This is a genomic window from Microbacterium sp. Root280D1, from assembly GCF_001428975.1.
In the GTDB taxonomy this organism is placed as follows: Bacteria; Actinomycetota; Actinomycetes; order Actinomycetales; family Microbacteriaceae; genus Microbacterium.
The window spans coordinates 957,176-1,184,605 of the sequence record NZ_LMJK01000001.1; the positions used below are offsets into that span (position 1 = coordinate 957,176).

The following is a 227,430-nucleotide window of genomic DNA, read 5'->3' on the forward strand; positions in this document are numbered from 1 at the left end:
GGGTGCGAAGGCGGTGACGCCCGAGCCGACAGCCGCGACGACGCCCGCGGCATCCATACCCAGGATCGGCCGACTGGGACGGAACACGCCGAGTCCGACTGCGGCGAGCACCCCGAGGCCGGCCGGGATGTCCCGAGCGCGGGCGCGATGATCGCCGACGCTCACGGTGCTCGCGTGCACCCGGATGAGCACATCGCCGGGCCGGGGCGTGGGGACCGCCCGCTGTTCGAGGCGGACCTCCTCAGGGGCGCCGAAGCGGTGGTAGACGGCCGCGGTCATGGTCGTGTCAGTGGTCATGTCTCGATGCTTGTCGTCCCGGGGATGCTCGTCATCGGCCAGGAAGCCCGGATCCGCTCGGCCGAAAGTACGGTTCCGAGTCCGTGCTGACGGCCGATGCCCCCGACTGTCGATGAGACGAGCATCGAGACATGTCGCAGCAGATGAAGGCCGCCCGATCGACTCCCGAGCAGAAGGAGCGGCGTCGGCGATCGAAGAGCGGGTGGCCGGCGATCACCGGCCTTCTGCTGCTCAGCGTGCTTCCCGTGATCGGTGGAGTGCTTCGTCTGCAGGAGGTGAGCGGGGAACCCGTGAGGACTCTCCTCCTGGCGTCGACGGTCGCGATCGTCGCGCACATCGTGGCGATGACCGTCTACTGCGTTCTCGGGGCATTCCAGTTCTCACCCGCGCTGCGAACGCGGCATGCCTGGCACCGCGTGGCCGGCCGCGTGCTGATTCCCGCAGGATTCGTCGCGGCCCTCTCAGCGGCCTGGCTCGCGGTCTTCTTCGGTGGTCCACCGGATGAACTCGCGCTCGCGATGGTTCGTCTCGTCTTCGCCGTGGCGATGACCCTGTTCCTCGTGCGGAGCGTGATCGCGATCACACGACGCGACTTCGTGGCGCACGGGGCCTGGATGACCCGCGCCTACGCCACCGCCGTGTCGGGCGGAACCCAGGCGCTCGTGTTCGCGCTGTGGACGATCCCCCTCGGTGAGGTCGACGCCTTCGGTGAGGCATGGCTCGTCGCCGCCGCGTTCATGATCAACAGTGCCGTGGCGGAGCTGCTCATCCGGCGCCGCTCTCGCCGGCGGACGCGCGGGGTGTCGCGCCGTGGTGCGCTTGTATCATGACAGCGTGACCGGGCTCGTGCGTTCCGTGTGGAGTGCGCCGAGCGCTGTGCCCCCTCCGCCGTCCCGAGTCTGGCGGGATTGGGTGCTCCTGGCCCTGGTCGCCGTCCTGGCCGTGGTCGAGGGCATCGTCCGCACCGACCTGACGCAGCCGCTGTTCGCGGTGATCGCCCTCCTCGTCGTGCTGCCGACCGTGCTGTGGCGCCGCACGAAGCCGCTTCTCATGCTCATCATCGTGATGGTGCCGGTCGGTCTGCTCCTGCCCGACTCGGCGCTGTACTCGAGTCTCTTCGTGATGGTGAACGTGTACGCCGTGTACCGGTGGGGGGCAGGTCGCGACCTCGTGATCGGGTCGGCCATCCTCCTGGCGAGCCTCGCGCTGACATTCGTCCGCGGGGAAGGCTTCGATGAACTCGTCGGGGGGTTCGCGCTGCTGCTGACGGTCGCCCTGTTCGGCATCGCCTTTCGCTACCGGGCGGGATCGAGACGACGAAGCCTCGACCGGATCCGGATGCTGGAGCGCGAGCACCTGGCTCGCGACCTGCACGACACGGTCGCCCACCATGTCTCGGCGATCGCGATCCGCGCCCAGGCGGGCATCGCGGTGGCCGGGCGGGACTCGCGCGCAGCGCAGGATGCGCTCGGCGTGATCGAGGCGGAGGCGGCCAGGACGCTGAGCGAGCTGAGGTCGATGGTGCGAGTCCTGCGGCAGGGCGAGACGGCCGAGCTCGCGCCGAGCGCGCAGTTGGACGACATCGCGCAGCTCGCCGGAACGCGGCCGGGCGGAACGGTCGTCGTCGTCGAAGTCGCGCGCAACGACGACAGCATCCCGCCACCCGTGGCTGCCGCCGTCTTCCGTCTCGCGCAGGAATCGGTGACCAACGCCCTCCGTCACGCGCGACAGGTCACCCGCGTCGACGTCCGCGTGGAGGCAGACGCGGGTGGTGTGCGCCTGAGAGTGACGAACGACGGAGACGTGGCCGCGTCGCCGACTCCCGGCTTCGGCATCATCGGCATGAGGGAGCGTGCTGCCCTCCTCGGCGGTGCCTGCGAGGCGGGTCCGGCGTCAGGCGGCGGATGGATCGTCAACGCGGTGCTGCCCCGCGCCGGGTGGGCGCCATGATGATCCGAGTGCTCGTCGCCGACGATCAGGAACTCGTGCGCACCGGACTGAGCATGATCCTCGGCGCCCAAACCGACATCGAAGTCGTCGGTCAGGCGGCCGACGGCACCGAAGCGGTCGCCCTCGCCCGCAGTCTGCGACCGGACGTGTGCCTGTTCGACATCCGGATGCCCGGCCTCGATGGCATCGAGGCGACCCGGATGCTCGCCGGCCCAGGGGTGCCCGATCCCATGGCGGTCGTCCTCATCACGACCTTCGACCTCGACGAGTACGTCTTCGCGGGATTGCGGGCCGGCGCCAGAGGGTTCCTGCTCAAGGACGCCGGGTCGGAGCTGCTCGCCCAGGCGATCCGCGCCGCAGCGAGCGGTGATGCCCTGATCGCCCCCAACGTGACGGTGCGCCTGCTCGAGGCCTTCGCCGGATCGGCCGCCGCCGCACCATCGCCGCCGCCGGTCGAGTCGCTGACCGAGCGCGAGGAGCAGGTGCTCGCGAAGGTGTCTGCGGGTCTGAGCAACGGCGAGATCGCGCGCGAGCTGTTCATCACCCTCAGCACGGTGAAGACGCACGTGGCGAGCCTCATGACCAAGCTCGGGGTCCGCAATCGCGTCGAGATCGCCATCTGGGCGCATCAGACGGGGCGCATGAGCCCGCGAGCCACGGGCGGGGAACACCGGAATCGATGACGGCCGGGACGCGTCGAGACAGTCCGCGGTACGCGGCAGCCAACACCGCATCCCGGTATATCGGAGTTGTATACCGGTTGCCGCGTAATCCCCCCGCCTTTTCCTGATCTCTTAGATGTGTCGCATTGGGAGCGACGCGAATCGGATGGGGAGAACGATGACTGGGGAGCGTGGTGTCGTGCGTGCACGGACGAAGAGGATGAATGAGGCCAGGAGAGCCGAGGGAGCGAGGCCGCGACAGCGCGGCATCGTGGCGATCATCGTGGGGATGGTCTTGGCGATCGCGGGGCTGCTCGGCTCCACCGCACCCGCGATGGCGGCTCCGTCCGTGACCTATCCGGGGGCGATCGGCAGCGTCTCGCTCGAGAACGAGAACGGCGGTGGTCCGTTGGTGCAGTGGCAGACCGTGCGGATCACGGGCGAGTGGGCCGTCCCGACCGGGGCGCAGGCAGGGGAGACCTTCGGGATGACCCTGCCCGCGGAGTTCAGTCGTCAGTCGGCCGGTGAGTTCACGATCACAGACCCGGCGACGGGTCTGGTCATGGCGAACTGCGTCGTCGCTGCCGGGCAGGGGCCGGACATGGTGTGCACTCTGACCGCAGCGGTCGGCGGCCTCGAGGAGGTCGGCGGCTCGTTCTGGATGGAGGCGCGGGCTTCGCAGTCGACGACCAGCGAGACCGTCGAGTTCGACCTGGGCGACACGATCGAGATCGTCGACCTGCCCGGTGACGGCGGAGTCGTACCGGGAGATTCGGCGGAAGAGGACGAGCCCTACAAGTACGGCGGCGAGACCGCGACCCCTGGACTCCTGAAGTGGGTCATCGGTATTCCGAGCGGCTATGTCGACGACGGTGCCTTCACGATCGCCGACACGCTCGACGCCGGCCGCACCGACCATCACTACACCGGCGACGTCCGGCTGAGCCGGCGGGCCGTCGAGAACGGTGCACAGGTCGGCGACTGGAGCGAGGTCGACCCCTCTGCGTACACGATCGACATCGCCGGCGACGGACAGTCGTTCGAGTTCGCTGCATCCGGTCTGCCGACGGGCGGATTCGCGTATGAGCTGCTGTATTACACGCAGGCGGATGCGCCGGTGTCCGAGGGAGATGTCTTCGGCAACCACGCGATCGTCAACACGTTCGCGACCTCGGCGACTCACACGGTCGTCGAAACGGGTGGTGGCGACGGCAGTGGTGTCTCGTACACGACGTTCGGCATCACGAAGGAGCTCACCGGCGCGCAGGCGGATGCCGCTCGGGATGCGACCTACACCGTGCGCTATTCGGTCGAGGGTTCGGATGCGGCAGCCACCACGATGACGGTTCCGGTGGGGGAGTCGGTGCTCAGCGGACGTGCTCCGCTCGGTTCGACCTTCGTGATCGAGGAGATCGATCTGCCTGAGATCCAGGGTGTGACCTGGGGTGAGTGGACGATCACCGGCGACGGCGTCGTCGACGTCGGAGACGGCACCTTCGAGGTCACGCCGGAAACCACGGCCGGTATCGAGCTCACCCTCACCAACATCGCCAACCCGGTGCCCGTCGTGTCGCCGACGCCGACGCCGACGCCGACCCCGGCCACGCCGGTTCCGACCCCGACCCCGACGCCGGTCGCAACTCCGGCACCGACTCCGGCGCCGACGCAGACCCCGGTCGCGGCTCCCGGCGAGCTCGCTCTGACGGGAGGCGAATCGGGCGCGGCATTCCTGTCGTTGGCGGTCGCACTGATCGTCGGTGGCGGACTGGCCACCGGAATCGCCGCCAGGCGCCGTTCGAGCGCCGGACGTCGCTGACCCCGACACGCACGGAAGCCCACTCGCGTTCGGCGAGTGGGCTTCCGTGCGTTCGACGTCGTTGTCTCAGCGGATCGCGTAGACGGCGCTGCCGACGATCACCGCGACGATCGTCGTCCAGCCGATGATCGCGACAGCCTGCCAGATGAGGATGCGGACCTTGCCGACACCCGCCGCGGCGAGCATCGTGGCGGTGAACTGCGTCGGCAGCAGCAGCGGACCGAGCAGGCTGACCCCCGGCACGCCGTAGCGCTCGAACGCCCGCTGGAACTTCTCGCGGCGGGCGCCACCGCGGTCGGAGTCGATCGTGTCGGCGGGTGCCGTCTCGACGGCTCCGCCACCGGCCGCAACGGCCTGCCGGCTGCGGGACCGGTTCACGATCGCGGTGCGTGCACCGGAGCTCGCGATGACGAGCACGGCCACGCAGAGGAAGTTGCCGACGATCGCCGCGACGGCCGCGATCACCGGATTGATGCCGCCGATGATGCCGATCGACACGGCTCCCTCGCCCTCGATGAAGGGGATGGCGCCCGCGAGGGCGACGATGAGCGGCTGAATGAGTTCAGGCACCTGGGCGACGAAGCCCTGGAAGGTCTCGATGAGATTCATGGGTGGCTCCTGCCGGTCTGAGCGACGGTGTCTCCGTCGCGATGCATCCAGTCCACCGTCTGGCGTCGCGCTGCGGCAGTGCCGAACCGTCACTGCTTTCCGGGTGGTTCGCCCGCGGCATCCATGACATGTGTCACGCCCGTATCGTGGGGGCATGCGCAGCACTTCTCCGGTCGTCGATCCTGCCGACGACCCACCCCCGGGAGCCCGCCAGCTCGCCCGAGGCATCACCGCGACCTGGTGGTACACGGTGTCGGCCGTGGCCTTCCTCGAGCTCTTCCTGGTGCTGGTCTGGACGCTGCAGGCGCTCGCCGTGCCCGGCGATGCGACGGCGGCGTTCGTCGTCGGCGTGGGCGGCCTGCTCTGGTGGGGCTCCACCATCGTGCTGCTCGCGGACTATCGCCACCGGCTGGATGCCGAGCCGGGCATCGCGTGGACGCGCATCGCCCTTCCGCTGCTCATCGCGGTCGGCTACGGGATCGCGGGCGGCCTCGTGCTCGACAGCTGGCTGCTCGCGCTCATGCCCATCGCTCAGTCGGTGCTGCTGCTCAACTGGCCCAAGGGGGTGCGCCTGCGGATGGTCGTCCTGACCACCGTGGTGCTCGTGCTCGTCGCCGTCGCCGACGCCGCTCGGGGCGCGACCGAGATCGCGCTCCCCGGCTGGATCCCTGCGCTGTACGCGATCCTCATCCCGGCGATGTCGGTGAGCTCGCTGTGGTGGTGGGATGTGCTGGTCACCGTCGATCGTGCGAGGGCGTCGGAGGCCCGCCTCGCCGCGACGCAGGAGCGTCTGCGCGTGGCGACCGACGTGCACGACCTCCAGGGGCACCACCTGCAGGTGATCGCGTTGCAGCTCGAACTGGCCGAGCGCCTGATGAGGATCGATCCCGACGCCGCTCTCGAGCAGCTCCGGGCCGCGAGGGTCAGCGTCGACGAAGCCAGGCAGGGGACCCGAGATCTGGCGACGCGCTTCCGCTCGGTGCCGCTGGGTGACGAGGTGGCGAATGCCCGAGACCTTCTCGCCGCGGCCGGACTCTCCGTCGAGGCCGACATCGCACCCGACGCCGATGAGGCGCCGTCATCGGCTCTCGGTCCCGTCATCAGGGAGACGACCACGAACGTCCTGAGGCACGGGGCCGGGCGACGGGCTCGGCTCGACCTTCGCAGGGTCGACGACGGGTGGCGCTACGAGGTCGCGAACGATGTGGTGACCGGCGTGGCGACACACCCCGTCGGGTCGGGCCTCGACGGAGTGCGGCGCCGGATCTCGGAGGCGGGAGGAACCCTGGAGATCCGGGAGGATGCCGACGAGTTCATCGTCTCGGTGACGGTTCCGCGATCCGATGTGTCGACCGCAGATGGGCAGAGCCGATGATCCGTGTGCTCCTCGCTGACGATGAGGGGATGATCCGTTCGGCGCTCGCCGCCCTGTTGCGTCTGGAAGGAGACATCGAGGTGGTCGCCGAGTGCGCCGACGGTGAGCAGGCGCTCGCTGCTGCGCTCGCTCTGACGCCCGACGTGTGCCTGCTCGATCTCGAGATGCCCGGTCTCGACGGTGTGGAGGTCGCGGAGCGATTGAACCGAGCCATCGTCACGCGCTGCGTGGTGGTCACCCGTCACGCGCGTCCCGGGGTGCTTCGGCGGGCTCTCGCATCGGGTGTCGCGGGCTTCCTGCCGAAGTCACGAGGAGCGGATCAGGTCGCCGATGTCATCCGCAGGGTCGCCGCGGGTGCCCGCTACGTCGACCCTGAGATCGCGGCCGACGCGCTGAGCGACGAACGGTCGCCCCTCACGGATCGGGAGCTGGACGTGCTCCGCGCCGGGCGCCGCGGTGAGACGACGACCCAGATCGCCAGGACCCTCTCGCTCGCGCCCGGCACGGTGCGCAACCACATCTCGGCGGTGCTCGCGAAGCTGTCGGTCGGCACCCGCCAGCAGGCGGTGCTGATGGCCGAGGAGCGCGGCTGGATCTGACTGCGCGGACGCCTGACCCGTGAAGCCCGGAAGGGCGGGTGGGGCCGTGGGAGTTGCCCCACCCGCGAGCCGCTCAAAGGGGAGAGTGCGGCTCAGACCCGAAACCGGCTCGTATCCCCCCAGGCCGACTTCAGGTCTCGTATGCAAGACCCCGAACTCGACGGAAAGTGACGCGGGCGGGAATTCTTTCTGGAACTCCGTGGTCGTCAGTGCATGTGACGCGCGTCGTCGTGACGGTGGTCGTCGTGCACGTGGTCGTGGTCGTGGTCGTGGTCGTGGTGCTCGTGCTCGTCCTCGAGGATCATGCCGATCGAAGTGGCACAGGCGTCGCCCTTCCAGGCTTCGAGACCCTCGCGTACCGCGAAGACCGCGATGACGAGGCCGGCGACGGCATCCGCCCACCACCACCCGAACAGGCTGTTGACGCCGAGTCCGATGAGCACGGCGGCCGAGAGGTAGCTGCAGATCAGCGTCTGCTTCGAGTCGGCGACGGCCGTGGTCGACCCGACCTCGAGGCCGGCGCGTCGCTCGGCGAACGACACGAGCGGCATCACGATCACACTGACCGCGGTCAGCACGAGACCGACCGTGCTGTGCTCCGGCCGATCACCGCCGAGCAGCGACAGCACCGACGACGTGACGACATAGGCCGCGAGAGCGAAGAACGCGACGGCGATGACACGGAGGGTGGGCGTCTCCCAGCGCTCGGGGTCGCGTCGCGTGAACTGCCAGGCCACGGCCGCTGCCGAGAGCACCTCGATGCTCGAGTCGAGCCCGAACCCGATCAGCGCGGCCGACGATGCGACTGACCCTGCGGCGATCGCGACGGCCGCCTCGATCACGTTGTAGACGATCGTGAACGCCACGATGAGGCGGATGCGGCGGTGCAGAGTCGCGCGCCGTTCGGCGGTGAGAGTGCTCGTCGACATCAGCAGCTGCATCCTTCGCCGTCGCAGCAGTCCGGTTCGACGATCAGCGTGATGCGCATGAGCTCGTCGAGCGCGGTCGCGAGATGCGGGTCGGCGAGCGCGTAGCGGCTGCGGCGTCCGTCCTGGACGCTTTCGACGAGCCCGCATCCTCGAAGGCACGCGAGATGGTTCGACAGGAGCTGTCGGCTGACCCCGAGCTCGTCCGCGATGTCGGACGGGTACGCCGGCGCCGCTCGAAGCGCCAGCAGGATGGCTGCGCGCGTCGAGTCCGACAGGGCATGACCCAGGCGGGCGACGGCGGCGGTATGGGTGGGCGAGGCGGCGAGGGTCACGATGCAACTGTACAGAAAAGCGTGAATTAAGAGAATCGTGAATCTATGGTGACGCGCGGCAACATCCCCGACATCTTCGCTCGGTACCGTGAATCGGGCGGCGACATCGGATCGAGAGGGCGACATGGGAGTGACGGTCGAGCGGGTGACATGGTCGCATCCGGATGCGTAGCGGCTCAGGGCCGCGCAGCGCAGCGAACTCGATGCGCGGTACGGCAGCGACGACCATGAGCCGGGCGTCATCCCCTCCGCGGACGACGTGCCCGTCTTCCTCGTCGCACGAGAGGAGAGCGGGCTCGCCATCGTATGCGGCGGTCTCCGACCCCTCGATCCGGCCGTGCTCGGAACCGACACCGCAGAGATCAAGCGGATGTACGCGGCTCCCTCCGCGCGCGGGACGGGCGCAGCCGTGGCGCTGCTGCGCGCACTCGAGGGAGAAGCGCGCCTGCTCGGCATCCGGTCCCTCGTGCTCGAGACGGGCACCGCTCAGCCGGATGCCGTGCGCTTCTACGAACGCGAGGGCTACGGACCGATCCCGCTGTTCGGCCACTACATCGGCAGCGGTCTGTCCCTGTGCTTCGCCAAGTCTCTCTGACCTGGCCGAAAGGCGATCAGCGCGCAGGTGCGACGATCGCCGCGGACTCGGGTGCGAGCACGACGGTCCGCGCGATCGTCCGAACGGGCGCCGTCTCCAGCAGTATCCGCGAGTCGGGGGCGAGATCGAACTCCACCTCCTGCTCGGCGAGATTCACGAGCACCGACACCTCGCCTCGTTCGATCCGGTAGGCCCGGTTCTCCGGTGCGCCCTCCGTCTTCGACACGATGACGTGGTTGTGCGACATCTCGGGATCGGTCAACTCGGGCACCTCGCGCCGCAGGGCGATCAGGCGTCGATACAGATCGAAGATGCGGGCGTGCGATGCCGATGCGAGCTCGCTCCAGTCCAGCCGCGATCGCTCGAACGTAGCCGGGTCCTGTGGGTCGGGCACGGCGGCCGGGTCCCACCCCATGCGCGCGAACTCCGCGATCCGCCCCTCCGCGGTGGCTTTCGCGAGCTCCGGTTCCTTGTGCGAGGTGAAGAACTGCCACGGGGTGGACGCAGCCCACTCCTCACCCATGAACAGCATGGGGGTGCCCGGTGCGGTCAGAGTGAGAACCGCGGCGACGGCGAGTCGATCGGAGGAGAGCGAAGCGGTCAGCCGATCTCCCGCTGCACGGTTGCCGATCTGGTCGTGGTCCTGCGCGAATGTGACCAGTCGCCAGGCAGGGACGCTCGGCGGCAGCGGCGCGCCGTGCGTGCGCCCGCGGAACGACGAGTACGTCCCGTCGTGGAAGAACCCGGTCTGAGTGACCTTCGCCAGCGCGTCCGGCGCGGCGAAGTCGGCGTAGTACCCGTCGGTCTCGCCGGTGAGCGCGACGTGCACCGCGTGATGCCAGTCGTCTGACCACTGCGCGGTGAGGCCGTTCCCTCCCTCCTCGTGGGAGAGGACCATGACCGGGTCGTTCAGATCCGACTCGGCGATCAGGCTCAGCGGGCGATCGACCTCGCGAGCGAGCGCATCTACGCGCTCGGACAGCTCGTGCAGGAGGTGCGGGGTGCTCTCGTCGTGCAGTGCGTGCACGGCGTCGAGCCGCAGCCCGTCGACGTGGAAGTCACGGAGCCACATCAGCGCGTTCTCGATGATGTACTCGCGCACGGCCGGCTCGTCGAGGTTCACCGAGTCGCCCCACGCCGTGTGCCGGCCCTCGCGCAGATACGGACCGAACTCGGGCAGGTAGTTGCCGCTGGGTCCGAGGTGGTTGTAGACGACGTCCTGGATCACCGCGATGCCGCGTGAGTGGGCGGCGTCGACGAACCGCTGGTATGCGGCGGGTCCGCCGTACCCCTCATGCACGGCGTACCAGAGCACGCCGTCGTAACCCCAGTTCCAGTCGCCGCTGAACGCGTTGACCGGGAGCAGCTCGACATGCGTGATGCCGAGTTCGACGAGGTGATCGAGATGCCCGATGAGCGCGTCGAGCGTGCCGTCCGGTGTGAATGTCCCGACGTGCAGCTCGTAGATCACGCCACCGTCGAGCGGCGCACCGCGCCAGTCCCCGTCGGTCCACTCGAAGCGGGCCGGATCGAAGAGAGCCGAGGGCCCGTGCACGCCCCGCGGCTGCCGCAGCGACCGCGGATCAGGGCGCAGGTCGGTGCTGTCACCGAGGAGGAAGCCATAGCGCTCGCCCTCGGACATCGCCACATCGGTGCTCCACCATCCCGAACCGTCATCAGCCGACGTGAGGTCGTGCTCCGAGATCGTGGTGCACGCGGGTGTCAGACGACGCAGCCGCACGCTGTCGGCGCGGGGAGCCCAGACCGAGATCATCGCTCGTCCACCAGCAGCGCGACCGGATACGTGTCGAGCAGGTCGGCCAGCCGGATCGGACCGCGGCCGAAGCGGCGACCGGTGATCGCGTCCGTCGCCGGCAGTTCGCGGCGCAGCAGCACGGTGTCGCCCCATCCGCCGCGGCGCTCGAGTCCGACGGGCAGACGCGACGCCACCGCCAGCACACCGCCCCGGTCCATCGCGACCACATGATCCGACGCCTCACCGGCGACACCGCCCGGGCGATACCGGTAGAAGAGCTCGGGGTTGTCCCGGCGCAGACGCAACGTGCGCGACGTGACGAGCATCTTCGCGAGGCCCGAGTCGTCGATGGGAGGAAGGATGCCGCGAGAGACGTCGGCATCGAGTCGACCCAGCATCGCCGAACGCGCTGCGAAATCGACCGGCCGCCGGTTGTCGGGGTCGACGAGCGAGTGGTCCCACAGTTCGGTGCCCTGGTAGACGTCGGGCACACCGGGGGCTGCGAGCTGCAGGAGCTTCGCGGACAGCGAGTTGACCCGACCGGAGTCGACGATCTCGCCGACGAATCCCTCGAGGATCGGTCGAGCCCGCCCGTTCGCCGCCTCGGCGATCGCTTCGACGCCCTTCTCGAACTCGAGATCCGGATGCTGCCATCCGGTCGATTCCGCAGCCTCGCGCGCGGCCTTCAGCCCGTAGGCGAGCAGGCGCTCCGACGAGATCGGCCATGCTCCGACCGCGGCCTGCCAGAGAAGGGAATCGAGTGGCCAGTGTCCTGTCGAGGCGACGGCACGGAGCTCGGTCAGCACCTGCGCCCAGCGGTCCGGAATCTCGGAGAGCACCGACAGACGCGCACGGACGTCCTCGGATCGCTTGGTGTCATGGGTCGACAGAGCGGTGAGCGAGTACGGCCACGACGCGAGCCGCGCCTGCTGGGCGTCATGGAACTCGTCGACCGAGACGGAGGCGATCGAGGGATCGCCGCCGACCTCGGTGAGGGTGCCGAGGCGGGTGTGGCGGTAGAACGCGGTGTCCTCCACGCCCTTGGCCATCACCGCTCCCGTCACCTGCGGAAAGCGCTGCGAGACCTCGAGCGAGGTGTCGAGCAGCAGGGGCGTCAGCTCGGCGATCGATCCCGCGAGGTCGGGGCGGCGCCGTGCGGCGTCGTCGATCGCGTGCTGCAGATGCTCGCGTCCCGCCGGGAGGTAGGACCGGTAGACCGGGAAGCTCGCCACGATCTCGGCGAGCGCGTCCTCGGCGCCGACCACGCCGAACGGCAGAGCCCTGACGAGGCGTCGCACCTCGGACTGCAGGAGGTCGTCGGCGATCATCCGCTTCGTGGAGTGGATCAGGTCGGCCCAGGACTTCGCGGCCGGCAGACCGGTCTCGTCCCGCAGCCGCGAGTCGAGGAGGTCGAGGGCTGCGACTCCGTCGCCGTCGATCAGCACGCGGTCTATCTCGCCCATCGCGTCGTAGCCGGTCGTGCCGTCGGTGCGCCACCAGGACGGCAGCTGCTCACCCGGTTCGAGGATCTTCTCGACGACCGTGTACGCGCCGCCGGTGATGTCGGCGAGTCGCTCGAGGTACTCGCCGGGATCCGTCAGCCCGTCGGGATGGTCGACGCGGAGTCCGTCGGCCAGACCGTCGGTGATCCACCGGGCGATCTCGCGGTGCGACTCCTCGAAGACATCCGCGATCTCGACGCGGATGCCGGCGAGCTCGGACACGGCGAAGAACCGACGGTAGTCGAGGTCGGTGTTCTGGTCCTCCCAGAACCGCAGCTCGTAGTGCTGGGCGTCGAGGAGGGCAGGCAGATCGTCCGCGAGCTCTCCCGATCCCGGTGCCAGGGGAAGCACGTGGTCGAAGTACGACAGTGTTCCGTCGGGGGCATCGTCGGCCGGGGTCGTGTCGACGACGATCTCATCGGCTGACAGCACCTCCGCGAGAGACGACCCGAGGATCGGCAGTCGCACCCGTCCGTCGGACAGTCGCGGGTCGATGTCGAATGCCAGCGCATGACGCGATGAGCGCCCGAGCCGCAGCAGATCCCACCACCAGAGGTTGGCGCGCGGGACGGCCACGCCGACGTGGTTCGGGACGATGTCGACGAGGACCCCGAGCCCCGCTGAGCGGGCCGCGGCGGAGAAGCGCTCGAGCCCCTCGGGGCCACCGCGGGCATCGTCGACCCGCGAATGATCGACGACGTCGTAGCCGTGGTCCGACCCCGGCACGGCCGCGAGCAGCGGTGAGAGGTACGCCCACGAGGCACCCAGCTCGGTGAGGTACTCCGTGATCGATGCCGCGTCGTCGAGCGTGAAACCCGCTCGGATCTGCAGCCGATAGGTCGAGAGCGGGCGGTGGGTCATCGAGGCAGCTCCGGGGTCGGGGCGGGTGACGGGGCTTCGGCGCGCTCGGTCTGGATGCGCAGCGAGGCCTCGACGGAGTCGTCCGTCGGAACCTCGGTCTGATCGACTTCGCGCAGCACCAGCATCGAGTTGGCTTCGAGGGTCACCGGAGCGCCGGCCTCGATCGCGTCGCCTCCGGCGCGGTCGCCGGCGGTGTCGACGGCGACCTCCCACGCACGCCCGTGGCGCTCGTCGGGGAGCACGGCGTCGATCGCCTCCGTCCCGCTGTGGAAGTAGACGAGGAAGTTCTGATCCGTCACCGGCTGTCCACGGCGGTCCTTCTCGCGGATGCCCTGTCCGTTCAAGAACATGCCGATCGCGAGCCCGAATCCGGAATCCCAGTCCTCGGGCTCCATCCGGCCGCCGTCGGGTCGCAGCCAGACCACGTCCGGCACTCGTTCGCCGTCCTCCGACCGCACCGGCCGGCCGTCGAAGAACCGGCTGCGGCGGAACGTCGGGTGCATGCGGCGCAGTCTCGCCACCGCTGCCGTGAACTCGACGAGAGGACGATCCGCCGCCTCCCAATCGACCCAGGTGAGCTCGTTGTCCTGCGCGTAACCGTTGTTGTTGCCGTCCTGGGTGCGACCGAGCTCGTCGCCGTGCGCGATCATCGGCACTCCCTGCGACAGCAGCAGTGTCGCGAGGAAGTTGCGCTGCTGTCGGGCGCGGACGCGATTGATCGTCTCGTCGTCGGTGGGCCCCTCGACGCCGTTGTTGCTCGAGCGGTTGTGCGATTCGCCGTCGTTGTTGTCCTCGCCGTTGGCCTCGTTGTGCTTCTCGTTGTACGACACGAGGTCGCGCAGCGTGAAGCCGTCGTGAGCGGTGACGAAGTTGATCGATGCCACGGGGCGCCGACCGGAGTGCTCGTACAGGTCGGCAGAACCGGTGAGACGCGATGCGAACTCGCCGAGCGCCTGCGGCTCACCGCGCCAGAAGTCGCGCACGGTGTCGCGGTACTTGCCGTTCCACTCCGTCCACTGCGGAGGGAAGTTGCCGACCTGGTATCCGCCGGGGCCCACATCCCACGGCTCGGCGATGAGCTTCACCTGCGAGACGATCGGATCCTGCTGCACCAGCTCGAAGAAGGCCGCGAGACGGTCGACGTCGTAGAACTCGCGCGCGAGAGTCGAGGCGAGATCGAAGCGGAAGCCGTCGACATGCATCTCCGTGACCCAGTACCGCAGCGAGTCCATGATCAGCTGCAGCGCGTGCGGGTTGCCGGCGTTGAGGCTGTTGCCCGTGCCCGTGTAGTCGGTGTAGTAGCGACGGTCCTCTTCGAGGCGGTAGTACGCCTCGTTGTCGATGCCCCGCATCGACAGCATCGGCCCCATGTGGTTGCCCTCGGCGGTGTGGTTGTAGACCACGTCGAGGATGACCTCGATCCCCGCCGAGTGCAGTGCGCGCACCATGGCCTTGAACTCCTGCACCTGCTGACCGTGCTGCCCGCTGGAGGAGTAGTCGTTGTGCGGCGCGAAGAAGGCGAGCGTGTTGTAGCCCCAGTAGTTCGTGAGGCCCTTCTCCTCGAGGGTCGAGTCGTAGACGAACTGATGCACCGGCATCAGCTCGATCGCGGTGACGCCGAGGTGCACCAGGTGCTCGATGACCGACGGGTGGCCGATGGCCGCATACGTGCCCCGCAGCTCCTCGGGGATGTCCGGGTGCAGCTGGGTCAGTCCCTTGACGTGCGCCTCGTAGATCACGCTCTGTGCGTAAGGGGTCTTGGGCAGTCGGTCGCCCGCCCACTCGAAGAACGGGTTCACGACGACGCCCTTGACCATCGTCGCGGCGGAGTCTTCATCGTTGCGGGAATCGGGGTCGCCGAAGTCGTAGCCGAACAGGGGCTGCCCCCAGTCGACCCGGCCGGCCACGGATTTCGCGTACGGGTCGAGGAGGAGCTTGTTCGGGTTGAATCGCTTTCCCTGCACGGGGTCGTACGGTCCGTGCACGCGGTATCCGTAGAGCTGTCCTGGTTGCACGGAGGGCAGATAGCCGTGCCAGACGAACGCGTCGACCTCCTCGAGCGGAACGCGCTCCTCGCTGCCGTCGTCGTCGAACAGGCACAGTTCGACCTTCTCGGCGCCCTCGCTGAACAGGGCGAAGTTCGTGCCCTGGCCGTCGAAGGTCGCGCCGAGCGGGTAGGGGGAACCGGGCCAGACCTCGTGGCTCACTGAGCGCGCCGCTTCGAGACGGCGCGGTGCAGGACAGTCCTCACCGCGTCGTGGAAGTCATGCACCTGAGCGATCTCGTCGGCGTGCGGGTAAGGGTGGCCGACGTAGCAGACGAAGACAGGATGCACGTGCTCGACGTATCCGACGGGGCCGTCGTGCAGCACGACGTAGCGATCGAGGTCGACACGCTCGTAGAGGGGTTCGGCCGGCGTCGAGGCTGTCGTGGGAGCCTGGCCGTCCGCGGGCTTGTGGTCATGCGCGGTATGGGTCTTCGCAGTCATGAGGGCTCCTGTTCTGTTGATGGGGTCCACGCTAAGAGATACGAGTTCACAGCGGAACACCATTGCCTCCGCGCGATGAACGCGCTATGTCGTGAGACGCGCATCCTGATCGTGAAATCACCCCGCGCCCACCTGCGACAATGGAAGCCCCGTGCCGATCCCGAACCGAGGAGCTCCCGTGCAGTACATCTCCACCCGAGGCGGCATGCAGCCGCTGCCGTACTGCGAGACCCTGCTCGAGGGGCTCGCGCCCGACGGAGGACTGGCCGTCCCCGAGACGATGCCCACGGTCGACGGAGAGACGCTCGAGCGCTGGCGTGCCCTGACGTATCCGCAGCTCGCCACCGAGGTGCTCGGTCTCTTCGCCACGGACATCCCGCGGGCCGATCTCGCCCGCATGACGGAGGCCGCCTACGCGCCGTTCCCTGAAGAGGTCGTGCCTCTGCGGTCGATCGGCGACGATCTCACCCTGGTGGGCCTCTCCGAGGGGCCGACCCTCGCTTTCAAGGACATGGCCATGCAGTTCCTCGGGCAGGTCGTCGAGTACGCGCTCGAGCGCAAGGGCTCTGTCCTGAACATCCTCGGCGCGACCTCGGGAGACACCGGCTCGGCTGCCGAGCACGCTCTTCGCGGCAAGGACCGCATCTCGGTGTTCATGCTGTCCCCGAAGGGGCGCATGAGCGCGTTCCAGCGCGCGCAGATGTTCTCGCTCGACGATGACAACATCCACAACATCGTCGTCGACGGCGTGTTCGACGATTGCCAGAACCTCGTCAAGTCCCTCGCCGGCGACCTCGACTTCAAGCGCGCTCAGCACCTCGGTGCGGTCAACTCGATCAACCTCGCCCGCATCACCGCCCAGGTCGTCTACTACTTCTGGGCGTGGCTGCGTGCGACGGACGCCGGGGGATGGACCGAGGTGTCGTTCACGGTGCCGTCCGGAAACTTCGGCAACATCCTCTCGGGGTTCTTCGCGAAGGAGATGGGGCTGCCCATCCGTCGCCTCGTGCTCGCCGCCAACGAGAACAACGTGCTCGACGAGTTCTTCCGCACCGGCGTCTACCGGCCGCGGAGCGCCGCGCAGACGCTCGCCACCTCGAGCCCGTCGATGGACATCTCGAAGGCGTCGAACCTCGAGCGCTTCATCTTCGAACTCGTGGGTCGTGACGCGAGCCGCGTCGTGAAGGCCTGGCAGGAGCTCGACACCCAGGGGTTCTTCGATTTCACCTCCGATCTGGCGCGTTTCGTCGAGGAGTTCGGCATCGTCAGCGGCACTTCGACGCACGACGACAGGCTCGCGACGATCAGGTCCGTCTACGAGGCGACGGGAGACATCATCGACCCGCACACCGCCGACGGTGTCAAGGTCGCTCGCGAGAACGTCGAGCCCGGCGTGCCCATGCTGGTGCTCGAGACGGCGAAGCCGCAGAAGTTCGCCGAGACGATCCGCGAGGCGATCGGCGTCGAGCTCGAGTACTCCTCAGAGCTGCGCGCGATGCTCGACGCTCCGCAGCGCAGGACCGAGATGGCCGACGACGAGCACGAGCTCCGAGCGTTCATCGAGGCCGAAGCCCTGCGCTGAGCGACTCACTCGGGGTCGCCGTGCAGCATCCAGGGCACTCCGAAACGATCGACGAGCATTCCGAACGTGCCGCCCCACGGCGGGGTGTCGAGCGGCATGGTGATCGCCGCACCGTCGGACAGGGCGTCCCAGACCTGTTGCGTCTTCTCCTGCGAGTTGCCGCTGAGTGAGACCGAGAATCCCTGGGGCGGCTCGAACGGGATGCCGTCGGGGGTGTCTGAGGCCATGAGCACCAGGCCGTCCGGCGTCGTGAGCTGCGCATGCATCACGAGATCGTGCTGATCCGGGTTCTGGACCATGTCGGGGAACTCGCCGAACACGTTGATCTCGAGATCACCGCCGAGCACGCCCTGATAGAACTCCATCGCCTGTCGCGCCTCGGTGCGGAACGAGAGATAGGGATTGAGATTGGCCATGACTGCCCCCAGCCTTGTCAGGCGGGGCCGCCGTGGGTCCCGCTGCGGCTCATTCTGCGCCGGGGGTCGGACATCCGCAAGAGCGACGTCGCGCTCAGGCGGGGAGGGCCTTCACCGCCGCCGTGAGCACCTGAGGCACCGTCGGCACACCTTCGGCGCGGAACACTTCTGCGCCCGAATCATCGCGGATGATGACGGTCGGGGTGAAGCGGATGTCGAGCGCCTCCGCGGCATCCGGTTCTCTCGCGACGTCGATCTCGGTGACGGTCGCGTCGGGAAGGTAGCGCACGGCGTCCTCCACGACCGAGCGGGTGCGCGAGCACGCTCCGCAGAACGCGGAGGTCACGAGCGTCAGTTCCATGGCTCTCCTCTCGGCTCTCGAGGTGCAACCGCGCACCGTCTCGCGGTGTTCCCGAGCCGCGATCAGAACGAGGTGCGCTTGACGAGGCCCCGGTTCGTGCGGATGTGCTCGTAGTCCCATTGCACGACCCGCGACTCCGACAGCCAGACGGCGAGCCGGTCGGTGTCGATCTCCGAGGCGGAGGTGAATCTCTTCTCGGCGGCCTCGAAGGATCCTGAGGCGACGAGTCCGGGCTCTGCGAACGACTGGCCGCTCCAGAACATCAGTCGGACGGCATCCTTCAAGCGGTCGTATCCGACGATCGGATTGCCGTCGAGGAACCAGACCGGGTGCGCGTGCCAGACCTTGGCGGCGGCGTCGGGGAGTGCTCGGTCGATTTCGTCCGCGAGGAGGTCGCAGATCAGCCGATCCTCCGAGCTGAGCCTGCGGTGGTAGTCGGCGATCTCAGGCGCACGGGTCATGCTGCGAGTATGGCGCGTGCGACGGCAGACGTCGAGAGAGTCACACGGAAGACGTGGTCGCGCGCGGATGCAGCAAGCCGGAGATCGCACCCAGAGCAGCTCCGACGAGGGTGTCGACGATCCTCTCCCCGGCGACGTCCATCGAACCGATCTCGCCCGTCGCTGCGCCCGTCAGCAGAAGCACCAGAGGGGTGATGAAGACGAGCGCGAGAGCGTAGTGCCTGACGACGACGAGCTCGATCGTGAACTGCAGCGCGCCCAGCAGCAGAGCGAGCCACAGCCCCGACGGATGCAGCAGCGCGAGCAGCGCGTACACGCCGGCCCCGACCACGGTTCCGAGCATGCGATGGAGTCCGCGCTGGACGGCGGCGCGACGGGCGGCGGCCACGCCGATCACCGCCACCGCCGACCCCACGATCCAGTACGTCCGGGTGGGGTCGATCACCAGTCCCAGCAGGACGCCGATGACGGCGACGATCGCGACCCGGACCACGAGCATGCGCGAATCGGGGGTGAATGCGGGGCCCGGGAGCAGCTCGCTCAGCGGCCGAGCGGAGATCGAGCGCGCTCGAGGACGCAGAAGCGGCGCCATCGCGACCAGATAGGAGAACACGCAGCCGGCCGCGAGTGCCCCGAGATAGGTCAGCGGTGCCAGGGGCGAGCTCGCCACGACGTGCGCCGACAGGCCGAAGACCAGCACGAAGAAGAGCGGTCCGGGCGGGCCGAGCGGGAACCCGAACGCCAGGGCAGCGCTGACGACCGCGACCACCACGACGCCGATGCTCACGAGCCAGGCGTTGGCGGAGACAGCCACTCCGAGAGCGGCGCTGACGATGAGGCCCGCGGCGACGAACGGCAGGATCCTCGCCCGATCGATCACCGGTGCCGTCCCGGCGAAGAGGACCGTGAACGCGCCCGAGGCCGCGACGTAGCCGAGCGACGCCTCGCCGAGCACGGTCATGACCGCTATCGGCACCGCGATGCCCAGCGCCGCTTGGGTGGCGAGATGCCAGCGCGGACCGCGCTTGGGCGCCAGGGCGAACAGGCTCATCCCTCCATTGTCTCGCGGCGCCGGCGCTGAGCAGGACGGACGTCGACCGGAGTGCGGCGAGCCGGCGGGAATCGTCCCCGGCGATACGATGGCCGACGTGACGGAACCTCGACCGGGAATCGCCGAACGGCTTTCGCAGATGATCCAGCTGCCGACCGTGTCGGCCGAGGTCGAGGAGCGCGGAACCGAGCCGTTCGAGTCGTTCGTCGCTCTGATCGCGCAGCTCTACCCGCTCGTCCACGAGCGTCTCGCACTCGAACGGCACACCGATTTCGGGCTGCTCTTCCACTGGACGGGCAGGGACGCCGGCGCTGCGGGGCCGGTCGTGCTGATGGCGCATTATGACGTCGTCCCCGTCGACGAGAGCGACGCATGGACGCATCCCCCGTTCGAGGGCGTCATCGCCGACGGAGTCGTCTACGGTCGTGGTGCTCTCGATGACAAGGGTCCGCTGATCGTCGTGCTCGAGGCGGTCGAGAACCTGCTCGCCGACGGGTTCACCCCCGCACGGGACGTCTACCTGTCGTTCGGGGGCAATGAGGAGACCTTCGGTCGAGCAGCCGAGGAGATCGCCCGCGTCCTGCGCGATCGCGGCATCATCCCGTGGCTCGTGGTGGACGAGGGCGGCGCCGTCGTGGATGCGCCGCTGCCCTTCGTTCCGGGACGGGCGGCGATGATCGGCGTGGGGGAGAAGGGCGTCATGACGCTCACGCTCTCGGCGCGTGGTGAGGGCGGTCACGCCTCGGCACCGCCCGCTCTCACAGCGGTCCGGCGCGTGGCGAGGGCCGTCGATCGGCTCGGCCCCCGCACGTTCCGACCGCGTCCGTCGAAAGCGATCGGACGGATGCTGTCGCAGCTCGGAGCTCAGACTCCCGGTCCGGCAGGGCATCTGCTCAGGCTGCTCGGCTCCGCCCCGCTGGTCACCGGTCGGCTGTTCACCGCGCTCGGCGGCGAGCCTGCAGCACTCGTGCGCACAACGGTGGCTCCGACCATGCAGTCGGGCGGCACTGCCGCGAACGTCCTGCCGTCGCAGGCCTCGGCGACGGTCAACCTGCGCATCGCGCTGGGTGAGACGACGCAGCAGACGGTGCTGCGGGTGCGTCGGCGCATCCGGGATCCGCTCATCACCGTATCCGTCGAGGAGGCGAGCGAGCCGTCGCCCGAGTCCGCGACCGACAACGCTCAGTTCACGCTGCTCGCCGACGCTCTCGCCGTCTCTCACCCGGGAGTCCCCGCGGTGCCGTACGTGATGATGGCGGCGACGGACTCCCGCCACTTCCACCGTTTCGCCCCCGCCGTCTACCGCTTCGCGCCGCTCGAGATGTCGAACGCACAGCGGGCGTCGATCCACGGCGTCGATGAGAACGTCGAGATCGTCGCGCTCGAGCGGGGGGAGCGGTTCCATCGGGCGCTCCTCGAGCGGCTAGGGTGATCTCACCCCTCCGCGGGCGCTTCGGCGCCCGATCCAGTCCTTTCATCGAGGAGCCGCGATGACGCGCACCCGAACTCTGGGAACCCTCGCCACCGTCGTCGGCTTCCTCGCCTTCGTCGAGTTCACCAGCGGCGTGCTGCAGGGCTACTACACGCCCATGCTCACGGACATCGCGCGGCACCTCGGCATCCACGACGCCGATGTCAACTGGCTCGAGGGCACCCAGCTCATGCTGTCGGCTCTGGTGGTGCCCGCTTTCGCGAAGCTCGGCGACATGGTCGGCCACAGGCGGATGCTGCTCATCTCGACGGCGCTCACCGCCGCGGCGGCGCTCGTCCTGCCCTTCACCGATTCGTTCCCCGTGTTCCTGGTCGGCTGGACGCTGATGGGGTTCTACGTCGTCTGGCTGCCGCTCGAGATCGCGCTCATCTGGTCGCGCTCCCGTCGCATGGAGGGGCGTTCGTCGATCACGGCGAAGGCCGCGGGACTCCTCGTCGCGGCGCTCGAAGGCGGCGCGATCATCGGTGCGCTCGTGGGCGGAGCCCTGATCGATGTCCTGCCCCTGACGGTGGTGCTGCTCATCCCCGCCGTGCTCATCGTCGTGTGCTTCTTCGTGATCCTGTTCGGGGTGAAGGAGTCTCCCGATCCGACCGGCGGTGTCTTCGACACTGTCGGCGTCGTGCTGATCTCGCTCGCGCTGATCTGCTTCACCGGGGGTCTCAGCCTGCTCCGTCTCGAGGGCGGACTCGTCAACCCCTGGTCCTGGGCCGTCGTCGTCCTCGGCCTTCTGCTCGTCATCCCGTTCGTGCTCTGGGAACTGCGCTGCGACGACCCGCTCATCGACGTGCGCATGTTCCGCTCGCCGGCACTCGGCCCGGTCTTCCTCACCGCCGGCCTCTTCGGGGTGAGCGTGCTGGGTGCACAGGCGCCGCTGTCGACATTCGCCCGCACCGACCCCGGTGTCTACGGCTACGGGCTCGGAACCACGGGTTTCGCGACGTCCCTGATCATCGGGCTCTACCTGATCGCGATGATCGCGGGAGCCCTGCTGTTCCCGCTCATCGCTCGTCTGCTGACTCCGCGGATCACCCTGATGGGCGCATCTCTGCTCGTCGGCATCGGCTTCCTGCTGTTCCTTCCGTTCCACGATTCGTACGTGCAGGTGGTGACCAACATGGTCATCGTCGGCCTCGGCTCGGGTGCTCTCGTGGCCGCCCTTCCCGCGGCTGCGGCATCGGCGGCTCCGGCGACCCAGACGGGCGTCGCGACAGGCCTCACGAACTCGGTCAAGACCGTGGGCGGCGCGATCGCCTCGTGCATCTTCGGGATCGCGCTCCTCAACGGCGTGAGCGGGGCGGTCGAAGGCACTGCGGGATCGTTCGCCGGGTACATCACCGTGTGGGTGGTCTGCGGTGTGACCGCGCTGATCGCCGCCGCGATCCTCGTCTTCGTTCCGAAAGAGGCCTTCACCGACCGCACAGATGCCGAGGCCGTCGCCGCACCCGTGGTCTGAGCTGCGGGCGGCCGGCTGCCGGTGTCAGTCGTCAGTCGCGGTCGAGGCCGAATGAGCGCTTGACGACGGCCTGCATGTCGCGGTCGAGTCCGTCGATCCGCGTGTTCACGGCATCGAAGCGGGCGTTCATCTCGCCCCGGAGTCCGCCGATCTGTGCGTTCATCTCCCCGCGCAGCCCGCGGATCTGTGCGTTCATCTCCCCGCGCAGCCCGCCGATCTCCCCGCGCAGCCCGCCGATCTCGGTGCGCACCACGCGGATGAACAACGTCGAGACGACCGTGAGCATGCCGAACATGAGCGCGGTGAAGCACCCGATCATGGTCCAGATCTGAGCGTCGTTCATGAGGTGCACCGTGTCATCCTCGCATCGTTCCAGACGAGGAATCGGAACAGGCGTCGCTGTATACCGCCATCCCGAGCAGTGGGAGGAACTCGTGTTCCGGCCTCGGTGTGCAGGAGAGCCGGGCTCACCCGCCGCAGAGCTCGCGCGTCACTCGGACTCGCGCGGCGGGTTGTGCATGAATTCGATACGGATGCCGTCGGCATCCTCCACGAACGAGGCGTAGTAGCGCTCCGTGTATCGCGGATATTCCTTGGGCTCGCGCACGGCCGACCATCCCGCATCGCGCGCGACGGCGTGAAGGCGGTCGACCTCGTCTCGCGTCGGCACCGAGAAAGCGATGTGCTGCCATCCCACGCGGCCGTGACGATGGGGCCCGGATTCCTCATCCCAGGCGTACAGGATGATCTCGGTCTCGTCGCCGTTGTGCCACGAGATCGAGTGGTCGTCCTCGCCGCCGCTCTGATAGCCGAGGGCCGTCAGCACGGGATGGAACTGCGCGCGACCGCGCTCCAGCTCGTTGACGGTGATGCCCAGGTGATCCAGAAGAGCCATGCGTCCAGTCTTCCAGTCGGCGCCCGGATCGCACTAGTGCGGAGCGTGGTACTCCGCTTCGCCCCGCTTCCAATAGCCCTTGACCACCGCGTTCGCGGAGTCGACGCCCCACCGGCTGAGCAGCGCGCGCCCGGGCTTCACGACCGACTGCTCGGCGGCGATGAACACGAACGGGTCGTCGCCGACCGAATCGTCGGCGGTCAGGCGGTTGAGGAATGCGATGAGGGCGGAGCCTTCGGCGGCGTCGCCACGGTGCAGCCATTCCACGTCGACCGGGGTGTCGATCTCGATCTCCCGGCCGACGGAGGCCGTCTCGATCACGATGCGGGCGGGCACCCCGGCGGGTATCGACGAGGCGAAGCGTCGGATCGCCGGGATGGCGGTCTCGTCTCCGACGAGAAGCCAGGATCCGGGGCTTCCGCTGAGCACGGCCGAACCGCGGGGGCCACCGACTCCGATCGATGCACCCAGCGGAGCGGTCGCGGCCCACGGGGCGCCGACCCCTGCGTCGCCGTGCACCGCGAACTCGACGTCGAGCCAGTCGTCGCCCCAGGCGAGAGGTGTGTACTCGCGACTCGGCGCCTCCCGCATCTGCTCGAGGGACTCCACGGGACCGGACGGGAAGAAGAGGCGCATGTGGTCGTCGGAGCCGGGAGAGTCGAAGCCCTCGAGGTCACTGCCACTGAGCTGGACACGCACGTAGCCAGGGGCCAGCCATTCCCGGGCGGTCAGCGTGACGGTGCGGAAGCGCAGATCGAGGCCGCGGCGCTCGATGGAGAAGCGGGATTTCGTATCGCTCATAAAGTAAGGCTAACCTATCTTGGAGGTGGAGTTAGGGCATCCTAAGTCCGCCGTTCCCGCGCCGTTTCCGCGCACTCATCACCGCAGAACAGGAGTCTCTCCATGTCCATGCCCAGAATCCTCACCGCTACGAGCGTCGGTCTCGTCGGCCTCCTCACCCTCGCCGGCTGCGCCTCCGGCTCCGACGCCGAGCCGGAGGGGACCGCAGCCGCAGCGGACTCGGTCACCGTCGAGGACAACAGCGGATCGCACGAGATCGCCACGCCCCCTGCATCCGTCGTCGCACTGGACAACCGCACGTTCCAGACCCTCTCCGACTGGGGAGTCGAGCTCTCGGCCGGCGCTGTCGCGCTCATGCCGGACACCGTGTCGTACCTCGACGACGAGTCGATCGTCGACATCGGCCTGCACAGCGAGCCCGACCTCGAGGCGATCGTCGCCGTCGAACCCGACCTCATCATCAGCGGCCAGCGATTCACCCAGCACAACGAGGCGATCGCGGAGCTCGTGCCGGACGCCACGATCATCGACCTCGAGCCGCGCGAGGGCGAGCCCTTCGACGAGGAGCTCAAGCGTCAGACCACCGTCCTCGGCGAGATCTTCGGCAAGCAGGACGAGGCGCAGGCGCTCGTCGACGATTTCGACGCGGCCGTCGAGCGGGCCAAGGCCGCATACGACGACGCCGACACCGTCATGGCGGTGAACACCTCCGGCGGCGAGATCGGGTACCTCGCGCCGACCGTCGGGCGCTCGCTCGGACCGATCTACGACATCCTCGGTCTGACGCCGGCGCTCGAGGTCGATGACGCCTCCGACGACCACCAGGGCGACGACATCTCCGTCGAGGCGATCGCCTCCTCCAACCCCGACTGGCTTCTCGTGCTCGACCGCGATGCGGTCTTCGCCGCCGAGACCCCCGACTACGTGCAGGCGTCCGAGATCCTCGAGAGCTCGGAGGCGCTCGCCGGCGTCACTGCCGTCGCTGACGAGCAGATCGTCTACATGCCCACGGACACCTACCTGAACGAGGGCATCCAGACGTACACCACGTTCCTCGAGGACCTCGCCGACGCGCTCGAGGCCGCGCAGAAGTAGGGCCGACCGGCGGCATCCGCTCCGAGCGGATGCCGCCGTCCGGCGTCGCATGATGACCCGCACCCACACCCGCACCGCATCCATCGAGTCGCCCCGTTCCGTCGGGCGGCTCTTCGACGTGAAGCTGCTCGTCGGCATCCTCGTCGTCGTCGCACTCCTCGTCGTGTCGCTCTTCACGGGCGTATACGACATCGCGGGGGCCGCGGACGGCGCGGAGATGTTCCAGATCACCCGCGTGCCGCGCACGATCGCTCTCGTCCTCGCGGGAGCCGCCATGGCGATGGCCGGGCTCGTGATGCAGCTCCTCACCCAGAACCGCTTCGTCGAACCCACGACCACCGGCACGACCGAGTGGGCAGGGCTCGGTCTGCTGACCGTCATGGTGCTGGTGCCGAACCCGTCGATCCCGTTGAGGATGACGGGCGCCATCATCGCCGCCTTCATCGGCACGATGGTCTTCTTCGCATTCCTGCGCCGCGTCTCCCTCCGGTCGTCGCTCATCGTCCCGATCGTCGGGATCATGCTCGGCGCCGTCGTCGGATCGGTGTCGACGTACTTCGCGCTCGTCACCGACTCGCTCCAGGCGATCGGCGTCTGGTTCGCCGGCAGCTTCACCTCGGTGCTCCGCGGGCAGTACGAGATGCTCTGGATCGTGGCGGTCGTCGGGGTCGTCGTCTTCATCGTGGCGGACCGCCTCACGATCGCCGGACTGGGGGAGGAGATCGCCACCAACGTCGGCGTGGACTACAACCGCGTGATCCTGCTCGGGACCGTGCTGATCGCCGTCACCACCGGAGTCGTCACGGTCGTCGTCGGCAACCTCCCGTTCCTCGGACTGATCGTGCCCAACATCGTCTCGATGGTCCGAGGAGACGACCTGCGCAGCAACCTGCCGTGGGTGTGTCTGCTGGGCATCGCGATCGTCACGGTCTGCGACATCATCGGCCGCACGATCATCATGCCGTTCGAGGTCCCGGTCTCGCTGATCCTCGGGATCGTCGGCGCGATCGTCTTCATCCTCCTGCTGCTGAGGCAGCGTCGTCGTGGCTAGCGCACTCGCGGTCGATGCCCGCACCTCCGGATCCTTCACGTCCGCGCATGCGCGCCGTCGCTACGCCCTGGTGCTGGGCGTCCTCATCGTCCTCTCCGCGGCCTTCGCCTTCGCCCTGCTCGCCTGGGACAACCCCATGCCGATCGGATCGCCTGGGTTCTGGCGCATCGCGAAGCTCCGCGTGACGAATGTGACCGTGATGGCAGTGGTCGCGGTGGCGCAGGCGATCGCGACCGTGAGCTTTCAGACGGTCACGAACAACCGCATCATCACGCCGTCGATCATGGGGTTCGAATCGCTCTATCGGGTGGTGCAGACGACTACGGTCTACCTGTTCGGCGTCGCAGGGCTCGTCGCGATCCAGGGCGTCTGGCAGTTCGGCCTGCAGGTCGTCATCATGGTGGGGCTCGCGATGGCGCTCTACGGATGGCTGCTGTCGGGGCGCTACGGAAACCTCCAGATCATGCTCCTGATCGGGATCATCATCGGCGGCGGACTCGGGGCGATCTCGACCTTCATGCAGCGGCTGCTCACACCGAGCGAGTTCGACGTGCTGGCGGCTCGCCTCTTCGGCAACGTCTCCAACGCGGACGCGTCCTACCTGCCGCTCGCGATTCCGCTGTGCGTCGCCGCATCCGCGCTGCTGTGGCTGCGGGCACGGCGGCTGAATCTCCTCGCGCTCGGACCCGACGTGTCGCGCTCGCTCGGACTCGACCACAAGCGTGAGCTCTATGCCGTGCTCTTCCTCGTCGCCGTGCTGATGGCGACCTCCACCGCGCTGGTGGGCCCGATGACGTTCCTCGGCTTTCTCGTCGCGACCCTCGCGTACCAGTTCGCCGATACATACGACCACCGGCTCATCTTCCCGGTGGCGGTGCTCACCGCCTTCACGATCCTCGCCGGGGCGTACTTCGTCATGAAGAACGTCTTCTACGCGCAGGGCATGGTGTCGATCCTCATCGAACTCGTCGGAGGAACCGTGTTCCTCGTCGTCATCCTCAGAAAGGGCAGGCTGTGATCACACTCGACGGCGTCCGCCGCGACTACAGCGACCAGGTCGCGATCGGCCCTGTGGACCTCCGGATCCCCTCCGGCGGCATCACGGCACTGATCGGTCCGAACGGCGCGGGAAAGTCGACTCTGCTGACGATGATCGGCCGGCTCGGCGGCATGGACGCCGGAGCGATCGAGATCGCCGGATACGACGTGGCGACCACGAAGTCGAAGGATCTCGCCAAGATCGTCTCGGTGCTGCGGCAGGAGAACCACTTCGTCACCCGTCTCACCGTGCGCCAGCTGGTGGGCTTCGGGCGCTTCCCGCATTCGAAGGGCCGGCTGACGCGCGCCGACGAGGAGCTCATCAGCAGAGCGATCGACTTCCTCGATCTCGGGGACCTCGAAGGTCGATACCTGGACGAGCTCTCCGGCGGCCAGCGACAGCGAGCCTACGTCGCCATGGTCCTGGCGCAGGACACCGAGTTCGTGCTGCTCGACGAGCCACTCAACAACCTCGACATGAAGCACGCCGTGCAGATGATGAAGCACCTGCGCCGGGCGTCGGAGGAGCTGGGGCGCACGATCGTCATCGTGCTGCATGACATCAACTTCGCGGGGCACTACGCCGACCACATCTGCGCCATGAAGGACGGAGCCGTCATCGAGTTCGGGTCGCCCGCCGAGATCATGACCGGCGACGTGCTCACCCGGGTGTTCGATACGCCCGTGCGGGTGGTAGAGGGGCCGTCCGGTCCGTTGGCGGTCTACTACTGACGCTCAGAGCTCGACGCCGTGGTCCTCGTCGTTGACGCCGGTGTTGTGGCCGCGCCGGGACTCGTAGCCGATGAACCAGCCGAGCCAGACGATCGCGGCGAGCAGGATGCCGAGCCAGACGTTCTGGAAGATCAGGCCGATCACGACACCGACGATGAGCAGCCCTGCCGTGACGGAGAAGCGGAGTGCGTTGCGGGACATGGCCTCAGCCTAGGGGCGATCCGCGCCGTGCGGCAGGGTCAGCGACTCCGATGATCTTCGGGGGAGAGCCGCGGCCCACGACGGGGTTCGCTCACCCTGCTCGCGAAGATGAGGCGGATCACTCGCTGCCGGTGGCCGGCCCACGGGGCGAGCAGCTCGAGCATCCCGTCGTCATCCGTGCGGTGGCCCGTGAGGGCATAGCCGACCTGATGGGCCAGGTGGTAGTCCCCGACGCTCACGGCGTCAGGATCGCCGAGGGCTCTGATGCGGGTCTCGGCCGAGGTCCAGATGCCGACGCCCGGCAAGCTCGTCAGCACGCGATCGCGCTCCTCGCCGGCGGGGGCGGCCAGAAGTGCGCGCGAGACGCTCTCAGCGCGCTCGGCGGCGCGCACGACGGTCTTCGACTGCGGCGGCTGCACCGCGACCCGGTGCCAGTCCCACGACGGGATGCGGCGCCACTGCGCGGCGGTGGGGGCGGTGTACATCGGCCTCGGGGTGGGACCGGGTGCGCGCTCGCCGAACTTCGTGACGAGCTGTCTCCATGCACGGAACGCCTCGAGGCCGGTCACCTTCTGCTCGATGATCGCGCACGCGAGAGCGTCGAACACGACGCCCGTGCGAGCCAGGCGGATGCCGACCGACCGGCGTGCGACGTCGGCGATCAGCGGATGATGGGAGGGATCGAAGCCGGTGGGGTCGTCGTTCGCGCCGCACAGCTCCGGGACGCTGTCGAGCGCGTGCTCCGCTCCGTCGCCCCACGCCGTGGCGATGATCTCGTCGCCGCGGGCGCGCAGCGCGAGTGCGGCAGGACCGAGCGGCGTTCGCAGCGTGCGCCAGATCACCGGGCCGTCGAACACCATGGTCGGGTCGCCGGGCCCCCGTCGCAGCATGCCCACCGTCGCGCGGAGATCGACGGGTGCGGCCGGCCGATACACGGTCTCGCGCGGCGCGCCGCGGGAGGCCGCATCGGCGGCTCCGGCATCCGCGGTCAGGGTCATGCGCCCACCATACGTGGCGGGGCTGACACTCGGATCAGAAGCGGTCGGGCGAGGGCGTTCCGTGGCCGTAGCGGATGACGACGTCGGCGTGCCGGTCGAAGCGGTAGCCGATGCCGCGCACGGTGCGGACGATGTCCTCGTAGCGGCCGAGCTTCGCGCGCAGACGCCGCACGTGCACGTCGATCGTGCGCTCGCCGGGAGTCTCGTCGTCCTGCGCCTGCCAGAGCGCGGAGACCAGCTCGCTGCGCTCGATCGTCCGTCCTTCACGGAGCACGAGGTACTGCAGCAGCTCGAACTCCTTGTAGGTGAACGCCGCGGACTCGCCGTCGATCAGCACGCGCTTGCGCGAGATGTCGACCACGACGCCGCCTTCTTCGTCGGTCGCCTCCTCTTCGGCAGCGGCCTTGGTGCGTGCGATCGCACCCGGCTCGTGCAGTGCGAGACGGACGACGTCGAGGTCGCGGCCGCCGGAGCCGTGCGGGGCCAGGGCGACGGTGGCGTGCGTCTCGGCACCCGGTGCGAGCTCGGCGAGGGTGCGGCGCAGAGCGTCGACCAGGAGCGGGAGGCTGACGCCGGCTTCGGCCGCCTTGATCTCGTCGAGACCGACGTAGAGGGCGAATCCTCGCGGCGAGCGGACGGCGGGAAGATCTGCATCGAGCGGTGCGGCGGGCTCCGACGAGACGGTGCGGACGGCGGTGGCGGCGGCGGGACGCTCGAGAAGTGCGATGTTCGACATGATGATGTAGTCCTCAGGACGTGAGCCGGAAGAAGGCTCTGATGCGTTGCATGAATGACCGGGCGAGCCGGGAAGCGAGCACGGGGTGGGTGCTCGGAGACCAGTCCTCGCAGATCGCGAGAAGTCAGGTCAGACGGAGTGGCTGTTCGTTCAGCGACACATTCGGCAACACATGCCAACGCGACCGGGCATCATCATCCCGGCAGTCCTGTTCGCCTCCTGGGCGGACAAAGGGCTTGCGTTGGTAGTCATGGGGGGATTATGTCGGAAGAAGTCCGCGCGTGTCAAAACGGCCGCCGGCCGGGGAGCGAGGCGTAACGTGGAGAAGGTGACCACTTCGACCCTCGCTGCCGGCTTCATCCTCACTGATGAGAAGGACGCCTCGCGGTACACGCTGACGCGCGACGGGCAGCTCGTCAGCGTGCTCGACTATCGCGACGACGGGAACACGATCGCCCTGACGCGAGCCTTCACCATCCCGACTTTCCGCGGCCACGGCTACGCGGGCGTCGTCGTGGAGGGAGCGGTCGCCGAGATCGAGGAGCGCGGAGATCGCAAGGTCGACGCCGTGTGCTGGTATGTCGCCGACTGGTTCCAGGCGCATCCCGAGCACGCGTCTCTGCTGCGCTCGCGCTGACGCATCGACGTGTGACGCTGTGTTACGCGGCGTCATTCCTCCGGTAATATGGATGCTCTGCTCAGCCCCGTCGGCTGAGGTGGTCAGGCGCTGACGCGCGCTGGTCCGAGGCTCGAAACCTCCGGCATCGTCCCCGACACCGGAGGTTCTTCCATGTCATCGTCCCTGCGCGCCCGCCCCCAGACACGGTGGTGGGCGCTCGTCGTCATCTCCCTCACGCAGCTGATCGTCGTCCTCGACGGCACCATCGTCAGCATCGCCCTGCCGCAGGCGCAGGCATCGCTCGGTCTGAGCGACGGCCAGCGTCAGTGGGTGGTCACGGCCTACGCCCTCGCCTTCGGCGCGCTGCTTCTGCTCGGAGGACGCATCGCCGACTACCTCGGTCGCAAGCGCACCTTCATGATCGGGATGGTGGGCTTCGGCGCGGCGTCCCTGTTCGGCGGCCTCGCGCAGTCCGGCTGGGAGCTGATCCTCGCGCGCGGCCTCCAGGGGGTCTTCGCCGCGCTCCTCGCTCCCGCCGCCCTCGCTCTCCTCACCGTGACCTTCCCCTCCGGGAAGGAGCGCAACACGGCGTTCGCCGTCTTCGGGACGGTCGCAGGAACAGGAGCGGCCGTCGGTCTGCTCCTGGGCGGATTCCTCACGGAGTTCACCGATTGGCGCTGGTGCCTGCTCGTCAACCTGTTCTTCGTCGCGATCGGACTGATCGGCGGAGCGCTCTTCCTGACGGAGAGCAGGGCGGACGGCGACAACCGCTACGACGTCTGGGGCGCGATCACCGTGACCCTCGGTCTCGGCTCCCTCGTCTACGGGTTCAGCCTCGCCGAGAACGGCTGGGGCGACCCGCTCACCATCACCTTCCTCGTGCTCGGAGTCGTGCTGCTCGCCGCGTTCGTCTGGGTCGAGAGCCGCGTGGCCCAGCCGCTCCTTCCGCTGCGGGTCGTCGCGGACCGGGTCAGGGGTGGTGCGTTCCTGATCCAGGGCGTGGCCGGAGCGATCATGATCGGCGCGACGCTCTACCTGACCTTCCACCTGCAGTTCGTGCTCGGGATGGGCGCGCTTCAGGCGGGCGCGGCGACCCTGCCGCTGCCGATCGCCACGATGATCATCGCCCCGATCGCGACCAAGCTGCTCGGAGTGATCGGACCGCGGCCGATGATGATCGTCGGACCGCTCATCGCCGCGGCGGGTCTGTTCCTGTTGTCGGGCATCACCCCGGACGGCGCCTACCTGGTGCAGATCGCCCCGGCGCTCGTGCTGCTCGGCGTCGGCATGGGCTTCGTCTTCATCCCGCTGCAGAACCTCGCTCTCACCGGAGTGGCTCCGCACGACGCGGGCATCGCGTCGGCAGTCGCCAACTCGGCCATGCAGATCGGCGGATCGATCGGCCTGTCGGTGTTCACAGCCGTGTACGCCGCGTCGGTCGGAGGGCACGCCCAGGCGGATCTCGACCCCGGGCAGTTGACCGACGCTTACGGCTGGGTCTTCATCGTCGCGTCGATCCTCATGCTCGTCGCCGCCGTGATCGCCGCGGTGATGGTGCGGGGCACGAAGGACGAGCTGATGCCGGCGCAGCCGGGACTGGCCGTCGCTGCGCACTGACGTCGTCGTGGCGTCCTCTCTCGGCCGGATCGCGGAGATCTCGATGCGGGGAACGGGCGCCACGGCACGCCTCGGACCGAATGTCGGTGGGGGTTCGTAGCGTGTGAGTATGCGAATCCTGCACACCTCCGACTGGCACATCGGCCGCACCTTCCATGGCAACTCGACCATGGACGCGCTGGCCGAGGTGCTCGGGGAGCTCACGGCGCAGGTTCGCGACCACGCGGTCGACGTCGTCATCGTCGCCGGCGACGTGTTCGACTCGGCGACCCCCGCCGGCCCCGCGTACACGCTTCTCGGTGACGCTCTCGTGGCGCTGCACGAGACGGGGGCCCGTGTGATCGTCACGAGCGGCAACCACGACTCCGCCGCGCGGCTGGGGTTCCAGGCGCGACTGCTGCGTGACGGCATCCATGTGCTGACCGACCCCCTCGCGATCGGCACTCCGGTGACACTGACAGACGCCGACGGCCCCGTGCACTTCTTCGGCATCCCCTACCTCGAGCCCGCCATCGTCCGACAGCACTGGAACGGGGCCGAACTGCGCACGCAGGCTCAGACGCTGGCGCACGCCATGGACCTCGTACGGGTCGGTATGAATGAACACCCCGGCCGGTCCGTCGCGATCGCCCACTGCTTCTCCGCCGGGGTCGACGCCACGGTGGGCCTCGAGCGCGAGGTCCGGCAGGGCGGTCTCGACGTCGTGCCGTTGACCGTGTTCGACGGTCCCGACTACGTCGCCCTCGGTCACATCCACGGGCGCCAGCAGATCAGCGAGCGCGTGCGCTACTCGGGCGCCCCCCTGCATTACAGCTTCGGCGAGCAGAACAAGCCGCGCGGGTCCTGGCTGGTCGAGCTCGACGCGACCGGACTGGCATCGGTCGAGTGGCTCGAGCTCCCCGTGCCTCGCCGTCTCGTCACGCTCACGGGCACCCTCGAGGAGATCCTGTCGACCGAGAACGTCGCCGCCCACGCGGAGGACTGGGTCTGCGCGGTCTACACCGACGCGCTCGCCCAGACAGAGCCGATGCGCCGACTCCGTGAGCGGTATCCGCACTGCGCGATGGTGCAGCATCAGCCGTCCCAGACCTCGGAGGCGATCGAGCGGTCGTACGTCGAGAGATTGCAGGGTGCCGTGACCGATCCTGAACGGATCGAGGCCTTCCTCGAGCACGTCCGCTCAGGACACGGGGCGACCGAGCGCGAGGCCGAGCTGATCCGCGAGGTGCTCGATGACCGCGTTCGTGCAGAAGCCCTCGTCTAGTCCGGTGGCCGCTCGACGCGAAGACTCTCCGACAGCGAAGGAGGCGCTCTGATGCAGCTGCACCTCCTCGAGGTCGAGGGCTTCGGGCCGTTCCGCGATCGTCAGGTCGTCGACTTCGACGCCTTCGCAGACGACGGCATCTTCCTGATCGCCGGTCGCACGGGAGCAGGCAAATCCAGCATCCTCGATGCGGTCTGCTTCGCTCTCTACGGTGGGGTGCCACGGTACGAGGGTGGCGAGAAGCGACTGCGCAGCGACCACTGCGAGCCCGACGACGTCACCGAGGTCGTCGTCGAGTTCAGCACTCCGGCAGGCCGATACCGGGTCACACGTTCGCCCGAGTACGAGCGGCCCAAGAAGCGTGGCGGCGGGATGACGGTGCAGTCGGCAGCCGTGCATCTCGACACGCTGGTCGGCGGCGAGTGGATCGGACTCGCTGCGAAGGAACGCGAGGCAGCCTACGAACTCGACGAGATCCTGCAGCTCAGCCGTGAGCAGTTCCTGCAGGTGATCCTGCTCGCGCAGAACCGCTTCTCGGAGTTCCTGCTCGCCGGCAGTCGTGAGCGGCAGGCGCTGCTGCGGCGGCTGTTCGGCACCGAGCGGTTCGAGGACGTGCAGACGCGTTTCGACGAGCGACGCAAGGCGGCGGAGCGGTCACTCGGAGCCCGTCTCGCCACCGTGTCAGCCCGCCTCGACGAAGGCGAGCGACTGGTCGACAACGCCGACCTCGGGCATGACAGCGACGCGCAGGGAGGCGACACCGCATCGAGTGAGGCGGAGTCCCTCGTGATGACGACGGACGAGCGTCTCGACCGTCTGCGTCGCGCTCAGGCTCGAGCGGACTACCGCGCCGAGCGTCGCGCGGCGGAGCGTGTCGACGCCGAGAAGGAGTCGGATGCCGCGGATGCGGCGCTCGCGACGCTGCGAGACGAGCAGAGGGCGCAGATCGAGCGCGATCGTGCCAGGGCAGCGCTCGATCGTCTCGAGGCCGAGGAGCATCGGATCGCGGACGCGCGGACGGAACTGCACGAGGCTCGGACTGCGGAGCTTCTTCGGGGCCCGATCACGGCCGCGGCGACGGCGTCTTCTGCGCTCGATGCGTCGATCGAAGCCGAGAAGCGCGCACGCGCCGTGTGGGCGGCTCACGACATCGTCACGGACGATCTCGCGGAATGGGCGGCTGAGCGCACCAGGCAGACGGGCACGTGGCAGCGGGCGGCGGAACTGGAGGGTTCCGCGTCCGCTCTCGACGCCGAACTCACCGCGGCCGCGGATGCCGTGGCGGCGGCGACCGCGCGGATCGAGGCCGCGGAGGCCGATCGCCTCGCTCTTCCGGGACAGCTCGAACAGCTCACTCTGGACCGCGACGCCGCGAGGCAGCGTGCCGATCGCGTCGCGGATCTGGCTGCAGCGCGAGATGGTGCCGCCGTGCGGCATGCGGCGGCGCTCGAGGCGGAACGCCTCCGCGTCGCGCACGGCGGCGCGGAGCGAGAGCTCGCTGAGGCCAGCGCCGCGCTCGCCGCGGCCCAGACGGCGCTGGCTCAGCTCAGACAGCGGCGCCTCGACGGCATCGCGGGAGAGCTGGCGGCTTCCCTGCAGGACGACGACGCGTGTCCGGTATGCGGATCCCCCGAGCATCCCGCTCCCGCCGTGCACACGGATCCGGTGTCCGCCGACGACGTCGACGAAGCCGAGACCGAGCGCGACATCATCGCCCGGCGTGAGCGGGACGCCGCCGAGCACGTGTCCGCGCTGCGTGCGGATCTCGCCGCCGCAGTCACCCGGGCCGACGGCCGAGCAGCCGATGAGGCGGCCACAGAGTTGCACGACGCGACCGCCGCACACGCGGAGAGCGTCGAGGCCTCGCACGAGCGGACGAGGCTCGAACAGCGGCGCGACGCCCTGATCGAACGCATCCGGCAGCTCGAGATCGATCGCGAACGTGACTCCGCCGCGCTGGCCGCAGCCCGCGAGGAGCACTCGCTCGTGGCTCAGCGCATGGCCGAGGCGCGTCAGGCGATCGCCGACGCGAAAGGACCGTTCGACTCCGTGGCAGCGCGGCTCGCTGCGACGCTCGATGAAGTTCAGGCTGCTCTCGCGCTGGTCGAGGCGTCGGCCGAACGTGAGCGCAGAGCAGAGGCGGCGACCGCGGCGATGCTCGAGCGGGACGCCGCACTCGCCGCCTCCGAGTTTCCCGACGTGGCCGCTGTCGAGCGGGCGCTGCGCTCCGCCGCTTCCCAGGCGGCGCTCGAGAGCCGGATCACGCAGCATGCCGTGCTCAGAGAGAAGGAGCGCGCGATCCTCCTCGACCTCGAACTGCGCACGCTGCCCGAGGAGCCGATCGATCTCGATCCCGCCGAGCTGAGGTCCCTCGCCGCTCGGCAGCGCTGGTCGGCAGCGGTCGACGAAGCCGGGCGAGCTGCCGCCGTGGCGGAGCAGCTCGCAGCACTCATCGAGGCCGCCGCCGCCGAGCACGCGCGCACCGCGGAGGACGCCGCCGAGTACGAAGTCCTGCAGAACCTGGCCGACACCATCGCCGGGCGCGGTGCGAACACGCGAAAGATGACCCTCGAGACGTTCGTGCTGGCCGCGGAGCTCGAGGAGATCGTCGAGGCGGCCAATCGACGCCTCGGTGACATGTCGACCGGGCGCTACCAACTGCGTCACTCCGACGCGCTCGCCGCGCGCGGCGCGGCATCCGGGCTCGGGATCGTCGTGTTCGACGCATTCACCGGCCAGACGAGGCCAGCGCAGTCCCTGTCAGGAGGCGAGACGTTCCTGAGTTCGCTCGCCCTCGCTCTCGGACTCGCCGAGGTGGTCACGGCGCGAGCCGGCGGCATCCGTCTCGACACCCTCTTCATCGACGAGGGGTTCGGATCCCTCGACGGCGACACGCTCGACGTCGCTATGCGCACCCTCGACGAGCTCCGACAGGGCGGTCGCACCGTCGGGGTGATCAGCCACGTCGAGGCGATGCAGGAGCAGATCCCCGCGCAGCTCTCCGTACGCGCGACGCCGAACGGGCCGAGCGTCATCGAGACTCGCTGAGACCCCGCACCGACGCGGTGCGTGTCTCAGACGCCGTACTCCCGACGGATCACCTCGCGCAGCTGCACGCTGCAGCGGGCGATCGCCTCGCGGAAGTCGACGAGCGCACCGTCCTCGGCTCGATCGGAGATCGCTCGGAAAGCACGGATCGGCACCCCGAACTTCTCGGCGACCCAGATGTACGCATAGGTCTCCATGTCGACCAGTCCCGCACCGGACGGCCGGATGACGGCCGTGATCCCCGCATCGCCGACGAAGCTGTCTCCGGTCGCGATCAGCACACCCTCGCGGCCCGTCGACACGCGCGCCGGCAGGGAGACGTGCTGCCCTGCGACACCGTCGAGGTCGAACACGTCATGCTGCAGCGCGCTGCCGATCTCGTGGACCGTCGCCTCGAGTTCAGGGTCGATCCCACCGGCGGTGCCGACGACCACGACCTCGGAGTACTCCTTGGCGTCGAGCGCACGGGTCAGGGCGTAGACGGCCTGCATCTTGCCCTCGCCGGTCACGAGCTGGTCGAATCCCTCGAGCTCCTCCGGGAACGCTGCGAGTTCGGAGGCCATGGCTGCGACGAGAAGTTTCACTCCGCCATCCTCTCAGGTGCATCGGCCGCCGCGGAGTCACGCGCGTGCGATCCACGTCATCTCGATGTAACACTGGAGGAGGATACTGACGTCGGGTAGACCGGAGGAACACATGACCCTGCAGCAGCAGATTTCTGAAGCGCTCGGCGTGAGGGCCGAGATCGACCCCGAGATCGAGGTGGAGCGCCGCGTGCAGTTCCTCGTCGACTACCTGCGCACCACCGGCGCGAAAGGTTTCGTGCTCGGCATCTCGGGCGGTCAGGACTCGACACTCGCCGGTCGTCTGGCGCAGCTCGCCGTCGAGCGGGTGCGAGCAGAGGGCGGGGAGGCGAAGTTCCTCGCCGTCCGGCTGCCGTACCGCATCCAGAAGGACGCGGCGGATGCCCAGGCAGCACTCGAGTTCATCGAGCCGGATGCGTCGGTCGAGGTGAACATCCAGAACGGCGTCGACGGCGTCGAGGAGGACATCGAGTTCGCCGTCACGAGCGACATCAGCGACTTCAATCGCGGCAACATCAAGGCGCGAGTGCGCATGGTGACGCAGTACGCGCTGGCCGGCCACGACGGTCTGCTCGTGATCGGCACCGACCACGCGGCTGAGGCCGTGACGGGCTTCTACACGAAGTTCGGCGACGGGGCCGCCGACATCCTCCCGCTCGCCGGGCTCACCAAGAGGCAGGGGCGTTCGCTTCTCCTGCTCCTCGACGCTCCCGACCAGCTCGCCTACAAGGTGCCCACCGCCGATCTGCTCGACGGTCAGCCCGGTCGCGCCGATGAGGACGAGCTCGGACTCACCTACGAGCAGATCGACGACTTCCTCGAAGGGCGCCAGGTCGACCCGGAGGTCGCCGGGCGCATCGAGTCGCGCTATCTCGCCACCCAGCACAAGCGCAACCTGCCGGTCACGCCCGACGACTCCTGGTGGCGCTGAGCGGCCCATCGTGATCCCGTGTCGGATGCCGCGGCTAGTGTCGAAGTGTCCGACAGAACGGGAGCATCGTGCGGATCGACATTCAGGCGCAGCGCGTCATCTGGAGCGCGAGCGACCTCAAGGCGGCCGCCGAATGCGAGTTCGCGTGGTGCCGTGCGATCGACGCCAAGCTGGGGCGGGTCCCCGCGATCGACGAGCCCGAAGACGCGACGCTGGCGCGGGCGGCGCTGCTCGGAGACGTGCATGAGCGGAACGTCTTGGCGCGCTATCTCGATGATCTCGGCGCCGATCGGGTGCATCTCGTCGAGAAGGTGTCGTCCGTCGACGCAGTTGCCCTGGCGGCGGCGGTCGAAGAGACGGTCCAGGCACTCGGCTCCGACGCTGTCGTCGTCTTCCAGGCGGCTTTCGCTACACCCGAGTTCGTGGGATTCGCAGATTTCCTGAAGCGCGACGACGACGGTCGCTGGCGGGTGCAGGACTCGAAGCTCGCCCGAAAAGCGCGGGTCACGGCCCTCATGCAGCTCGCGGCATATGTCGATCAGCTCGATCGGCTCGGCATCCCACGATCCGACGAGGTCGACCTCATCCTCGGCGACGGCTCAGTGAGCACCCACTCCGTCGACGACCTCCTCCCGTTGTTCCAGGTGCGACGGGCGCGTCTGCGCGCGCTCATCGCAGATCGTCGCATCGACGACGGTTCCGCCGGGGCCGCGCTGGCGTGGGGCGACGACCGCGGCGATCTCGAGGTCGTGGCGTGCGGGCGCTGCGCCACCTGCGAGGAACAGGTGATCGCGCACCGAGATCTCCTCATGGTCGCCCGCATGCGGCCCGTGCAGCGTGCGCGACTGAGAGCCGCCGGCATCGAGACCATCGATGCCTTGGCAGAGGCGCCCACGCCCCCTGACGGCATGAACACCGACACGTTCGAGACTCTGAGGGCACAGGCCCGACTGCAGATCCAGGCGGATGCCGACGGTGCGCCGACCTATGACGTGCACTACGCGGCCGCGATCCATACGCTCCCGGTGCCGAGCCACGGAGACATCTTCTTCGACTTCGAGGGTGACCCTCTCTACACCGAGCCGGCGCCGGACGGTCAGGCTCACTGGGGGATCGACTACCTCTTCGGATGGGTCGACAACTCCGATCAGTACACCGCGCTCTGGGCACACGATTTCGCGGCGGAACGCGAGGCGTTCGAGAGGTTCCTCGACTTCGTGAAGCTGCGGCGCGCGGCTCATCCGGGCATGCACATCTATCACTACGCCCCGTATGAGACCTCGCACCTCGTGGCCATGGCGGCGCGGCACGGCGTCCGTGAGGGCGAGATCGATCGACTGCTGCGTGAAGGAGTGTTCGTCGACCTGTATCCGCTCGTGCTGCGGACCGTGCGGGTCGGCACGAGGTCGTACTCCATCAAGAAGCTCGAGCCTCTCTACATGGGCGCGGATGTGCGCACGAGCGACGTCCAGAAGGGCGATGACTCGATCGTGCAGTACGTCGCGGCTCGAGAGCTCGCGGCGGCGGGGGAGCAGGAAGAAGCGGATGCCGTGTTCGCCGACCTCGCCGACTACAACCGCTACGACTGCGTCTCCACCCGGCGCCTCCGCAACTGGCTGATCGACATCGCGAGGGCTGAGGGCGTGACTCCGGCGCCGCCGGATGAAGCGGACGAGGTGATCTACGAGCCGTCACCGCGCTCGGTGTCACTGCTCGCCGATGCGGAGCGCGCGGTCGACGCAGGCGACGACGGTCAGGTGCATCGCATCGCGGCCGCGGCGATCGACTACTTCCCGCGCGAGGCGAAGAGCTTCTGGGTCTCGCACTTCCAGCGACTGCGCGAACCCGTCACGATGTGGGACGGCACGCGTGACGTCGTGCGCATCGACCGCGCCTCATCGCGCGTGCAGAGGGACTGGAGCATCGGCGAGGGCCGACGGGTGATGTCGCGCGACATCGAGATCCGCGGCGAGGTGTCGCCGGGCACCACTCTGGGCGCCGGGGCGCAGCCGTTCGCCCTGTATCCGGTGCCGGCTCCCTTCGACACCGAGGCACCGTCACGAGCGGTGCATGTCCCTCACACCGTCACGGTCGCTGAGGTGCTCGACGACGGCTACCTGATCACCGAGACGGCGATCCAGGGGCAGACCTGGGACGAGCTTCCCCTCGCTCTCACTCCGGCTGCGCCGCCACGCGTCGTCTCGCTGCAGGGCGCGATCGATGAGTGGGCGGACTCCGTCCACGCGGCCGCCCCCGGGTTCCCGCGTGACGCGGCCACCGACGTGCTTCGTCGCATCCCTCCGCGCACGCTGTCCGGTCGTCCGCTGCCCGAGCAGGGCGACGACGTGATCGACGCCATCGTCCGAGGCGTGCTCGATCTCGACCGCAGCTACCTCGCCGTGCAGGGCCCCCCGGGGACCGGCAAGACCTACACGGGCTCGCAGGTGATCGCCCGGCTGGTGAAGGAGCACGGATTCCGGATCGGTGTCGTGGCGCAGTCCCACGCGATCATCGAGAACCTCCTCGAACGAGTCGTCGCCGACGGTGTGCCGGCGAGTCAGGTCGGCAAGGCTCCGAAAGACCCCTCCGTCGAGCCGGGCTACACCGTCATCTCCAAGAACGGCATGGCGTCATTCCTCGCCGAGCAGGCCGAGCACGGTGCGGTCGTCGGCGGCACAGCGTGGGACTTCAGCAACACCGCCCGCGTCGAGCGCGGAGGGCTCGATCTCCTCGTGGTCGACGAAGCAGGGCAGTTCTCGCTCGCGTCGACGATCGCCGTCGCGGCCGGAGCGAAGAACCTGCTGCTCCTCGGAGACCCTCAGCAGCTTCCTCAGGTCAGTCAGGGCGCGCACCCCGAGCCGGTCGACACCTCGGCGCTCGGCTGGGTCATGGACGGCGACGCGGTCATCAAGCCCGATCACGGCTACTTCCTCGCGAGATCGTGGCGCATGCATCCGTTCGTCGCGGCCCCGGTGTCCAGGCTCGCGTACGCGGGCCAGCTCGCCTCGGCACCCGGAACCGAGAGGCGGTCGATCGACGGCGTCGACGCGGGGCTCCACGTCGTCCCGCTGCGGCATCGAGGCAACGCCACAGAGTCGCCGGAAGAGGCGACCGAAGTGGTGGCGCTGGTACGCGGTCTCGTCGGACGCACGTTCACCGACAATGATGCGGAGTCCACGGCGCGCCCGCTGGCGCAGAACGACATCATCGTCGTCGCGCCGTACAACGCCCAGCGTCAGACCGTGCACGATGCGCTCGCCGCGGCGGGCTTCCACGACGTCCCGGTCGGCACGGTCGACAACTTCCAGGGCAAGGAGGCGGTGGTCTCGATCACCTCGCTCGCGGCGTCCAGCGGACGCGATGCTCCGCGAGGCCCGGAGTTCCTCCTGCTGCAGAATCGGTTGAACGTGGCGATCTCGAGGGCGCAGGTCGCGGCGTACCTCATCCACTCACCGGCCCTGCTCGACGATCTTCCGCGCACTCCCGAGGGGGTCGCTCGGATGAGCGCCTTCGCGCGTCTGGTCGGAGCGGCGAGCTGAGGTCGCCGTCGGCAGAGGAGAGCGATGACTCACACGATCGATGATGTCCTGCGAGCCTCGGCGGCGTGGGTGTGGTTTCCCCGCGGCAGCGAGCAGCAGCGGAGCCATCTGCAGCTGGTGCGGTATCCGACGCGATTCGGTGGCGGAGTGCGCGGCTCGCAGGTCGACTCGGATGCGGATGCCGCGACCGTCGTAGAACACGCCATCGACCGCACGAGGGCGTGGGACGAGAGCGAGCTGCGGTTCTGGACCAACGCGTCCGACCGCCCCGATCTCGAAGCCGAGCTCCGCAAGCGCGGAGCCGAGCACATCGACACCGTGGCCGTCTTCGCGAGCCGGATCGACAGCGCCACGATCGACAGCGCCGCGAGCGATGTCCCGCCTGAAGCCAGGGCGGAGGTCGTGCGAACGCTCGAGCAGGTTCGCGAAGTCGACGCGATCAATGTGCCGGTCTGGAAGCAGCAGCCGCTCGATGACGAAGGCCTGCGCATCGAACTCGACGAGATCACATCGGCGTACGACGCAGGCACGCAGGTGCGTGTTCTCGCCCGTCTCAGCGCGGACGGCGAGGCGGTCAGCACGGGCGGCTGCACGATCGTCGACGGCTTCGCACGTCTGTGGGGAGCGGCGACGATCGAGCAGGCACGGGGACGAGGAGCCTACCGTGCCGTCCTCGTGGAGCGGCTTCGCCAGAGCGCGGCACGGGGAGCGACCACGGCGTTGGTGAAGGGGCGCACCGCCACCTCCGCGCCGATCCTCGCGCGAGCGGGTTTCACGAAGTACGGCGAGGAGCGCTGCTACCTCGTGAGGGCGTGAGTCACACGACGCGGCTGTTCGAGCGCGGTCAGACGCCTGTGCCGCCGAGTTCGTCGCGCACGATTCGCGCTCCCGCTGACAGGGCGCTCATCTTGTCGAGAGCGACGCGCCTCGGTAGGGGCGCCATCCCGCAGTTCGAGCTGGGGATGAGCAGGTCCGCATCGACGAACTCGAGCGCGCGCCGCAGGGTGTCGGCGACTTCTTCCGGAGTCTCGATCTGCTCGCTCGCGACGTCGATCGCGCCGAGCATCACCTTCTTGCCGCGGATCAGCTCGATGAGGTCGAGCGGCACGTGGGAGTGGTGGCTCTCCAGCGAGACGATGTCGATGGTGGATCGCTGCAGAAGGGGGAACGACTCCTCGTACTGCCTCCACTCGGCTCCGAGGGTCGCCTTCCAATCGTTGTTGGCCTTGATCCCGTAGCCGTAGCAGATGTGGACCGCGGTCTCCGCACGCAGTCCTTCTGCTGCCCGCTCCAGAGCAGCGACGCCCCAGTCCTTCATCTCGTCGAAGAACACGTTGAACGCGGGCTCGTCGAACTGGATGATGTCGACTCCGGCTGCCTCGAGCTCTTTCGCCTCCTGATTGAGGATCGTCGCGAACTCCCATGCCAGCTTCTCGCGGCTGCGATAGTGGCGGTCCGACAGCGTGTCGATCATCGTCATCGGGCCAGGCAGCGCCCACTTGATCGGCTGGTCGGTCTGCTGGCGCAGGAAGGCCGCGTCGTCCACGAACACGGGCGCGCGGCGGCTCACTGCGCCGACGACGGTCGGCACGCTCGCGTCATAGCGGTCGCGGATGCGGACCGTCTCCCGATTCTCGAAGTCGACTCCGTCGAGATGCTCGATGAAGGTGGTGACGAAGTGCTGACGGGTCTGCTCCCCGTCGCTGATGATGTCGATCCCGCGTCGACGCTGCTCGTGCACTGCGGCGCGCAGGGCGTCATGCTTGCCCTCCACGAGCGCATCGCCCTGCAGCTCCCACGGCGACCAGAGGACTTCGGGCCGGGCGAGCCACGCCGGCTTGGGCAGACTTCCGACGATCGAGGTGGGGAGGAGTTCTCGCACGGTCGACGATCCGCGGCCGGTCATCGGACCGCAACGGGGGAGGCGGACGCGGGGGAGGACGGAGCGGGATACCCGGCAGCCCACCGGTCCAGCACCGTCCGGTGCGGCGTGACGAAGTGCTCATCGGCGTAGCGTCCCTGCACGACGGCGAGCTGGCTGCGCTCCTCGCGGTCGTACGTGATCTCCGTCTGCTGATAGTCGTCGTGGGCGAGGCTCGGACGGTAGACGCTCTCGGCCGGCGCATTCGCATTGTAGATCTCAGGCCGGTAGATCTTCTGGAAGGTCTCCATGGTGCTGATCGTGCCGATGAGCTGCAGATCGGAGTAGTCGCTCAGGAGGTCGCCGCGGAAGTAGAAGGCGAGGGGGGCGACGCTGCCGCGTGGCATGAAGTAGCGGACCTGCAGCCCCATCTTCCCGAAGTACTCGTCGGTGAGCGAGAAGGAGTCCTGCACGTACTCGGCGCCGAGCACGGGGTGGTGGTTGCCGTTGCGGTGATAGGTCCTGCTGGTCGAGACGCTGATGCAGATCACCGGCAGGGTCGAGAAGCGCTCCTGGTACGCCTCGGACTCGAGGAAATGCTGGAAGAGCTTGCCGTGCAGCACGCCGAAGTCGTCGGGAGTGGAGAATCCGCCGGCGGCCGCGCTCGCCGCAGGCAGGACGACGCTGAAGTCGTAGTCGCGGAGGTAGGAGGAGAAGTTGTTTCCCACGATCCCATGGTGGCGTTCGCCGGTCAGCCGGTCGACGATGTGGACGTCGAGCACCTCGAGCACCGGGAACTCCTCGTCGTTGCCATCGGCGAATCGCAACTGCACCGAGACGATGTCGAGCTCGACCGTGTAGCGCTCGTCGCCGCCCGCGAGGTCGTTGAAGCGACGGTCGATCATCTCCAGGGCGTTGCGGAGGTTCTGCTGGCGGCGCTCGCCGCGCGCGAGGTTGGCGAAGTTCGTGGTGATGCGCGAGCTGTCGGACGGGGCATAGTCCTCGTCGAAGCGAGTGGTCGTGATGCTGAACGTGATCTCGTTCGCCATGAGGGGCCAATCCGGAAGAGGGGAGGCCCATCGGGCCTCGCGAAAGCGGTGATCTCATAGTGCAGCGATGCCGGAGCTATCGGGTAATTCGGCTCCGCTATGCGGTGATATAGCCTTCTCCTATGCCTAGGCGATCGAGCGGGATCACACTGCAACAGCTCCAGTACTTCATCGAGGTCGCTGCGGAGGGGTCCATCACCGCGGCGGCCGACGTGCTCTATGTCGCGCAGCCCACGATGTCCGCGGCGATGAAAGACCTCGAGAGCCGAGTCGGACGCGATCTGCTCACCCGGTCGGCGCGAGGGGTGACGCTCACGAGCGACGGCACGGAGTTCCTCGGGTATGCCAGACAGATCGTCGAGCAGGCCGAGCTTCTCGAGCAGCGCTACCTCGGGCGGCCACCGTCGCGCCGCCTCCTCGGGGTCTCCACCCAGCATTACTCCTTCGCCGTCGACGCATTCGTGCGGATGGTCAAGCGCTCGAGCGCCGCCGAATACGAGTTCTCGCTCCGCGAGACCCGCACGTGGGACATCATCGAGGATGTGCGGACGCTCCGCAGCGAACTCGGCATCCTCTTCCGCAACGACTTCAACCGCAACGTGATCGACAAGCTCCTGCGGGACTCGGGTCTCGCATTCCATCCGCTCTTCATCGCCGAGCCGCACATCTTCGTCTCACGGCGGAACGCACTCGCGTCGCGAGACCGTGCGACCCTCGACGATCTCGTCGGCCTTCCGCGTCTCACCTTCGACCAGGGCGCGAACAACTCGTTCTACTTCGCGGAGGAGATCCTCTCGACCCTCTCGAGTGCGCGGGAGATCCGGGTCTCCGATCGAGCGACGATCTTCAACCTGATGATCGGTCTCGACGGATACACGATCTCGACCGGCATCATCAGCGACGATCTCGATCCCGAGATCGTCGCCGTGCCCCTCGACGTCGACGAGCGCATCGAGATCGGCTGGATCGGACGCACGGCCATACCGCTCACCGAACAGGCTCAGCAGTACCTCGGCGAGGTGCGAGACGTGGTGGCGAGCTTCGGCGTGCCCCTTCTCGAGGACGAACCGCGCGAGCCGGAGATCCGTCAGACGGTGCCGTAGAGCCGATCGCCGGCGTCGCCGAGTCCGGGCACGATGTAGCCCTTCTCGTTGAGGCGCTCATCCAGGGCCCCGAGCACGATCGTCACGTCGCGGTCTCCGACGAGCGCCTCGATGGCGGCGAGGCCTTCGGGAGTGCCGAGCAGGCAGATCGCTGTGACGTCCTTGGCCCCGCGGTCGAAGAGGAACTGGATGGCGGCAGCCAGCGAGCCGCCGGTCGCGAGCATCGGATCGATCGCGAAGCACTGACGATCGCTCAGGTCGTCGGGAAGGCGCTCGGCGTAGGTGGTCGGCTCGAAGGTCTCCTCGTCGCGGACCATGCCCAGGAACCCGACCTCTGCCGTCGGCAGCAGCTTCACCAGGCCCTCGAGCATGCCGAGGCCGGCGCGCAGGATCGGCACGACGATCGGACGGGGCTCCGAGATCTTCACGCCCATCGTCGTCGTCACGGGAGTGGTGATCTCGACCGGACTGACCTTCACGTTGCGGGTCGCCTCATACGCGAGAAGCGTCACGAGCTCTTCGGTCAGCTGCCGGAAGACGGGCGACGGGGTGCGATGGTCGCGCAGCACCGAGAGCTTGTGAGTGACGAGAGGGTGGTCGGCGACGTGGACACGCATGGATACAGGCTAATGCGCCGGGGGCTCCGGTACGACATCGGATGCCGCCGGCTGCCCGAGCGGCTGTCGTAGGCTCGACGCATGACCGCCTCCGACGCCCGTGCGATGCGACGCGCGCTCGAGCTCGCGGCCGAGGCATCGGCGGCCTCGGAGATCCCGGTCGGCGCGGTGGTGCTCGACGCAGAGGGCCGGATCATCGCCGAAGGACGCAATCATCGTGAGGCGACCCACGACCCCACGGGGCACGCCGAGATCGCGGCGCTGCGGTCGGCCGCGGCGTCCGTCGGCTCGTGGAATCTCGACGGCCACACCCTCGTCGTGACCCTCGAGCCCTGCATCATGTGCGCGGGGGCGATCCTGCAGGCGCGGATCGGCCGCGTCGTCTTCGGCGCGTGGGATGACAAGGCGGGGGCCGCCGGCTCCATGTACGACGTGCTGCGCGACCGTCGGCTGCCGTACCGCGCCGAGGTCGTCGGCGGGGTCGAAGCGGATGCCGCCACGGCCCTGCTGCGGAGCTTCTTCGAGCAGCGGCGCTGACGGCTACGGCACCCCGCGCGCGATCAGTCGGAGGACTTGAGCACGAAGACGTCGGTCGACGGCTCGGGGTCGAGCGACGGCCGGTACACGTCGGGCTCGATGTAGATCACGCGTGCGATCGGAAGAGCCTCGCGGATGCGGGCCTCGATCGCATCGATGTCGACAGCTGCCTCGCGCAGCGGCTTGTTCGCGTTGAGTGCGATCTTCGCCGCGACCATGAGCTCGTCCGGGCCCAGGTAGAGGGTCTTCATGTGGATGATCTTCTCGATCTCGTCGCCCGCGTTGATCGCGTCGACGATGCGATCGTTATCGGCCTGCGTGGCGCCCTCGCCCACGAGGAGGCTCTTCGTCTCGACGCCGAGCACGATCGCGATGAGCACGAGCAGGATGCCGATCATCAATGTGCCGAGTGCGTCGAACAGCGGGTTTCCGGTGATCACGGTGAGCCCGACGCCGAGCAGTGCGAACGTGAGACCGGTGAGTGCCCCGACGTCCTCGAGGAGCACGACGGGGAGCTCCGGCGCCTTCGCGCGGCGCACGAACGACACCCAGGACTGGCCCGTGTCACGGACGAGATTGCTCTCTCTGACGGCGGTGCGCAGCGAGAACGACTCGAGGCCGATCGCGACCACCAGCACGACGATCGGCAGCCACCACCACGTCTTGTCGAGTTCATGCGGGTGCGTGAGCTTGTCGATCGCCTCGTAGATCGCGAACAGACCTCCGACGGAGAACAGGATGATCGACACCACGAACGCGTAGACGTACCGTTCCCGCCCGTAGCCGAAGGGGTGCGCCCTGTCCGCCTCGCGCTTCGCCTTGCGTCCGCCCAGCATGAGCAGCAGCTGGTTGCCCGAGTCGGCGACCGAGTGGATCGCCTCGGCGAGCATCGATGCGGATCCCGACAGCGCCCACGCGAGGAACTTCGCCAGGGCTATGCCCAGGTTCGCCAGGAACGCCGCGAGAATGGCCTTGCCGCCGCCGGATGCACTCATGCGTCGAGTCTAGATCGGCTCGTCGGTGGTCGCCCGGTGCGCCCGCCGTAGGATGGCGACATGGCTGACTCGCTTCCCGCTCTCGCGTTCCTCGGTGCCGGATCGATGGGCGGCGCGATCCTCCGAGGGGTGGCCGCATCCGGCATCCAGGTCGACGGAGGAATCACCGCGACGAACCGCACGCCCGAGAAGGCGGCGGCCCTCGCCGACCTCGACGGGGTCAGGAGCATCGCCCTGTCCGAGACCACCGACGGCAACGCGGATGCGGTCGCGAAGGCTCGCATCGTCCTCGTCGGGGTGAAGCCCGCGATGGTCCCCGATCTGCTGCGCGAGATCGCCCCGCATCTGGCCGACGACGCGATCGTCGTGAGCCTCGCCGCGGGCGTCACGCTCCAGACCTTCGCCGACAACCTCGGCGCCGACGTGCGGGTCATCCGATCGATGCCGAACACGCCCTCGACAGTTGGCAAGGGAGTCACCGGTCTGGCCGCGGGGGCAGCGGCATCCGACGACGATCTCGCCCTCGTGCACCGCCTCTTCGCCACCGTGGGCGCGGTCGTCGAGGTTCCCGAATCGCAGATCGACGCCCTCTCGACGATCTCGGGTTCCGGCCCCGCCTACGTCTACCTGCTCATCGAGGAGCTGACGAAGGCAGCCGTCGGAATGGGCTTCAGCGAGAGCGACGCGCGGGTCATGGTGGAGCAGACCTTCATCGGCGCCACTGCGCTGCTCGATGCGTCGGGTGAGGAGCCGTCCGAGCTCCGCCGCAGGGTCACGAGCCCCAAGGGCACCACCGAGAAGGCCGTGGCGGTGCTGCAGGACGCGCACCTCGATCGCACCTTCGCGGATGCTGCCGCCGCCGCGCTCGCCCGCGCGAAGGAACTCGCGGCCGGAGCCTGACATGCAGCTGCGGTTCTCCGGGGAGATCTGGTTCTGGCGCGGTCCCGCGCCGTTCCATTTCGTCACCGTGCCGCCGGCGGAGAGCGAGATGATCGGTGAGGTCGCGAGCGTCGTCACCTACGGATGGGGGATGATCCCCGCATCCGTCACGATCGGCGACACGACCGTGACCACCGCCCTCTGGCCCAAGGACGGCGGCTACATCGTGCCGATCAAGAAGGCACTGCAAGACCGTGAGGGCGTCGGCGTCGACGACCTCGTCGAGATCGCGCTCGACATCGACGCCTGACGTCCGTCGCGCGGATGCCGGTCAGCGGTCGAGGGCGGCGAAGCGCTCGATGTCGCTGTTGGTGCCCGAGACGATGATCAGATCGTGGTTGGTCACGATCGTGTTCGCCTCGGCGTAGCGGAACGGCTTGCCCGGGCTCTTCACTCCCACGACCGTGACCTTGTACTTGCTGCGCACGCCGGACTCGTTCAGACCCACGCCGCGGATGAACTTCGGCGGGTACATCTTGGCCAGCACGAAGTCGTCGTCGAAGCGGATGAAGTCGAGCATCCGGCCGGAGACGAGGTGCGCGACGCGCTCACCGGCTTCTCGCTCGGGGTAGATGACGTGGTTGGCGCCGACGCGGGCGAGGATCTTGCCGTGCGACTGCGAGACCGCCTTGGCCCAGATCTGCGGCACCTTGAGGTCGACGAGGTTCGCGGTGATCAGCACCGACGCCTCGATCGACGAGCCGACGGCGACGACGGCGACCTGGAAGTCCTGCGCGCCGATCTGCCGCAGGGCGTCGATGTTCTTGGCGTCGGCCTGCACCGTGTGCGTGACGCGGTCCGACCATTTCTGCACGAGCTCGAGGTTGTCGTCGATCGCCAGGACCTCGCGGTCGAGACGATCGAGTTCGCCTGCGCAGGCGGCACCGAACCGGCCGAGACCGATGACGAGGACGGGAGCGTCGCCCCGGAGGACTTCAACCAACGATCGGCCTTTCCACGGGCAGTGAGTAGTACTGCGTTCGCGATGTCGCGGCGACGGCCGCGGCGAGAGTCACTGTACCAACGCGCCCCATGAAGATGGTGGTCGCGAGGACGTACGAACCGGCGTCGGGGAGATCGGCGGTGAGGCCGGTCGAGAGTCCGACGGTGGCGAAAGCCGAGATGACGTCGAAGAGGACGTGGCTGATGTCCGCCTTGGTGATCTGGGCGATGATGATCGTCGAGAGTGCCACGATCGTGGCTCCCCAGGCGACGACGCTCAACGCGACGCGCTGCACGTCGCTGGGGATGCGACGGCCGAACGCCTCGACGGACTGACGGCCCTTGGCCTCGGACCACACCGCGATCGCGAGCACCGCCAGGGTCGTCACCTTGATTCCGCCTGCGGTGGAGGCCGAGCCGCCGCCGACGAACATCAGCATGCTCGCGGCGAGGAGGGATGAGCCGTTCAGATCGTCCATCTCGATCACGTTGAAGCCGCCCGACCTCGTCATCGCGGACAGGAAGAACGCCTGGAAGGTCGTGTCCGCGGCATCCATCGACCCGAACGTCTTCGGGTTCGCGTACTCGAGGATCAGGAATACGGCGGCGCCGAGCACGAAGAGCAGCACCGTGGTGACCAGGGTGAGCTTGGTGTGCAGCGACCACTTCTTCACGTGCCACACGTGCTTGGCCAGGGTGTAGATCACCGGAAAGCCGATGCTGCCGAGGAACACGCCTGCCATCAGCAGCGTGAGGACCAGATAGTCGTCGGCGAACACGGCGACTCCGCCGGCATTCGGCGCGAAGCCGGTGTTGGTGAAGGCCATCGCGGCGAAATAGGGGGCCTCCCAGAGCGCTGCGATCGGCTCGACCCCGGCCATCACGAGTGCGGGGTAGAGGAGGACCGCGAGCACGCCCTCGATGATCAGCGCGGAGACGGCCACGGTCGTCAGGAGCTGACCGACTTCGCCCAGCCGGACGGTCTGGCTCTCGTTCACCACGCCACCGTGCGCGCGAAGGGGGTTGGTGTCTCCCGCGGCGAGGAGCTTGGCGCGGAGTCCCAGTCTCTTGGAGATGAGCATGCCCATCAACGAGGCGAGGGTGAGAACGCCGAGCGCGCCGATGTTGACGCCGATGAAGATCAGCACGTGACCGAAGGGCGACCAGTACGTCGCCATGTCGACGGTCGCGAGTCCCGTGACGCAGATGGTGGAGACCGCGGTGAACAGTGCATCGGCCAACGGCGTGACCGTGCGCGAGGCCGAGGCGATCGGCAGCGAGAGCAGCACCGTGAAGACCAGGATGAGCAGCGCGAAGATGACGATCGCGAAGCGCGAGGGCGACGACGTGATGATGTGCTTGCCCCAGGAGGCGGCGTTCTGGAGACGCTGTCGAGGCGACGACGCCGAAACGATGCCCGACATCGCGTCCCCCTTCGATCTTCCTGCTCCGACGTACGCGGATGCACGGCGCTGATCGCCGAGCCTTCGTCATGGTACTCCGTGCCGGGGACGACTACCCTGATCACATGACGGACATCTTCGACGTGATCGCAGACGGTACGAGGCGAGACATTCTCCAGCTTCTCCTGCGACGCACCGCCGAAGGGGATGCCGGAACGAGCGTGAGCCAGATCGTCGCCGACCTCGGCATCAGCCAGCCGACCGTCTCGAAGCATCTGAAGGTCCTGCGCGAGGCCGAGCTGGTCAGCGTCCGCGAAGACGGGCAGCGTCGTTTCTACAGCTTGGCCGTCGAGCCGCTCGAGGCCGTCGACGACTGGCTCGTGCCCTTCCTCATGGATGCCTACGGCGACGACGCACCCGACATCGACTACCCCGGACTGCCGCTGCCCGACGGAGCCGCACACGCGGCCGAGGTCGTCGGCCGTGCCGCGGCATCGGCCAAGCACGTGGTCGCGACGGCTCTCAAGCGCCTCGGCGGCTGATCGCGGCCGGAGACACACATCGCCCCTGACGATCGGGGGGCGTGTCGTCAGGGGCGAGGCCGCGGGCCCCAGCCCGCGTGACTCGGATGGTGCCATCGTGAGTCGCGTGGTCAGCCTCGCAGGGCAGTCTGAGCGGTTCCGGCATACGTCCTATGTCTCCGCTGTGACCTCGCCCGTTCCGCGGGCCATGCGCGGATTCGGGACCTTCCCGTGCGCGCCTTCGCGACCGTCGGGGATGCACACTGATCACACAGGCCACATGGGTTTACACGTGTCCCACCTTGCCCATAGAGTGTGCACACAATCCAGAAAGGGGTACGTGGGATGCCCGAGGTTCCAGATGTCCGGTTCCTTACGGTGGCCGAGGTCGCCGAACTCATGCGTGTGTCGAAGATGACGGTCTATCGGATGGTGCACGCTGGGGAGCTGCCAGCCATCCGCTTCGGTCGCAGTTTCCGTGTTCCGGAATCCGCGGTCGCCGAAGCCCTGCAGCGACCGATAGCCGACGTCGGCTGACGTCCTCGGCGTCGTCTCGTGAGCGCGTGCAGCGGAAGCTCCACGGTTTGCTAGACTGATCCGAGGCATTTTTCCGTGCCCGTACCCGGGTGTCCGTCACCGACGACACCCAGCCACTGACTTAGTGAGGTTTCCGTGGGTTCTGTCATCAAGAAGCGCCGCAAGCGCATGGCGAAGAAGAAGCACCGCAAGCTGCTTCGTAAGACTCGCCACCAGCGTCGCAACAAGAAGTAAGCGACCAGACACGAGCGCCTGTCTCCGGACGGGCGCTTTGTGTCTCTGCCCCCGGTTTCCCACTCGTCGCAGGAGCATGCCATGAAGTCGATCACCGTCACCGAACTCGCCGAGCGGTCGAACACCCCGCTCATCGATGTCCGAGAGGTGGATGAGTTCGCCGCCGGTCACGTACCCGGGGCAGTCAACATCCCGATGTCCGAGATCGGCAACCGGCTCGAAGAGCTGCCCGCAGAGTCGTTCGACGTCATCTGCCAAGCGGGTGGGCGGTCGGCGCGCGTCGTCGAAGCGCTCGAGTCCCGCGGATACGACGCCACCAACGTCGAGGGCGGAACGGGCGAGTGGATCGCGCAGGGCCGCGATATCGAGGTGCCGTCGGCGTGACCACGCTGACCCTCATCGGCAAGCCGGACTGCCATCTCTGCGATGTCGCGTCCGAGATCATCGACGCCGTCGTCGCCGACCTGCCTGACGCGGCAGCCGAGCGCATCGAGATCGTGGAGGCCTCGATCGCCGACGATCCTGTGCTCTACGAGCTGTGGTGGGAGAAGATCCCCGTCGTCCTGATCGACGGCGACCTGCACGCGCACTGGCGTCTGTCCGCCGACCGACTGCGCGACGCGCTCGAATCAGCCGTGCAGCAGGACGCACTCGAGAAGGAAGCCCGATGATCCGTCACGTCGTCACCTGGAAGCTCGCAGCCGACGATGCGGCGACACGCGCCGAGCAGGCCGCCGAGGTCGCCCGTCGTCTGAACGCTCTCGACGGCGTCGTGCCGCAGCTGCGCTCGATCACCGCGGGCGCGAACGTCGCCTATCCCGACGCGAACTGGGACGTCACCCTCGTCGCGGACGTCGATTCGATCGCTGCTCTCGAGGAGTACCAGGTGCACCCGGCGCACGAAGAGGTCGTGGCGTATGTGCGCTCGGTCGTCGCCTCCCGTGTGGCCGTCGACTTCGAACTCTGAACCTCTGAACCTCTGATCGGCGGTTCTCGGTGTGATGAGCGCAGGGGGAATCGCAGGCGAGACCACCTGGCGTGACATCACGATCGCCTGGGCATCGCCCTCGCAGCCGCACGGTGTCACTGAAGCCGATGCCGCAGCGATGGGTCAGCGGGAACGCCTCCGCGAGCTGAGCGGCAGCCGTGCCCAGGCGTTCCTCGCCGGCAGGGCACTGATGCGCGCCCTCGTACGCAGGATCACCGGAACGCACGACGTGGTCATCTCGAGCCGCTGTGCCAGGTGCGGGGCGGACCATGGTCGGCCGCGCGCCGACGGCGTCTTGCTCAGCGTGAGTCATGCGGAGGGTCTCGTCGTCGTCGCAGTGGCTCCGGCAGCGGTGGGGACCGCGGCGTCGCTCGGCGTCGATGTCGAGCAGGCATCTGCGGCCGGCCGTGTCGACGAGCTGCGAACGATGTTCCCTGACGGCGCAGCCCCGGATCTCGCGGGGTGGACGCGCATCGAGGCGGCGGTCAAGGCGGATGGTCGCGGATTCGAGACAGAGCCGTCAGAGGTGCTCCTCCGACCGCGCGCGAACACGGATCCCTGCGTGTGGTCGGCAGCGCTTCCGGGTCGTGCCGCCACGATCGACGTCACGACGCTGGTCGGCCCACCGGGGTACGTGCTGAGCGTCGCTCGGGGGTGATCCCGCTCGGTCTCAGGACCGGGATGCAGGAAGCGCGGGCAGCGGGAATTCGTCGATCCAGGTCCGCACCAGGGTGCGCGCCCGGTCGTCGGCCACCTCGCCGACGAGGCCGAGGAAGTCGTCGCTGGTGACAGCGAGTCGCGCGAACCGCGCGGTCCACTCCCGCGTCAGAGCGAAGAACCGCTCATCGCCGATCGTGAGTCGCAGGGCATGCAGGGTGAGGGCGCCGCGCTTGTAGACGCGATCGTCGAACATGTCGTTCGGACCGGGATCCGAGAGCAGCAGATCCTGGGCGAGGCCGCGGAGGGCGGCGTGATGGGCCAGAGCGTTCTCGTGGGCGGTCGACGCGCCGGACGCTTCCGACCACAGCCACTCGGCGTAGCAGGCGAATCCCTCGTTCAGCCAGATGTCCCGCCAGCGGGCGACGCCGACGCTGTTGCCGAACCACTGGTGCGCGAGCTCATGCGCGATCAGGCGCTCGCTGCCCCCGGCTCCGTCCACGTGATTCGCACCGAAGATCGCCATGCCCTGCGCTTCGAGGGGGATCTCGAGATCGTCGGGTGTGATGACGACTTTGTAGGACTCGTAGGGATACGTGCCGAAGGCTTCGACGAACGTCTCCATCATGTGCGGCAGCGGGGCGAAGTCGGAGCGCACGCGACCCGCGAGAGCCCGCGGGTGGAACAGACGCCCGGGAGTCGTACCGAGAGCGACCCTGTCATCGTCGTACTGGCCGATCTGCACGGTCATCAGGTATGTCGCGGTCGGCACCGGCTGCTCGAAGATCCATCGGGTGCGACCGCGCTGCGTCGATCGCGTGGCTGCGCCGCCGCTGACCACGGTGTACTCGGGATCGGCCGTGAACTCCAACCGATACGTCGCCTTGTCCGAGGGCAGGTCGTTGCAGGGGAACCAGGTCGGCGCGCCGGTCGGCTGCGACGCGACGAGCACGCCGTCTTCGAGTTCTTCCCACCCGAGGAGTCCCCATCGAGTGCGCCGGGGCGACGGAGAACCGGAGTACTCGACCGCGACCGTGAGCTCCTGACCGCTCGCCCGCTCGCCCCCGAAGACCACTTTGAGTCGCCGGTCGTCCTGTCTGAACGAGGCGGCGCGATCACCGACCACCCGCACCTTCGTGACTTTGAGCCCGACGAGGTCGAACGAGACGTGCTTCGCCGATTCCTGCATCTGCAGTCGGATCGTCGCCGTGCCCGCGATGCGGTTCGTGGTCACGCGATAGTCGATGGCCAGGTCGTAGTGCAGCACCCCGTAGCGCCGATCGCCGCTGTGCGGGGTGTAGGGGTCGACGGTCATGCGTTCGAGGCCTGGTAGGAGCGCACTTTGACGGCACGCCACGGTCCGATGGGGTTGCCGCTCCATCGACTGCCGATCGGCACGAACTCGCCCCGCATCACGAGTGAGGCGGGCCCGACCGTGGCATCCGATCCGATCGTGGCCGCGGGCAGGATCACGCTGTGCGGACCGAGGGTCGCACCGCTCTCGAGGGTCACTGCGTCGATGCTCATCACTCGATCATGGAACAGATGCGTCTGAACCACACATCCGCGGTTCACGGTCGCACCGTCCCCGAGGGTGACCAGGTCGGGCTCGGGCAGCCAGTAGCTGTCGGTCCAGACGCCTCGGCCGATCTTCGCGCCGAGGGTGCGCAGCCAGATGGCGAGTGCAGGAGTGCCTGATGCGGCGTTGGCGAACCAGGGTGCGGCCACCATCTCCGTGAAGGTGTCCGACACCTCCGTGCGCCACACGAAGCTCGACCAGAGCGGATGCTCGCCGGCACGGATCGGCCCCACGATCAGCCACTTGGCGGCGGTGGTGATCAGAGCGGCGAAGGCGCCTGCGGCGAGCATCACGGCGCTCGAGAGCAGCACAGCCCATGCGAGTCCCCAGGCCTCGACCACCGCGGCGAGCGTGAGCATCACACTCACTCCGATCGCGCAGGTCACGAACACCGGGATGATGCGGCACAGCTCCCACAGAGCCCGCGCGAGGCGGAGTCCCGGGCGCGGGCGATACGTGCGCTCGAGATCGGAGTCGTTCACCACACGGCGCAGTCGCGCGGCGGGCGAGCCCAGCCACGATGAGCCCGCCTTGGCCTTGGGTGGAGCGACGGACAGGACGGCGACGAGGCCGTCGCGAGGCACGTTGTGCCCACCGGCGGCCATGCCGGAGTTGCCGAGGAACGCGCGCTTGCCGATGCGCGCGGTGCCCAGCCGCATCCATCCGCCCTGCAGCTCGTAGGTCGCGACCATGGTGTCGTCGGCGAGGAACGCTCCGTCGGCGATGGTCGTGAGCTTCGGGATGAGCAGCACGGTCGACGCCTCGACGTCGCGCCCGACCTCGGCCCCGAGGGCCCTGAGCCAGAAGGGAGTGGCACTGCTCGAGTACAGCGGGAAGAGGAAGGTACGGGCGGAATCGAGCAGACGCTCGGTCGTCCACGCCTGCCAGGCGATGCGCGAGCGCACCGGGTACACGCCTTCGCCGAGACCGGCTCCGAGCACACGCACGAAGACGAGCACGAGACCGGCGAACACGAATCCGGCGAGCAGCACTGCAGGAACCAGCAGCGCCAGGATGCTCGGGACGGCCGCTATCAGGGAGTCGGACCCGCGCATGCCCAGCGCGAGCACCCAGGCGCCGGCGGCGAGCGAGAGGACAGGGAGGACGCCGAGCGCGGCGGAGGAGACGGCGTAGGCCCACAACCACCGGGTGCGGCTGGGTGGGCGGCCCTCCGCGAACGGCCGCGACACTCCGCCGACGCGTGCCGCCGGCGATCCTGCCCAGCGCTGCCCGGCGCGGACCCGACCGAACACGGCCGAGCCGGGTGCGATCTCGGCGCCGCGACCGATCTTCGTGCCGGGGGCGAGGGTGCTGCGGGCGCCGATGGTCGCTCCCGCGCCGATGCGGATGCCGCCGATGCGCACGGTGTCGCCATCGATCCAATAGCCGGTGAGGTCGACCTCGGGCTCGATGGAGGCTCCGGAGCCGATGTCGAGCATGCCCGTGATCGGCGGGACGGTGTGCAGATCGACATCTCTGTGGATGCGGGCGCCGAGAGCTCGTGCGTAGTAGACGACCCAGGGAGCACCGGCCAGGCCGACCGGGTCGACCTGCTGGGCGATCTGCTCCGCGAGCCACAGACGCAGATGCACTCCGCCGCCGCGCGGATAGTCGCCAGGGCGGAGTCCGGCGAGCAGCAGACGCGCGGCGACGGCGGCGATCGTCATCTTCCCCACCGGGGTGACGAAGATCAGCAGGCCGACGATGATCGTCCACACCGGAACAGCGGGCAGGAATTCGAATCCGGGGGCCAGCCGCAGGAGCCAGCTCGCGGCGAGCAGGTACAGCAGCCAGCGGATGCCGGTGAACACGAACAGCGGGAGACCCGCGATCGTCTGCACCCACTGCATCCGTCGGGGGGTCGGGACGGGCTGGCTGAAGACGCGTTCCTCGGCGTCCTCGTCATCGGCCTCATCGTCGACGGCATCCGACATCTGGCGCAGCCGCGGCAGATCGTAGACGTCGGTCATCGTGAACTCCGGCGCCCGGCTGCGCAGGCGGGAGACCAGCTGGGCGGCCGCGAGCGACCCGCCGCCGAGCTGGAAGAAGTCGGCGTCCTCGTCGCCCGGGCGCACGCCGAGCACGGCGAACCACTGCTCGGCGAGCCACGCCGCCGTGCCGGACAGGGACGAGTCGTTCGCGTCGCCGGAATCGAGCGGCCAGGGGAGAGCCGCCTTGTCGACCTTCCCGGACGTGCGGACGGGCAGGTCGTCGACGATGGCGAGCAGGGGGATCAGCGGAGCGGGAAGCGTCTCCGAGAGCTCACCACGCGCCACCTGCCGGTCGAACCCCTCGTCGGGCACGACATAGCCGACGAGGATCGGCATGCCCGTCTCGGTCTTCTGCACCACCACGGTCGCCGCCGAGACGGAGCTCAGCGCCTGCAGCGCCGCCTCTACCTCGCCGAGCTCGATGCGGCGGCCGCCGATCTTGACCTGGTCATCGGCGCGACCCTGGAAGATCAGTCCCTCGGACTCGACCCGCACGACGTCGCCGGAGCGGTAGGCCCGGTCCCAGCCGAGAGCGGGCATGGGCGCGTACTTCTCGGCATCCTTCGCAGGGTCGAGGTACCGGGCGAGACCGACTCCGCCGATGATCAGCTCGCCGGTCTCGCCCTCGGCGACGCGCTGTCCGTCAGCATCGACCACGGCGAGTGACCACCCGTCGAGCGGGAGGCCGATGCGCACGGGACCCGTACCGTCCATCAGCGAGGCGCAGGCCACGACCGTGGCCTCGGTCGGGCCGTAGGTGTTCCACACCTCACGTCCGTCCGATGCCAATCGGGCGACGAGCTCGGGCGGGCAGGCCTCCCCGCCGAAGATCAGCAGGCGCACGTTCTCGATCGCGTCCTGCGGCCAGAGGGCGGCGAGCGTCGGCACCGTCGAGACGACGGTGATGCCGTGGCCGAGCAGCCAGGGCCCCAGGTCTTCGCCCGAGCGCACGAGAGCTCGCGGTGCGGGCACCAGGCAGGCGCCGTGGCCCCACGCGAGCCACATCTCCTCACAGGACGCGTCGAAGGCGACCGAGAGGCCTGCGAGCACGCGATCACCGGGACTCAGCGGTGCGGCCTGGAGGAACAGACGTGCCTCGGCGTCGACGAAGGCCGCGGCCGAACGGTGCGAGACCGCGACGCCCTTGGGCACGCCGGTCGACCCGGAGGTGAAGATGATCCAGGCATCGTCGTCGACCGTCGGCGGCGCGACGATCGGGATCGCGGAGGTGCGCGGATGAGGTGACTCGCCGCCGAGGAGATCGACCGCCTCGGTCGCTCCGGCCGGCATGTAGCCGGCGTCGGTGATCGTGCCCGCGATGCGGGCCTCGTGGAACACGAGATCGGCACGCTCCTGCGGGTCGTCGGCATCGACGGGGACATAGGCGGCGCCCGCCGCGATGGTGCCGAGGATCGCGATGTACAGCTCGCGGTGTCCGGACGACATGCGGATGCCGACGCGGTCGCCGCGGCGCACGCCTCTCTCGTGCAGCAGGGCCGCCGTACGCCAGACGTGCGCGAGCAACTCGGCGTAGCTGAGCGCCCCGTCCGCGTCCTCGATGGCCGAGGCGTCGGGATATCGCCGGGTCGTCTCCTGAAGGATGTCGATCAGCGTGCGGGGAGGAGGCGCGTCGGCGCCCCGGTCGAGCGCCTCCTGCACGTCAGCGCGCAAGGAGGTCGAGCAGAGCGGCCTTCGTCAGGCGCGAGTATCCGGTGCGGCCCTCGGCGCGGGCGCGGGCGCGCAGCTGGACCAGGGTCAGCGCGCTGAGCTCCGGTGCCGCTGCAGAGGTCTCTGTTGGTACCGGTGCCGGTGCCGGTGCTGGTGCTGGTGCCAGTGCGGGTGCCGACGTCGGGGTCGTGATCGTGACCGTCGGCTCGACGGTCGGAGCCGCGACCACGGCCTTCTTGGCCACGGCCTTCTTCGCCACGGCCTTCTGGGGGGCCTTCTTCGGGGCCGGCTGCTTCGCATCCGGCGTCGGCTCGACGGCGGACTTCTTGGGGGCCTTCTTCTGATCCTTCTTCGCGGCGGACTTCCTGTCCGACGCCTTCTTCTCGGCCTCCAGACGTGCGGTGGCCTGGGTGAGGCGCGCGGTCGCCGCGGTCGCCGACTTCGCGACCTTCTTGGGCCGGTCCGCGACCTTCTTCTTCGAGACTTTCGCCGCGTCCTTCGCGTCCTCGACGAGAGGCTTCAGCTTCTTGGCGTCCTTCTTGGGCAGGGACTTGATCAGCTTCTTCGCGTCCTTCGCCGCATCCTTCGCCGCGTCGAGAGCGGCTTCGGCGGTGCGCTGTGCTGAGGTCTTCTTTGCCATGATCGGGTCTCCTCTGAGTCCGGAGCGTGTCGGCTCGGGGTGTCGGCACAGAGGATACTCAGGCAAGGTGAACAATCGGTGCCGCATCGTGCGTAACACGCCCGTCATATTCGGTCACACTTGCAACACAAATGTGATCCGCAGAAGGCGGCCGACGGCGGGTTCGGCCCGGTGGTGCATGTTTAGATGTTCTCCTACCCGTCCGTGGGGAACCACACCCTCGTCCTTCAGGAGCTGACATGCAGCGTCGCAACATCATCGCCGGGATCGCGCTCGCCGCGACCGCCACCCTCGCCCTCGCCGGATGCGCGACCGGCGGCAGTGACGCGGGATCGGGTGAGCCTGCGGCCGGCGACGAGTACGACCTCATCGAGGCGGGAACCCTGACGGTCTGCTCCGACATCCCTTACGCACCGTTCGAGTTCGAGGGCGGCGACAACGGCACGGGTTACACCGGCTTCGACATCGACCTGCTCGACGCGATCGCGAAGGAGCTCGACCTGAAGCTCTCGGTGCAGGACGTCGGATTCGACGCGCTGCAGTCGGGCACCACGCTCGCCGCCGGACAGTGCGACGTCGGCGCCTCGGCCATGACGATCACCGACGAGCGCAAGGCGAACATCGACTTCTCCGAGCCGTACTACGAGTCGCTGCAGTCGCTGCTCGTGCGCACCGACTCGGGCATCGAGTCGATCGACGACCTCTCGGGCAAGAACGTCGGCGTGCAGCAGGGCACCACCGGAGAGGCCTACGCGACCGAGAACGCCGAGGGCGCAGAACTCGTCCAGTACCCCTCCGACGGAGAGCTGTGGCCCGCGATGCAGGCCGGACAGATCGACGCGATCCTTCAGGACCAGCCGGTGAACCTCGAGCACGAGAAGGCCGACAGCGCGTACAAGATCGTCGAGGAGTACGAGACCGGCGAGTCGTACGGCTTCGCATACGCGAAGGGCGAGAAGGACGCTCTGCGCGAGGCGATCGACGGCGCGCTGCAGGATCTCCGCGACAGCGGCGACTACCAGACGATCTACGACACCTACTTCACCGCGAAGTAATCGGCGAGCGACGTAGGACAGGGAGACCTTGACAATGGCGTTGAGGCGCACCACGAAAAGCAAGCTGTATCGGTACACCGTCTATGCGGTGCTGATCGCGGTCGCCGTCTGGCTGATCGTCAGCACCGACTGGGCCCGCATCGCGCAGCTGTATTTCAACCCGGAGGTCGCGGCGAAGATGCTTCCGGGCATCATCACCACGGCGCTCGTGAACACTCTGTGGTTCACGGCCGTCGCGTTCGCCGGCGGTCTGCTGCTCGGCGTCGTGCTCGCGCTGCTGAAGCTGTCGTCCATCGGACCCTTCCGATGGATCGCGACGGCGTGGATCGAGCTCTTCCGCGGGCTTCCCGCGATCCTCACGATCTTCGCCATCGCGTTCATCCTGCCGATCGGACTCGGCGTGCCGGGCACGAAGCTCGGCGGACCGGTCGTGCTCGGCCTGATCGGTCTGATCCTGGTCGCATCGGCGTACATGGCCGAGACGATCCGCGCCGGCATCCAGGCCGTTCCGAAGGGGCAGACCGAGGCAGCACGTTCGCTCGGCATGTCGCCCATGAAGACGACGTTCTGGATCGTGGTCCCGCAGGGGTTCCGCATCATCATCCCGCCGCTGACCAACGAGTTCGTCCTGCTGCTGAAGGACACGTCGCTGCTCTTCGTGGCAGGTTCCTTCATCTGGTCGAAGGAGCTGACGAACTTCGCGCGTGACGCGAGCACGCAGAACGCGAACGGAACGCCGCTCATCATGGCGGCGGCCCTCTACCTGATCGTCACGATCCCCCTCACGCGCTTCAGCGCGTACCTGGAACGAAGGATGTCGAGGCAGCGATGATCACCGATCTGATTGACGTCCACGCCCCCGCGATCGACCTGCAGGGGCTCGTGAAGAGCTTCGGCGACAACGAGGTGCTCAAGGGCATCGACCTCACCGTCACCGCCGGAGAGGTCGTCTGCATCATCGGCCCGTCGGGCTCGGGCAAGTCGACGCTGCTGCGCTCGGTCAACCTGCTCGAGGAGCCGACCGGCGGCAAGGTGCTCATCGAGGGGATCGACATCACTGATCCCGATGTCGACATCGACCGGGTGCGCACCCGCATCGGCATGGTGTTCCAGAGCTTCAACCTCTTCCCCCACCTCGATGTGATGGGCAATCTCATGATCGCGCAGCAGCGCGTGAAGAAGCGGTCCAAGGCTGAGGCTGAGCGGGTCGCGAAGGAGATGCTCGGACGCGTCGGGCTCGCCGAGAAGGCGGACGCCTTTCCCGGACACCTGTCGGGCGGTCAGCAGCAGCGTGTCGCGATCGCGCGGGCGCTGTGCATGAACCCGGACATGATGCTGTTCGACGAGCCGACGTCGGCGCTCGACCCCGAGCTCGTCGGCGAGGTGCTGCAGGTCATGCGCTCGCTCGCGGACGAGGGCATGACGATGCTCGTCGTCACGCACGAGATGGGCTTCGCCCGCGAGGTCGGATCACGTCTGATCTTCATGGACGGCGGCTACATCGTCGAAGAGGGCGACCCGCGCGAGGTGCTCGCGAACCCGCAGCATCCGCGTACGCAGGACTTCCTGGCTCGCGTCCTCTGAGTTCGCGTCTCACCTGTCACGACGAGACCCCCTCCCGCTGAGTCAGCGCGAGGGGGTCTCGTGTGCGGAGAGTGCTGTGCGAGGTCAGGCCTCCACGACCTCGGCATCCGCGGCATTGCGGCGCACGGAGTCGATGCCGTTCAGCGCGGACGATTTCGACGAGTAGCCCTCGCTGATCGCGATCACTTCGCCGTTGCCGGACTTGAGGCGGAACCGGTACTCGCCGGACTTGTCGGTGTACAGCTCGAACGTGCCTGCCATGAGGTGTCCTTTCTCGACGGTGAGGAGGGCACGAGGCCCTCGAGCATCACGGTATCTCGGAGTACTGCGCCAGCGATAGGGCTCGGTCAGCCGCGCGGATGCACGGCGACGGGCTCGGGAGCGACGGCGATCCGCACGCGATCGCCGAAGGCCGGGTGGATGCCCGGAGCGTGCTGGAGGCGCACCAGCTCGCCGGATTCGGTGCGCACGAGCGTGCGGCGCATGCTGCCGAGGAACGTGCTCTCCTGCACCAGCGCATCGGTCGCGGCATCGGCCTCGGAGGCGAAGTGCACGTTCTCCGGGCGCAGATACACGTCGACGGGCCCGTCGGCCGGCGACTGCAGGGGAAGCTTCTGACCCCACACGACCACGTGATCACCCTCGGCGACACCCGAGACGACGCTCGAGAGCCCGACGAAGGCGGCGACGCCCGCCGTGGACGGCGTCGTGTAGAGCTGCTCCGGGGTTCCGATCTGCTCGATGGTGCCGGCGTTCATCACGGCGATCCGGTCGGAGACCGCGAGGGCCTCCTCCTGGTCGTGCGTGACGAACACGGTGGTGATGCCGAGCCGCAGCTGGATGCGCCGGATCTCATCGCGCAGCTGCACCCGCACCTTCGCATCGAGGGCAGAGAGCGGCTCGTCGAGAAGCAGGACCTTCGGCTCGGTGACCAGAGCGCGGGCGAGCGCGACGCGCTGCTGCTGACCTCCGGAGAGCTGATGCGGGTAGCGATCGGCGAAGTCCGAGAGCCCCACGAGCGCGAGGGCATCGAGGGCGCGCGTTGCCGCCTCGGCCTTGCCGACGCCGCGGCGACGCAGCCCGAACGCCGTGTTCTCCGCGACCCGCAGGTGCGGGAACAGGGAGTACGACTGGAACACCATGCCGATGTCCCGCTTGTTCGTGGGCACCCGCGAGACATCGTTGCCGCCGAGCAGCACCGCACCGCTGTCGAGCCCCTCGAGTCCGGCGAGCACGCGAAGCAGCGTCGTCTTGCCGCAGCCGGAGGGGCCGAGCAGCGAGACGAACTCACCGGGGGCGATGTCGAGATCGACGCCGTGCAGCACCGTGTTGCCCGAGTAGCTCTTCACGATGCCCTGCAGCTGCACGCGTGTGCCCTCTCCGGCTTCGGCGAGCAGCATGTTGTCGGCGGTCTGGGGGAGGGTCATGAGCGGGCCTTTCCGGTGCCGCGGGCGACGCGGCCGATGAGAAGCAGAAGCAGGAAGACGAACAGCAGCGCCAGCAGGGTGAAGATCGCCGGAGCGTACGGGTCCTGCTTCTGCACGACGACCATGGCCGTCTGGAACACCTGGCGGTTGAGGAGCGAGGCGATCGTGAACTCGCCGAGCACGACGGCGATCGAGATGAGAGACGCCGCGAGGAGTCCCTGACGCAGGTTGGGAGCGAGCACCTTCAGCACGACGGTAGGCCAGCCGGCGCCGAGGGATCGGGCGGCTTCGGCGAGCGTGCGCAGGTCGGCGGCGTCGATGGAGGCCTGGATCGAGCGGTACGCGAACGGCAGCACGGTGATGCCGTAGGCGAAGGCCAGCGTCCACGTGCCGGTGCCGAGGGTGCGTCCGATCTGCAGATAGATCGGTGCGAGACCCACGACCAGCACGATCGCGGGGATCGAGATCGGCAGCAGCACGGCGAACTCGAAGACGGGTGTGAGCTTCGCGAAGCGCAGGTTCACCAGGATCATGGTCGGTGCGAGCAGCAGGAGCACGATCGCGACGGTCACGACCGCGAGGACCAGGGAGTTGCCCAGGCCCATCCAGATCGGCCTGATCGCCGCCGACTTCGCGGGATCGAAGAGCGCGGCCCACCGCTCGAGGCCGAGACTGCCGTCGGTCTGGCGCAGCGTGTAGAGCAGGGTCGAGACGAGCGGGATCGCGAAGAATGCGCCGACGACCACGCCGATGATCCAGCGGGTCGCGAGTGACGGGCCGAGGCGGTTCATGACTGCCACCTCGCTGCCCGACGCTGGATGAGCGAGTACAGGGCCATCACGACTCCCACGATGACGATCATGCCGAGCGCGAGCGCGCCGGCGAGATTCTCACGGCCGAGAAGGGTCTCGCTCGTGAGGGCGGCGCGGATCTGCAGCGGCACGATCTGCGAACCCTGACTGGCGAGGGCGGCGGCGGTGGCGTACGACGAGAAGGCGTTCGCGAAGAGCAGCAGGAGGCTCGCGAGGAACGAGGGTGCGAGCACGGGGACGCCGATGCGCAGCCAGAAGCTCGCGCGCGTGCCGCCGAGCGTGAGGTTCGCCTCGGCCCACTGCGGCTTGAGGGCTGCGAGGGCGGGCATGAAGGTGATCACCATGAGCGGGATCTGGAAGTAGATGTACGGGAGGATCAGCCCGGGAAGCTCGTAGAGCCACGTGCCGTTCGCGAAGATGTCGATACCGAGGTCGTTCTTGAGGAAGAGGGTGACGACCCCCTGGATGCCGATCGTGGCGATGAAGGCGAAGGCGAGCATCACGCCGCCGAACTGGGCGAGGACGCCGGCCGCAGCATCCACGGTCGAGCGCACGGCGCCGTCCGGGTTCATGCCGAGCAGGGCATAGCAGACCAGAGCACCCGCGATCGCGCCGACGACGGCGGTCAGCAGCGACAGGCCGGCGGAGTTGGCGAACGTGGTGAGGACGACGAGGTCTGCCAGGGCCGACAGGTTCGACCAGGTGAACGACCCGTCCTTCGTGAAGAAGCCGGAGCCGATCGCGAGGAAGGTCGGAACGGCGAGGAAGAGCACGACGTAAGCGGCGAAGGGCACGAGACCGAGCCAGGCGACGGACGGCGCGGAGCGCTGGGCCCGCGACGAGGTCGCAGGCCCAGCGCTGTGCGCTGCGGGGGAGACGGGGGCGGATGCCGTGGCATCCGCCCCCGCTGCGGTGGCAGTCGTCACTGGACCGCCGCGGCCCACTTCTCGCCGAGCAGCGTGCCGGCGTTCGTCGACTGCTCCTCGGTCGGGACGACCGTCTCGCTGGGGACCTCGGGAAGAGCAGCAGCCAGGTCGGCGTCGATGGTGCCGGCCTCGGTCATGGCCTCCATGCGGGCCGGGCGTGCGCCGCCCTTGAGCCACAGGTTCTGCACCTCGTCGCTGTAGAGGAACTCCTGCCACAGGCGTGCGGCGGCCGGGTTCGGAGCATCCTTGTTGATCGCCTGGTTGTAGTAGCCCGCGTAGCCGGTGCCGTCGAGGACGACGACCTTCCAGTCCTTGTTGTCGGTGGCGTGCGCCGCGTTCAGGTAGTCCCAGTCGAAGACGACAGGGGTCTCGCCGCTGGCCACGGTCGCGGTGGTCACGTCGACCTTGAGCAGGTTGCCGGCCTTCTGAAGGTCGGAGAAGAAGTCGATGCCGGGCTGGAAGTCGTCGAGGGTGCCGTCGGACTGCACGGTCGCGAGGCCCACGGCGGCGAAGGCCGCGCCGGCCTGCGTCGGGTCTCCGTTGATGGCGACGGCGCCCTTGTAGGCGGCATCCTTCAGATCGTCGAGCGACTCGGGAGCGTCGAACTTCGAGGAGTCGTAGCCGATCGACATGTATCCGCCGTAGTCGCCGACGAAGAGGCCGGTCGGCTCCTTGAGAGCGTCGGGGATCTCGTCCCACGTCTGCACCTGGTACGGCGCGAAGACGTCGGTGTTCTGCAATGCGACGGTCAGACCCAGGTCGAACACGTCGGGCGCGGTGTCGAGGCCCTCGTTCGTCTTCGCAGCCTGGATCTCCTCGGCGCTCGACACGTCGGGAGAGGCCTCGTTGATCGTGATCTCGGGGTACTTCTCGGCGAAGAGGTCGAGGATCTCGCCGTAGTTCGCCCAGTCACGCGGAAGCGCGATGACGTTGAGCTGCCCCTCGGCCTTCGCGGCCTCTTCGAGGTCGGAGAAGGAACCGAAGTCCTCGACCGAGGTCGCGGATGCGGCGTCGACAGCGTCGCTGCCTGCGGCCGGGGTCTCCGCGCCGGTGGCGCAGGCGGTGAGACCCAGCGCGGCGGTCGTGAACAGGGCGATGCCGGCGCCGATTCGTGCGCGGCGGTGGAAGTTGGTCATCAGGGTCCTCTCGGTGCCCGGCGCTGTGAGCCGGATTCGGGTTGCGAGAGGACACTATGAGCCGAGGGTTGCCGATGATCGCGGCTCGGGTGAACGACAGGTGTCGAGGGTGTGACGGGTCGGACTGCAGTGGCGTTCGAGGTGCCGCGTGGTCTGACATCCTGGACGGATGGACATCGGCAGTGTGCTCGGGCTCGAACAGCTCACCTGGGGCACGCTGATCCTCGTCGTCGTCGCGGCCTTCGCTGCCGGGTGGATCGATGCGGTGGTGGGCGGCGGCGGTCTGCTGCAGCTCCCCGCCCTGCTGCTGATCCCCGGAATCTCGCCGATCCAGGCTCTCGCGACCAACAAGCTCGCCTCCGTGTTCGGCACGGCCACGAGCAGCGTCACCTACTACCGTCGTGCGAAACCCGATATCCGCACGGCTCTGCCGATGGCCGCGATCGCCCTGGTCGGATCGTTCGGGGGAGCTGCCGTCGCGACCGTTCTGCCTGCCGCCGCCTTCAAGCCGATCATCGTGGTCGCACTGCTCGCCGTCGCGCTCTTCACCGCCTTCCGCCCGCAGATGGGCGCCGCGACGCGGCTGCGCTTCAGCGGGCACAAGCACCACATCATGGCGGGTCTCTCAGGGCTCGTGATCGGCTTCTACGACGGTCTGATCGGGCCGGGCACCGGCACGTTCCTGGTGATCTCGCTCGTCGCGCTGCTCGGCTACGACTTCCTGCAGGCGAGCGCGAAGGCGAAGATCGTCAACCTGGCCACGAACACCGGCGCCCTGCTGCTCTTCATCCCGCACGGCGCCGTGCTGTGGCTGCTCGGCGGCATCCTCGCGGTCGCGAACGTCGCAGGCAGCTACCTCGGATCCCGCATGGCCATCTCGCGCGGCACGACCTTCATCCGCGTCGTGTTCCTCGTCGTGGTGGTCGCCCTCATCGCCAAGCTCGGCGTCGACGTGTGGAACGAGAACATCGTTCCGGCGCTCGCGCAGCTGCACTGAGCATCCGCCCTGGCGCACCTCCGCCCCCGCCTGCGCTCCGGCATCCGCTCGCGCTCCGGCATCCGCTCGCCGTCCGCGCGGTGTTCTGCGCGTGTCACGGCCGGATTCGGCGAGTCCGGCCGATCCTGACGCATTCGGCCGAGCGGGGGATGCGCGGTGCATGCGTCCGGGATCCGGCCTGGCGCATACGCAGAGACCCCGCTCCGCTGAGCGGAACGGGGTCTCGGTGCGACGGGCGATGCGGCGTCAGGCCTCGTCGTCCTCGGGCTCGAAGTCGACGCCGGCCTCGGCGCGCTGCTCGGCCGTGATCGGTGCCGGAGCGGCTGTCAGCGGGTCGAACCCGTTGCCCGACTTCGGGAAGGCGATGACGTCGCGGATCGACTCGGTCTTCGACAGGTGCTGCAGCACGCGGTCCATGCCGAGGGCGATTCCACCGTGCGGCGGGGCGCCGAACTTGAAAGCGTCCAGCAGGAAGCCGAACTGCTCCTGCGCGACCTCGTCGCTGATGCCCATGACCTCGAACACGCGCTTCTGCACGTCTTCGCGGTGGATGCGGATCGATCCGCCCCCGAGCTCGGAGCCGTTGCACACGATGTCGTATGCATAGGCGAGAGCCGAACCGGGGTCGGTGTCGAACGTGTCCTGGAACTCGGGCTTCGGCCCCGTGAACGCGTGGTGCACGGCCGTCCAGGCTCCGGCGCCGACGGCGACGTCACCCGACGCCACGGCATCCGCTGCCGGCTCGAACATCGGAGCGTCGACGACCCACGTGAACGCGAACTCGTCGGGGTTCAGGAAGCCGAGACGACGTCCGATCTCGACGCGGGCGGCGCCGAGCAGTGCACGGCTCTCCTTCGTCGATCCGGCGGCGAAGAACACGCAGTCACCCGCGGATGCGCCGACGAACTCGGCGAGGCCCGCCTGCTCCGCCTCGGACAGGTTCTTGGCGGCGGGGCCGCCGAGCGAGCCGTCCTCGTTGAAGAGGACGTACGCGAGGCCACGCGCACCGCGCTGCTTGGCCCAGTCCTGCCACGCGTCGAGCTGCTTGCGGGGCTGGCTCGCACCGCCGGGCATGACGACCGCGCCGACGTACTCGGCCTGGAACACCCGGAACGGGGTCTCGGCGAAGTACTCGGTCGCCTCGACCAGCTCGAGTCCGAAGCGCAGGTCGGGCTTGTCGGAGCCGTACTTGGCCATCGCCTCGGCGTAGGTCATGCGGGGCAGCGGGGTCTGTACGTCGACGCCGATGGTCTTCCACATCGCGACGATGAGCGACTCCATCAGCGTGATGACGTCTTCCTGGTCGACGAAGCTCATCTCGATGTCGAGCTGCGTGAACTCCGGCTGGCGGTCGGCGCGGAAGTCCTCGTCGCGGTAGCAGCGGGCGATCTGGTAGTACTTCTCGACGCCGCCGACCATGAGCAGCTGCTTGAACAGCTGCGGCGACTGCGGCAGGGCGTACCAGCTGCCCGGGTGCAGACGGGCGGGCACGACGAAGTCGCGGGCGCCCTCGGGCGTCGAGCGCGTGAGGGTCGGCGTCTCGACCTCGGTGAAGTCCTCGCCGTGCAGCACATCGCGGACGGCCTTGTAGACGTTCGAGCGCAGACGCAGAGCGGATGCCGCGGCGGGGCGACGCAGGTCGAGATAGCGGTACTTGAGGCGCGCCTCCTCGCCGACCGTCTCGGTGTCGGCGACGGCGGTCGACACCTGGAACGGCAGCGGAGCGGACTCGTTCAGCACCTCGACGTCGGTCGCGATGAGCTCGATCTCGCCGGTGGGCAGGTTGGGGTTGGCGTTGCCCTCGGGGCGACGCGAGACCTCGCCGGTGACCTTGAGGACGAACTCGTTGCGCAGCGGGTGCGCGATCTCCTCATCGCGGATGACGACCTGCGCGATGCCGGACGCATCCCGAAGATCGATGAACGCGACTCCTCCGTGATCACGACGGCGATCGACCCAACCCGAGAGGGTGACGGTCTGACCGATATGCTCGGCTCGCAGTGAGCCTGCCGAGTGGGTGCGAAGCACGGAGGATTCCTCCTGATCTGGGAAATGATGAACCCGCCCATTCTACGTGGGCGGGTGTCGCCTCCTCTGCCCGCGGCATATCGGTCAGTAGGATCGCCACGACAGAAAGGGTCACCATGGACTCCAACGGCATCTCCGACCTGTACGCGTCGATCTTCTCCGGCACGACCGGACTCATCGTGCTCGTCTTCTACGTCCTCGTCGCGGTCGGTCTGTGGAAGGTGTTCACCAAGGCGGGGTACCCCGGCATCCTCGCCGTCATCCCGATCGTGAACGTGGTGTTCCTCGTGAAGATCGCCGGGATGTCCGGCTGGCTCGCACTGCTCTATCTCATCCCCATCGTCGGCTTCGTCTTCGGGATCATCGTGGCGGTGCGACTCGGCGAGCGGTTCGGCAAGGGAGGGCTCTTCTCCTTCTTCCTGCTCTTCGTCTTCCCCTATATCGGGTATCTCATCCTCGGCTTCGGCGACTCCCGCTACAGCAGGGCGTGACGTGGTGGCATCGCGACTGCACCTCGTCCGCCACGGCGAGGTGCACAACCCCAGGCGCGTGCTCTACGGTCGGCTCCCCGACTATCACCTGAGCAGGGCGGGACGGAAGATGGCGCGAGCCGCCGCCGATCACATCGCCGGGCTCGATCGTCCGGTCCGGGGGCTCTACTCCTCTCCGCTCGAGCGGGCGCAGGAGTCTGCTGAGCCGTTCGCCGAGCGCTTCGGCCTCTCGCCCGAGATCGACATCCGTCTGATCGAGCCGACCAACGTGTTCGAGGGCACGCAGATGCGCCGCTCGCTTCTGAACCCGCTCAAGTGGTGGCACCTGCGGCAGCCGTCGCTGCCCAGCTGGGGTGAGCCCTACGCGTCGATCGCCGAGCGGATGCTGGGCATGATGGCCGAGGCGTGGCGGTCGGTCGACGACGGCGATCTGGTGATGGTGTCCCATCAGGCGCCGATCTGGATCACCCACCTCCGGGTGGCGGGTCTGCCCCTGCAGCACGACCCGCGCACCCGGCGCTGCGCACTGTCGAGCGTCACCTCGTTCGAGCTGGTGGGCGACGTGTGGCGTGAGGTCGATTACGCCGAACCTGCGGCGACCGGCGGTGCGGTGGACGTGGGAGCAGTCTGACCCCTCGCCTCGGTCTCCCTTCCGCTGCGGTCAGTGCGCCATCAGCGACTGGATGACGCCGACCGCCGCCATCTGACCGGCAGCGGACGCGAGCAGCACCGATGCCATGGGTCCGGGAAGCGACGCCCGGTGCGCGAGGTCGCCCGCCGCGAAGACCCCGGGCTGCGATGTGCGCCCCAAGTCGTCGATCTCGATCGAGCCGGAGGGCAGCAGTTCCAGGCCGAGCTGATCGGCGAACGGCGCACGGTGGCGCAGTGAACCGGATGCCACGAACACGCCGACCACGGTGTGCGCGGTCGACGCCGTGGTGATGCGCACATCAGCCGCCTCCGGCGCGACGGCGGCGACCGGTTCCGCGCTGACCCGAACGCCCAGCCCTTCGAGAGTCCGCGTCTCGTCGGCCGCGAACGGCTGCTCGACAGGGAACACCGTGATGTCGCCGACGATGCGCCCGAGCAGCCCGATCAGGTGCTCGGCGCGAGGAGCGGGTCCGAGGATGCCGATCGAGCGACCGGCGTGCTCGTGACCGTCGCAGAACGGGCAGCTGAAGGCCTTCGTGCCCCAGAGGTCCTGAAGTCCGGGGATGTCGGGGAGATCGTCGGCGACGCCGGTCGCGAGGATGACATGTCGGGTCTCGACCGTCTCGCCGTCTGCGAGTCGTACGACGAAGCTGCCCTCTGAGCCGGTCACCGTCTGCGCTCCGACGTCGCGGACATCGATATCGGAGTACTCGGCGAGCTGGGCTCGCGCCGTCGCGCGGAACTCCGCAGGGGGAGTTCCGTCGTTCGCGATGACGTTGTGCATGTGCAGCACGGTGCCGTTGCGGTATTCGCCCGAATCCAGAAGCAGCGTGGGGCGGTGCATCCGCCCGAGGGTCAATGCCGCCTGGAGGCCGGCGGGGCCTGCGCCGATCACGATCGCGTCGTACATGTGGGGTCCTTCCGAGGGGTGGTCGCTTGCGTTCGTCCTCAGTCTGTGACTTCATGTCAACATGAAGTCAAGCATCGAGAGTCCGTGGTCCGTGGGAGAGGTCGCCGAACGCTTCGAGCTGCCCACGAACGTGCTCAGGCACTGGGAGTCGGTCGGCCTGCTGCGCCCCGCGCGGGACACCGCAGGGAGGCGCCGCTACGGCCAGGACGACGTCGTGCGCATCGCTGTCATCCAGCGCAGCAAGGCAGCCGGGATGACCCTCGATCAGATCGCCGTGCTCCTCGACGACGGCAGCGCGGGGCGTCACGAGGTGCTGCAGCAGCACCTCGACGATCTCGATCGGCGGATGGAGGACATGCGCCGCTCGCGGGAGATGACCGAGCACGCGATGGGATGCCGGTCGCACGACATCGCCACCTGCCCGCGCTTCCGGGCCAGCGTGGAGGACGTCCTCGCGCGTCTCTGACGGCGGCCGAGCACCCCCGGGGCATCCGGCCCATGCATAGGAACCCCCGCGTAAACTGGGAATCGTGCCACTCGCCTCGACGGTTCGTCCGATCCGCAGCGGCCGCTCCTCCCGCATCCGGCCATCTCGCCGCGCGGTCGGGGCCGCGCTCGCCGCGGTGCTCGCCATCGGTCTGAGCGCCTGCGCTCCCGATCCCGTGAACGACTCGTTCCTCAGCGGTGACAACCCGGGCTATGTCGCGGCAGACGGAGCGATCGTCGAGATTCCGGTCGCCGAACGCGGCGACCCCGTCACCGATTTCGGCGGACTCACCGAGGACGGCGAGGACTTCTCCAGCTCTGACCTCGCGGGCAAGGTCACGGTCGTCAACTTCTGGTACGCCGGATGCGCCCCGTGCCGCCTCGAGGCGGAAGACCTCGAGAGCGTCTGGCAGGAGCACGGCGGCGACGACGTCGCCTTCCTGGGCATCAACACGCGTGATCAGGCCGACACCGCGAAGGCGTTCTCCGCCGAGTTCGGTGTGACCTACCCGAGCCTCATCGACGTCGACACGGCCGAGGCGAAGCTCGCCTTCGCGTCGTCGGTGCCGATCCAGGCGACCCCCACCACTCTCGTGCTCGACAAGCAGGGTCGCGTGGCCGCCCGCATCATCGGGCCCATCGATGGCACCTCGATCCTCTCGACGCTCGTCAAGGACGCGCTCGCGGAGGACTCGTGAGTCTCCCGGGAGCGGCGTGAACCCCGAAGTCATCATCGGATCGGGAGCCCTCTGGCTCGCGATCCCCGTCGCGCTGCTCGCGGGCCTCGTGTCGTTCCTGTCGCCGTGCGTGCTGCCCCTGGTGCCGGGCTACCTCGGATTCCTCGGGGGAGCGGTCGCCCCCCGCCGCGTCCCGAACCCGACGGACGGCACGGCGGTGTCGACGGTCGAGGCCCCCGCTCGCGGCCGACTCGTCGTGGGCGTGCTGCTCTTCATCCTCGGCTTCAGCCTCGTGTTCGTGTCCCTCACCGCGCTCGGCGGGCTCGCCAACGTCTTCCTGTTGCAGTGGGGCGAGCTGATCACTCGCATCCTCGGCGGCGTGATCATCCTGATGGGCCTCGTGTTCCTCGGTCTGTTCGGGTTCGCCCAGCGCGAGCTGCGATTCCATGTCGACTCGAAGGCCGGCCTGATCGGCGCACCGCTGCTCGGCATCGCCCTCGGCATCGGATGGGCGCCGTGCCTCGGACCCACGCTCACCGCGATCTTCGCCCTCTCGTTCAACGCCGGCGACCCGGTGCGGGCGGGCCTGCTGGGGCTGGCGTACTCGCTCGGCCTCGGCATCCCGTTCCTGCTGGTCGCGCTCGGCTTCGGATGGGCGACGAAGGCGATCGGATTCCTGCGCCGGCACATCCGCGTCGTGAACGTGATCGGCGGCGTGCTGCTCATCCTCCTCGGGCTGCTGATGGTCACGGGGCTCTGGACGGACATCATGTCCCGACTGACGGCGGTGATGAGCAGTGTCGACCTCCCGATCTGATCAGAAGAAGACGCATCGGAAGGATGACGTGAGCAGCACAACCGAGAGGTCGAGCGATCCGCTCCGGCCGTCCGACCACGTCGACGGCGAAGAGTCGATCACCCAGCCCCGCCTCGGATTCGTGGGCTGGCTGCGCTGGGGATGGCGTCAGCTGACCTCGATGCGCACCGCGCTGATCCTGCTGCTCGTGCTCGCGATCGCGGCGATCCCCGGCTCGATCTTCCCCCAGCGGATGGCCGACCCCAACGGCGTCACGCAGTGGGAGCGCGACAACCCCGATCTCTTCCCCGTGCTCGACGGGCTGAAGATGTTCGACGTCTACCTCTCGCCGTGGTTCTCGGCGATCTACCTGCTGCTGTTCGCCTCGCTCGTCGGCTGTGTCATCCCGCGCATCCGCCACCATGCGAAGGCCCTGCAGGCACGCCCCCCGCGCACCCCTGCACGTCTGAAGCGCCTCGCCGACTTCCGCGCGGTCGAGCGCGCCTCGACGGATGCTCCGGCAGAGGCCGCCGCATCGATCGACATCGCGCAGAAGCAGCTCAAAGCCCTGGGCTACCGGGTCGAGCGGTACGACGACAAACGATCGTCGTCGGTCTCGGCCGAGCGCGGCTACTGGCGTGAATCGGGCAACCTGCTCTTCCACCTCGCTCTCGTCGGCGTCCTGATCACGGTGGGCGTCGGGGGAGGGTTCGCGTACACCGGACAGCGCGTCCTGGTCGAGGGCGAGACGTTCGCGAACACCCTGCTCGACTACGACTCGATGAACCGCGGCCGCTTCGTGAGCGACGGAGCACTCGCGCCCTACTCGATGCGTCTCGACAGCTTCGACGTCACATACCAGCCGTTCGGCGAGCCGGGCTCGGGCCAGGCAGGCGACTTCTCGGCCAACGTCACCGTGCAGGAGAACGGCGAGGAGCGCACCGGATCGGTCAAGGTCAACGAGCCCCTCGGCGTCGCCGACGACAACGTCTTCCTGCTCGGCAACGGCTACGCGCCGACGATCACCGTGCGCAACCCCGATGGGGACGTGGTGTTCACGAACAGCACGCCGTTCCTGCCGCAGGACAACAACATGACCTCGCTGGGCGTCATCAAGATCCCCGACGGCCTCAGCGAGCAGGTCGGCCTCGTCGGCTTCTTCTACCCGACGACGGGGGTGCTCGACACCGGCGCGTTCTTCTCGGGATTCGGCGACCTCACCAACCCGACCCTCACGCTCGACGTCTACACCGGCGACCTGGGCATCAACGAGGGCATTCCGCGGTCGGTCTACGTGCTCGACACCACCGGCATGACCAAGGTCACCGGGCGCACGACGGACCTCGAATCGATCGAGCTGGCACCCGGACAGACAGCCGACCTGCCGAACGGCATGGGAACCGTGACCTTCGAGGACGAGTCCCCGGCGGGTGCGACAGACGCGTCGCAATCGGTCAAGCGCTTCGCCTCGTTGCAGATCCACCGCGACGCGTCTGGCCCCTGGGTGCTCGGCTTCGCGCTTCTCGCGCTCGGCGGTCTGATGCTCGCCCTGTTCATCCCGCGACGCCGGGTGTGGGTCAAGGCGACGGCACAGGACGGCACCGTCTCTCTCGAGTACGCCGGTCTCGCTCGCGGCGAGGACCCGACGCTCGCGACGGCCGTCGACGACCTCGTGGCAGGTCATGCGCGTCTGATGGACGCGGCCGGGGTCACGACGGCGGTCGAGGTCGAGGAGCCCGACACCGACACGGACGCCTCAGAGGCGGAAGACCCTGAGGCTGACGGCTCCGACGCAGATGGCTCCGACCAGGCGGCGACGGCACCCGAGACGCCCGCCGACCGCGACTCCGCGCGCCCCGCATCCGACACCCCGAAAGTAGACTGACACCATGTTCGATCTCGAAGTGATCTCGCCGATCCTGCTGTGGACGGCGATCGCGATCTATGCGGCGGCCTTCGTGGCCTATGCCTTCGACCTCGCCCGTCGGTCGCAGCTGTCCGCGGACGCGGCGACCGTGCAGGAGTTCGAACTCGTCGGAGCCGGAACCCGCTCGCGCGGCGGCAAGGCGGCGACGGCTGCCGCGGCATCCGGCTCCGAGGCCGCGCCTCAGCGCTTCGTGATGGCCCGCATCGGGACCTCGCTGACCGTGCTCGCGTTCATCTTCCATTTCGCCGCCACGCTCACCCGTGGTCTCGCGGCCGGGCGAGTGCCGTGGGCCAACCTCTACGAATTCGCGATGATGGGAACGCTGCTGATCGTCGCCGTGTTCCTGGTGGTGCTGACGCGCATCGATCTGCGCTTCCTCGGCACGTTCATCACCGGTCTGGTCGTCGTGCTGCTGGGTCTCTCCGCCACGAACTTCTACGTCGACGTCTCGCCCCTGATGGACCCGCTGAAGAGCGTGTGGCTGGTGATCCACGTCTTCGTGGCCTCGCTCGGCACCGCGTTCTTCGCTCTGGCCTTCGCCCTCTCGGTGATCCAGCTGATGCAGTCGCGTCGCGAGCGCCTCATCTCCGAGGGCGCGGAGAAGACCGGCCCCGGATTCCTGCGCACGTTCCCCGGGTCCGAGCGGCTCGAGAGCATGGCCTACCGCTTCACGATCATCGGCTTCATCCTCTGGACGTTCACGCTGATCGCCGGCTCCATCTGGGCCTACTACGCCTGGAGCCGCTTCTGGGGCTTCGACGTCAAGGAGACCTGGACCTTCGTCATCTGGGTTCTCTACGCCGGGTACATCCACGCTCGCGCGACGCGCGGCTGGCGCGGCAACCCCTCGGCGTGGCTGGCGATCGTCGGCTTCTCGGCCGTGCTCTTCAACTTCACGATCGTCAACGTCTTCTTCAAGGGTCTGCACGCATACTCGGGCCTCAGCTGAGCGCCCGAGCGCGGCTCATCTGAACGAGCGCAGTCCGAAGGGGATGACCTCGGAGTGCTCGGCTCCGTCTTCGTACCAGACGAGCTCGACTTCGCTGATGGTCTCGGCGGGGCGCGAACTGAGCGAGCGCCGCGACTTGTGCGACAGCTCCGTCCACGCCGCGGGCGCGAGCGTCTTCGCATAGATCACCGACAGGTGGAACGTCCAGTCGTCCGTGCTGCGCTCGTCGAGACGGCGGAAGTCCGTTCCCACGAGCGCTTCGCTGAGCGTGGAGTACGCCGACACGATGGATGCGGTGCGCCGCAGCCGCAGGATGACGACCTGCCAGGGGGCGGGGAACACGTCGACGGCCTCGGCGACGACCTCGATCGGACGCTGCGCCACCGCCCACTCGCGGATCAGCGCGAGCAGCTCTTCGCGGCGCTCGGGCTCATGGAACGCGCGCAGGGTGACGTGCTCGGTGTGCGGGTGCGGAGCATCCATCCGGCCGAGCGCCGACCTCTGCTCGGCCCGGTACACGTCCGACACGGCCCGCGTGGGTCGCAGCACGAGATACTGCTGTCCCTCGAGTGACTCGAGCTGGGCGGGAGAGGTCATGAAGGGGCGACGCATCCTCTGATCGTACGTGCGCGGGCACACGTCCGAATACCGTTCGATCTCGAGCGGGCACGGATTCGGAGCGGATACAGGACGCGCCGCGCATCGTGATCGATGCGCGGCGCGTCCTGCGTCGTGGTCCGAAGCGGTGCTCGGTGGGGTGGTTCACGCCGTCGCGAGGGCCGCCTTCACGGAGGTGGTGCGCCGCAGTGCCACCGCGACGGTGGTCGCGACGAGCGACAGCACGCCCCAGACGATGAGGCCTGCGGCTGCGCCGCCGTTCGCGGTGATCAGCCCGGCGAACGCGGGGGAGGTCGGCAGCGATGCGCCGAGATCCGCCAGCCATCCCGGCACGGTCGAGATCAGACCGGTCGCGATCGCGAGCACACCGACGAGCGCGCTGACCCAGCGGCCGACGCCGCCGAAGACCGCGACGAGTGCCTGGTTCACGGCCGCGAAGGCGACCCCGGCGAGCACGGCGATTCCTGCGAAGGCCCACCAGGCCGCGGCGTCGTATCCGGCGACGATCTGCACGATGAGCGACACCAGCAGACCCTGGGCTGCACCGATGGCGGCAGCCGGGGCGAAGGCGCGCAGGGCGAGTCCGGCCGACGAGCGTCGGGAGGTCAGGGTGCGCGCGGTGTAGGCCCGCATGACCAGGAACGAGGCGAGCGAACCGAACCACAGCACCACGGCGGCGAGCAGCGGGATCGCGGTCGGGCCGAAGATCGTGGCGCCGTCGGCGCCCTTGGACGCCACCGGATCGGCGATCACCGACGCGAGCGAGGTCGACTCGGAGTCGCTGAACGAGGGGAGCGAATCGGATGCGGTGCGCAGGCCGCTCGCGAGATCGCCGGTTCCCGTGGCGAGGGTGTCGAGGCCGGTCGCGAGCTCGTCGGCACCGGTCGCGAGCTCGGTCGCTCCGTCCGACAGCTGGGATGCGCCCGTCGCCAGTGCTCGTGCACCGCTCGCCGATTCGTCGAGACCCTGCGACGCCAACTGGTTCAGACCGTCCGCGAGACCCGTCGCCCCCGCACCCGCCTCGCCGAGCTGGGCCGCGAGAGTGGTGAATGCGCCCGGGAGAGTCGCGATCTGGGGAGAGACGGTCGTGAGGTACCCCGATGCGGTTCCGGCCGACGTCGCGGCATCCGCAGCGTTCGCGGCCTCGGCGGCGAGCTCGGCGCACAGATCACCGGAGGTCATGGGGTCACAGCTCGCGGCCATCGCGCCGAGGCGCTGAGCAAGCCCGGCGGTCTGGGTGGCGGCATCCGTCGCGGCCGCGGTCCCGGTCTCGACAGCTCCCACGAGAGCGGGCAGCTGACCGGCCTGATTCTGCAGCTCCGTCGCGCCTGCGGTCAGCCCGGTGCCGATCTGGCTCGCGCCGTTCGCGGCCTCGCGGGTCTTCGACGCGAGTGTGTCGAGCCCGGATGCCAAGGAGGATGCGCCGTTTCCGAGCTCCGTGGCACCGGAGGCGAGCTGAGTCGCGCCGTCGGGGATCGCCGCGGCTCCCGTGGCCGCATCCCGCGCGCCGGTGGCGAGTTCGGCGGCGCCGTCCGCGGCCTCGCCGATCTGGTCTCCGATCGTGGTGAAGCCGACGAGGATGTTCTCCGTCGTCGCCTCCGACAGCAGTGTGCCCATGCTCGAGGCCGCCACGTTCGCGATCTGACTCGTGATCAGGTCATCGGCGACGAGCCCGTCCTCCGGGGTGGTGACCTGGATCGTGGCCTGCTCCGCGTCGCCGCCGCCGTCCGAGATCGCCTGCCCCGCCGAGGTCGCTGCGGCCGAGAACTCCTCGGGGATCGTGATGACGGCCTGGTACGAGCCGTCGGCGAGACCGTCGGCGGCGTCGTCCTCGTTCGAGATCACCCAGGTGAGGTTGGAATCGAGCTCGTCCGATCCTTCGACGAGCCCCGAGGCGAGCTGCCGACCGAGCGGAGTGAGCTGCCCGTCGATCTCGACGGGCTCGTCGAGGTTGACGATCGCCGCGGTCATCGACTCGAGACGCTCGGTGGGATTCTGCAGGGCAGCGACCAGGATGCCGCCCACTGCCGCGGGAAGCAGAAGGACGCCGAGGATCGTCAGCCACGTGATGGGCTTGCGCGAACGGGCGCGTTCGATGGGGAGGGTCATGCGTTCACCTCGGTCGATTCGGTGGTGCCGTCGACGATGCGGGGCACCGAGGACTCGGATTGCGACTGTGCGGCTGGCGCGTCGATGTCGATCGTGTCAGCCGATGAACGGCCGGCATCGGCCAGGATCTCCAGGGCCGCCTGGGGATCGAGTGCGGTGAGCAGCATCGCCGTCGTGCTGCGGGAGTCGCGCAGTCGCGCCGCGAGCTGATCGCGTTCGGGGCGGGAGAGCCGGTCGGCTCCGTCGATCACCACGAGAGCCGGCCGTCCGCGCAGTGCCTCGGCGAGGTCGGCCGACAGGCTCGCGGCATCGGCGGCCATGACCGCTCCGACATGCGCCCGCACCCACGCGGATCGACCGGGCAGAAGATGGCCTGCGACCCGGAGGCGGCCGTCGTCCGCAGTCGCCCGCCCGGCGATCGTCAGAGCGAGCGCGCGCAATGCGCCGGCTGACGATCCGGTGAGCACGGCGGAGGCCCCGGGTGCGAGGCGCAGGTGGAGGCCGTCGATGCCGGCATCCGTCATCGTGAGGTCGTCGGCGGCGACGATCGACTCGTCGCCCGGCCAGCCCGCCAGGTGACGCTCGCGTTCGACCGCCTCTCCTTCGATGTCGACGCTCGGGAGGATCCGCTCCAGCCAGGCCGGGATCTCCCACGCGCGCTCCCCGAGGATGGCCATGAGTGCAGGGATCAGCGTCATCCTCACCAGGAACGCGTCGATCGCGATGCCGGCCGCAAGGCCCAGCGCGATCGGCTTGAGCGACGAGTCGCCTTCGGGGACGAACGCCACGAAGACGGCGAACATGATGAGGCCGGCAGCGGTGACGACCTTCGCCGATCCCGTGAAGCCGCTGCGCACGGCACGCAGTGCCGCGGCTCGGCGAGTCGCGCGATCGGGGCTCCTGCCGTCGGGATCGTGCACGAAGTCCTCGCGCATCCGAGACACCAGGAACACCTGGTAATCCATCGCGAGCCCGAACAGCACACCCATCAGGATGATCGGCATGAAGCTGATGATCGGACCGACCTTCGCGACATGGAGGGCGTCGGCGAACCAGCCCCACTCGAACACGGCTCCCACGATGCCGAACGCGGCGACGATCGAGAGCAGATAGCCGGCGGCTGCCGTGACCGGCACCCAGAGTGAGCGGAACACGATCGTGAGCAGGATCAGGGACAGGCCGATGACGAAGATGCCGAACGGGAGAAGGGCGTTGCCCAGCTGGTCGGAGATGTCGATGCCCACCGCGGTGAACCCGGTCACCTTCAGGTCGATGCCGAACTCGTCGAGCCACTCGTCGTGGTGCGAGCGCAGCTCTCGCACGAGATCGGCCGTCGCGGGGTCATCGGGTGCGGTCTCGGGGATGATCTGCACGATGCCGGTGTCTGCGGTCTCGTTCGGGGTGGCGAGGGCGACCTCCTTGACCCCGTCGATCTGGGCGACCTCGTCGCCGAGATCCTCCATCAGGGTCAGCGGATCGGTCGACGTGACGATCGTGCCCGTCAGGATCAGCGGTCCGTTGAACCCGGGACCGAACTGCTCGCCGACCAGGTCGTAGCTCTGCCGCGCTTCGGAGTCCTGCGGCAGCACGCCCGCGTTGGGCAGCGCGAGATTCAGGCTGAGGGCGGGCACGGCGACGATGCCGAGCCCGAGCACGACGGCCAGGGATACGAGGATCGGACGCCGGGTGACGCCGGTCACCCAGCGCTCGCTGAAGCGACGGCGCTGCGCGGGGGCTGCCTTGCCCTTCTTCGCCTTCGGAGCCCGGCGCGGTCGACCGGCGACGCGGCCCTTCATGAAGCCGAGCAGAGCGGGGGTGAGCGTCACGGCGATGGCGACGGCGACCGCGACGGCGGCGGAGGCCGCGATGCCCATCGTCGTCAGGAACGGGATGCCCGCGAACCCGAGTCCGATCAGGGCGATCAGCACGGTCACGCCCGCGAACACCACCGCCGAGCCTGCCGTGCCTACAGCCCGCGCTGTCGACTCCTCGGGGTCGACTCCCTCGCGGACCTGATCCTGGTGCCTGGCCATGATGAACAGTGCGTAGTCGATTCCGACGGCGAGCCCGAGCATCAGGGCGAGGAGGGGAGTGGTCGACGAGACCGTGGCGAAGGCGGTGGCGGCGAAGATGCCGGCCATCGAGATGCCCACACCGAGCACTGCCGTGAGCAGCGGGAGCCCTGCGACGACGAACGAGCGGAACGTGACGATCAGCACCAGCAGCGCGATCAGCAGACCCACGGCCTCGGTGAGCGTGACACCGGGGATGGAGGTGGCGAAGAGCTCTCCGCCGAGGGAGGTCTGTGATCCGTCCGGCAGCTCATCGGCGAGTTCGGCCACGACGGCTCGCAGGTCATCCTGCGTCTCCGCCGATACATCGCTGGCCTGGCCGTCGAACTGCAGGCGGATGATACCGGCCGTCTCGTCGTCGTTGATCATGCCGCTGACCATCTCGTCGAACGGGGAGGTCGCCGAGAGCACCGAGTCGTCGAGGTCGGCGAGCTGGTCGACGGCATCCTCGATGTCGGTCTTATATGCGTCATCCGTGATCGAGTCGCCGTCGGCGGCGACCACGATGATCTGCGCGCTGGTGCCGCTGACCGCGGGGAACGAGCGGTTGAGCTGCTCGAGGCCGGCCTGGGACTCGGTGCCCGGGATCGAGAAGGAGTTGTCCGTGCCAGCCCCGAGGACGAGGGCGCCGGCCCCCGCGATGCCGAGGGCGAGCAGCCAGGAGACGAGAACGCGCCACGGGTGCCGGTAGGACCAGCGACCGAGCGAGGACAGGAGTGTGGACACGAGGCTCCTCAGGGAATACGGGCTGGATACACAGGTGTATCCAATACATACCTGTATCGTAAGGTGGTCCGAGCCCCGGAGTCTGTGTGCGGGGTGTGAGAATGACAGGCAGGAGGATTCGATGACGACACCCGCCACCCGCAGCCGGGAGAACACGCGAGCCCGGCTTCTCGATGCGGCCGCGCAGGTCTTCGCCGAGGTCGGCCTCGACGGCGCCTCCGTCGAAGCGGTCTGCGATCGCGCCGGGTTCACCCGCGGCGCGTTCTATTCGAATTTCGAGTCGAAGGACGAACTCTTCCTCGTGCTCGCCGGCAGCGTCGGCGAGCAGCGCGTCAATGCGGTGCGTGACCGCGTCGACGAGATCGCCGCCGAGGGCGGTCTGTCAGAGGGATGCGACCCGGTCGAGCTCGTCCAGCGGATCATGGACGCGGGCGGCGATGACCGCCTCGGCGTCATGCTGATGAGCGAGATCCGGATCCGTGCTCTGCGTGACCATCAGTTCGGCGCTGCCTACCTCGTGCAGGAGCGCGAGATGGTCTCGAGCATCGCCGTGATCATCACCGACATCGTCTCGGTGAGCTCGCTCGAGCTGAAGGTTCCCGCCGAAGAGGCCGCGCGCATGCTCATGATCATCTGGGAGGGCATGACCGTTCGCGGAGCGATGGCCGGTCAGGACTCCGATCAGCTGCGGCATTCCAGCGGCGAGGAGCTGGGGCGCCTCGTGCAGCTGCTGCTCGCGGAGTGACCTCGCAGACGAACGGCGCTCAGCGCGCGTCGAGCACGGCGTAGCACCGCGTGAGGCGATCGAGCCACCAGTCCCGTCGGTCGTCCGAGGCGGCGAGCCGCGCCAAAGCATCGGGATCCGGGGTGACCCGAGCTGCCGGGATCGAGCCGTCCACCGGGCGCAGGTCGGCGACGTCGTCGAGGAACAGGGATGCCGTGCCGAGCCCGCAGTCGTAGTCGAGAGTCGGCAGGGCGGCGGCGAGCGCCGCACCCTGGGAGAGTCCGATCGCGGTGTCGAGCGCGCTGGAAACCACGACGGGCAGGCCCGCGGCGGTGATGATCTGCAGCGCATGCGTGATGCCCCCGAGCGGCTGCGCCTTGATGACGAGCAGGTCGGCGGCCTTCTCGCGCGCGACCGCGAGCGGGTCGGAGGACTTGCGGATGCTCTCGTCGGCGGCCACCGGAATGCCCATGTACTTCACCCGGGTGCGCAGTTCGGCGAGCTCCGGCACTGTCGCGCACGGCTGCTCGACGTACTCGAGATCGAACTCGTTGAGCGCATGCACGGCGTGCTCGGCCTCGTCGACGTTCCACAGGCCGTTGGCATCGACGCGGATGCGACCCTCCGGCCCCATGGCCTCGCGCACGGCCCGCACACGGGCGATGTCGTCTGCGAGCGTCTGCCCGGGTTCCGCGACCTTGACCTTGGCGGTGCGGCAGCCGGCGAAGCGGGCCAGCACTTCGGCGACCTGCGCCGCCTCGACAGCCGGGATGGTGGCGTTCACGCCGATGCGCTCGCGGAGAGGTTCGGGCTGCGTCCTCCAGGCGAAGTCGATCGCCGCCGCGAGCCAGGTGGCCGACTCGAGATCGTCGTACTCGACGAACGGAGAGAATTCCGCCCATCCCTCCGGCCCTTCGACGAGCAGCGCCTCTCTCTTGTCGACCCCGCGGAAGCGGGTGTGCATCGGAAGCGAGACGACCCTGGCCGAGCCGAGCAGATCTGCGAGCGGTGGGAGCATGTGCTCATTCTGCTCTGTCGACGCCTCGTCGGGGATCCGCCGTGCCGACGGGTCCGCCTCAGCGCAGGCGCTTCTGCAGTTCGCCCATCCGCTCGCTGGGGCGGAACCCGAGCGCGGTGTTGACGGCGAGCATGTGCGCGTTCGACTCGGCGTTGTAGGTGTAGACGGCGCGGGTCTGCGGCGCCTCCCTCTGCAGCATCCGCAGGTTGGCTGCCTTGACCGCGATGCCGAGCCGGTGCCCCCGGTCCGCGGTGCGCACGAGCGTGCCCCACTGATAGGCGTTGCCGTCGTCGGTCGACACGACGAGCTGCGAATACGCCGCGGCCTCGCCGTCGGCCGCGAGGGCGATGGCCCCGAACGACACGCGCCTCTGTCGGTCGAGCAGTTCCTCGCTCTCGCGGATGCTGTCGACATCGGGTCTCTGAGGTTCGATGGCGAGTTCGCCGGTCGGGGCTTCGGTCTCGAGGGCGGCGTCGAGGATCGTCCAGCGTTCCACGACCTCGTCGGGGATGCGGCCGACCCAGCTGCGGATCTCGTACGGAGCGATCGCCGATGCGATGTCTCTCTCGATCCGGTCGAGCAGTGCGGGGTCGACCGGGAGGTCGAGCCTGCTCTGCACGTCGCCGAGGGCCAGACTGTAGCCGCGGGCGCGTGCGAACTCACGCCCCGGCGATCCGGCACCTTCCGAACCGAGGGCGTGGCGCCACGACGTCGCCCCCTGCGCAATCGTCCGACCGGACGCCGTGACCTCCGCCTCGAGGAACGCGAGGGCCTCGGAGCCGATGCCGCGCCGTCGGTGCTCGGGCGGCACGCTGATCGCGAGATGGGCGACCTGGGTGTTGTCCTTCAGGGGGAGCGCGAGGCTCGCGGAGCCGACGATCCGGTCGGCGTGGCGCAGCAGATAGGCGCGTCGGTCGACGACGGCCGACTCCTGCTGCAGCTCGCTGCGCGACTCCTCGAGCGACCACACGACGGCATCCGCGCCGCGATCCGCGCGTTCGGCGGTGGCGTACGCATCCCACCATGCATCGACGGACCGGTCATCGGTCGCGTCGATGCGGAGGATCTCGATCGCCATGCGACCACCGTACGTGCCTTGTCCTTCACATAAATGTGTGATTGACAATGGTGTGTGACGCACAGTAATGTGATGGACATGAACGAGACCCTCGACACGCATCTGCAGGAACTGCGCCGCGGCACCGTGGTGCTGGCGTGCCTGCAGCTGCTGCGCACGGCGGGGTACGGCTACGGGCTGCTCGAAGACCTCGAGCGCCGCGGCTTCGCCACCGATGCGAACACGCTGTACCCGCTGCTTCGGCGTCTCGAGAAGCAGGAGTACCTGACGAGCGAGTGGAACACCGACGAGGCGCGGCCCCGCAAGTTCTACCGCACATCGGAAGCCGGCATCCGGCTCGCCGACACCCTGACCGAAGAATGGCGATCGCTCACGACGGCGATCGCGACCCTCACAGCTGAGGAGAACTGACATGCCCTCGACAGCCACGCTCACCGAGCGATACATCAGCGCCACGATCCGCAGCCTCACGCCCGAGGTGCAGGACGACGTCCGCGCCGAGCTCGAAGGATCCATCGCCGACGCGATCGACGCGAGACTCGAACAGGGGGACGACCCGGCCGAGGCGGAACGGGCGGTCCTCACAGAGCTGGGTGACCCCGGCGTCCTCGCCGCCGGCTACGCCGACCGGCCGCTGCACCTGATCGGACCCCGGTACTACCTCGTGTGGTGGCGGCTGCTCAAGCTGCTGCTCATCATCGTGCCGGTGTGCGCGATGGGCGGAGTCGCGATCGCGCAGGCGATCGAGCGCGCACCCATCGGAACGATGATCGGCGCCGCCGTCACGGTCGGCATCTCGGTCATCGTGCACGTCTGCTTCTGGGTGACCCTGGTCTTCTTCATCCTCGAGCGCACCGGAGCGGACACCGGGGTGAAGTGGGACGTCGACCAGCTGCCCGAGCCGACCCAGAACGGAGCCGGCAGGGCGGATGCGATCGCGTCGCTCGTGTTCCTCGTGCTGGGGGTGGGCGCGGTCTTCTGGGACGCAGTCATCGGCTTCTTCCCGACCGAAGGAGATCCGATTGCGATCCTGAACCCGGGTCTGTGGCCCTGGGGGATCACGTTCTTCCTCGGGCTCTTCGTCGCCGAGGCGCTGCTGACGGTGGTGGTCTACGCTCGCCGCCGCTGGACGATCGGTGCCGCTGTGGTCAACACCCTGCTCGCGGCGGTGTTCGCCGTCTGGTCGCTGACGCTGCTGGTGCAGGGCGAGCTGCTCAACCCCGAGTTCCTCCGCTTCGTCTTCACCGACAACGGCGTGACGGATGAGACGATGCGCATCCTGACCGTGATCACCGGGTTCGCCCTCATCGCGTTCCCGATCTGGGACATCGTCGACGGCTGGATCAAGACCGCTCGCGCTCGCCGCGGCTGATCACCGCACGCAGACGGCGTCGCCTCTTCGGGGCGACGCCGTCTCCGTGTGCAACCCGGGCGGGAATAGGCTGGATGCTGTGACCAGCGCATTCGTCTCAGACCTGTTCGACCCGGACGAATGGGTGCTCGCGCCCGGTGCCGAGGACTACACCGACATCACCGCCCACGTGAGCACGGACGGCGGAGTCGCGCGCATCGCGTTCAACCGCCCCGAGGTGCGCAACGCCTTCCGCCCGCACACGGTCGACGAGCTCTACCGGGCACTCGACGACGCACGGCAGAACCCCCGCATCGGCGCGGTCCTCCTCACCGGCAACGGACCGAGTCCGAAGGACGGCGGGTGGGCGTTCTGCTCGGGCGGCGACCAGCGCATCCGCGGCCGCGACGGATACAAGTACTCCGATGACGAGACGACCGTGCACGATCCGGCTCGCGCCGGTCGCCTGCACATCCTCGAGGTCCAGCGCCTCATCCGTTTCATGCCGAAGGTCGTCATCGCCGTCGTGCCGGGCTGGGCGGCCGGCGGAGGGCACTCGCTGCACGTGGTGTGCGACCTCACGATCGCCTCCGCCGAGGAGGCGCGGTTCAAGCAGACCGACGCCGATGTCGGCAGCTTCGACGCGGGGTACGGATCGGCGTACATGGCGAGGCAGACCGGGCAGAAGTTCGCGCGCGAGGTGTTCTTCCTCGCCGAGGAGTACTCGGCGCAGCGGGCGTACGAGGCCGGGGCGGTCAACCGGGTCGTGCCCCATGCCGACCTCGAGCGCGAGGCGCTGAAGATGGCGCGCACCGTGCTCACCAAGTCGCCCACGGCGATCCGCATGCTGAAGTTCGCCTTCAACGCGGTGGACGACGGGCTCGTGGGGCAGCAGGTGTTCGCGGGCGAGGCCACGCGTCTCGCCTACGGCACCGATGAAGCGGTCGAGGGCCGCGACTCGTTCCTCGAGAAGCGGGACGCCGACTGGACCTCGTTCCCCTGGCACTACTGAGCGGATCGAGACGCACATGGTCGCGCTGACGCCGACGGATGCCGAGGATCCGGCCGAACTCCGGGCCGCTCTGGCGCGCGCGCTCGACGGCGGGCCGGCGCTCGGATTCGGGATGCTCGGAGACGCCCCGAAATGGGTGCCGGACGGCACGGCCGTCGTGATCGCCACCTCGGGCTCCAGCGGGGTCCCCAAGCGGGTCGCGTTGAGCGGCGAGGCGCTGCGGGCGAGCGCCGAGGCGACGGCGTCGAGAGTGGGCGGTGGGCGCTGGCTGCTCGCCCTGCCCGCCGGATACGTTGCGGGACTCCAGGTCATCGTGCGGTCTCTGATGGCAGGCACGCACCCTGTCGCGCTGAGCGGTCGGTTCTCGCCCGATTCGTTCGCCGACGCGACGCTGTCGATGCTCCGCCCGCTGCCGGGCGGTTCCGCCGGCATCCCCGAGCTGTACACCTCGCTCGTCCCCGCGCAGCTGTCGACGCTGCTCGATGCGGCAGACGACCGACCTGTGCGTGCGGCCCTTCAGGCGTACCGGGCGATCCTCGTGGGTGGCCAGGCGCTGCCGGAACCGCTGCGCGACCGCGCCGCCGATCTCGGCATCCGACTCGTCCGCACCTATGGCTCCACCGAGACGAGCGGGGGATGCGTCTACGACGGCGTCCCCCTCGACACCGTCGCCGTGCGCACAGTGGACGGAGAGCTGCGCATCGCCGGTCCGATGCTCGCTGACGGCTATCTCGGCGACGGGGAGCTCACGGCGAAGAACTTCTCGCGCGACGAGCACGGCATCCGCTGGTATCACACCGGCGATCTCGGGCTCTATGACGACGGCGTCGTGCGGGTGCACGGTCGTGCCGACAACGTGATCGTCTCCGGCGGCATCAACATCTCGCTCGATCGGGTCGAGCGGTTGGTGCGCGGCGTTCCGGGTCTCACCGATGCCGTCGTGGTCGGCGTGCCGGACGAGCGATGGGGCGAGGCCTCGGTCATCGTCGCCCCGAGAGGCGAGGCGCTGCGGCGCAGCGAGGCCGAGCAGCTCGCGCACGCGAGGGATCTCGTCGCCGCCGAGCTCGGCAGGCACGCGAGACCGGCTCGGCTGATCATGGTCGACGAACTGGCCGTGCTGGCCTCAGGGAAGCCGGACCGCGAGTCGATCAGGCGGGCCGTCGCCGAACTGCACTGACGGCGGATTTCAGCGGCGAGAAGAGCACTGCCAGACTGAGCCATGGCCACCTACACCCACGGGCATCACGAGACCGTCCTCCGCTCGCACAGCAGTCGCGACATCTCCAATTCGGCGGAGTACCTCCGCCCGCACCTGACAGAGACCACCCGGCTTCTCGATGTCGGAGCGGGGCCAGGCACCATCACGATCGACTTCGCCGGCACCGTCGCCCATGTCACGGCGACCGAGATCGATGAGAACGCACTCTCGCTGTCGCGCGATCTCGCATCGCGCAGGGGACTGGACAACCTCGACTTCGCGGTCGAGGACGTGCATGCACTGACCTTCGCCGACGACAGCTTCGACGTCGTGCATGCGCACCAGGTGCTGCAGCACGTCGGCGACCCCGTGCAGGCGCTCCGGGAGATGCGTCGGGTGACGGCGCCGGGTGGTGTCGTGGGGGTGCGCGACGCCGACTATGCGGGCTTCCTCTGGTTCCCGATCCTGCCCGAGCTCGATCGATGGCTCGACCTCTATCGTCGCGCTGCCCGAGCGAACGGCGGCGAGCCCGATGCGGGGCGTCGACTGCTCGCCTGGGCGCGGGCCGCCGGATTCGACGACATCACGGCGACGTCCTCCACGTGGACATACGCGACCCCCGAGGACCGCGCATGGTGGGGCGGCATGTGGGCCGATCGCATCCTCGAGTCCGCGCTCGCCCGGCAGCTGGTCGACGGCGAGATGGCGACGCGGGGCGACCTGCAGGAGATCAGCGACGCATGGAAGCGCTGGGCCGACGACGGCGACGGCTGGTACCTCGTGCCGCACGGCGAGATCATCGCCCGCGCCTGACCGGACCGCGGATACATCTGCAGGCGGATGCGAGGCGGATGCCGTGCCGCGTAGCGTGGGGGAGTGATCCGCCCGCTCTCCCGTACGGCGCTCGTGCTCGACATCGTCGGGGCGGCGCTGCTCTTCGTCATCCTCACGCCGTTCTCCGTCGTCTTCTACGGCCCGGGGGCGGTCGGCGAGGGGATCAGCGGTGCGGCGGTCGCGGCGATCGTCACCGCGGGCATCCTGATGTTCGGCGGAGTCGCGATCGGCAGGCTCGCCCCCGGACTCGCGCTCGCCGCGGCCTGGGCGGGCGCGATCGTGCAGATGCTGTCCGGATTCGGTCCGCTGCCGATCGATGTGGCGATCCTCCTTGTGCTCTACGCGACCGCCGCCTGGGGGTCCCGCGCGGTGCTGTGGTGGGGTTTCGGCTCGGCGCTGCTCGGTGCTCTGGTCTCGGCGGTCTACCTGGTCGTCGTCACGGGCGTCACCTCCGGCGCCAGCGGGTGGGATCAGCTGACGACCGGCACGCTGCTCCTGGTCGTCTCGGTGCTCGCGCTCGGATTCGCGTGGGTCTGCGGTCTGCTGTGGCGGGTGGTGCTGCGCGCGCGGAGCACCCGTTCGGCGCAGCTGAAGGCGGAGTCGCTCGCGGCGGAGGAGCAGGAGCGTGTGCGGATCGCCCGCGACATGCACGACATCGTCGCGCACTCGCTGGCCGTGGTGATCGCGCAGGCCGACGGCGCCAGGTATGCGGCCGCCGCGAAGCCCGAGATGGCCACCGAGGCCCTCGGGACCATCGCCCAGACCGCTCGCAGCGCGTTGAGCGACGTGCGTCTGCTGCTCACGCAGCTGCGCCACCGACAGGGGGACGGTCCCCAGCCGACGCTCGCAGACCTCGAGTCGCTGTTCGCGCAGGTGCGTCAGGCGGGAGTCGAGGCCCGGATCACCGTCGATCCGATGCCGCCGGGGGAGCCGCCGGGAGCCATCCAGCTCGCGGTGTACCGGATCCTCCAGGAGGCGCTCACGAACGCCATCCGTCACGGCGACGGCGCGGTCGACGTGCACCTCGCGTGGCTTCCCGACCGTGTCGACATCCAGGTGCGCAACACCGTGGGACGGGATCAGCCGCAGATCGGCGGCGGTCACGGGGTGATCGGCATGCGTGAACGGGCGCAGCTCGTCGGCGGTAGCCTTCAGGCGGAGCGCCAGGGAGCGCAGTTCGTCGTCCGCGCCTCGCTCCCGATCGGAGAAGTCGCATGATCAGGGTCGTCCTCGTCGATGATCAGGCGCTGTTCCGCGCCGGAGTCCGCATGCTGCTCGCCTCGCAGCCCGATCTCGACGTCGTCGGAGAAGCGGGCGATGGCCGCGAAGCCGTCGCTCTCGTGCACGCGACTCGACCGGACGTGGTGCTGATGGACATCAGGATGCCGGTCATGGACGGGCTCGCTGCGACCGCCGAGATCCTCGCTCAGCCCGACCCGCCGCGCATCGTCATGCTGACGACCTTCGACCTCGACGAGGCCGCCGCTCGCGCGATCCGTCAGGGGGCGAGCGGATTCCTCCTGAAGGACGCCGACCCCGAGTTCCTCCTCGCCGCGATCCGCACCGTCCACGCGGGCTCGAGCGTCATCGCCGCGTCGGCGACCCGCGAGCTGTTCGAGCACTTCGCCGAGGAGCCGAAGCCGGTGCCGGTGCAGTTCTCCGCGCTGACCGAGCGTGAGCGCGAGATCTTCGCGCTCGCCGCCCGGGGGCTCTCGAACTCCGAGATCGCCGCTCGCGAATATCTCAGCGAGGCGACCGTCAAGACCCACATCAGCCGCATCCTGACGAAGCTCACCCTCCGCGACCGGGTGCAGCTGGTGGTCTTCGCGTTCGAGCACGGACTCGCCTGACCCGATTCCTGTCCGCGGGATCATCCTTACGATGTAGGCGGATGCGCCGTCAGGCCGACGCGGCGGAGCAGCCGGCGTCCGTAGCGTCGAAGGCATGGAGATCACGACCACCGACCTCGGGCTCGCAGCCCGCGTCCAGCACCTCAAGAAGACCTACGGCGCCGGCGAGGGCACCGTCCACGCGCTGGACGACGTCAGCGTCGGCATCCGCCGCGGACAGTTCACCGCCATCATGGGACCGTCCGGTTCGGGCAAGTCCACGCTCATGCACATCATGGCCGGCCTCGACACCCCGACGCAGGGGAGGAGCTGGATCGGCGACACCGAGATCACGGAGCTCGGAGACCTCGATCTCACGATCCTGCGCCGCCGCCGGGTCGGCTTCATCTTCCAGGCGTTCAACCTCGTGCCGACGCTCACCGCCCTCGGCAACATCATGCTGCCGTTCGAGCTCGACGGGCGGCGACCCAGCGCGATCGAGAAGGCGCGCATCGACGGACTGATCCAGACGCTCGGGCTCGGATCCCGTCTGCAGCACCGACCGCATCAGCTCTCTGGGGGTCAGCAGCAGCGCGTCGCCATCGCCCGTGCGCTCGCCACGGCGCCCGATCTCGTGTTCGCCGACGAGCCCACGGGCAATCTCGATTCCCGCACGGGGCGCGAGGTGCTGCAGCTGCTGGCCACCGCGAGCCGCGAGCACGGACAGTCCATCGCCATGGTCACCCACGACGCGATCGCGGCGAGCCATGCCGACCGGGTGCTGTTCCTCGGAGACGGCCGGATCGTCGCCGACCACCCGCGCCAGAGCGCCGAGGAGATCTCGGCCTACATGCTCGCCGCCGAGGTCGCGGCATGAGCGCCGTCATCGAGTCTCCGACTCTCGCCGTCGTACCGCAGACGTCCGCGACCGGTCCGCGCCTCGCCTGGCTGCGCGACCGGGGCATGGGCGCCAGCATCCTGGTCGCAGCGCTCTCGGCCGCCTTCGGAGTGGTGCTGGTCGAGACCACGGCCTACCTCGGAGCCGTGCTGCAGGCCGACCCCTTCATCGGCGACAGCGAGACGCTCGCGTTCATCGTGGGACTGCTCTCGGTGCTGCTCACGGGCGTCGCGATGTACGTCGCCGCGATCGTCACCGCGAACACGTTCTCGACGATCATCGCCGGGCGCACGCGTCAGATCGCCCTGATGCGCCTCATCGGCGCGACCGCGAGGTCCCAGCGGGCCGTGGTCGGCCGGCAGGGCTTCGCGGTGGGGGTCATCGGCGCGGCACTCGGGCTTCTCGCCGGCCTCGTGATCGCCGCGGTCGGCGTGCAGATCGGTTCCGGACTGATCGAGAACGTGCCGCAGGGGTTCTCTCTCGCCCAGCCGTTCATCGCCTTGCCGGTCGTCGGCGTCGCGCTCACGACCTGGGCGGCGGCATGGGTGGGCTCCAGGCGCGTTCTCGCCGTCACGCCGCTGCAGGCGATCGGCGGGTCGGTCGAGCGCACTCACGAAGAGCTGTCCCGCCCCGGGGGGCACATCGGCGCATGGATCCTGCTGGCTTCCGGCACCGTGCTGCTGGCGGCAGGGGTCGTCGTCGGCCTCGTGCACCCGCTCGGGGTGGTCGTCGCCTTCGTCGGCGGACTGCTCTCCTTCACCGGACTCGCGCTCGGATCGGTGCTGTTCATGCCTCCCGTGCTCCGTCTGGTCGGGCGGATGTTCGGATCGAGTGCCACGGCACGACTCGCGGCCGAGAACGCCCTCCGCTATCCCGAGCGCTCGTCGCGCATGGCGATCGGCGTCGTGATGGGGGTCACACTGGTCACGATGTTCGCGGTCGCGCTCGAATCGGTCAAGCAGATGCTGATCGGTCAGGTCGAGGGCGAGACGCCTGCGGAGTTCTTCACCCCGTTCGACGCCTTCGCATCGGTGATGATGGTGCTCGTGGCGGTGTCGGCGGTGATCGCCGCGGTCGGTCTCGTCAACCTTCTGACGATCGGCGTCGTGCAGCGTCGTCGCGAGCTCGGACTCCTCCGGTCCATCGGCCTGTCCAATGGGCAGGTGCGCCGCATGGTGCTGCTCGAGGCGGCGCACATCACGGTGGCCGCCACGCTGACCGGGTTGATCCTGGGCATCGCCTACGGATGGATCGCGGCGCAGTCGCTGCTCGGCTCCGTGCCGACCCTGCCCGACTTCGAGGCCGCCGGGCTCGTCGCACCGCACGTGCCCTGGCTGCCCGTGGTCATCATCGTCGCGGCGACCGCTGTGCTGACCCTGGTGGCTGCCGCGACGCCGACCCGCCTCGCCACCCGCGTGGCGCCCGTCGACGCACTGGCCGCCGACTGACGACGACGCCTGAGGATGCCCCGATGACCGAATCCGTCATCGGGGCATCGGCACCCGGGCGGTCGTTCTAGGCTGGACGGATGCCGTCTCCGTTCGACCAGTCCACGTATCAGGTGCGTCTCGAGTGGGGCGTCGACGGGCTCGATCGCCTCGCGACCGCCGATGTCGTCGTGGTGGTCGACGTGCTCCGCTTCTCGTCGACGGTGGCAGACGCTGTCGCGTCGGGCTCAGCGGTCTCGCTCGACGACGCGCGTGAGTGGTCCCGCAATGGCGCCGCGGTCGCCGCCCGCGCCGGCGACGCGGTCGTGCTGATCGGAAGTCTCCGCAACGCGGCGGCAGTGGCACGAGCGATCGCGACGCTGCAGGAGCGCAACCAGTCACGCACTTCCGTGAGCGTGATCGCCGCGGGCGAAGCCGACGCCGCGGGCGCCGTGCGCTTCGCGGTCGAGGACCACCTGGGAGCCGGTGCGATCGTCGCCGCGCTCACCGAACTCGGCATCGACCACACGGCGCCCGATGCGGCCGTGGCCGCCGAGGGATTCCGCGCGCTGAAGAGGGCGCTGCGCCACATGGTCAGCGCGAGCGGTTCGGCGCGTGAGCTCGCGGACGGGGTCGCCGCGACCGAGCGGATGCGGGCATCCGGTGCTGCGCCGACGACGGTGTCGGACGCCGCCGAGCTCGACGCCCTGGATGTCGTCCCCGTGCTGCGTGACGGGCTCTTCGTCGCCTTCGACTAAGCGGTCTGCGGTCGTCCCCGGCGCGCAGGCCATCCCCGCTCGGGGGTGAGGCGCCTGTGGATCTCGTCCCTGCACGCGCTCGGCAACAGGCCGTGCATCCGGCACGGGTTTCGTGTTCCGCGACGTAGGGTCATGGCATGAGGTTCGTCCCCGCTTTCGTCGTCGATGCCGTCCTGGTGCTCGTCTTCGCCGTGATCGGCCGTGCCTCGCACGGAGAAGATCCCGGCGGGTTCCTGCTCACCGCCTGGCCGTTCATCGTCGCCCTCCTGCTGGGTCACGTCGTGGCGGCGCTTCTGCCGGCGAGGCCGCGTCGACCGTGGTCGCTGGCCTGGGGTGCCGTCGTCTGGCTCGTCACCGTCGTCGGCGGGCTGCTGCTGCGCGTCGTGGCGGGGGACACCGCGCAGATCGCGTTCATCATCGTCACGACCCTCGTGCTCGGCGTCTTCCTCGTCGGGTGGCGAGCCGTGGCAGCGCTCCTGCGTCGGCGTGCGGGGCGTGCGAGCGACGCCGGCGCGGCCCCCGGGCGGCCTGAGGAGCGGGAGGATGACGACACTCCCGTCGACCGGGACGCACCCGCCGACGCGGCAGCCTCGGAGCGAGCGCAGGAGGAACCCTCGCCCGAGGCCGATCCGGAATCAGGTCCTCACGCGCGCTGACCGCACTCTGCGGGTTCGCGGCGCTCGGGGCGGGTCGACGTCGTGCGCGGATCAGCGCGACATCTGCGCCGCGAGCCTCGTGTCGGCCGTGATCTCGCGCCGAGTCCAGTCGAACAGGTAGCGCGCGTCGTACGAGCGGGAGCACCGCGCGCACGATGTGGCGCGTGACGGACGCCGGTGGCGGTAGGTCACGTGACCAGCGGGGCACTGGCCGACCCACGGCGCGAGTTCGACCGCCGTCTCGCCATGGTGGGTGGTTCCGCCGACGTAGCCCAGGTCTCGGGCCACGCGCTTCCAGGTCGGGCCGTGGGCCGCTTCATGACCCGCGAGGGCATGCGCCACCTCGTGCAGCAGCACCTGATGGATCTCGTCGTCCTCGAACCGCGCAGCCAGATACCGCGACACGGTGATGCGCTTCTTCGTGTAGTCGCACTGCCCCGCCCGACGCTTCGCGTGGTCGAAGCCGAATGACCAGCTGTCGTCGAGGTGCAGCGTGATCAGTGCCTCGCCCCAGACGCGCACCCGGTCAAGTTCCGCCATGCGATCAGGCTAAGCCATACCGCCGACATCGCCCCTCAGCGGGGCACCGGCGGGCGTGTGCTGCCGTCAGCCCGCGACGAGCTGCGTCGTGCGGCGCCGCTCGGCGGCTTCGATGGCGAGCAGCACCGTCTCGAGCTCTCGGTCCTCGGCCCCGGCCTCGCGGCGCAGGAAGAGGGACTGCTTGAAGCTCTCGCGAGCGGTCTCGTAGTCGCCGGCCTCGTAGGCGTTCCTGCCGTGATGGTGGTGCGCGAACGCGGCGATCGACAGCCAGCGCTGTCCCTCGGCTTCGGCGGCGCACGTCGCGAGCTCCTGCTCGGCGGCGGCGTGGGCGCCGCGGTGCTGCAGGATCGTGGCGTGCAGCACCCTCGAGCGCAGGACGTCCTTGCGTGTGCCCGCCATGCGCGACTGGCGCACGGCCTCATCGGCGAGGGGGAGCGCTTCGTCCAGACGGTCGAGGACCTTCAGCAGCCAGACCCGCTCCAGCAGTGCCGGAAGGCTCCGCTGGCTCTCGATCTCCTCCAGCCGTGCGGCGCATTCACCGAGGTCGACCAGCTCGCGAAGGCTCTCCGGGTCGTATCCCTGGATGAAACTCATTGCTCTCCTTCCGCAGCGTCCCCCGTCAAGTGTGCCTCGCGTCGGCGCAGTCGTCGGGGCGGCACGCCCCACGGCCCCGCATCCGATCTCGATCGAGGCCTCAGCGGAGGAACAGCGAGGCGTCCGGACGAGGGGAGGCGACGGCATCCGCATCGGTCACCACGCGTGCACCCTGCACGAAGGCGGTCACCTCGGCACCCTGCGCGATCTTCGCCGGATGCGGCCCGGCGGCGAGCATCCTGGGCAGCCATTCGGTGGGCAGGGGAGCCGCCGATGCGGCGATCACGAGGTTGCCGAACCTGCGCCCCTTCAGCACCTGGGTGTCGGCGAGGACGCCGATCTCGGGCAGAACCTCCGCGATCGTCGCGACCTGTCGCCGGGCGAACGCGAGGCCCGGCCCGTCGGCGACGTTCACGAGCAGCACGCCGGCGGGCGCGAGCAGTTCGGCGAGTTCGCGATAGAACTCGATGCTAGTGAGGTGGGCCGGCGTCTGGGCTCCGGAGTAGACGTCGGACACCACCAGATCGCAGGTGCCGACGATCGCCGGGGGGAGGCGGCGGACGCCCTCGCGGGCATCTCCGATGCGGAGCCGGATGGCCGCGCCTCGCGGCAGGGGGAGGTGCTCGCGCACGAGGGTGGCCAGCGGTGCCTCGAGCTCGATCACCTGCTGCCGAGAACCGGGGCGGGTCGCCTCGATGTAGCGGGGGATCGTCAGTGCGCCCGCGCCGAGGTGCACCGCGGTCAGGCGGCCGGCAGCGAGCTGGTCGATCACGGCGCCCATCCGCACGATGTACTCGAAGTGCAGGTGCGTGGGGTCATCCAGGTCGACGTGCGACTGCGGGGTGTCGTCGACGATGAGCTCGAATCCGCTGGTGAACTCCGACGGCACGATGCGGGCGATGCCTCCGTGGTCGAGACGGACCTGCGGGTGCTCGGTGTCCTTCGCTCGCGTCCTGCCCATCCTCCGAGACTACGCGCTCACTCCGCCTCGACATCGTGTGGTCGGCTCACGCGATGGGAGGATTGAGGGCTGCTGACTCGCCGCGAGTCTGCCGCGGAGGCTCGATGTTACGGCCGCATGACGTTTCCGAGAATAACTTGCAGGGAATTAGTTAGTGATGAATACTTTTTCCTACGTGGTAGGCACCCGATGCCGCCAGGACGTTCAAAGAGGAGATCCCTGATGCACAAGCGCATTCTTCCGGTCGTGGCGCTGGGCGCCGTGGCCACCCTGGGCCTGGCGGCCTGTGCCGGCGGCGGAGCCGACACCGGCGGAGCCGTCGACGGAGAGGGCCAGGAGCTCACCGTCTGGATCATGAAGGGCACGAACCCGGACGCGAGCGCGTTCTACGACGAGGTCTCGAGCGCCTTCGAAGACGAGACCGGCGCCACGGTCAAGATCGAGGAGATCCAGTGGGCGGACGCTCATGATCGCTTCGTCACGTCGATCGCCGGCGGCACCACGCCCGACATCGCCGAGACCGGAACCACCTGGACCGCGGAGTTCGCGGACGCGGGTGCCCTCGAGCCGCTCGACGAGTACGTCGACGCCGAAGACGGCCTGCGTGACGACCTCGTCGAGGGCCTCGCGGTCGCCGGCACCTACGAAGACGAGCTGTACGGCATGCCCTGGTACGCCGGAGTCCGCTCCATCGTCTACCGCACCGACGTGTTCGAGGAGCTCGGTCTCGAGGCCCCGAAGACGTGGGACGACATCGTCACCGCTGGCGAGGCCATCAAGGCCGCCAAGCCCGACATGCTGCCGTTCCCCGTCGCGGGTGACGCGGAGTTCCAGGTGTATCCCTGGGTCTGGGGCGCCGGCGGCGAGGTCGCGACCCTCGACGGCAAGACCTGGACGAGCGAACTCGACAGCAAGGAGTCGCAGGCCGGCATCGAGTTCTACACCGGACTCGCGACCGAGCACGGCTTCTCCTCCGCCGGGGCCACGACCTGGAAGGAGACGGACCTCCGTGACTCGTTCACGCAGGGCAACGTCGCCATGATGCTCTCGGGCTCCTGGACCCCGAAGGCTCTGATCGAGGCCAACCCCGAGCTCGAGGGCAAGATCGGCGCCGCCGTGATCCCCGGCGAGGACGGCGGCATCGCTCCGTCCGTGCTCGGCGGCTCGCACCTGTCGGTCTTCAACACGACCGAGAACGCCGACCTCGCATGGGAGTTCGTCAAGCTGATGACCACGGGCGAGTTCGCCGAGAAGTGGGCTGACGAGACCGGATACTTCCCGGGAGTGCAGTCCGCGATGGAGGAGGCCCTGGCCTCGACCGACCCGCTCGTCGCTCCGTTCGCGCAGCAGATGGTCGAGGGCGGCGCATCCGTGCCGGTCACCCCGAACTTCGGTGCCGTTCAGGCGAAGAAGACCACCAACTCGATGATCCAGGCGATCCTCAGCGGGCAGAAGGACGTCGCCACGGCGACGAAGGACGCCGCCGCTGAGATGACCGATCTGCTCAACCAGTAAGGCTGTATCCCTTCATGTCGATGGTGCAAGCGCCACTGCCGGTCACGAAGGCGGAGTCCACCTCCGCCTCCGTGGCCGGCGGCCGGCCGCCCAAGCGGGGTTTCTCGCTGATCACGGCCCGCCCCTGGCTTCTTCTCGCCCCCGGGCTGGTCATCCTCGCGGTGCTCATGCTCTGGCCGCTCATCCAGGTCGTCATCTTCTCGCTGCAGGACTACGGTCTTCGCGAGATCAACACCGGCGAGAACAACTGGATCGGCGTCGACAACTACGTCGAGGCGCTCACCAACCCGACACTGTGGACCGTCGTCCTGCCGAACACCGTCGGCTTCGCCGCCGTCGCCGTGTTCGTCACGGTCGCGGTCGGCACGCTCGTGGCGCTGCTGCTCGCGAAGCTGGGCACGGTGTGGCGCACCATCGTCTCGAGCTGCATCATGGTGGCGTGGGCGATGCCCGCCGTCACCGGAACCTACGTCTGGACGTTCATCTTCGATGCCGACCGCGGCATCTTCAACACCGTCCTGCAGGATCTCGGCCTGATGGACGACCCGGTGAACTGGTTCACCAATCAGTGGTCGTTCTACGCGATCGTGCTGCTGAACGTCGTGCACCACGGCTTCCCGTTCGTCGCCATCACGGTGCTCGCGGGCCTGCTCGGCGTCTCGAAGGAGATGCTCGAGGCGGCCGCGCTCGACGGCGCGAACGCGTGGATGCGGTTCTGGAAGATCATCTTCCCCACTCTCAAGCCCGTCTTCTCGGTCGTGATCATCCTGTCGACGATCTGGGACTTCAAGGTCTTCGCGCAGGTCTACCTGATGCCCGGTGGAGGCGGCGGCAACCGATCGGTGCTGAACCTCGGCGTCTGGTCGTACGTCGAATCCTTCGGCCAGAACCGCTACGGCTTCGGTGCCGCGCTCGCCGTGCTGCTCACCCTCGTGCTGATCGGCATCACGATCGTGTACATCCGCTCCCTCATGAAGGAGGACGAGCTGTGAACCCCCGCCCGTCTGTCATGTCGCGCGTCGGCACCGGCATCGCGATCGCCGCCGTCCTGATCTTCACGCTGTTCCCCGTCTACTGGATGGTCTCCAGTGCGCTCGACGCCAAGGCGTCCAGCGGAGGGCAGTCGCTGCTGCCTCAGGAGTTCACGTTCGACAACTTCGCCTTCGTCCTCACCGACGGCGGTTTCGGCACCTACCTCCGCAACTCCGCGATCGTGGCTCTCGTCACCGTCCTGGTCAGCGCCCTCGTGTGTCTGCTCGCGGCTGTCGCAGTCGCCCGGTTCCGCTTCAAGTTCCGCACGACCATCCTGATGATGATCCTCGTCGTGCAGATGGTTCCGCTCGAGGCCCTCGTCATCCCGCTCTTCCTGCAGGTCAAGAGCCTCGGGCTGCTCAACAGCATCCTCGGCCTGATGGTCGTGTACGTCGCGCTCTCGCTGGCGTTCGGGATCTGGATGCTGCGCGGATTCGTCGCCGCCGTGCCCGTCGAGCTCGAGGAGGCCGCGTACATCGACGGCGCCAGCTGGTGGCGGATGTTCCGCTCGATCCTGCTGCCGCTGGTGATGCCCGGTCTCGTCGCGACCAGCATCTTCAGCTTCATCACGGCCTGGAACGAATTCATCTTCGCCATGACGATCCTCGGCAGCGCGACCGACCAGTACACGGTCTCGATCGGACTGAAGTCGTTCTTCGGCCTGCACTCCAACGACTGGGGCAGCATCATGGCCGCGTCGACGATCATCACGATCCCGGTGATGGTGTTCTTCGTGATCGTGCAGCGTCGTCTCTCGGCCGGCATGGTCGCGGGAGCGGTGAAGGGATGACCGACGACCTCGTCCGCCTCGCCAACGGGGTGCTCTGGCCGGGGTTCCTCGGCACGGAGGCCCCCGAATGGCTTCTCGACGAGCTGCGCGACGGCCTCGCGGGTGTCGTGTACTTCAGTCAGAACGTCGGCGAGGGACTTCCGGCTCTGAGCGACGAGATCCTCCGGGCCAATCCGGACGCGCTGATCGGGATCGACGAGGAGGGCGGCAACGTCACACGCCTCGAGTCCGCAGCCGGCTCCACGCTTCCGGGGGCGGCTCAGCTGGGCATCGTCGACGACGTCGAGGCGACGCGGGCATCGGGTGCCGAGCTGGCTCGACGAGTGGCCGCGATCGGCGGCAACGTCGTGCTCGGTCCCGTCGCGGATGTGAACACCGATCCGCGGAATCCTGTGATCGGCGTCCGTTCCTTCGGCAGCGACCAGAAGCTCGTCGCCCGACACGTGCAGGCGGCGGTGGAGGGCCTGCAGAGCACGGCGGTCGCGGCGTGCGTCAAGCACTTCCCGGGGCACGGTGACACGCACACCGACTCGCACCACGCACTGCCCGAGATCTCGCTGGGGATCGAGGAGTTCGAGCGCGTGCACCTCGAGCCGTTCCGCGCGGCGGTGGCTGCAGGTGTCGACGCCGTCATGACCGCGCACATCGTCGTTCCCGCCTGGGGCACCGAGCCGGCGACGCTGAACCCCCGAGTGCTCGGGCTGCTCCGCGGCTGGGGCTTCGACGGCGTGATCATCACGGATGCCCTCGACATGGCGGCCATCCGCGAGACCGTCGGCATCGGCGAAGGCGCCGCGCGTGCCCTCGCGGCCGGAGCGGATCTGCTGTGCATCGGCAACCCGACGAACCGCGGTGAGGCCACGCTCCCCGACCAGGACCGTCGAGACTTCCTCGCCGCGCGCGACGGGATCCTCGCGGCGGTGGACGACGGCTCACTCTCTCGCGAGCGACTCGCCGAAGCGGCCGGGAGGGTCTCCCGCCTGGCTCAGACCCTGAGCGTCCGTGCCGAGACTGCGACTCCCGTCGACTACGACGGATCGGACATCGTCCGACGCGCGATCACAGGAGTGGCGCGCGATGCCGAGGCGCTCGCCGTCGTCGATGCTCGTCGACGTTCGACGCTCGCGGTCGACAGCGCGTCGGCGTACGTGGCTGAGACTCTGGCGGCAGACGGTCATCGCGTGCGCGTCGACGTCGCACGGACCACGATCGACGAGCAGGATGGGGCTCTCGACGCGGCTGTCGCCGCAGACGGACTGACGGTCGTCCTCCTGGATCGTCCAGACACCGACGACGGGCAGCGTGCGCTCGTCGAGCGCGCCGCTCTGCGTGATCCCGACGCGGTCGTGGTCAACGTCGGACTCGCGGCACGGCAGCCTCTGCCCCTCGCGCTCGTGGAGGTCGGATCCGCGAGCCGGATCGGAGCCCAGGCCGCCAGAGATCGACTGATCGGGGGCTCGTCGCGCCGCGCCGATCCGTCGCCCGACAGCGCAGGTGCCGCCGACTGAGGCAGGATGACACCGTGGACGCCGATGTTCTCGCGCTGGTGCGCCGATCCGTTCCCCGACTGAGTGCTGCAGAAGCACGGGTCGCGGAGACGATCCTCGGAGACCCCACGCTCGTCGTCGACCTCGCCATCAACGACCTCGCCCAGCTCTGTCACACATCGCTGTCGACCGTGGCTCGCTTCGCGCAGTCGCTCGGCTTCAGCGGATACCGGGAGCTGCGGGTCGCGGTCGCCCGCACGATCACGCTCGCCCAGGCGCAGCAGGCGCGCTTCGGCCTCGACACCACGGCGATCGATCCCGATGACGAGCCGTCCGCCATCGCTGCGAAGCTCGCGGCACAGGAGATCGACGCGATCGAGAAGACGGCGCTCGGACTGGACGCCGACGCGCTCGACCGCGTCGCCAGGGCCGTCGTGGCGGCGCGCCACGTCGATCTGTTCGGGCAGGCCGCATCGTCGTTGACCGCTCAGGACCTTCAGCAGAAGCTCGCGCGCATCGGGTGCTCGGTCGCGCACTCCGCCGATCCGCACCTCGCCCTCACGACGGCGTCGCTGCGGACCCCGGAGGACGTCGTCATCGCGTTCTCCCACGGGGGCGAGACGCAGGAGGTCGTCCGGGCTGTCGAGATCGCCAGAGATGCGGGCGCCTTGTCGGTGGCCATCACCAGCGCGCCCGACTCGACGCTCGCGCTCGCCGCAGACGTCTCGCTGATCACCTACGCGCAGGAGTCGCCGTTCCGCATGGCCGCGATGTCGAGCCGCATCGCGCAGCTGGCGCTGGTCGACATCCTCTTCGTCCGGGTCGTCCAGCACCGGGGTGAACCCGTGGTCATCCCCCTGCAGCTGACGCACGACGCTGCGGCGCCGCGTCGACGTCGCTAGAGGCAGGCGATGAGATACCCGTCGACCGTCACCGGTGCCCGTGGCGACCGGCAGGAACAGCGCCGCTGATCAGTCGATGTGGTCTCGGGTGCTGACCAGTGCCCTGGTCGCGATCCGGTGCGCGCGAGCGAGGCTGCCGGTGAGCGAGAGTCCCGACAGGACGCCGGCCAGGAATCCGGCGGCGAACGCATCTCCGGCGCCGATGGACTCCACGACGGGGACATCGAGCGACCTGCTGTCGGTGCGCTCGGCGCCGTCGAAGGCCACAGCGCCGTCTGGACTCGTGGCCAGCAGATACCTCGGTTCGGGGAACAGCTCGCGCAGTCGATCGGGCTCGCCGGTGCCGAAGACCGCCTCGGCGTCGGGGCGTGTGCAGAACGCGATGTCGGCGCGGCGGACGTAGTCCGCGATCACCGCGCGCCCCTCCTCCTGTCGCCCGCGCCACAGCGCAGGTCGCCAGTTCACGTCGAAGCTGAGCAGCCGCCCGTCGCGCGGCGCATCGAAGAGGGCGTTCTGCGCTGCGTGGGCGGTGTCCGAGAGAGCAGGCGTGATCCCCGAGGTGTGCACGAGGGCGGCCTGTGACAGCAGCGCGGATGCCGCGGGGGAGTCGAGCGTCGCTGGCGACAGGGCCGCGGCCGCGGAGCCCGAGCGGTAGTAGTGCATGGTCCCGTCGACGGAGCCGTCCGGACGCGGTGACAGCTCCTTGACGTAGAGGCCGGTGGGCGCCTCGGCGTCGATCTCCACGGCGGAGTCGTCGACCTCGTGCCGGCGCAGCTCGGCGGCGAGGAAGCGCCCGAACCCGTCGTCGCCCACACGGGAGACGACGGCGGTGCGGATGCCGGCCGAGGCCAGTGCGATCGCCGTGTTCCACTCCGCTCCGGCGAGCGAGCGGTGGAACGTCCGCACGTCCTCGAGGGGCGCGGCGATGGCCGGGACGAAGGAGACGAGGCCCTCGCCGACGCAGACGGCGAGGGGAGACGTGTCGGGCACGCTCTGGAGATTACCGGATCGGCCACACCCCCGGACATCCGTAACAGGAATGAAACCTGCAGGTGTTTGGCATCGGTCTGCGCACTGGGTAGTTTCAAGGAATCACCGTTTCCGAAGTCGACGATGTCTTCGGAACGCGCACAGCAGCGCTCGACAGGAAGGTCACACAATGCACCACTCAGTCATGCGTCGGCGAGGTCTCATCGCCGTCACCGGAGCGGCAGTCGCCGCGATGGTCCTCTCAGGATGCGTCGCCAGCGAGCGCGGCGACGACGGCGGAGAGGCGTCCGGCGATGTCGACGGAACCTTCGTGTTCGCGGCGTCCTCCGACCCGGCGAGCCTCGACCCGGCCTTCGCCCAGGACGGCGAGAGCTTCCGCGTCTCGCGTCAGATCTTCGAGGGCCTCGTCGGCACCGAGCCCGGCACGGCCGACCCGGCACCGCTGCTGGCCGAGTCATGGGAATCGTCCGAAGACGGCATGAGCCACACCTTCACGCTGAAGGAGGACGTGACCTTCCACGACGGCACGCCGTTCAACGCCGAAGCCGTATGCGCGAACTTCGACCGCTGGTTCAACTGGACCGGCCTCGCGGCCTCCGAGGCGTTCGGCTACTACTACAACAAGCTCTTCAAGGGCTACGCGGAGAACCCGGCTGACGCCGTCTACAAGTCCTGCACCCCCGACGGCGACTACTCCGTGACGATCGACCTGAACAAGCCGTTCGCAGGGTTCGTGGCGTCGCTGTCGCTGCCGTCCTTCTCCATGCAGAGCCCTTCGGCCCTGCAGGAGTTCGGTGCTGACGAGGTCAGCGGCTCGGCCGAGGCACCCGTCCTCTCGGAGTACGCGATGGGGCACCCGGTCGGCACCGGCCCGTACCAGTTCGACGAGTGGGCGCCGGGCGAGCAGGTCTCGCTCAAGGCGTACGACGACTACTGGGGCGAGGCGGGTCAGATCGACGAGATCATCTTCCGCACGATCGACGACCCGACCGCGCGTCGTCAGGCTCTCGAGTCCGGCTCCATCGACGGCTACGACCTCGTCGGTCCGGCCGACACGCAGGCACTCGAGGACGACGGCTTCACCATGGTCTCCCGTCCTCCGTTCACGATCCTGTACCTCGCGTTCAACCAGGCGCTCCCTGAGCTGCAGGACCCGAAGGTCCGCGAGGCGCTCTCGTACGCGGTCGACAAGGATGCCCTGATCAGCCAGGTCCTGCCCGAGGGCACCGAGAAGGCGATCGAGTTCGTGCCCGACACCGTCAACGGCTACAACCCCGATGTCACGACCTACGACTACGACCCCGAGAAGGCCAAGGAGCTGCTGGCAGAGGCCGGCTACGACGAGGCCAACCCGCTGAAGCTGACCTTCAACTACCCGGTCAACGTCTCGCGTCCCTACATGCCGGACCCCGAGCAGATCTTCACGGTCCTCTCGTCGCAGCTCGCCGAGGTCGGCGTCGAGACCACCCCGGTCTCGGAGGAGTGGGTCGAGTACCTCGACCGCACCACCGGCACGTCGGACCACGGCATCCACCTGCTCGGCTGGACCGGTGACTACAACGACACGGACAACTTCGTCGGCGTCTTCTTCGGGCAGCAGAGCTCCGAGTGGGGCTTCGACAACCCGGAGCTGTTCCAGAAGCTCAACGAGGCTCGCGGCGTCTCCAACCTCGAGGACCAGACGGCCCTCTACGAGGAGATCAACGAGATGGTCGCGCAGTTCATCCCCGGTGTCCCGCTCGCGCACCCGGCGCCCACACTGGCGTTCGACCCGCGTGTCGAGAGCTACCCCGCCAGCCCGGTGAACGACGAGGTCTTCACGGACATCGTCCTCACCGAGTAGGTCTGACCGACTGAGTTGCCCACCCGGGTCCCCGCGCTCGTCGCGGGGACCCGGGCCCGGCGTACCTTCTGATCAACGGAGACCTCTTGCTGCGCACCATCGGCAGACGACTGCTTTTCCTCATCCCCACCCTGATCGGCCTCAGCATCCTGCTGTTCGCCTGGGTCAGGGCCCTCCCCGGCGGCCCGGCCGTCGCGCTTCTCGGCGAGAAGGCGACACCCGAGGCCATCGCGAGGGTCAACGAGCTCTACGGCTTCAACAAGCCCATCATCGAGCAGTACTTCATCTGGGTCGGCCGCCTGCTGCAGGGCGACTTCGGCACATCGATCCAGACCAACCGGCCGGTCACGGAGGAGTTCTTCCGCCGATTCCCGGCCACGATCGAGCTGAGCGTCGTCGCGCTCATCTTCGCGGTCGGCGTGGGCATCCCGCTCGGATACTGGGCCGCTCGCCGCCACGGCAAGTTCACCGACCACGCGTCGGTCGTGCTGAGTCTCATCGGCATCACCATCCCGGTGTTCTTCCTCGCCTTCATCCTCAAGTACGTGTTCGCCGTGCAGCTCGGCTGGCTGCCGTCGGACGGCAGGCAGAATCCACGAATAGACGCCACCCATCCGACGGGGTTCTATGTGTGGGACGGCATCATCACCGGCGAGTTCGACGCCTCCTGGGATGCCCTCATGCACCTGGTGCTCCCGGCACTCGCGCTCGGCACCATCCCGCTCGCGATCATCGTCCGCATCACCAGGGCGAGCGTGCTCGAAGTGCAGAACGCGGACTACGTGCGGACGGGGCGGGCGAAGGGCGTCGGCTCGTCGACGCTGCGCAGTCGCTTCATCCTCCGCAACGCGATGCTGCCGGTGATCACGACGATCGGTCTGCAGACCGGGCTCCTGATCTCGGGGGCAGTGCTCACCGAGACCGTCTTCGCGTTCCCCGGCATCGGGTCCTTCCTCGCGAGGGCGATCTTCACACGGGACTTCCCCGTGCTGCAGGGGTTCATCATCTTCATCGCGATCGCCTACGCGCTGATCAACCTGGCCGTCGATGTGTCGTACAGCTTCATCGATCCGAGAGTGCGGGTGCAGTGATGATCCGTCTCGTTCTCCGAAAGGGGGTGGCGTCATGACCATCTCGCTCCCACCCGCGCAGGGTCCGTCCGCGGCGAGCGGCTCGGTCGTCGACACGGTCGCCGTGAATCAGGCCGGCCTCAAAGAGGGGCCCGGGGGGTTCTGGCGCGACGTGTTCCGCCGCCTCCGCCGCAACCCGACGGCCTGGATCGGCGCCGGCATCGTGCTGGTGTTCGTCCTCGTCTCGGTGCTCGCGCCATTGCTCGCCCCGTACCCCGAGACGGCGTTGCCCGGCGCGAAGTACATCACGCCGACGCACATCCCCGGTCCGGGGGAGCTGCCGGAGTTCCCCCTCGGGCTCGACCGCTTCGGCGGCGATGTGCTCTCCAAGCTCATCTGGGGCGCGCAGGCGTCGCTGCTGATCGGTGTGATCTCGACCGCGCTCGGTCTGGTCGGCGGAATGATCCTCGGACTCCTCGCCGGCACGTTCGGCGGATGGGTCGACACCCTCATCATGCGCATCGTCGACATCATCCTGTCGGTGCCGAACCTGCTGCTGGCGGTCTCGATCGCCGCGATCCTGGGCCAGACGCCCTTCGCGGTGATGATCGCCATCGGAGCATCCCAGGTTCCGATCTTCGCCCGCCTCCTGCGGGCGTCGATGCTGCAGCAGCGATCGAGCGACTACGTGCTCTCGGCCCAGACGCTGGGGCTCGGTCGCGGGCAGATCACCATGTCGCACGTGCTGCCGAACGCCATCGGACCTGTCATCGTGCAGGGCACGCTCACGCTCGCGACGGCGGTGATCGATGCGGCGGCGCTGTCGTTCCTCGGTCTCGGCGGCGGTCGCCCCGAGACGGCCGAGTGGGGCCGCATGCTCACCTACGCGCAGGCCGAGCTGGCCATCGCGCCATGGCTGGCATTCCTGCCCGGCATCTGCATCGCGGTCACCGCGCTCGGCTTCACCCTGTTCGGTGAAGCCCTGCGCGAGGCCATGGACCCGAGGACGAGAGCACGATGAACGCTGCGAAAGAGACACGGACCACGGACGCTCCGCTGCTGTCCGTCGAAGGGCTGGCGGTCGACTTCGCCACCATGGACGGCGTCGTGCACGCCGTCGAGGGAGTCGACCTCGAGATCGCGCCGGGCCAGACCGTCGCGATCGTGGGGGAGTCCGGGTCGGGCAAGTCGACGACTGCCATGGCCATCATCGGCCTGCTCGCCGGTGGCGGGCGCGTGGCCGGCGGCAGCATCCGCCTCGACGGCAAGGACATCACCCGCGCTCCCGAGAGCGAGCTGCGCACCATCCGCGGGCGCGACATCGGCCTCGTGCCGCAGGACCCCATGTCGAACCTGAATCCGGTCGCGAAGATCGGCACCCAGGTCGCCGAGACCCTGCTCGCCCACGGACTCGCCACCAGGCAGAACGTGCAGCAGAAGGTCGTCGAGGCGCTGACAGCCGCCGGACTGCCGGATCCCGAGAAGCGCGCGAAGCAGTACCCGCACGAGTTCTCCGGCGGCATGCGCCAGCGCGCGCTGATCGCGATCGGCCTGGCGTGCAAACCGCGCCTGCTGATCGCGGACGAGCCGACGAGCGCGCTCGACGTGACGGTGCAGCAGACGATCCTCGACCAGATCGGCGACATGACGCGCGAGCTCGGCACCGCCGTGCTGCTCATCACGCACGATCTGGGACTCGCGGCCGAGCGTGCCGAGCGCGTCATCGTGATGCACCGCGGCAAGGTGGTCGAGCAAGGGCCGGCGAAGCAGATCCTCGAGAATCCGCAGCACCCCTACACGCAGTCGCTCGTGCAGGCGGCGCCGTCGGTGGCTGCCGCGCGTCTGCGCCCGGAGGCGTTCCACGCCGAGGAGCGTCCGTCCGATCCGAACGCAGCCGAGGATGCCTCGAGCGCGCTCGCCCTGCCGACAGCGGACAACATCGTCGAGATCGAGAACCTCACCAAGGTCTATCCGGTCCGTGGGCAGAAAGAGGACTTCGTCGCCGTGAACGACGTGTCGCTCGCCATCCCGCGCGGCGAGACGGTGGCGATCGTGGGCGAGTCCGGTTCGGGCAAGACGACGACCGCGCGGATGCTGCTGAAGATCATCGAGCCGACGAGCGGTCTCATCCGCTACGAGGGAAAGGACGTATCCTCGCTCACCCGTGCGGAGACCCGGGACTTCCGGCAGAAGGTGCAGCCGATCTTCCAGGATCCGTACTCGAGCCTGAATCCGATGTTCACCATCGAGCGCCTCATCTCCGAGCCGCTGGACTTCTACAAGCGGGGGAGCGGCGCCGATCGGCGCAAGCGCGTCCGGCAGCTGCTCGACGACGTGGCGCTGCCGCAGTCGATGCTGCGCCGGTATCCGTCCGAGCTGTCCGGCGGTCAGCGGCAGCGTGTCGCGATCGCCCGTGCACTCGCGCTCTCGCCCGAGCTGATCGTGTGCGACGAACCGGTGTCAGCGCTCGACGTCCTCGTGCAGGATCAGATCCTGAACCTGCTGGGCGACCTGCAGACCGAGTACGGACTCAGCTATCTCTTCATCTCCCACGACCTCGCCGTGGTCCGCCTGATCAGCGACTACGTATGCGTGATGAAGGACGGCTCGCTCGTCGAGGCGGCATCCTCGGAGGAGATCTTCACGAATCCTCGAGACCCGTACACGCGACGTCTGCTGGCGTCGATCCCGGGGAACGAACTCAACATCGCCTCCTGACGACGACGATGCGTCCCGCCCCGAGCGCGAGCTCCGGGGCGGGCGCACCGGGTCGGCGGACGACGCTTCCGGGTGCCATTACCGCAGCATCCGAAGAAGGTCAAGGATTGCGCTTGCCATGTCGCAAGATCGCGCGTATAGTTGGTAGTTGCGCTCGCTTCTCCGTGCCCTCATATGGTGGTCGGCATTTCGTTGAGTCTTTGAGCGCACACTCCACCTGACGACAAAGGAATCGAGAAGCCCTGCGGGGCTCACGGAGGTTATTCCCTTGGCTGCTGCTCGCAACGCATCCACATCCACCACCACCAAGAACGGACGCGGAGCTTCCCGTCTTTCGTTCGCCAAGATCTCCGACACGCTGACGGTCCCTGACCTTCTCGCTCTGCAGACGGAATCCTTCGGATGGCTCGTCGGCAACGACGCCTGGAAGGCTCGAGTCGCAGAGGCCAAGAAGGCCGGCCGCACCGACGTGAACGAGAACAGCGGTCTCGGCGAGATCTTCGAGGAGATCTCTCCGATCGAGGACCTCGGCGAGACGATGCAGCTGTCGTTCACCAACCCTTACCTCGAGCCGGAGAAGTACTCGATCGAGGAGTGCAAGGAGCGCGGCAAGACGTACGCCGCTCCGCTGTACGTCGAGGCCGAGTTCATGAACCACCTCACGGGTGAGATCAAGACCCAGACGGTCTTCATGGGCGACTTCCCGCTGCAGACCGACAAGGGAACGTTCATCATCAACGGCTCCGAGCGCGTCGTCGTCTCGCAGCTCGTGCGTTCGCCCGGTGTCTACTTCGACAAGACCCCCGACAAGACGTCCGACAAGGACATCGTGTCGGCTCGCGTCATCCCGAGCCGTGGTGCATGGCTCGAGTTCGAGATCGACAAGCGCGACCAGGTCGGCGTGCGCGTCGACCGCAAGCGCAAGCAGTCGGTCACCGTGTTCCTCAAGGCGCTGGGCATGACCAGCGAGGAGATCCTCACGGAGTTCGCCGGCTACACCTCGATCGAGGAGACGCTCGCGAAGGACACGATCGTCACGAAGGAAGATGCGCTCCGCGACATCTACCGCAAGCTGCGTCCGGGCGAGCAGGTCGCCGCCGAGGCCGCCCGCGCGCTCCTCGACAACTTCTACTTCAACCCGAAGCGCTACGACCTCGCGAAGGTGGGTCGTTACAAGATCAACCACAAGCTCGGTCTCGACGCTCCGCTGACCGACTCGGTCCTCACGGTTCAGGACATCGTCGCGACGATCAAGTACCTCGTGCGTCTGCACGCAGGCACGGAAGAGACCTTCCCCGGCATCCGCTCGGGCAAGAAGGCCGACATCCGCATCGCGACCGATGACATCGACAACTTCGGCAACCGTCGCATCCGCGCGGTCGGCGAGCTGATCCAGAACCAGGTCCGCACCGGTCTGTCCCGCATGGAGCGCGTCGTCCGCGAGCGCATGACCACGCAGGACATCGAGGCGATCACGCCGCAGACCCTGATCAACGTGCGCCCCGTCGTCGCCGCGATCAAGGAGTTCTTCGGAACCTCGCAGCTGTCGCAGTTCATGGACCAGAACAACCCGCTCGCGGGTCTGACCAACAAGCGCCGCCTCTCGGCTCTCGGCCCCGGTGGTCTGAGCCGTGACCGCGCAGGCGTCGAGGTCCGTGACGTCCACCCGTCGCACTACGGCCGCATGTGCCCCATCGAGACCCCTGAAGGCCCGAACATCGGTCTGATCGGTGCTCTCGCGACGTTCGCGCGCATCAACTCGTTCGGTTTCATCGAGACCCCGTACCGCAAGGTCGAGGGTGGCGTCGTCACCGAGCACATCGATTACCTGACCGCTTCCGAAGAGGTCGACTTCAACATCGCACAGGCGAACGCCCCGCTCGACAAGAACGGTCGCTTCCGCGAGAGCCACGTCCTCGCGCGCCCCAAGGGCGGTAGCGGTGAGGTGGACCTCTTCCTTCCGGAGGAGATCGGCTACATCGACGTCTCGCCGCGCCAGATGGTGTCGGTCGCGACCTCGCTCGTGCCCTTCCTCGAGCACGACGACGCACAGCGCGCACTCATGGGCGCCAACATGCAGCGTCAGGCTGTGCCGCTGCTCCGCAGCGACTCGCCGCTCGTCGGAACCGGTATGGAGGGCTACACGGCCATCGACGCCGGCGACGTGCTCACGGCTGAGAAGCCGGGTGTCGTCACCGAGGTCTCCGCAGACCGCGTCACCGTCATGCTCGACGAGGGTGGAACGCAGGACTACCACCTGCGCAAGTTCGACCGCTCGAACCAGGGCACGTCGTACAACCAGAAGGTCGTCGTCAACGAGGGCGACCGCGTCGAGGTCGGAGAGGTCATCGCCGATGGCCCCGCCACCGAGAACGGCGAACTGGCACTCGGAAAGAACCTCCTCGTCGCGTTCATGACGTGGGAGGGCTACAACTTCGAGGACGCGATCATCCTGAGCCAGGACCTGGTCAAGGACGACACCCTCTCCTCGATCCACATCGAGGAGTACGAGGTCGACGCGCGCGACACGAAGCTCGGCAAGGAGGAGATCACCCGTGACCTCCCCAACGTCAGCCCCGAGCTCCTGAAGGATCTCGACGAGCGCGGCATCATCCGCATCGGTGCCGAGGTCCGCCCCGGCGACATCCTCGTCGGCAAGGTCACGCCGAAGGGCGAGACCGAGCTGTCGGCGGAAGAGCGTCTGCTCCGCGCGATCTTCAACGAGAAGAGCCGCGAAGTCCGTGACACCTCTCTCAAGGTGCCCCACGGCGAGCAGGGCACGATCATCGCCGTCAAGGAGTTCAACGCCGAGGACGGCGACGACGAGCTCGGCTCCGGTGTCAACCGCCGCGTCGTGGTCTACATCGCCCAGAAGCGCAAGATCACCGAGGGTGACAAGCTCGCCGGGCGTCACGGCAACAAGGGTGTCATCGCCAAGATCCTCCCGATCGAGGACATGCCGTTCCTCGCGGACGGAACCCCGGTCGACATCGTCCTGAACCCGCTGGGCATCCCCGGTCGAATGAACTTCGGCCAGGTGCTCGAGACCCACCTCGGGTGGATCGCGAAGCAGGGCTGGAAGGTCGAAGGCACCCCGGAGTGGGCTGCGCGACTCCCCAAGGACGCGTTCGAGGCTGCCCCCGGCACCAAGGTCGCGACCCCGGTGTTCGACGGTGCGAGCGAGGAGGAGATCTCCGGTCTCCTCGACGCGACCACCCCGACCCGTGACGGCATCCGCCTGATCGACTCGACCGGAAAGACGCAGCTGTTCGACGGCCGCTCCGGTGAGCCGTTCCCGGCGCCGATCTCGGTGGGCTACATGTACATCCTGAAGCTGCACCACCTGGTCGACGACAAGATCCACGCACGTTCGACGGGTCCGTACTCGATGATCACCCAGCAGCCGCTCGGTGGTAAGGCGCAGTTCGGTGGCCAGCGATTCGGTGAGATGGAGGTGTGGGCCCTCGAGGCCTACGGCGCCGCATACGCGCTCCAGGAGCTCCTCACGATCAAGTCCGACGACATCCTCGGCCGCGTCAAGGTGTACGAGGCGATCGTCAAGGGCGAGAACATCCAGGAGCCCGGCATCCCCGAGTCCTTCAAGGTGCTCATGAAGGAGATGCAGTCGCTCTGCCTGAACGTCGAGGTCCTCTCGGCAGACGGCACGCTCGTCAACCTGCGTGACACCGACGACGAGGCCTTCCGCGCTGCGGAGGAACTCGGCATCAACATCTCCAGCCGCTTCGAGGCCGCCTCGATCGACGAGATCTAAGGTCCAGGCCGCCGACCGCGCGTCACGCCCGGTCGGCGGCCCACCTCCCCGATTTCTTCAGAAGAATTCCTACACAGGAGAATTTGTGCTCGAGTCAAACACTTTCGATGAGCTTCGCATCGGCCTGGCCACCGCGGACCACATCCGCGCCTGGTCCTACGGCGAGGTCAAGAAGCCTGAAACCATCAACTACCGCACCCTGAAGCCGGAGAAGGACGGTCTCTTCGGAGAGCAGATCTTCGGCCCGTCCCGCGACTGGGAGTGCGCCTGCGGCAAGTACAAGCGTGTCCGCTTCAAGGGCATCGTCTGCGAGCGCTGCGGCGTCGAGGTCACCAAGTCCTCGGTCCGTCGTGAGCGCATGGGTCACATCGAGCTCGCCGCTCCCGTCACCCACATCTGGTACTTCAAGGGTGTTCCCTCGCGTCTCGGGTACCTGCTCGACATGGCGCCGAAGGACCTCGAGAAGGTCATCTACTTCGCCGCCTACATGGTCATCTCGGTCGACGAGGATGCTCGTCACCGCGACCTGGGCACGCAGGAGAACAACATCCGTCTCGAGCTGAAGACGCTCGGAGACCGTCGCGACGCGAAGATCGCCGAGCGCCTGGCTCGCCTGGAGGAGGAGCTCGCTTCCCTCGAGGCGGAGGGCGCCAAGGCCGACGCGAAGAAGAAGGTCAAGGACGCCGCCGAGAAGGAGATGTCGCTCATCCGCAAGGGTGCCGACGAGGCGATCGCCAAGCTCGAGCGCGTGTGGGAGGACTTCCGCACGCTCGAGGTCGGCGCACTGCGTCCCGAGGACGACGTCTTCCACGAGCTCCAGGACCGCTTCGGTCAGTACTTCGAGGCCTACATGGGCGCCGAGTCGATCCAGCGTCGCCTCGCGGCGTTCGACCTGGCAGCCGAGGCGGAGAGCCTGCACCTGCAGATCTCCGAGGGCAAGGGCCAGCGCAAGATCCGCGCGATCAAGCGTCTGAAGGTCGTCAACTCGTTCCTGGAGACCGGCATGAGCCCGGCCGCCATGGTCCTCGACGTCGTTCCGGTGATCCCGCCGGAGCTGCGCCCGATGGTGCAGCTCGACGGTGGCCGCTTCGCGACCTCCGACCTCAACGACCTCTACCGTCGTGTGATCAACCGCAACAACCGTCTTCGTCGTCTGATCGACCTCGGTGCTCCCGAGATCATCGTCAACAACGAGAAGCGGATGCTGCAGGAGGCCGTCGACGCACTGTTCGACAACGGTCGCCGTGGTCGTCCCGTCACCGGTACCGGCAACCGTGCCCTGAAGTCCCTCAGCGACATGCTGAAGGGCAAGCAGGGTCGTTTCCGCCAGAACCTGCTCGGCAAGCGCGTCGACTACTCGGGCCGTTCGGTCATCATCGTCGGTCCGCAGCTGAAGCTGCACCAGTGCGGTCTGCCCAAGCAGATGGCGCTGGAGCTCTTCAAGCCGTTCGTCATCAAGCGCCTGATCGACCTCGGTCACTCGCAGAACATCAAGGCGGCCAAGCGCGCCGTCGAGCGCACGCGTCCCGAGGTCTGGGACGTGCTCGAGGAGATCATCCGCGAGCGTCCGGTGCTGCTCAACCGTGCGCCCACGCTGCACCGTCTCGGCATCCAGGCCTTCGAGCCTCAGCTCGTCGAGGGCAAGGCCATCCAGCTGCACCCGCTCGTCTGCGCGGCGTTCAACGCCGACTTCGACGGTGACCAGATGGCTGTCCACCTGCCGCTGTCGGTCGAGGCTCAGGCCGAGGCCCGCGTGCTCATGCTCGCGTCGAACAACATCCTGAAGCCGTCCGACGGACGCCCGGTCACCCTGCCTTCGCAGGACATGATCATCGGTCTGCACCACCTGACCACGGTCAAGGCGGGCGCAGCCGGTGAGGGTCGTGCATTCGGTTCGGTGGGCGAGGCGATCCTGGCGAAGGACGAGGGAACCCTCGACCTGCAGGCCAAGGTCCGCATCCGCATCCCGGGTCTCACGTTCCTCGAGGGCGAAGCTCCCGAGGGCTACGAGCGTCACGGTCTCGTCGACGCATCGCTCGGTCAGGCGATCTTCAACGACACGCTGCCCAAGGGATACCCGTTCGTCCGCGAGCAGGCTGACAAGAACAAGCTGTCGCAGATCGTCAACAAGCTGGCCGAGGAGTACCCCAAGGTCGAGACGGCTGCGTCGCTGGACCGCATCAAGGACGCCGGTTTCTACTGGGCCACGCGCTCGGGTGTGACCGTCGCCCTGAGCGACATCCTCACGCCGCCGAACAAGGCTGAGATCGTCGCGGGCTACGAGAAGCAGGCCGCGAAGGTCCAGTCCCAGTACGAGAAGGGCCTCACGACCGACGTCGAGCGTCGTCAGGAGCTCATCAAGATCTGGACCGAGGCGACCGACGAGGTCCAGGCTGCGATGAAGGCCAACTTCCCCGAGGACAACACCATCAACCGCATGGTGTCGTCGGGTGCTCGTGGTAACTGGCTGCAGATCCGGAACATCGCCGGTATGCGTGGTCTGGTGAACAACCCCAAGGGTGAGATCATCCCGCGTCCGATCATCTCCTCGTACCGCGAGGGTCTGTCGGTTGCGGAGTACTTCATCGCGACGCACGGTACCCGTAAGGGTCTCGCCGACACCGCTCTGCGTACCGCCGACTCGGGTTACCTGACCCGTCGTCTGGTGGATGTCTCGCAGGACGTCATCATCCGCGAAGAGGACTGCGGCACGTCGAAGGGCCTCGAGCTCCCGATCGCCGCTCCGAACTCGCAGGGTGAGCTCGTGCGCGACGCGAACGTCGAGAACTCGGTGTTCGCTCGTACGCTGGCCTCCGACGTGGTCGACAGCAAGGGCGAGGTCCTCGCCTCTGCCGGCGACGACGTGGGTGACGTTCTCATCGACAAGCTGGTCGGTCTCGGTGTCGAGAGCATCAAGGTGCGCTCGGTCCTCACCTGCGACTCCGCCGTCGGTGTCTGCGCGCAGTGCTACGGCCGTTCGCTCGCGACGGGTAAGACCGTCGACATCGGCGAGGCCGTCGGCATCATCGCGGCACAGTCGATCGGTGAGCCCGGTACCCAGCTGACGATGCGTACGTTCCACACCGGTGGTTCGGCGTCGGCAGATGACATCACGCAGGGTCTGCCCCGCGTGCAGGAGCTCTTCGAGGCTCGCACCCCGAAGGCCGCATCGCCGATCGCCGAGGCCGATGGCCGCATCACGATCGACGAGACGGACAAGGCCAAGAAGGTCATCCTGACGCCCGACAACGGTGACGAGGAAGTGATCTACCCGGTCCTGAAGCGTGCGACGCTTCTGGTCGAGGACGGTCAGCACGTCACGGTCGGTCAGCCTCTCCTGGTCGGAACGCTCGACCCCAAGGAGGTCATGCGCGTCATGGGTGCCCGCGAGGTGCAGCGTTACCTCGTCGGCGGCGTCCAGGGTGTCTACCGCTCGCAGGGTGTGCCGATCCACGACAAGCACATCGAGGTCATCGTCCGTCAGATGCTCCGCAAGGTCACCGTCGTCGATCACGCCGACACGACCCTGCTCCCGGGTGAGATGGTCGACCTCAAGCGCTACCAGGCGATCAACCGCGAGGCTGTGGCAGAGGGCAAGCGCCCCGCGTCCGGCCGTCCGGAGCTGATGGGTATCACGAAGGCGTCGCTCGCGACCGAGTCGTGGCTGTCGGCCGCTTCCTTCCAGGAGACGACCCGCGTTCTCACGCAGGCCGCCATGGAGGGCAAGCGCGACCCGCTGGTCGGTCTCAAGGAGAACGTCATCATCGGAAAGCTCATCCCCGCCGGAACCGGTCTCTCGAAGTACCGCGACGTCACGGTCGAGGCGACGGAGGAAGCCAAGAGCGAGCGCTACCCGAACCGGATCTTCGCATCCGACGGTGCGTACGCCGACGGCGACTTCGGTTACGTCGACTTCGACGCGTTCTCGACGGACGACATCACGCCGGGTACGTACAACTGATCGAGTGAGTGAGTGAGAAGGCCCCGGGCGATTCGCCCGGGGCCTTCTTCATGCCCGGATCCGGGGTGCCTGCCGTGGACAGGGCGACGGATCAGTCGAAGAGGTGCGCCACGATGCTCGAGGTGTATCCCTCGGGCGCGAGATTCGAGTACTGGGAGTCGATCAGCACGTCGTCCCGCCAGAAGAGGGTGCGACCGTCGGTGACAGGGTACTGCTCGTTCTGCCAGGTCTTCTCGCAGCGCGTGCCGCCGTCGGGAGTGAAGCACGTGTAGCCCTCGTCGGCCACGAGAGCGTTCAGCATGTCGAGGGCCGGCCCTCGGTTCATCAGGGAGATGGTGGTGACCAGCCGGGTGGTGTCCGCCCTCGGATCCGCCCAGATGCAGGTGAGCTCGCCGTCGTCTCCTACCCCGGACGGTCCGAAGGCCGCGTCATTGAGTGGCACTCCCTCGAGCTGTGCGAGCACGTCGTCCGAGAGGATCGCCCTGCAGTCGGTCGGCAGAGCGATCGGAGTCTCTGTCGGTGTGGGGGAGGGCGACGGGCTCTCCGATTCGTCCGGTCCCGGACTCGACGACGGTTCAGCGGAATCGTTCGACGGCGTGGTGCCCGAACCGGTCGGATCGCAGCCGGTGAGCACGGCGAGGAGCAGGAGAGCCGCAGCGCCGGCGGCGATTCGAGCGTTCATGCGCTCACCGTAGCGCTGTGCCCAGCCCATGCAGGGAGGCTGACCGAACCGCCGCGGAAGCCGCTCTCGCGGTAGTGTCGGCGGAATGAGTGATGATTCCTCCCTTTTGCCCGGTGCAGTCGTCGTCGGAGACGCGCTGATCGACGAGATCCACGACGTCGGCGGGGTGCGTGAGCTGGTCGGCGGCGCGGCACTGAACGTCGCCGTCGGTCTTCGCAGGCTCGGTGTGCCGACCACCCTGATCGCGATGGTCGGGGACGACGAAGCGGGGGCGCACATTCGCGAATACCTCGACGATCACGACGTGCGGCTGATCGCCAGCGAGGCGCCGCTGGGCTCGTCCCGGGCGATCGTGCAGCGTGGTCCCGACGGCGAGCCCCTCTACGTGTTCAACGAGGCCGCGCAGCGGCGCAGCATCCGCTATTCCGACGAGGCTGTCCGTGCGATCGCCGATTCGGATCTCGTGGCCGTCAGCTGCTTCCCCTTCGACGTGCCCGGTGAGGTCGACGCCCTGCTCGACGCCGTCGGCGACACTCGCCTCGCTGTCGACCCGAACCCACGGTCGGGGATGCTGAGCGACGGTGCCGAGTTCGTGCAGGGCTTCGAGCGCGCCGCCGCAGGAGCGTCGATCGTCAAGATCGGCGCCGATGATGCGGCTCTCCTCTACGACGGCGATCTCGATGCGCTGAGGGCGCGGCTGCGCGCGCTCGGGGTGAGCGCGGTGCTCGCGACCGCAGGCGCCGATGGTGCAGCCCTCGAGTCGGATGCCGGCATCGTCACGGCGCCCATCTCGACGCTGCCCGGTCGCGTCGTCGACACCGTGGGAGCCGGAGATGCGACTCTCGCGGCCGTGGCGGCCGGCCTTGCTCAGGGGACACCCTCCGATGCGAAAGGCTGGCAGCACCTGCTCGATCGAGCCATGGATGTGGCCGCTGCGACGTGCCGAGCCGAGGGCGGCCTGCTGCGGACTCCGGAGTCGATCGCTGACGCCGATCGCGGCGTGTTCGGCAGCTGAGCGTTCGATTTCTCACGCTTGCCCTCGGCAGGTATGATTATCTATCGTGCCCCCGGTTGGCTGTCGAAGTCGGACGGGTGCGCTCTGGCGAGTTACCCAAGCGGCCAAAGGGATCTGACTGTAAATCAGACTGCTCAGCATTCGGGGGTTCGAATCCCTCACTCGCCACCATGGGGTATTCCCGGATCTCGAGGATTTTGTTCTCGTATCTCAGAATGCCAGGTCAAACGAGGAAAGCCCCCGGGAATACCGGGGGCTTTCCTCGTTTCGGTGCCAGTTCTGCTTCTTGCGTGAGCTGTCGGCAGGCCGCCCAGAGGTCCCTGGGCTGGCTGGGTCGCACTGTGCGCGACCGTTGGGCAGTGGCAGCTCAACCGATGAGACAACAGGCACGACGAGAGCGTCGCAGGGCGAGCTCAGTCTCGACGTAGCAGGCCCTCAGGTAGGCGATCCCCTGGGGAGAGCCAGAACCTGAGGACGACGGCGCCGCGGCCGAATCCTGAGTTTCGCCCGCTGGCACCTCAAGCAGGAGTAGGGCAGTCGGGGGTATCCGTGGGAATCGCGAAAGCAACGCGTGGGAAACGCGTAGGAATCGCGGGCCCCGATCCCTGTAAAGGGTAGGACTCGGGGAGGAGATACGGGAAAACCCCACCACCTGTTCGTCGTTCTCGATCACGAGATCCACGAGCCGGAGAAACGCCCCGTCCTCGGGGGCGTTTCTCTTTCACGGCGTGCTCACATCGCAGGAACCAGGACGCGATCGATCGTGTGGATCACTCCATTGTTCGCGGTGATGTTCACGCGCCACAGCACCAGGGCCGGGTCCCGCAGGGTGGGGCTCTCGTCACGCAAGAAGACGCCGCGCGGCCGGACGACCCCGCCGTTGGCCATGGTGAGCGACTTCGACGTGATGACCTTGATCGGGCCCAGCTTCTTGCCCGCGACGACGTGGTAAAGCAGGATGTCGGCGATCTGGTCGGTGGTGAAGGCGGTCGTGAGCGTGGTCAGTGCCGCCGCCTCGGATGCGGGTGCGGTGCCCGTCAGGTCGGACACCAGCCGCAGGAAGGCTCGATCGTTCGGAGTGAAGACGGTGAACGTTCCCGCCGGATCTGCGAGCGTGCTGTCGAGGCCGGTGGCGAGCACCGCCTGGACGAGCAGGTCGTAGTCGTTGGCGTTTCGGTCTGGAGCGCCTCCTCCTGAGGCGGTGACGAGAACATCGACGATGTTCCCCGAGGGGCGTGCTGTCTCTGCGGCCTGTGCGGGCGCGGCGGTCAGGACGAGGGCGAGTGCGGCCACCCCTGCGAGGGAGGCGCGGATCTTTCCAGTCATCGTTCAACTCCATTGTCGATCGGAGTCACGGCGAGGGTCGTGACACAGGGTTATTCCGCTGGTCACCACCGTTTGGATGCACCGGCCGCGAAGTTTCTCTGAGCTGCCTCGGAGAGCGGAAGACAATTTCTGGACTGTATTCAAAAACATATGGACAGAGTGATCGGGGGCGCGCATAATCGCTTCAACACCACCGGGCACCAGCGAAGGAGCACCCCATGAGTGATGAGAAGGAAACGTCCGAACTGTTCTCCGAGGCCTCGGGGCCGAGTGGAGCATCGATCACGGACTGGACGGATCTCGGCCGAGAGATGTGGGCCTATCTGACCGGTCGCGGAGCGGCGGTCAACTACACGTTCGAGGACATGACCGTGGAAGTCCCTCGGGACATCGGGCCGGATGCACCTCGCGCGACGTGGAAGTTCAACGGCACGCTGCGCGTGACGACCAGCGACAGCGAGTCCGGCGAGAGCCGGCCGGCCTGACGGCCTGCCACCATGATCCGTCTCGATATCGACCTGAAGGTCGAGCACGTCGCTTCGGACGGCGCATCTCCGACTCGCTTCACGGTGCGTGCCGCGGGTCGGGAGGTCGTCATCTCGTTCGAGTCCACTGCGGGCCTCACCGGCATGGGTCGCCGCGAGCTCACGCAGCTGGCACCTCTCGCCGATGCCTTGTCGCGACGAGGCCTCAGCGTGCGTGTGGAAGGGCCGAAGGGGACTCTGCTCCAGCTCGGCGACGTCAGGTCAGGGCCTGTCGGCCGTGCGATCGCCGGGTCGTCGCACATCAGGCTCGGACATCTGTCGGCGCTGCTCTCGGAGGTGAAGCACCGGGACGATGGCAGCCGGTTCCGCCTCCCCGCCCCGCCGCCCACTCTCTTCCCCCTCGTTCCCACGTTGGCACGTCGGGTGCCGCGGCGGGTGACGACCACCCACTACCTTCCCGGATCCGGTCGACCACGGCTGATCTTCGCGGTCGGGAACGGCGACTGGAACAGCACCAGGCCGCGTGAGTTCGATCTCCTTCCCGGACGGACGACCATCGGCTCGGGCAAGGACGCCGACCTGCGGCTCGAGGGAGTGGAGGCGCTGCACGCCGAAGTCCGCCACAACGAGGACGACGAGTACGTCCTGTATTCGTACGCCCCCACCGGCGGCGGGCGGCCCAATCTGCCGCACAGCTCGGAGGATGCCCGGATTCTGCGCACCGGATCGCGGATCGAGATCGGATCCTGGAGGCTGGCGTTCTATCGTGAGGAGTTCGCCGATCACGGACGCCCCTTCGGAGGGCGTCAGGGTGGCGAGTACGCCTTCCAGAGGCAGCAGCCGATTCGACCGTACGGATCGGGGGAACTCGGCTGAACAGACGCACACGAGAGGTACCGGACATGAGTGACCAGACACGGATCGCGCAGCTCGAGAAGGAGCACGTCGAACTCGTCCTGCGCCGCTTCGACCGCAGGGACGCATGGGAGCTGGGTCGCTCGATCGCAGAACGGGCATTGGCCGAGGGCCACCCGGTCGCCGTGGACGTGCGCACCCCGTCAGGGGTCCTCTTCCACGCATCTCTGCCGGGCGCGACGGCCGACAACGACGCATGGGCGGCGAAGAAGGCGGCGACCGCTCTCAGGTTCGAGACCAGCACGGCTCTGCTCGAAGCGCGCATCGAGAATGGCGGCCGGGACATGTACGAGCCGGGATGGCTCGATCCGGTCGTCTACGCGGTCGCGGGTGGGTCGGTGCCGATCCGCGTCGACGGTGTGGGTGTCGTCGCGGTCGCGACGGTGTCGGGACTTCCGTCATCGGACGACCACGACCTGGTCGTCGAGGGGATCGCAGGGCTGGGTCTGCTCACGGAGTAGCGGCGCGGATCTCGATCTCCGCGTATGGATAGTGGCAGTCGCCGGTCGCACCTGATCGCTCGCAATCGAGATCGGGTACGAGCATCAGCATCGGCGTCCCCGTGAGATCGGGCGGCACCTCGACCGACACCGAGGTCGCTCCGACCTCGAGACGTGAACCGGTGCGCAGATCGCCCTCGGGGGAGCGGATGATCACCTCGCCGGCCCAGAGCTCGTCGAGGCACTCGGGGGGATGCACTGACACGGAGACCGTCTGCCCGGCGGTGGCTGACAGCGGATCGACCGTCAACATCACAGCCACGCCATCGCAGCTGAGAGGGCTCGCACGAGGGGCGTCGCTGACCGAACCGGCGCCAAGGGGCGTCTCAGCAGTCGACGCATCGTTCGCAGGCTGAGTTCCGCCGGAGGAGGACGAGCAGCCGGTCAGCCCGACGCTGAGCGTCGTCGCCGCGACCAGGATCCGCACAGCGCGCCGCATCGAGTTCTTCATGACTCAGAGTGTCGCGGGCCGAGGCATCGTCTCAGTAGTCCGGGTGCAACCGCAGCCGTGACGCGATCTGAGCGGCCTGCGCAGCCGGCGTCAGAGCGATGTCGATCTCGATGGCCCGCTCGTCCGCCTCCAGGGGCTCGAGCGTCGCGAACTGCGAGTCGAGCAGTGTGGCGGGCATGAAGTGCCCCTGGCGGCGCAGCATCCGCTCGAGGATCAGCTCGCGCTCGCCGGCGAAGTGCACGAACGTGACCGCATCCCGGCGAAGCACGTCGCGGTAGCTGCGTCGCAGGGCGGAGCAGGTCACGATGCCGGGCTCGCCGGCGTCGATGCGCTCATCGATCCACTCGGCGATGCGGTCGAGCCAGGGCCAGCGGTCCTCGTCGTTCAGAGCGTGGCCGGCAGCCATCTTGGCGACGTTCGCCTCGGGATGCAGGTCGTCGCCCTCTTCGAACGCCCATCCGAGACGGCCGGCGAGCATCGCTGCCACGGTCGACTTTCCGGTGCTGGCGACGCCCATGAAGACGAGGACAGGTGCGTTGACGGACATCATGGCGCGCTCAGACGAACATGCTCAGGACGAGGACGCCGGCGAGACCGGTGACGGAGATGAGGCATTCGAGTACTGTCCATGACTTCAGAGTCTGCGGGATGCTGAGGCCGAAGTACTCCTTGATGAGCCAGAAACCCGCATCATTGACATGCGACAGGAACACCGAGCCCGAGCCGATCGCGAGCACCAGCAGCGCGACCATGGGGGAGTCGAGGGTCTCGGTGAGCGGCTGCAGGATGCCGGCGGCGGTGATCGTCGCGACGGTCGCGGATCCCGTGGCGATGCGGATGACGACGGCGACCAGCCACGCGAGGATCAGCACGGAGACGGACGACCCGGAGACGAACTGGGCGATCACGTTGCCGATGCCGGTGTCGACCAGCACCTGCTTGAATCCGCCACCCGCGCCGACGATCAGCAGGATGCCGGCGATGGGACCGAGCGACGAGCCGACGATGTCGTTGATCTTCGTGCGGTCGAATCCGGCGCCGCGGCCGAGGATGAAGAATCCGGCGAGCACGGCGATGAGCAGGGCGATGACCGGCGTGCCGAGGAAGTCGAGCGCGACCTTCCACGGGGCGTCGGAGCCTGCGGCCGAGATGTCGGCGACAGCCTTGGCGAGCATGAGGAACACGGGGAGCAGGATGCTGAAGAGCGTCGCACCGAACGACGGGCGGCGACGCTGCTCGATGCCCTCGTCCTCGTCCGTCACGAACAGCTCGGGGACGGGGACGTCGACCCAGCGCTCGGCGAAGCGGGCGAACAGCGGCCCAGAGATGATCACGGCGGGGATCGCGACGATCACACCGAAGGCGAGGGTGAGGCCGAGGTTGGCTCCGAGCGCGTCGATCGCGGCGAGCGGGCCCGGGTGCGGCGGCACGAGGCCGTGCATGGCCGAGAGGCCGGCGAGCGTCGGGATCGCGATGCGCATGAGTGGCGCCCCGGAGCGCCGTGCGACGAGGATGATGACCGGCACGAGGAGCACGAGGCCGACCTCGAAGAACATCGGGAGACCGATGACCGCACCGATGAGTCCCATGACCCACGGCAGCGACCGTGCGCTGGCACGGCTGACGAGCGTATCGACGATGCGGTCGGCACCACCCGAGTCGGCGAGGAGCTTTCCGTAGATGGCACCGAGGGCGATCAGGATTCCCACCCCGCCCATCGTGGTGCCGAATCCGGTCGAGAAGCTGGTGACCGATGCCGCGATGTCCATGCCGGCGATCGCGCCGGTGGCGAGCGCGCCGATGGTGAGCGACAGGAAGGGATGCAGCTTCACCCACGTGATGAGGACGATGATGATCGCGATCCCGAGCACTGCGGCGGTGATCAGCTGACCGGCGGGGCGGTCAGGGGCTGCCGTGTCGGCGACTGCCGTCATGAGCGCGTCGGCGGCGGGGGTGAAGAGTGCCATGAGCTTCCTTGATCCGGGCGTGGTTTACGACCTTATGCCGTACATAATAAGCACGCATACCACGTCATGCGCAACATAACCGAAACAATCGCCTGAGACGTCCCACGTCAACGACCCTGTGGCGGGCATACTCGACATATGACCGTCGCCGGCCCTGCAAGCCCTGTCCACGACTCGCTCGTCGCCGAGCTCGGTCGCGCGATCGTCGACGGCGAGCACCCCCCGGGCTCGCGGATGCTGACGGTGGAGCTCGCTCAGGAGCGGGGAGTGTCCCGCTCCGCCGCCCGTGAGGCGGTGCGGGTCCTCGAGTCCTTCGGTCTTGTCTGGGTGCGGCGGAAATCGGGTGTCGAGGTGCGGCCGCGGGCCGATTGGAACGTCTACGCGCCCGAGGTGATCGCGTGGCGACTCGCGGGCCCCGGTCGCGATGAGCAGCTTCGCGAGCTCAGCCAGCTCCGTTCCGTGATCGAACCGCTCGCTGCGCGACTCGCTGCGGTGAACGCGACGTCGGAACAGAAGGTCGAGCTCGTCTCACTCGTCGTCGCGATGAGCGAGGAGGACCACGAGGCCGACCGAGAGCGCTACCTCGCCGCGGACATCAGGCTTCACCGTCTTCTGCTGGATTCGTCCGGCAATCGGATGCTCGCCGCTCTGGGCGGCATGGTCGAGGCGGTGCTCAGGGGGCGCACGGCGCATGACCTCATGCCGCACGTGGCCAATCAGAGCGCTGTGCAGTGGCATCGGGATGTCGCGTTCGCGGTTGCGGGCGGAGATGCCGATGCCGCCGCGTCAGCGATGCGGAGCATCGTCATGGAGGCCGACGAGGCGATGCAGCGCGCTGCCGAATAGCCGAAGAGCGGCATACTCAGCCGATATCTCGGTATACGTCGGCTTTCGCAGTATTCCGGAATCATTCGCAGACCTACGATCGGATCGCGGAGAGTTTCGCGTTCTCGGGGGAGGCCGGCGATGGAGCAGGGGACAGGCGGACGTGCGCGCGGCGCGCGTCTTCCCCTGCACATGCTCGATCGTCCGCGGCTGACGGAGATCTTCGATCGAGGGCATGCCCTGACGGTCATCAGCGGCCCCGCCGGAGGTGGGAAGTCGGTTCTGCTGAGCCAGTGGGCGACGATGCAGGAAGAACGAGCGGCTGCTGCGGTGCGACTCGGGTTCGACGAGAGCGTCACGAACGAGCACCTCATGCTTCGCGAGATCCTGACCAAGGTCATCGTCCAGGACTTGATCGCTGATCGGAGCACCGCTCGCTCGGCGCTGCGTGGGTTCGACAGCGTCCGGGATCCGGGCGGCGAACTCGGGCGCCTGCTCGGCGACCTGAGTCGACCGTGCGTCCTACTGATCGACAATGCGGAGCGGGCCGATGAGCGGTCGCTTCTCGGGCGGGCTCTCGATCTTCTCGACGCCGCACCGCTCCTGCGGATCGTCGTGGCGACGCGCCGCTCGACGGTGACGCGGACGCTGCAGATGCTCGCGTCCGCGGACGTGTGCGTCGTCGGACCCGCGCATCTCTTCTTCACGTGTGACGAGGCTCGGGCGGTGGTGGAACGCGTATCCGGTCAGGCGCTCCCGCCGCATCCGCTCGGTGAGGAGAGCGCACTGCCCCTCGCAGCCCGGGCGTTGGGCCTTGCTCTCGCGACCCATCGGGACCCGGTCGAGATCGCCGCCGTCGAGGTGCAAGGGCTCGCTGATGCTCTGATGGCCAGCCTGATCGGTCCGGATGCTCCGGCCGACTTCCAGGAGTTCCTGCTTCGGACTTCGGTGCCGGGGAGAGTGACGCGCGAGATCGTCCGGCGTCTCGGCTGGCCGGATGGCGGGGACGAGCACCTCGATCGGGCCGAGCTCTACGGACTGGGCATGTGGGAACCGGCGGATGACGGTCTCGGGTTCGTCTACACCCCGCTGCTGCGCGAAGCGCTCGCGCGCCGACTCGATCAGCGGCCACTCGACGCCGTGGCACCGATCCGCCGAACAGTCGCGCTGTGGGCTTCCGAGCACGGCCGCCATCTCGAGGCGCTGACCAACGCGATGAGAGCGAGGGACTACGTCCTCGCGGTGCGCCTCGGGCGCAAGTCCTGGTTCATCCTCTCGCGGTCGAGTCCGCGCGAAGTCGAGACGCTGCTGCGTCGCGAGAATCCTCTCGTGCTCGCGCGTCATCCGCTGCTCGGCATGCTGCTGGCTTTGGTCCTGCTGCGTCTCGGTCAACGGCTGCGCGCGTTCGCCTATTTCCAGGGCGCCGCGCTGTCACTCGGCCGCCGGGGCGTCGACGATGACCCCGTCGAGCGGTTCTGGATGCTCAGCGCGAAGGCGCTGGCCGAGCGGTTCGCCGGGCAGATCCGGCGATCCGGGATGTCCGCCGATCTGGTTGTTCAGGTCTTCCACACGATGGATGCCGAGCAGCGTGCGGAGTGCACCGGATTCGCGGCGCTGCTGCTCAGCAACTGCGGGCTCAGCTTCTTTCAGCTGGGTCGGATCTCGGATGCCATCGAGGTCCTGGAGCTCGGCATGACGATTCAGGTCGCGCATACCGTCATGATCCTCGAAGACGGTGTCGGTCTGCGGATGCCCGATGACGACGGCGGCTGGTATCACTGCGCTGCGACTCTCGCCGGCGTATACGCCCTGCGGGGACGGCTGTCCGATGCGCGGCGGGTCCTCGACGAGATCGACGGCGCCGATCCGCCGCCCGCCTGGCGATCGGAGCAGTTCGGGATACTGGAGCAGATCGCCCACGCCGTCATCGCCATCGCGGCGCTCGATCTCGACGAGGCCAGACGCCGTACGGATTCGATCGCACACCACCTGGGAACGACGGAGCTCTGGCCCTACCTCGTCTGCGTTCAGAGCGAGATCGAGGTGCGCGAGGGGCGCGCGGCCGAGGCATCGCTGGCCATCGCCCATTCGCTCGGGCGGGGCGTGAACTCGGCGGTCTCCGACTACGGATCGTCCCGGCTGACTGTCGCGCAGGCGATGGCGTCGCTGGCGCTCGGCGACCAGACGGCGGCCCGACGGACTGCCGCAGGGCTCCCGGGCGATGATCCGGCTCGGCTCGCCGTCGAGGCGTTCGTCGCGCTCCTCACCGGTGACGACGCGCGTTCCTACGCCGCGGCCGAGGTCGCCCAGGCCGAACGCGACCCGGACCTCGACCGGCTCTGCCTCGCAGCCATCACGTCCTCAGCCGCGGCAGCACGGTTGGGCAGGCGTGAGGCGTCTGCCCGCGCGATGTCTCGCGCCGTCGCCGTGATGCGAGAGCAGCGCTCTCAGGCTCCGCTCGCGCTCTTCGCCGGTGACGTGCTGAGCGAGGTGCGCGAACTGTGCGCGCCGACCGAGCAGGAATTCCTCGACTCCTATCTCGCGCGCGCCTCGGACGGATGCCCGTTCCCGGCGCTGCCGCCCCCGGTCAGGCTCACGTCGAGAGAAATCGCGGTGATGCGAGAGCTGCGGAGGACGTCGTCCACCGACGCGCTCGCCGCGGCACTCTTCGTCTCACCGAACACGGTGAAGGTCCAACGTCGCAGCGCGTACCGCAAGCTCGGTGCGTCGAACAGGGAGCAGGCTCTTCTGCGCGCCGCAGAGCTGGGGCTGCTCGAGGAATGAGCGACTGACCGGTCGATCGAGGCGCACCCCGAGTTCGGGTGACGCGTGGTGCGCCTCAGAGTCGGGAGCGTGGGAGGGGTGAACCTGGGGGTTCGTGCTCTCGTCGACCTGTGTTCACGATAGGTGCGGGCGCGTCGGGGTCGTGAGGGAGCGCATCGAGCACGCGGTATTTCGCCCTGGAACTCACCCTGGCCGCGCCTCGGCGCGCTCTCGGACGCCTGGTCGCGACCCCATGCGCACCGGTGTTCATAGACTGGAGCGATGCGAGCGCTCACCGAAGCAGACGTCCGTGCCTCGTTCGTCAATGCGGATGCCGACGAGCTGCGGGTCATGGAGATGCCCCACGACTTCGTCCTGATCGACTGGGACTACCTGGACTTCTTCGCGTGGCGAGACCCGAGTGCGGGTCGGCGCGGCTACGTGCTCACTCAGCACGACGGTGAGGTCTCGGGGTTCGTGCTGCGAGTCTCGGACCCCGGCCGAGGTCGTTCGGGCATGTGCAACATCTGCCACACCATGCAGCCGGGAAACCAGGTGGCGCTGTTCTCAGCACGGCTCGCAGGTGAGGCCGGTGAGCGGGGCGACTCCGTCGGCACCTACATGTGCGCCGATCTCTCCTGTCACGAGAACGTGAGACTCGCCCACCCGCTCGCCCCGAACGAGATCCTCGCCCCCGGACAGGTGGACGTCCGTCTCGACGGCACGAGGCGGCGAATGGAGGCCTTCGTGGGCCGCGTGAGGCAGCAGGCCTGATCACGGTTAGCCTGGTCGCATACGTCTGCGCTCGAAGGAGAAGCCATGAACGATGCCATCCTGTTCACCGTCGATGAGGGGCTGGCCCGGCTCACACTGAACCGTCCGGCACGGCTCAATGCCTTCAACTCCGATCTGGCGCACGCGTGGCGCGACGCGACGGCCGAGGCGACGTCGCGCACGGATGTGAAGGCGATCCTGATCGATGCGGCGGGCCCCGCGTTCTGCGCCGGCGGTGATGTCATCGAGATGGCGACGACGATGGGATCGGGTGACGAGATCACGGCCCTGGCCGAAGTCATCAACGCCGGGATCCGGTCGCTGACCGAGTCTGCGGTGCCGGTCGTCGCCGCAGCCCACGGGACGACCGCCGGCGGCGGGCTCGGCATCCTGCTCAGCAGCGACTACGCCGTGGTCGGCTCACGCTCTCGGCTGGGCAGCCTCTATGCGAACATCGGGCTGACACCCGACCTGTCGGTCTCGGCTCAGCTCGCTCGAGCGGTCGGACAGCGCCGCGCGCTGCAGCTGGTGCTGCAGGACCGCCTCCTGACGGCCGCGGAAGCCGTGGAATGGGGCCTCGTCGCAGAGGCCGTCGACGGGGCCGACTCTGCGGACGAAGCCGGCCGGGTGAGGGCGCGTGCGGAGGAGATCGCCCGCTTCTGGCTCGCCGGTGCGGCTGAAGCGTACGGTCACGCGAAGCGCCTCGTCCGCTCTCAGCCCGAGCGGACGTTCGCCGAGCAGCTGAGCGAGGAGGCGCGCTCGATCGGTGCCTCCCTGGCGACCCCGGACGCTCAGGCCCGGATCGCCGCGTTCGCCGCGGCATCCGCACGCAAGGGCTGATTCCCGCGGGAGCCGGTTCGCCCCGATGTATCCACGGATCATGTCGAGGCTCCTGCCTCCGCGCCGGCGCATGCAAGGATGAACGCAACGCCGCTCAACGAGAGGAACGCGATGTCGCAGCCGGAGATCACCCAGCAGCCCCCCGCGCTGGTCGAGAAGAAGAACATGTCCCTTCTCATCAGAGGGGCGATCTGGATCGCCATCGGCGCACTCATCGCCGCGGCGCTCGTCTGCGTCGTGTGGGTTCTGATCGGTGATCAGGACGGGCTGATCGGGCGGGCATTCCTCACGATCCTCCTGCTCGCCGCGTTCGCGGGGATCGCGATCCTCGAGGCGGGACTCGCCCCCAACCGTCCCGACTGGCTCGCGCTGTCGAGCATGGTCAGCTGGATCGTGGCTCTGCTGGTCGGAGCGGTCAAGATCTGGCTGCCCGAGGACGACGCGTTCTTCACCGGTGCAGAGCGCTTCTTCCAGCTGCTGCTCGTGGTGGGAATCCTGCAGCTCGCCCTGCTGCATGTGAGGCTGTTCACTCCGGCCGCGCAGCGTCACGTGACGACGTTCACCCGCATCATCTACATCGCGACGATCGTGTTCCTCGGCGGCCTCGTGGCCATGCTGATCTTCTTCCTCACCTTCCCGCACACCTTCGACTACGGCGAGCTGTACTGGCGAATCGTCGTCGCACTCACGATCCTGGCCGCGGTCGGAACCACGCTGATCCCGCTGCTCAACGCCCTGTTCGCTCCTCGCAAGCCGGCCGGCGCTCGTGCCGCCGCCGCGGCGCAGAGTGTCGCAGCCGCTCCGGCATGGCCGACCTACGCAGACGGTGTGACGCCCCTGCCGGTGCTGCCCGACGGCTCGCCGGACTGGAATGCCTACTACACCGGCCACCCGTCGCCGCAGCCGCAGCAGGCGCTCCCTGTCGCTCCCGCGCCGCAGGGGTTCCCCGTCGCGCCGTTCCCGACCGCGCCTGAGCCGTACTCGCAGGGCCCGGCGACGCCTCCGGCTCCGCCCGCGCCCGCGGCTCACGACGCCTACCCGCCGGCTCCCACTGCTCACGACGCCTACCCGCCGGCTCCGCCGCTGCCTCCCCAGTGAGCATCGAACTCGAACTGGCTGACCTCGCCCGCCGGATCGCACGCGAGGCGGGCGACCTGGCGCGGCGCCGTCGCGACGAGGGCGTGCACCTCGCCGCCACGAAGTCGACGCTGGCGGACATCGTCACCGATGCAGATCGCGAAGTCGAAGCGCTCGTCCGCGACCGGCTGAGGGTCGCTCGACCCGGCGACGGCTTCCTGGGCGAAGAGTCGGAGGCTGAACCCGGCGTGACCGGCATCACCTGGGTCGTCGATCCGATCGACGGCACGGTGAACTACGCCTACGGAATCCCCTCCTATGCCGTGAGCATCGCGGCAGTGAGGGGCAGCGCAGTCGCGGGGGAGTGGGAGGCGCTCGCCGCTGCCGTCTACGCGCCCGCAACCGCCGAGATGTTCACCGCCGCTCGAGGTCATGGCGCCTTCCTGGGCGAGGTGCGGCTGTCGGTCACGACGGAGACGCCGGCGGGAGCGCTGCTCGCCACCGGATTCGGCTACGACCCCGCGACGCATGACGGCGACCTCGCGACCGTGCGCAGGATCATGCCGATCGCGAGAGACCTCCGCCGCGCAGGCTCTGCCGCCCTCGACCTCGCTTTCGTGGCCTCCGGGCGGCTGGACGGCTACTTCGAGCGCGGCCTGAAGCCGTGGGATCACGCGGCAGGCGCGCTGCTGGTCACCGAGGCGGGGGGCGATGTCTCGCTGATCGACCGTGCCTCCGCGAGACCCATGCTCATCGCGGGTGGCACTGAGGTCCATCAGCGCGTCCTCGATATTCTTCGAGATGAAACGTGAACGATTCATGGCATTCACAGGTGGATCAGGCTAGGGTTTATCCGATCGTTACTTTCATCGGCCCGAATCGGTGAAGGTCGTAAGCGCCCCCGAGCTTGACGTTTGAACCCGAGAGAATCTGATTTGCCCTTCGAGAATCCCCAGGCTGCCTCTGCGCCCACGCGCCGCTCCAGCCGTCCCCGCACTGCGGCCTTCGAGGCCTCCGCGGCAGGAGTGACGGAAGCCGTCTCCGAAGCCGCGCCCGTCTCCGAAGCCACGGCCGTCCCCTCCGAGGCTCCCCTGTCTCGTCGTGCCGCCCGCCAGCGACTGAACACCGCAGAGGTCTTCATCGCCGCGACCGCGGTCGCGGCGGCGTCGGCAGCATCCGACTCCGCCGACGTCGTCGTGAGCCAGACCGATGAGGCTCCCGCGGACGTCGCCGAGCCGATCGTCATCGAGCCGATCGTCGCCGAGCCGATTGCGATGCCCGCAGCAGCCGAGCACGATCAGCCCGACTCGGAGCGCGCGGACGACGCAAGCCACCGTTCGAGCGACGAGGATGCCTTCGAGACGGCTGCCCGTGCATTCCGTCGCGTGGCACCCGAGGCCGCGGCCGAGCCCGCCGACGACCCGACTGAGGCCGCCGAGGCTGACGAGACTCCGGTCGAGCATGTCGTGCGCCGTCGCCCGTCTGCACGCAAGTTCCTCGCCGTCGGCGCGACCGTCGGCGTGATGAGCCTCGCCGGTCTCCTCGCCGTCGGCATGACCCTTCCTGCCGAAGCCGTCGCCGCAGTGCAGGGAACGCCGTCGCTCGCGGCGACGTCCCTCGTCGCTGCATCGGGTACGGCGTCGAAGGCTGCATCCGACGACGAGATCCAGGCGTTCGTCACGTCTTCCGACGTGCAGAACGAGCCGCTCGCGCGCTCCGACAGCTTCTCGAGCGTGTCTCTCATCCAGGTGGCATCGGAAGAGGGCATCAACTACTCGAACGAGGTCTTCACCAACGACGCCGAGGCTGCCATCCAGTGGCCGTTCAAGGTCGGCGTGGGTATGAGCTCGGGATACGGCATGCGCTGGGGTCGTCTGCACGAGGGAATCGACTTCGTCCCCGGTGAGGGAGCGCCCATCCAGGCGATCGCCGACGGCGTGGTGCGAATCGCCACCGAGCAGGGCGGCGCCTACGGTGTCACCGTGTACATCGACCACGTGATCGACGGACAGATCGTCACGAGCCACTACTCGCACATGCAGTACGGCTCGCTGCAGGTCAAGCCCGGGCAGACCGTGAAGGTCGGCGACGTCGTCGGCCACACCGGAAACACCGGTCGTTCCTACGGAGCGCACCTGCACTTCGAGATCATCATCAACGGCGGCACGATCGATCCGCTGCCGTGGTTGCGCGAGAACGCGGGTCGTACCTCGTACTGACACCTCGATTTCATGAGGACGCCACAGTGATGGTATTCTCGTGTGGTTGCCCCGCGAGGGGCAGCACGCCCCGATAGCTCAGTGGCAGAGCACTTCCATGGTAAGGAAGGGGTCGTCAGTTCAATCCTGACTCGGGGCTCACAGCGTTCGTATCTGCGATGCGGATGCGGTGTGGCAGGGTAGCTCAGCTGGTCAGAGCGCACGACTCATAATCGTGAGGTCGCGGGTTCAAGCCCCGCTCCTGCTACAGATGAAAACCCCCGGGATTCCCGGGGGTTTTTGCGTACCCGGGCTCAGGATCGACCGAGACGCACTGCGGGCACGATGTTCGCACGGTGCCCACCCGATCGGGTGAGGTCCGGCGTGCGCGATGTCAAGGGGATGCCCTGGCGAGGCCTGCGGCGGTCACACTGGTCGTCCAGTACCCGGACGATAGGAGCGACTCATGTCAGACCCCCAGGCAGCACCGGACGAAGGCGCCGAGATCGACGCGACCGGCGTGGACGCCGACTTCGTGACGAACGACCCGGACCCCGAGGTCGACCCCGCCACCCCGGGTGAGAGCCAGAAGGCCGACGGCGACAATGCGGATCACCCGGACGAGCTCGAGGTCGGCGACCTCCCCTGACCACGCACGAAGACGGGCCCGCTCCTCATCTGAGGAGCGGGCCCGTCGTTCGTGAAAAGGTCAGCGACCGGCGGGCGGGATGTCGCGCCGACCGGCTGCGATGCGGTCCTCGTCGCCGGGAGCGGCGTCACTTCGACCGGAGCCGCCGCGCTGCTCCGCCTCGAGACGCTCCGCCTCCTCGCCGCTGATGGCCTCGCCCCGAGCGACGAGTCCCGCCTGATCCGACAGCGGGATCTGCTTGAGGAACAGCGAGAGCACCAGAGCGAGAGCGATGAAGGGCACCAGGTACCAGAAGACCGGTGCGAGGGCATCCGCGTAGGCCGTGACGATGCCGTCCCTGACCTCGTCCGGCAGCGAGTTCAACGTCGCGGGGTCGATCGTCGAGGCCGCCTGCGAGGCGGCATCCGGTGATGCTCCGGCGTCGGCGAAGACGCCGAGCAGGTTCTCGGTCAGGCGGGTCGTGAAGATCGTGCCGAAGACGGCGGTTCCGAGTGATGCACCCACTTCGCGGAAGTAGTTGTTCGTGCTCGTAGCTGTGCCGATCTCGCCGGCGGGGACGGCGTTCTGCACGACCAGCACGACGACCTGCATGATCAGGCCCAGACCGGCGCCGAACACGAAGAGGAAGGCGCAGATCAGCCAGATCGGCGTCTCGGCCGAGAGGGTGGTCATCGAGATCATCGCGATGCCCGTCAGGATCGTTCCGACGATCGGGTAGATCTTGTACTTCCCCGTCTTCGAGATCGCGATGCCCGAGAAGATCGACGTTCCGATCAGTCCCACCATCATCGGGATCATCAGCAGACCGGATGCGGCGGCCGACGTGCCCGACGACATCTGCAGGAACGTCGGGACGAACCCGATCGCCGCGAACATCCCGATGCCGAGCACGAGACCGATCGCGGTCGCGTTGACGAAGATCGGATTGCGGAAAAGGCTCAGCGGGATGATCGGGTCCTGCACCTTGGCCTCGGTGATGACGAATGCGGTCGCGGCCACGATGAGCCCGGCTCCCCAGGCCCATGTGGCGAGCGAATCCCAGCCGAACTCCTTGTCGCCGCCGAAGTCGGTGAAGAAGATCAGACAGGTCGTCGCCATCGAGAGGAAGATGACGCCGAAGATGTCGATCGGCTTCTGGGCCTTCTTGCTGGGCAGCTTCAACGCGACGAGGGCGATGATGAAGGCGGCGATTCCGACCGGGATGTTGATGTAGAACGCCCACTGCCAGGTGAGGTGGTCGACGAAGAACCCGCCGAGCAGGGGGCCGGCGACGGCCGACAGACCGAAAACGGCGCCCAGGGGACCCATGTACTTGCCGCGCTCGTTCGCGGGGACGATGTCGGCGATGATCGCCTGCGACAGGATCATCAGACCGCCGCCGCCGAGGCCCTGCAGTGCGCGGAAGATCACGAACATCCAGAAGTCGGTGGCGAAGGCGCAGCCGACGGACGCGAGCGTGAACAGCGCGATCGCGACGAGGAAGAGGTTGCGTCGGCCCAGGACGTCACCGAACTTGCCGTAGATGGGCATGACGATGGTGGTCGCGAGCAGATAGGCCGTGGTGATCCAGACCTGGTGGTCGACGCCGCCGAGCTGTCCGACGATGGTCGGCATGGCGGTCGAGACGATCGTCTGGTCGAGGCTCGAGAGCAGCATGCCCGCTATCAGGGCGCTGAAGATGATCCAGATGCGGCGCTTCGTGAGCAGGAAGGGCGCATCCTTGGTGGCGGTGGCGGACATTCAGTGGGCTTTCTGTGATGGTGCGAACACGGAGCGAGCGATCTCGAGGCGTCGGCTGACGAGGTCGCTGAAGGAGTCGGTCGAGTGGTGGTGCAGCAGCTGGTCCATGCACAGGCGCACCAGGGCGCCGACAGTGTGGACCATGACCTCGGCGCGCAGCGCGGCATCGTCGCCTCCACCGCTTCGCTGAACGACGAGCTCGCCGTCGCGCCTCTCGTTCTTCGCCAGCTGCTCGAATGCGGCCTTGAGCAGTCGAGGCTCCTGCTCGATCACCGCGAACAGCGCCGGTGCGTCGTCGAGGGGATTGAAGAGCTCGAATCGCGCGATCGTCAACCCGATGAAGTCGTCGAGCAGCTCGCCGTCCTGCGCGACGAAGGCGGCCTCGAGCGCTTCCTGTCGCGAGTCGATCGCGGCGAACCCGAAGACGGCGTTCTCCTTGCTCTCGAAGTAGTTGAAGAACGTACGCCGCGAGACGCCGACCGCAGAGCAGAGCTCCTCGACGGTGAAGCCGGCGAAACCGTGCTCGGTCGTCAGTCGGCGAGCCTCGTCGGTGAGTGCGCGGGACGTCTCCCTCTTGCGCTGCTCTCGCAATGAATCTGCACTCTCGCTCATGAAGTGCAATATTGCACTCTGAACCTAAGAGTGCACTGTGAGCTCCGTGCTCCGATCCTGTCGGTATGGGCTTCCTCCTCGGAGCTCTCCCCGCGCTCGTCGCCGAACTGGCCCCGAGCGATTCGACCGGGATCGCGGCCGGGGTCTACAACTCGCTGCGCACCCTCGGAGGGTCGGCTGCCGGCGCGGTGTTCGCCGTGCTGCTCGCGGGCTTCACCGCATCCGGATCCCTCAGCTCGTCGATCGGCGGTTACATCACCATCTGGAGCGTCTGCGCCGGCGCGTTCATCATCTCCGCCCTCGCGCTCGCATTCATGCGGATGCCGCGCCTCACCGACTCCTCCGCACGAAAGGCCCACTCGTGAGCGCCCCCGATTTCGCGGCCGATGCCGTCGCGATCCTGCCCGACCTGGTCGCCCTGCGACGAGCTCTGCACGCCGACCCCGAGCTCGGACTCGACCTGCCGCGCACGCAGCAGAAGGTTCTCGATGCGCTCGAAGGACTGCCCCTCGAGATCACCACCGGCACGCGCACCACCTCGGTCGTGGCGGTTCTGCGCGGAGGGCGGCCGGGGCCCGCGGTGCTGCTGCGCGGTGACATGGACGCCCTGCCGATCGAGGAGACGACCGGTCTGGAGTTCGCCTCCACCAACGGCACCATGCACGCGTGCGGGCACGACCTGCACACCGCGGGCCTCGTGGGCGCGGCGAGGCTTCTCTCGGAGAGACGCGACGAGCTGCACGGCTCGGTGATCTTCATGTTCCAGCCGGGGGAGGAGGGACACGGGGGCGCGAAGGTCATGATCGAGGAGGGGCTGCTCGACGCCCACGGTGAACGTCCGGTCGCCGCGTATGCGATCCATGTCGCACCCGGTCCGCGCGGCCTCTTCGCGACGAGGAGCGGAGCGGTGGCCGCAGGATCCAACCAGCTCTTCGTCACGGTCGACGGCAGGGGAGGGCACGGTTCGCAGCCTCATCAGACGCTCGATCCGGTGCCCGCCGCGGCCGAGATCGTGCTGGCGCTCCAGAGCTTCGTGACGCGGCGGTTCGATGCCTTCGATCCCGTGGTGCTGTCGGTGACCCGGCTCTCGACGGGTGAGGGAGCGGTCAACGTCATCCCCGAGCAGGTCGAGCTCGCTGCGACCGTCCGCAACATGTCGCCCGCGTCGCTCGCGACCCTCCAGGAGGGGCTGCCTCGGGTGATCGAGGGGGTGGCGGCCGCGCACGGCCTCACCGCCGACGTGCGCTTCGACACGATGTATCCGGTGACCGTGAACGACCCCGCAGAGACGGCCGAGACCGTCGACGTGCTGCAGGGTGTCTTCGGCGAGCAGCGCGTCGTCATCATGCCGACGCCGATGATGGGATCAGAGGACTTCGCCTTCGTCCTCGACGAGGTGCCCGGCACGTTCATCGCGCTGATGACCTCGCCGCCCGACGCGGACCCGAGCACGATCGAGTGGAACCACTCGCCGAGGGTGCTGTTCGACGACGCGGTGCTCGGCGACCAGGCTGCGGCGCTGGCATCCGTCGCATTCGCCCGCACGGCTCGCTGACGTCCCCTCTCAGCGGAGGCCGCTCCCCGTCGGGGAGCGGCCTCCGTCATGAATGACGACCAATTTGTGACGAATCGTTCGTAGCATCCGTCTTAGTGGTGTCGCTGCACTGCGGCCCTCCCCGCAGGGGATCGGAACACACTGACGAAGGAGCACATGATGGCGAACGTCTCGAACGCACAGCAGCCCAAGGTCCAGGTCGCCCCGGCAGGTTCGACCGTCGCCTCGACGGGTGCGACGATCATCGAGAACGGCGTGGTCGCGAAGATCGCGGGAATCGCGGCTCGCGAGGTTCCCGGTGTGTACGCGCTCGGTGGCGGAGCCGCTCGCGCCGTCGGAGCCATCCGTGATGCTCTCAACTCCACCGACCTGACCCAGGGGGTCAGCGTCGAAGTGGGCGAGACGCAGGTCGCGGTCGACGTGACGATCGTCGCCGAGTACCCGGCGTCGTTGCAGAAGGTCGCGGACGATGTCCGCGCGGCGATCTCCGTCGCGATGAGCGAGTTCGTCGGCAAGCAGGCGGTCGAGGTCAACGTCACCATCAACGACGTCCACATCCCCTCCGATGACGCGTCGGACGACGACGGCGCCGCCGCCGACGACGCCGTGGAGACGCGTGTCCTGTGATCCATCGAGATGCGAACGAGTGATCGGATCAGCATCTCGTGACCTCGTGACCTCGTGATCGGGTCGATGATCCGATCCGATCACGGGTCCGCTCCGAATCTATTCGGGGGAATGGAAAAGGGAGTCGACGCATGGCTGGGGAACGCTTTCGCTCTGCACTCGAGCAGGCCGACGACCGGATCGTCGCCGGTCGGGCGATGGATGGGGACGTCGCCGCATTCGCGGTGCTGGTGCGCAGGTACACGCCGATGATGCGCGCGTACACGCAGCGGATGCTGAACGCCTCGGCCGATGTCGACGACATCGTCCAGGAGACGTTCGTGACCGCGTGGCAGCGGTTCTCCGAACTGGACGACCCCGCGAAGGTCAAGAGCTGGCTGATGCGCATCGTGAGCCGCAAGGCGGTGGATCGCATCCGCGCACTGCGACCGATGATCGACGTCGACGACGTGGAGCAGGCCGCGCCGCCGCAGGGTGCTCCGGCGCGCGTCGTCGAGGCCCGCGCGGGGATCGAGGCGCTGGGGGCGGCGTTGCAGGAGCTGCCGGCCGCCCAGCGGGAGTGCTGGGTGCTCAGGGAGATGGGCGGGTACTCGTACGACGAGATCGCCGCCGAGCTCGACATATCGGTGTCGACGGCGCGTGGCCTTCTCGCCAGAGCCCGCAAATTCATGATCGTGCGAATGGAGGCCTGGCGATGAGCGATGATCAGGCGACCCCCGACGTCCGTCAGCTCGGTCTCGAACCGGGCGATCTCGACGGGCACACGCTCGAAGAGCTGAGCGACTATCTCGAAGCAGGGAGGGTTCCCCTCGACCCGTCGATCGAGGGCTCGCCGGGATGCCAGCTCGCTCTCGACGCACTCGAGCGGCTGCACGGCCTCGGCGGTCAGCTGATCGACGCCGATGCCGCCGCCATGCCCGAGGTCGATGACAGCTGGGTCGATCGCATCCTCTCGGGCATCGCCCTGGACGCCCGCGCCGGGCGTCGGATCCCGTTCGCAGAGACCGACCCCGCGGTCGACTTCGGAATCACCGAGGGTGCCGTCCGGGGCCTCATCCGCTCGGCGGAGAACGCTGTGCCCGGCATTCTGGTCGGGCGGTCGACACTCGACGGCGACGTCAGCGCCGTGGGCGAGCCGATCCGCATCGCGATCGAGGTCAACGCCGTCTACGGCGAGTCGATCCCGCAGGCGGTGGACCGGCTCCGCGAAGAGGTCGCCGAGCGTCTGCGGCGGCAGACGCCCCTCACGGTGACCGCGATCGACGTCACCGTGCGGGACATCCAGAGAATCAGCAGCGCGGCGGAGGAGACACCATGAGCGTTACCGATCCCACGGGACTCGCTGAGAGGTTCGAGGCGGCCGTGCTGGCCACTCCGGGTGTGCGCAGCGTCTACCGGGCGGGCTCACTGGTGTCGAATCTCGTCGGAGAAGGTGCGGTCGCGATCGGCATCAGCCGGGTCGACGAGCCGCTCGTGGCGGTTCGCGTCGCCGACGAGGGCGTCGTGGTCGAGGCATCGCTCGGCATCGAGTACTCGGCGAGTGCCGTCGAGCTGCTGCAGGACGTCCGCGCGGCCTTGGGGAAGGTCCTGGCGGAGGACGGGCTGGGGCCCGTCGAGATCGTGCTCACGATCGCGTATGTCCATCCTCGGGAGGCATCGTCGGACTGAGTCCGCGTGAGCGCGCTGAGGCGCCGGTCCTGGGTGAGGATCGGCGCCTCCTGGTGGGGCGGCCGGCCTGATGCCGAACGGCGGATCAGGCGATGGCGCGCAGGCCCTCGACGAGAGGCGTCGTGGGACGGCCGATGAGGCGCGCGAGCGTGCCGTCCGACTCGGAGAGCGCGCCCGACGCGATGCCGGCATCCAGAGCGACGACGAAGCCCGCCGTGCCCTCGTCGAGACCGGCCGCCTGGAGTCCGGCGAGCTGCTCGTCGGCCGTGAGCGGCTGATAGGTCACGTCGCGGCCGGAGACCTCCGCGATCGCGGCTGCGAGCTGGGTGTAGTCCCACGCGACGTCGCCGCCGAGTTCATACACCTGCCCGATGTGACCGTCTTCGAGCAGCACGACGGCTGCGGCCTCGGCGAAGTCCTTGCGGCTGGCCGACGCGACGCGGCCGTCGCCGGCTCCGGAGGCGAGCACTCCGGTCTCGGCTGCACGGGCGAGGTCAGCGGCGTAGTTCTCGGTGTACCAGTTGTTGCGCAGGATGACTGCCGGGAGACCGGACGCCGTGATGAGCTCCTCGGTGGCCTTGTGTTCGGGGGCGAGCACGAGATCGCTCGTCGTGGCCTTCGGAGCGCTGGTGTAGACGAACTTCGTGACACCGGCGGACCGGGCGGCGTCGATGACCGCCTGGTGCTGCGCGACGCGCTGCCCGACCTCGGAACCCGAGATCAGCAGGACGCTGTCCACGCCCTCGAGGGCGGAGGTGACGGAGGAGGGGTCGGTGTAGTCGAGCCGCGCGACCCGCACGCCGAGATCCTCGGCCTTCGCGACATCGCGGGCGCCGGCGATGATCGACTGCGGGTCGGCGCCGCGCTCGAGGAGGCTGGCGATGACGAGGCGTCCGAGGTTGCCGGTCGCACCGGTGACGAGGATGGTCATGGGGTGTCCTTTCGTAGGTGACAGAGGCGATAACCTGGCCACCGTGTCGGAACATTCCATACTGCGTGTACCCACTTTGAAGTAAGGTACCTACATGACGGTTAGTTATGCACAGATCCGTGAGTCGACTCCGCAGATCTTCGAGCCGGGATGCAGCACCCGCGTCATCCTCGACCACGTGATGAGCAAGTGGGGCGTGCTCGTGCTCTCGTCCCTCTCCGACGGCACCCATCGCTGGGGCGAACTGCGCCGCGAGGTCGGCGGCATCAGCGAGAAGATGCTCGCCTCGACCCTGCGAACCCTCGCCGACGACGGGCTGGTGCGTCGGGAGTCCTTCCCGACGGTGCCTCCGCACGTCGAGTACAGCCTGACTCCTCTCGGGCGGGATCTCATGGGGCGGATGCTGCCGCTCGTCGAGTGGGTCGCCGACCACGCCGACGGAATGATCGTGCGTGACTCACTCGACTGATTCCGTCGCTCAGTTGCGCAGACGCCCACGGAATCCGTCGGTATAAGAAAAGGATTGACGCGATATACGCGGTACCCGTATGTTCTGAGCATGTCAGCTACGACGCCGATCCATCTCGAACGCCCCGACGGCAAGGGCCTGGCCGCCGGCACCCTCGGTCTGTGGGGCTCGACCGTCATCGGCCTGGCCTCGACGGCCCCCGTCTACTCACTCGTCGCGACGCTCGGCTATGTGGTGCTGGCAGTCGGAGCTCAGGCACCGATCGCGTTCATCATCGCGTTCGTGCCGATGCTGCTGATCGCCTTCGCCTACCGTGAGCTGAACAACGCCGTCCCCGACTGCGGCACCACGTTCACGTGGGGGACGAAGGCGTTCGGTCCCTGGGTCGGCTGGATGGGCGGCTGGGGTGTCGCAGTCGCCGGCATGGTGGTGCTCGCCAACCTCGCCCAGATCGCATCGGTCTACTTCTGGTCCCTGATCGGGTTCGATCTCGAGAACAACGACTGGCGGATCGTCCTCGTCGCTGTGCTGTTCATCGCCGCGATGACCTGGGTCAGCTGGCGCGGCGTCGAGATCGGTGAGCGCATCCAGAACGTTCTGCTGGGCATCCAGTACCTCGCCCTGGCGATCTTCGTCGTCGCCGCTCTCTGGCAGTTCTTCGCGGGTACCGCCCCGAACCCGACGCCGTTCGAGATGGAATGGCTGAACCCGTTCGCGTTCACCAGCTGGCCCGGATTCACCGAGTCGATCCTGCTCGCTCTCTTCATCTACTGGGGCTGGGACACGTGCCTCGCGCTCAACGAGGAGACGAAGGATCCCAAGAAGATCCCCGGTCGCGCGGCGCTGCTGACGACCGTCATCCTCCTCGTCACCTACGTCGGCGTCACGATCGCCGCGATGATGTACGCCGGTCTCGGGTCGGAGGGCACCGGGCTCGGCAACGAGGCCAACGCCGACGACTTCTTCCTGGCGATCAAGGACGGCCTGCTCGGCCCGTTCGGCTGGGTGCTCGTGGTCGCCGTCGTGCTCTCGGCCATCTCGTCGACGCAGACCACGATCCTCCCCACCGCCCGCGGCACCCTCGCGATGGGCGTGTACCGCGCTCTGCCGGCGAAGTTCAAGGACGTGCACCCGACCTACAAGACTCCGTCCTTCTCGACCATCGTCATGGGGGTCGTGGCCATCGCGTACTACATCGGCATGACCCTGATCAGCGACGACATCCTCCAGGACTCGATCCTGTCGCTCGGTCTGGCGATCGCGTTCTACTACGCCATCACCGGGTTCGCCTGCGCCTGGTACTTCCGCAAGGACCTCACCCGCTCGGCGCGCGACTTCCTCTTCAAGGGGCTGTTCCCGGTGCTCGGCGCGGCCATGCTCACCTGGGCCTTCGTGCAGTCGGCGATCGACATGTGGGACGTGGACTACGGCTACACGGTGCTCTTCGGCATCGGCGGCACCTTCGTGATCGGCATCGGAGCGCTCGCGTTCGGCCTCGTGCTCATGTTCGTCTGGTACCTGTTCCCGCGGTCGAAGAGGTTCTTCCGCGGCGAGAGCCTCAACCGCGACACCCAGGTGATGGTGCCCGACGAGCCGGGCCTGATCCGCTCGATCGACGGCGGCATCTGAGCTGCGGCATCCTGTCCGAGCCGGATCGCGCGCGGGTACGCCCTAGGCTTTATCCGTGCGCATCCGGCTCGACATCGCCTACGACGGCACCCACTTCCGCGGGTGGGCCAAGCAGCCCACCCTGCGCACAGTGCAGGGGACTCTCGAGGCCGCGCTTGCTCGCATCGTCGGCTCCGAGGTGCAGTTCGTCGTCGCAGGACGGACGGATGCCGGGGTCCACGCCCTGGGTCAGGTCGCGCACGTCGACCTCGACGAGGAGCAGTGGGCCCGCATCGAGTCGCGTCAGGGTCGTGCGCCGCAGGACCCTGCGGCGTCGATCGCGCGACGGATGAGGGGAGTGCTGGGCGCCTACCCCGATGCGACCGTCACGCGCTCGTCCATCGCTCCCGCTGGATTCGACGCCCGATTCTCTGCGGTCTGGCGGCGTTACCGCTACCGTCTCGCCGACTCGACGGCGGGGTACGACCCTCTTCGGCGCCACGACACGACCGCGCACCGCGGCGTTCTCAACGACCAGGCGATGGATGCCGCGGCGCGGACGCTCATCGGACTCCACGATTTCGCGGCCTACTGCAAACCTCGCGAGGAGGCCACGACGATCCGGACGCTCCTCGACTACCGCTGGTCGAGGGACGCCGAGGGTGTGCTGGTCGCCGAGGTGAAGGCCGACGCGTTCTGCCACAGCATGGTGCGGGCCCTCGTGGGCGCGTGTGTCGCCGTGGGGGAAGGGCGTCTCGACATCGACGATCTGGTCGTGCTGCGCGACGCGCTCACCCGCACCAGCGAGTTCAAGGTCCTGGCGGCGCGGGGACTCACGCTCACCGAGGTCGGCTATCCCGCCGACGATCTGCTGTCGACCAGGGCGGAGCAGACGCGCGCCCGTCGTGACGGCACGAGCGCATGAGTCGGCGGGCTGCGATGTTCGTCGAAGTCACCTCCCCGGGCTGGGCGTTCTGGCGAGCGCTGGTCGACACCTGCATCGGGCTGATCGTCGGCACGCTCTACACGTTCGTCGGCATCATCGTGGTCGGCATCGTGGGGGAGGAGGCGCTGTCGTCCCTGTACTGGCAGATCGACCTCGACCCTCTGTTCCGAGCGAGCATGGGCGTCTTCCTGCTCGCGGCTGCGCTGCTGGCAGCCCTCGTCCCCGTCGTCGTGGTCGCCGAACGCTTCGCGGCACTGCGCGCCGTCGAAGCCGCTGCGCTCGAGAACCCGGATGCCGTGCCGCAGCACTCCCTGCGCCAGACGCTGCAGGCGTCACCGGCCGCACTCCTGCAGAAGACCGGCACGGTGATGTTCTGGTGCGTGGTGGGACTCGGCGCCCTCTTGGCGCTGGGGGTGCTCTTCACGGAAGATCTCCGTGAGGATGCGGTGAGCTGGGTCGCGCTCCTCGTCATCGCCGTGCTGGCCGCCGGCGCCGCGGCGGTGCGACGACTCGGGCGACGAGCCGTCGAGCGCGTTGGGCCGCGGATGAGCACGCAGTGGAGCCGGTGGAAGCGGCTGGTGCCGCTCGCGGAAAGGCGCGACGCCGACCGCAGGGACGCGGCGATGCGCACCGTCGTGCCCCGCTGGCTCGCGGTGCCGAGCGCGCGGACGGTCGGCCGGATCGCGAAGATCCTGCTGACGGCGACGCTCCTCTCGCTCGCGGCCTTCATGCTGTCGGTGTTCATGCGACAGCAGTGCCGCACCTGCGACCCGGTCTACTGGGACGAGCCCATCGAGAACGGCATCGATGTGCTGAGCCTGACCAGCGGCGCAGCGATCGCGATGTGCGCCGCCCTCGGCATCGTCGCCTGGCTCGGGGGAGTCGTCCTGCAGTTCTCGCGCGAGCGCGCGCTGGTGCGGTGGGTCTCGGACGGCGTGCCGCGTCGCGTCGACACGAGCCTGGTCGAGTCCCTGCTCGCGGGCAATCGGTCGATGGTCCGGCTGCAGATCGGTCTGTCCGTGGTCGGGGCGGGTGCTCTCATCGTGGGCACCGGCGCGATCTGGGCGGACTGGACGGCGTTGGACGCACGGTGGCCCCTCGTCGCCGCCGTCGTGCTGATCGCCTCGGGCTTCGTCATCGGCTGGGCGGATTCGCGCCGACGTCGCAGAGAGCGCCAGCTCGCGCGGGATGCACTGTTCCCCGGCGACGTCGGACGCCGCGGCGACGCGACGACGCGAGGGCGGGCGATTGCCACCGGAATCCAAGACTGACGCACTACCGTGAAGTGCGATGAAGGTCATCTCGTACAACTTGCAGAAGCACCGCGCCGCAGGAGAGCTCGCGGCGCTGGTCTCGACGCACGATCCTGACATCCTGTGCCTGCAGGAGTGCGATGTCGCGGACCTGCCGGAGACCATCGGAGACCTCACCCTCGCAGATGCGACACAGGGCAACCGGCTGGGACTCGCGATGTTCTATCGCGCGAGCGAGTTCCACCTGCAGGGCATCCGCACGATCGAGCTGAAGAAGTCGCTGCACGACCGCATCGCCAAGCCCGCGCACGAGCGGGTCCTGGGCGCACGGCTGCGGGACATCGACGCGGGGCGCGAGTTCATCGCCGCGTCGTTCCATGCGGCGCCGCTCACGGCCCTGAACTCCCTGCGGCGGCATCAGATCCGGGCGGCGCTCACCGAGCTGGCGACGCTCGGCGAGGGACTGCCGCAGCTGATGGTCGGCGACTACAACTACCCCGTGTTCAAGGAGAACCTCGGTCAGACGATCCGCGAACACGGATACGCGCTGACACTGAGCGACGATCACACCTACACCCGGTACCGCGTGTTCCGCGGCCACTACGACTTCGCCACCTCTGTCGGCTTCGAGATCCAGCGGGTCACCACGCTCCCGCAGGGGATGAGCGACCACCGTCCGATCCTGGTGACCACCCGCTTCGACTGACCGCCGACCGGCCCGGTTTGGGAGAACGCTCGGAATGACGTAAGCTGTCACTTTGGTACTCGACTGCCGAGTGCCACGAACGTGAGCCCTCCACTGGCGTGTTCCTCCCTGTAGGGAAGAACCACCCCGGAGTGGGATTCACGAACTTCTCCGTTCGAACAAGAAAGCAGCACTATCGTGACGCGCACTTACACCCCTAAGGCCGGCGAGGTCCAGCGTGACTGGGTCGTCATCGACGCCACTGACGTCGTTCTCGGCCGTCTGGCCTCGCACGCCGCTACGCTCCTGCGTGGCAAGCACAAGCCCACCTTCGCCAACCACATCGACTCGGGTGACTTCGTCATCATCGTGAACGCCGACAAGGTCGCGCTCACCGGTCAGAAGCTCCAGAAGAAGCTGGCCTACCGCCACTCGGGTTACCCGGGCGGCCTGAAGTCGGTCACCTACGCCGAGCTCATGGAGAAGAACCCGGTCCGTGCTGTCGAGAAGGCCATCCGTGGCATGCTTCCCAAGAACAGCATCGGCCGTCAGCAGCTGTCGAAGCTCAAGGTCTACGTCGGTGGAGAGCACCCGCACGCCGCTCAGCAGCCGAAGACGTACACCCTCGACCAGGTCGCCCAGTAAGCGCCGTAAAGACTTAAGGACATACTCGTGGCTGACATCCAGGACACCACCGAAAACCCCCAGAACTTCTCGACGTCGACTCCCGAGACCGACGCAGTCGAGGCGGCTCCCCGCCCCGTGCTGAGCGTCCCGGGTGCCGCTGTCGGCCGTCGCAAGCAGGCCATCGCCCGCGTGCGTCTCGTCCCCGGCTCGGGAACGATCACGGTCAACGGCCGCACGCTCGAGGACTACTTCCCGAACAAGCTGCACCAGCAGCTGATCAACGACCCGTTCACCATCCTCAACCTCGCCGGCGGCTACGACGTCATCGCGCGCATCTCGGGCGGTGGCCCCTCGGGCCAGGCCGGTGCACTGCGTCTCGGCATCGCTCGTTCGCTCAACGGCATCGACGAGGAGAACAACCGTCCGACCCTGAAGAAGGCCGGCTTCCTGTCGCGCGACGCTCGCGTCAAGGAGCGCAAGAAGGCTGGACTCAAGAAGGCCCGCAAGGCGCCTCAGTACTCGAAGCGTTAAGGTCCACCGCTCCGATGCCGATCTTTGGCACGGACGGCGTGCGAGGGCTTGCCAATGGCATCCTCACCGCCGACCTCGCGCTCACCCTGGCCCAGGCGACTGCTGTCGTCCTGGGCCAGGGCCGTACTGCTGAGGCTCGTAAAGCCGAAGGCAAGCGACTCACTGCAGTCGTGGCCCGCGACCCCCGGGTCTCCGGTCACTTCCTGACCGCTGCCGTCTCCGCAGGACTCGCATCCTCCGGCGTCGACGTGCTCGAGGCCGGAGTGATCCCGACGCCGGCTCTCGCGTTCCTCGTCGCCGACCGCGACGCCGACTTCGGTGTGATGATCTCGGCCTCGCACAACGCGGCACCCGACAACGGGATCAAGATCTTCGCCCGCGGCGGCGTGAAGCTGCCCGATGTCGTCGAGCAGCGGATCGAAGAGGCCATGGCCGGCGAGAAGCTGCGTCCGACCGGTGCCGGCGTGGGCAGGATCATCCGATTCTCCGACGCCGAAGACCGCTACGTCGTCCACCTGCTCGGCTCGCTGCCGAACCGACTCAACGGCATCAAGGTCGTGCTCGACTGCGCCCACGGCGCCGCATCCGGCGTCTCGCCGGAGACCTTCCGCGATGCCGGGGCCGATGTCACCGTGATCGGTGCCGATCCGGACGGCTGGAACATCAACGACGGCGTCGGTTCGACGCACCTCGACCAGCTCGCCGAGGCTGTCGTCCGTCTCGGTGCCGACATCGGGATCGCGCATGACGGCGATGCCGATCGATGCCTGGCTGTCGACGCTCAGGGCAACGTCATCGACGGTGATCAGATCATGGCGATCCTCGCGGTCGCGATGAAGGAACGCGGTCACCTCACCGACGACACCCTCGTCGCCACCGTGATGAGCAATCTCGGTCTGCACATCGCCATGCGCGAGCAGGGGATCACGGTTCGACAGACCGCGGTGGGCGACCGCTACGTCCTCGAGGACATGAACCGGGGCGGCTACGCCCTGGGCGGAGAGCAGTCCGGACACGTCATCATGAGCGAGTTCGCGACCACCGGTGACGGTCTGCTCACAGGGCTCCACCTCGTCGCCGAGATGGCGCGCCAGAACAAGACGATCGCCGAGCTCGCGAGCGTGATGACCGTCTACCCGCAGGTGCTGATCAACGTCCGCGACGTCGACAAGGACGCGCTCGAGTCCGATGCCGTCGTGCAGCAGGCCGTTCGCGAGGTCGCAGCCGAACTCGGCGAGACGGGCCGGGTGCTCCTGCGCAAGTCGGGCACCGAGGCGCTCGTCCGAGTCATGGTCGAGGCACCGGATGCGGAATCCGCGCAGTCGTACGCGGACCGCCTCGTCGATGTGGTGCGGGAGCGCCTCTCCCTCTGAACCGTCGAGCGCGCCGTGCGGCACCGACCCCTGGTCAGTCGCGCGGCGCGCTCCAGTTCAACTGCTCGATGTATCTCAGCAGCACGCCCTCGCGCAGCGCCCACGGCGATACTTCGAGCTCGTCGACGTCGAGCGCCGTCATTGCCGTGTGCAGCGATACGGCGGCGGCGACGATCTGGAACGTGCGATCCGCCGTGATCCCGGGCAGCTCCTGCCGCGCGGATGCGGGCAGGCGAGCGAGTCGAGGGATCCACGATCCCAGCGCTGCTCGCGGCAGCACCATGCGCTGGATCCCCGACCATCCGGGAACCGGATAGCCGGCCAGTCGAGCCAGAGATCGGATCGCCTTCGAGGAGCCGACGACGTGATCGGGCCGCGGGAGCGCGGTGAATCGGGGAAGCACCTCGGCAAGGGTGGCGCTCGCGTGCTCGCGAAGCCGCTCGACGTCGTCTTCGCCCGGCGGGTCCTGCGGAAGGAACTGCACGGTCATCCGACCGGCTCCGAGTGGGACGGATGCCGCGGCGTCGGGAAGCTCGTCGCCGCCCGCCGCGACCTCGAGCGATCCGCCGCCGATGTCGAGGAGAAGGAGCTGGCCTGCCGACCAGCCGAACCAGCGCCGAACGGCGAGGAAGGTGAGTTCGGCCTCGGTCTCTCCATCGAGCACCTGCAGAGGCTGGCCGAGGGCGGCTTCGATGCGGGCGATCACGTCGGCGCCGTTCCGGGCGTCGCGCACCGCACTCGTCGCGGTGGCGAGCAGCTCATCGACCCGCTCGGCTTCCGCGACCGCGCGCGCCTGGGCCACGGCCGCTTCGAGTGCGCGCACCCCCTCTTCCGAGATTGATCCGTCATCCGTGAGGTAGCGCATCAGGCGCAGGACGGTGCGGTCGCTGGTGGTCGCCAGCGGCCTGCCGCCGGGGCGGACGTCGGCGGCGAGCATGTGGACGGTGTTGGAACCGATGTCGAGTACTCCCAGGCGCACGGATAGAGACTACTCGTGCGCCGTTACGATGTATCCGTGACCACCGCCGACCCCACGCTGCCGCTGTCTCCGTATCGCGAGATCGGGCGCGATGAATGGGCGCGATTGGCGGCGGGACTCGACCAGCCGCTCACCGAGACCGAGGTCGTCGAACTCCGGGGCATCGGCGACCGGCTCGACCTTGCCGAGGTGCGCGAGGTCTATCTGCCGCTCAGTCGACTGCTGAGCCTCTACGCGACGGCCACCAAGCGGCTGGGCGCCGCGACCAGCTCGTTCCTTCAGGAGGACGATTCCACGACCCCGTTCGTGGTCGGAGTCGCCGGCTCGGTCGCCGTCGGCAAGTCGACGATCGCCCGTCTGCTGCGCGAGCTGATGAGCCGCTGGCCGGGCACCCCTCGCGTCGAGCTCGTGACGACGGACGGGTTCCTGCATTCGAATGCCGAGCTCGAGCGCAGGGGCCTGATGGAGCGCAAGGGTTTTCCGGAGTCCTACGACCGGAGGGCGCTGCTCGAGTTCCTCACCGAGGTGAAGAGCGGTGCGGCAGAGGTGCGGGCGCCGTTCTACTCGCACATGCGCTACGACATCGTCCCCGACGCCCATGTGGTCGTCCGTCGCCCCGACGTCGTGATCGTCGAGGGCCTGAACGTCCTCCAGCCGCCGCCCGCCCCCAATGACGTGGCCGTCAGCGACCTCTTCGACTTCTCGATCTTCGTCGACGCCGACACCTCGCACATCGAGAAGTGGTACGTCGATCGGTTCCTCGCACTGCGCCAGGGCGCGTTCTCGAATCCCTCGTCCTACTTCAACGTCTTCGCCCACTTGACCGATGACGAGGCGATCACGACGGCTCTCGGCTATTGGAACGAGATCAACATGCCGAACCTGGTCGAGAACGTGATGCCGACCAAGCATCGCGCGCGTCTCGTGCTCAACAAGGGCGTCGACCACAGCGTCGAGAGCGTGCTCCTGCGGAAGCTCTGACCGGTCGGCTATTTCGTTCGGAACCTTCGCAAAAAGCCCGCCTTACTCTTGACGACATGTGTGGAATCGTCGGATACGTGGGCCCGCGGCCCAGCCAGGACATCCTGCTCGCAGGCCTCGCCCGTCTCGAGTACCGCGGGTATGACTCCGCGGGTGTCGCCGTCATCGACGGCGACGGTTCCCTCGGGATGCGCAAGAAGGCGGGAAAGCTCGCCATGCTGCGCGATTCGCTGAAGGATGCCGAGCTGTCGGACGGCAACACGGGCATCGGGCACACCCGCTGGGCCACCCACGGTGGGCCCACCGACGAGAATGCGCACCCGCATCTCGCCGATGACGACAAGCTCGCCGTGATCCACAACGGCATCATCGAGAACTTCGCCTCGCTCCGCGACGAGCTGCTCGCCGATGGCGTCAGCTTCCGCAGCGAGACCGACACCGAGGTCGCTGCCGCGCTGCTCGGCCGCGAGTACCGCAACAACGGTGGAGACCTGCAGGGCGCGTTCCGCGCCGTCGTCAACCGCCTCGAGGGCGCTTTCACCCTGCTCGCGATGCATCAGGACCACCCGGGCCTGGTCGTGGGTGCTCGCCGCAACTCGCCCCTGGTGATCGGCCTCGGCGAGGGTGAGAACTTCCTCGGCTCCGACGTCGCCGCGTTCATCGAGCACACCCGCAAGGCACTGGCCATCGGCCAGGACCAGATCGTCTCGATCACCCCGGACGCCGTCACCGTCACCGACTTCGCCGGCACGCCTGTCGAGGCCGAGCCGTTCGACGTCTCGTGGGACGCCGCCGCCGCCGAGAAGGGCGGCTGGTCGAGCTTCATGGCCAAGGAGGTCGCCGAGCAGCCCGAGGCGGTCGCTAACACGATCCGTGGCCGCATCCAGGGCGACCAGGTCGTGATCCCCGAGCTCGACGGGCTCGACGACCTGTTCCTCGGCATCAACCGCATCATCATCACCGCCTGCGGTACGGCCGCGTACTCGGCGCTCGTCGGCAAGTACGCGATCGAGCAGTGGGCGCGGGTCCCCGTCGACGTCGAGCTGGCGCATGAGTTCCGCTACCGCGACCCGGTGATCGGCGACGACACCCTCGTGATCTCGATCAGCCAGTCCGGTGAGACGATGGACACGTTGATGGCCGTCAAGTACGCGAGGGAGCGCGGCGCGCGCACCCTCTCCATCTGCAACACGCAGGGTGCGACGATCCCTCGCGAGTCCGATGCGGTGGTCTACACCCACGCCGGGCCCGAGGTCGCAGTGGCGTCGACGAAAGCCTTCTCGGCGCAGATCACCGCTCTGCTGCTGCTCGGCCTGCACGTGGGGCGCGTGCGCGGCTCCGTCCAGGATGCGTCGGTCGACGTCGCCGAGCTCACCGCCCTTCCCGAGAAGATCGCCAAGGTCCTCGAGAGCGAGCAGGAGCATGTCACCCAGCTCGCGAGCTGGATGGCCGACACCCGTTCGGTGCTGTTCCTCGGTCGTCACGTGGGCTTCCCGATCGCACTCGAAGGCGCGTTGAAGCTCAAGGAGATCTCGTACATCCACGCGGAGGGCTTCGCCGCCGGCGAGCTGAAGCACGGCCCGATCGCACTGATCGAGCCCGGACAGCCCGTCTTCGTGCTAGTGCCGTCGCCTCGGCACTCGGCTGTGGTCCACTCCAAGGTCGTCTCGAACATCCAGGAGATCCGCGCTCGCGGAGCTCGGGTGATCGTGGTGGCGGAAGAGGGCGATGCGGCCGTGCTGCCGTTCGCCGACGAGGTCATCCGCATCCCGCTCGCCGGCGCGATGTTCGAGCCGCTGCTCGCTGTCGTCCCGCTGCAGATCTTCGCGATGGCGCTCGCCACGGCCAAGGGGCTCGACGTCGACCAGCCGCGCAACCTCGCCAAGTCCGTCACCGTCGAGTAAGCGTCGTCGGCCTCGGGAGGCGGCTCGTCGAGACACGTCACCCATCCGGGGCACGGGCGGCGTGCAGAGGCTGGGCCGACCGATTCGGGATGCCGCGACTAGGCTGAACTGGTGATCATCGGGACCGGCATCGACCTCGTGGACATCCCGCGGTTCGAGCGGACGATGGAGCGCACGCCGCGGCTTCTGGAGCGGCTGTTCGCGCCGGGGGAGCGGGGTCTCAGACTGCCGTCGCTCGCCGCGCGCTATGCCGCGAAGGAAGCCCTGATCAAGACGCTCGGCGGCTCTGACGGCGTGCACTGGATCGAGATCGAGATCGCCTCCGAGGCATCCGGCCGCCCGCATTTCGTGCTCTCCGGTTCCACCGCCGACGTCGTCGCAGAGCGCGGGATCACCCGACTGCACCTGACCCTCACCCATGACGCGGGGCTCGCCGCAGCGTTCGTGGTCGCCGAAGGAGAGCCGCTGTGACCGTTCCGTTCCGCGAAGCCCGCATCGAGCTGGATGCCATCAGCGACAACGTCCGCCATTTCCGCAGACTCACCGGCGTGCAGGTCATCGCCGTCGTGAAGGCGAACGCCTACGGCCACGGGGCTGCCGCGACTGCCGTCGCCGCCCTCGCCGGGGGTGCCACTCGTCTGGGGGTCGCCGAGATCCCTGAGGCGCTCGAACTTCGTCGTCAGGGCATCACCGCTCCGATCGTCGCCTGGCTGCACGCGCCGGGCGAGCGTTTCGACCAGGCTGCGGCGCACGACATCGAGGTGGGAATCTCGTCGTTCGACCAGCTCGAAGCGGCGGGAGCGGTCGCCTCGGTCGACCGCCCGGTCGGCGTGCACCTCAAGTTCGAGACCGGGCTGTCGCGCAACGGCATCGCCCCGGCGGACTGGCGTCGTGTGCTCGCCGAAGCCGCGCGCCTCGAACGCATCGGGCGGCTGCGCATCGTCGGGCTCTTCAGCCACCTCTCGAACACGTCGCCCCAGGACGACCGTGAGGCACTCGCGAAGTTCGAGGAGGCGGTCACGGCGGCGGCGTCGTTCGGCATCCATCCCGAGATCCGGCACATCGCGGCGACAGCGGCCGCGATCGACCTGCCGGAGATGCGTCTGGACGCCGTGCGCATCGGCATCGGCATCTACGGCCTCTCGCCGTTCGACGACCGCTCTTCTGCGGAGCTGGGGCTTCGCCCGGCCATGACGCTGCGGGGGGCGATCGCCGCCGTCCGCCGCGTGCCGGCCGGCGCCGGGGTGTCGTACGGATACGACCACCGCACCTCCCGCGACACGACGCTGGTGCTCGTCCCGCTGGGATACGCCGACGGCGTGCCGCGCCACGCATCCGGGCGCCTGCCCGTATCGATCGCCGGGCGCCGATACACGAACGTCGGCCGCATCGCCATGGACCAGTTCGTCGTGGACGTCGGGGACGCCCCGGTGTCGATCGGCGACGAGGTCGTGCTGTTCGGCGACCCGACGCTCGGCGTGCCCTCGGCATCGGAGTGGGCGAACGCCGCATCGACCATCGACTACGAGATCGTGACGCGCATCGGCGCCCGTGTTCCCCGGCGGTCGGCATGAGCGTCGACCCGTCCTTCCTGGGGCGCCGCGAGATCGAGACCTCGGACGCGATGGAGCAGCTCGGCTTCCGCATCGGCGAGCAGCTCGAAGCGGGCGACCTGCTGATCCTCACCGGCCCGCTCGGCGCAGGCAAGACGACGTTCACCCGCGGACTCGCGGAGGGTCTGGGCGTACGCGGCCCCGTGCAGAGCCCCACCTTCGTGATCGCCCGCACGCACCCCTCGCTCGTCGGACGCGCGCCGCTCGTGCACGTCGACGCCTACCGGCTCGGCTCAGGGGCAGAGCTCGACGATCTCGACCTCGACCTCGCACGATCGGTCGTGGTGATCGAGTGGGGACGCGGGATGGCCGAGGACCTGGCCGAGACCTGGTGGGACATCGAGCTGGAGCGTCCCGTCGGCGGTGACGACGAGCTCGACCCCTCGGAGCTCGACGCCGACGCACCGCGGCACGTGTCGATCACGCGTGGCGGACGCTCAGCGATCACCGGCTGAACGACGACTACCCTGGAGAGGTGATCCTCGCCGTCGACACCTCCCTGGGCACCGCCGTCGCCCTCATCGACGATGACGGCACGCGTCTGTCAGACGCCTCGGCCGCCGATCCGCTCCGTCACGCGGAGGTCATCGGCGAGCTGCTCGTGCGGGCCCTCGACGCGTCCGGATCAGGCCCGATCGATCATGTGGTGGCCGGTATGGGCCCGGGGCCGTTCACCGGACTCCGCATCGGCATCGCGACGGCACGCACGTTCGCGCTGGGGCGTGGCATCCCCGTCGTCCCCGTGCCGAGCCACTTCGCCGCAGCGCTCACGGCCGTCGACCATCACGCCGTGACCGGGCCGTTCGCCATCGTCACCGACGCCCGCCGCCGAGAGGTCGCCATCACCGTCTTCGACGGAACGGATGCCGACGGCATCCCGCACGTCATCACGGACACCGTGCTGGTCGCACGCGTCGACGCCGACGAGCACCTCCAGGGGATCCGCCGTATCGATGTGGAGACGCTGTCGGGCGTCGATCTGGCTCGCGTGGGCGCGAGGGCGTTGGCTGCCGGGCGCACACTCGCGGGCACCGAGCCGATCTATCTGCGTCAGCCCGACGTCACCGTGCCGGGAGCGCCCAAGAAGGTGGGGTCATGACGCTGCGCGACGCGACGCCAGACGATCTCGACGCCATCATGGCGATAGAGCACCGCTCGTTCCCCACCGACGCGTGGAGCTCGGAGGCGATGGCCCTGGAGCTCGCGAGCCCGCACGGACGCTATCTGGTCGACGAGCAGGACGGCGCGATCATCGGCTACGGCGGAGTCCGTGCACTGCAGGGGTCGAGTGACGCCGACATCCAGACCATCGCGTTCGACGTCGAGCACCGCGGTCGCGGTCGCGGCCGGGCGCTTCTGCGGTCCCTTCTCGATGCCGCGGTGGAACGCGGAGCCAGAGAGGTCTTCCTCGAGGTGCGGGCAGACAACCCCGGTGCCGAGGGGCTGTACCGCTCGGAGGGGTTCGAGGAGATCGGACGTCGCCCCCGCTACTACCAGCCCGACGACGTCGACGCGATCGTGATGCGCCTCGCCCTGCAGCAACCGCGCTCCGAGCATCGAGATGAGACGGCGTCGGATGCCGCGAAGGAGGCGACCTCATGACCGAGCCGCTGGTGCTGGGCATCGAGACGAGCTGCGACGAGACCGGCATCGGGATCGTCCGCGGACGCACGCTGCTCTCGAACACGATCGCGTCGAGCATGGACGAGCACGCCCGCTACGGCGGAGTGGTTCCCGAGGTCGCCGCCCGCGCCCATCTCGAGGCGCTGCAACCCTCGATCGACGCCGCCCTGGCCGAGGCCGGCGTGCGGCTCGGCGACCTCGACGCGGTGGCCGTCACGAGCGGACCCGGCCTCGCGGGAGCGCTCATGGTCGGCGTCGGCGCCGCCAAGGGGCTGGCGGTGTCGCTCGACAAGCCGCTGTACGCGGTCAATCACCTGGTCGGACACATCGCCGCCGACATCCTGACTCCCGACTCCGAGCCGCTGGAGTACCCGACGATCGCGCTGCTGGTATCGGGCGGGCACACCTCGCTGCTGCACGTGCGCGATCTCACGACCGACGTCGAGATGCTGGGCGAGACCATGGACGATGCCGCGGGGGAGGCGTTCGACAAGGTCGCCCGACTGCTGTCGCTGCCGTACCCCGGCGGACCCGAGATCGATCGAGCGGCACTCGACGGAGATCCGAACGCGATCCGCTTCCCTCGAGGGCTTTCGCGCGCCTCCGACCTCGCGAAGCACCGTTACGACTTCTCCTTCTCCGGGCTCAAGACCGCTGTCGCGCGCTGGGTCGAGCGCTGCGAGGCAGACGGCGTTCCCGTGCCCGTCGCCGACGTCGCCGCGAGCTTCCGTGAGGCGGTCGTCGATGTGCTCGTGACGAAGGCGCTCGCCGCGTGCGCAGACCTCGGCGTGCCCCGCCTGCTGCTCGGTGGAGGAGTGATCGCCAACCGACGACTCCGCGAGGTCGCCCTCGCGAGGGCGGAGAAGGCCGGCGTGACGGTGCGCATCCCGCCGTTGTCGCTGTGCACCGACAACGGCGCGATGATCGCGGCGCTCGCCGCGGAGCTCATCGCGTCCGGCCGTCGCCCGTCGACGCTGGCGTTCGGAGCCGACTCGACGCTTCCCGTCACCGAGATCCAGGTCGACGAGCGCGTCGCGGTGATGTGATGAGCGACGTGCCTCGCACTCCGGATAGGGCGGGTGCAGAACCGGGGCCCGCCTCGAGTGCCGCGGTGCCGCCGACCAGGATCGAGCGCCCGAGCGGCGAGGTCGAGCATCCGGCGGGGTCGGCACGCATACCCGGGTCGCGCCGCGAGGGATACACGAAGCTCCCCACCGGCCCGGTCGGAGTCGAGCCGGTGGTCGTCACGGGGCCAGTCGCCGAGGACATCGGTCGGGAGGGCGACTGGGAGCCGGCGACGGGCACGTCCGCCGTGGACGACACCCGCCTCGCTCCCTGGGCGCTGATGGCGGCGGTCGTCGCCTTGGCCGCGTCGTTCTTCGTCGGTTGGGGCATCCCGATCGCCATCGTCGCCGTGATCGCGTCGATCATGTCGCTGCGCCGACCGGTCGAGAGCCGCGCCATCGCTCGTTGGGCGCTCGTTCTCGGTCTGTGTGCGACCGTCTACAGCCTCGGCTGGCTCGTCTGGGCCGGGATGCAGTTCGAGAGACTCGGATAGCCGATGCTCGACGCGGACCGATCCGTCGAGCTGCGCGCGCTCCAGGCGCGGGCGTACGGCCGTGCGGGGTCGTTGAGCGCGGCGGATGCAGCGCGGCTGCGCGAGCTGGAATCCGCGAAGACGCGTCTGGCGGGGCCGCCGGCGACGAGAAGTCCGGAGACGCGTGCGCCGGACCCTGCGCAGGCTCCGCGGGGCGTTGCCGAGGAGGAGGGGAGCGCGTCACCTCCCGACCCGGCCGTGGACATCGAGGCCCAGGGCGGGTCCCCGCGCATCGCGCTGCGACACCATCGGCGTCTCGCGGTCGCGGTCGCCACGGCCTTCGCGGTCATCGGCCTCGCGCTGGGCTGGCTTCTCTTCACCGACCGGGGTCCCGCGCCGATGCAGCTCAGCGCCCAGCAGGAGGAGTGGCAGAGCGCGATCGTCGCATCGGGGGACTTCGACCCGGGGTCGGTGCGGGCCATGGCGGAGGAAGAAGGCGTCGTGATCTGGTTCGCGACGAAGAACGAGAGCGCTGACGTGTGCCTGGTGCTCGGACACGAGGACGCGACGGCTCCCGCGTGCACGACGCGGGAGCAGGCCGTGGTCCAGGGCGTGAATGCCACTCTCACGAAACCCGTGAGCCAGAGTCAGACTTATGACGTCGAGGCGCAGATGTTCCTCACGCCGGCCGGCCAGCCGGCGGTCGTCACCCGCAGCTACATTACCTCGCCGCAGTCCACGGCGATGTTCGCCAGCCCCGACGAGGCGGAGGCGGCGACCGCCCTCGCCGAGCGGACGGGACTGGACCGGCGGACGATCCTGGTCGCCGGCTACGACGACGACGTGCCGATCTGGACGGGGATCGACATGTCCACGCAGAGGTACTGTCTCGTCTACGACGGGTCGATGCCCGACCCTCCGATGGCCTGCGATGACAGCATCATGCTCGCCGACGCGGACAGGACGCTCGTGCTCGACGTCGTGGGTGAGGGGAAGACGACCCGCTACGAGTACCGGTTCGGCTACGGTCAGCAGTACCTGACCGTGACGAAGGGCTGGGAGGGCGAGGATGCTGCAGGAGAGTGACTCTGCCGAGCTGCGCGCACTGCAGGTCAAAGCGTACGGCCGCGACGGTGGCCTGACCGAGGCCGAGGCGGCGAGGCTGAGAGAGCTCGAATCGCTGCGCGGCGAGCCTGGCAGGCCTGACCGGGTCGACCCTGGCCCGCGTGACCGGGTCGACGCGCCGGTCGGGCAGGGACCGGCCCACGAGCTGCCGACGTCGGAGAAGCCGTTCCGTGACGGTCAGGCACCCGTCGCCGACGCTTCCCCCAGCGCGCCCGGCGAACACGCGGACGACGGAAGTCAGTCCACCGAGACCGGAGGCCTCCGCGCGGCATTCCGTCAGCACTGGAAGGCGGTCGCCGCGGCATCCGCACTTCTGCTCGTGATCGGTCTCGGCACCGGCTGGGCGCTCTTCGGGCGTTCCGGCGATGCCGTCGCGTTGACTTCCGCGCAGCAGGAGCGGCGCGCGGAATTGCAGGCCGAGGGCGGGTTCGACCCGGGCAGTCTGCGCGCGATCGGACAGGACGAGGACGCCCTCGTCTGGTACGCGACGAAGGACGACGGCGAGACGGTGTGCCTGACGCTCGACGCCGCCGACAAGTCGTCGGATCAGTGCCAGCCCGCGGCCGATCTCGACAACGGGAACGGCATCGGCCTGAACGCGAGCGTCGCGGTGCCAGGGGAGGGGGACGAGGGCCTCGAGGAGATCTGGGCGTCCGCCGCGCGAGCGATGAACGGGGAGGTCGTCGGCATCATCCAGCGATGGCGTTCGGACGAGAACTCCTGGCTGTCGCAGTTCCAGGGCGACGAGCGGGAACGCGCCGAGCAGCTGGTCCAGGAGGGTTTCGAAGAGTTCTCCTTCTCGGTCGTCGGGTACTTCCGCGATGCCCCGGTCTGGCGCGCACAGCGCGTCGAGAGCGACGACATCCAGGACTGCCTCATCGTCGATGCCGTCCAGGCCGTCGAATGCCGCCCGGCGAGCGAGGGACAATCGTCGGCGGACGTCATCGAGGTCGCCGGAACCGTCGTGGACGAGGCCGGAGGGATGATCTCCGACTGGAGCGTGCGTCTCGCGTACACGTTGAACGGCATGCCCTACCTCGTGGTGTCCGGAGACAGCACGACGGCGACGGCTGAGCAGACGGTGAGGCCCGGTGAGACACTCGAGCTCGGCGGCGAATACCAGGATCCGATCCAGGTCGACATCCCGTCCGACGACTCCGAGGGCTAGGCGCCGGGGAGACGTCAGCCCGCTGCCGGCACCCGATCGGCGAGGATCGCTCGTCGCTGATCACCCACGCGAGTGAGGATCAGCGTCGCGGTCTGCTCGCCCCGCAGCGCCAGCTTCTTGCGGAAGGCCGCGGGGTCGATGTCCATGCCGCGCTTCTTGATCTCGAGGGATCCGATGTCGTTCGCCTTGAGGACTGCGCTGATCGCCTTCGGGTTCGCCGGCATCGTCTCGCGCACCCGGAACGACTGCACGAACGGACTGGTGACCGCGGCGTCAGAGGTGAGGTACGCGATGCGCTCGTCGAGCATTCCCGCGTCGAGGCTGCGCGCGACATCGCCGATCAGACGCGCCCGGATCACCGCCCCGTCCGGCTCGTGCAGGAACGCGCCGAGTTCCCGCACGGGCTCGTCGACGGCGTCGGCGCCTGCGGTGAGTTCATGTGAGCGCTCGCCGCGGATCACGAGGGCGGAACGGCGGATGCCGTCGCGGGCGAGTGCGCGCGTCCAGAGCACGAGCTCGACCACGCTGCCGTCTGCGCTCACCCACTGCGCCTCGGCGTCGACGGGAAGCGAATCGCGGTCGTGACCGGGACCGAGCTTGATGCCCGTCGATGTGCGCGAGGCCACATCGAAGGCCCAGTCCAGCGGCGGAGAGTAGTCATCGGACGAGACCCGGCGCGTCTCGCTGTGCCCGGCGGTGCGGCGGGCCGGATCCATCCAGATCGCCTGGTTCTCGTGGCCCTCGACGGGCACGTGCGCCTCGGCCGTGCCGTGGATCACCCTCGCGCTGTCTCCGAGAGGCGCCAGGTTGTACGCCGCGATCGCCGAGGTCACCTCGTCGGCGTCGACGGCGACGACGTCGAGCCCTGCACCGGCGAAGGCAAGAGAATCCCCGCCGATGCCGCAGCCGAGATCCGCGACGCGAGTGATGCCGGCGCGGCGCATCCGCTGGGCATGCCGGGCGGCCACGCCCAGCCGTGTCGCCTGCTCGAGTCCGGCCCGGGTGAACAGCATCCGGGCCGCGAAGTCGCCGAACTTGCCTTTCGCCTTGGTGCGAAGTCGTGCCTGTCCGACCACGGCCGAGACGAGCTCGGGCGAGTGGCCGGCCGCACGCAGCCGGGATACGATCCGAGCGACGTCGGCGACCTCGTCGACGGGGCCGAGTTCGTCCAGCGTCTTCAGGCCCTCGGGGGTGAGCAGTGCGCGCAGCTCGGAGATCTCCACTGCCCCAGCTTAGGCGGCGGGCTGTTCGCCGCATTGGCACTCGCATTGCGTGAGTGCCAGCGGAACGCCTAGACTGGATTAGCACTCTCGGGTTGAGAGTGCGAAAAGTCTTCCTGTCAGCGTCAAGAAAGAAGAGGTAGACCGTGTCGGTTTCCATCAAGCCGCTCGAGGACCGCATCGTCATCAAGCAGGTCGAGGCCGAGCAGACCACCGCGAGTGGCCTGGTCATCCCCGACACCGCCAAGGAGAAGCCCCAGGAGGGCGAGGTCGTGGCCGTGGGCCCCGGCCGCATCGATGACAACGGCAACCGCGTTCCGCTCGACGTCGCCGTGGGCGACCGTGTGCTCTACAGCAAGTACGGCGGCACCGAGGTGAAGTTCGGCGCAGACGAGTACCTCGTCCTGTCGGCTCGCGACGTGCTCGCAGTCGTCGTCCGCTGAGACAACGTCTTCGGAAGGCCCGGATGCATCACGCATCCGGGCCTTCCTGCGTGTTCGGCCACCGGTGCATCGATTCCTGCCAATGTCCGGACGGCGGGTCTCGTGGGGCGGAGGCGGCGCGGCGACGGGCATAGGGTTGTGCGGTGACCCCGACGAATGCCGCCTCCCGAGCCACTCAGACGGCGGGTGTCGCGTACGCGGGGGGAGCGTATCTGCTCTGGGGCGTGCTGCCCCTCTACTTCCTGCTGCTCGTGCCCACCGGTCCGTGGGAAGTAGTCGCGTGGCGCGTGCTGCTGTCGTTCGTCTTCTGCCTGCTCCTCCTCACCGTGATGCGCGGCTGGGCCGCCTTCGGCGTCATCGTCCGACAGCCGAGGCTGCTGGGATGGACGGCTCTGGCGGGTGTCCTGATCTACGTCAACTGGCAGGTGTTCCTCATCGGAACCCTCTCCGGGAACATCGTGGAGACCAGCCTCGGGTACTTCATCAACCCGATCACCACCGTGCTGCTCGGGGTGTTCGTGCTCAAGGAGCGCATCCGCAGGCTCCAGTGGGCGGCGATCGGCATCGCGGCGGTCGCCGTGATCGTGATCGTCCTCTTCTACGGCGAGTTCCCGTGGATCGCCCTCTCGCTGACCGCCTCGTTCGGCGTCTACGGACTCATCAAGAAGAAGATCGGCCCCGCGGTCGATGCGGTCAGCGGACTCACGCTCGAGTCGTTCTGGCTGATCCCGATCGCCGTCGTGCAGCTGATCCTCGTCGCCGCCACCCCCGCCGGGATCACGATGGGCTCCCACGGTGTGTGGCATGCGGTGCTTCTCGCGTTCGCCGGTGTGGCCACGGCGGTGCCCCTGCTGCTCTTCGCCGCGGGCGCCCGGCGCATCAACCTCACCGTCATCGGGATGATCCAGTTCATCACCCCCGTCATGCAGTTCATCGTCGGCGCGGTCGTGCTCGGCGAGCCGATGCCGGCCGAGCGGTGGGCGGGCTTCATCATCGTCTGGGTCGCGATCCTCGTGTTCCTGATCGACCTGCTGCTCGCCGCGCGTCGCGGACGCCGGATCGATCAGCCGACACTCGTCTGAACTCCCGGTTCACCCGTCCGGAAACTCGGTGTCGGATCGTTAACGCACCGAAACATCGGCGACCCCTACGCGAAGCCTTTCAGTCCTAGTGTTAGAGCACCCGACCGTGGTCACAATCCACGGCCAGTCACGCAAGGGAGCATCATGACCTCATTCACGCGCTCGCGCAGCGCCAAGATTCTCGCCGGAGTCGCGCTGCTGAGCGTCTCGGCGATCGTCGTCGCAGGCTGCAGCGGCACGCCCTCTGAGGAGCCGTCCGACGGTGGCGGCGGCGGCGGATCGTCGGCCGACCTCACGCTCGAGCTCGGCTCGCTGCTGCCGCAGACCGGTTCGCTGTCGTTCCTCGGCCCACCCATGGAATCCGGCGTCGGCCTCGCGGTCAAGGAGGTCAACGATGCTGCTGCCGGCGTCACGATCAACCTGACGGCTGAAGACGAAGGCGACACCGACACCAAGGCCTACGAGACGTCGATCAGCAAGCTCCAGGGCGCGGGCGTCACTGCCATCGTCGGTGCCGCGGCGTCGGGCGTCTCCCGCCTGATCCTCGACGGAAACGTCAGCGCCGGCATCCTGCAGATCTCGGCCTCGAACACCGGCCCGGACTTCACCGACTGGGACGACAACGGTCTCTACTTCCGCACCGCGCCCAGCGACCTTCTGCAGGGTGAGGTCCTCGGCAACCTGATCGCCGAAGACGGACACAAGACCCTCGGCGTGATCTACCAGAACGACGCCTACGGAACCGGACTGTTCGACAACATCAAGTCGACGTTCGAGAACGCGGGTGGCGAGGTCGTCGCTGACGCGTCGTACAACGTCGGTGACGGTCAGTTCGACGCACAGGTCGAGACGATCAAGGCTCAGAACCCCGACGCCGTCGCGATCGTGTCGTTCGACCAGTTCAAGACCATCGCCCCGCTGCTGGTCAACGCCGGCATCTCGCCCGACAAGTTCTACCTCGTCGACGGAAACCTGTCGGACTACGGCTCCTCGCCCGACACGAACTTCCCGTTCTCGCTCGAGGGCGCACAGGGCACGAAGCCGGGACCGGCGCTCGAGGACGACTTCACCGACCGTCTGCAGACGTTCTGGACCGGTGAGGGCAACCCCGAGGTCAACGACTTCACCTACGCAGCCGAGGCCTACGACGCGGTCGTGCTCGTCGCACTCGCGTCTCTCGCCGCCGGTTCGACCGAGGGCGCGGACATCGCTGCGAAGATGGCCGAGGTCTCGGGCGGCAGCGGAGACGGTGAGAAGTGCACCAGCTTCGAGGACTGCGCGGCGATCATCAACGACGGTGGAACCGCCGACTACGACGGCTACTCCGGCGAGATCACGTTCGATGAGAACGGCGACCCGCAGGGTGCATCGATCGGCACGTACGAGTACGGCGCCGACAACCTGATCTCCCGCACCAACTGATCACGAGCGGAGGCCCCGGATCCTCGATCCGGGGCCTTCGTCGTGTGCGTGCCCCGCTGCGCGAGGGGACAGAAGAGGGGCGGATGCGAGTCGCATCCGCCCCTCTGTCGTGGGAGCCCTCAGGCGGCGTCGGTGCCGAGAGTTCCGAGGTAGAGGCCGATGACCTTCGGATCGTTCAGCAGGTCGCGTCCGGTGCCCTCGTACGCGTCCTTGCCCTGGTCGAGCACGTAGCCGCGGTCGCAGATCTGCAGGCAGCGCCGCGCGTTCTGCTCGACCATGATCGTCGTCACGCCCGCCTTGTTGATGTCGGAGACGCGGATGAACGCATCGTCCTGACGCACGGGGGAGAGGCCGGCGGAGGGCTCGTCGAGCAGCAGCACCGACGGGTCCATCATGAGTGCCCTCGACATCGCCACCATCTGCCGCTCGCCGCCCGAGAGCGAACCGGCGCGCTGCTTGAGGCGCTTGCCGAGCTCGGCGAAGATGCCGGTGACGAACTCGAGTCGCTCGGCGTAGATCTTGGGGTTCTGATACAGCCCCATCTGCAGGTTCTCCTCGATCGAGAGCGAGGGGAACACATTGTTCGTCTGCGGCACGAAGGCGACGCCCCGCTTGACGAGCTTGTCGGCCTTCAACCCGATGATGCTCTCTCCGTTCACGGTGATCTCGCCGCTGCGGACGTTCACCATCCCGAAGATCGCCTTCAGCAGGGTCGACTTGCCGGCGCCGTTGGGGCCGATGATGCCGATCAGCTCGCCCTGTCGGGCGACGAGGTTGGCGCCGTTGAGGATGTTCACACCGGGCAGGTAGCCGGCGTGCACGTCCTTCAGCTCGACGACGATGTCGTCCGTTCGCGGTGCCGCAGCGGAGGTCTCGGCGCTCATGCGTTGTCCTTCTGGTCGTGATCCGGCGTGCTCGTCGCTTCGAGCTCCGCCTCGGCTTCTGCTTCGATCTGCTCGCGGAGCTTGGCGGCGGTGGCGTTCTCGATCACGGGGATGCGACCGGTCACGGCACCGAGATCGAGGTCCTGGTGGGCGCCGAGATAGGCGTCGACCACGGCCGGGTCCTCCATGACCTCGTCGGGCGGGCCCTCGGCGACGACCTTGCCCTCGGCCATGACCACGACCCAGTCGGCGATGTGGCGGACCATGTGCATGTCGTGCTCGACGAACAGCACCGTCATGCCCAGGCCCTTGAGGTCGAGGATGTGATCGAGGAGCGACTGGGTCAGCGCCGGATTGACGCCGGCCATCGGCTCGTCGAGCATCACCAGGGTCGGATCGCTCATGAGCGCTCGCGCCATCTCGAGGAGCTTGCGCTGGCCGCCCGAGAGCGCCGCGGCGAAGTCCTTCTCCTTGGCGTCGAGCTTGAAGCGGGCCAGCAGCTCGCGGGCCTTGACCTCGATCTCCTGATCCTGCTTGCGCCACAGGAACGGGAACAGGCTCGACCAGAAGCCCTCGCCGCGCTGTCCCGGAGCACCGAGCTTCATGTTCTCGAGCACGGTGAGCAGCGACAGCGACTTGGTCAACTGGAACGTGCGCACCTGTCCCATGCGCGCCACCTTGAAGGAGGGAACGCCCGAGAGGCTCGTGCCGTCGAACGACCAGGTCCCGCTGTTCGGCTTGTCGAAACCGCAGAGCAGGTTGAACAGGGTCGTCTTCCCTGCTCCGTTCGGGCCGATCAGAGCGGTGATGGCGCCGCGAGGGATCTCGACGTGGTCGACGTCGACGGCCGTCAGACCGCCGAAGCGCCGCTGCACGGCATCCGCGATCAGGATGGGATCGACCTTCGGCACGCCGGGGGCCGCAGGGCCCTTGGCGAGCCCGGTGGTCTTCGGTCGGCGGATGCTGCCGGTCGCGGGCGCCGTCTGGGCGCTCTCGTCGGGGGTCAGTTCATTTGACAAAGGTCATCTCCCTCTTGTCTCCGAGGATGCCCTGAGGTCGGAAGATCACGAGCAGCATCAGGGCGATGCCGACGAAGATGAACACCAGGGTCGAGGCCTGGCTGTCGGACATGGGCAGGATTCCGGACCGCGCCATCGCCGGGAGCAGGTTCGCCATGAAAGCGAAGACGACCCAGAAGAGGATGGCCCCGAGTGTCGGGCCGAACACGGTGGCCGCGCCGCCCAGCAGCAGGATCGTCCACAGGAAGAACGTGAGCGAGGTCGTGTAGCTGCCCGGCACGACAGCCGAGGGGAGGACGAAGACGATTCCTCCGGCTGCGCCGATCACGCCACCGACGACGAGCGCCTGCATCTTGTACGCGAAGACGTTCTTGCCGAGCGAGCGCACGGCATCCTCATCCTCGCGGATTCCCTTGAGGACGCGTCCCCACGGGCTGCGCATGAGCGACCACACCAGCAGGATCGCGACGAGCAGCACGATGAGTCCGAACACCCGGTTCCACAGGTCGTTCGCGCTGTAGGTCCACGGTCCGAAGCCGTAGGTGCCCGGCGGGAACGGATTGGCGTCGCGGAACCCGCCGTTGAACTGCGCGAGACCGTCGGCCGAGTTGGTGTACTCGTCGAAGATCTGGGTGGTGAAGAGCAGTCGTACGATCTCACCCGCGGCGATCGTCGCGATGGCGAGGTAGTCGGCACGGAGCCGCAGCGTCGGGATGCCGAGGAGGACTGCGAAGAACGCGCCCCCCAGGAGACCGATGAGCATGCCGACCCACCAGGGGAGCCCGAAGGTCAGCACGGAGATCGCGTAGCCGTATCCGCCGACCGCCATGAAGGCGGCCATGCCGAAGTTGAGCAGGCCCGCATAGCCGAAGTGCACGGCCAGACCGGTCGCCGCCAGCGCGTAGGCGAGGGTGACGGGGCTGAACAGATAGACGGCTGTGTTCGAGAAGATGCTTCCGAAGTCCATGGCGATCAGCCCAACCTTTCCCTGCGTCCCAGCAGGCCCTGAGGTCTGACGAGGAGGATCACGATGAGCACGACCAGGGCGCTCGCATACTTCAGATCCGAGGGGATCCAGAGGGTGGAGACCTCGACCGCGATGCCGACGATGAGGGAGCCGACGAGCGCACCGAACGCCGTGCCGAGCCCGCCGAGGGTGATGGCGGCGAAGATGAGCAACAGCATCTGCATGCCCATGTCCCACTTCACGCCGGGGCGGAAGTAGGCCCAGAGGATGCCGGAGATGGCGGCGAGCGTGCCGGACAGGATCCAGACGTAGCGCACGACCTTGTCGACGTCGATGCCGGATGCTGCGGCGAGCTGCGGGTTGTCGGAGATGGCGCGGGTCGCCTTGCCGATGCGGGTGCGGGTGAGGAAGAACGCGACGCCCACGATCACGACGATGCTGACCACGATGCCGATCAGGTCGATGTAGGACAGCGAGATCGGACCGAACCGGAACGGCTCGGGGCTGGCCCCGGGGAGCTGGCGCGTGCCACCACCGATCATGTACTGGAACGCATAGCGCAGGGCGAGGGACAGACCGATGCTGACGATCATCAGCTGCACGACACCGAGGCCTCGTCGTCGCAGCGGACGCCAGATGCCGGCATCCAGGGCCCAGCCGAAGAGACCGCCCCCGATCACGGCGGCGATGATGCCGAGCCACAGCGGCAGATGCCAGAAGCTCGTCGTCACGAGGGCGACCAGGCCGCCCCAGGTGACCATCTCGGCGTGAGCGAAGTTCGACAGCCGCGTCGTGCCGTAGATGAGCGCCGCGCCCATGGAGGCGAGCGCCAGCAGCAGACCGAAGTTCAGGCCGCCCACGAGACGTGAGAGGAGCTGGTCGATGAAGGACGTCGTCATCCTCTCGCCCTCACCGAGGAAGAGGTTGAGGATCTTCGTGCCGGTCAGGCCGAACTCGACCTCGAACGACGCCGTCGTGCCGGCGATGGGCTGAGTGCCCTCGGGCAGCTGCGCCGCATCGACGATCACGCCGTCGGGGAGGGTCTCCTCGTCGACCGTGAGCGTGTACGTGTCCTTCTCGGGCACGTACAGGCGCCACTTGCCCTCGGCGTCGGTCTCGGTCTCGCCTTCGAAGCCGCCGCCCTCGATCGTCATCACGACGCCTTCGACGGGGTCGTCATCGAAGGTGATGACACCGGCGAAGTAGAAGTCTGTGATCTCCTGGCCGTCGTCCGTTTCTTCGGCGGAAGCCGCAGCAGGAGGCTGCAACCACAGGAAAGCGATGGCGAGGAGCGACGCGAGCAGGATGATGACCCACCGCATTCCGCTTCGATTCGCCGAGATCGTCGGACGCACAGAACCTCCAGCCCAGTACACAGGCCATGACGGAGTTGTTCATCGGCCCTGATGTACGACGGTATGAGCGTAATGTGTCGGCTCTGTTTCGACCAAGGCACGATCTGCTCACGGTGAGAACGATCCCATCACGAAGTTGCGAAATACCGATAGGTCACCCGGGGCGTCCTGCGCGCGATGTCAGCGGGCGCAGGGAATTTCCTCAGCCGCTCCGCACTTAGAATTGGTACACCCTCGCCCCAGATCGCGCCCGCAGGAGGACTATCCATGGACCAGCACGACCCCTTCGGCTTCGTCGGACTCACGTACGACGATGTGCTGCTCCTTCCCGGGCACACCGACGTCATCCCCAGCGAGGCAGACACCTCGTCGCGGATCACTCGCCGTATCTCGGTCGCGACTCCGCTGCTCTCCAGCGCCATGGACACGGTCACCGAATCCCGCATGGCCATCGCGATGGCGCGAGAGGGCGGCATCGGCATCCTGCACCGCAACCTCTCCATCGCCGATCAGGCGGCCCACGTCGACCGCGTCAAGCGCAGCGAGTCGGGCATGATCACCGACCCGATCACGACGTCGCCCGACGCGACCGTGGAAGAGGTCGACGCGCTCTGCGCCAAGTACCGCATCTCGGGTCTGCCGGTCGTCGACCCCGACGGCCGCCTCGTCGGCATCATCACCAACCGCGACATGCGCTTCGTCTCGGGCTTCGAGCGTCAGACCACCTTCGTGAAGGACGTCATGACGTCGGAGGGTCTCGTCACCGCACCGGTGGGCGTCGCCGCCGGCGAGGTCATCGCCCTGTTCGCGCATCACCGTGTCGAGAAGCTGCCGCTCATCGATGAGGACGGCAAGCTGGCCGGTCTCATCACCATCAAGGACTTCGACAAGAGCGAGAAGTATCCGCTCGCCACGAAGGACGACCAGGGTCGTCTGCGTGTCGGCGCGGCCATCGGCTTCTTCGGCGATGCCTGGGAGCGCGCAGAGGCGCTGCGTGACGCCGGTGTCGACGTCCTCGTCGTCGACACGGCCAACGGCCAGTCACAGGGCGTGATCGACCTCGTCACGCGGCTCAAGGCGGACGAGAGCTTCGCGCACATCGACGTCATCGGCGGCAACGTCGCCACCCGCGAGGGCGCTCAGGCGCTCATCGACGCAGGTGTCGACGCGGTCAAGGTGGGCGTGGGGCCAGGCTCCATCTGCACGACGCGCGTCGTCGCCGGCGTCGGCGTGCCCCAGGTCACGGCCGTGTACGAGGCGTCGCTCGCCGCACGTCCGGCCGGCGTCCCTGTGATCGCCGACGGCGGTCTGCAGTACTCCGGCGACATCGCCAAGGCGCTCGTCGCGGGTGCTGACGCCGTGATGCTCGGCTCGCTGCTCGCCGGCACCGACGAGTCGCCGGGCGAGATCGTCTTCCAGTCGGGCAAGCAGTTCAAGCAGTACCGCGGCATGGGCTCCCTCGGGGCCATGCAGACCCGCGGCAAGCAGACCTCGTACTCGAAGGACCGCTACTTCCAGGCCGACGTGCCCAGCGACGACAAGCTGATCCCCGAGGGCATCGAGGGACAGGTGCCGTACCGCGGCCCCGTGTCGGCCGTCGCGTATCAGCTGGTCGGCGGACTGCGGCAGTCGATGTTCTACGTCGGAGCCCGCACCATCGAAGAGCTCAAGCAGCGCGGCAAGTTCGTGCGCATCACCGCGGCGGGTCTCAAGGAGTCGCACCCGCACGACGTGCAGATCGTGGTCGAGGCGCCGAACTACAAGCGCTGAGACGAATCGAGAAGGGGCCGGATGCGATCGCATCCGGCCCCTTTCTCGTCCGGCCGCGAACTCAGCTGCAGGTGTAGGTGACTCCGCCGACCTGCCACACGCCCGGACCGAGGTCGGCGCACATCGCGAACAGGTTCGCGAAGACGCTCACGAGCACGATGATGCCGATGATCCAGATGACGGTGATGACGGCGCCGACCGCGATTCCCGCGATGGCGAGGCCGCGCGGTGCCCCGGCCTTGCCGAGCCTGACGGCGGCGACGATGCTCAGGATCAGTCCGAGCGGAGCGATGACGAAGGCCAGGACGAGTCCCGCGACCGCCAGCCCCTGCCCGGCGGGGGAGGTGTACGGCGTGGGCTGTCCCGGGCCGGCCATCGGGTAGGCGGCAGGATCCACGGCGGCATCCGCCGGTCGCGCTCCGTCCCACGCGGGAGGGCTGTACTGCGGGTCTTCGGGCCGCGTCGAGTCGGTCATGGTCGCTCCGTTTCGAGAGGGGCGGCCGTCCGCAGACCGCTTTCATCCTCGAGAGTACTGAGGGAGCAGCCGTGGCCGCCATCGCGGCGGTCTGTTGATATGCCAGTATTTAGAGACACCCGCTCGACTTCCCCTCGAGCTCCCGGCGCGAAGGGCGCAGGGAGTGCCACGCCGGCCGCTGATCGGCAGGGGGACTTCCCCACTGAGAGCTGCAGATATGCCCCAGGATGCTCCCCGCGTCCTCGTCGTCGACGACGACCCAGACGTCGCCCTGCTCGTCAAGACCGTGCTCGAGAGGCGGGCCGGCTGCGAGGTCGTGGTCGCTCACGATGGCGAGTCCGCCGTCGCGCGGCTCGAGACCTTCACGCCGGACGTGGTCGTCACGGACATCGAGATGCCGGGACTCGACGGGCTGGAGCTGCTCGCGCAGCTGCGTCGGAACGACCCGCTCCTGCCGGTGGTCGTCATGACCGCGCACGTCTCGGTCGAGTACGCCGTCTCGGCTCTGCGCGCGCAGGCCGACGAGTTCCTCACCAAGCCGCTCGACAACGTGAAGCTCGTCGAGGCGGTCACCCGGCTCGTGACGGAGGGCCGCACGCGCCGCGAGGCCAACCGCACCAAAGAGGTGGTGCTCGCCATCGGCGCGCACCCCGACGATGTCGAGATCGGCGTCGGAGGACTCCTCGCCGCGCACTCCCAGGCGGGCGACTCGATCACGATCCTCACCCTCTCGCGCGGTGCGCGCGGGGGAGACGCTGACAGCAGGCAGCACGAATCGCTCGCCTCGGCGGAGATGCTCGGTGCGCGACTGTTCGTCAAAGACCTCATCGACACCGAGATCTCCGGCGGCGGAGCCACGGTCCGGTTGATCGAGGAGGTCGTGCAGGAGGTCCAGCCGACGATCGTCTACACGCACTCGTCGAACGATCGGCACCAGGATCACCGAGCGGTGAGCGAGGCGACGATCGCCGCGACCCGGCGGGTCGGAACGGTCGCCTGCTACCAGAGCCCCTCGGCGACGATCGACTTCCGCCCGACGCGTTTCGTCCGCATCGACCAGTACATCGGTCAGAAGCTGCGGCTGCTCGAATGCTTCGGCTCGCAGACGGCGACCCGGGACTACCTCGAACCCGAGTTCGTGACGGCCACCGCTCGCTACTGGTCGCGCTTCGGCGGAGGATCGGCGGTCGAGCCGCTCGAGGTCGTCCGTGAGACCGCCGAGTTCATCGGCGCCCACGAACTCACACGACGGGAGAGCTGATGAGCGCGCGCGTACTGGTGACGGGCGCCGGCGGCCCGGCGGGCGTCGCCGTCATCCGCTCGCTGCTTCGTCGTGAAGACCTCGAGGTCTTCGCCGCGGACATGGACGGCTGGGCGAGCGGCATCTACCTCGTGCCGCCGACGCACCGCCGTCTCGTGCCGCCGGGGCGCGATGACGACTTCGTCTCGGCGATAGCCCGCATGGTCGAGGATGACAGGCTCGATCTCGTGATCTCCACCGTCGATGTCGAGCTGATCGCGCTCGCCGGCAGGCGCGAGGAGCTGGCTCCGGCTGTGCTCGCCGCGCCCTCGCAGGACACGCTCTCCATCGCCCTCGACAAGCTGCTGCTCGCCGAGCGGTGCGAGTCGACCGGTCTCACGCCGCGTACTGTCCTCGCGGGCCCCGATGCGCTGGCGGTCGATTGGGAGTTCCCCGTCTTCGCCAAGCCTCGTCAGGGAGCCGGCAGCCGCGGCGTACGGCTCGTCCCCGACCGGGCGGCGCTCGAAGCGCTGCCGCAGGACGAAGGACTCATCGTGCAGGACTTCCTCCCGGGCGAGGAGTACTCGGTCGATGTGATCGCAGATGCCTCCGGCTCGGTGGTCGCGGCGGTGCCGCGGACCCGAGCCAGGGTCGACTCCGGTGTGGCCATCGCGGGGCGCACGGTGCACGACGACGAACTCGAGAACGCGGCGGCATCCATCGCCCGGGCGATCGGACTCGTCGGCGTCGCCAACGTCCAGCTCCGGCGCGACCGCGACGGCCGAGCGGTGCTCCTCGAGGTGAATCCCCGATTCCCTGGCGCGCTTCCGCTCACGATCGCCGCGGGAGTCGACATCCCCTCGCTCGTCGCCGACCTGTTCCTGGGCCGCGGGATCCCGTCGACGGTCGCCTTCCGCGAGATCGCGTCGGTGCGCTTCCTCGAGGACGTGATCGTCGAGGTCGACGAGATCCTCGTCTCCGCGCACGCGGGACATCAGGAGGAACTGTGAGTCACGCGCTGCTGCGAGGCGACCACCACGTGCATTCGACGTTCTCGGATGACGCGGTCTCCACTCTCGCCGAGAACGTCGCCGCGGCATCCGCTGCCGGTCTCACGACCGTGCGCCTGGTCGACCACGTGCGGCAGTCGACGCCCTGGGTGCCCGAGTACCTCGCGGCGGTGAGGGCGCTGCGCGTGCCCGAGGGTCTGACGGTACTGACGGGAGTCGAGGCGAAGATCCTCGATGCCTCGGGAGAACTGGACATCCCCGAGCTGCCGAGCGGGATCGATCGCATCCTGATCGCTGACCACCAGTTCCCCGGAATCGACGGACCCCTCGGTCCGAGCGCCGTCCGCGAACGGCTCGACGCCGGCTGGGCCGCCGAGGACGCGCTCGATCAGCTCGTGTCGGCACTGATCGCGGCGATGCGACGTCACCCCGGCAATCAGCTCGCCCACTGCTTCTCGATCCTGCCCAAGATCGGTCTCTCAGAAGCGGAACTCGGTGCCGATCGCATCACCGCGTGGGCGACGACGGCGGCCGAGACCGACACGCAGGTCGAGGTGAACGAGAAGTGGGGCTGCCCCGGCATCCCCCTGCTCGACGCGCTGCGCAGCGCCGGCGCCGAGATCGTCGCGTCCACGGACAGCCACATCGCGTCCGACGTCGGACGCTACGCGCGCGTGACAGAGATCCTCGACCGATGGAGGGCGAGCTGATGGCCGAACTGAACTGGGTCGAGACCGTCGTCGTCGTCATCCTCCTGCTCTGCGTGCTGGTCGGCACCCTGCCGGTGATCAACACCGGGCTGCAGTTCCTCGCCCTGCCCGTGCACGCGTTCCGCAACCACTACGGCAAGGCGGCACCGCACCATCCCCGCGTCGCGGTGCTGATCCCGGCGTGGAACGAGGGCCTCGTGCTCGGCCAGGCGATCGAACGCCTGATGCAGCTCGAGTACCCGGCCGACCGCCTGCGCATCTTCGTCATCGACGATGCATCGACCGATGACACCCCCGAGGTGGTCGCCGCGAAGGCGGCGGCATTCCCCGGACGGGTCGTGCATCTGCGTCGGGACAAGGGCGGCGAGGGCAAGGCGCACACGCTCAACCACGGACTCGACATCGTGCTCGCGGACGAGTGGACCGAAGCGGTGCTGATCATGGACGCCGATGTGATCTTCGCGCGGGATTCGCTGCGCAAGATGAGCCGGCATCTCGCCGATGAGAAGGTCGGCGCCGTCACCGCGTATATCGCCGAGGGCAGTCGCGACCGCAACTACCTCACCCGGTTCATCGCGATCGAGTACGTCATCGGGCAGCTCTCGGCCCGGCGGACGCAGAACGTCGGGGGAGCGATCGCGTGCCTCGCCGGAGGTGCGCAGCTGCATTCACGCGCGAATCTCGAGGCGATCGGCGGCCGGATCCCGACGGGAACGCTCGCCGAGGACACCATGACGACCTTCGAAGGGCAGCTGGCCGGGCGCAGGATGGTGTTCGAGCCGCACGCGGTCGTGCTGGCCGAAGAGCCGCGCACGATCGACAGTCTGTGGAAGCAGCGCCTCCGGTGGGCCCGCGGCAATGTGCAGCTGACGTCGATCTACCGGCATCTGTGGTTCCGCCCGAGCCGAGTGCACAACCTCGGCAGCTTCGCCTTCGGGCTCGCGTGGTTCACCATCCTGCTGCTGCCGGCCTTCATGATCCTCGCAGCCACCGCGCTGCTCGTGCTGCTCGTCCTGCACAGCGACATCGCCGAGTTCGTGTTCCGATTCATGTGGATCGCCGCCGCGTGCATCTACCTGTTCTCGATGCTCTACGCCGTGCAGCTCGATGGGCGGATCGGCCGACAGTCGTGGCGTGAGGCGCTGATGTTCCCCGGGCTCGGCGCCCTCATCCTGATGGCGATCGCCCTGTTCCCCTGGCTGTTCGAATCGGGCCTGAACGACCTCGGGCTCGCGCTCACCGACGAGACGCGGTTGATGTGGGCTGTCGTCTTCTACCTCTGGGGACCGATCTCGATGCTCGGGATCTGGCTCGCCCGTGTCGTCGAGCCCCTGCCGGCAGGACGGTTCTTCGCCGGGCTGCTGCTCTACGTCTGCGGGTACGGCTCGCTGCTCTGCGCCATCACGGTGGACTCCTACATCAAAGAGTGGCGCCACGCCGACGCCGCATGGATCAAGACCGAGAAGATCGGACGGGTCGACTCATGACCGAAGCACCTTCGAGAAGCGCCGAGGAGGAGGAGATCGCCGCCGACGCCCGTCGGGAGAAGCTCCTGATCCCGCAGGCCCTCCTCGCCCTGGGCGTCGTCGTCGTCATCGTGATCGTGCGAGAGCTGTTCCTGCGATGACCGCGCGGCCGCTGGCCCTCGTGGTCGAGGACAGCGCAGACCAGACGGCGCTCCTGAAGCGCTATCTCGACCGCGAGGGCTTCGACGTGTTCGCCGCGGTGGACGCCGAATCGGCGATCGCCGCATTCTCGACGATCTCCCCGGTCGTCGCCGTGCTCGACCTGCTGCTGCCCGGCATCAGCGGCTCGGAGCTGGCGAGACTCATCAAGACCCGCTTCCCGGAGTGCTTCCTGATCGTGAGTTCCGTGCTCGACGTCGCCGACTACCCCGACGCCGACGCGGCACTGCCCAAGCCGATCATCGGGGCCGAACTGCGGGCACTCCTCAGAGAAGTGGCACGATGACTCCGACCAGCACCGTCCAGCAGACGATGGAGCGCAGCTGGCGCCGGTACTTCGACAATCCGACGCCGCTGATGAAGCAGGGTCCCACGGCGATCGCCGTCGCGGTCGCCTCCGTCCTCATGTTCACGATCCCCGGCATCCCGGTGACCGACACCGGCGTCGCGATCTTCGGCCTCGCCACCATCGCGGTGGTGACGGCACTCGCGGCCGTGCTCTCGGTGCGCGGGGTGTACGACGGCTGGGTCGTGATGCTCATTCCGATGATCGACATCCTCGGATTGGGTGCGATCAGGGCGGGTACCGGCGGACCGGCATCCCTCTTCTCCTCGTTCGTGCTCCTCCCGGTCATCTGGATCGCCGCAGCCCCCGGTCGCCGCCAGGTCGTGATCGTCGGTGTGTTCTCATCGATAGCGCTGCTCATGCCGAACATCATCGATCCGCCGGAAGACCCCGTGGCCTGGCTTCGCGGTGTCATCGGCCCGCTGGTGTTCGCCACCGTCGGTGCGATCGTGAACGAGCTCTCCCGACTGCAGAGACTGCGCACGGCCCAGGCCGAGGCGCATGTCGTCGAGCGCACGGCCGCTCTCGCCGCCAACGAGGCGATGCTCGAGCAGCTGAAGTCGAGCGAGCAGCAGTATCGCGCGCTCTCCGAGTCCTTCACGAGCCTGTGGAACTCCATCACCGGCCAGGCGGTCATCGCCACCGACAACTGCGGGGTGATCACGGCATGGAATCCGGGTGCGGTGCGCCTGCTCGGCATGGCGGTGCCGGACGCGCTCGCCGCCGTTCCGGTCGACCGGTTCTTCCCCTCGCACGCTCTCGCCCCGTTCGCGACCGAGGCCGCCGCCCACGCTGACGACGGGCTGCACCCCGGCCTGCGTGCGCTGTTCGACGATGCCGACGCCGGCCTGCCGGTGGACTCGCACATCGACGTGGCGACCGTCGGCGGATCGACGGTTCCCGCGCGCGTCACCGTCACTCCCTACCAGGACTCCGACGGCTCCCGACACGGCTACCTGCTGGTGATCACCGACGAGACCAGGGCGGTGGAGGTCGCGCGCATGAAGGACGAGTTCGTCGGCATGATCTCGCACGAGCTGCGGACACCGCTCAGCGCCATCATCGGCTTCCTCGACCTGCTGCAGAACGATCCCGCGCAGCCTCTGACGACCGACCAGCAGGAGTTCGTCGACATCATCGAGCGCAACGCGCAGCGCCTGCTCAACCTCGTCGGGGACCTGCTGTTCACCGCCCAGGTGGAATCGGGCCGCTTCCCGCTCGAGCGCCGAGACGCCGACGTCACCGAGCTGGTGCGCAGCGCCGTCGCATCGTCCGGCCCGCACGCGCAGCGCGAGGGCATCGAGATCGTGGCCGAGATCCCGGCGACTCCCGTCGTGCTCTCGGTCGACTCGGGACGAATCGGACAGGCCCTCGACAACCTGCTCTCGAATGCGATCAAGTTCACCGCTGCGGGCGGGCGGGTCACCGCGGGCGTGCGTCTCGTCGACGGAGGCGTCGAGCTCTCCGTGCGCGACACCGGTGTGGGCATCCCCGAAGACGAGCAGGGCATGCTGTTCACCCGATTCTTCCGCGCGTCGACAGCGACCCGCAACGCCGTGCCCGGCGTCGGCCTGGGCCTCACGATCACCCGGGCGATCGTGCTCGCCCACGGCGGCACGATGGACGTGACGAGCAGAGAGGGCGTCGGCACCGAGTTCCGGATGCTGCTCCCGGCGGCGCCGCGCACCGAGGCGATCCAGGTGGTCGGCCGCACTCGCTGACCGGTCGGCCCGATTGCTGATAGCCTGGTCGGCTCGCCACGCGGGCGGAAGGACGGCCACGCACGGTGGGATACATAGATGTTGCGGGGGTCTCGCTGACCCTTCCCGACGGCAGACCGCTGTTGGACGAGACGAGCTTTCGCGTCGGAGCCGGGTCGACGAGCGCCCTCATCGGGCCCAACGGGGCCGGCAAGACGACGCTGCTCCGCATCATCCGAGGCGACCAGCCCGCCGATGACGGCGTCGTGACGATCGATGGCGGCCTCGGCGTGATGGACCAGTTCGTCGGCCACGGCGAGTCCGGTCAGACCGTTCACGAGCTGCTGGTGCGGGTCGCGCCCCATCGCATCCGGCAGGCGGCGCAGGCTCTCGAGGCTGCGGAGGACGCGCTGATCGAGCGCGATGAGCACGACACGCAGATGGCGTATGCGACGGCGATCGCGGAGTACGCGGATGCCGGCGGCTACGAGCACGAGACGGTCTGGGACCAGTGCACGGTCGCCGCGTTGGGAGTGCCCTTCGAGCGTGCCCGCTTCCGCGATCTCACGACGCTGTCGGGTGGCGAGCAGAAGCGACTCGCTCTGGAGGCGCTGCTGCGCGGACCCGACGAGGTGCTGCTGCTCGACGAGCCGGACAACTATCTGGACGTTCCCACCAAGCGCTGGCTCGAGGAGCAGCTCCGGCAGACGCCGAAGACCGTGCTGCTGGTATCGCACGACCGGGAGCTGCTGGCCCGTGCGGTCGATCGGCTGATCACCCTCGAGCCCGGCGGCGCGGGGGCCTCGGCGTGGGTGCACGGCGGCGGATTCGCGACCTACCACCAGGCGCGCAGCGACCGCATGGACAGACTCGACGAGCTGCGCCGCCGGTGGGACGAGCAGCACGAGAAGCTGCGGACCCTCGTCGCGAACCTCAAGGTGAAGGCGTCGGCGAACGACGGATTCGCGTCGCGGTACCAGGCGGCGCAGACGCGACTGCGCAAATTCGAGGAGGCCGGACCGCCGGAGGAGCGACCCCCGGCTCAGGACTTCGACATGAGGCTGCGAGGGTCACGCACGGGCAAGCGCGCGGTGGTCGCACACGGGCTCGAGCTCTCCGGCCTGATGAGGCCGTTCGACGCCGAGGTCTGGTACGGCGATCGGGTCGCCGTGCTCGGGTCGAACGGATCGGGGAAGTCGCACTTCCTCCGCCTCCTCGCACGCGGGGGCAGCGACCCGGACCCGACGCTGGGTCACGTGACGTCCACCGGGGAGCAGCTCGCGACGGTCGATCACCGTGGGGAGGCCGTGCTGGGAGCGCGCGTCGTGCCGGGGCTGTTCGCGCAGACGCATGCGCATCCCGAGTTCGTCGGCCGAACGCTGCTCGAGATCCTCCACAGGGGAGACGAACGACGGGCCGGCATGCCGCGGGATGCCGCGAGCTCGGCGCTCGACCGGTACGGACTCGTGCGGCAGGCGCAGCAGACCTTCGAATCGCTGTCGGGCGGCCAGCAGGCCCGGTTCCAGGTGCTGCTGCTCGAGCTCTCCGGTGCGACGCTGCTGCTGCTCGACGAGCCGACGGACAACCTGGACATCGAGTCGGCCGAGGCGCTCGAAGACGCTCTGCGTCGTTTCGAGGGGACCGTGCTCGCGGTCACGCATGATCGCTGGTTCGCCCGCTCGTTCGACCGGTTCCTCGTGTTCGGCTCCGACGGCGAGGTGTACGAAGCCGATGCCCCCGTGTGGGACGAGCGCCGCGTGGTGCGAGCCCGCTGAGTTCAGCGCAGTCGGAACGGCTCCGCCGCGAGAGCGGAGGGATCGAGGGCCAGATCGGCGAGGGTCGCGCCCACGCCAGGGGCGAACTTGAAGCCGTGGCCGGAGAAGCCGGCGCCGACGACGATCCGCCCCGATCGGTCGAGCACGAAGGCGCTGTCATCGGTCGAGGTGTAGGTGCAGCTGATCGGCTCCGCGGATGCCGGGTCGAGGCCCGGCATCCACTCGCCCACATAGTCGGCGAGAGCCTGCGCGTGCGTCACCGCGTGCGGGCGGGCATCCGGGTCGACGACGTCGCCCACGCGATGGAACCCGACCTTGACGCCCTCGCCGGGCGTCGGCATCCCGTAGACCGTCGCCGGGTAGCGGCCGGGATCGACGTAGTGATTGAACGAGGGCCATACCGAGGCGGCGGCGGGGCGGAAGTGCGCGGGGAACTCCTCGGTGACCTCCAGGCGCGGCAGCGGGATGCCGGGAAGCATCCGCTCGGTCCAGGCGCCGGCCGCGACGACGACGACGTCTGCCCGCACGCGGGCGTCAGGCAGCACGATGTCGACGCCCTCGTCGGTCTCGTCGATCCGCGTCACGGGGGTCTCCCAGCGCACCTCGCCTCCCGCGGCGACGATCCGTCGCTCGAACTCGCCCAGCGCGGCGGATGCGCGGGCGACGCCCGCGTCGCGGGAGAAGAGCACATCGTCGCCGAAGCGCATGCCCGACCATCGCGACGATGCCTCGTGCGCCGTCAGCATCTCGGCGTGGATGCCGCGCTCGGTCAGCCGCCGTTCGATCGCGGCGACGTCGACATCTCCGTGGGTGACCAGGCCGTGCAGACGCAGCAGCGGCTCGCCGCCCACCTGCCCGAGGGCGTCCCATCCGGCGCGTGCGCGGACGAGCAGGTCGAGATAGTGGTCCTCGTCGTAGGCGTTGTTGAAGTTGCGCGTGGCGCCGTGCGAGGCGCCCTGGTGGTGGCCACGGGCGAAGCGCTCGAAGACGACGGGCTTCATCCCCCGTCGGGTGAGCTCCCACGCGGTCGCAAGGCCCATCACGCCGCCACCGACGACGGCGACCTCCACCGAATCCGACATATTGCCTCCCGACCTCTCTCTCAGTCTCCCAGCCGTCGGTGTCATCGCGTACGCCCGGTAGTCTGGGGTGGTGACCATGGAGATCGAGCTCGGCCGAGGCAAGCGTGCGCGTCGCGCGTACACGTTCGACGACATCGCGGTGGTGCCCTCGCGGCGCACCCGCAACCCGGAGGACGTGTCGACCGCCTGGACGATCGACGCCTTCGGCTTCGGGATCCCGGTGCTCGGCGCACCGATGGACTCCGTCGTGAGCCCTCAGACGGCGATCATGCTCGGGCAGCTCGGCGGACTCGGCGTCCTCGACCTCGAAGGACTGTGGACCCGTTACGAGAACCCCGAGCCCCTTCTTGCGGAGATCGCATCCCTCGGTGAGGGAGAGGCGACCGCGCGCATGCAGCAGCTCTACTCCGAGCCGATCAAGCCCGCGCTCATCACGCAGCGTCTCGCCGAGATCCGTGAAGCCGGAGTGACCGTCGCCGGATCGCTGACGCCGCAGCGCACGCAGGAGTTCTACGACACGGTCGCCGCCGCAGGGGTCGACCTGTTCGTCATCCGCGGCACCACCGTGTCGGCCGAGCACGTCTCGAGCGTCGACGAGCCACTGAATCTCAAGAAGTTCATCTACGACCTCGACGTGCCCGTCATCGTCGGAGGCGCAGCCACCTACACCGCGGCCCTGCATCTGATGCGCACGGGTGCGGCCGGTGTCCTCGTCGGCTTCGGCGGGGGAGCGGCGTCGACCACTCGTGCGACCCTCGGCATCCACGCTCCGATGGCCACGGCCGTCTCGGACGTGGCCGCGGCCCGCCGTGACTACCTCGACGAGTCCGGCGGACGCTACGTGCACGTCATCGCAGACGGTGGCGTCGGCACGTCCGGTGACATCGTCAAGGCACTCGCGATGGGTGCTGACGCGGTCATGCTCGGCGTCGCCCTCGCACGCGCCACCGATGCACCGGGTCGTGGCTTCCACTGGGGTCCCGAGGCGCATCACCCCAAGCTCCCGCGCGGTCGTCGCGTCGAGGTCGGCGGCATCGGCACGCTCGAGGAGATCCTCTACGGTCCGGCGCCCGTCGTCGACGGCACGGCGAACCTCATCGGGGCGCTGCGCAAGTCGATGGCCACCACCGGATACTCCGACCTCAAGGAATTCCAGCGGGTCGAGGTCGTCCTCGCACCGTACGAGGCCTGAGGCCCGCACCACGCCGTGACTTCTGCTGCTCTGTTCCCCCCGACTCTCCGCGAGGTCATGCTCCGGGGACGCTGGATCGGGATGCTCGTGCTGTGCCTCGTGGTGGCCGGCGTGTTCGCGTGGCTGGGGCAGTGGCAGCTCGAGCGCGCGATCGAGACCGATCCGCCGCCCGCAGGAGCGACCGAGCAGGTGCGACCGCTGACCGATGTGGTCGAGCCGGGTGCGTACCTCCCCGAGCCGCTGGTCGGGCAGAAGGTCGAGACGTCGGGGACCTGGATCCGCGATGACTTCCTCATCGTGTCGAGTCGGTTCAACGACGGCGTCGAGGGCTACTGGGTGACCGGTCAGCTGCGGGTCGCGGAGCGCACATCGATCGCGGTCGCGATCGGCTGGACCGCCGACCGTGCCGTCGCCGAGGCGGCCGTCGAGAAGCTCGACGAGAGCGCAGAGGACGTATCCCTCGTCGGTCGGGTGATCTCGGACGAGGGGCCATCGGTGCCGCCGAAGGACGATCCCCAGCGCATGGACCGCATGTCGACCGCTGCGCTGCTCAGCCACTGGCACGACGTCGACGAGCTCGACGTGTATCGGCCGTACCTCGCCTCGATCACGGCGACGGCAGGTCTCACGGACATCTCCTCGCCTGCACCCGAGGAGCAGTCGCCGGTGAACTGGCTCAACATCTTCTATGCCGCGGAGTGGGCGATCTTCGCCGGGTTCGCCTTCTACCTCTGGTATCGACTCGCCAAGGACGCCTGGGAGCGTGAGGTCGAGGAGTTCGAGGACGCAGCGACCGCCGCCGGCGACTCCGTCTGATTCCGCCTGACTCGACCCGCATCCGCGCGGCGCTGCGCGCGCATGTGAGCGGTTCGCGGTCCGATATTCCACCTTCGTCAGGGGCGGGTCCGGACGTTCGGTGAGGGCTTGGTTACCAATCGGAAAACTCCGTTGAGGTTGTCGGAGGGCCTCCGTATGCTCGCTCACATGTGCGTCGGCTGAGAGCCCGCACCGCCCGGTTTCACGAGAGCCGTCGCCAGAACACACCCGAGGAGACAACACAGATGATGTCCGCTCCCGACGCCGCGAACCATCAGGTTCCCGGGTCAGACCGCAGAAGTCGGGGGCGTCTCGGCGTTCTCGCCGCCACCTGCGTCGCCGCACTGGGCGCCAGCGCCCTGATCGCCGCGCCAGCCTCCGCAGACGTCTCGGGAACGGGGGTGGTGATCAACGAGGCCTACCTCTCCGGGGGCAGTGCCGGGGCGGCGTTCACCAACAAGTTCGTCGAGCTCTACAACCCCACGGCGGCACCCGTCACCCTCGACGGGCTCTCGCTGCAGTATCGATCCGCGACAGGAACGGGCGGTTCGAACGGCGTCGCGCCGCTGACCGGCGTCATCCCCGCCGGCGGCCACTATCTCGTGCAGGCGGGCAGCAACGGAGCCAACGGCGCAGCACTGCCGACGGCCGACGTCGTCAGCACCCTCAACCCGAGCGGAACGAACGGCACTCTCGCGCTGGTCGAGGGCACCGCGGCGGTCACACTGACCCCCGGCTCGGTCACGGGTGTCGACGGCGTCATCGACGTGCTCGGCTACGGCACCTCGAACACATTCGAGACTGCCGCCGCGACTCCTCCCACGGGCAACACCGACGTCAAATCGCTCAACCGCACGGGCGGCAAGGACACCGACGACAACAAGGCGGACTTCAGCCTGTCGGCCACCATCACGCCGCAGAATGCGGGCACGGTTCCCGACCCCGACCCCGACCCCGATCCTGAGCCCGAGCCCGAGCCGACCGACGTGTCGATCGCCGACGTCCAGGGAACGACCGACGTCTCGCCGCTGAACGGCCAGACGGTCACGGTCGAGGGCATCGTCACCGCCGACTATCGGACCGGCGGCTACAAGGGCATCGTGATCCAGACCGAGGGCTCCGGCGGCGCGGTCGACGCGACCCCCGGCGCATCGGACGGCGTCTTCGTCTTCCTCAACGCGCTCGCTCCCACGCTCGCGATCGGCGATCGCGTCTCGGTCACCGGCTCGGTCAGCGAGTACTTCGGCCAGACGCAGATCAACCCGGCAGCGCTGACCGGCATCTCGGTCCTGCAGGCAGGGGTGGGCGTTCCCGAGGTCACCCCGCTTCCCGACGCCGCCGTCGGCGGCGACCGTGAGCAGTACGAGAACATGTACGTGGCCCCGGCGGGCACCTATCGCCTGGCTTCCAGCCACCAGCTCTTCAACTTCGGAACCCTCTGGCTGAACGCCGGGGCGGATCTCAACGTCAAGAGCACGGAGCTCGTGCGTCCGGGAGCCGAGGCGGCGGCGATCACCGCGGCGAACCGCGCCAACCGGATCCTGCTCGACGACGGGTGGTCGATCCAGGTCTCGAACAGCGGGCACCCCAACGACCAGCCGTACTTCACGAAGGACCTCGTCGTCCGCAACGGCGACACGGTCGACTTCAGCGAGAACGGGTACGTGCTCCAGTACGGCTTCGACGACTGGCGTCTTCAGCCGGTCGTGCCGATCGACAGCACGTCGTCCGCCGACCTGAAGGTCGGCTTCCAGCCCACGAACCCTCGCACGGACACCGCCCCGACGGTCGGCGGCGACGTGCAGGTGGCGTCGTTCAACGTCTTCAACTACTTCACCACGCTGAAGAGCGAGAACTCGAACGCACGAGGCGCGGCGAATGCTGCCCAGTTCGAGATCCAGAAGTCGAAGATCGTCGCGGCGATCAACGGCCTCGACGCCGAGATCGTGTCGCTGATGGAGATCGAGAACTCGATCAAGCTCGGCGGCTCGCTCGACGAGGCGCTGGCCGATCTGGTCGACGGGCTCAACGACGCACTCGGCAGCGCGGAGTGGGACTACGTCCGCACTCCCGATGAGCTGAACGACTCGGCGACGACCGACTTCATCACGAGCGCGATCATCTACAAGAAGGACGCGGTCGAGACGGTCGGCGACAGCCTGACCGTGACGGACGAGAGCGTCTGGGGCAACGCCCGCGAGCCGATCGCGCAGGCGTTCGACATCGACGGACGCGTCGTCACGGTGGTGGCGAACCACTTCAAGTCGAAGTCGGCACCCGAGGGCGGCGGCGCCGAGCCGGCAGACGGCCAGGGCTTCTTCAACGCCGACCGCGTGAAGCAGGCGAACTCGCTCAAGACCTTCACCACCGAGATCGAGGAGACGACAGGCAGCAGCGACATCCTGCTGATCGGTGACTTCAACGCCTACGCGAAGGAGGACCCGATCGAGGTCTTCACGAGCGAGGGGTGGAGCGACGTCGCACGCGAGAAGGCTCCGGAACAGCACACGTACACGTTCGACGGCGAGCTCGGCTCGCTCGACCACGTGCTCGCGTCGCCGTCGCTCGCCGCATCCATCACGGGCGCGGGTGTGTGGAGCATCAACTCTCCGGAGTGGAGCGACCGCGGCTACGCGTTCGGCGCCACCGAGGCGGGAACACCGTTCCGCTCCAGCGACCACGACCCGATCATCGTCGGCGTCTCCTCCGAGGTCCCGCCGGTGAGCATCGACGTCGTCACCATGAACGACTTCCACGGTCGCATCGAGGCCGACGGCGCTGCCGCAGGCGCGGCGGTCGTCGCCGGAGCCGTGCAGCAGTTCCGTTCCGAGAACCCGAACACGATCTTCGCCGGTGTCGGCGATCTGATCGGCGCATCGACGTTCACCTCCTTCATCAACGATGACAACCCGACGATCGACGCGCTCAACGCCGCCGGCCTCGACGTCAGTGCCGCGGGCAACCACGAGTTCGACCAGGGCTGGGAGGACCTGCGCGACCGCGTGCAGGACCGCGCGGACTGGGAGTACATCTCGTCGAACGTGTTCGTCACCGAGACGGGCGAGCCCGCGCTCGCACCGGCCTGGGTGAAGGAGCTCGACGGCGTGCGCGTCGGCTTCGTCGGCGCCGTCACCGAAGACCTCGACTCGCTCGTGTCGCCTGAGGGCATCGCGGATCTCGAGGTGCGCAGCATCGTCGATTCGGTGAACGCCGTGGCTGACGACCTGCGTGACGGAGACGCGTCCAACGGCGAAGCGGATGTCGTCATCCTTCTCGTTCACGAGGGAGCATCGAGCGTCGAGCTGTCGAGCATCACGCCGGATTCGCCCCTGGGCGAGATCGTCTACGGCGTGGACGATGACGTGAACGCGATCGTCTCGGCACACACGCACCTCGCCTACAACCACGTGATCGACGGGCGTCCGGTCATCTCGGCCGGGCAGTACGGCGAGAACCTCGGACTGATGAACATCCAGGTCGACCCGAAGACGAAGGACCTGATCTCGATCACCAACGAGATCAAGCCCCTCACCTCGGCAGGGAAGGCGCTCTACCCGGCCGTCCCGGAGGTCGCCGACATCGTCGCGAAGGCGAAGGCTGAGGCCGACGTGCTCGGCGCGGTCAAGGTCGGAGACATCACCGCCGACTTCAACCGCGCTCGTCAGACGAACGGCTCGGAGAACCGCGGTGGGGAGTCCACCATCGGCAACTTCGTCGCCGACGTGCAGAAGTGGTCCACCGGTGCGGACATCGCGCTGATGAACCCGGGAGGCATCCGCGCCAACCTGACGTACGCCTCGTCGAACGCCAACGACCCGAACGGCAATGTCACCTACCGCGAGGCGGCCACGGTGCAGCCGTTCGCCAACACGCTGGTGACCCTGTCGCTGAGCGGCGTGCAGCTCAAGGGCGTGCTCGAAGAGCAGTGGCAGCCGGCAGGCTCGGCCCGTCCGTTCCTGAAGCTCGGCGTATCGGAGGGTCTCGTCTACACCTACGATCCGGCCGCGGCTCAGGGATCGAGGATCACGTCGATCACGCTCAACGGGACGCCGATCGACCCTGCGGCGAACTACACGGTCGCAGCGAACTCGTTCCTCGCCGGGGGTGGAGACAACTTCTTCACCTTCAAGGAGGGCTCGAGCAAGCGTGACACCGGCAAGATCGACCTGCAGTCGATGGTCGACTGGTTCGATGCGAACAAGACGGCGACCCCCGACCTCGCGCAGCGCGCGGTGGGAGTCTCGGTCAGTGCACCGGATGCCGACGGCTACAGCGCCGGCGACCAGGTGACGGTCGCTCTCTCGTCGCTGGCGTTCAGTGCGGGGGAGCAGGTGCCCGGCGAGGTGACCCTGTCGCTCGGCGGCACCCAGCTCGCTGCGAGCGCCGTCGATCCCACGATCGTCGACACGACCGATGAGGCAGGGCGCGCGTCGCTCGGCTTCACTGTTCCGGCGGGTGTCTTCGGTGAGCAGCTGCTCACCGTCGCCGTCGCCGGTACCGGGACCACCGTGCAGGTGCCGTTCTCGATCGCGGGGGAGGAGCCGGTCGAGTTCGCAGGATCGATCGACCTCGGCTCGTCGAAGGTGGCAGCGGGCAAGAAGCTCACGATCACCGGCGAGGGCTACCAGCCGGGTGAGACGGTGACCGTGCAGCTGCGACCGAAGAAGGGCGCGGCCCTCGACGTCGGCACCGTTCAGGTCACCGCCGACGGCACGTTCTCGACCACCGTCACGGTGCCGAAGAGCACGCAGCCGGGCAAGTACACGGTCGCGGTCGCTCAGGCCGACGGCGATGAGGCGACGGCCACCGTCACCGTCAACCGCGCGGGCGGCATCATCGGCGGCATCATCGACTGGCTGTGGGACCTCATCTCCGGCTGGTTCTGACCTCGATAGGCGGCACGCCCGCCTGACACGCGCGAAGGCCGTCGGGAGTGATCCCGGCGGCCTTCGTCGTTCCCGTGGTTCGTCAGGGTGCCGCGTTGCAGCGCGGAGGAGGGATGTCATGGTGCTGGCATGGGGGTAGCAGTCGAGGTCGATTTCGACCAGATCCAGACCATGATCGATGTCCTGCTCGGGTCGCTTTCCGATCTGCGGGCCGAGGGTGCCGCTCTCGACAGCGCTTCGCAGGTGATGCTCGCAGGTTGGGACGGCGAAGCCGCAGACGCCTACGAGAGTCGGCACGACCAGTGGCAAGCGGACCATGCCTACAGTCTCGACGCATGACTCCCTCAGACGACCTGACCGCCCGCATCGACGCTGTCATCGGACGAGGCGACTCGGAGTCTCGCGCATCCGTGCTCTCGGGGGTTCTCTCGTGCACCGCCCTGCCCTCGTGGCCCCAGCCCTCGTTCGCCTCATGAGCGGCGGCGGACCCGTTGCACCGGGCCGGTACGACGTCCATCGACGCACCCAGAGGTGGTGGGACGGTCGCCAATGGACGGAGAACGTCATCCATCACGGGCGACCGATCACGGCCACGGCACTTCGCACAGCGACGACCAGGATGCAGTGGATGTGGGTCGGAGTCGGCGTGGTCGCCTGGGCGGCCTTCCTGGTCTTCGCGTTCGCCTTCGGTCCGAGCGCGGCGTTCGCGCTCGCCCTGCTGCCGGTCGCCGGCACGGCGGCGATCGTCGCCGCCGCGATCACCGGGTCGCGCCTGATCGTGGCTGTTCCCCCCACCCCCGGTGGCCCGGTCGCCTCCCGATGACGAGAGCGGTCAGGCTGAGGGGCTGATGACCTCGACCTCTGCCTGCGCGAGAGCGGCGGCGAACGCCGGCGCCGGGGACGAATCCGTCACCAGGTAGTCGGCTCGGTCGAGCGTGGTGACCTGAGCGAACAGGCGTCGGCCGAACTTCGACGAGTCGGCGAGGATCGCGGTGCGCTCGGCCCGCTGGATCATCTCGGCCATCATGTTCGCGTCCCCCATGTTCGACGTCGAGAACCCGGCCTCGTCGATGGCGCCCACGGCGATCAGTGCCAGATCGCAGCGGATGTCCACTTCCGGGCCGCCCGGGGTCATCATGAACGCGACGGGTCCGGTGGTGGCCTGGGTGATCGCCCGCACGGCCCCGCCGAACACGTAGAGGTCGCGGAAGGCGGAGGGCGAGATCTCCGCGGGGATCCGCAGGTTGTTCGTGGCGATCGTCAGGTCGCGATGGTTGCGAAGCGCCCGAGCGAGAGCCAGCGTCGTCGTTCCGGCGTTGAGCATCACGACCGCTCCGTCGTCGATGAGTCCCGCCGCGAGACGCGCGATCGTCTCCTTCTCCTCCGTCTGCAGCCGGAGACGGACGTCGAGCGCCCGGTCCTTGAGCTGCCCCTCGGCGCTGACCGCTCCGCCGTGGGTGCGGATGACGACGCCCTCTCGGTCGAGCTGATCGAGGTCCCGACGGATCGTGTCGATCGAGACGTGGAAGTGCTCTGCGAGACCTCCGACGGTCACTTCGCCGACCTGTTCGACGTAGGCGGCGAGGTCGGCTTTGCGGCCGGCGGGGAGTCGACGCTTGGGCGACGGAGTTGCTTCCATGCAGACATCTCTAGCACAGGTGCGCAGATAAACCGGCAGACTTCGGCAGAGATCGGCATCCGACGTATCCACGCGACCAACTTGGTTTTCGCCGTGACAATGCGGGTACAGTCGTGAAATCTGTAGTTACAAGTCGAAATAGATGCAGAGAATGCTTGACGATCTCGCAAACTACGGCATAACATTGCTCAAAACCGCATGAACAAGCATTGAAGCGCGAATGCGGCACGATCTCGAAGAGGAGAAGTGATGATCACAGTGGGGCGAGGGCGACGCATTCTGAAGCTCGCCGGCGCAGCGACAGCAGCCGTGACAGTCCTGGCCGTGGCAGGGTGCGCGGCAGGCGACAGCGGAACCGATGGAGGGGATGGCGGAGACGTCACCATCGAGTTCGCCCAGTGGTGGGAGCCCGAGCTCCCCGACGGTGAGTTCCGGGCGCTCATCGACGAATTCGAGGACGCCAACCCGGGCGTCACGGTCAAGCTCGTGAGCGGACCGTACGCATCGACCAAGGAGCAGCTGTTCGCGGGAGCGGCCTCCGGCACCATGCCGGACGTCGTCGGCCTAGACGGCGCGTGGGTCAACGACTTCGCCTCTCAGGGAGTGATCGCAGACCTCACCGCACTCATGGAGGAGTACGACTACGACGACAGCGAGCTGGCGAGCCAGATCCAGGTCGATGACAGCACATACATGATCCCGGTGGTGAACTTCGTCTACCCGATGTTCACCAACGACACGCTGCTGGCAGATGCGGGCGTCACCGCCCCGCCGGCCACGCGCACGGAGTTCGCCGACGCGGCATCGAAGGTCTCGGCGCTCGGCGGCGACGTGTCGGGCTGGGTGCTCCCGCTCTCCCTGGAAGCGCCGAACGGCGTGCAGAACGACGTCATGTCGTGGGTGTGGGCCTCCGGAGGCTCGATGCTCGAAGACGGTCAGCCCGATCTGACGAACGACGACGTGACGTCGGCGGTCGACTTCATCGGCGGCATGTGGGATGACGGCTCGATCGCCTCCGGTTCCTTCACGATGAAGGAGCAGGACAAGGTCGAGGAGTTCACCAACGGTCGTGTCGGCATGATGATCGACTCGCTCGCGCACATCAACCTGATCCGCGAGACGAACCCCGATCTGAAGTTCTCGATCTCGGCGCTGCCGGCCGAGGACGGATACGACGGCGAGCGCGGCATCCCCTACGCATCCTGGGGCATCGGCGTCGCCGAGAACTCGGAGCACAAGGAGGCGGCATTCAAGCTGGTCGAGTTCCTCATGAGCGAGCAGACCAACTCGGAGCTCTCGACGATGGCGAACGCGTTCCCCGGCAACTCGAAGTCGGTCCCCGGGTTCGTCGAGGACGATGAGCTGTTCAAGACGGCGTTCGAGATCTACCAGGCGGGCTACCCGGCGAACGAGTTCACCGGGCTCCCCGTGGCGGAGGAGCTGATGCGTCAGCTCGGCGAGCAGCTGCAGTCGGCCTTCGACGGTCAGCAGTCGATCGACGACGCGCTCAAGAAGGCGCAGGACGCGTGGGTCGCGGAGTTCTGATCTCCCACGACCCGCATTGAACGGGGTGCCGCATCGCTCCCGATGCGATGCGGCACCCGACCAACCAAGGAGCCACGCTTCCCATGAGCCTGAGAACGTCCGACGACACCGAGGTGATCGTCACCGGAGTCGCGCTGTCGCGTCGCCGACGGCAGCTGCGCAAGACGACCGAGTCGTACGCCTTCCTCTCGCCGACCATCATCCTGCTGTTCGTGCTGATGATCGTGCCGATCGTCATGGTGATCGGCTATTCGTTCCAGGACAACGTGATCCTGAACAAGTCGCCCGAGTTCGTCGGCATCGGCAACTACGTCGAGATCCTGTCGGATCCGCGCTTCTGGAAGGCGACGGGCAACACCATCCTCTTCACGGTGACGAGCGTGGTGGCGCACCTGGTGCTCGGTCTCGCCTTCGCGATGATGCTCAACAGCCCGCTGCTCGGTCGGTTCTCACGGTCCTTCTTCCGGGCCCTGTACGTGCTGCCGTGGCTGTTCACGGTCGCCGTGATCGCCGTGCTGTGGCGGATGCTCCTCGCCCCGAACGGTGTGGTGAACTTCCTGCTCAACACCGACATCGAATGGCTCGCATCGCCGCAGCTCGCGCTCGGCACCATCATCTTCATCAACATCTGGGCGGGATACCCCTTCTTCATGGTGAGCCTGCTGGCCGGCCTCCAGGGCATCCCGAATGAGCTGAACGAGGCTGCCACCGTCGATGGCGCGGGTGCCGTGCAGCGCTTCTGGAACGTCACCATCCCGCAGCTGCGTCCCATCATCGTCAGCCTCGTGCTGCTCGACCTGATCTGGACGTCGCAGCAGTTCGCGCTCATCTGGATGACCACGGGTGGCGGACCGATCGACGTGACCGAGGTGCTCAGCACCTTCACCTACAAGCTCGCCTTCGCGAAGTACGACTTCTCGCTCGCGGCGACCTCTGCCGTGCTGGTCCTGCTCATGTCGATGGTGCTCGCCGTCTTCTACGTCCGTCACCAGAAAGCGAGGGACTGACCATGGCTCTCACCGTGCAGAACCAGCGCCGCGTCGCCAAGACCGGGGTCATGATCGGCCTCATCCTCGGAGCAGTGTTCGCCGCAGGCCCCGTGCTGTGGATGCTGTCGAGCTCGTTCAAGTCGAACACGCAGATCTTCGAACTGCCTCCTCGTCTGGTCACCGACACGTTCTCGTTCGACGCCTACATCGCGATCTTCACGAACCCCGAGACGATGCGGTTTTTCTTCAACAGCTACGTCGTCGCGGGCTCCGTCACGATCCTCACCCTCCTCGTCGCGATCCAGGCGGCGTACGCGTTCAGCCGGTTCGACTTCCGGGGCAAGCGCATCCTCAACGTTGTCATCGTCAGCGTGCAGGCCGTGCCACCCATCACCCTGCTGATCCCGTACTTCGGTCTGATGGTGGCGCTCGGGCTGTACAACTCGTACCTCGGGCTGATCCTCACCTACATGGTGTTCACGCTGCCCTACGCGATCATCATGATGACCGGCTACTTCAACACCCTCCCCAAGGAGCTCGACGAGGCCGTCCGCGTCGACGGCGCCGGATCCATGACCGCCTTGTGGCGCATCCTCGTGCCGATCTCGATCCCCGGGATCGTGTCCGTCGGCATCTACACGTTCATGATCGCGTGGAACGAGTACCTCTTCGCTCTCACCCTCACCCGCACGATCGACATGCGCACGGTGCCCATCGGCATCCAGCTGCTCATGGGGCAGCACTCGTACGAGTGGAACCAGATCATGGCGATGAGCGTGCTCGGCTCGATCCCGGTCCTCATCCTCTTCCTCATCTTCCAGCGGTACTTCATCAGCGGTCTCACGGCGGGGTCCGTGAAGAGCTGACGTCGTCCCGACGGATCCACGACCACCACGAAACAGGAGAAATCACGTGCTCTACACCGGCAAATCCATCCTCGATGTCGCCAATGCCAACAACTTCGCCATCCCGGCGTTCAACATCAGCGACTGGGCGATGTTCAACGGAATCATGGACATCAGCGAGGAGAAGGCCGCTCCGGTCATCATCGCGATCCACCCCGACGAGGTGTCGCACATCACCACCGACCTCATCCCCGCGATGCACGCCCGCGCCCACCGGTCGAGCGTGCCCGTCGCGATCCACTGGGACCACGGCGGAAGCTACGAGGAGATCATCTCGGCCATCAAGGCCGGCTTCACCTCGGTCATGATCGACGCATCGCTGCTGCCGTTCGACGAGAACGTCGCGCTCACGCGCAAGGTGGTCGACGCGGCGCATGCCGTCGGCATCCAGGTCGAGGGCGAACTCGGCACGATCGGCGCCAACGACAGCTACGGCGAGTCGGGAGCGGCCGAGATCATCTACACGAACCCGGAAGACGCGGTGCGCTTCGTCGAGGAGACAGGCGTCGACAGTCTCGCCATCGCGATCGGCACGTCGCACGGCCTGTACCCGAGCGACAAGAACCCTGAGCTGCGTCACGACCTGCTCGAGCAGATCAAGGCCGCGGTCGGCATCCCGCTCGTGCTGCACGGCGGATCCTCGAACCCGGATGCGGAACTCCGCCGCGCCGTCGAGCTGGGTGTGAACAAGATCAACATCTCGAGCGACATCAAGGTCTCGTACCACAACCGCATGCGCGAGATCCTCGGCACCGATCAGCGTCTGCGCGAGCCGAACGCGATCCAGCCGGCGGCGCTCGAGGCCATGAAAGCCACCGCTGCTGAGAAGATCGAGCTGTTCGGTGCGGACGGCAAGGCGTCGCTGTACTGAACCCCGGATCTCGGAAGGATGATCGGCGACGTGGGCAGAACTCTCGTACTCGGACTCGGCGGCACCGTCGACTACGAGCTGAAGTGGGATTCGTCGGTGTTCGACAGGCTGGCGCACGCGCACGGAGTGCGGCGGCACGAGCTCACCACCACGGCGCCGATCACCGACGAACGGTCGTTGCTGGTGGCGGTGCTCGCGTTCGTCGCCTCGGGGACAGGGGCGGAGCGTTTCGTCGCCTCGTCCGAGGTGATCGAGGACTTCGTGTCGCACTTCGAGCACGCGATCACGCTCGGGGGCACCGGTGTGCGAGCGGGGCTCGTGCTCGACGCCCTCGGCATCCCGAGCGTGCAGCACCTCGTCAGCATCGACGACAACGTCCGTCGTCTGCTGCCGGACACGATCTCGTACATCTGCTCGGCGACCGAGGACACCCTCGACCCGCATCTGATCGTGCAGTATCCGGTCGGCGCGCACGTGCGCCTCACGGACGGCGACGTCCTGTCGCCCGCGCCCAATCGGCTGATCTTCGCGAACGATCCGCCGAACCGGACGATGCTGCTCGCCACCGATCTGCCGACGACGCTGGCCGACGCGGGCGTCTTCCTCGTCTCGGGATTCAACACGATGCAGGATCACGACCTGCTGGAGCTCCGGCTCGCCGAGGTGCAGGGCGCGATGCGCAGCCTCCCCGACGACGCGCTCGTCTACTACGAGGACGCAGGCTTCTACACGCGCGATTTCGCCGACACCGTGCGCCGCCATCTGCTGCCGCAGACCCATGTCTACGGCATGAACGAGGATGAGCTGCAGGAGTACCTCGGACGCGCGGTGAACCTCCTCGACACCGACGACGTCATCCGCGCCCTCCGCGCGGTGCACGCGATCATCCCCGCGCGGGCACTCGTCGTACACACCCGCTACTGGGCGATCGCCATCGGACCGGATGCCGCCCGGCACGGTGCCGCCCTCGACTCCGCCGTCCGCGTCGCCGCCACCCGCTACCGCGTGGGCGACGCCCTGACCGCCGCGGACGTCGACGACACCGATGCGATGCCCCGCCACGGGGGAGGGGAGGCGCTCGTCGCCGCCGTCGAGGCCGGTCTGCCCGGTTCCGTCGGGGTCGCCGCATTCTCGCTCGACGTCGCCACACCGACGACCGTCGGACTCGGCGACACGTTCGTCGGCGGCTTCCTCGCCGGAGCCGTGCGATCGAAGGAGAACGTGTGAACCCGATCCTGCTGTCGTCCAACCGGCCCGCCGAGCGCTTCTACCGCGGCGGTGCGCGCATCAGCGCCTTCCGCGGCGAAGCCAGTGACGCTCCCCGCGAGCCGGAGGACTGGATCGGCTCGACGACCACGGTCAACGGCGAGCCCCTGGTCGGGCTCACCACGCTCCCGGACGGCCGCGTGCTGCGTGACGCGATCGAGCACGATCCGACGGCCTGGCTGGGCGATGCCCACGTCGCACGGTGGGGTGCGGACACGCGACTGCTCGTGAAGCTGCTGGACGCGGGGCAGCGGCTGCCGGTGCATGCGCACCCGCACGACGACTTCGCAGCGACGCATCTCGGTCGAGCACACGGCAAGGCAGAGGCGTGGTACATGCTGCAGGGCGGCACGGTGCATGTCGGACTTCGGGAGGACGTCGATGCCGCGGCGCTCGCCGACCTCGTGGATCGGCAGGACGTGGACGCACTGCTCGGTCTGCTGCACGAGGTGGAGGTCGTTGCGGGCGACGTCGTCTGGGTGCCGCCGGGCGAACTGCACGCGATCGGCGCCGGCATCCTGCTGCTCGAACTCCAGCAGCCCGAGGATCTGTCGATCCTTCTCGAGTGGGACGGCTTCGCGATCGACGGTGCGGAGGCCGGGCATCTCGGTCTCGGCTTCGAGCTGGCGCTCGCCGCGGTGAACACCCGTGGGCGCTCGGCGGCAGACCTGGACGCGCTGATCGGAACCGCCCCCGATTCCGGTTCCGTCTTCCCAGCCGCCGCGGACGAGTACTTCCGACTCGAGCGGATCCCCGTCGACGGCTCGACCGTCGTCGGTCGCGGCTTCTCGATCGTGATCGTGAGCGGCGGTGACATCGAGATCGACGGACGGAGACTCCGCATCGGTTCCTCGCTGCTCGTGCCGGACGCGGCCGGGGTGCTCGAGGCGACGGGCGCGGGCGAGCTTCTCGTCGCCCGCCCGCCCGCGCCCTGACTCGGAATCGACGCGGATTCTCCCCGGCTAGACTGGAGCCATGCCCGAACCGAAAGTCGCCAGCTTTCCGGCGATCCGTGGTGCGCTGAAGTTCTACCAGATCGCGTCGATCATCACCGGAGTCATGCTGCTCCTGCTGGTCGCCGAGATGGTGCTGAAGTACACGCCGATCCGACTCGAGCTCTTCGCAGGGGGATCCGGCGGTCTGCTGTGGTTCGCACCCGTGGTCGAGGGACCCGAGGGCCTCGAATCGACCGGCGACGGACTCAACATCTCGCTGTCGATCCTCGTCGCGCACGGCTGGTTCTACGTCGTCTACCTCTTCGCGTGCTTCCGGATGTGGAGCCTGATGCGCTGGCCGTTCCTGCGCTTCATCCTGCTCGCGCTCGGCGGCGTCATCCCGCTGCTGTCGTTCTTCATGGAGGCCATCGTCGCCCGCGACGTCAAGGCCTACCTCGCTTCCCGGGAGGCCGCCGCGGCCCCCGCCCCTGCCACGGAAGGTGTCCGGTGACCGAACAGTCCGAGACCCAGCAGCGCCCCGCGCTCGTCGTCGACTTCGGCGCGCAGTACGCGCAGCTGATCGCCCGCCGAGTGCGTGAGGCGGGTGTCTACAGCGAGATCGTGCCGCACACCGCCACGGCCGCCGAGATCGCCGAGAAGAACCCCGTCGCCATCATCCTCTCGGGTGGTCCCTCGTCGGTCTACGAAGAGGGCGCCCCGCGCCTCGACCCGGCCGTGTTCGACCTCGGAGTGCCCACGCTGGGCATCTGCTACGGCTTCCAGTACATGGCGCAGACGCTCGGCGGCGAGGTCGCGAACACCGGGCTTCGCGAGTACGGCGCGACGGATGCCGTCATCTCCGGCGACGGCGGCACGCTGCTCGGCGGCCAGCCGGCAGCGCAGAACGTCTGGATGAGCCACGGCGACCAGGTCGCCAAGGCGCCCGAGGGGTTCGACGTGCTCGCCACGACCGACGCGACGAAGGTCGCGGCGTTCGCGAACGAGGAGCGCGGCTTCTACGGTGTGCAGTGGCATCCCGAGGTCAAGCACTCCGACCACGGACAGCAGGTGCTCGAGAACTTCCTGCACAAGGGAGCCGGGCTCGCCTCCGACTGGAACAGCGACAACGTGATCGCCGAGCAGGTCGAGCGCATCCGCGAGCAGGTCGGTGACGCCCGCGTCATCTCCGCCCTCTCCGGCGGTGTCGACTCGGCGGTCTCGACCGCGCTCGTGCACAAGGCGATCGGCGACCAGCTGACCGCGGTGTTCGTCGACCACGGCCTTCTCCGCAAGGGCGAGCGCGAGCAGGTCGAGAAGGACTACGTCGAGTCGACCGGCGTGCGTCTGATCACGGTCGACGCGGCTGATGTCTTCCTCGGTCACCTCGAGGGCGTCACCGACCCCGAGGAGAAGCGCAAGATCATCGGGCGCGAGTTCATCCGCGCTTTCGAGAAGGTGCAGCTCGACCTCGTCGCCGAGGCGAAGGCCTCGGGCGGCGCCCCGGTCAAGTTCCTCGTGCAGGGCACGCTCTACCCCGACGTCGTCGAGTCGGGCGGCGGTGCAGGCACCGCGAACATCAAGTCGCACCACAACGTCGGCGGGCTGCCCGATGACCTCGACTTCGAGCTCATCGAGCCGCTGCGCGCGCTGTTCAAGGACGAGGTCCGTGCGATCGGCCGCGAGCTCGGCATCCCCGAGGCCATCGTCGGGCGCCAGCCCTTCCCCGGCCCCGGCCTCGGAATCCGTATCATCGGCGAGGTCACGCAGGACCGCCTCGAGATCCTCCGCGAGGCCGATGCCATCGCTCGCGAGGAGCTCACCAAGGCCGGACTCGACCAGGACATCTGGCAGTGCCCGGTCGTTCTCCTCGCCGACGTCCGCTCGGTCGGCGTGCAGGGCGACGGACGCACCTACGGCCACCCGATCGTGCTGCGTCCGGTGTCGAGTGAAGACGCCATGACCGCCGACTGGACACGCCTGCCCTATGACGTGCTGGCCAAGATCTCCAACCGGATCACCAACGGCGTGCGCGACGTCAACCGCGTCGTGCTCGACGTGACGTCGAAGCCGCCGGGGACCATCGAATGGGAGTGAGCGTCTCGCTCACCTGATCTCGAACGGGCACGGACCATCACGGTCCGTGCCCGTTCGCGTTATTTCGGGCAGGATGAGCGTATGACCAAGGCGCGGACGAAGATCACGGTGATCGGTGCAGGCAGTGTGGGCGTCAGCGTCGCGTATGCGGCGCTGATCCGGGGGAGTGCGGCCGAGGTCGCGCTCTACGACATCGCCACCGACAAGGTGGATGCCGAGGTGCTCGATCTCGCGCACGGGACGCAGTTCACCTCCGCGGCCGTGAGCGGCGGCTCCGACCTCGCCGTCGTCGAGGGCAGCGACGTGATCGTCGTCACCGCCGGAGCGAAGCAGCAGCCGGGACAGACCCGCATGGAGCTCTCGGGCATCAACGCTCGTCTGCTCGAGAAGCTCATGCCGCAGCTCGTCGAGCGCGCGCCGAACGCCGTCTTCATCATCGTCACGAATCCGGCCGATGTGATGACGGTCGTCGCCCAGCGTGTCTCGGGCCTGCCGCCGCATCGCGTCTTCGGATCCGGAACCGTGCTCGACACGTCGCGTCTGCGCTGGCGGCTCGCGCATCGCGCGAATGTGAGCACCGCGAGCGTGCACGCCGACATCGTGGGCGAGCACGGCGACACGGAGTTCCCGCTCTGGTCGAACGCGACCATCGGCTCGGTGCCGATTCTCGACTGGCCCGCCGATGAGCCGTTCACCGTCGACGAGCTCGACCGCATCGCCGTCGAGGTGCGCGATGCGGCCTATGCCGTCATCCGCGGCAAGGGAGCCACGAATCTCGCGATCGGTGTCAGCTGCGCCCGCATCGCCGAGGCAGTGCTGCACGACGAGCGGGCGGTGCTTCCGGTCGCGACGGTGCTCGACGGCGAATACGGGCTTCGCGGTGTCGCGCTGTCGGTGCCCTCGGTGGTGGGCGCTGCCGGGGCCGTGCCGTTGGCCGAGACGCCCATGAGCGAGCACGAACTCGCACTGCTGCGGGCCTCGGCCGACGCGATCCGGGCTGCGGTCGACGAGCTCGACTGATCGGCCACCGGAGATTCCCGGAGTTTTTTCGCGGAGATGTCGATCTGCGGCATCTTCGTTCGACGTCTTCAATGAGAGGGTCGACAGGCGGCCCCACCACCGAGGAGAACACCATGAAGTACATGCTGATCATGCGCTCGAACGACGAAGCGGTCGAGGCGTACAAGGAGATGCCGTTCGAGCAGGTCATCGAGGCGATGGGCAAGTACAACGAGTCGATGATCAAGGCCGGCGTGCTGGCTGCGGGCGAGGGCCTCAGCGACGCGGCGGAGGGATTCGTCGTCGACTTCAGCGCCGAGAAGCCTCTCATCACCGACGGCCCCTACGGAGAGACGAAGGAGCTGTTCAACGGCTTCTGGATCCTCGAGGTCTCCAGTCGTGAAGAGGCGGCGGAGTGGGCGAGCAGGGCTCCCCTCGGCAAGGGGTCGTTCCTCGAGGTGCGGCGCGTGACCGACGAGTCCGACTTCCCGGCCGACAACGAATGGATCGAGAAGGAGAAGGGCTGGCGCGAAGAGGATGAGGCGCGTCGCGCCCAGCAGTGAGATGACCGACTCCGCACACCGCGAGACGGTCCGCCACGCACCCGACGAGGGCGTGCGGCGGGCCGTCGCCGCCGTGTGGCGCATCGAGTCGGCGAAGATCGTCGCGACCCTGACGCGTGTGGTCGGCGACTTCGGCCTCGCCGAGGACCTCGCGCAGGAGGCGCTGCTCGATGCCCTGCGGCAGTGGCCGGTCGAGGGCGTGCCGCGCAACGGCGCCGCCTGGCTCACGGCGGTCGCGAAGCGCAAGGCGATCGACGGCTGGCGGCGCCGCGAACGTCTCGACGACCGGATGGCCGTGCTCGCCCACGACCTCGAGCGAGAGCAGGCGGATGCCGCAGACGCGCCGCCCTGGGACCCGGATGCGGTCGACGACGACGTGCTGCGGCTGATCTTCATCTCGTGCCACCCGGTGCTCTCGCGCGAGGCGCAGGTGGCGCTCACCCTCCGCGTGGTGGGCGGCCTGTCGAGCGAGGAGATCGCCCGGGCGTTCCTCGTGCCGACGGCGACCGTGCAGCAGCGCATCGTGCGGGCCAAGAAGACTCTCGGTGCGGCGCAGGTCCCGTTCGAGATGCCACCACGGGAGGAGCACGCAGAGCGCCTGGGAGCGATCCTGGGCGTGCTCTACCTGATCTTCAACGAGGGGCACGCCGCGAGCAGCGGTCCCGACTGGATGCGCCCCGAGCTGAGTATCGAGGCGATCAGACTCACGCGGGTGCTGGCCGCGCTGATGCCGCGCGAGCGCGACGTGCACAGCCTGCTGGCCCTGATGGAGCTCACCGCCGCGCGGTTCCCCGCCCGGATCGATGCCCACGGCGAACCGGTGCTCCTGTCCGACCAGGACCGTCGTCGCTGGGATCGCAGCCGCATCGCGCGGGGACGTGCTGCGCTCGCGGCCGCTGACGCACTCGGCTCGGGTCGCGGCCCCTACGGCCTTCAGGCGGGGATCGCGGAATGCCATGCGACAGCCGCGTCCGTCGACGACACCGACTGGGAGCGGATCGTGCTCCTGTACGAGGCGCTCGGTCGGATCGCTCCCTCGCCGGTCGTGGAGCTCAACCGGGCGGCTGCCGTCGCGATGGCGACGGGCCCGGCATCCGCTCTGCAGATCATCGACCGGCTCGGCGCCTCGGGTGCGCTGGCCGGTTACCACCTGCTGCCCGCGACGCGGGGGGAACTGCTGCTGCGACTCGGTCGCGCGGAGGAGGCGCGCAGCGAGTTCGCCGTCGCCGCAGCGCTCGCAGGCAACGACAGGGAGCGGGCGCTGCTGCAGGCCAAGGCCGACGCGCGCTGAGCAGACGGCACACAGAGAAACCGCCCTCTTCACCAGCGTCGCTGGGGAAGAGGGCGGTTTCCTGTGTTGCTATGAGGTCAGCTGCGGGCCTTGCTGCCGCGGTTGACGATCAGGCCGTAGATCAGCAGCACGATGATCGAGCCGCCGATGGCGAGGAGCCACGTGCCCAGGTCCCAGAACTCCGTGAGAGGACGGTTCAGGATCAGGCTTCCGAGCCAGCCGCCGAGGAGGGCGCCGACGACGCCGAGCAGGAGGGTGATGAACCATCCGCCACCCTGCTTGCCGGGAAGGATCAGCTTCGCGATGGCTCCGGCGATGAGGCCGAGAAGAAGGAATCCGAGAAAGCTCATGTTCAGCTCCTTTGTTTCGTGAGCCCTGGGGTGCCAGGGCTCGTGTGATCCACTGTGCCCTCTCAGCTGATTATCAGCCAACCCCTTGCGCTGGAGGCCTCGGATATGCCAAGAGGCCCGCCCCCGAAGGGACGGGCCTCTGAGTGAGGCGGTTCGCGGTCAGTTGTTGCCGCGGACGATCGCGATGATGCGCAGGATCTCGACGTAGAGCCAGACGACCGTGACCATGATGCCGAAGGCGCCGAGCCAGCCGTACTTGCGGGGAGCGCCGTTGCGCACGCCCTGCTGGATCTGGTCGAAGTCGAGGACCAGCGAGTAGGCCGCCATGATGACGACCAGGACGCCGATGATCAGACCGAGCGGGATGCCGAAGATCTCAGCGCTGTAGAGGCCGAACGCCTGTCCCTGGGGGAGGACGCCGGTCCACATGAGCACGAGGTTCAGCAGCGAGAACACGAGGTAGCCGACCATGGCGATCATGAAGATCTTGGTGGCCTTCTTCGACGCGCGGACCTTGCCGCTGGCGAAGAGAGCGAGGGTCACGCCGACGACCGAGACCGTGGCCAGGGTCGCCTGCATGACGATGCCGGGCCACAGGACCTCGAAGAACGCCGAGATGCCGCCGATGAAGAGGCCCTCGAATGCGGCGTAGGCGAAGATCAGCGCGGGGCGCACCTTCTTGCGCGAGGTGAACGTGATGACCATCGCGAGCACGAAGCCGCCGAGCGCGCCGACGATCCACGGCATGAGGTTCGGCTCGAAGCGGTTGTAAGGGTTCAGCTCGGGAGCGGCGACGCCGCCCAGAGTCAGGAACCAGCCGACGGCGGCGGTGACGAGCAGGATGGCGAAGAGTCCGGCGGTCTTCCAGACGGTGTCCTCGACGGACATGCGGTCGGTCTCGATCGCTCCGGCCGGGGGAGCCGCGTACATGCCCTCCAGCTGTGCGTTCGCCGCGGCGTCCATGGTGCCGTGCTGGAACGATGCGGCTTGCGCCCCCTGCGCTCCCTGCGGGGCACCCGGGTAGGTCGCGACGTTGCGCGGATCCTGCTGCTGGAACGCCGGGTTGTTGAAGGCGAAGTTGCTCATGTGGGCCTCACTCCAAAGTGGGTTGTAGGTCGCTTTCCTCCACGATACCCGGAAGGGCAGGTCATCAGGGTGTTCTACGCTGAGAGCGTGCCCAGGAAATCGCCTCTCGTGATCGGGCATCGCGGTGCGCCCGGCTATCGTCCGGAACACAGTCGCTCGTCATACGAGCTCGCCCTCGCGATGGGAGTCGATGCGGTCGAACCCGACGTCGTCGCCACGAAGGACGGCGTGCTCATCGTGCGGCACGAGAACGAGATCTCCGGCACCACGGATGTGGCCGAGCACCGGGAGTTCGCCGACCGGAAGACGACCAAGCGCGTCGACGGCGAGGCCCTCACCGGCTGGTTCACCGAGGACTTCACCTGGGATGAGCTCACGACGTTGCGCAGCCGGGAGCGCCTCCCGAAGGTGCGCGTGTCGAGCGCGAGCTTCGACGGTTCGCAGGCGATCCTGCGGTTGACCGACGTGCTCGACATCGTCCGGGCCGGCTCGGTCGAGTACGGACGCGAGATCGGCGTGGTGCTCGAGGTCAAGCACGCCACATACTTCGCGAGCATCGGCCTCGACCTCGCGCCGCTGATCGAACGCGACCTGCGTGCGGCGGGGTGGGCCGAGGGCGAGCTGCCGCTGATCGTGGAGTCCTTCGAGTCGACGATCCTCGGACAGCTGAGGGCCCGAGGCATCGCGGCGTCGTACGTCTATCTGATCGAGGCGTCGGGACGCGCGTACGATCTGGTCGTCGCTCAGGGCACGCAGGCGCCCACGTATGCGGCCACCGTCACCCCGCAGGGACTCGATGCGCTCGTCGGCCGGGTCGACGGAATCAGCGTCGACAAGCGCATGCTGCTCGCCGCAGGCAACTCGATCGTCCCCGATGCGCACGCGCGCGGGCTCACGGTCTTCACATGGACCTGTCGGCCGGAGAACGCCTTCCTCTCGGCGGAGTTCCGCGGCCACGGAGGCAAGAGCGCCTACGGGGACTACGAGGCCGAATGGGGCGTCATCGCTCGCACGGGAGTCGACGGGGTCTTCGTCGATCACCCCGACCTCGGGGTCGGATTCTTTCGCGGCTGACCTCGATCAGAACGGGCCGAGCACGTCCGGAACGGGGCGATCGAGGTGGAGCGCTCGCAGCGGCTCGAGGATCTCGCGCTCCTCGAAGCGGAAGTGCGACTCCATGATCGCGCCGATGCCGTCGAGGTGGCGCTTCAGCGTCTCGCTGCCCTCTCCGCTCTCGACGGCCGTGCGGAGTCCTCCGAGCAGGTGGGCCAGCATCGAGTGATCCTGCATCAGCTTGGCGATCACGTCGCCGAGTTCCGGGTGCTGGTCGCGCAGCGCGGGGAACAGGGCGCGGTCCTCGCTCAGATGATGCCCATCGAGGGCCGAGCAGAAGCCGATGCAGAACAGCGCGAGCTCGCTCGTGGCATCCGGAGCATCCGAACCGTCCTGCACCGCCTCCCTCGTGGCCTCGAGGGCGGCGCGGAGTCTCGTGTGCGCCCGGCGCAGCTCTGCGTCCCAGGCGATCAGGCGATCGGCATCCATCCCGGCAATTCTAGAGCCGGCATCCGCGGTCAGAGCGTGCGGTCGAAGGCGCCGCGGCGCGACACGATCTCCTTGCCGAGAGGCATCAGCGAGACGGGCACCATCTTGAAGTCGGCGATGCCCATCGGGATGCCGATGATCGTGATGCAGAGCGCGAGGCCGGAGACGATGTGTCCGATCGCCAACCACCAGCCGGCGAGGATGACCCAGAGCACGTTGCCGAGGAACGAGCCGACTCCGGAGGTCGGCTTGCTGACGATCTCACGCCCGAACGGCCAGATCGCGTAGCGGGCGATGCGGAACGAGGCGATGGCCCAGGGGATCGTCACGATCGGAATGCACAGCAGGATGCCGGCCAGCATGTAGCCGAGGAAGAGAGCGAGTCCGGCGAAGACCAGCCAGATGATGTTGAGGATCGTGCGCACGGGCCGATTCTCGCATCGACGTCTGAGCATCCGCCTGTTCGCGGCCTCCCGGGCCGATGGCGAACCGCCACCGGTCGTTCACCATCCGTGCACCTGCACGCCGTCGTTCGGCCATGCGGAATCGCTGATGTGGAGTCCTACCCGACTGATTCCCTCAGGAGCCCTATGTCCCGCCTGCACTCTGCGGCTGCGGTCACGACGGTCTGCGCACTCAGCGCTGCCGCCCTGCTCGCCGTGCCGCTCGCCGCCACCGGAGCCGAACCCGGTGTCCGCATCAACGAAGTCGAGTCGAGCGGGGGAGCACCCGGCGACTGGATCGAGTTCGTCAACACGTCGGCCGTCGCGGTCGACCTGAGCGGTTTCGTCGTCAAGGACGACGGCGAAGATGAGGCGTACACATTCCCGGACGGATCGGTGATCGAGCCCGGCGCGCATCTCGTTCTCGACCAGGCCGATGCGGGAGCGGGCGACTTCGCCTTCGGCCTCGGCAAAGAAGACCAGGTGCGACTGTTCGACCCGAGCGCCGTGCTCGTGGACGAGACATCGTGGGCGGCTCACGCTGCAGTGTCCTGGGGAGCGCGGGAGGTCGACGGCATCGTCGAATGGGCGGAGACGTCCGAGTCCACGAAGGGCGCGGCGAACGTCTTCGCATCCGACGAACCTCTGGGCGGCACCATCGCGATCAACGAGGTCGACTCGCAGCCGGCGGACTGGGTGGAGTTCCACAACGCGGGCGATGCCCCTCTCGACATCTCGGGCTACGAGATCCGCGACAACTCCGACGACCACCGCTGGCAGTTCCTGCCGGACACGGAGATCGCCGCCGGCGAGTTCCTCGTCGTCGAGGAGGGGGCCATCGGTCTCGTCGGTGGCGTCGAGACGGCCTTCCGCGATCCGATCGGAATCGGCAGCGCCGACCGCATCCGCCTGTTCGACACGGCTGGCGTGCTGGTCGACGACACGCAGGCATGGAGCGGCCATGCCGCCATCGACGGCGACGCCATCGCCGCGACCCTCGCTCGCTGCCCCGACGGAGAGGGCGCCTTCGTGCTCGCATATGCGACCCCGGGGGCGACGAACACGTGCGTCATGCCGGACGTCGTGATCAACGAGATCGAGTCCGACGGCGACGCGACCGACTGGGCCGAGGTCGTCAACTCGGGCAGCACACCGGTCGACCTCTCCGGCTGGACCGTCATGGACGGCGACCCGGTCGGCCACGCGGCGGAGACGACGCCGCTGCCCGCGGGCACCGTGCTCGAACCCGGCGCGTACCTCGTCTTCGACCAGCCGAAGGACTTCGTGTTCGGTCTGGGCAACGGCGACACCGTCACGCTGCGCGACGCGAACCTCAACATCGTCGACGAGCACGTCTACGCGGCGCATGCGGCGGGCGTCCTCGCGCGATGCGCGGACGGAGCTGGAGAGTTCGCCGACATCGCGGTCTCGACCAAGGGCCAGCGCAACGCGTGCGGCAACCCGGTGCGGATCAACGAGGTCGAGTCCGACGGCGGATCGCCCGGTGACTGGGCCGAACTCGTCAACCCGACCGCATCCGCCCTCGACGTCTCCGGCGTCGTCGTGAAGGACGACGACGACACCCACTCCTACGTCATTCCGGCCGCGACCACCATCGCCGCGGGCGGATACCTCGTCATCGAGGGCACGGACCTCGGCTTCGGTCTGGGTGACGGCGACTCCGTTCGCGTCTTCGACGGAGATCTGCTCATCGACTCCACCACGTGGGGCGCAGGGCACGCGGCCACCACGTGGGGGCGCTGCCCGGACATCGCCGGCACCTTCGCGGCGACCGCGGAGAGCACGAAGGGTGCGGCGAACATCTGCGCCGGCGAGATCCCCGTCTCGCCATGGCCGGGGTCGGCCGACGTCCGGGTGCTCGACACCGCACCGACGTTCCTCGAGGACAGCTCGGGTCTCGACGTGCAGGAGACGTCGGACGGATCGTTCCTCTGGGCCGTGGACAACGGCGAGGGGCGCATCTGGAAGCTCGAGGCCCACGCCGACGGCTCGTTCTCGCAGATCGCCGGGTGGGAGTCGGGCAAGCGCGTGCGATTCCAGAAGGATGCCGGCGACCCGAACGCCGCAGGCCCCGACACCGAGGGCATCACCGTCGACGGCGAGGGATCGGTCTACGTCGCCTCCGAGCGCGACAACAGCGCCAAGGGCGTGAACCAGAACACCATCCTGAGGGTCGACCCCGAAGCCTCCGCCGACGACCTCGTCGCCGAGCAGGAGTGGGATCTGACCTCGTCGCTCCCCGCCGTGGGAGCGAACCTCGGCATGGAGGCGGTGCAGTGGGTGCCGGACAGCGCTCTTGACGGCGCACTCTTCGACGTCAACACCGCGGCCCCGTACGACTCGGCAGACTACGCCGGACACGGCGGCGGCCTGTTCTTCGTCGCGGTCGAGGACAACGGTCACGTCTACGCGTTCGCGCTCGGCGCCGACGGCCGGGCCACGCTGGTGTCGGAGATCGCACCCGGTCTGCCCGGCGTCATGGCGCTCGACTACGACAGCGTGCTCGACGTGCTGTGGGCGGTCTGCGACGACGGCTGCCAGGGGCAGTCGGCCCAGATCACGCTGAACGGCACCGAACAGCCCGGCATCGCGCACTTCGCCCGCCCTGCCGGCATGCCCGACATCAACAACGAGGGATTCGCGACCGCCCCGGCCTCGCTGTCGGTCGACGGTGAGCGTCCGGTCTGGTGGTTCGCCGACGGTTTCGCCGCCGAGGCGCTGCGAGTCGGCACCCTTCCCGGAGTGACCGGAGAGACGCCCGGCGAAGGGCCCGGGGAGAACCCGGGGCAGACTCCTGGCGAAGGCCCGGTCTCGAGCCAGCCCGGCGGTGCGCCTTCCGGTGACGACCGTGACGGTGCCGCCGGCCTCGCTGCGACCGGCGCGGAGGCGCCCGTGGCCCTGATCGCTCTGGCCCTGATGCTCGTCGTCGGCGGTGCGCTCGTCGCCGGTCGGCGCCGGCGCGTCAGCTGACACGAGCGACGCGACGAGGATGGGGCGGATGCACGGGATCCCGTGCATCCGCCCCATCCGCCGGCAGTGTCGGTGGCGCGGCCTAGACTCGTAGAGCCATGACCGAAGCCCCCCTCATCGTCCCCGGATCCGTCGGCCCTCGCTCCACCGGAGCGCAGGGACAGGACGACCTCCTCGCCGGCCTCAACCCGCAGCAGCTCGAAGCGGTGACCTACCGCGGACCCGCGCTGCTGATCGTCGCGGGTGCAGGCTCCGGCAAGACCAGCGTGCTGACACGGCGCATCGCCTCTCTGCTGAGGTCACGCGAGGCATGGCCCAGCCAGATCCTCGCGATCACCTTCACCAACAAGGCCGCCGGTGAGATGCGCGAGCGCGTCGAGGCGATCGTGGGCGACGCGGCGCGGGGCATGTGGATCTCGACGTTCCACTCCGCCTGCGTGCGGATCCTCCGGCGTGAGGCTCAGCAGTTCGGGTTCACCAAGTCGTTCACGATCTACGACTCCGGTGATTCGCGGGCGCTCATCAAGCGGCTGGTCAAGCAGCACGAGGCCGATGCCTACGGTCTCACGCCCGGGGCCGTGCAGTCGCGCATCTCCAAGCTCAAGAACGAGCTGTCGGATGCCGACGCGTATGCGCGACAGGCGAACATGAACGACCCGGCCGAGCGGATCTTCGTCGAGCTTTTCGCCGACTACCAGCGGCAGCTGCAGAAGGCGAACGCGTTCGATTTCGACGACCTGATCGGCCAGACCGTCTATCTGTTCCGCGCCTTCCCGCAGGTCGCCGACACCTATCGGCGCAGGTTCCGTCATGTGCTGGTCGACGAGTACCAGGACACGAACCACGCTCAGTACGCCCTCATCCACGAGCTGACGCGTCCGGTCTCGGGCGATTCGCCCGATCCGTATGCCTCCGACGGCATGATGATCTTCGAGCCGGAGACCACGCCGGAGCTCGAAGGCGCGTCACTCACCGTGGTGGGTGATTCCGACCAGTCGATCTACGCCTTCCGCGGCGCCGACATCCGCAACATCAGCGAGTTCGAGCGCGACTTCCCCGGCGCTCGCGTCGTGCTGCTCGAGCAGAACTACCGTTCGACGCAGAACATCCTCTCGGCGGCGAACGCGGTGATCGGCAACAACTTCGATCGCAAGGACAAGAAGCTCTGGAGCGACAAGGGCGACGGCGACATGATCGTCGGCTTCACCGGGTACTCCCAGCACGATGAGGCCCAATTCGTCGCCGACGAGGTCGAGGCGCTGCATCGCGCCGGCATGCCGTACTCCGAGATGGCCGTCTTCTACCGCACGAACTCGCAATCGCGTGCGCTGGAGGAGATCTTCATCCGCTCCGCCGTGCCCTACAAGATCATGGGCGGCACGAAGTTCTACGAGCGTGCCGAGATCAAGGACGCCCTCGCCTACCTGGTCGCCGTCGCGAACCCGGCCGACGAGATGGCTGTCCGCCGCATCCTGAACAAGCCCAGGCGCGGCATCGGCGATGTGACCGAGACGGCGATCGCCCGGTTCGCCGAAGACCACGACATCACGTTCCGGCAGGCCCTGTCCGTGCCCGAGCAGCTGGGCTTCGGTCCGAAGATCCAGGCCGGCATCGCCCAGCTCGATGCCGTGCTGGCCGAGGCGACGGAGATCATGCTCCCCGCCTCCGGCGAGGTTCCCGCTCCGACCACCGTCGCCGACGGGCTCAGCGTGCTGCTGTCGAAGAGCGGCTACCTCGACGCCCTGCGGGCGAGCCGCGACCCACAGGATGAGGCGCGCGTCGAGAACCTCGACGAGTTCGTCGCCGTCGCGCGGGACTTCGCGCGCAACAATCCTGACGGGACGATCGTGGACTTCCTCACAGAGGTCGCCCTGGTCTCGGATGCCGATGACCTCGATGACGAATCAGGGTCGGTGTCGATGATGACGATGCACACCGCGAAGGGGCTCGAGTACGACGCGGTCTTCGTGACCGGCGTCGAAGAGGATCTGATCCCGCACCGCATCTCGGCGGGGGAGCCGGGCGGTCCTCAGGAAGAGCGGAGGCTCTTCTACGTCGGCATCACGCGCGCGCGGAAGCGCCTGCACCTGTCGCTCGCGATGACCAGGGCCCAGTTCGGCGAGGTCTCGGTCGCGATGCCCAGCCGCTTCCTGCAGGAGATCCCCGCCGGACTCATCGACTGGCGCCAGTCGCCCGGCGACGTCAACTCCCGGGGAGGCATGCAGTCCCGTGCGCTCAATGCGCGCCGGGCAGGCGGATTCGGCGGCTCCGGCGGCTCCGGTTCCGGCGACCGTTTCGCGGTGAAGCAGCTGCCGGGGCGCGACTCTCTCAAGCCGCTCTCGACCGCGATGGACAAGTTCCCCAACCGCGTGACGGCGAAGATGCGTGACAACGGCGACCTCGAACTCGCCGCCGGGGATCGCATCCGCCACACGGACTTCGGCGACGGACGGGTCGACGCGGTGACGGGCGAGGGTGCCAAGCGCATCGCGCACGTGCGCTTCGATTCCGCCGGCCAGAAGAAGCTCCTGATCAAGGTCGCGCCGATCGAGAAGATCTAGCCCTCTGGCGGGTTAGGCTGGCTGATATGGCCCTGTTCTCCCGCCGCAAGAAGTCCGCCGACGACGTCGTCGCCGACCAGTTCGACACCGAGACCGAGGAGTCCGCCGACGAGACTCCGGACGGTGCGGAGGCGCCGGCGGACGCCGCCGAGGCCACGCCCACCATCGGTATCTCCGTCCAGGCGTTCCGTGGGGTCGGTGCTCAGGCCGGACCGGAGGTCGAGCTGCCCGGTCCTGACGCGCCGGCAGCAGGGGCGCCTGCGACAGCACCCGCCCCTGCTCCCGCTGCGCCGGCACCCGCCCCCGTGGCCGAGCCCGAGCGTCGACTGCCGCTGGCGCCCGCGATGCCGCCCGAGCAGACCGAGACCGTCCCGGGCATGAAGGACAACGTCCTGCTGCGTGAATCCCTGAAAGAGGTCGAGCAGGGCGCCACGAACGAGCAGCTGCTCGGAGTGCTCCGCCAGGCGCTGCAGGGGCACATGTACATCCGCGTCAACGGTGACGCACGCGCGCAGATCAGTGAGGGCAAGCCTCTCGCTGTCGCGGTCGTGCGTGATGGCGATCGTCAGTTCATGCTCGCGTTCAGTTCGGCCGCCGCTGTCCGAGACTCCGTGCAGCTCGAGAAGGACCCGACGGCGACATCTGCCGTCGCCCAGCCCGTCACGTCCGTTCTGCAGCAGGTCGTCTCGGGTGACTTCGCCGGCCTCATCGTCGACAACGCCTCTGCACCGCACCGCGTGGTGTTCCCGTCCGAGCTCCTGCAGAAGGCGCTCGAGCAGGCAGACGTCGACATGACGGTCAAGTCGCTGATCGCCGCGCCGCGAGAGCAGGACACCGCATCGAAGGTCGGTGAGGCGCTCGCGACGAAGCGCATGTGGGTCGCCGTCAACGAGGGAAATCCCGGCGGACAGGTCGGGATCGCCGAAGCGCAGACTCCCGACGGCAAGCGGTTCCTCCAGCTCTTCTCGCACCCGCTCGAGGTGCTCGCGCTCGGTCGGGGCGATCGACCGCTGCCGTTCGAGCCGCTGCAGCTGGCCAAGATCCTCTCCAGCCACATCGATATGGCCGGGGTCATCATCGATCCGGCCGGCCCCAGCATCGTGGTCGAGCGCGACGCTCTCACCTCGGTGCTGATCCTCGCGATCGACATCGACGACTGACGGGCTTCCCCCGCGTCGCACCGGCCCTCTAGGGTCGGAGCATGGCCTCAGAACGCGTGACCCTGACAGTCATCGATCCCGATGGAGAGCGCGAGGTCGCGCTCTCGAGCCCGAACAGGGTCGTCTGGCCGAAGGACGGCATCACGAAGGCCGAGCTCGCGGAGTACTTCCAGCTCGTCAGCGTGCCGTTCCTCGAGGCGAACGGGAATCGTCCCGTCTCGCTCGAGCGCTTCCGCGACGGCGTGGGAAGCGACGGGTTCTTCTCGAAGAACCCGCCCAAGGGAACGCCCGACTATGTCGACGCCGTCACCGTGACCTACAACAGTGCGCGTCGGCATCCGCAGATCGTCCTGAATCGCCCGAGCGCGATCGTCTGGGCGGCGCAGATGAACACGATCGTCTTCCACCCCTGGGCGTCCCTCGCCACCGACCCGGACAATCCCGTCGAGTTGCGGATCGACCTCGACCCGCAGCCCGGCACGGGGTTCGCGGATGCCATCCCCGCCGCGCACGCGCTGAGAGAGGTGCTCGAGGAGGTCGGTCTCACCGCGTTCGTGAAGACCAGCGGCAACCGTGGACTGCACGTGTTCGCGCCCATCGAACCGACTCATGAGTTCCTCGATGTGCGGCACGCCGTGATCGCAGCCGGCCGCGAGCTGGAGCGACGGATGCCGGAGCAGGTCACGATGAGCTGGTGGAAGGAGGAGCGTGGTCAGCGGGTCTTCATCGACTTCAACCAGGCGAACCGCGACCGCACGATGGCCGGTGCCTACAGCCCCCGCGCGCTTCCCGGGGCCACGGTCTCGACGCCCGTGTACTGGGACGAGCTGGACGGTCTCGACCCCGCGGTCTTCACCGTCCGCAGCATCCCGAAGAGACTCGCCGAGGTCGGTGATCCCTGGGCGGGCAAGCAGGACGAGCCGGGGCGCATCGACACGCTTCTCGAGTGGTGGGAGCGGGACAAGGCGGCGGGCCTCGGCGAGTTGTCGTTCCCGCCCGAGTTTCCCAAGATGCCCGGAGAGCCCCCACGCGTGCAGCCCAGCAAGAAGGTCGACGCCCACTGGGATGCGAACGGTGATCCCGTCGAGGAGTGAGCCTCAGCCGATGACCTCGGCCAGGTCGTACCCGGCCACGGTGTCGAGCTGGTCGTAGGTGCACGACCGCGCATCCCGGTCCGGACGCCAGCGGTCGAACTGCACCGTATGGCGGAACCGCGAACCCTCGAGCTGGTCGTAGCGCACCTCGAGCACGAGCTCGGGGCGCAGCCGGACGAACGAGACATCCTTGGACCCGCTGAAGCGCGAACGCTCACCCTCACCGGTGAGGGCCTCGCCGGAGTCGTCGCGCTGCACGAGCGGGGCGAGCTCCTCGACGAGCTCCCGGCGGCGCACATCACTCCATGCGGCCACGCCGCCGACCTGCCGCAGGGTGCCGTCGGAGTCGTAGAGGCCGACGAGCAGAGACCCGACGCCCGACCCGGACTTGTGCACGCGGTAGCCGAGCGCGACCACGTCAGCGGTGCGGGCATGCTTGATCTTGATGAGGGTGCGCTTTCCGGGCGCGTACGGCTGATCGAGTGGCTTGGCGACGACCCCGTCGAGCCCTGCGCCCTCGAACTCGGCGAGCCAGCGCACGGCGGCGTCCCGATCGCGGGTGGTGCGCGTGATGTGCAGGGGATGCTCGACCCCTTCCATCAGGGTCTCCAGGCGCGCGCGGCGTTCGGCGAACGGAGTGCTCAGGAGGTCTTCGTCGTCGACGGCCAGCAGATCGAAGGCGATGAACATCGCAGGCGTCTCCGCGGCGAGCTTCGCCACTCGTGAGGCCGCGGGATGGATGCGCTGACTCAGCGCCTCCCAATCGAGTCGCTGCGCCCCCTCGTGTCCCGTGGCCACGACGATCTCTCCGTCGAGCAGGCACGGCCTCGGAAGCAGTCGCGGGATCGCCTCGACGAGCTCGGGGAAGTATCTCGTCAGCGGTTTCGCGCCGCGGGAGCCGATCTCGACGGTCTCGCCGTCCCAGGCGATCAGCCCGCGGAATCCGTCCCACTTGGGCTCGAACAGCAGCCCTCCGGCGGTCTTCGCGGGATCGGGGACGGATGCTGCCGCCTTCGCCAGCATCGGGGACGGGATCTCGTAGCGCATGGATCCATCCTGGCGTCGGTCGCGTCGTGGCAGAAGGGTGATTTCGCCCGTCAGGAGAAGAGGTCGTCGAGGGAGACGCGCATGCCGGCATCCTTGAGCGCCGTGCGGGCGGCATGCCATCCCGCCATGCCGTTGACGCCCGGGCCGGGCGGTGTCGACGCCGACGCGAGGTACACCCCGTGCATCGGAGTGCGCCAGGGCGCGATGCCGAGGACCGGGCGCCGCAGCGCCTGCGGGATCGTGAACGCCCCGCCGAGGATGTCGCCGCCGATCTCCGACGGGTTGACCGCCTCGCGCGACGACGCCGGCACCGAGTGGTGCGCGAGGATGAGGTCCCGGAATCCCGGTGCGAATCGCTCGACCTGGCGCGTGATGAGTTCGGTGGCGTCGAGATCGGAGTCCTGGGGAACATGGATGTACGCCCACAGCACCGCCTTGCCCTCCGGCGCCCTGCTGGGGTCGAAGACCGAGGGCTGCACCGTCAGGACGTACGGTCGGTCGCTGATCCGTCCCCCGGCGACAGCGTTCTCACTCGCCCACGTCTCCGCGGCCGATCCACCGATGTGGACGGTGGGCGACTGGGCGACGTCAGGATTCGCCCAGGGAATCGGCCCGTCGAGAGCGAAATCCACCTTCGCAGCGGCGGGGCCGTATCGGTAGTTGCGGATCGCCCGCGCGTAGGCCGCGGGGATGTCCGGATGGGTGAGGGTGAGGCGGGGCGATGTGTTCAGCATCAGCAGATCACCACGGGCGGGTTCGCCCCAGTCGAGCGATCCCAGGTCGGTGACGTGGATGCCCGATTCGACGGATCCGCCATGAGCCTCGATATCGGCGACCATGCTGTCGGCGATGCGCTGCGCGCCGCCTCGCGGGTACATCCATCCGCCGGCGTGCGCCTGCGCGGCGAGCAGCAGCCCGGCTGCGGCACCGGCGAGCGAGGGGAGCGGGGTGTTCGCGTGCGCCAGGACACCGGCCATCAGCGCGGCGGCCTCTTCGGTGCGGAAGCTGCGCCGGGCGAGCGGCGTGCCCTGGTCGAGCATCCGCAGCGCGAACCGGAGAGCCGTGATCGGCTCGCGAGGCACCCTGAGCATCTGATTGCCGGTGAAGTCGACGACACCCTCGACGTGAGTGCTGAGCGGGCGCAGGAGCGACAGCCAGGCCCGCTCGTCGACGCCGAGCCCTGCCGCGGTGCGTTCGATGTCGCGCCATGCGATTCCGGCTCTGCCGCCGTCTAGCGGGTGCGCGTACGAGATGTCGGGGAGGATCCAGTCCACCCGTTCGGCGAGGCCGAACGCCTGGAAGAACGACGAGGAGAGCGCGGCCGGGTGCACGGCGGCGCAGACGTCGTGCCGGAATCCCGAGAGGGTCGATTCCGTCGTGCGGACTCCGCCGCCGATCGTGTCGGCAGCTTCGAGCACGTGCACCTCGTAGCCGGCGCGCGCGAGGGACACAGCCGCCGCCAGGCCGTTCGGTCCGGAGCCGATGATCGTCGCGCGTGCCATTCGGCCAGTCTTCCATGCCCGGGCGTGAGATCCTTGAGGAAATGAATGAAGTTCAGGGCCCGACCCCCACAGGCAACTCCCGTCCGTACCGAACCCTCGCGGAGGCGCTCCGCGCGCATCGCATCGCCGAGGAGAACCACGAGTTCATCTCCGCGATCACCGACGCCGTCGGCATCTCCTCCTATATCGACCGCGGTCGCTACATCGAGGCGATCCGCCGCGGCGACGGCGCCCCGCTGCACATCGGCAAGACCTACACCAACGGCTTCACCGAGGACGAGACGATCGTCATCGGCTCGACGCCCCTGCGACTGCAGCCGAGCGAGGGACGCGCACCGTACTTCTACGTGACGCACCCGAGCGAGTTCCGCCCGATCGCGCCTGTCAAGGCGAAGAGATCGACGACCCCTCGTGTCGCGGCTGCGCCGAAGGCCGAGCGCGCGACCAAGACGGACGAGCGCGACTACGGCGTGTGCGACGTCTGCTTCATGGTGAAGACGCCGGCCGGCGGCTGCGGCTGCGACTGACGTCCTCGTCGGCACCGCGGTGGTGAGCGCTCAGGTGAAGGCGCTCATCCCCGTGATGTCGCGCCCGAGCAGCAGCGCCTGCACGCTCTCGGTGCCCTCATAGGTGTGGATCGCCTCGATGTCGGCCATGTGCTGCATCACACCGTTCTCGAGCAGGATGCCGTTGCCGCCGAGGAGGTCACGGGCGACGGATGCCACGCGTCGAGCTGCTCGCGTGTTGTGGAACTTCGCCAGCGAGGCCTGCGTGGGGCGAAGCTCACCCGCGGTCTCGAGGTCTGCGAGGCGACGGCAGTACAGCTGCATGGCCGTGAGGTCCTCGAGCATGTGCGTGAGGCGCTCCTGCACCATCTGGAACTTGGCGAGCGGCTTGCCGAACTGGATGCGCTGGGTCGAGTAGGCCAGCGCCGCCTCGTAGCAGGCCGTCGCGTGGCCGAGGGCCGACCACGCGACCCCTGAGCGGGTGGCGTAGAGGACGACCGACGCGTCCTTGAAGCTCTTGGTGCCAGGGAGCACGGAGTCGAGCGGCACCCGGACGTCGTCGAGCACGATGTGAGCCTGGTGGATCGCCCGAAGCGAGGCCTTGCCGCGGATCGGCGTCCCTGAGTATCCGGGGGTGTCCTGTTCGACGAGGAAGCACCGGACCGCACCGTGTTCGGGCGCCGTCTCGTCGTCGACGCGGGCCCAGACGAAAGTGATGCCGCCCGAGGCGCCGTTGCCGATCCACTTCTTCGCGCCGCGGATGACCCACTCGTCGCCGTCGCGGCGGGCCACGGTCTCCAGCGATACCGAATCAGACCCGTGGTCGGGCTCGGTGAGGGCGAAGGATCCGAAGACCGAGCCGTCGGCCAGAGCCGTGAGCCACTTCTCCTGCTGAGCGGGGGATCCGAAGAGCGCCAGGGTGCGCAGCGCGAGCCCGCCTTGGACGGCGAGCACGGTGCCGAGCGACCCGTCGCCGCGCGAGATCTCCATGTTCACGAGCCCGGCAGCGAGGGGAGAGAGCCGGGTGAGGGCAGGATGCTCGATGCCATCGACGACGAGATCCATCTCGCCCATTCGGCGCGCGGCCTCGAGTGGATACTCCGCGCGATCCCAGGCGTCCGCCATCTGAGGCCCGACCTCGTCGATGTAGGCCTTGGCGCGATCCCAGGCCGACCGGTCGGCGTCGGGGATGTCGGCGAAGACGGCGTAGTAATCGCTGTCCTGTCGCCCGGTGATGTCGTACGACGAGACGCGCTCGCCGGGCAGGGGAGAGGCTGCGGTGCTCATGGTGACTCCTTCGTGACACCAAGTATCGTACGCTCTGAAACTCGGTTTCACGACTCCGGTGGAGTGAGTCTCGGTTCAGTCGAGTTGAGAGCGCAGGCGCCGGGTGACCTCGGCGATCGGCATCGAGCGAGGGAACACGGCGACGACCACGTCATCCGGAGCCTCGGAGACCGCGTCGGAAGGCACCCCGTAGCGGCGGCGGACGTCGGCGAGCGCCGTCTGCAGCGTCGAGAGCGGCACCTTCTTCTTGCCGCGCAGCAGCTGCCGCAGCACATGGTTGTGCACGGCGGTGACGAGGGCGGAGAACCCGACGGCATCGAGAGGATCGATCCCGGGGAGCGAGCTGCGCAGATAGTCGTCGAACAGCCGCTCGTAGCGGAACACCGTGATGATCTCGCGCTCACGGAGCACCGGCACCTGGCGGACGATCTGATAGCGGCGACGCGCGAGTTCGGGATCGTGCGCGAAGTGGGCGAAGACCGACTCGGATGCCGCACAGACCGCACGCCAGGGGTCGTCATGCCCTTCCGCGAGGAAGGCCCGCAACTGGTCGAGCAGCACCTCATGGTCCGCGAAGACCACATCCTCTTTGCCGCCGAACTGGCGGAAGAAGGTCGAGCGTGAGACGCCTGCGGCCTTCGCGATCTGCTCGACGGAGGTCTGGTCGAAGCCCTGTGACGCGAAGAGCTCGAGTGCAGCGGCCACGACGCCGGTGCGCAGTTCTGCGGATTCGTGCATGGAACGAGCCTAGACCTGTCGATGTCGTCGACGATCATGGGGGTCGCCACAGGGCGTGAGGCCGTGGCGACCGGACGGAGGCGTGGCCGTCTATGCCGTCGGACGGACGCCGCTGACGCGGTTCCAGATCTCCACCCGGTGGGTGAAGTCGGCGAGGGCTTCGGATTCCTCGTCGAAGGCGCGGAGCGAACCGGCGATGGGTTGTGCGCGTTCGTCTTGGATCCAGGTCTGGAAACCGTTCCTGCCGAAGGTCAGGACGATGACGTTCGGCTTGCCGCGCGGGTCCTCGAAGAGCGAGTACCCGGCATGGCCGCGTGCGCGGAGGTCGGCGAGCACGGTGTCACGGTTCATGCCAGTCCTCCAGGGACGCTCAGTTCGCGCACGAGTCCGAGTCGCAGATAGAACGAGAGCGGCAGGGGCAGCACGAGCTGGGTGGCGCCGCCGGGTTCGCCGAATGCGGGAGCCACCCTGCCGCTGTAGATGGGCTCGTCCCAGCGGTAGTAGCCGATGTCCACGAGATCATCCAGGTCGCGGCGAAGCGCGGCATCGCCGGATCGCTCGTATGCGGCACGGACGTGTACGCAATCGCCGATGACGATGAACTGGTGGTACGCCGACGGATTCTCGACCCAGGGGAGCGAGCGCTCAGGATACGCAGCGGGCTGCCCGTTCTCGACGAGGTAGACGTAGCGGGTGTTCACGGGGCCGTACATGTCCCAGACCTCCGCGCCGGCCGGCACGGGCTCGCGAGTGAGGGCGCGGCCGTCGGGGCCGATCCAGAGCTCGGTCATGCGGAGTCCCCGATCCGGCGCACAGCGGTGGAATCCGCTGCCTTGTGCGACCGTGCCATCCGCAGGAACTGGTCGAGCGCCTCGGCTTCGGAGGAGAAGCGCGACGGGCCGAAGAACCGGTCGCCGCGCTCGTCGGTGTCCCACACGATCCACTCATCGCCGTCGCGATCGATCCATGCCGACCGTTCGCGACGGCCGGTTCGCCCGAACCAGTTCGCGGTGGCGGTGAGCTGTTCGTCCTGGATGATGCGCTGTGCGTCGGCGGCGGTGAGGTTCGTCATGGGATCTCCTTAAGCAGGCCCAGCGCGATGAGCTGCTCGGCGGTGAGCGGAAGCTGCACCTGGGAGCCGCCACCCGGCGAGCCGAATCCGGGCGCGATGTCTCCCTGGTACCCCTGTGAACCGAGGTATTCGGGCTTGAGACCGCCCGCCAGGAGTTCGTCCTTGACGTGCTGAGGGGCGCTGTCGAACGCACCACGCAGATCGGACAGATCGCCGACGACCTCGTAGCGGTGGTAATGCGCGGGATTCTCGACGTAGGGCAGGGAACGCTGGTCGTACGTGTACGGCCCGTCATCCGGCACCGGTGAGGTGTATCGACCGTCGGGGGGACCGTAGCGGTCGAGCACGTCACCGGGCTGCGGCGTGTGCGGCTGTCGGATCGGATTGTCGTTGGCATCCAGGACGTACCCGCCGCCGGGCACCTGGCTCCAGTCGATGCTCCCATCCGGCTGAAGGACCTCAGGCCCCTTGGGGATCTGCACGTCGGGGGGGAGCGTGCCGGTGTCCGCGAAGTCGTCGGCGTACTGCGGGTAGTTGCGCTCGAGATATGTCTGGAGCTGCTCGTCGGTGAGCATGCTCTGGTCGCGCACGCTGGGACCGGGCGAGGTGGGCCCGTCCGGCGTCGTGCCGTCGGGCGGGGTGTGGGGAGGCGTGCCGTTCGGGCTGTGCGGTGCTCCGGGGCCGGAGGGAGCGTTTCCGCCGCCCGGTCCGCGCGAGAAGAGGTCTCCGAGGCGCTGGAAGAGCGCCTTGAGTTCGTCCAGGTGCTTGGCGAGAGCCGTGACGGCGTCGACGAGCTTGAGCACCGTGCCGGAGATCCGGGCGGTCATCGCCGAGACCCGGCTCGTCGCCTGCGCGATGACGTACGGGGTTGCAGTGCCGAGTGAGATCACCAGCGTGCTCGCATAGGAGATCAGCGAGCCCACGAGCTGCGAGAGCGTGTCGCGCACGAGCTCATGGACGACCTGGACGAGCATGGATGCCGCTTCCATGCCGGTCTTCATGCCGCCCGCCCACGCGCCCGCGGCGGAGATATGAGCGGCGACGTCCGCCTGGAGTCGGAGGTACGCGGCGATCGCCTCGCCCGACATCGAGCTCACGTCGGCGAGTCGGGAATCGAGGGTCTCGCCCGCCTGCTGCAGATGCTGGGCGATGTTGCCCCACGTCGCGGCGAATCCGGCGACTTCACCTGCGTCGCCGGTCAGGTCGTTGAGCCAGCCTTTGAGCGGCTCGAGATGGTCCATGAGCCAGCCCAGACCCGCCGCGATCAGCGATCCGAGCGGATCCATCGCCGTCGCGACGGTGTTCGCCAGGGCGGAGAACGATGCGAGGCCTCCGGCCACCCAGTCTCCGCTCTCGATGGCGTTGACGAGCTCATAGCCGTCCTCGAGCAGCCCTGCGCCGCTGAACGGCGTCGTCGGATCGATCGGTCCGGCCACCAGCGGGTTCGGCGGCGTCATCGGACGCCGCCCTCGACCGATGCCATCAGACCGCTGATCGTGTCGAGCTGTCGCTGCTCGCCCTCATCGAAGTCATCGGCGAGACCTTTGAGCTGTTCCTCGGACTGCTCGAGCATGGTCGCCGCGGCGGAGATCGCGCCGATGGCGATCGACGAGACGAGTTGCGCAGGCGGAACCAGGAATGCGCACATCACCCCGAACGCCCCGCCGCCGACGTTCATCGACCCGGCGGCGTTCTCGGCGAGCCTGACATCCGACGCGATCTGGCCGACGCGCTGCGCGTGCCTGCGCACCGTCTCGGTGTCTACCGCGATCAGCTCCGCCATCAGCGGTACTCGATCCGTGGCTGGCCGTCCTGACTCGGGTCGGGGAGCTGAGCGATCTCTTCACGCAGGTGCTCGACGGCTGCGTCGTCCGCGCCGAACGCCTCGGCGGCGATCTCGACGGCCTTCGCGCCGGCCGCACGCTGCGCATCTCCGGCGAGGGAGACGATCAGAGCGCCCAGGGCTGCGGGGGATCGGTCGTATGCGGCATCCGTGAGCGTGACCTCGGCGAGCCGACCGGAGGAATCCACCGTGACCGCGACATCACGGCCAGGCGACGTCGCCCGCTCACGCACGGCAGCGATGTCGTCGCGCACCTGCTCGGCCTGTGCCGCGCGGCGCTCTGCGTCTCTGACCTGCTGCTCGATGCGGGCCCGTGTGGCGATCGGATCCGACCAGTCGAACGTGTCCGTCATTGTCTCCCCCTGATTCAACGCACAAGAATGCTACCGGACGACATCGGCTCGTCGCCCGCGCTCTGCGGACGTAGGGGCGCTCAGGCGGCGGTAGTAGGCTGGGGGATTGATCGATGTCTCGACATCGAGAGAATTCCAGGCCGCAGCCCAGTGAAGGAAGCACAGTGGATCTGTACGAGTACCAGGCACGAGACGTTTTCGAGAAGTACGGAGTGCCGGTCCTCGCCGGCATCGTCGCCGACACCCCTGAGGAGGTGAAGGCAGCCGCTGAGAAGATCGGCGGCGTCGTCGTCGTCAAGGCCCAGGTCAAGACCGGTGGTCGTGGCAAGGCCGGCGGCGTCAAGGTCGCCAAGACCCCCGACGAGGCGTACGAGGCGGCCAAGGCCATCCTCGGTCTCGACATCAAGGGCCACATCGTCAAGCGCGTCATGGTCGCGCAGGGTGCCCGCATCGCTGAGGAGTTCTACTTCTCCGTGCTGCTCGACCGTGCCAACCGCTCGTACCTGAGCCTCTGCTCGGTCGAGGGCGGCATGGAGATCGAGGAGCTCGCGGTCGAGCGTCCCGAGGCGCTCGCGCGCGTCGAGGTCAACCCGCTGACCGGCATCGACAAGGAGAAGGCCGTCGAGATCGCTCGCGCCGCCAACTTCCCGGAGGACCTCATCGAGAAGGTCTCCGACGTGTTCGTCAAGCTCTTCGACGTCTACAAGGGCGAGGACGCGACTCTCGTCGAGGTCAACCCGCTGGTCCGCACCGAAGAGGGCGACATCATCGCCCTCGACGGCAAGGTCACGCTCGACGACAACGCCTCCGAGATCCGCCACCCCGAGCACGAGGCGCTCGAGGACAAGGACGCAGCGGACCCGCTCGAGGCGAAGGCCAAGAAGAGCGGTCTGAACTACGTCAAGCTCGACGGCGAGGTCGGCATCATCGGCAACGGCGCAGGTCTCGTCATGTCGACGCTCGACGTGGTCGCCTACGCCGGCGAGAACCACAACGGCGTCAAGCCCGCGAACTTCCTCGACATCGGCGGCGGCGCCTCGGCAGAGGTCATGGCCGCAGGCCTCGACGTCATCCTGGGCGACCCGCAGGTCAAGAGCGTGTTCGTCAATGTCTTCGGCGGCATCACGGCGTGCGACGCCGTCGCCAACGGCATCAAGGGCGCACTCGAGACGCTCGGCTCCACGGCGTCCAAGCCGCTGGTCGTGCGCCTCGACGGCAACCGCGTCGACGAGGGTCGTGCGATCCTCGCCGAGTACGCGCACCCGCTCGTCACGCTCGCCAGCACCATGGACGAAGGCGCCGACAAGGCCGCCGAACTCGCCAACGCCTGATCGCAGAGAGACACAAGGACTAGAGAAATGTCGATCTACCTCAACAAGGATTCCAAGGTCATCGTCCAGGGCATCACCGGCGGCGAGGGCACCAAGCACACGGCGCTCATGCTGAAGGCCGGCACCCAGGTCGTCGGCGGCGTGAACGCACGCAAGGCCGGCACCACGGTCGCGCACACCGACAAGGACGGCAACGCCGTCGAGCTCCCCGTCTTCGGCTCGGTCGCCGAGGCCATGAAGGAGACCGGCGCAGATGTGTCGATCGCCTTCGTGCCCGGCGCCTTCACCAAGGACGCGATGATCGAGGCCATCGATGCCGAGATCCCGCTGCTCGTCGTGATCACCGAGGGTGTCCCCGTCGGCGACTCGGCAGAGGCCTGGGCGTACGCCCAGAGCAAGGGCAACACGACTCGCATCATCGGACCGAACTGCCCCGGGATCATCACCCCCGGTGAGGCGCTCGTCGGCATCACGCCGGCGAACATCACCGGAAAGGGACCGATCGGGCTCGTGTCGAAGTCGGGCACCCTGACGTACCAGATGATGTTCGAGCTGCGCGACCTGGGCTTCTCGACGGCCATCGGCATCGGCGGCGACCCCGTCATCGGCACGACGCACATCGACGCGCTCGCCGCGTTCGAGGCCGACCCCGAGACCAAGGCGATCGTGATGATCGGCGAGATCGGCGGCGACGCCGAAGAGCGCGCGGCCGACTACATCAAGGCGCACGTCACCAAGCCGGTCGTCGGCTACGTCGCGGGCTTCACGGCTCCCGAGGGCAAGACCATGGGCCACGCCGGCGCGATCGTGTCGGGCTCCGCGGGTACCGCCCAGGCGAAGAAGGAGGCCCTCGAGGCCGCCGGGGTCAAGGTCGGCAAGACGCCGTCCGAGACGGCCGCACTCATGCGTGAGATCGTCGAGTCGCTCTAAGCGCTAGACTGTAGGAGAAGGCCCTGGACTCCACTCCGGGGCCTTCTTCTATGCCCGGACGCTTTCGACACGCCAGGTGCGTAGGGACGACGAAGGGCGGATGCCGCAGCATCCGCCCTTCGTGTTGTTCGTCGTCGCTCAGGCGACGCCGAAGAGCGCCTCGATGGGACCTCGGGCGAAGAAGATCACGAAGCCGACGGCGACGATCCACAGCAGCGGGCTGATCTTGCGGGCCTTGCCGGAGAACGCCTGGATGAGCACCCAACTGACGAAGCCGGCGCCGATTCCGTTGGCGATCGAGTAGGTCAGCGGCATCACGGTCACGGTCAGGAACACGGGCAGCAGCACGTCGAACTCCGTGAGGTCGATGTACTTGATCTGCGCCATCATCATCGCGCCGACGATCACGAGCGCGGCGGCCGCGATCTCGGTCGGGACGATCGAGGTGAGCGGCGTGAGGAACATCGCGAGCAGGAACATGCCACCCGTGATCAGGTTGGCGAATCCGGTGCGCGCACCCTCGCCGATACCCGCTCCGGACTCGATGAACACGGTGCTCGACGACGAGGACGTACCACCACCGACGATCGCGCCGACACCTTCGACGACCAGCGCCGACTTGATGCGCGGGAAGTCGCCGTTCTCGTTCGCGAGGTCGGCCTCCTTGGCGAGACCGGTCATGGTGCCCATGGCGTCGAAGAAGTTCGAGAAGACGAGGGTGAAGACGATCATCACGATCGCGACGAGGCTCACCTTGCTGAAGTCGAAGCTGAAGTCGACCGCGCCGACCAGGCTCAGGTCGGGCAGACCGAACGGCGATCCCGTGAGAGTCGGAACCGTGAGCCCCCAGCCGCCCGCGTTGTCGTCGGATGCGGCTCCGAGATGCCAGATCGCCTCGACGATCACCGCGAGGACGGTGCCGGTGACGAGGCCGATGAGCAGCCCGCCCTTGACCTTGCGCGCGACCAGGATGCCGGTGACGATGAGCGTGACGATGAACAGCACGGTGGGCACGGTCGCGACCGATCCGCCGACGCCGAGACCGACCGGCGGAGATGCGCTGCCGGTCGCGGTGACGAAGCCGGAGTTCACGAACCCGATGAAGGCGATGAACAGGCCGATTCCGACCGTGATCGCGATCTTCAGCTGGAACGGGACCGCGTCGAAGATCATCTTGCGCAGGCCGGTCGCCGCGAGAAGCACGATGACGAGACCGTTGATCATCACGAGAGCCATCGCCTCGGGCCAGGTGACCTGACCGACGACCGAGAACGCCACGAAGGCGTTGATGCCGAGGCCGGCGGCGAAGCCGAACGGCAGGCGGGTGATGAGACCGAACAGGATCGTCATGATGCCGGCGGTCAACGCGGTGGCGGCGCCGACGGCGCTGAAATCGAGCGTGTCGCCGGCGACGTCGGCCGAGCCGGACAGGATGATCGGGTTGAGGATCACGATGTAGGCCATCGTGACGAAGGTCACCAGGCCCCCTCGGATCTCGGTGCCGATCGTGGATCCGCGCTTGCTGATCTCGAAGAAGCGGTCGAGGGCGTTCTTGGGTTGGGCCTCTGAGCGGGTGGGGGACGGGGCAGTTGTCATCGGGAAACCTCCGCTGGAGACGATATCGTGTCGCCCGAGTCGCGCGCGCCCACAGGCGACGACAGGGTTCTCGTCGTAGTCTCGATTCGATATGCAACGCCTCCTCGTCGCGCTCCTCGCCGCCTTCGATGCCGCAATCGCTGCGGCGGTCGGTCTCGTGGTCCTGCTGGCGCCGCTCACCCTGCTCTGGACGCTCTCGTTCGGCGTCACGGCCGACTGGGGAGCGCTCTGGCCGCTCACCGGCACCCTGTGGCAGTTCGGCCACGGCGTGCCGCTGAGCATCGACGTATCGACCGAGGTGCTCCGCACGACGGGCATCGCACCGGCGGCCGCCGCCTTCACGCTCTCGGTGACACCGCTCGCGTTCCTGATCTTCACGCTGCTCTTCGCAGCCCGCTCCGGCACCCGCGCCGCGCGCGCGGGGGCCTGGCTCCTCGGCTCGCTCTCCGGCTCCCTCACGTTCGCGGCGATCGCGACCGGAGTCGCACTGACCGCCCATCTCGGAGCCGTCGAGACGCCCGTCGTCGAGGCGATCCTGCTTCCGACAGCCGTCTATCTCGTGGGCGCCGTGTGCGGTGCCGTCCGCATCGCCTGGGAGGACGGTGACGGCGGCTTCCTCGACCGGATCCACGACGTCGTCGACTCGTGGGGCGATTGGGGGCCGGTTCCGAGTGCGGCCGTGCGCGGAGCGGCCTTCGCCGTCGTGGGGACCACCGCGGTCTCCGCAGTGGCTGTCGCCGTGCTCACGGCGGCACGAGGCGGCGAGATGGTGGCTCTCTTCCAGGCGGCGCGGGTCGATGCGCTCGGCGCCGGAGTCATCACTCTCGGGCATCTCGCCTATCTGCCCACCATCCTCGTCTGGGCGGCGTCTTGGCTCGCCGGACCCGGATTCGCCGTGGGGGTCGGCACAGCGGTGTCCCCGGCGGGCACCCAGCTCGGCGTGGTCCCCGGAATCCCCGTGCTGGGGCTGCTTCCCGAGAGCACGTCGATCTGGATGCTCATCGTCATCATCCTCCCGATCGGCGCCGGTGCCTTCGCCGGCTGGGCGGTCCGGTCCCGCCTCGTCTGGGAGGGCACGCCGCTCGGCCTCGCCCCCCGTGCGACGATCGCCATCGGGATCGGCGTGCTGACCGCCGCTGTCGCCGCGATCGCCGCCCTGTTCGCCGGAGGGTCGATGGGGCCGGGGCGGCTCTCCGAAGCCGGCCCTGCCCCGCTGCCGTTCGCTCTCGCGCTGGGAGGAGAGGTCCTGCTCGGCGCAGCGATCCTGCTCCTGTCGCCCCGCAATCGCGATGAGCTCGCGGAAGAGCGCACCGACCGCTGGGTCGCCGAGATGACGGCATCCGATGCGGTGTCGAACGCACGCACGGATCCCAGCGACGGAACGGTCGGCTGGCCGGACGGACCGTCGACCTATGACACGGCGCCGCTGGATGACGCGGGCGGATTCCGGCTCCCGCGGCGCGATCCGCGCGATCCCGTCGGCTGACATGCGGCTCGGGGCCTCCCATCGGCCCCGGTAGACTGGGCGCGTGCTCACGGTCGCCGTTCTCATCTCGGGCACCGGCTCGAACCTTCGCGCCCTCCTCGAGGCTGCTCGCCACCCCGATTTCCCTGCGCGGGTGGTGGTCGTCGGCGCCGACCGCGAAGCCGATGGCCTGGCCCACGCCGAGGAGTTCGGCATCCCGAGCTTCACGGTTCCGTGGCACGAGCACGAATCGCGCGAAGCCTGGGGCGAGGAGCTCGGCCGCCAGCTCGCCGTCTGGAACGCAGATCTCGTCGTGCTCAGCGGCCTGATGCGTCTGCTTCCTGCCGCCCTCGTCGCCGACCTCTCGCCACGACTGATCAACACGCATCCCGCATACCTGCCCGAGTTCCCCGGCGCACACGGAGTGCGCGACGCGCTCGCCGCGGGCGTCTCGGAGACCGGCGCGAGCGTGATCGTCGTCGACGACGGCGTCGACACCGGCCCGATCCTCGCGCAGGAGCGCGTGCCGGTCGTCGCCGGTGACACCGAGCACAGCCTCCACGAGCGCATCAAGCCCGTCGAGCGCCGACTTCTCATCGACGTGGTGCGCCGCATCGCGACCGGTGAGCTCTCGCTGACCTCAGCATCCTGAACCGATCCACGCACGCCCCCCTCGCACGAAGGAGCCCATCATGGCCGGCCCCCGCCACGACCACTCGCTGTACCGCGATCGCGACACCGTCCCGGTTCGCCGCGCACTCGTCTCGGTGAGCGACAAGTCCGGTCTGCTCGATCTCGCCGCCGCTCTCGCCGGCGCGGGCGTGCAGATCGTCTCGACCGGCTCGACGGCCTCCACGATCCGCGAGGCGGGCTTCGAGGTCACCGACGTCGCCGCCGTCACGGGAGTCGCCGAGATGCTCGACGGCCGCGTGAAGACGCTGCACCCGAAGATCCACGGCGGTCTGCTCGCGGACCTGCGCCTCGAGGATCACGAACGTCAGCTCGCGGATCTCGACATCGCGCCGTTCGAGCTCGTCGTCGTGAACCTGTATCCCTTCGTCGAGACGGTCGCCTCCGGTGCTGAGGGCGACGACGTGGTCGAGCAGATCGACATCGGCGGCCCCGCCATGGTGCGCGCCGCGGCCAAGAACCACGCGAACGTCGCGATCGTCGTCTCGCCGCAGTCGTACCCGGGCATCATCAGCGCCATCGAGAACGGCGGCACCACGCTGACCCAGCGCCGCGAGCTCGCGGCCCGCGCCTTCGCCCACACCGCCGCCTACGACACCGCGGTGGCCTCATGGTTCGCGGAGGGCACGCTCGGCGAGGGCGAGGACCTGCCGACGCACCTCACGATCCAGGCCGAGCTGCTGGCGACGCTGCGCTACGGCGAGAACTCGCACCAGCGCGGCGCGATCTACACCCGTGTCGGCGGCCACGGCATCGCCCAGGCGACGCAGCTGCAGGGCAAGGAGATGTCGTACAACAACTACGTCGACGCGGATGCCGCGCTGCGCGCCGCCTACGACATGGTGAAGCCGGCCGTCGCGATCATCAAGCACGCGAACCCGTGCGGCATCGCCACGACCGCCCCGAACGCCCTCGACCCGATCGCGAGCGCGCACATCCGCGCCCACGAGTGCGATCCGGTGTCGGCGTACGGGGGAGTGATCGCCGCGAACGGCACCGTCACCCTCAAGATGGCCGAGAATCTGAAGGACATCTTCACCGAGGTCATCGTCGCGCCGTCGTTCGAACCCGCAGCCCTCGAGGTGTTCAAGGCGAAGAAGAACCTGCGTCTGCTGCAGCTGCCGGAGGACTGGCAGCAGGAGCGCATGGATGTGCGCCTCGTCTCGGGCGGACTTCTGCTGCAGGATGCCGATCGCTTCCCCGACGACATCGTCTCGGTCGCCAAGAACTGGGAGCTCGTCTCGGGCGAGCGCCCCAGCGACGAGGAGATGGAGAACCTCATCTTCGCGTGGAAGGCGTGCCGCGCCGTCAAGTCGAACGCGATCGTGCTCGCGAAGGACAACGCCACGGTCGGCGTCGGCATGGGTCAGGTCAACCGTGTCGACTCGTGCCGCCTCGCGGTCGAGCGAGCCGGTGATCGTGCAGCCGGTTCTGTCGCTGCCTCCGATGCCTTCTTCCCGTTCGCCGACGGTGCACAGGTGCTCATCGACGCGGGCGTCACCGCGATCGTGCAGCCCGGTGGCTCGGTGCGCGATGAAGAGGTCGTCGACGCCGCACGCAAGGCCGGCGTCACGATGTTCTTCACCGGGGAGCGTCACTTCTTCCACTGAGTGCGGCGGCCCTGAGGCCCAGGCACATCCGAGACCCCTCGCGCCGATGCAGGTGCGAGGGGTCTCGTCGTCGGATGATGCGGCCGATCCCGATGTCCACCGTGATGTCCGATTTCCGCCAGTCGATGTCGGAGGGCGGTGGCAGAGTGGAGGCATGAGCTTCCCCGTGACCGACTTCGATGAGCGATACCGTGCGATCAGCGCGCGCGACACCCGCTTCGACGGGCAGTTCGTGACCGCCGTGCGCTCTACCGGGATCTACTGCCGTCCGAGCTGCCCCGCGCGCACGCCCAAGCCGCAGAACGTCACCTTCTATCCCACCAGCGCAGCGGCGCACGAGGCGGGCTTCCGGGCGTGCAAGCGCTGTCTGCCCGAAGCTGCCCCGGGCTCGCCTGCGTGGGACCTGCGCAGTGACGTCGCGGCGCGGGCGATGCGTCTCATCGCCTCGGGCGTCGTCGAGCGCGAGGGAGTGTCGGGCCTCGCCGTGCGTCTCGGCTATTCGACACGGCACCTGACCCGACTGCTCTCGACCGAGCTGGGGGCAGGTCCGCTCGCCCTCGCGCGGGCGCATCGCGCGCACACGGCGCGCATGCTGTTGGTGGGCACGGACATGCAGATCTCGGATGTGGCTTTCTCGGCCGGTTTCGCGAGCATTCGGCAGTGCAACGACACGATCCGCGAGGTGTTCACTCTGACTCCGGGC

220 protein-coding genes, 3 tRNA genes and 1 pseudogene (2 of these 224 only partly in view) are annotated in these 227,430 nt (G+C 68.2%); 148 read left to right on the forward strand and 76 right to left on the reverse strand.

Annotated features, from left to right (window positions below; genetic code table 11):
• Positions 1-297, reverse strand: the 5' end (the start) of a protein-coding gene (locus ASE34_RS04620) for an NAD(P)-dependent alcohol dehydrogenase (protein WP_056277017.1). Its footprint begins 720 nt before the window's first position; 297 of the gene's 1,017 nt are visible here — the first part of the coding sequence; it begins with the start codon at positions 295-297; the stop codon falls past the left edge of the window.
• A gap of 131 nt (positions 298-428) precedes the next feature.
• Here ASE34_RS04620 and ASE34_RS04625 point away from each other — a divergent pair, with 131 nt between their 5' ends.
• The 4 genes from ASE34_RS04625 (at position 429) to ASE34_RS17745 (ending at position 4,725) form a co-directional block, all read left to right on the forward strand.
• Positions 429-1,127, forward strand: coding sequence for a DUF2306 domain-containing protein (locus ASE34_RS04625; RefSeq protein ID WP_157538090.1), 699 nt, complete (start codon positions 429-431; stop codon positions 1,125-1,127).
• Positions 1,128-1,131: 4 nt separating this feature from the next.
• Complete coding sequence (locus ASE34_RS04630; protein WP_157538092.1) at positions 1,132-2,247, forward strand: sensor histidine kinase; 1,116 nt, start codon at positions 1,132-1,134, stop codon at positions 2,245-2,247.
• Positions 2,244-2,930, forward strand: coding sequence for a response regulator (locus tag ASE34_RS04635; RefSeq protein ID WP_056277718.1), 687 nt, complete (start codon positions 2,244-2,246; stop codon positions 2,928-2,930). Before ASE34_RS04630 ends, ASE34_RS04635 begins: the two co-directional genes overlap by 4 nt.
• A gap of 250 nt (positions 2,931-3,180) precedes the next feature.
• Positions 3,181-4,725, forward strand: a complete 1,545-nt coding sequence (locus tag ASE34_RS17745; RefSeq protein ID WP_056277020.1) for a DUF5979 domain-containing protein — start codon at positions 3,181-3,183, stop codon at positions 4,723-4,725.
• A gap of 66 nt (positions 4,726-4,791) precedes the next feature.
• Here the strand turns inward: ASE34_RS17745 and ASE34_RS04645 are convergent, their stop codons facing one another.
• Positions 4,792-5,334 (reverse strand): hypothetical protein, encoded by a 543-nt coding sequence (locus ASE34_RS04645; protein ID WP_056277023.1) that lies wholly within the window; start codon positions 5,332-5,334, stop codon positions 4,792-4,794.
• A 154-nt stretch (positions 5,335-5,488) separates the two neighbouring features.
• On the opposite strand from ASE34_RS04645, the gene ASE34_RS04650 reads away from it, so the two are divergent.
• Both ASE34_RS04650 and ASE34_RS04655 read left to right on the forward strand, forming a co-directional pair.
• A complete protein-coding gene (locus ASE34_RS04650; protein ID WP_056277026.1) occupies positions 5,489-6,709 on the forward strand; it encodes a sensor histidine kinase in 1,221 nt (406 codons plus the stop codon).
• Positions 6,706-7,308: a response regulator transcription factor gene (locus ASE34_RS04655; RefSeq protein WP_053098815.1), complete on the forward strand. Its 603-nt coding sequence runs from the start codon at positions 6,706-6,708 to the stop codon at positions 7,306-7,308. Before ASE34_RS04650 ends, ASE34_RS04655 begins: the two co-directional genes overlap by 4 nt.
• Before the next feature lie 206 nt (positions 7,309-7,514).
• On the opposite strand, the gene ASE34_RS04660 is transcribed toward ASE34_RS04655, so the two are convergent.
• Entirely contained in the window at positions 7,515-8,237 is a 723-nt protein-coding gene (locus ASE34_RS04660) for a cation transporter (RefSeq protein ID WP_056277721.1), read from the reverse strand.
• On the reverse strand, positions 8,237-8,572 hold the full coding sequence (locus ASE34_RS04665) for an ArsR/SmtB family transcription factor (protein ID WP_053099385.1): 336 nt from the start codon (positions 8,570-8,572) through the stop codon (positions 8,237-8,239). Before ASE34_RS04665 ends, ASE34_RS04660 begins: the two co-directional genes overlap by 1 nt.
• 256 nt (positions 8,573-8,828) lie before the next feature.
• On the opposite strand from ASE34_RS04665, the gene ASE34_RS04670 reads away from it, so the two are divergent.
• Complete coding sequence (locus ASE34_RS04670; RefSeq protein WP_414855533.1) at positions 8,829-9,164, forward strand: GNAT family N-acetyltransferase; 336 nt, start codon at positions 8,829-8,831, stop codon at positions 9,162-9,164.
• Positions 9,165-9,180: 16 nt separating this feature from the next.
• Here the strand turns inward: ASE34_RS04670 and treZ are convergent, their stop codons facing one another.
• Genes treZ through ASE34_RS04690 form a run of 4 tightly spaced genes read right to left on the reverse strand, consistent with a single transcriptional unit; the run spans position 9,181 to position 15,771 of the window.
• Positions 9,181-10,938, reverse strand: a complete 1,758-nt coding sequence (gene treZ / locus ASE34_RS04675; protein ID WP_056277029.1) for a malto-oligosyltrehalose trehalohydrolase — start codon at positions 10,936-10,938, stop codon at positions 9,181-9,183.
• Complete coding sequence (treY, locus tag ASE34_RS04680) at positions 10,935-13,283, reverse strand: malto-oligosyltrehalose synthase (protein WP_056277032.1); 2,349 nt, start codon at positions 13,281-13,283, stop codon at positions 10,935-10,937. The genes treZ and treY overlap by 4 nt, the downstream gene beginning before the upstream one ends.
• Positions 13,280-15,490 (reverse strand): glycogen debranching protein GlgX, encoded by a 2,211-nt coding sequence (gene glgX, locus ASE34_RS04685; RefSeq protein WP_056277035.1) that lies wholly within the window; start codon positions 15,488-15,490, stop codon positions 13,280-13,282. Before glgX ends, treY begins: the two co-directional genes overlap by 4 nt.
• Positions 15,487-15,771, reverse strand: a complete 285-nt coding sequence (locus tag ASE34_RS04690; protein WP_053098820.1) for a hypothetical protein — start codon at positions 15,769-15,771, stop codon at positions 15,487-15,489. The genes glgX and ASE34_RS04690 overlap by 4 nt, the downstream gene beginning before the upstream one ends.
• A gap of 178 nt (positions 15,772-15,949) precedes the next feature.
• Between ASE34_RS04690 and thrC the strand changes: the two genes are divergently transcribed.
• Positions 15,950-17,353 carry a threonine synthase gene (gene thrC, locus ASE34_RS04695; RefSeq protein ID WP_056277724.1) on the forward strand — a complete coding sequence of 468 codons (1,404 nt, stop codon included), beginning with the start codon at positions 15,950-15,952 and terminating at the stop codon, positions 17,351-17,353.
• Between the two features lie 5 nt (positions 17,354-17,358).
• On the opposite strand, the gene ASE34_RS04700 is transcribed toward thrC, so the two are convergent.
• The 4 genes from ASE34_RS04700 to ASE34_RS04715 form a co-directional block, all read right to left on the reverse strand.
• Positions 17,359-17,769: a VOC family protein gene (locus tag ASE34_RS04700; RefSeq protein WP_053098821.1), complete on the reverse strand. Its 411-nt coding sequence runs from the start codon at positions 17,767-17,769 to the stop codon at positions 17,359-17,361.
• 94 nt (positions 17,770-17,863) lie between these two features.
• Positions 17,864-18,130 (reverse strand): thioredoxin domain-containing protein, encoded by a 267-nt coding sequence (locus ASE34_RS04705; protein WP_053098822.1) that lies wholly within the window; start codon positions 18,128-18,130, stop codon positions 17,864-17,866.
• A gap of 62 nt (positions 18,131-18,192) precedes the next feature.
• Positions 18,193-18,591: a DUF1801 domain-containing protein gene (locus ASE34_RS04710; RefSeq protein WP_053098823.1), complete on the reverse strand. Its 399-nt coding sequence runs from the start codon at positions 18,589-18,591 to the stop codon at positions 18,193-18,195.
• Positions 18,592-18,631: 40 nt separating this feature from the next.
• On the reverse strand, positions 18,632-19,642 hold the full coding sequence (locus ASE34_RS04715; protein ID WP_056277037.1) for an FUSC family protein: 1,011 nt from the start codon (positions 19,640-19,642) through the stop codon (positions 18,632-18,634).
• Between the two features lie 88 nt (positions 19,643-19,730).
• Between ASE34_RS04715 and ASE34_RS04720 the strand changes: the two genes are divergently transcribed.
• Positions 19,731-21,074, forward strand: a complete 1,344-nt coding sequence (locus ASE34_RS04720; RefSeq protein WP_056277041.1) for a M20/M25/M40 family metallo-hydrolase — start codon at positions 19,731-19,733, stop codon at positions 21,072-21,074.
• A gap of 58 nt (positions 21,075-21,132) precedes the next feature.
• Positions 21,133-22,587 carry an MFS transporter gene (locus ASE34_RS04725; protein ID WP_056277045.1) on the forward strand — a complete coding sequence of 485 codons (1,455 nt, stop codon included), beginning with the start codon at positions 21,133-21,135 and terminating at the stop codon, positions 22,585-22,587.
• Between the two features lie 31 nt (positions 22,588-22,618).
• Here ASE34_RS04725 and ASE34_RS04730 read toward each other — a convergent pair whose 3' ends face one another.
• The 3 genes from ASE34_RS04730 to ASE34_RS04740 form a co-directional block, all read right to left on the reverse strand.
• The gene (locus ASE34_RS04730) at positions 22,619-22,930 is read right to left on the reverse strand and encodes a hypothetical protein (protein WP_056277727.1); all 312 of its coding nucleotides are present in this window, start codon (positions 22,928-22,930) and stop codon (positions 22,619-22,621) included.
• A 147-nt stretch (positions 22,931-23,077) separates the two neighbouring features.
• Positions 23,078-23,482 (reverse strand): VOC family protein, encoded by a 405-nt coding sequence (locus tag ASE34_RS04735; protein ID WP_056277047.1) that lies wholly within the window; start codon positions 23,480-23,482, stop codon positions 23,078-23,080.
• A 33-nt stretch (positions 23,483-23,515) separates the two neighbouring features.
• Positions 23,516-24,283: a siderophore-interacting protein gene (locus ASE34_RS04740; RefSeq protein ID WP_056277052.1), complete on the reverse strand. Its 768-nt coding sequence runs from the start codon at positions 24,281-24,283 to the stop codon at positions 23,516-23,518.
• Positions 24,284-24,385: 102 nt separating this feature from the next.
• On the opposite strand from ASE34_RS04740, the gene ASE34_RS04745 reads away from it, so the two are divergent.
• The 4 genes from ASE34_RS04745 to ASE34_RS04760 are packed head-to-tail and all read left to right on the forward strand — an operon-like array spanning position 24,386 to position 28,199.
• Positions 24,386-25,378 carry a siderophore ABC transporter substrate-binding protein gene (locus ASE34_RS04745; RefSeq protein ID WP_056277055.1) on the forward strand — a complete coding sequence of 331 codons (993 nt, stop codon included), beginning with the start codon at positions 24,386-24,388 and terminating at the stop codon, positions 25,376-25,378.
• A gap of 52 nt (positions 25,379-25,430) precedes the next feature.
• Positions 25,431-26,429 carry an iron chelate uptake ABC transporter family permease subunit gene (locus ASE34_RS04750; protein ID WP_056277730.1) on the forward strand — a complete coding sequence of 333 codons (999 nt, stop codon included), beginning with the start codon at positions 25,431-25,433 and terminating at the stop codon, positions 26,427-26,429.
• Positions 26,422-27,447 (forward strand): iron chelate uptake ABC transporter family permease subunit, encoded by a 1,026-nt coding sequence (locus tag ASE34_RS04755; protein ID WP_056277058.1) that lies wholly within the window; start codon positions 26,422-26,424, stop codon positions 27,445-27,447. Before ASE34_RS04750 ends, ASE34_RS04755 begins: the two co-directional genes overlap by 8 nt.
• Complete coding sequence (locus tag ASE34_RS04760; RefSeq protein WP_053098831.1) at positions 27,444-28,199, forward strand: ABC transporter ATP-binding protein; 756 nt, start codon at positions 27,444-27,446, stop codon at positions 28,197-28,199. The genes ASE34_RS04755 and ASE34_RS04760 overlap by 4 nt, the downstream gene beginning before the upstream one ends.
• Before the next feature lie 3 nt (positions 28,200-28,202).
• Here the strand turns inward: ASE34_RS04760 and ASE34_RS04765 are convergent, their stop codons facing one another.
• The 3 genes from ASE34_RS04765 to ASE34_RS04775 are packed head-to-tail and all read right to left on the reverse strand — an operon-like array spanning position 28,203 to position 30,134.
• Positions 28,203-28,400 carry a hypothetical protein gene (locus tag ASE34_RS04765; protein ID WP_053098832.1) on the reverse strand — a complete coding sequence of 66 codons (198 nt, stop codon included), beginning with the start codon at positions 28,398-28,400 and terminating at the stop codon, positions 28,203-28,205.
• A 38-nt stretch (positions 28,401-28,438) separates the two neighbouring features.
• Positions 28,439-29,398, reverse strand: a complete 960-nt coding sequence (locus ASE34_RS04770) for a DNA-3-methyladenine glycosylase family protein (protein WP_056277061.1) — start codon at positions 29,396-29,398, stop codon at positions 28,439-28,441.
• Positions 29,399-29,432: 34 nt separating this feature from the next.
• Positions 29,433-30,134, reverse strand: a complete 702-nt coding sequence (locus tag ASE34_RS04775; RefSeq protein ID WP_053098834.1) for a winged helix-turn-helix domain-containing protein — start codon at positions 30,132-30,134, stop codon at positions 29,433-29,435.
• Positions 30,135-30,462: 328 nt separating this feature from the next.
• Between ASE34_RS04775 and ASE34_RS04780 the strand changes: the two genes are divergently transcribed.
• From ASE34_RS04780 to ASE34_RS04795, 4 genes are all read left to right on the forward strand, one after another.
• Positions 30,463-30,771: a GNAT family N-acetyltransferase gene (locus ASE34_RS04780; protein WP_053099389.1), complete on the forward strand. Its 309-nt coding sequence runs from the start codon at positions 30,463-30,465 to the stop codon at positions 30,769-30,771.
• Between the two features lie 153 nt (positions 30,772-30,924).
• On the forward strand, positions 30,925-32,370 hold the full coding sequence (locus ASE34_RS04785; RefSeq protein WP_056277063.1) for an MFS transporter: 1,446 nt from the start codon (positions 30,925-30,927) through the stop codon (positions 32,368-32,370).
• Positions 32,371-32,479: 109 nt separating this feature from the next.
• Positions 32,480-33,634 (forward strand): exonuclease SbcCD subunit D, encoded by a 1,155-nt coding sequence (locus ASE34_RS04790; RefSeq protein ID WP_056277066.1) that lies wholly within the window; start codon positions 32,480-32,482, stop codon positions 33,632-33,634.
• A 51-nt stretch (positions 33,635-33,685) separates the two neighbouring features.
• Positions 33,686-36,682: an AAA family ATPase gene (locus tag ASE34_RS04795; protein ID WP_056277068.1), complete on the forward strand. Its 2,997-nt coding sequence runs from the start codon at positions 33,686-33,688 to the stop codon at positions 36,680-36,682.
• Positions 36,683-36,708: 26 nt separating this feature from the next.
• Here ASE34_RS04795 and ASE34_RS04800 read toward each other — a convergent pair whose 3' ends face one another.
• Positions 36,709-37,266, reverse strand: coding sequence for a nucleoside phosphorylase (locus tag ASE34_RS04800; RefSeq protein ID WP_056277071.1), 558 nt, complete (start codon positions 37,264-37,266; stop codon positions 36,709-36,711).
• Between the two features lie 112 nt (positions 37,267-37,378).
• Here ASE34_RS04800 and nadE point away from each other — a divergent pair, with 112 nt between their 5' ends.
• The 3 genes from nadE (at position 37,379) to ASE34_RS04815 (ending at position 42,552) form a co-directional block, all read left to right on the forward strand.
• Entirely contained in the window at positions 37,379-38,197 is an 819-nt protein-coding gene (gene nadE, locus ASE34_RS04805) for an ammonia-dependent NAD(+) synthetase (protein WP_056277074.1), read from the forward strand.
• A 68-nt stretch (positions 38,198-38,265) separates the two neighbouring features.
• Positions 38,266-41,736 (forward strand): TM0106 family RecB-like putative nuclease, encoded by a 3,471-nt coding sequence (locus ASE34_RS04810; protein ID WP_082586510.1) that lies wholly within the window; start codon positions 38,266-38,268, stop codon positions 41,734-41,736.
• Between the two features lie 24 nt (positions 41,737-41,760).
• Positions 41,761-42,552, forward strand: coding sequence for a GNAT family N-acetyltransferase (locus ASE34_RS04815; protein ID WP_056277076.1), 792 nt, complete (start codon positions 41,761-41,763; stop codon positions 42,550-42,552).
• A 28-nt stretch (positions 42,553-42,580) separates the two neighbouring features.
• On the opposite strand, the gene ASE34_RS04820 is transcribed toward ASE34_RS04815, so the two are convergent.
• The gene (locus ASE34_RS04820) at positions 42,581-43,618 is read right to left on the reverse strand and encodes a methionine synthase (RefSeq protein WP_157538097.1); all 1,038 of its coding nucleotides are present in this window, start codon (positions 43,616-43,618) and stop codon (positions 42,581-42,583) included.
• Between the two features lie 20 nt (positions 43,619-43,638).
• Positions 43,639-44,646: a putative oxygenase MesX gene (locus tag ASE34_RS04825; protein ID WP_056277081.1), complete on the reverse strand. Its 1,008-nt coding sequence runs from the start codon at positions 44,644-44,646 to the stop codon at positions 43,639-43,641.
• 122 nt (positions 44,647-44,768) lie between these two features.
• On the opposite strand from ASE34_RS04825, the gene ASE34_RS04830 reads away from it, so the two are divergent.
• On the forward strand, positions 44,769-45,749 hold the full coding sequence (locus ASE34_RS04830; protein WP_056277084.1) for a LysR family transcriptional regulator: 981 nt from the start codon (positions 44,769-44,771) through the stop codon (positions 45,747-45,749).
• Here ASE34_RS04830 and upp read toward each other — a convergent pair.
• On the reverse strand, positions 45,734-46,366 hold the full coding sequence (gene upp / locus ASE34_RS04835) for a uracil phosphoribosyltransferase (protein WP_042538962.1): 633 nt from the start codon (positions 46,364-46,366) through the stop codon (positions 45,734-45,736). The two genes, ASE34_RS04830 and upp, sit on opposite strands and share 16 nt — an antisense overlap.
• Before the next feature lie 81 nt (positions 46,367-46,447).
• Between upp and tadA the strand changes: the two genes are divergently transcribed.
• Positions 46,448-46,903, forward strand: a complete 456-nt coding sequence (gene tadA, locus ASE34_RS04840) for a tRNA adenosine(34) deaminase TadA (protein ID WP_056277087.1) — start codon at positions 46,448-46,450, stop codon at positions 46,901-46,903.
• A 23-nt stretch (positions 46,904-46,926) separates the two neighbouring features.
• Here tadA and ASE34_RS04845 read toward each other — a convergent pair whose 3' ends face one another.
• Positions 46,927-47,898 carry a cation diffusion facilitator family transporter gene (locus tag ASE34_RS04845; RefSeq protein WP_056277090.1) on the reverse strand — a complete coding sequence of 324 codons (972 nt, stop codon included), beginning with the start codon at positions 47,896-47,898 and terminating at the stop codon, positions 46,927-46,929.
• 60 nt (positions 47,899-47,958) lie between these two features.
• On the opposite strand from ASE34_RS04845, the gene proC reads away from it, so the two are divergent.
• Both proC and ASE34_RS04855 read left to right on the forward strand, forming a co-directional pair.
• Complete coding sequence (proC, locus tag ASE34_RS04850; protein WP_056277093.1) at positions 47,959-48,798, forward strand: pyrroline-5-carboxylate reductase; 840 nt, start codon at positions 47,959-47,961, stop codon at positions 48,796-48,798.
• A 1-nt stretch (position 48,799) separates the two neighbouring features.
• Positions 48,800-49,087: a DUF1905 domain-containing protein gene (locus ASE34_RS04855; protein WP_053098847.1), complete on the forward strand. Its 288-nt coding sequence runs from the start codon at positions 48,800-48,802 to the stop codon at positions 49,085-49,087.
• A gap of 21 nt (positions 49,088-49,108) precedes the next feature.
• Here the strand turns inward: ASE34_RS04855 and ASE34_RS04860 are convergent, their stop codons facing one another.
• Together ASE34_RS04860 and ASE34_RS04865 are read right to left on the reverse strand one after the other, a co-directional pair.
• Positions 49,109-49,780, reverse strand: coding sequence for a potassium channel family protein (locus ASE34_RS04860; RefSeq protein WP_047520565.1), 672 nt, complete (start codon positions 49,778-49,780; stop codon positions 49,109-49,111).
• The gene (locus ASE34_RS04865; protein WP_053098848.1) at positions 49,773-51,203 is read right to left on the reverse strand and encodes a TrkH family potassium uptake protein; all 1,431 of its coding nucleotides are present in this window, start codon (positions 51,201-51,203) and stop codon (positions 49,773-49,775) included. Before ASE34_RS04865 ends, ASE34_RS04860 begins: the two co-directional genes overlap by 8 nt.
• Before the next feature lie 104 nt (positions 51,204-51,307).
• On the opposite strand from ASE34_RS04865, the gene ASE34_RS04870 reads away from it, so the two are divergent.
• From ASE34_RS04870 to ASE34_RS04895, 7 genes are all read left to right on the forward strand, one after another.
• The gene (locus ASE34_RS04870; RefSeq protein ID WP_056277731.1) at positions 51,308-51,724 is read left to right on the forward strand and encodes an ArsR/SmtB family transcription factor; all 417 of its coding nucleotides are present in this window, start codon (positions 51,308-51,310) and stop codon (positions 51,722-51,724) included.
• 324 nt (positions 51,725-52,048) lie between these two features.
• Positions 52,049-52,240: a helix-turn-helix domain-containing protein gene (locus tag ASE34_RS04875; RefSeq protein ID WP_053098849.1), complete on the forward strand. Its 192-nt coding sequence runs from the start codon at positions 52,049-52,051 to the stop codon at positions 52,238-52,240.
• 135 nt (positions 52,241-52,375) lie between these two features.
• Positions 52,376-52,474, forward strand: coding sequence for a 30S ribosomal protein bS22 (locus tag ASE34_RS17505; RefSeq protein WP_003792170.1), 99 nt, complete (start codon positions 52,376-52,378; stop codon positions 52,472-52,474).
• Between the two features lie 81 nt (positions 52,475-52,555).
• The gene (locus tag ASE34_RS04880; RefSeq protein WP_053098850.1) at positions 52,556-52,858 is read left to right on the forward strand and encodes a rhodanese-like domain-containing protein; all 303 of its coding nucleotides are present in this window, start codon (positions 52,556-52,558) and stop codon (positions 52,856-52,858) included.
• The gene (locus ASE34_RS04885; RefSeq protein ID WP_053098851.1) at positions 52,855-53,145 is read left to right on the forward strand and encodes a glutaredoxin family protein; all 291 of its coding nucleotides are present in this window, start codon (positions 52,855-52,857) and stop codon (positions 53,143-53,145) included. Before ASE34_RS04880 ends, ASE34_RS04885 begins: the two co-directional genes overlap by 4 nt.
• Positions 53,142-53,441: a Dabb family protein gene (locus ASE34_RS04890; RefSeq protein WP_053098852.1), complete on the forward strand. Its 300-nt coding sequence runs from the start codon at positions 53,142-53,144 to the stop codon at positions 53,439-53,441. Before ASE34_RS04885 ends, ASE34_RS04890 begins: the two co-directional genes overlap by 4 nt.
• 34 nt (positions 53,442-53,475) lie before the next feature.
• Positions 53,476-54,120, forward strand: a complete 645-nt coding sequence (locus tag ASE34_RS04895) for a hypothetical protein (RefSeq protein WP_056277098.1) — start codon at positions 53,476-53,478, stop codon at positions 54,118-54,120.
• Positions 54,121-54,132: 12 nt separating this feature from the next.
• On the opposite strand, the gene ASE34_RS04900 is transcribed toward ASE34_RS04895, so the two are convergent.
• From ASE34_RS04900 to ASE34_RS04910, 3 genes are read right to left on the reverse strand one after another with little or no spacing between them, the layout of a single operon-like run.
• Positions 54,133-55,434, reverse strand: a complete 1,302-nt coding sequence (locus ASE34_RS04900; protein ID WP_056277101.1) for a M1 family metallopeptidase — start codon at positions 55,432-55,434, stop codon at positions 54,133-54,135.
• Positions 55,431-59,360, reverse strand: a complete 3,930-nt coding sequence (locus ASE34_RS04905) for a Pls/PosA family non-ribosomal peptide synthetase (protein WP_056277105.1) — start codon at positions 59,358-59,360, stop codon at positions 55,431-55,433. Before ASE34_RS04905 ends, ASE34_RS04900 begins: the two co-directional genes overlap by 4 nt.
• On the reverse strand, positions 59,350-59,997 hold the full coding sequence (locus ASE34_RS04910) for a hypothetical protein (RefSeq protein WP_056277108.1): 648 nt from the start codon (positions 59,995-59,997) through the stop codon (positions 59,350-59,352). Before ASE34_RS04910 ends, ASE34_RS04905 begins: the two co-directional genes overlap by 11 nt.
• A gap of 239 nt (positions 59,998-60,236) precedes the next feature.
• Between ASE34_RS04910 and ASE34_RS04915 the strand changes: the two genes are divergently transcribed.
• From ASE34_RS04915 to ASE34_RS04925, 3 genes are read left to right on the forward strand one after another with little or no spacing between them, the layout of a single operon-like run.
• Positions 60,237-61,052 carry a transporter substrate-binding domain-containing protein gene (locus ASE34_RS04915; protein WP_053098857.1) on the forward strand — a complete coding sequence of 272 codons (816 nt, stop codon included), beginning with the start codon at positions 60,237-60,239 and terminating at the stop codon, positions 61,050-61,052.
• Positions 61,053-61,086: 34 nt separating this feature from the next.
• A complete protein-coding gene (locus ASE34_RS04920) occupies positions 61,087-61,884 on the forward strand; it encodes an amino acid ABC transporter permease (protein WP_053098858.1) in 798 nt (265 codons plus the stop codon).
• On the forward strand, positions 61,881-62,636 hold the full coding sequence (locus ASE34_RS04925) for an amino acid ABC transporter ATP-binding protein (RefSeq protein ID WP_053098859.1): 756 nt from the start codon (positions 61,881-61,883) through the stop codon (positions 62,634-62,636). Before ASE34_RS04920 ends, ASE34_RS04925 begins: the two co-directional genes overlap by 4 nt.
• An 84-nt stretch (positions 62,637-62,720) precedes the next feature.
• Here the strand turns inward: ASE34_RS04925 and ASE34_RS17510 are convergent, their stop codons facing one another.
• The 5 genes from ASE34_RS17510 to ASE34_RS04945 all read right to left on the reverse strand — a co-directional run bounded on the left by ASE34_RS17510 (position 62,721) and on the right by ASE34_RS04945 (position 66,937).
• The gene (locus ASE34_RS17510) at positions 62,721-62,897 is read right to left on the reverse strand and encodes a YegP family protein (RefSeq protein WP_072590798.1); all 177 of its coding nucleotides are present in this window, start codon (positions 62,895-62,897) and stop codon (positions 62,721-62,723) included.
• Positions 62,898-62,983: 86 nt separating this feature from the next.
• Entirely contained in the window at positions 62,984-64,063 is a 1,080-nt protein-coding gene (locus ASE34_RS04930; RefSeq protein WP_056277111.1) for an ABC transporter ATP-binding protein, read from the reverse strand.
• Positions 64,060-64,854, reverse strand: a complete 795-nt coding sequence (locus ASE34_RS04935) for an ABC transporter permease (protein WP_053098861.1) — start codon at positions 64,852-64,854, stop codon at positions 64,060-64,062. Before ASE34_RS04935 ends, ASE34_RS04930 begins: the two co-directional genes overlap by 4 nt.
• Complete coding sequence (locus ASE34_RS04940) at positions 64,851-65,801, reverse strand: ABC transporter permease (protein WP_200955155.1); 951 nt, start codon at positions 65,799-65,801, stop codon at positions 64,851-64,853. Before ASE34_RS04940 ends, ASE34_RS04935 begins: the two co-directional genes overlap by 4 nt.
• Entirely contained in the window at positions 65,798-66,937 is a 1,140-nt protein-coding gene (locus ASE34_RS04945) for an ABC transporter substrate-binding protein (protein WP_053098863.1), read from the reverse strand. Before ASE34_RS04945 ends, ASE34_RS04940 begins: the two co-directional genes overlap by 4 nt.
• Before the next feature lie 169 nt (positions 66,938-67,106).
• Here ASE34_RS04945 and ASE34_RS04950 point away from each other — a divergent pair, with 169 nt between their 5' ends.
• The gene (locus ASE34_RS04950) at positions 67,107-67,934 is read left to right on the forward strand and encodes a sulfite exporter TauE/SafE family protein (protein WP_056277117.1); all 828 of its coding nucleotides are present in this window, start codon (positions 67,107-67,109) and stop codon (positions 67,932-67,934) included.
• A 246-nt stretch (positions 67,935-68,180) separates the two neighbouring features.
• Here ASE34_RS04950 and aspS read toward each other — a convergent pair whose 3' ends face one another.
• Positions 68,181-69,962 (reverse strand): aspartate--tRNA ligase, encoded by a 1,782-nt coding sequence (gene aspS / locus ASE34_RS04955; RefSeq protein ID WP_053098865.1) that lies wholly within the window; start codon positions 69,960-69,962, stop codon positions 68,181-68,183.
• A gap of 116 nt (positions 69,963-70,078) precedes the next feature.
• Here aspS and ASE34_RS04960 point away from each other — a divergent pair, with 116 nt between their 5' ends.
• Together ASE34_RS04960 and ASE34_RS04965 are read left to right on the forward strand one after the other, a co-directional pair.
• Positions 70,079-70,453, forward strand: coding sequence for a DUF5684 domain-containing protein (locus ASE34_RS04960; RefSeq protein ID WP_053098866.1), 375 nt, complete (start codon positions 70,079-70,081; stop codon positions 70,451-70,453).
• A gap of 1 nt (position 70,454) precedes the next feature.
• Complete coding sequence (locus tag ASE34_RS04965) at positions 70,455-71,084, forward strand: histidine phosphatase family protein (protein ID WP_056277120.1); 630 nt, start codon at positions 70,455-70,457, stop codon at positions 71,082-71,084.
• 30 nt (positions 71,085-71,114) lie between these two features.
• Here ASE34_RS04965 and ASE34_RS04970 read toward each other — a convergent pair whose 3' ends face one another.
• Positions 71,115-72,014, reverse strand: coding sequence for an NAD(P)/FAD-dependent oxidoreductase (locus tag ASE34_RS04970; protein WP_056277124.1), 900 nt, complete (start codon positions 72,012-72,014; stop codon positions 71,115-71,117).
• 61 nt (positions 72,015-72,075) lie between these two features.
• Here ASE34_RS04970 and ASE34_RS04975 point away from each other — a divergent pair, with 61 nt between their 5' ends.
• From ASE34_RS04975 to ccsB, 5 genes are all read left to right on the forward strand, one after another.
• Positions 72,076-72,480, forward strand: a complete 405-nt coding sequence (locus ASE34_RS04975) for a MerR family transcriptional regulator (protein WP_056277127.1) — start codon at positions 72,076-72,078, stop codon at positions 72,478-72,480.
• A 64-nt stretch (positions 72,481-72,544) separates the two neighbouring features.
• On the forward strand, positions 72,545-73,198 hold the full coding sequence (locus ASE34_RS04980; RefSeq protein ID WP_082586511.1) for a TlpA family protein disulfide reductase: 654 nt from the start codon (positions 72,545-72,547) through the stop codon (positions 73,196-73,198).
• A 16-nt stretch (positions 73,199-73,214) separates the two neighbouring features.
• Positions 73,215-73,994 (forward strand): cytochrome c biogenesis CcdA family protein, encoded by a 780-nt coding sequence (locus ASE34_RS04985; RefSeq protein WP_056277130.1) that lies wholly within the window; start codon positions 73,215-73,217, stop codon positions 73,992-73,994.
• 28 nt (positions 73,995-74,022) lie between these two features.
• The gene (locus tag ASE34_RS04990; protein ID WP_056277738.1) at positions 74,023-75,858 is read left to right on the forward strand and encodes a cytochrome c biogenesis protein ResB; all 1,836 of its coding nucleotides are present in this window, start codon (positions 74,023-74,025) and stop codon (positions 75,856-75,858) included.
• A 4-nt stretch (positions 75,859-75,862) separates the two neighbouring features.
• Positions 75,863-76,849: a c-type cytochrome biogenesis protein CcsB gene (gene ccsB, locus ASE34_RS04995; RefSeq protein ID WP_056277133.1), complete on the forward strand. Its 987-nt coding sequence runs from the start codon at positions 75,863-75,865 to the stop codon at positions 76,847-76,849.
• Between the two features lie 15 nt (positions 76,850-76,864).
• Here ccsB and ASE34_RS05000 read toward each other — a convergent pair whose 3' ends face one another.
• The 3 genes from ASE34_RS05000 to ASE34_RS05010 form a co-directional block, all read right to left on the reverse strand.
• Positions 76,865-77,446: a 2'-5' RNA ligase family protein gene (locus ASE34_RS05000; protein ID WP_082586536.1), complete on the reverse strand. Its 582-nt coding sequence runs from the start codon at positions 77,444-77,446 to the stop codon at positions 76,865-76,867.
• Positions 77,447-77,611: 165 nt separating this feature from the next.
• A complete protein-coding gene (locus ASE34_RS05005) occupies positions 77,612-79,576 on the reverse strand; it encodes a YhgE/Pip domain-containing protein (protein WP_053098873.1) in 1,965 nt (654 codons plus the stop codon).
• The gene (locus ASE34_RS05010; protein WP_082586513.1) at positions 79,573-82,374 is read right to left on the reverse strand and encodes an MMPL family transporter; all 2,802 of its coding nucleotides are present in this window, start codon (positions 82,372-82,374) and stop codon (positions 79,573-79,575) included. Before ASE34_RS05010 ends, ASE34_RS05005 begins: the two co-directional genes overlap by 4 nt.
• A gap of 121 nt (positions 82,375-82,495) precedes the next feature.
• Between ASE34_RS05010 and ASE34_RS05015 the strand changes: the two genes are divergently transcribed.
• Positions 82,496-83,119 (forward strand): TetR/AcrR family transcriptional regulator, encoded by a 624-nt coding sequence (locus ASE34_RS05015; RefSeq protein WP_053098875.1) that lies wholly within the window; start codon positions 82,496-82,498, stop codon positions 83,117-83,119.
• Between the two features lie 19 nt (positions 83,120-83,138).
• On the opposite strand, the gene ASE34_RS05020 is transcribed toward ASE34_RS05015, so the two are convergent.
• Both ASE34_RS05020 and ASE34_RS05025 read right to left on the reverse strand, forming a co-directional pair.
• Positions 83,139-84,116, reverse strand: a complete 978-nt coding sequence (locus ASE34_RS05020; protein ID WP_056277139.1) for an o-succinylbenzoate synthase — start codon at positions 84,114-84,116, stop codon at positions 83,139-83,141.
• A 58-nt stretch (positions 84,117-84,174) separates the two neighbouring features.
• Positions 84,175-85,194 carry a GNAT family N-acetyltransferase gene (locus ASE34_RS05025; protein WP_056277142.1) on the reverse strand — a complete coding sequence of 340 codons (1,020 nt, stop codon included), beginning with the start codon at positions 85,192-85,194 and terminating at the stop codon, positions 84,175-84,177.
• A gap of 78 nt (positions 85,195-85,272) precedes the next feature.
• Here ASE34_RS05025 and ASE34_RS05030 point away from each other — a divergent pair, with 78 nt between their 5' ends.
• The 11 genes from ASE34_RS05030 to ASE34_RS05080 all read left to right on the forward strand — a co-directional run bounded on the left by ASE34_RS05030 (position 85,273) and on the right by ASE34_RS05080 (position 95,157).
• Positions 85,273-85,605 carry a PadR family transcriptional regulator gene (locus tag ASE34_RS05030; protein WP_082586537.1) on the forward strand — a complete coding sequence of 111 codons (333 nt, stop codon included), beginning with the start codon at positions 85,273-85,275 and terminating at the stop codon, positions 85,603-85,605.
• Position 85,606: 1 nt separating this feature from the next.
• Entirely contained in the window at positions 85,607-86,566 is a 960-nt protein-coding gene (locus ASE34_RS05035) for a permease prefix domain 1-containing protein (protein ID WP_056277150.1), read from the forward strand.
• 79 nt (positions 86,567-86,645) lie between these two features.
• On the forward strand, positions 86,646-87,557 hold the full coding sequence (locus ASE34_RS05040) for a 1,4-dihydroxy-2-naphthoyl-CoA synthase (RefSeq protein WP_053098880.1): 912 nt from the start codon (positions 86,646-86,648) through the stop codon (positions 87,555-87,557).
• A gap of 16 nt (positions 87,558-87,573) precedes the next feature.
• Positions 87,574-88,734: an AMP-binding protein gene (locus ASE34_RS05045; RefSeq protein ID WP_056277153.1), complete on the forward strand. Its 1,161-nt coding sequence runs from the start codon at positions 87,574-87,576 to the stop codon at positions 88,732-88,734.
• Between the two features lie 42 nt (positions 88,735-88,776).
• Positions 88,777-89,568, forward strand: coding sequence for a class I SAM-dependent methyltransferase (locus ASE34_RS05050; RefSeq protein WP_056277158.1), 792 nt, complete (start codon positions 88,777-88,779; stop codon positions 89,566-89,568).
• 63 nt (positions 89,569-89,631) lie between these two features.
• Positions 89,632-90,807, forward strand: a complete 1,176-nt coding sequence (locus ASE34_RS05055) for a histidine kinase (RefSeq protein ID WP_056277160.1) — start codon at positions 89,632-89,634, stop codon at positions 90,805-90,807.
• Positions 90,804-91,439 (forward strand): response regulator, encoded by a 636-nt coding sequence (locus tag ASE34_RS05060; protein ID WP_053098884.1) that lies wholly within the window; start codon positions 90,804-90,806, stop codon positions 91,437-91,439. Before ASE34_RS05055 ends, ASE34_RS05060 begins: the two co-directional genes overlap by 4 nt.
• 94 nt (positions 91,440-91,533) lie before the next feature.
• Positions 91,534-92,295 (forward strand): ABC transporter ATP-binding protein, encoded by a 762-nt coding sequence (locus ASE34_RS05065; RefSeq protein WP_056277163.1) that lies wholly within the window; start codon positions 91,534-91,536, stop codon positions 92,293-92,295.
• Entirely contained in the window at positions 92,292-93,764 is a 1,473-nt protein-coding gene (locus ASE34_RS05070) for an ABC transporter permease (RefSeq protein WP_056277166.1), read from the forward strand. The genes ASE34_RS05065 and ASE34_RS05070 overlap by 4 nt, the downstream gene beginning before the upstream one ends.
• 80 nt (positions 93,765-93,844) lie before the next feature.
• A complete protein-coding gene (locus ASE34_RS05075) occupies positions 93,845-94,501 on the forward strand; it encodes a 2-phosphosulfolactate phosphatase (RefSeq protein ID WP_056277169.1) in 657 nt (218 codons plus the stop codon).
• A 137-nt stretch (positions 94,502-94,638) separates the two neighbouring features.
• Positions 94,639-95,157: a DUF3054 domain-containing protein gene (locus tag ASE34_RS05080; RefSeq protein ID WP_082586514.1), complete on the forward strand. Its 519-nt coding sequence runs from the start codon at positions 94,639-94,641 to the stop codon at positions 95,155-95,157.
• Between the two features lie 51 nt (positions 95,158-95,208).
• Here ASE34_RS05080 and ASE34_RS05085 read toward each other — a convergent pair whose 3' ends face one another.
• The 3 genes from ASE34_RS05085 to ASE34_RS05095 form a co-directional block, all read right to left on the reverse strand.
• On the reverse strand, positions 95,209-95,697 hold the full coding sequence (locus ASE34_RS05085; RefSeq protein ID WP_053098888.1) for a SprT-like domain-containing protein: 489 nt from the start codon (positions 95,695-95,697) through the stop codon (positions 95,209-95,211).
• 66 nt (positions 95,698-95,763) lie between these two features.
• Positions 95,764-96,291, reverse strand: coding sequence for a hypothetical protein (locus ASE34_RS05090; RefSeq protein WP_056277172.1), 528 nt, complete (start codon positions 96,289-96,291; stop codon positions 95,764-95,766).
• A 100-nt stretch (positions 96,292-96,391) separates the two neighbouring features.
• Entirely contained in the window at positions 96,392-97,252 is an 861-nt protein-coding gene (locus ASE34_RS05095; RefSeq protein ID WP_056277174.1) for a spermidine synthase, read from the reverse strand.
• Positions 97,253-97,474: 222 nt separating this feature from the next.
• Between ASE34_RS05095 and ASE34_RS05100 the strand changes: the two genes are divergently transcribed.
• From ASE34_RS05100 to ASE34_RS05120, 5 genes are read left to right on the forward strand one after another with little or no spacing between them, the layout of a single operon-like run.
• A complete protein-coding gene (locus tag ASE34_RS05100) occupies positions 97,475-98,767 on the forward strand; it encodes a sugar ABC transporter substrate-binding protein (RefSeq protein WP_053098891.1) in 1,293 nt (430 codons plus the stop codon).
• Between the two features lie 14 nt (positions 98,768-98,781).
• Positions 98,782-99,759 (forward strand): carbohydrate ABC transporter permease, encoded by a 978-nt coding sequence (locus ASE34_RS05105; RefSeq protein ID WP_053098892.1) that lies wholly within the window; start codon positions 98,782-98,784, stop codon positions 99,757-99,759.
• On the forward strand, positions 99,756-100,589 hold the full coding sequence (locus tag ASE34_RS05110; protein ID WP_053098893.1) for a carbohydrate ABC transporter permease: 834 nt from the start codon (positions 99,756-99,758) through the stop codon (positions 100,587-100,589). Before ASE34_RS05105 ends, ASE34_RS05110 begins: the two co-directional genes overlap by 4 nt.
• Complete coding sequence (locus ASE34_RS05115; RefSeq protein ID WP_056277177.1) at positions 100,586-102,097, forward strand: glycoside hydrolase family 3 N-terminal domain-containing protein; 1,512 nt, start codon at positions 100,586-100,588, stop codon at positions 102,095-102,097. Before ASE34_RS05110 ends, ASE34_RS05115 begins: the two co-directional genes overlap by 4 nt.
• A 14-nt stretch (positions 102,098-102,111) precedes the next feature.
• A complete protein-coding gene (locus ASE34_RS05120; protein ID WP_056277179.1) occupies positions 102,112-102,978 on the forward strand; it encodes a MurR/RpiR family transcriptional regulator in 867 nt (288 codons plus the stop codon).
• A gap of 69 nt (positions 102,979-103,047) precedes the next feature.
• Here ASE34_RS05120 and ASE34_RS05125 read toward each other — a convergent pair whose 3' ends face one another.
• Positions 103,048-103,968 carry a sugar kinase gene (locus ASE34_RS05125; protein WP_056277182.1) on the reverse strand — a complete coding sequence of 307 codons (921 nt, stop codon included), beginning with the start codon at positions 103,966-103,968 and terminating at the stop codon, positions 103,048-103,050.
• Positions 103,969-104,137: 169 nt separating this feature from the next.
• Between ASE34_RS05125 and ASE34_RS05130 the strand changes: the two genes are divergently transcribed.
• The 6 genes from ASE34_RS05130 to rpoC all read left to right on the forward strand — a co-directional run bounded on the left by ASE34_RS05130 (position 104,138) and on the right by rpoC (position 117,332).
• A complete protein-coding gene (locus ASE34_RS05130; RefSeq protein WP_053098897.1) occupies positions 104,138-105,811 on the forward strand; it encodes an ABC transporter substrate-binding protein in 1,674 nt (557 codons plus the stop codon).
• Positions 105,812-105,897: 86 nt separating this feature from the next.
• Positions 105,898-106,902, forward strand: coding sequence for an ABC transporter permease (locus ASE34_RS05135; protein ID WP_053098898.1), 1,005 nt, complete (start codon positions 105,898-105,900; stop codon positions 106,900-106,902).
• A gap of 34 nt (positions 106,903-106,936) precedes the next feature.
• On the forward strand, positions 106,937-107,902 hold the full coding sequence (locus ASE34_RS05140; protein ID WP_053098899.1) for an ABC transporter permease: 966 nt from the start codon (positions 106,937-106,939) through the stop codon (positions 107,900-107,902).
• Positions 107,899-109,599, forward strand: coding sequence for an ABC transporter ATP-binding protein (locus tag ASE34_RS05145; RefSeq protein WP_056277185.1), 1,701 nt, complete (start codon positions 107,899-107,901; stop codon positions 109,597-109,599). The genes ASE34_RS05140 and ASE34_RS05145 overlap by 4 nt, the downstream gene beginning before the upstream one ends.
• Before the next feature lie 268 nt (positions 109,600-109,867).
• Complete coding sequence (locus tag ASE34_RS05150; protein WP_053098901.1) at positions 109,868-113,371, forward strand: DNA-directed RNA polymerase subunit beta; 3,504 nt, start codon at positions 109,868-109,870, stop codon at positions 113,369-113,371.
• 85 nt (positions 113,372-113,456) lie between these two features.
• Positions 113,457-117,332: a DNA-directed RNA polymerase subunit beta' gene (gene rpoC, locus ASE34_RS05155; RefSeq protein WP_053098902.1), complete on the forward strand. Its 3,876-nt coding sequence runs from the start codon at positions 113,457-113,459 to the stop codon at positions 117,330-117,332.
• A gap of 91 nt (positions 117,333-117,423) precedes the next feature.
• Here rpoC and ASE34_RS05160 read toward each other — a convergent pair whose 3' ends face one another.
• Entirely contained in the window at positions 117,424-118,014 is a 591-nt protein-coding gene (locus tag ASE34_RS05160; RefSeq protein WP_053098903.1) for a hypothetical protein, read from the reverse strand.
• Between the two features lie 85 nt (positions 118,015-118,099).
• Here ASE34_RS05160 and ASE34_RS05165 point away from each other — a divergent pair, with 85 nt between their 5' ends.
• Both ASE34_RS05165 and ASE34_RS05170 read left to right on the forward strand, forming a co-directional pair.
• A complete protein-coding gene (locus tag ASE34_RS05165; protein ID WP_056277189.1) occupies positions 118,100-119,029 on the forward strand; it encodes a carbohydrate kinase family protein in 930 nt (309 codons plus the stop codon).
• An 86-nt stretch (positions 119,030-119,115) separates the two neighbouring features.
• Positions 119,116-119,200: transfer RNA gene (locus ASE34_RS05170), tRNA-Tyr, on the forward strand.
• Positions 119,201-119,761: 561 nt separating this feature from the next.
• Here ASE34_RS05170 and ASE34_RS05175 read toward each other — a convergent pair.
• Positions 119,762-120,355, reverse strand: coding sequence for a fasciclin domain-containing protein (locus tag ASE34_RS05175; RefSeq protein WP_056277191.1), 594 nt, complete (start codon positions 120,353-120,355; stop codon positions 119,762-119,764).
• 218 nt (positions 120,356-120,573) lie between these two features.
• Between ASE34_RS05175 and ASE34_RS05180 the strand changes: the two genes are divergently transcribed.
• From ASE34_RS05180 to ASE34_RS05190, 3 genes are read left to right on the forward strand one after another with little or no spacing between them, the layout of a single operon-like run.
• A complete protein-coding gene (locus ASE34_RS05180; protein WP_053098914.1) occupies positions 120,574-120,840 on the forward strand; it encodes a hypothetical protein in 267 nt (88 codons plus the stop codon).
• A 12-nt stretch (positions 120,841-120,852) separates the two neighbouring features.
• A complete protein-coding gene (locus ASE34_RS05185; protein WP_053098915.1) occupies positions 120,853-121,716 on the forward strand; it encodes an FHA domain-containing protein in 864 nt (287 codons plus the stop codon).
• Positions 121,717-121,742: 26 nt separating this feature from the next.
• Positions 121,743-122,216: a heme-binding protein gene (locus tag ASE34_RS05190; RefSeq protein ID WP_053098916.1), complete on the forward strand. Its 474-nt coding sequence runs from the start codon at positions 121,743-121,745 to the stop codon at positions 122,214-122,216.
• On the opposite strand, the gene ASE34_RS05195 is transcribed toward ASE34_RS05190, so the two are convergent.
• Genes ASE34_RS05195 through ASE34_RS05205 form a run of 3 tightly spaced genes read right to left on the reverse strand, consistent with a single transcriptional unit; the run spans position 122,206 to position 124,673 of the window.
• A complete protein-coding gene (locus ASE34_RS05195) occupies positions 122,206-122,706 on the reverse strand; it encodes a hypothetical protein (RefSeq protein ID WP_056277193.1) in 501 nt (166 codons plus the stop codon). The genes ASE34_RS05190 and ASE34_RS05195 overlap by 11 nt on opposite strands.
• Before the next feature lie 31 nt (positions 122,707-122,737).
• On the reverse strand, positions 122,738-123,256 hold the full coding sequence (locus ASE34_RS05200) for a gluconokinase (RefSeq protein WP_056277196.1): 519 nt from the start codon (positions 123,254-123,256) through the stop codon (positions 122,738-122,740).
• 7 nt (positions 123,257-123,263) lie between these two features.
• Positions 123,264-124,673, reverse strand: a complete 1,410-nt coding sequence (locus ASE34_RS05205) for a GntP family permease (RefSeq protein WP_372984322.1) — start codon at positions 124,671-124,673, stop codon at positions 123,264-123,266.
• A 138-nt stretch (positions 124,674-124,811) separates the two neighbouring features.
• On the opposite strand from ASE34_RS05205, the gene ASE34_RS05210 reads away from it, so the two are divergent.
• The 10 genes from ASE34_RS05210 to ASE34_RS05255 all read left to right on the forward strand — a co-directional run bounded on the left by ASE34_RS05210 (position 124,812) and on the right by ASE34_RS05255 (position 133,799).
• Positions 124,812-125,519: a FadR/GntR family transcriptional regulator gene (locus ASE34_RS05210; RefSeq protein ID WP_056277198.1), complete on the forward strand. Its 708-nt coding sequence runs from the start codon at positions 124,812-124,814 to the stop codon at positions 125,517-125,519.
• A gap of 120 nt (positions 125,520-125,639) precedes the next feature.
• A complete protein-coding gene (locus ASE34_RS05215; RefSeq protein ID WP_056277201.1) occupies positions 125,640-128,282 on the forward strand; it encodes a helix-turn-helix transcriptional regulator in 2,643 nt (880 codons plus the stop codon).
• 261 nt (positions 128,283-128,543) lie between these two features.
• Positions 128,544-129,035, forward strand: coding sequence for an FBP domain-containing protein (locus tag ASE34_RS05220; protein ID WP_053098921.1), 492 nt, complete (start codon positions 128,544-128,546; stop codon positions 129,033-129,035).
• Between the two features lie 45 nt (positions 129,036-129,080).
• On the forward strand, positions 129,081-129,875 hold the full coding sequence (locus ASE34_RS05225; protein ID WP_056277204.1) for an enoyl-CoA hydratase/isomerase family protein: 795 nt from the start codon (positions 129,081-129,083) through the stop codon (positions 129,873-129,875).
• Between the two features lie 78 nt (positions 129,876-129,953).
• Entirely contained in the window at positions 129,954-130,973 is a 1,020-nt protein-coding gene (locus ASE34_RS05230; RefSeq protein ID WP_157538099.1) for a hypothetical protein, read from the forward strand.
• Positions 130,970-131,764: an inositol monophosphatase family protein gene (locus tag ASE34_RS05235; protein WP_056277210.1), complete on the forward strand. Its 795-nt coding sequence runs from the start codon at positions 130,970-130,972 to the stop codon at positions 131,762-131,764. Before ASE34_RS05230 ends, ASE34_RS05235 begins: the two co-directional genes overlap by 4 nt.
• A 123-nt stretch (positions 131,765-131,887) precedes the next feature.
• On the forward strand, positions 131,888-133,171 hold the full coding sequence (locus ASE34_RS05240; protein WP_056277212.1) for a peptidoglycan DD-metalloendopeptidase family protein: 1,284 nt from the start codon (positions 131,888-131,890) through the stop codon (positions 133,169-133,171).
• Between the two features lie 67 nt (positions 133,172-133,238).
• Positions 133,239-133,310: transfer RNA gene (locus tag ASE34_RS05245), tRNA-Thr, on the forward strand.
• Positions 133,311-133,344: 34 nt separating this feature from the next.
• A tRNA-Met gene (locus ASE34_RS05250) sits at positions 133,345-133,418 on the forward strand.
• Positions 133,419-133,616: 198 nt separating this feature from the next.
• On the forward strand, positions 133,617-133,799 hold the full coding sequence (locus ASE34_RS05255) for a hypothetical protein (protein ID WP_053098926.1): 183 nt from the start codon (positions 133,617-133,619) through the stop codon (positions 133,797-133,799).
• A 60-nt stretch (positions 133,800-133,859) separates the two neighbouring features.
• Here ASE34_RS05255 and ASE34_RS05260 read toward each other — a convergent pair whose 3' ends face one another.
• Positions 133,860-135,539 (reverse strand): MDR family MFS transporter, encoded by a 1,680-nt coding sequence (locus ASE34_RS05260; protein WP_056277215.1) that lies wholly within the window; start codon positions 135,537-135,539, stop codon positions 133,860-133,862.
• Positions 135,540-136,151: a TetR/AcrR family transcriptional regulator gene (locus ASE34_RS05265; protein ID WP_056277740.1), complete on the reverse strand. Its 612-nt coding sequence runs from the start codon at positions 136,149-136,151 to the stop codon at positions 135,540-135,542. It abuts the gene before it with no gap.
• 65 nt (positions 136,152-136,216) lie between these two features.
• Here ASE34_RS05265 and ASE34_RS05270 point away from each other — a divergent pair, with 65 nt between their 5' ends.
• From ASE34_RS05270 to ASE34_RS05295, 6 genes are all read left to right on the forward strand, one after another.
• Entirely contained in the window at positions 136,217-136,516 is a 300-nt protein-coding gene (locus tag ASE34_RS05270; RefSeq protein WP_056277217.1) for a hypothetical protein, read from the forward strand.
• On the forward strand, positions 136,513-137,706 hold the full coding sequence (locus tag ASE34_RS05275) for a M20 metallopeptidase family protein (protein ID WP_056277219.1): 1,194 nt from the start codon (positions 136,513-136,515) through the stop codon (positions 137,704-137,706). Before ASE34_RS05270 ends, ASE34_RS05275 begins: the two co-directional genes overlap by 4 nt.
• A gap of 159 nt (positions 137,707-137,865) precedes the next feature.
• On the forward strand, positions 137,866-138,333 hold the full coding sequence (locus tag ASE34_RS05280; protein ID WP_082586538.1) for an Asp23/Gls24 family envelope stress response protein: 468 nt from the start codon (positions 137,866-137,868) through the stop codon (positions 138,331-138,333).
• A gap of 131 nt (positions 138,334-138,464) precedes the next feature.
• Positions 138,465-139,031 (forward strand): RNA polymerase sigma factor, encoded by a 567-nt coding sequence (locus ASE34_RS05285; RefSeq protein ID WP_056277222.1) that lies wholly within the window; start codon positions 138,465-138,467, stop codon positions 139,029-139,031.
• Positions 139,028-139,651, forward strand: coding sequence for an Asp23/Gls24 family envelope stress response protein (locus ASE34_RS05290; RefSeq protein WP_056277225.1), 624 nt, complete (start codon positions 139,028-139,030; stop codon positions 139,649-139,651). Before ASE34_RS05285 ends, ASE34_RS05290 begins: the two co-directional genes overlap by 4 nt.
• Entirely contained in the window at positions 139,648-140,001 is a 354-nt protein-coding gene (locus ASE34_RS05295; protein ID WP_056277230.1) for a hypothetical protein, read from the forward strand. Before ASE34_RS05290 ends, ASE34_RS05295 begins: the two co-directional genes overlap by 4 nt.
• A gap of 85 nt (positions 140,002-140,086) precedes the next feature.
• Here ASE34_RS05295 and ASE34_RS05300 read toward each other — a convergent pair whose 3' ends face one another.
• Entirely contained in the window at positions 140,087-140,932 is an 846-nt protein-coding gene (locus ASE34_RS05300; protein ID WP_056277233.1) for an SDR family oxidoreductase, read from the reverse strand.
• A gap of 94 nt (positions 140,933-141,026) precedes the next feature.
• Here ASE34_RS05300 and ASE34_RS05305 point away from each other — a divergent pair, with 94 nt between their 5' ends.
• The 8 genes from ASE34_RS05305 (at position 141,027) to glmM (ending at position 148,424) form a co-directional block, all read left to right on the forward strand.
• On the forward strand, positions 141,027-141,401 hold the full coding sequence (locus ASE34_RS05305) for a winged helix-turn-helix transcriptional regulator (protein ID WP_053098935.1): 375 nt from the start codon (positions 141,027-141,029) through the stop codon (positions 141,399-141,401).
• A gap of 90 nt (positions 141,402-141,491) precedes the next feature.
• The gene (locus tag ASE34_RS05310) at positions 141,492-143,030 is read left to right on the forward strand and encodes an APC family permease (protein WP_053098936.1); all 1,539 of its coding nucleotides are present in this window, start codon (positions 141,492-141,494) and stop codon (positions 143,028-143,030) included.
• Positions 143,031-143,085: 55 nt separating this feature from the next.
• Positions 143,086-143,934: a tRNA pseudouridine(38-40) synthase TruA gene (truA, locus tag ASE34_RS05315; protein ID WP_056277236.1), complete on the forward strand. Its 849-nt coding sequence runs from the start codon at positions 143,086-143,088 to the stop codon at positions 143,932-143,934.
• 14 nt (positions 143,935-143,948) lie between these two features.
• Positions 143,949-145,226, forward strand: coding sequence for a hypothetical protein (locus ASE34_RS05320; protein WP_056277239.1), 1,278 nt, complete (start codon positions 143,949-143,951; stop codon positions 145,224-145,226).
• Between the two features lie 19 nt (positions 145,227-145,245).
• Positions 145,246-145,914, forward strand: a complete 669-nt coding sequence (locus tag ASE34_RS05325) for an endonuclease/exonuclease/phosphatase family protein (protein WP_056277241.1) — start codon at positions 145,246-145,248, stop codon at positions 145,912-145,914.
• Between the two features lie 177 nt (positions 145,915-146,091).
• Complete coding sequence (rplM, locus tag ASE34_RS05330; protein ID WP_045253410.1) at positions 146,092-146,538, forward strand: 50S ribosomal protein L13; 447 nt, start codon at positions 146,092-146,094, stop codon at positions 146,536-146,538.
• 27 nt (positions 146,539-146,565) lie between these two features.
• A complete protein-coding gene (gene rpsI, locus ASE34_RS05335) occupies positions 146,566-147,051 on the forward strand; it encodes a 30S ribosomal protein S9 (RefSeq protein WP_042539158.1) in 486 nt (161 codons plus the stop codon).
• 14 nt (positions 147,052-147,065) lie between these two features.
• On the forward strand, positions 147,066-148,424 hold the full coding sequence (glmM, locus tag ASE34_RS05340; RefSeq protein WP_053098940.1) for a phosphoglucosamine mutase: 1,359 nt from the start codon (positions 147,066-147,068) through the stop codon (positions 148,422-148,424).
• Positions 148,425-148,458: 34 nt separating this feature from the next.
• Here glmM and ASE34_RS05345 read toward each other — a convergent pair whose 3' ends face one another.
• Positions 148,459-149,403, reverse strand: a complete 945-nt coding sequence (locus ASE34_RS05345) for a Ppx/GppA phosphatase family protein (RefSeq protein ID WP_053098941.1) — start codon at positions 149,401-149,403, stop codon at positions 148,459-148,461.
• Between the two features lie 36 nt (positions 149,404-149,439).
• Here ASE34_RS05345 and coaA point away from each other — a divergent pair, with 36 nt between their 5' ends.
• From coaA to ASE34_RS05400, 11 genes are all read left to right on the forward strand, one after another.
• A complete protein-coding gene (gene coaA, locus ASE34_RS05350; protein ID WP_056277244.1) occupies positions 149,440-150,384 on the forward strand; it encodes a type I pantothenate kinase in 945 nt (314 codons plus the stop codon).
• A 56-nt stretch (positions 150,385-150,440) separates the two neighbouring features.
• Entirely contained in the window at positions 150,441-152,288 is a 1,848-nt protein-coding gene (gene glmS / locus ASE34_RS05355; RefSeq protein ID WP_053098943.1) for a glutamine--fructose-6-phosphate transaminase (isomerizing), read from the forward strand.
• A 111-nt stretch (positions 152,289-152,399) separates the two neighbouring features.
• Positions 152,400-152,759 (forward strand): holo-ACP synthase, encoded by a 360-nt coding sequence (locus ASE34_RS05360; RefSeq protein WP_056277247.1) that lies wholly within the window; start codon positions 152,400-152,402, stop codon positions 152,757-152,759.
• Positions 152,756-153,862, forward strand: coding sequence for an alanine racemase (gene alr / locus ASE34_RS05365; RefSeq protein ID WP_056277250.1), 1,107 nt, complete (start codon positions 152,756-152,758; stop codon positions 153,860-153,862). Before ASE34_RS05360 ends, alr begins: the two co-directional genes overlap by 4 nt.
• Entirely contained in the window at positions 153,859-154,356 is a 498-nt protein-coding gene (gene tsaE / locus ASE34_RS05370; protein WP_053098946.1) for a tRNA (adenosine(37)-N6)-threonylcarbamoyltransferase complex ATPase subunit type 1 TsaE, read from the forward strand. The genes alr and tsaE overlap by 4 nt, the downstream gene beginning before the upstream one ends.
• A 20-nt stretch (positions 154,357-154,376) precedes the next feature.
• Positions 154,377-155,000, forward strand: a complete 624-nt coding sequence (gene tsaB / locus ASE34_RS05375) for a tRNA (adenosine(37)-N6)-threonylcarbamoyltransferase complex dimerization subunit type 1 TsaB (protein ID WP_056277254.1) — start codon at positions 154,377-154,379, stop codon at positions 154,998-155,000.
• The gene (gene rimI, locus ASE34_RS05380; RefSeq protein ID WP_056277256.1) at positions 154,997-155,503 is read left to right on the forward strand and encodes a ribosomal protein S18-alanine N-acetyltransferase; all 507 of its coding nucleotides are present in this window, start codon (positions 154,997-154,999) and stop codon (positions 155,501-155,503) included. The genes tsaB and rimI overlap by 4 nt, the downstream gene beginning before the upstream one ends.
• The gene (gene tsaD / locus ASE34_RS05385; protein ID WP_056277258.1) at positions 155,500-156,570 is read left to right on the forward strand and encodes a tRNA (adenosine(37)-N6)-threonylcarbamoyltransferase complex transferase subunit TsaD; all 1,071 of its coding nucleotides are present in this window, start codon (positions 155,500-155,502) and stop codon (positions 156,568-156,570) included. Before rimI ends, tsaD begins: the two co-directional genes overlap by 4 nt.
• 65 nt (positions 156,571-156,635) lie before the next feature.
• Entirely contained in the window at positions 156,636-157,082 is a 447-nt protein-coding gene (locus tag ASE34_RS05390; RefSeq protein ID WP_235567435.1) for a hypothetical protein, read from the forward strand.
• Positions 157,083-157,085: 3 nt separating this feature from the next.
• On the forward strand, positions 157,086-158,147 hold the full coding sequence (locus tag ASE34_RS05395) for a hypothetical protein (protein WP_056277263.1): 1,062 nt from the start codon (positions 157,086-157,088) through the stop codon (positions 158,145-158,147).
• Positions 158,131-159,354, forward strand: a complete 1,224-nt coding sequence (locus ASE34_RS05400) for a hypothetical protein (protein ID WP_056277266.1) — start codon at positions 158,131-158,133, stop codon at positions 159,352-159,354. Before ASE34_RS05395 ends, ASE34_RS05400 begins: the two co-directional genes overlap by 17 nt.
• A 14-nt stretch (positions 159,355-159,368) precedes the next feature.
• Here ASE34_RS05400 and ASE34_RS05405 read toward each other — a convergent pair whose 3' ends face one another.
• The gene (locus tag ASE34_RS05405; RefSeq protein WP_056277269.1) at positions 159,369-160,577 is read right to left on the reverse strand and encodes a class I SAM-dependent methyltransferase; all 1,209 of its coding nucleotides are present in this window, start codon (positions 160,575-160,577) and stop codon (positions 159,369-159,371) included.
• 143 nt (positions 160,578-160,720) lie between these two features.
• Here ASE34_RS05405 and groES point away from each other — a divergent pair, with 143 nt between their 5' ends.
• The 3 genes from groES to ASE34_RS05420 all read left to right on the forward strand — a co-directional run bounded on the left by groES (position 160,721) and on the right by ASE34_RS05420 (position 163,521).
• Complete coding sequence (groES, locus tag ASE34_RS05410) at positions 160,721-161,017, forward strand: co-chaperone GroES (RefSeq protein ID WP_039394204.1); 297 nt, start codon at positions 160,721-160,723, stop codon at positions 161,015-161,017.
• Positions 161,018-161,160: 143 nt separating this feature from the next.
• Positions 161,161-162,099, forward strand: a complete 939-nt coding sequence (gene rarD / locus ASE34_RS05415) for an EamA family transporter RarD (RefSeq protein ID WP_056277272.1) — start codon at positions 161,161-161,163, stop codon at positions 162,097-162,099.
• A gap of 144 nt (positions 162,100-162,243) precedes the next feature.
• Positions 162,244-163,521: an ABC transporter substrate-binding protein gene (locus tag ASE34_RS05420; RefSeq protein ID WP_053098955.1), complete on the forward strand. Its 1,278-nt coding sequence runs from the start codon at positions 162,244-162,246 to the stop codon at positions 163,519-163,521.
• Between the two features lie 119 nt (positions 163,522-163,640).
• Here the strand turns inward: ASE34_RS05420 and ASE34_RS05425 are convergent, their stop codons facing one another.
• From ASE34_RS05425 to ASE34_RS05440, 4 genes are read right to left on the reverse strand one after another with little or no spacing between them, the layout of a single operon-like run.
• Complete coding sequence (locus tag ASE34_RS05425) at positions 163,641-164,405, reverse strand: ABC transporter ATP-binding protein (protein ID WP_053098956.1); 765 nt, start codon at positions 164,403-164,405, stop codon at positions 163,641-163,643.
• Entirely contained in the window at positions 164,402-165,367 is a 966-nt protein-coding gene (locus ASE34_RS05430) for an ABC transporter ATP-binding protein (RefSeq protein ID WP_053099395.1), read from the reverse strand. The genes ASE34_RS05425 and ASE34_RS05430 overlap by 4 nt, the downstream gene beginning before the upstream one ends.
• 46 nt (positions 165,368-165,413) lie before the next feature.
• Positions 165,414-166,391, reverse strand: a complete 978-nt coding sequence (locus ASE34_RS05435) for a branched-chain amino acid ABC transporter permease (RefSeq protein ID WP_053098957.1) — start codon at positions 166,389-166,391, stop codon at positions 165,414-165,416.
• 5 nt (positions 166,392-166,396) lie between these two features.
• Entirely contained in the window at positions 166,397-167,713 is a 1,317-nt protein-coding gene (locus ASE34_RS05440) for a branched-chain amino acid ABC transporter permease (RefSeq protein WP_042539449.1), read from the reverse strand.
• 300 nt (positions 167,714-168,013) lie between these two features.
• Here ASE34_RS05440 and guaB point away from each other — a divergent pair, with 300 nt between their 5' ends.
• Positions 168,014-169,516, forward strand: coding sequence for an IMP dehydrogenase (gene guaB / locus ASE34_RS05445; RefSeq protein WP_053098958.1), 1,503 nt, complete (start codon positions 168,014-168,016; stop codon positions 169,514-169,516).
• A 61-nt stretch (positions 169,517-169,577) separates the two neighbouring features.
• On the opposite strand, the gene ASE34_RS05450 is transcribed toward guaB, so the two are convergent.
• Positions 169,578-169,991, reverse strand: a complete 414-nt coding sequence (locus ASE34_RS05450; protein ID WP_056277275.1) for a hypothetical protein — start codon at positions 169,989-169,991, stop codon at positions 169,578-169,580.
• 217 nt (positions 169,992-170,208) lie between these two features.
• On the opposite strand from ASE34_RS05450, the gene ASE34_RS05455 reads away from it, so the two are divergent.
• The 8 genes from ASE34_RS05455 (at position 170,209) to ASE34_RS05485 (ending at position 178,457) form a co-directional block, all read left to right on the forward strand.
• The gene (locus ASE34_RS05455) at positions 170,209-171,252 is read left to right on the forward strand and encodes a response regulator (protein WP_053098960.1); all 1,044 of its coding nucleotides are present in this window, start codon (positions 170,209-170,211) and stop codon (positions 171,250-171,252) included.
• Positions 171,252-172,241: an ATP-grasp domain-containing protein gene (locus ASE34_RS05460; protein WP_056277277.1), complete on the forward strand. Its 990-nt coding sequence runs from the start codon at positions 171,252-171,254 to the stop codon at positions 172,239-172,241. The genes ASE34_RS05455 and ASE34_RS05460 overlap by 1 nt, the downstream gene beginning before the upstream one ends.
• A complete protein-coding gene (locus ASE34_RS05465; RefSeq protein ID WP_056277280.1) occupies positions 172,238-172,951 on the forward strand; it encodes a PHP domain-containing protein in 714 nt (237 codons plus the stop codon). Before ASE34_RS05460 ends, ASE34_RS05465 begins: the two co-directional genes overlap by 4 nt.
• A complete protein-coding gene (locus ASE34_RS05470) occupies positions 172,936-174,438 on the forward strand; it encodes a glycosyltransferase family 2 protein (protein ID WP_235567436.1) in 1,503 nt (500 codons plus the stop codon). Before ASE34_RS05465 ends, ASE34_RS05470 begins: the two co-directional genes overlap by 16 nt.
• Positions 174,435-174,578 (forward strand): hypothetical protein, encoded by a 144-nt coding sequence (locus tag ASE34_RS17985; protein ID WP_200955156.1) that lies wholly within the window; start codon positions 174,435-174,437, stop codon positions 174,576-174,578. The genes ASE34_RS05470 and ASE34_RS17985 overlap by 4 nt, the downstream gene beginning before the upstream one ends.
• Entirely contained in the window at positions 174,575-174,922 is a 348-nt protein-coding gene (locus ASE34_RS05475) for a response regulator transcription factor (RefSeq protein WP_053098963.1), read from the forward strand. The genes ASE34_RS17985 and ASE34_RS05475 overlap by 4 nt, the downstream gene beginning before the upstream one ends.
• Complete coding sequence (locus ASE34_RS05480; RefSeq protein ID WP_056277283.1) at positions 174,919-176,703, forward strand: sensor histidine kinase; 1,785 nt, start codon at positions 174,919-174,921, stop codon at positions 176,701-176,703. Before ASE34_RS05475 ends, ASE34_RS05480 begins: the two co-directional genes overlap by 4 nt.
• Positions 176,704-176,768: 65 nt before the next feature.
• Positions 176,769-178,457: an ABC-F family ATP-binding cassette domain-containing protein gene (locus tag ASE34_RS05485; RefSeq protein ID WP_056277286.1), complete on the forward strand. Its 1,689-nt coding sequence runs from the start codon at positions 176,769-176,771 to the stop codon at positions 178,455-178,457.
• A 2-nt stretch (positions 178,458-178,459) separates the two neighbouring features.
• Here ASE34_RS05485 and ASE34_RS05490 read toward each other — a convergent pair whose 3' ends face one another.
• Positions 178,460-179,539, reverse strand: a complete 1,080-nt coding sequence (locus ASE34_RS05490; RefSeq protein ID WP_056277288.1) for an FAD-dependent oxidoreductase — start codon at positions 179,537-179,539, stop codon at positions 178,460-178,462.
• A 76-nt stretch (positions 179,540-179,615) separates the two neighbouring features.
• Between ASE34_RS05490 and ASE34_RS05495 the strand changes: the two genes are divergently transcribed.
• The 7 genes and pseudogenes from ASE34_RS05495 (at position 179,616) to ASE34_RS18125 (ending at position 187,256) form a co-directional block, all read left to right on the forward strand.
• Positions 179,616-180,731, forward strand: a complete 1,116-nt coding sequence (locus tag ASE34_RS05495; RefSeq protein WP_053098967.1) for a GuaB3 family IMP dehydrogenase-related protein — start codon at positions 179,616-179,618, stop codon at positions 180,729-180,731.
• A gap of 57 nt (positions 180,732-180,788) precedes the next feature.
• A complete protein-coding gene (locus ASE34_RS05500; RefSeq protein ID WP_082298004.1) occupies positions 180,789-181,547 on the forward strand; it encodes an SURF1 family protein in 759 nt (252 codons plus the stop codon).
• A 245-nt stretch (positions 181,548-181,792) separates the two neighbouring features.
• Entirely contained in the window at positions 181,793-186,433 is a 4,641-nt protein-coding gene (locus tag ASE34_RS05505) for an ExeM/NucH family extracellular endonuclease (RefSeq protein ID WP_056277290.1), read from the forward strand.
• Between the two features lie 129 nt (positions 186,434-186,562).
• The gene (locus tag ASE34_RS05510; RefSeq protein WP_056277292.1) at positions 186,563-186,772 is read left to right on the forward strand and encodes a WXG100 family type VII secretion target; all 210 of its coding nucleotides are present in this window, start codon (positions 186,563-186,565) and stop codon (positions 186,770-186,772) included.
• Entirely contained in the window at positions 186,769-186,909 is a 141-nt protein-coding gene (locus tag ASE34_RS17905) for a hypothetical protein (RefSeq protein ID WP_162253849.1), read from the forward strand. The genes ASE34_RS05510 and ASE34_RS17905 overlap by 4 nt, the downstream gene beginning before the upstream one ends.
• Positions 186,906-187,010, forward strand: a pseudogene (locus tag ASE34_RS18330) (DUF2510 domain-containing protein); the annotation flags it as partial. The gene ASE34_RS17905 and the pseudogene ASE34_RS18330, both read left to right, overlap by 4 nt.
• Positions 187,011-187,061: 51 nt before the next feature.
• Positions 187,062-187,256: a hypothetical protein gene (locus tag ASE34_RS18125; protein ID WP_056277295.1), complete on the forward strand. Its 195-nt coding sequence runs from the start codon at positions 187,062-187,064 to the stop codon at positions 187,254-187,256.
• 9 nt (positions 187,257-187,265) lie between these two features.
• On the opposite strand, the gene ASE34_RS05520 is transcribed toward ASE34_RS18125, so the two are convergent.
• A complete protein-coding gene (locus ASE34_RS05520) occupies positions 187,266-188,072 on the reverse strand; it encodes a DeoR/GlpR family DNA-binding transcription regulator (RefSeq protein WP_053098975.1) in 807 nt (268 codons plus the stop codon).
• Between the two features lie 249 nt (positions 188,073-188,321).
• On the opposite strand from ASE34_RS05520, the gene ASE34_RS05525 reads away from it, so the two are divergent.
• The 11 genes from ASE34_RS05525 (at position 188,322) to ASE34_RS05575 (ending at position 199,530) form a co-directional block, all read left to right on the forward strand.
• Positions 188,322-189,617, forward strand: a complete 1,296-nt coding sequence (locus ASE34_RS05525) for an ABC transporter substrate-binding protein (RefSeq protein ID WP_056277298.1) — start codon at positions 188,322-188,324, stop codon at positions 189,615-189,617.
• 83 nt (positions 189,618-189,700) lie between these two features.
• On the forward strand, positions 189,701-190,624 hold the full coding sequence (locus tag ASE34_RS05530) for a carbohydrate ABC transporter permease (protein ID WP_053098977.1): 924 nt from the start codon (positions 189,701-189,703) through the stop codon (positions 190,622-190,624).
• Between the two features lie 2 nt (positions 190,625-190,626).
• Positions 190,627-191,472, forward strand: coding sequence for a carbohydrate ABC transporter permease (locus ASE34_RS05535; RefSeq protein ID WP_053098978.1), 846 nt, complete (start codon positions 190,627-190,629; stop codon positions 191,470-191,472).
• A 46-nt stretch (positions 191,473-191,518) separates the two neighbouring features.
• Complete coding sequence (locus tag ASE34_RS05540; protein WP_053098979.1) at positions 191,519-192,382, forward strand: ketose-bisphosphate aldolase; 864 nt, start codon at positions 191,519-191,521, stop codon at positions 192,380-192,382.
• 30 nt (positions 192,383-192,412) lie between these two features.
• Entirely contained in the window at positions 192,413-193,609 is a 1,197-nt protein-coding gene (locus ASE34_RS05545) for an ADP-dependent glucokinase/phosphofructokinase (RefSeq protein WP_157538103.1), read from the forward strand.
• The gene (locus tag ASE34_RS05550) at positions 193,606-194,583 is read left to right on the forward strand and encodes a class I mannose-6-phosphate isomerase (protein ID WP_056277304.1); all 978 of its coding nucleotides are present in this window, start codon (positions 193,606-193,608) and stop codon (positions 194,581-194,583) included. Before ASE34_RS05545 ends, ASE34_RS05550 begins: the two co-directional genes overlap by 4 nt.
• Before the next feature lie 40 nt (positions 194,584-194,623).
• On the forward strand, positions 194,624-195,094 hold the full coding sequence (locus ASE34_RS05555; RefSeq protein WP_053098982.1) for a DUF3817 domain-containing protein: 471 nt from the start codon (positions 194,624-194,626) through the stop codon (positions 195,092-195,094).
• Entirely contained in the window at positions 195,091-196,677 is a 1,587-nt protein-coding gene (gene guaA / locus ASE34_RS05560; protein ID WP_053098983.1) for a glutamine-hydrolyzing GMP synthase, read from the forward strand. The genes ASE34_RS05555 and guaA overlap by 4 nt, the downstream gene beginning before the upstream one ends.
• A gap of 81 nt (positions 196,678-196,758) precedes the next feature.
• A complete protein-coding gene (locus ASE34_RS05565) occupies positions 196,759-197,697 on the forward strand; it encodes an L-lactate dehydrogenase (RefSeq protein ID WP_053098984.1) in 939 nt (312 codons plus the stop codon).
• Between the two features lie 113 nt (positions 197,698-197,810).
• A complete protein-coding gene (locus tag ASE34_RS05570; protein ID WP_056277306.1) occupies positions 197,811-198,239 on the forward strand; it encodes a YciI family protein in 429 nt (142 codons plus the stop codon).
• Between the two features lies 1 nt (position 198,240).
• Positions 198,241-199,530, forward strand: a complete 1,290-nt coding sequence (locus ASE34_RS05575) for an RNA polymerase sigma factor (protein WP_056277308.1) — start codon at positions 198,241-198,243, stop codon at positions 199,528-199,530.
• A gap of 77 nt (positions 199,531-199,607) precedes the next feature.
• Here ASE34_RS05575 and ASE34_RS05580 read toward each other — a convergent pair whose 3' ends face one another.
• Complete coding sequence (locus ASE34_RS05580; protein ID WP_053098987.1) at positions 199,608-199,880, reverse strand: GlsB/YeaQ/YmgE family stress response membrane protein; 273 nt, start codon at positions 199,878-199,880, stop codon at positions 199,608-199,610.
• Positions 199,881-200,039: 159 nt separating this feature from the next.
• Entirely contained in the window at positions 200,040-200,966 is a 927-nt protein-coding gene (locus tag ASE34_RS05585; RefSeq protein WP_056277311.1) for a Bax inhibitor-1/YccA family membrane protein, read from the reverse strand.
• An 87-nt stretch (positions 200,967-201,053) separates the two neighbouring features.
• On the opposite strand from ASE34_RS05585, the gene ASE34_RS05590 reads away from it, so the two are divergent.
• Positions 201,054-202,040, forward strand: coding sequence for a glycerophosphodiester phosphodiesterase family protein (locus tag ASE34_RS05590; protein WP_056277746.1), 987 nt, complete (start codon positions 201,054-201,056; stop codon positions 202,038-202,040).
• 6 nt (positions 202,041-202,046) lie between these two features.
• Here the strand turns inward: ASE34_RS05590 and ASE34_RS05595 are convergent, their stop codons facing one another.
• Both ASE34_RS05595 and ASE34_RS05600 read right to left on the reverse strand, forming a co-directional pair.
• On the reverse strand, positions 202,047-202,508 hold the full coding sequence (locus tag ASE34_RS05595) for a hemerythrin domain-containing protein (RefSeq protein WP_157538105.1): 462 nt from the start codon (positions 202,506-202,508) through the stop codon (positions 202,047-202,049).
• Between the two features lie 29 nt (positions 202,509-202,537).
• Positions 202,538-202,933: a YccF domain-containing protein gene (locus ASE34_RS05600; RefSeq protein ID WP_053098990.1), complete on the reverse strand. Its 396-nt coding sequence runs from the start codon at positions 202,931-202,933 to the stop codon at positions 202,538-202,540.
• Positions 202,934-203,098: 165 nt separating this feature from the next.
• Here ASE34_RS05600 and ASE34_RS05605 point away from each other — a divergent pair, with 165 nt between their 5' ends.
• From ASE34_RS05605 to ligD, 4 genes are all read left to right on the forward strand, one after another.
• Positions 203,099-205,942, forward strand: coding sequence for a lamin tail domain-containing protein (locus ASE34_RS05605; RefSeq protein ID WP_056277315.1), 2,844 nt, complete (start codon positions 203,099-203,101; stop codon positions 205,940-205,942).
• 98 nt (positions 205,943-206,040) lie between these two features.
• Complete coding sequence (locus ASE34_RS05610) at positions 206,041-208,503, forward strand: ATP-dependent helicase (RefSeq protein WP_053098992.1); 2,463 nt, start codon at positions 206,041-206,043, stop codon at positions 208,501-208,503.
• Positions 208,504-208,529: 26 nt separating this feature from the next.
• Positions 208,530-209,663, forward strand: coding sequence for an SseB family protein (locus ASE34_RS05615; protein WP_056277318.1), 1,134 nt, complete (start codon positions 208,530-208,532; stop codon positions 209,661-209,663).
• 41 nt (positions 209,664-209,704) lie between these two features.
• Positions 209,705-210,757 carry a non-homologous end-joining DNA ligase gene (gene ligD, locus ASE34_RS05620; RefSeq protein WP_056277321.1) on the forward strand — a complete coding sequence of 351 codons (1,053 nt, stop codon included), beginning with the start codon at positions 209,705-209,707 and terminating at the stop codon, positions 210,755-210,757.
• Positions 210,758-210,760: 3 nt separating this feature from the next.
• Here ligD and ASE34_RS05625 read toward each other — a convergent pair whose 3' ends face one another.
• Positions 210,761-211,804: an ATP-dependent DNA ligase gene (locus ASE34_RS05625; protein WP_056277324.1), complete on the reverse strand. Its 1,044-nt coding sequence runs from the start codon at positions 211,802-211,804 to the stop codon at positions 210,761-210,763.
• Between the two features lie 50 nt (positions 211,805-211,854).
• Positions 211,855-213,306 carry a phytoene desaturase family protein gene (locus ASE34_RS05630; RefSeq protein WP_056277327.1) on the reverse strand — a complete coding sequence of 484 codons (1,452 nt, stop codon included), beginning with the start codon at positions 213,304-213,306 and terminating at the stop codon, positions 211,855-211,857.
• Between the two features lie 41 nt (positions 213,307-213,347).
• On the opposite strand from ASE34_RS05630, the gene ASE34_RS05635 reads away from it, so the two are divergent.
• Positions 213,348-213,833, forward strand: coding sequence for a hypothetical protein (locus ASE34_RS05635; protein ID WP_056277330.1), 486 nt, complete (start codon positions 213,348-213,350; stop codon positions 213,831-213,833).
• Positions 213,834-213,863: 30 nt separating this feature from the next.
• Here ASE34_RS05635 and ASE34_RS05640 read toward each other — a convergent pair whose 3' ends face one another.
• From ASE34_RS05640 to ASE34_RS05675, 8 genes are all read right to left on the reverse strand, one after another.
• On the reverse strand, positions 213,864-215,099 hold the full coding sequence (locus ASE34_RS05640; RefSeq protein ID WP_053098998.1) for an acyl-CoA dehydrogenase family protein: 1,236 nt from the start codon (positions 215,097-215,099) through the stop codon (positions 213,864-213,866).
• A gap of 75 nt (positions 215,100-215,174) precedes the next feature.
• Complete coding sequence (locus tag ASE34_RS05645) at positions 215,175-215,837, reverse strand: TetR/AcrR family transcriptional regulator (protein WP_056277333.1); 663 nt, start codon at positions 215,835-215,837, stop codon at positions 215,175-215,177.
• A 90-nt stretch (positions 215,838-215,927) separates the two neighbouring features.
• Complete coding sequence (locus ASE34_RS05650) at positions 215,928-216,188, reverse strand: hypothetical protein (RefSeq protein WP_056277336.1); 261 nt, start codon at positions 216,186-216,188, stop codon at positions 215,928-215,930.
• A complete protein-coding gene (locus ASE34_RS05655) occupies positions 216,185-216,628 on the reverse strand; it encodes a glycohydrolase toxin TNT-related protein (RefSeq protein WP_056277340.1) in 444 nt (147 codons plus the stop codon). Before ASE34_RS05655 ends, ASE34_RS05650 begins: the two co-directional genes overlap by 4 nt.
• A complete protein-coding gene (locus ASE34_RS05660; RefSeq protein ID WP_056277343.1) occupies positions 216,625-216,909 on the reverse strand; it encodes a hypothetical protein in 285 nt (94 codons plus the stop codon). The genes ASE34_RS05655 and ASE34_RS05660 overlap by 4 nt, the downstream gene beginning before the upstream one ends.
• Positions 216,906-218,366, reverse strand: coding sequence for a glycohydrolase toxin TNT-related protein (locus ASE34_RS05665; protein WP_056277346.1), 1,461 nt, complete (start codon positions 218,364-218,366; stop codon positions 216,906-216,908). The genes ASE34_RS05660 and ASE34_RS05665 overlap by 4 nt, the downstream gene beginning before the upstream one ends.
• On the reverse strand, positions 218,363-218,692 hold the full coding sequence (locus tag ASE34_RS05670; protein WP_053099004.1) for a type VII secretion target: 330 nt from the start codon (positions 218,690-218,692) through the stop codon (positions 218,363-218,365). Before ASE34_RS05670 ends, ASE34_RS05665 begins: the two co-directional genes overlap by 4 nt.
• The gene (locus tag ASE34_RS05675) at positions 218,692-219,105 is read right to left on the reverse strand and encodes a YbaB/EbfC family nucleoid-associated protein (protein ID WP_056277348.1); all 414 of its coding nucleotides are present in this window, start codon (positions 219,103-219,105) and stop codon (positions 218,692-218,694) included. The genes ASE34_RS05670 and ASE34_RS05675 overlap by 1 nt, the downstream gene beginning before the upstream one ends.
• A 164-nt stretch (positions 219,106-219,269) precedes the next feature.
• Here ASE34_RS05675 and sucC point away from each other — a divergent pair, with 164 nt between their 5' ends.
• Positions 219,270-220,436, forward strand: a complete 1,167-nt coding sequence (gene sucC / locus ASE34_RS05680; protein WP_053099006.1) for an ADP-forming succinate--CoA ligase subunit beta — start codon at positions 219,270-219,272, stop codon at positions 220,434-220,436.
• A 27-nt stretch (positions 220,437-220,463) separates the two neighbouring features.
• Positions 220,464-221,366: a succinate--CoA ligase subunit alpha gene (sucD, locus tag ASE34_RS05685; protein WP_056277351.1), complete on the forward strand. Its 903-nt coding sequence runs from the start codon at positions 220,464-220,466 to the stop codon at positions 221,364-221,366.
• Positions 221,367-221,504: 138 nt separating this feature from the next.
• Here sucD and ASE34_RS05690 read toward each other — a convergent pair whose 3' ends face one another.
• Positions 221,505-222,962 (reverse strand): NCS2 family permease, encoded by a 1,458-nt coding sequence (locus ASE34_RS05690; RefSeq protein ID WP_053099008.1) that lies wholly within the window; start codon positions 222,960-222,962, stop codon positions 221,505-221,507.
• A 91-nt stretch (positions 222,963-223,053) separates the two neighbouring features.
• Here ASE34_RS05690 and ASE34_RS05695 point away from each other — a divergent pair, with 91 nt between their 5' ends.
• The 4 genes from ASE34_RS05695 to ASE34_RS05710 form a co-directional block, all read left to right on the forward strand.
• Complete coding sequence (locus ASE34_RS05695) at positions 223,054-224,448, forward strand: DUF6350 family protein (RefSeq protein ID WP_053099009.1); 1,395 nt, start codon at positions 223,054-223,056, stop codon at positions 224,446-224,448.
• Between the two features lie 43 nt (positions 224,449-224,491).
• Positions 224,492-225,079: a phosphoribosylglycinamide formyltransferase gene (purN, locus tag ASE34_RS05700; RefSeq protein ID WP_056277354.1), complete on the forward strand. Its 588-nt coding sequence runs from the start codon at positions 224,492-224,494 to the stop codon at positions 225,077-225,079.
• 40 nt (positions 225,080-225,119) lie between these two features.
• Complete coding sequence (gene purH / locus ASE34_RS05705) at positions 225,120-226,727, forward strand: bifunctional phosphoribosylaminoimidazolecarboxamide formyltransferase/IMP cyclohydrolase (RefSeq protein WP_053099011.1); 1,608 nt, start codon at positions 225,120-225,122, stop codon at positions 226,725-226,727.
• 154 nt (positions 226,728-226,881) lie between these two features.
• Positions 226,882-227,430 carry the 5' portion of a DNA-3-methyladenine glycosylase 2 family protein gene (locus ASE34_RS05710; protein ID WP_056277357.1) on the forward strand. Its footprint extends 951 nt past the window's final position, so only the first 549 of its 1,500 coding nucleotides appear in the window; the start codon lies at positions 226,882-226,884; its stop codon lies off the right edge, out of view.

Bases quoted from the DNA above. Each gene is read 5' to 3' on its own strand.
- ASE34_RS04625 (WP_157538090.1), top strand. From the start codon at position 429: ATGTCGCAGCAGATGAAGGCCGCCCGATCGACTCCCGAGCAGAAGGAG.
- ASE34_RS04635 (WP_056277718.1), top strand. From the start codon at position 2,244: ATGATGATCCGAGTGCTCGTCGCCGACGATCAGGAACTCGTGCGCACC.
- ASE34_RS04645 (WP_056277023.1), bottom strand. From the start codon at position 5,334: ATGAATCTCATCGAGACCTTCCAGGGCTTCGTCGCCCAGGTGCCTGAA.
- ASE34_RS04650 (WP_056277026.1), top strand. From the start codon at position 5,489: ATGCGCAGCACTTCTCCGGTCGTCGATCCTGCCGACGACCCACCCCCG.
- ASE34_RS04655 (WP_053098815.1), top strand. From the start codon at position 6,706: ATGATCCGTGTGCTCCTCGCTGACGATGAGGGGATGATCCGTTCGGCG.
- ASE34_RS04660 (WP_056277721.1), bottom strand. From the start codon at position 8,237: ATGTCGACGAGCACTCTCACCGCCGAACGGCGCGCGACTCTGCACCGC.
- treZ (WP_056277029.1), bottom strand. From the start codon at position 10,938: ATGATCTCGGTCTGGGCTCCCCGCGCCGACAGCGTGCGGCTGCGTCGT.
- treY (WP_056277032.1), bottom strand. From the start codon at position 13,283: ATGACCCACCGCCCGCTCTCGACCTATCGGCTGCAGATCCGAGCGGGT.
- ASE34_RS04690 (WP_053098820.1), bottom strand. From the start codon at position 15,771: ATGACTGCGAAGACCCATACCGCGCATGACCACAAGCCCGCGGACGGC.
- ASE34_RS04700 (WP_053098821.1), bottom strand. From the start codon at position 17,769: ATGGCCAATCTCAATCCCTATCTCTCGTTCCGCACCGAGGCGCGACAG.
- ASE34_RS04705 (WP_053098822.1), bottom strand. From the start codon at position 18,130: ATGGAACTGACGCTCGTGACCTCCGCGTTCTGCGGAGCGTGCTCGCGC.
- ASE34_RS04710 (WP_053098823.1), bottom strand. From the start codon at position 18,591: ATGACCCGTGCGCCTGAGATCGCCGACTACCACCGCAGGCTCAGCTCG.
- ASE34_RS04715 (WP_056277037.1), bottom strand. From the start codon at position 19,642: ATGAGCCTGTTCGCCCTGGCGCCCAAGCGCGGTCCGCGCTGGCATCTC.
- ASE34_RS04720 (WP_056277041.1), top strand. From the start codon at position 19,731: ATGGCCGACGTGACGGAACCTCGACCGGGAATCGCCGAACGGCTTTCG.
- ASE34_RS04725 (WP_056277045.1), top strand. From the start codon at position 21,133: ATGACGCGCACCCGAACTCTGGGAACCCTCGCCACCGTCGTCGGCTTC.
- ASE34_RS04730 (WP_056277727.1), bottom strand. From the start codon at position 22,930: ATGAACGACGCTCAGATCTGGACCATGATCGGGTGCTTCACCGCGCTC.
- ASE34_RS04735 (WP_056277047.1), bottom strand. From the start codon at position 23,482: ATGGCTCTTCTGGATCACCTGGGCATCACCGTCAACGAGCTGGAGCGC.
- ASE34_RS04740 (WP_056277052.1), bottom strand. From the start codon at position 24,283: ATGAGCGATACGAAATCCCGCTTCTCCATCGAGCGCCGCGGCCTCGAT.
- ASE34_RS04745 (WP_056277055.1), top strand. From the start codon at position 24,386: ATGTCCATGCCCAGAATCCTCACCGCTACGAGCGTCGGTCTCGTCGGC.
- ASE34_RS04750 (WP_056277730.1), top strand. From the start codon at position 25,431: ATGACCCGCACCCACACCCGCACCGCATCCATCGAGTCGCCCCGTTCC.
- ASE34_RS04765 (WP_053098832.1), bottom strand. From the start codon at position 28,400: ATGTCCCGCAACGCACTCCGCTTCTCCGTCACGGCAGGGCTGCTCATC.
- ASE34_RS04770 (WP_056277061.1), bottom strand. From the start codon at position 29,398: ATGACCCTGACCGCGGATGCCGGAGCCGCCGATGCGGCCTCCCGCGGC.
- ASE34_RS04775 (WP_053098834.1), bottom strand. From the start codon at position 30,134: ATGTCGAACATCGCACTTCTCGAGCGTCCCGCCGCCGCCACCGCCGTC.
- ASE34_RS04785 (WP_056277063.1), top strand. From the start codon at position 30,925: ATGTCATCGTCCCTGCGCGCCCGCCCCCAGACACGGTGGTGGGCGCTC.
- ASE34_RS04790 (WP_056277066.1), top strand. From the start codon at position 32,480: ATGCGAATCCTGCACACCTCCGACTGGCACATCGGCCGCACCTTCCAT.
- ASE34_RS04795 (WP_056277068.1), top strand. From the start codon at position 33,686: ATGCAGCTGCACCTCCTCGAGGTCGAGGGCTTCGGGCCGTTCCGCGAT.
- nadE (WP_056277074.1), top strand. From the start codon at position 37,379: ATGACCCTGCAGCAGCAGATTTCTGAAGCGCTCGGCGTGAGGGCCGAG.
- ASE34_RS04815 (WP_056277076.1), top strand. From the start codon at position 41,761: ATGACTCACACGATCGATGATGTCCTGCGAGCCTCGGCGGCGTGGGTG.
- ASE34_RS04825 (WP_056277081.1), bottom strand. From the start codon at position 44,646: ATGGCGAACGAGATCACGTTCAGCATCACGACCACTCGCTTCGACGAG.
- ASE34_RS04830 (WP_056277084.1), top strand. From the start codon at position 44,769: ATGCCTAGGCGATCGAGCGGGATCACACTGCAACAGCTCCAGTACTTC.
- upp (WP_042538962.1), bottom strand. From the start codon at position 46,366: ATGCGTGTCCACGTCGCCGACCACCCTCTCGTCACTCACAAGCTCTCG.
- tadA (WP_056277087.1), top strand. From the start codon at position 46,448: ATGACCGCCTCCGACGCCCGTGCGATGCGACGCGCGCTCGAGCTCGCG.
- ASE34_RS04845 (WP_056277090.1), bottom strand. From the start codon at position 47,898: ATGAGTGCATCCGGCGGCGGCAAGGCCATTCTCGCGGCGTTCCTGGCG.
- proC (WP_056277093.1), top strand. From the start codon at position 47,959: ATGGCTGACTCGCTTCCCGCTCTCGCGTTCCTCGGTGCCGGATCGATG.
- ASE34_RS04855 (WP_053098847.1), top strand. From the start codon at position 48,800: ATGCAGCTGCGGTTCTCCGGGGAGATCTGGTTCTGGCGCGGTCCCGCG.
- ASE34_RS04865 (WP_053098848.1), bottom strand. From the start codon at position 51,203: ATGTCGGGCATCGTTTCGGCGTCGTCGCCTCGACAGCGTCTCCAGAAC.
- ASE34_RS04870 (WP_056277731.1), top strand. From the start codon at position 51,308: ATGACGGACATCTTCGACGTGATCGCAGACGGTACGAGGCGAGACATT.
- ASE34_RS04875 (WP_053098849.1), top strand. From the start codon at position 52,049: ATGCCCGAGGTTCCAGATGTCCGGTTCCTTACGGTGGCCGAGGTCGCC.
- ASE34_RS04880 (WP_053098850.1), top strand. From the start codon at position 52,556: ATGAAGTCGATCACCGTCACCGAACTCGCCGAGCGGTCGAACACCCCG.
- ASE34_RS04890 (WP_053098852.1), top strand. From the start codon at position 53,142: ATGATCCGTCACGTCGTCACCTGGAAGCTCGCAGCCGACGATGCGGCG.
- ASE34_RS04895 (WP_056277098.1), top strand. From the start codon at position 53,476: ATGAGCGCAGGGGGAATCGCAGGCGAGACCACCTGGCGTGACATCACG.
- ASE34_RS04900 (WP_056277101.1), bottom strand. From the start codon at position 55,434: ATGACCGTCGACCCCTACACCCCGCACAGCGGCGATCGGCGCTACGGG.
- ASE34_RS04910 (WP_056277108.1), bottom strand. From the start codon at position 59,997: ATGGCAAAGAAGACCTCAGCACAGCGCACCGCCGAAGCCGCTCTCGAC.
- ASE34_RS04915 (WP_053098857.1), top strand. From the start codon at position 60,237: ATGCAGCGTCGCAACATCATCGCCGGGATCGCGCTCGCCGCGACCGCC.
- ASE34_RS04920 (WP_053098858.1), top strand. From the start codon at position 61,087: ATGGCGTTGAGGCGCACCACGAAAAGCAAGCTGTATCGGTACACCGTC.
- ASE34_RS04925 (WP_053098859.1), top strand. From the start codon at position 61,881: ATGATCACCGATCTGATTGACGTCCACGCCCCCGCGATCGACCTGCAG.
- ASE34_RS17510 (WP_072590798.1), bottom strand. From the start codon at position 62,897: ATGGCAGGCACGTTCGAGCTGTACACCGACAAGTCCGGCGAGTACCGG.
- ASE34_RS04930 (WP_056277111.1), bottom strand. From the start codon at position 64,063: ATGACCCTCCCCCAGACCGCCGACAACATGCTGCTCGCCGAAGCCGGA.
- ASE34_RS04935 (WP_053098861.1), bottom strand. From the start codon at position 64,854: ATGAACCGCCTCGGCCCGTCACTCGCGACCCGCTGGATCATCGGCGTG.
- ASE34_RS04945 (WP_053098863.1), bottom strand. From the start codon at position 66,937: ATGACCAACTTCCACCGCCGCGCACGAATCGGCGCCGGCATCGCCCTG.
- ASE34_RS04950 (WP_056277117.1), top strand. From the start codon at position 67,107: ATGGACATCGGCAGTGTGCTCGGGCTCGAACAGCTCACCTGGGGCACG.
- ASE34_RS04960 (WP_053098866.1), top strand. From the start codon at position 70,079: ATGGACTCCAACGGCATCTCCGACCTGTACGCGTCGATCTTCTCCGGC.
- ASE34_RS04970 (WP_056277124.1), bottom strand. From the start codon at position 72,014: ATGTACGACGCGATCGTGATCGGCGCAGGCCCCGCCGGCCTCCAGGCG.
- ASE34_RS04975 (WP_056277127.1), top strand. From the start codon at position 72,076: ATGAAGTCAAGCATCGAGAGTCCGTGGTCCGTGGGAGAGGTCGCCGAA.
- ccsB (WP_056277133.1), top strand. From the start codon at position 75,863: ATGTTCGATCTCGAAGTGATCTCGCCGATCCTGCTGTGGACGGCGATC.
- ASE34_RS05000 (WP_082586536.1), bottom strand. From the start codon at position 77,446: ATGACCTCTCCCGCCCAGCTCGAGTCACTCGAGGGACAGCAGTATCTC.
- ASE34_RS05005 (WP_053098873.1), bottom strand. From the start codon at position 79,576: ATGACCCTCCCCATCGAACGCGCCCGTTCGCGCAAGCCCATCACGTGG.
- ASE34_RS05015 (WP_053098875.1), top strand. From the start codon at position 82,496: ATGACGACACCCGCCACCCGCAGCCGGGAGAACACGCGAGCCCGGCTT.
- ASE34_RS05020 (WP_056277139.1), bottom strand. From the start codon at position 84,116: ATGCTCCCACCGCTCGCAGATCTGCTCGGCTCGGCCAGGGTCGTCTCG.
- ASE34_RS05025 (WP_056277142.1), bottom strand. From the start codon at position 85,194: ATGGCGATCGAGATCCTCCGCATCGACGCGACCGATGACCGGTCCGTC.
- ASE34_RS05030 (WP_082586537.1), top strand. From the start codon at position 85,273: ATGAACGAGACCCTCGACACGCATCTGCAGGAACTGCGCCGCGGCACC.
- ASE34_RS05035 (WP_056277150.1), top strand. From the start codon at position 85,607: ATGCCCTCGACAGCCACGCTCACCGAGCGATACATCAGCGCCACGATC.
- ASE34_RS05045 (WP_056277153.1), top strand. From the start codon at position 87,574: ATGGTCGCGCTGACGCCGACGGATGCCGAGGATCCGGCCGAACTCCGG.
- ASE34_RS05050 (WP_056277158.1), top strand. From the start codon at position 88,777: ATGGCCACCTACACCCACGGGCATCACGAGACCGTCCTCCGCTCGCAC.
- ASE34_RS05060 (WP_053098884.1), top strand. From the start codon at position 90,804: ATGATCAGGGTCGTCCTCGTCGATGATCAGGCGCTGTTCCGCGCCGGA.
- ASE34_RS05065 (WP_056277163.1), top strand. From the start codon at position 91,534: ATGGAGATCACGACCACCGACCTCGGGCTCGCAGCCCGCGTCCAGCAC.
- ASE34_RS05070 (WP_056277166.1), top strand. From the start codon at position 92,292: ATGAGCGCCGTCATCGAGTCTCCGACTCTCGCCGTCGTACCGCAGACG.
- ASE34_RS05075 (WP_056277169.1), top strand. From the start codon at position 93,845: ATGCCGTCTCCGTTCGACCAGTCCACGTATCAGGTGCGTCTCGAGTGG.
- ASE34_RS05080 (WP_082586514.1), top strand. From the start codon at position 94,639: ATGAGGTTCGTCCCCGCTTTCGTCGTCGATGCCGTCCTGGTGCTCGTC.
- ASE34_RS05085 (WP_053098888.1), bottom strand. From the start codon at position 95,697: ATGGCGGAACTTGACCGGGTGCGCGTCTGGGGCGAGGCACTGATCACG.
- ASE34_RS05090 (WP_056277172.1), bottom strand. From the start codon at position 96,291: ATGAGTTTCATCCAGGGATACGACCCGGAGAGCCTTCGCGAGCTGGTC.
- ASE34_RS05095 (WP_056277174.1), bottom strand. From the start codon at position 97,252: ATGGGCAGGACGCGAGCGAAGGACACCGAGCACCCGCAGGTCCGTCTC.
- ASE34_RS05100 (WP_053098891.1), top strand. From the start codon at position 97,475: ATGCACAAGCGCATTCTTCCGGTCGTGGCGCTGGGCGCCGTGGCCACC.
- ASE34_RS05105 (WP_053098892.1), top strand. From the start codon at position 98,782: ATGTCGATGGTGCAAGCGCCACTGCCGGTCACGAAGGCGGAGTCCACC.
- ASE34_RS05115 (WP_056277177.1), top strand. From the start codon at position 100,586: ATGACCGACGACCTCGTCCGCCTCGCCAACGGGGTGCTCTGGCCGGGG.
- ASE34_RS05130 (WP_053098897.1), top strand. From the start codon at position 104,138: ATGCACCACTCAGTCATGCGTCGGCGAGGTCTCATCGCCGTCACCGGA.
- ASE34_RS05140 (WP_053098899.1), top strand. From the start codon at position 106,937: ATGACCATCTCGCTCCCACCCGCGCAGGGTCCGTCCGCGGCGAGCGGC.
- ASE34_RS05145 (WP_056277185.1), top strand. From the start codon at position 107,899: ATGAACGCTGCGAAAGAGACACGGACCACGGACGCTCCGCTGCTGTCC.
- ASE34_RS05160 (WP_053098903.1), bottom strand. From the start codon at position 118,014: ATGAACGCTCGAATCGCCGCCGGCGCTGCGGCTCTCCTGCTCCTCGCC.
- ASE34_RS05165 (WP_056277189.1), top strand. From the start codon at position 118,100: ATGAGTGATGATTCCTCCCTTTTGCCCGGTGCAGTCGTCGTCGGAGAC.
- ASE34_RS05175 (WP_056277191.1), bottom strand. From the start codon at position 120,355: ATGACTGGAAAGATCCGCGCCTCCCTCGCAGGGGTGGCCGCACTCGCC.
- ASE34_RS05180 (WP_053098914.1), top strand. From the start codon at position 120,574: ATGAGTGATGAGAAGGAAACGTCCGAACTGTTCTCCGAGGCCTCGGGG.
- ASE34_RS05185 (WP_053098915.1), top strand. From the start codon at position 120,853: ATGATCCGTCTCGATATCGACCTGAAGGTCGAGCACGTCGCTTCGGAC.
- ASE34_RS05190 (WP_053098916.1), top strand. From the start codon at position 121,743: ATGAGTGACCAGACACGGATCGCGCAGCTCGAGAAGGAGCACGTCGAA.
- ASE34_RS05195 (WP_056277193.1), bottom strand. From the start codon at position 122,706: ATGAAGAACTCGATGCGGCGCGCTGTGCGGATCCTGGTCGCGGCGACG.
- ASE34_RS05200 (WP_056277196.1), bottom strand. From the start codon at position 123,256: ATGATGTCCGTCAACGCACCTGTCCTCGTCTTCATGGGCGTCGCCAGC.
- ASE34_RS05205 (WP_372984322.1), bottom strand. From the start codon at position 124,673: ATGGCACTCTTCACCCCCGCCGCCGACGCGCTCATGACGGCAGTCGCC.
- ASE34_RS05210 (WP_056277198.1), top strand. From the start codon at position 124,812: ATGACCGTCGCCGGCCCTGCAAGCCCTGTCCACGACTCGCTCGTCGCC.
- ASE34_RS05215 (WP_056277201.1), top strand. From the start codon at position 125,640: ATGGAGCAGGGGACAGGCGGACGTGCGCGCGGCGCGCGTCTTCCCCTG.
- ASE34_RS05220 (WP_053098921.1), top strand. From the start codon at position 128,544: ATGCGAGCGCTCACCGAAGCAGACGTCCGTGCCTCGTTCGTCAATGCG.
- ASE34_RS05225 (WP_056277204.1), top strand. From the start codon at position 129,081: ATGAACGATGCCATCCTGTTCACCGTCGATGAGGGGCTGGCCCGGCTC.
- ASE34_RS05230 (WP_157538099.1), top strand. From the start codon at position 129,954: ATGAACGCAACGCCGCTCAACGAGAGGAACGCGATGTCGCAGCCGGAG.
- ASE34_RS05255 (WP_053098926.1), top strand. From the start codon at position 133,617: ATGTCAGACCCCCAGGCAGCACCGGACGAAGGCGCCGAGATCGACGCG.
- ASE34_RS05260 (WP_056277215.1), bottom strand. From the start codon at position 135,539: ATGTCCGCCACCGCCACCAAGGATGCGCCCTTCCTGCTCACGAAGCGC.
- ASE34_RS05265 (WP_056277740.1), bottom strand. From the start codon at position 136,151: ATGAGCGAGAGTGCAGATTCATTGCGAGAGCAGCGCAAGAGGGAGACG.
- ASE34_RS05270 (WP_056277217.1), top strand. From the start codon at position 136,217: ATGGGCTTCCTCCTCGGAGCTCTCCCCGCGCTCGTCGCCGAACTGGCC.
- ASE34_RS05280 (WP_082586538.1), top strand. From the start codon at position 137,866: ATGGCGAACGTCTCGAACGCACAGCAGCCCAAGGTCCAGGTCGCCCCG.
- ASE34_RS05285 (WP_056277222.1), top strand. From the start codon at position 138,465: ATGGCTGGGGAACGCTTTCGCTCTGCACTCGAGCAGGCCGACGACCGG.
- ASE34_RS05290 (WP_056277225.1), top strand. From the start codon at position 139,028: ATGAGCGATGATCAGGCGACCCCCGACGTCCGTCAGCTCGGTCTCGAA.
- ASE34_RS05295 (WP_056277230.1), top strand. From the start codon at position 139,648: ATGAGCGTTACCGATCCCACGGGACTCGCTGAGAGGTTCGAGGCGGCC.
- ASE34_RS05300 (WP_056277233.1), bottom strand. From the start codon at position 140,932: ATGACCATCCTCGTCACCGGTGCGACCGGCAACCTCGGACGCCTCGTC.
- ASE34_RS05305 (WP_053098935.1), top strand. From the start codon at position 141,027: ATGACGGTTAGTTATGCACAGATCCGTGAGTCGACTCCGCAGATCTTC.
- ASE34_RS05310 (WP_053098936.1), top strand. From the start codon at position 141,492: ATGTCAGCTACGACGCCGATCCATCTCGAACGCCCCGACGGCAAGGGC.
- ASE34_RS05320 (WP_056277239.1), top strand. From the start codon at position 143,949: ATGTTCGTCGAAGTCACCTCCCCGGGCTGGGCGTTCTGGCGAGCGCTG.
- ASE34_RS05325 (WP_056277241.1), top strand. From the start codon at position 145,246: ATGAAGGTCATCTCGTACAACTTGCAGAAGCACCGCGCCGCAGGAGAG.
- glmM (WP_053098940.1), top strand. From the start codon at position 147,066: ATGCCGATCTTTGGCACGGACGGCGTGCGAGGGCTTGCCAATGGCATC.
- glmS (WP_053098943.1), top strand. From the start codon at position 150,441: ATGTGTGGAATCGTCGGATACGTGGGCCCGCGGCCCAGCCAGGACATC.
- tsaE (WP_053098946.1), top strand. From the start codon at position 153,859: ATGAGCGTCGACCCGTCCTTCCTGGGGCGCCGCGAGATCGAGACCTCG.
- rimI (WP_056277256.1), top strand. From the start codon at position 154,997: ATGACGCTGCGCGACGCGACGCCAGACGATCTCGACGCCATCATGGCG.
- tsaD (WP_056277258.1), top strand. From the start codon at position 155,500: ATGACCGAGCCGCTGGTGCTGGGCATCGAGACGAGCTGCGACGAGACC.
- ASE34_RS05395 (WP_056277263.1), top strand. From the start codon at position 157,086: ATGCTCGACGCGGACCGATCCGTCGAGCTGCGCGCGCTCCAGGCGCGG.
- ASE34_RS05400 (WP_056277266.1), top strand. From the start codon at position 158,131: ATGCTGCAGGAGAGTGACTCTGCCGAGCTGCGCGCACTGCAGGTCAAA.
- ASE34_RS05420 (WP_053098955.1), top strand. From the start codon at position 162,244: ATGACCTCATTCACGCGCTCGCGCAGCGCCAAGATTCTCGCCGGAGTC.
- ASE34_RS05425 (WP_053098956.1), bottom strand. From the start codon at position 164,405: ATGAGCGCCGAGACCTCCGCTGCGGCACCGCGAACGGACGACATCGTC.
- ASE34_RS05435 (WP_053098957.1), bottom strand. From the start codon at position 166,391: ATGGACTTCGGAAGCATCTTCTCGAACACAGCCGTCTATCTGTTCAGC.
- ASE34_RS05440 (WP_042539449.1), bottom strand. From the start codon at position 167,713: ATGCGGTGGGTCATCATCCTGCTCGCGTCGCTCCTCGCCATCGCTTTC.
- guaB (WP_053098958.1), top strand. From the start codon at position 168,014: ATGGACCAGCACGACCCCTTCGGCTTCGTCGGACTCACGTACGACGAT.
- ASE34_RS05450 (WP_056277275.1), bottom strand. From the start codon at position 169,991: ATGACCGACTCGACGCGGCCCGAAGACCCGCAGTACAGCCCTCCCGCG.
- ASE34_RS05455 (WP_053098960.1), top strand. From the start codon at position 170,209: ATGCCCCAGGATGCTCCCCGCGTCCTCGTCGTCGACGACGACCCAGAC.
- ASE34_RS05460 (WP_056277277.1), top strand. From the start codon at position 171,252: ATGAGCGCGCGCGTACTGGTGACGGGCGCCGGCGGCCCGGCGGGCGTC.
- ASE34_RS05470 (WP_235567436.1), top strand. From the start codon at position 172,936: ATGGAGGGCGAGCTGATGGCCGAACTGAACTGGGTCGAGACCGTCGTC.
- ASE34_RS17985 (WP_200955156.1), top strand. From the start codon at position 174,435: ATGACCGAAGCACCTTCGAGAAGCGCCGAGGAGGAGGAGATCGCCGCC.
- ASE34_RS05475 (WP_053098963.1), top strand. From the start codon at position 174,575: ATGACCGCGCGGCCGCTGGCCCTCGTGGTCGAGGACAGCGCAGACCAG.
- ASE34_RS05480 (WP_056277283.1), top strand. From the start codon at position 174,919: ATGACTCCGACCAGCACCGTCCAGCAGACGATGGAGCGCAGCTGGCGC.
- ASE34_RS05490 (WP_056277288.1), bottom strand. From the start codon at position 179,539: ATGTCGGATTCGGTGGAGGTCGCCGTCGTCGGTGGCGGCGTGATGGGC.
- ASE34_RS05495 (WP_053098967.1), top strand. From the start codon at position 179,616: ATGGAGATCGAGCTCGGCCGAGGCAAGCGTGCGCGTCGCGCGTACACG.
- ASE34_RS05500 (WP_082298004.1), top strand. From the start codon at position 180,789: ATGCTCCGGGGACGCTGGATCGGGATGCTCGTGCTGTGCCTCGTGGTG.
- ASE34_RS05505 (WP_056277290.1), top strand. From the start codon at position 181,793: ATGATGTCCGCTCCCGACGCCGCGAACCATCAGGTTCCCGGGTCAGAC.
- ASE34_RS05510 (WP_056277292.1), top strand. From the start codon at position 186,563: ATGGGGGTAGCAGTCGAGGTCGATTTCGACCAGATCCAGACCATGATC.
- ASE34_RS17905 (WP_162253849.1), top strand. From the start codon at position 186,769: ATGACTCCCTCAGACGACCTGACCGCCCGCATCGACGCTGTCATCGGA.
- ASE34_RS18125 (WP_056277295.1), top strand. From the start codon at position 187,062: ATGTGGGTCGGAGTCGGCGTGGTCGCCTGGGCGGCCTTCCTGGTCTTC.
- ASE34_RS05520 (WP_053098975.1), bottom strand. From the start codon at position 188,072: ATGGAAGCAACTCCGTCGCCCAAGCGTCGACTCCCCGCCGGCCGCAAA.
- ASE34_RS05525 (WP_056277298.1), top strand. From the start codon at position 188,322: ATGATCACAGTGGGGCGAGGGCGACGCATTCTGAAGCTCGCCGGCGCA.
- ASE34_RS05530 (WP_053098977.1), top strand. From the start codon at position 189,701: ATGAGCCTGAGAACGTCCGACGACACCGAGGTGATCGTCACCGGAGTC.
- ASE34_RS05535 (WP_053098978.1), top strand. From the start codon at position 190,627: ATGGCTCTCACCGTGCAGAACCAGCGCCGCGTCGCCAAGACCGGGGTC.
- ASE34_RS05555 (WP_053098982.1), top strand. From the start codon at position 194,624: ATGCCCGAACCGAAAGTCGCCAGCTTTCCGGCGATCCGTGGTGCGCTG.
- ASE34_RS05565 (WP_053098984.1), top strand. From the start codon at position 196,759: ATGACCAAGGCGCGGACGAAGATCACGGTGATCGGTGCAGGCAGTGTG.
- ASE34_RS05570 (WP_056277306.1), top strand. From the start codon at position 197,811: ATGAAGTACATGCTGATCATGCGCTCGAACGACGAAGCGGTCGAGGCG.
- ASE34_RS05575 (WP_056277308.1), top strand. From the start codon at position 198,241: ATGACCGACTCCGCACACCGCGAGACGGTCCGCCACGCACCCGACGAG.
- ASE34_RS05580 (WP_053098987.1), bottom strand. From the start codon at position 199,880: ATGAGCTTTCTCGGATTCCTTCTTCTCGGCCTCATCGCCGGAGCCATC.
- ASE34_RS05585 (WP_056277311.1), bottom strand. From the start codon at position 200,966: ATGAGCAACTTCGCCTTCAACAACCCGGCGTTCCAGCAGCAGGATCCG.
- ASE34_RS05595 (WP_157538105.1), bottom strand. From the start codon at position 202,508: ATGGATGCCGATCGCCTGATCGCCTGGGACGCAGAGCTGCGCCGGGCG.
- ASE34_RS05605 (WP_056277315.1), top strand. From the start codon at position 203,099: ATGTCCCGCCTGCACTCTGCGGCTGCGGTCACGACGGTCTGCGCACTC.
- ASE34_RS05610 (WP_053098992.1), top strand. From the start codon at position 206,041: ATGACCGAAGCCCCCCTCATCGTCCCCGGATCCGTCGGCCCTCGCTCC.
- ASE34_RS05615 (WP_056277318.1), top strand. From the start codon at position 208,530: ATGGCCCTGTTCTCCCGCCGCAAGAAGTCCGCCGACGACGTCGTCGCC.
- ligD (WP_056277321.1), top strand. From the start codon at position 209,705: ATGGCCTCAGAACGCGTGACCCTGACAGTCATCGATCCCGATGGAGAG.
- ASE34_RS05625 (WP_056277324.1), bottom strand. From the start codon at position 211,804: ATGCGCTACGAGATCCCGTCCCCGATGCTGGCGAAGGCGGCAGCATCC.
- ASE34_RS05630 (WP_056277327.1), bottom strand. From the start codon at position 213,306: ATGGCACGCGCGACGATCATCGGCTCCGGACCGAACGGCCTGGCGGCG.
- ASE34_RS05635 (WP_056277330.1), top strand. From the start codon at position 213,348: ATGAATGAAGTTCAGGGCCCGACCCCCACAGGCAACTCCCGTCCGTAC.
- ASE34_RS05640 (WP_053098998.1), bottom strand. From the start codon at position 215,099: ATGAGCACCGCAGCCTCTCCCCTGCCCGGCGAGCGCGTCTCGTCGTAC.
- ASE34_RS05645 (WP_056277333.1), bottom strand. From the start codon at position 215,837: ATGCACGAATCCGCAGAACTGCGCACCGGCGTCGTGGCCGCTGCACTC.
- ASE34_RS05650 (WP_056277336.1), bottom strand. From the start codon at position 216,188: ATGAACCGTGACACCGTGCTCGCCGACCTCCGCGCACGCGGCCATGCC.
- ASE34_RS05655 (WP_056277340.1), bottom strand. From the start codon at position 216,628: ATGACCGAGCTCTGGATCGGCCCCGACGGCCGCGCCCTCACTCGCGAG.
- ASE34_RS05660 (WP_056277343.1), bottom strand. From the start codon at position 216,909: ATGACGAACCTCACCGCCGCCGACGCACAGCGCATCATCCAGGACGAA.
- ASE34_RS05665 (WP_056277346.1), bottom strand. From the start codon at position 218,366: ATGACGCCGCCGAACCCGCTGGTGGCCGGACCGATCGATCCGACGACG.
- ASE34_RS05670 (WP_053099004.1), bottom strand. From the start codon at position 218,692: ATGGCGGAGCTGATCGCGGTAGACACCGAGACGGTGCGCAGGCACGCG.
- ASE34_RS05675 (WP_056277348.1), bottom strand. From the start codon at position 219,105: ATGACGGACACGTTCGACTGGTCGGATCCGATCGCCACACGGGCCCGC.
- sucD (WP_056277351.1), top strand. From the start codon at position 220,464: ATGTCGATCTACCTCAACAAGGATTCCAAGGTCATCGTCCAGGGCATC.
- ASE34_RS05690 (WP_053099008.1), bottom strand. From the start codon at position 222,962: ATGACAACTGCCCCGTCCCCCACCCGCTCAGAGGCCCAACCCAAGAAC.
- ASE34_RS05695 (WP_053099009.1), top strand. From the start codon at position 223,054: ATGCAACGCCTCCTCGTCGCGCTCCTCGCCGCCTTCGATGCCGCAATC.
- purH (WP_053099011.1), top strand. From the start codon at position 225,120: ATGGCCGGCCCCCGCCACGACCACTCGCTGTACCGCGATCGCGACACC.